Origin of the sequence: Citrobacter sp. XT1-2-2, assembly GCF_023516235.1 — a bacterium.
Taxonomy (GTDB): Bacteria; Pseudomonadota; Gammaproteobacteria; order Enterobacterales; family Enterobacteriaceae; genus Citrobacter; species Citrobacter werkmanii.
Genome location: NZ_CP097324.1, coordinates 3,618,181 through 3,848,866, shown reverse-complemented (window position 1 = coordinate 3,848,866; position 230,686 = coordinate 3,618,181). Strand labels below are relative to the sequence as shown.

The window sequence follows — 230,686 nt, the reverse complement described above, 5'->3', positions numbered from 1 at the left end:
AACAGATTTCCGTAACAACCAAAAATAACACCGATAAATCACATCAGGCGTCTGCCATGACGAGTGAAAGCACGGAAATGGCATTGCGTGGCGAGCGCTTAATGAGCGACATGGTTGAGAAAATTCACCTGATCAGCCGCAACGCGCAAAGCGTGAATGAAATATCTCATGTCATTGATAGTATTGCTTTCCAGACTAATATTCTCGCCTTAAACGCCGCGGTAGAAGCGGCACGCGCTGGCGAATCCGGGCGTGGATTTGCCGTTGTGGCGAGTGAAGTCAGAACCCTTGCCCAACGTAGCGCCTCCTCAGCGAAAGAAATTAGCGAACTGGTGGCCAAGGCGGCAATCAGCGTCAAGGAAGGGGTGGAGATAGCTGAAAGCAGTGGGGCCATGATGGCGGACATTGCTAAGGCAATACGCAATATCAATATACTCATGGAAGATATATCCGGCGCATCGGGGGAACAGAGTAGCGGCATCGAGCAGATCCGCGTTGCTGTCACGCAAATGGAGCAAGTCACTCAGCAAAATGCGTCTCTGGTTGAGGAAATCGCCGCCACGACAGGCAGTGTGGAAGAGCAGTCGGCAATGCTATCCCAGGCCGTGGCTGTGTTTCAGGTTGATGAAAAGCTGCAGCAGGATACCCAGGACAAGCAGTAGAACATGCGCATCTCATCAGCTGTAAATTCAGTCTGATGAGATGGCTGGTTGTCGGGAGACAGTGCTTTAATCATATTGATAATAATTCTCATTATTATTGTTGTGTCGCGCAGGGAATGGTAATGTTGCTCCTGACCAAAAACTGTTAATCCCATTTTCTGTGCAGAAGACAGCATGAACAACACCACCACTCTGAATGCGTCCAGACGCGTAGCGCGTACTTTTTCCGTCAGCGAGTTTATGGATTTTGGTGAGCGTTATGGGATCGACTATTGCTTTCCCCTGCTGGCGCAAAAGCCGGATTTGCCGTCCGCTAGCCCTGTGCTGCAAGGTGAAATTGAGGAGATGACGCTCCCCTGCGGGATGTGCGTGACGCACTCTGATGTACAGGTGTTGCAACCCTATGAAACCACCTCCCGCCACAGCAGTCCCTTGTATATGCTGGTGGTACTGGAAGGCTGCGTGATCCTCTCGTTTAACGGCCAGGAACACGTGGTGCGTTCCGGCATGGCGTTTAGCTCACGCCTGAGCGAGCACCAGACGATGCGCGCCCGCCATCATGCCGACTGCAAACTGCGAACTTTATCGCTCGGTCTCTATCCCGACGGCGCGTGGCGCACGGGGCTACTCGAATCGTTGATGCGTGAGTGGGAAAGATGCCAGACGCCGACGCTTATCTGGCAGGTGCCGGGATTTTTACTCAGCGGCCTGGAGTATGCGCAGCAGAGCGCGCTGAGCAATGTTTCTCGCCAGTTGATGCTGGAAGGGCTGATACTGCAACTGTTCGGCCATGGCCTCAGTGTATGCCAGGTCGAGAGCGGCAAACGCCTCGCCGCCAGCGGGGAACAGCAGCGGCTGGAAGTCGTTCGTCGCCTGTTGGAACAGAATCCTGAGAATGATCACACGCTCAATGAACTGGCGCAACGCGCGGCAATGAGTCCCAGTAGTCTGCGTAGCAAGTTTCGCGCAGCCTATGGCTGTTCGGTCTTTGATTACCTGCGCGATTGCCGCCTGGAACGCGCGCGCGGTTATTTACTGGAAGGATACAGCGTACAGCAGGCAGCCTGGATGTCGGGATACCAGCACGCCACCAACTTCTCTACTGCCTTTCGTCGTCGTTACGGTTTTTCGCCAGGCGATATGCTCAAGCTTTGCTAATCCATTTTTGCGTTTTGCGCACGTTGCTGGCAGACAATTTGGCACTGCGCATAGGTAATCTGGCATCCGGCATAGCTATCTCCGTCAGCAAAAAGGTAATAATTCTCACTTACAATTAGAAATGCCTTTGGAGATACTCATGTTCGCGAAGACTCGGTTGGCGCTGTTGGTAGGATGGGTGACCGGCAGCGTGGCTTTTCCTCTGCTGGCGCAGGAAACAACAAAAAACGATACGGTCGTTGTCACCTCGCAAATGCAGAGCGGGGCCACGAAGCTTGCCACGCCGGATATTGAAACCCCGCAATCGGTATCCATCATTACCCGCGAACAGTTTGAAGAGCAGGGCGCAACCAGCGTGCGTCAGGCCGTTAGCTATACGCCGGGGGTATACAGCAATCAGATTGGCGCCTCCGACCGCTTTGACTACATTGTGCTGCGCGGCTTCTCCGATGGCAGCCTGGACAACGTCTATCTCGATGGTCTAAAGATGATGGGCGACACCAACTCACACAGCTCGCTGGTGGTCGATCCGTGGTTCCTTGAAGATATCGAAGTGGTGCGCGGCCCGGCTTCCGTGCTGTATGGCCGTTCCTCTCCGGGCGGTATTGTGGCGCTGACGTCGCGTAAACCGTCGTTTGACTCGGGTGGGGAAGTGAAGCTGTTTGCGGGCAACAATAACCAGCGCGGCGCGGCGTTTGACGTCACCGGAGCGCTGGATGATAACGATCGTGTGGCGGCGCGCCTGAGCGGGATGACGCGTTACGCGGACTCGCAGTTTGGCCCATTAAAAGAAGAGCGTTACGCGCTGATGCCCAGCCTGACCTGGCGCATCACCGACCAGACGCGTCTGGATCTGATGGCCTATCTGCATCGCGACCCGGAAGGCGGTAGCCACTCCGGTCTGCCTTATGACGGCACCGTGGTTCCGCATTACGGGCAAAAGATCTCTAACACCTTTTACGAAGGTGAGGATGATTACGACAAATACGATCGCCGTGAAAACATGGTGGGCTACAATATTGAGCACATGTTTGATAGCGGCTGGTCGGTGCGGCAAAAGCTGCGCTATCTGCATACCGACGTTGAACTGAACCAGGTGTATGCGGCGGGCTGGTTGAACGAAACCGAGCTTAATCGCGGCTATTCCGGCTCTGATGAAAAAATGTCGGCGATTACGCTGGATAATCAGCTCGACGGCAGCTTTGATACCTGGCAGGTCAACCATCGCCTGCTGGTGGGCATTGATTATCAGGATCGCAGCAACAATACCACCGGCTACTACGGCGCATTCCCGCCGATCGACGCTTTTAACCCGGTGTATGGCGCGAAGCCGGATTATATCGACATGTATGCGCGTGAGAAGCACAAGCTGCGCCAGACGGGCTACTATTTGCAGGATCAGATGTCATGGGATCGCTGGCGTATTACGCTCGGTGGTCGCTACGATCAGGTCAGCGTTTCTAACATTGATAAGATCAACGATACCCGCAGCGATCTGGATAAAAACAACTTTAGTACCCGCGCCGCATTGCTCTATTTGTTCGATAACGGCTTTGCGCCTTACGTGAGTTATTCCACCGCCTTTACGCCAACCAGCTTTGCCGATGAGAACGGCAATCTGCTGGAGCCGATGAAAGGCAAGCAGTGGGAAGCGGGGCTGAAATATGAGCCGGAAGGGCTTAACAGTCAGTTCAGCGCGTCGGTGTTCCGCATTAATCAAACCAATATCGCCACCAAAGAAGAGCCGACCGATCCGTATCGCTCGATTGGGGAAATTGAATCTGAAGGGGTGGAGCTGGAAGCGATTAGTCAACTGACGGACAGCTTCCGCCTGCAGGCGGCATATACCTACACCGACATCCGCTACAAGAAAAGCAGTCCGGAGGAGCAGGGCAAGCGTGCCGTGTATGCACCACGGAACCAGGCCAGCACCTGGCTGAGCTACGATGTGAAAAGCGGCCCGCTGGATGGTCTGACGCTCGGCTCGGGCGTGCGTTATGTCAACGGGATCACCAGCGATCGTCTGAATACGCATACCCTGCCATCTTATACGTTGGTGGATATGGCGATTGGCTACGATTTAACGAATATCGGTATTAAAGGACTGAGCGCCCAGTTGAACGTCAACAACCTGACCGATAAACGCTACGTTGCGGCCTGTAACTCGCTCTCATACTGCTACTTCGGCGCTGAGCGCAGCATTGTCGGCAGCGTATCCTGGAAATTCTGATGCTTTAGCCGGATGGCGGCGCTGGCACCTTATCCGGCCTACTGTAGTGTGTAAATTGTAGGCCTGATAAGCGCAGCGCATCAGGCCTAGTGGGTTGCGGCTATTGCGTAAAACCGTTTTGCATACAAATCTGCGCGCTGGTTCTCAGAGTAAAGGCGATTTTGTCTGGGTACTGGCTGTAATAGTTATGCTCTTCTTCCAGCCCTTTCGCCTGCGCCAGACGTACCGTTTCCAGTGAGCAGGTACGGTAGATCAGATCTTTATTCATATTGATCTGCTTCTCGCGCTGTTTGTCCGCAGACAGCGCCAGCCAGCTCTCTGACAGCGAGTAATCGTAGACTACCCGATTCCCTTTCGCCTGCACGTTCTCGATGGTAATGAATTCGTCGATTTTCAGTCTCGGCTGCCCACGCATTTTTTTCTTATCTTCTGCGGCGGCATATTGGGCCAGGGTATTAATATCCATACTGGCTATCTTCTGTTTATAAGTCTCGACATAGGCGGCGGGTTGCTGATAATGCTGAGCGTAAGCATTTCTTAATTCCCCGTCGCTCATCGTACAACCCGCCAGAAACAGAGGTAATAGCAGTGCCAGTTTTATTTTAGTCATAATGCTGTCCCGTTTATTATTGGATGTAGTCGCCCATAACATAATAGAAAATGAATGATCACAGGAGATAGTTAAGGTTGTATAAACCGGTGCGCGAAGGCACAAGTTCAATAGTCTTAAAATGGCGGAACAGGCGGGAAACCCTGCCAGAATTGGCAGGGTTATTAAAAATTAATGGCCGATCATTTTAGCCTTCGGGATCAGCTGGAAATACATGTGATCGGGCACCGGCGTATCCCAGACATTGGCATAAACCGCATAGCCAATGGTGGCAAAAAGGATACCCAGCACCAGGATAGTCATGACAACGCCTGACAATGCCGTTTGCCGCCATAACGATTTGCCGTTTCCTTGTTCCCCCGCAGGGGGGTGCAGTGAAAAGCTCAGCGTAGAGGCCACCGGGCAGGATTCAACGCAGGTCATACAGCCGGTACATTCCACGGTACGCACCTGAATCAGTCGATCGACCGGGATAGTAGACGGGCAGTTTTTCGCACATTTCCCGCAGTCAATGCAACTGTCTGGATTACGCCGGATTTTAAACGGCGAGAGCAGTGAAAACAGGCCAAGCAGTGCGCCATAAGGGCACAGATAACGGCACCAGGCATTGCGAATAAACACGCTCAGGACGCTGATAATTATCAGGAAAATAAGCGTGGCGGAGCCGATATGACGAAAGAAATCGAGCATCTTCACGTCAATGATCATGCCATAGGCCGACATCAGAAAGTACTGGATTCCCTGGGCGGGCATCGACAGAGCGATATACAGAAAGAATCCCAACAGCAGATACTTCAGACTGAGCAGTGGAATATCCAGCCAGCGCGGCAGCGTGAAATTGCGACCCAATACTTTTTTTCCCAGAGTACCAAGCAGTTCGGAAAGCGTACCAACCGGGCATAGCCACGAACAGAAGGCTTTTTTTAACAACAAGCTAATCAGGATAAACGCAACTAACAGCAGCATGGAGGCGGCATGGATGGGCGGGAGAAAACCGGTCTCCAGCGTGTAGCGAATATTCATCAAACCCGCGATCGGCAGCCACCCCTCAATACCGCCGGGTCTTGGAATATAGACGCTGGTACCGGCAGTTTCAAAATAGCGGACCCAATAATAAAACGTCACGCCAATATAGATATTGCTGGCCAGCAGGAGAAACTGGGTGGCTTTTCGCCAGGTACTGGCGTTACGCCAGTCATTCCACGGCAATTTGCCTCCGGTCGTGCCTGGGCGGCGCTGCCAGCGCGTGCTCTTTTTCCCGTTCATGGTTTTACACTATCCCTCATATTTCCCCTCCCACATTCAGAAGGCGTCATCATCGGGATATGCTAGCGCTATTCAGATTTGGTGTATTTGATTTGCATCTTATTAAGCGGCTGTTATTTTTATAGCGCCAATAGGCCTGAATAAAAATAACAGCCCGATACTTATCGCAGGTCAGATAAATACCCTTAACGGGGTATTTATTTCTCCGTGGGAAAATAGGTTATTCCTGAAATATCTCTACGCGGTCGCGGCCATTACTTTTCGCCAGGTACAGTGCCCGATCGGCTTTATCAACCAACTGCTTGTAGTCAGGATGGTAGTCATATTCGGCGATGCCAATACTGACGGTGACAGAAAATACTTCTGTCGCTGAGGCCGCCATGCGCATCTCGGCAATTTTCATACGCAGCGTTTCGAGGATAATACTGGCCTGAGACTGATCTGACTCGACAAGCAGTATCATAAATTCTTCACCACCGTAGCGGAACACGTAATCGCTGCTGCGAATATGATCATAAATAACCGCCGCGACGTTTTTGAGCGTCATATCACCGGTGTTATGCCCATAGTTGTCGTTAATTTGCTTAAAGTAGTCGATATCCAGCATCGCCAGGGTAAAGGGCTTCCGGGTATGTAACGCCAGCGAGATCTCACGGCGCATAATGGTCGGGATAAAGCGTCGGTTAAGCAATTGAGTCAATGAGTCTTTACCATTTTCCTGCTTGACCAGCGCGTCGAACATTGAGGCGAGCAGGAAATGGATTTTTGCCGAGAGCTGGCGTACATCCTGCAACAAGCTCATCCGTTCAGGCTCTGTCGCCTGATGCTGATGCGACAGCGTGGTTGTCAGGCGGTTGTCGATTTCCGCAATCAGCGACTCCATTTCTTTCAGCAGATTGCTGTTGCCCAGAATGTATTTTCCCTTATGCGCGAACCACATACCAAAATCAGAATTCGCCAAAAGGACCAGCTCACCGAAAGGCATTCCGGTGGCGATGTTATAGATAAACTGATTTTCCCAGTCGGTAAATGAACGTATTTGTCGCTCGCGTTCGACGTTAACGTCATCGTAAATGGTCTGCAGGCGATACTGTTCCTGGGTATGCAGTGAGTTTTGATAGCTGGGGGAATAGGAGACGGTCATGGCCTCCAGGGCGGTATCCATTGCCAGACTGCTGAAACAGATGGCATCGCTCAGCAGGGCGGGCGGGTAGTCCGCTTTCTTTTTCAGGACCCGATACAATTCATCTTTCAGCTTGCGCGCGCCGCGATTAACCAGATCGATAGGCAGCCCGATGCGGGCATGCACTACGCCAATTTTGCGCTGTTTTGCCAGCAGTTGTGAGAGATCTTCGTTCGCGCTACCAAGTACGCTGCGTAGCCAGTCAAACATACTGCCGCTAAGGCGGGTGCTGACCTGTTCTGTATTGAGGAACAATGCGCTCTCCGCATGGGAGAGCATATAGTCATAAAAAACGCTCACTAAATGGCGGATCTCTTCGTCGCTTAATGATGTCAGGATCGTGTGAACTTCAGGGGATGTTTGACGTAACAACGCCTGCCATTCTGTAAGGAGTAATGTGTCGTTTACCGGAGCAACCTGTTCCATCTCACTGCCACTCAAAATGCGATTTAAAATTCAGGCGGTATTACGGACAATTACGTCACGATGGTCAAGTTAAACTCGCTTAACGATGGCTGATACCTTCATAAATAAGCCTGAGCGCGAAAACGCCGATAATGGCGCCTATCACCCGGCTGGCAACCCGCTGGATTCGACCATACGCACGGCGTACGGCGGGCAAAGAAAACGCCTGGCTGAGAAAAATACGCCAGATAACGGAAGACAACACAATACCTGCCCAGGCCATGAGCCTCGCCCACGTAGGCGTTTCTGCGCTGAGGGTGACGGAGAAGATACTAATAAAAAACAGAACGGTTTGCGGATTAGATAAATCCGTTAATAACCCGCGGCGGAAAAATACATACCAGGGGGCGGAAATCGGCTGCTGTAATGTTGGCATTTGCGGTGTAGCCTGATGACGAACACTATTCCAGGCAAACCATAGCAAGTAGGCGCCGCCGACAATTTTAATCAGTGAAAATATCTCTTCGCATTGGGTAATCAGCGTCGCCATGCCAAAGAGCCCGAGGCCGGAGTAGAACGCATCGCCTAAGGCCACGCCCAGACCGGTCATCACCCCTGCGCGTCGTCCTGACGCCAGGCTGGTTTGCACCACCACGAACAGGTTCGCGCCGGGATTAAAAAAGGTTAAAACAAACAGGCTGATGGTAAGTACGACGGCGTGTAAAGGTTCCATAAACAACGATTCCATTAGTAAGAGCGGGCCTGGGGCATGCTTAGACTGCTAACACTATAATTTTAGCGCGCTCGTCATTCTGCGTATTTACTCACACTGTATTGTGAAATGCGCCTAAATTTGCCAATAGCGTCTACGCCTGGTTTCTGTAACCCAACTGCGCCGGATAATGCCGCGGCGTGGGATCTTCTGTTATACGCGATACGCAAAATATCTTTATATTTCCGCCAGCTCTGGATCTTTTTTGCGGCCTGAACTACTTATTAATCATCCTTGACTCGCATGGCGAATGTTCAGGGGGCGATGATGGCATATATAACAAAACCTGGAGCTTTTATATGAAAACTGGAATTAAAGTACTTATTGGTGCGTTAGCTTTTGTTGTGTCCAACGCGTATGCCGCGGAATTTATGACGAAGGTTGAGTTTGAAAAGGTTGAGTCGCAATATACCAAAATCGGTGATATTTCAACAAGTAATGAAGTATCAGCCGCTGATGCGAAAGAAGACCTTCTGAAGAAAGCCGAAGAGAAAGGCGCAGATGTGGTGGTATTAACCTCCGGCCAAACGGACAATAAAATCCACGGTACAGCCAATATTTACAAGAAAAAATAATGCGCGGTACTGAAAGATAACATACCCGCCAGTCATTGCACTGGCGGGTTTTCTTTTAGCCTGCGCCAGAACGTAGTTCTGCTGATACCGAGGTATCGTGCAGCCGCGGTTTTATCGCCATTGAATTGCGCCAGCACCTGCTGCGGCGTCAGTGATGAAGTGACCTGCGGTGGGGCAGCAACAGTGGCCAGTTCAGGTAACAACTGCTGTAGAAATTGTACGTTCAGCTCCGGCTGCGGTTCGACGCTTAAAAACAGCGCCAGACGCTCCATCATATTGCGTAACTCGCGGATATTTCCGGGCCAGCCATAATTGAGCAGCGTAGGCTGGCTCAGGGCTAATCCCTTACGCACGGGTTCAGAAAACGGTACATCCAGTTCTGCCAGCGACTGTTTTAAAAAGCCTTCCGCCAGCGGCAGAATATCGGGCAGCCGCTCGCGTAGCGGCGGCAGTTTAAGGCGCAGAATGCTCAGGCGGTAAAACAGATCGGTACGAAATTCTCCCTGTTTCATCTCTTGTTCCAGGTTGCAGTGCGTGGCGCTGATCACCCGCACATCGACCGGAATCGGCTGATGTCCACCGACCCGGGTGACCTCTTTTTCTTCCAGTACGCGCAATAACCGGGTTTGTAACGGTAGCGGCATTTCGCCTATCTCATCAAGAAACAGCGTCCCGCCGTGGGCAATTTCAAACAGGCCCGCGCGTCCTCCCCGGCGGGAGCCGGTAAACGCGCCATCCTCATAGCCGAACAGCTCCGCTTCCAGCAATGATTCGGTGATGGCGCCGCAGTTGACGGCAACAAACGGCGGCGAAGGTTTTCCGCGCCGATTCTCCTGACGCGTAAAATACTCACGATGAATAGCCTGCGCCGCCAGCTCTTTACCTGTGCCGGTTTCACCCTGAATCAGCACCGGCGCACGCGAACGGGCGTAGAGCATAATGGTGTGCCGCACCTGTTCCATTTGCGCAGAGTGACCGCGCATATCTCCCAGCGCATAGCGGGTGCGCAGCATATCGCCAGAGGCGTATTGCCCGTTTCTGCGCAGCGTCAGACGGGTCATATCCAGCGCGTCGACAAAAGCCTGACGCACGGTGGCCGCCGAATAGATAAAAATGCCGGTCATGCCCGCTTCTTCCGCCAGGTCGGTAATCAACCCCGCGCCGACCACCGCCTGGGTACCGTTGGCCTTCAGCTCGTTGATTTGTCCACGGGCATCTTCTTCGGTGATATAGCTGCGCTGTTCGAGCTGCAAATTGAAGGTCTTTTGAAAGGCGATTAGCGCGGGGATGGTTTCCTGATAGGTAATGACGCCAATCGACGAGGTCAGTTTTCCCGCTTTCGCCAGCGCCTGGAGTACGTCAAACCCGCTGGGTTTAATCAGGATTACTGGGATCGATAAACGGCTTTTCAGATACGCGCCGTTGGAGCCTGCCGCAATGATGGCATCGCAACGCTCAGTGGCCAGCTTCTTACGGATATAGGCCACCGCTTTTTCGAAACCCAGCTGAATAGGGGTGATGGTCGCCAGGTGGTCGAACTCCAGACTGATGTCGCGAAACAGTTCGAACAGGCGCGTGACCGAAACCGTCCAGATAACTGGTTTGTCGTCGTTCACCCGCGGCGGAAGATGCGTATCAGCCATAAGTAACCCAAAAAGTAAGGAACCGAGTATAAGGGTTTAGTTGTGTTTCATAAATGTTGCAATGAAACGTTCAAGTCAGTTTCATGAAACGATAGCTGACACGCTTTTGTACATAAAAAATGCAGGTGCTAAATGTAATTCATTGTTTTAAAGATGAAAAATGGAATTTGCACAAAAGTTACGGTCTTTGGCATATCCCTTGCTTTAGGTAAATCAACGAATGGTAACAAGTTGATAACAAGAGGACGGATATGTCTCTACACTCTCCAGGGCTGGCGTTTCGCGCCGCGCTCAGCAAAGAAAACCCATTACAAATCGTCGGCACCATCAACGCCAATCACGCTCTGCTGGCTCAGCGTGCCGGATATCAGGCGATTTATCTCTCTGGCGGCGGCGTTGCGGCGGGGTCGTTGGGTCTGCCGGATCTCGGTATTTCTACCCTTGATGATGTACTGACCGATATTCGTCGCATTACTGACGTTTGCCCGCTGCCGCTGCTGGTGGATGCAGATATCGGTTTTGGATCGTCAGCGTTCAACGTGGCGCGAACCGTGAAGTCGATTGCCAAAGCCGGTGCCGCCGCGCTGCATATTGAAGATCAGATCGGCGCCAAGCGTTGCGGGCATCGTCCGAACAAGGCGATCGTCTCTACAGAAGAGATGGTCGACAGGATCCGCGCCGCCGTGGATGCCCGCACCGATCCCAACTTTGTGATTATGGCGCGCACCGATGCATTGGCGGTGGAAGGGTTAGAGGCGGCTATCGATCGTGCCCAGGCGTATGTCGAAGCGGGGGCCGACATGCTGTTCCCGGAAGCCATTACCGAGTTGGCGATGTACCGCCAGTTTGCCGATGCGGTGCAGGTTCCGATCCTCGCTAACATTACCGAATTTGGTGCCACGCCGCTGTTTACTACCGATGAACTGCGTAGCGCGAATGTCGCCATGGCCCTGTATCCGCTGTCTGCCTTCCGCGCCATGAACCGTGCGGCTGAACGGGTCTACAACGTGCTGCGCCAGGAAGGCACGCAAAAGAGCGTGATCGACATTATGCAGACGCGCAACGAACTGTACGAAAGCATCAACTACTACCAGTTCGAAGAGAAACTCGACGCGCTGTACACAAAAAAGTAACCGTCGTAGGCCGGATAAGGCGAAGCCGCCATCCGGCAATAAATTTGTACCCTACATATTATAAAAATGACGAGGACAACATGAGCGACACAACAATCCTGCAAAACAACACGCATGTCATTAAACCAAAAAAATCGGTTGCGCTGTCAGGCGTCGCCGCCGGAAATACCGCGTTATGCACCGTGGGTAAAAGCGGTAATGACCTGCATTATCGCGGCTACGATATTCTCGACCTGGCGCAGCAGTGCGAATTTGAAGAAGTCGCGCACCTGCTGATCCACGGGAAATTACCTACCCGCGACGAGCTCACCGCCTATAAAAGCAAACTCAAAGCGCTGCGCGGCTTACCCGCAAACGTGCGCACCGTGCTGGAAGCGCTGCCTGCCGCATCCCACCCGATGGATGTGATGCGCACCGGCGTCTCCGCGCTGGGTTGTACATTGCCGGAAAAAGAGGGACATACCGTTTCCGGCGCGCGCGATATTGCCGACAAGCTGCTGGCGTCCCTCAGTTCGATCCTTTTGTACTGGTATCACTACAGCCATAACGGCGAGCGCATTCAGCCGGAAACGGACGATGATTCCATTGGCGGGCACTTCCTGCATCTGCTGCATGGCGAAAAACCGTCGCAAAGCTGGGAAAAGGCGATGCACATTTCACTGGTGCTGTATGCCGAGCACGAATTCAACGCGTCCACCTTCACCAGTCGTGTGATTGCGGGAACCGGCTCCGATATGTATTCCGCGATTATCGGCGCGATTGGCGCGCTGCGTGGGCCGAAACACGGCGGGGCGAATGAAGTTTCGCTGGAGATCCAGCAGCGTTATGAAACGCCGGATGAAGCCGAAGCGGATATCCGCAAACGCGTGGAAAATAAAGAAGTGGTGATTGGGTTTGGTCACCCGGTTTACACCATTGCCGACCCGCGCCATCAGGTGATCAAGCGCGTGGCGAAACAGCTTTCTCAGGAGGGCGGTTCGCTGAAAATGTACAACATCGCCGACCGTCTGGAAGAGGTGATGTGGGAAACCAAAAAGATGTTCCCTAACCTCGACTGGTTCTCGGCGGTCTCCTACAACATGATGGGCGTCCCGACCGAAATGTTCACTCCGCTGTTTGTTATCGCCCGCGTGACCGGCTGGGCGGCGCACATCATCGAACAGCGCCAGGACAACAAAATTATCCGACCCTCCGCCAACTACACCGGCCCGGAAGATCGCGTATTTGTGCCGATCGAAAAGCGTTGCTAATTAAAACCTCTAAATATAAAAACAGGAGTTGTACCCTATGTCCGCACATATTTCGAACGTTCGCCCAGACTTTGACCGTGAAATCGTTGATATCGTTGATTACGTTATGAATTACGAGATCACCTCAAAGGTGGCGTACGACACCGCGCATTATTGCCTTCTCGACACCCTTGGCTGTGGCCTGGAAGCGCTGGAATATCCGGCCTGTAAAAAACTGTTAGGACCGGTGGTGCCGGGGACCGTAGTGCCGAACGGCGTTCGCGTACCGGGCACCCAGTTCCAGCTTGATCCGGTGCAGGCGGCGTTTAACATCGGCGCGATGATTCGCTGGCTGGACTTCAACGACACATGGCTGGCCGCGGAATGGGGCCATCCTTCCGATAACCTCGGCGGCATTCTGGCGACGGCTGACTGGCTGTCACGCAACGCGGTGGCGGCGGGGAAAGCGCCGTTGACCATGAAAAAAGTGCTGACCGGGATGATCAAAGCCCATGAAATTCAGGGCTGTATCGCACTGGAAAACTCCTTTAACCGCGTTGGATTGGATCACGTTCTGTTGGTAAAAGTCGCCTCCACGGCGGTGGTCGCGGAGATGCTTGGGCTGAGCCGGGATGAAATCCTCAACGCCGTTTCGTTGGCGTGGGTCGACGGCCAGTCGCTGCGTACCTATCGTCATGCGCCAAATACCGGCACGCGTAAATCCTGGGCGGCAGGCGATGCGACCTCCCGCGCAGTACGTCTGGCGTTGATGGCAAAAACGGGCGAGATGGGATATCCGTCTGCGCTGACGGCGAAAACCTGGGGCTTTTATGACGTCTCCTTCAAAGGGGAATCGTTCCGCTTCCAGCGTCCATACGGCTCTTACGTGATGGAAAACGTGCTGTTTAAAATCTCCTTCCCGGCTGAGTTCCACTCGCAGACCGCGGTAGAAGCGGCAATGACGCTGTATGAGCAACTGCAGGCCGCGGGTAAAACGGCGGCGGATATCGAAAAAGTGACCATTCGCACCCACGAAGCCTGTATCCGCATCATCGATAAAAAAGGCCCACTGGATAACCCGGCGGATCGCGATCACTGCATCCAGTATATGGTCGCCATCCCGCTGCTGTTTGGGCGTTTAACCGCGGCAGATTACGAAGACGGCGTGGCGCAGGACAAACGCATTGATGCCCTGCGCGAGAAGATCACCTGCTTCGAAGATCCGGCCTTTACCGCCGATTATCACGACCCGGAAAAACGCGCCATTGCTAACGCCATCACTCTCGAGTTCACCGACGGTTCACGTTTTGAAGAAGTGGTGGTGGAGTACCCAATCGGTCATGCGCGCCGTCGTCACGACGGTATGCCGAAGCTGGTCGAGAAGTTCAAAATCAACCTGGCACGTCAGTTCCCGACCCGTCAGCAGCAGCGCATTCTGGATGTCTCCCTGGACAGAGCCCGCCTGGAGCATATGCCGGTCAATGAGTATATGGACCTTTATGTAATCTAAACCTGCGTGCGGCAAGGCGTAAGTTCAACAGGAGAGCATTATGTCTTATAGCGAGTTTTATCAACGTTCGATTACGCAACCGGAGTCGTTCTGGGCCGAGCAGGCCCAGCGTATTGACTGGCAGCAGCCGTATACGCAGGTGCTGGATCACAGCAACCCGCCGTTTGCCCGCTGGTTTTGCGGCGGCAAGACCAATTTGTGTCATAACGCCATCGACCGCTGGGTGGAGAAACAGCCTGAGGCGCTGGCGCTGATTGCGGTGTCATCGGAAACCGAAGAAGAGCGTACCTTTACCTTTCGTCAGTTGTACGACGAAGTGAACGTGGCGGCGGCAATGTTGTTGTCTCTGGGCGTACAGCGCGGCGACAGGGTATTGGTTTATATGCCGATGATCGCCGAGGCGCACATTACGCTGCTGGCCTGCGCGCGCATTGGGGCGATCCATTCGGTGGTGTTCGGTGGCTTTGCCTCGCACAGCGTGGCGGCACGCATCGACGACGCCCAACCGGTGATTATTGTTTCGGCGGATGCCGGCGCGCGCGGGGGCAAGATCCTGCCGTATAAAAAGCTGCTCGATGATGCAATCAGTCAGGCGCAGCACCAGCCGCGTCATGTGGTATTGGTCGATCGTGGTCTGGCGAAAATGGCGCGGGTAGAGGGGCGCGACCTCGACTTTGCCGCGCTGCGCCAACAGCATCTTGGCGCGCGGGTGCCGGTGACGTGGCTGGAATCGAATGAAACCTCCTGCATTCTCTATACCTCCGGGACAACCGGTAAACCGAAGGGCGTCCAGCGTGACGTTGGCGGCTATGCGGTCGCGCTGGCAACCACGATGGATACCATTTTTGGCGGTAAAGCGGGCGGCGTGTTCTTCTGCGCGTCGGACATCGGCTGGGTGGTTGGGCATTCGTATATCGTGTATGCCCCACTGCTGGCGGGGATGGCGACGGTGGTGTACGAAGGGCTGCCAACGTATCCGGACTGCGGCGTGTGGTGGAAGATTGTTGAGAAGTATCAGGTTAGCCGGATGTTCTCCGCGCCAACGGCGATCCGCGTACTGAAGAAATTCCCGACCGCGCAGATCCGCAATCACGATCTCTCCTCGCTGGAGGTGCTGTATCTGGCTGGGGAACCGCTGGACGAACCGACCGCCAGTTGGGTAACGGAAACGCTGGGTGTCCCGGTTATCGATAATTACTGGCAGACCGAATCTGGCTGGCCAATTATGGCGATCGCCCGTGGGCTGGACGACAGGCCGTCGCGGTTGGGCAGCCCTGGCGTGCCGATGTATGGCTATAACGTGCAGTTGCTCAATGAGGTCACCGGCGAACCCTGCGCAGCGAATGAGAAGGGTATGCTGGTGATTGAAGGGCCACTGCCGCCAGGGTGTATTCAGACCATCTGGGGCGATGACACACGGTTCGTAAATACCTACTGGTCGCTGTTTTCTCGTCAGGTATATGCCACTTTTGACTGGGGCATTCGCGATGCCGACGGCTATTACTTCATCCTTGGTCGGACGGATGACGTCATTAACGTCGCCGGACATCGACTGGGTACGCGTGAGATAGAGGAGAGTATTTCCAGCTATCCAAACGTCGCAGAAGTGGCGGTGGTCGGCGTGAAAGATGCACTGAAAGGGCAGGTGGCGGTTGCATTTGTCATTCCGAAGCAGAGCGATAGCCTGGAAGACCGTGACATCGCGCATTCAGAAGAGAAGGCGATAATGGCGCTGGTGGACAGCCAGATTGGTAATTTTGGCCGTCCGGCACACGTCTGGTTTGTGTCGCAGTTGCCGAAAACGCGCTCCGGTAAAATGCTGCGTCGCACCATCCAGGCAATCTGCGAAGGCCGCGATCCCGGCGATCTGACGACCATTGACGATCCGGCGTCGCTGCAGCAAATTCGCCAGGCGATCGAGGAGTAGCGTTATTAATTGGCCCGGTGGCGCGATGCTTACCGGGTCTGGTTTCTAATCGACTTTCTTATACGGTCCGTGATAGTAATCAAACGGCGCATAGACCGTATCCGCCACAAAAGACAGCGGCACATCGATAAATAGCAGCGCTAAATCGAAATAATTATAATCGTAAGCGCCTGGGTTTTTTAGTTTAGCCATGTCGTGGTGCGTACCCACATAATAGGTATTCGAATCCTCGCCTTCCGTGCGCGCATTAATGCTGCCACATCCTGAAAGTAATGCGCTGATCAAGAACGCCATTACCGCAACCGTCTTTCTGCTCATCCTGTGACCTGAGTTTACCGTCTCGTTTACCATAGCAGGTTAAAAGCGGCTTTTTGCCCGCAAAACTTAAACCACCGGGTCAGGACTCACAGAGTGAGAATTGCACGTTGTAGGCCGGATAAACCGCGTGAGTGGTGCATCCGGCAAAGAGGCTTTTACAGCGCGACGCTTTCGCGACGACGCAGCAGGGAAAATGGCCCCGGTCCACTTAGGGTAAATACGGAAATCAGCGTGAAGCTCAATGCAATTATCCCCAGCACCAGATAAGCCCCCTGGAAACCAATGTTCTCATACATTTTCCCGGCCAGAACTGACATGAAAATCATTGCCAGCTGTTTGAAGAAACAGAAACACACCAGGTAAATCGTGGCCGAGAAACGCACTTCAAACTGACTGGTGATGTATTTGAAGCAACCGACAATCAGGAACGGTATCTCGAACATATGCAGCGTTTTGAGGATAACGACTTCCAGCGCCGTGGTGGCGAATGATGAACCAATGATCCGTACCGACATGATCGTACCGGCCAGCAGCAGGGCGTTCTTTCCGCCGATGCGGTTCACGATCAGCGGAGCAAAGAACATGATCGAGGCGTTGAGTAATTCTCCCATGGTTGTGACATAGCCAAACACACGGGTGCCCTGTTCGCCAGTGGCAAAGAACGAAGTAAAGAAGTTGGCGAACTGCTGGTCAAACACATCATAAGTACAGGAAACGCCGACCACGTACAGGGAGAGGAACCAGAGTTTTGGTTGTTTGAATAATTCCAGCGCCAGCTTCAGGCTGAAGGCTGAGTTGTTGGCGCCTACCGCATCCGCGACTTTTGCAGAAGAGGGGGCATCTGCTTTTGAAAAGAACAGCAGCAATGCCAGAATGACCGCACAGCCAGAACCTAACCAGAAGACAAACTGGTTATTGATGGTGAACATAATTCCTGCAATCGAGGCGCACAGCGCCCAGCCCACACAGCCAAACATGCGTGCGCGACCAAATTCAAACTTGCTTCGGCGGCTGGCCTTTTCAATATAGGCTTCAATCGCCGGAGCGCCGGCATTGTAAATAAAGCCAAGATAAATCCCGCCGACAATCGACCCCAGTAAAATATTAACCTGTAATAGCGGCCCAAAAACGTAAATAAAGAACGGGGCAAACATTACCAGCATTCCAGTAATTACCCACAGCAGGTGTTTTCGCAGGCCAAGCTTATCGGAAAGTAGTCCGAAAACAGGCTGGAATAATAATGAAAACAGTGAAATACAGGCGAAAATGATCCCAGTGTCACCTTTACTGATATGGTTCACATCGTGTAACCAGATCGGAAAGAAGGGGAAATAAGCACCCATAATGAAAAAGTAAAAGAAAAAGAAAAAGCCGAACATCCAAAAGTTAGTGTTTTTTAAATAATACATGACAGACTTCCTCAGGAAAAATAAGGGCAGGTCATAACCTGCCCATTATTATTATGTTTAACCCCAGATAACCTGGTAGTGATAACGTCCGGCACTCAACAAAAACTCCGACGACACGGAAGGACTCCATGAATCATCGCCGCCGACGCCCATATGGAAGCCATCAATATTGAGCCAGGTACCCGCCTCCGGTTGCAGCAGATGACGGTGGCTGGTTTCCATTAGTTGCTGTTGGCTAAAGCGGCTGATGTTGAACAGGAAGTCGCCACGCCATTGATGCGTGCCGTATCGCAGTTCGCGCGTGCCGCAGCGCAGACCGTTTTCGCTCGGGAAAACATACGGGGTGTACATCTCATCGAGTGACAGATCCCAACGGTCAAAACAGGCGGCGCTCAGGCGATCCGGGTAGTTCTCATGCGGGCCGAGACCTAACCAGTTCACACGCTCGGCGACCTGCGACAACTGGCAGCTCAGGCCAATACGCGCCGGATGCGGCGTGCCGCTGGCAATATCGACATCCACCGTTACCTGCATCTCGCCATGACCGTTGATACGATACGATTTACGGCTGATAAACAGCGTTTCACCCTGATACTGCCACGCATGTTCGGTGGTAATCAGTACTGCGTTGCTGAGCGCGTCGGCAGCACAGTGCAGTAACGTTGCTGCAACCTGATAATGACCGGCGGCCTTCCAGCGTTCAACCCAGGCATTCGGGTCAATGCGGGTTGACTCGCTGACGCCGATGTCGTTGTCCAGCGGCGCGCGGGTGAACTGGTCGGTCAGTGGGGATAACAACTGGGCTGTATCATCAAGCCAGTATTGTGTCAGCAGGCCAGACCGACGGTCGAATTGCCAACGCTTGTTGTCGTTCTCCACAGTAAAGCTGTTTTCGCTAACGTTGAGCTGTGGCGCGGTGCGGGCAGTTGGCTGCCGCGCCAGGCTGAGTTTCTCTTCCAGCTTCCACTGCTGCCAGGCGCTGATGTGCCCGGCGTCTGACCAGGCGGTGGCGCGAGGCTGTTCCACGCGCACCGTCAGCCACAGTTGGCCTGCGGTTTCCGGCATCGGGCAATCTGGCAGGGTAATCACCTGGCGGCCCTGCGGGGCAATATCCAGAACGATTTGTCCGGCGGCCAGCGGGTTGCCGTCCTGGGCAATCGACCAGTGCAGAACTTCGTTATCGCTGTGGCGGAACAGATATTCGCTGGTCACTTCAATCTGGCGTTCAGCGCCCGGCAGTAACGTAAACTGGAAAAATTGCTGTTCATGTTTGGCCTCGTATAACGCCGGATGCGGGGTGCGATCGGCGAACACCAGTCCGTTCATGCAAAATTGACGATCGTTAGGCGTGTCGCCAAAGTCGCCACCGTAGGCTGACCATGCCTTGCCATTATCATCGTGTTTAATCAGCGATTGATCCACCCAGTCCCAGACAAACCCGCCCTGCAGGCGCGGATACTGACGAAATGCCTGCCAGTATTTGGCGAAGCCGCCGAAACTATTGCCCATCGCATGGGCATATTCACAGAGAATGAGTGGACGCTGCTCGCCGGGCATCGACAGCCACTTTTTAATCGACCATTTAGGTACCGCCGGGAAGGGCTGATCCTGATCGACGCGGGCGTACATCGGGCAAATAATGTCGGTCGCCGCGGTATTCGCGCCGCCGCCTTCGTACTGTACCGGGCGTGACGGGTCTTCTGATTTTATCCAGCGATACAGCGCGTCGTGATTGACGCCATGACCGGATTCATTGCCCAGCGACCAGATGATAATGCTCGGATGGTTGCGATCGCGCTGCACCATGCGCGTCACGCGCTGGCTCATGGCAGGCAACCATGTGGGATCGTCGCTCAGGCGATTCATTGGCACCATGCCGTGGGTTTCGATATTGGCTTCGTCGACCACGTACAGGCCGTAGCGATCGCACAGGGTGTACCACAACGGATGGTTCGGGTAATGGGAGCAGCGCACGGCATTAAAGTTGTTCTGCTTCATCAGCAGAATGTCCTGCACCATCGTCGCCTCGTCCATCACCTGACCGTTGACCGGATGGTGCTCATGACGGTTGGTGCCGCGAATCAACAGCGGCTTACCGTTTAACAGTAGTAGGCCGTTTTTGATATCAATCTGACGAAAGCCGACGTCACAGGCTTCTGCTTCAATCAGCACTCCATCCGCGTTATGTAATTGCACAACGGCACGGTACAGATTGGGCGTTTCAGCACTCCACAGCGCTGGCTTTTCGACGTTCAGCCGCAGGGTAACCCGGTCATGATAAGCGCCGCGTTCATCAATAATCTCGCCGCCGAGTGGGGAGGTCGTTTCATCAGTCAGCGTTTCAGCTTCCCACAATTGCAGGGTAACGCGTAAATCTTCGCTCGCGTTGCCCGCCACTCTGACTTCTGCTTCCAGCACGGCGCGGCTGAAGTCATCGTTAAAACGGGTGTTAATGCGCAGGTCGCTGATTTGCGTGGTGGGCTTATGCAGCAAAGATATGTCGCGAAAGATACCGCTCATGCGCCACATATCCTGGTCTTCCAGATAGCTGCCGTCGCTCCATCGCAGCACCATCACGGCCAGGCGGTTTTCGCCGCGCAGCAGATAATCGCTCAGATCGAATTCAGACGGCAGACGACTGTCCTGACCGTAGCCGACCCAGCGACCGTTGCACCACAGATGAAATGCGGAATTGACGCCGTCAAAAATAATGCGCGTCTGACCTTCATCTAACCATGCGTCTTCGACATTAAATGTGAGCGAGTAACATCCCGTTGGGTTCTGTGCCGGAACGTACGGGGGATTAACCGGAATCGGGTAGGTGACGTTGGTATAAATTGGCGCGTCGTAACCGTCCATCTGCCAGTTAGAGGGGACGTTGATAGTGTCAGCCTGTGGCAGATCGTTTGTCAGCCAGCTTTCCGGCACAGCCTCCGGCGCGGGAAACCACGCGAATTGCCACTGGCCATTCAGCGAGCGTAACTGAGTTGAGCGCTGATTAGTTCGCGCATCATCTGCTGAGCGCCAGCTACAGAAAGGTGGGTGCGCCTCCAGGCGGTTGAGCTGCGTGACGCCGGGATTTTCCCAGTCGCGGCGGGCCAGAACAGCGGAGAGTGAATCTGTGTTCAGGTTCATAACGGTATCCTGTTTGAATTTGTTATTCGCTCACAATTTCAATCAAAATACGGATAAGCGCTCCCGGCTGTAAAGGATGGGGCGTTTAATGAGTGAACTGACTCACATAATTGTTATGCGTTCACATTTTAGGTGTGAGCTGAGAAACTTGCCGCGCAAGCTGGATGAGTGAATCCGCCAGCGCCCGGGGAGAGGTGGTTTGCGTATCGGGATGCAGAACCGTTTTGCGCTTCACCAGGGTTACGGGCAGCAGTTGGTTGCCCACGGTTGATTCGCCATGTGGATGTTGCAGCAGCCTGTCGACGCTGGTTTCACCCAATAATGGAAAATCCTGCCTGATGGTGGTCAGCGGTGGAATGTAGCAGGCGCTATCTTCTGTGTCATCGTAGCCGATCACCGAGATATCCATCGCCACCCGCAGGCCGAACTCGCTGATTGCCCGCATCGCGCCCAGCGCCATTTGATCGTTAGCAACCAGCATAGCGGTGGGGAGATTACCGCTATTGAGCAGATGAAGTGTTTGCTGAAAACCAGACATCGCGCTCCAGTCGCCTTCCAGCTCCGCGACGGGTTGCAACTGGTAGTACGCCAGATATTTATGCCACCCCGCATGCCGAAGCCTTGCCGAAACCGAAGTATGCGGCCCGCTCAGCAGGGCGATACGCTGATGTCCGTGCTGTACCAGATGTTCAACGCCAAGGCGTGCGCCGTCATCATGGGAGAAAATCACGCTGTTAATGGGCGTCTGGTCAGAGACATCGAGAAACAAAACCGGCACCGTACCGCAGGCGGCAGCCACGGCAATGGCGTCTTCTTCATCCAGCGGATAGTTAATGATAAGCCCGGTTACGCGTTGGGAAAGCAGGTTGTGGACCGCGGCTTTGCATGCTTCAACGCCGCTGCGCTCGACCATGGCGATCACCACGCTGGCACCGGACTGGTCGGCGCGGGATTTTATGGCGGCAACGATTTGTGAAGGGGCGTGCAGGGCAAGGTTCGCCGTCACGACGCCAATCAGCGACGTCTGTTTACCAGCCAGTTGCTGTGCGACGCGGTTAGGGATGTAATTGAGTTCCGCCATCGCGGCCTCAACTTTCTGTCGGGTTTTTGCAGAAACGTGGCTGGCCTGATTTACGACGCGCGAGACGGTCTGGTAAGAGACTCCTGCATGGTCTGCCACATCGTATAGCGTTACCGGTTTCACGTTTATCACCCCTGTCATGATGTTTTCTACGCGCTATGATGCCACAGCGGAACGGTTTTGGGGGATTTGCGCATGGGTTCTGCGAGGCGCATTCCAGGGTTGCGTCTCTGGTGCCGGAGGATTTATCGTCGTGATTATTAACAGAATAAAAAAGCGAGGACATCGTGAGCGACGTTGCGGCAAACAACATTCTGTCCATCTACCGACGTCATGCGGATGCCTTTGCCAGTCAGCGCTCTCGTACACTGTTCGAGAAAAGCTGGCTGGATAAGTTCATCACCGTGATGGGCGGGCAGGGCAGCATTGTGGATATTGGCTGCGGGAATGGTCAGCCGATTGCCGGGTATTTTATCCAGCAAGGTTTTCAACTCACAGGGATTGATGGTTCCGCAGCGATGCTGGCCCGCGCCCGGCAATCCTTTCCCGCGCAGCGCTGGCTGGAGCAAGATATGCGCGAGTTGGTACTTAACGAGACGTTCGACGGCCTGATTGCGTGGGACAGCTTTTTCCATTTAACCCAGCAAGACCAACGAAAGATGTTCCCGATCTTTGACCGGCTTAGCCATCCCGGCAGCGCGCTGATGTTTACCAGCGGTACCGGGAACGGCATTGCGATGGGGCAATTTGAAGGCGAGCCGTTATTTCACGCCAGCCTCGCGCCGGACGAATACCGCGCATTGTTGTCAGCGCATGGCTTTGCGGTGGTCGAGATGGTGATGGAAGATCCGGAATGCGCAGGGCACACGGTGTGGCTGGCGAAAAAAAGCTAAATGCCACGAAAGGTTTTGCGCCATTCGGCGGGGCTGACGCCGAAATGAGATTTAAAATGCTGACGCCAGGTGACAGGCGACTGAAAACCGACCTGTTCGGCGATGCGTTCAACGGGCAACTGACTGGACTCCAGTAACGCCTGGCTGCGGCGAAGACGCTCGACAATCAACCACTCTGCCACGCTCGATCCGGTGGCTTTCATAAAGTGACGGGTTAACGTGCGACGGCTCATCATCAGCCGCTGCGCCAGCGCATCGATACTATGCTGCTCGTGGATATGCAGGCGTAAATAATCAAGCAGGGCATTGATGCGCTGATCCTGGGTATTTTTCGCCACCGGCTGTTCGATAAATTGTGCCTGACCACCTTCGCGATGCGGCGGCACAATCATCCGCCGCGCAATCTGATTCGCTGCCGTGCTGCCAAAACGTTGGCGGATCACGTACAAACAGCAATCCAGCGCGGCGGCAGTGCCTGCTGAGGTAATAATACCGTCGTCATCCACATACAGAGCGTTGATATCCAGACGCGCCGCCGGGAAGCGGGCCTGAAAATCCTGCTCGAACTCCCAGTGCGTGGCCGCCCGTTTGCCATCCAACAGACCGGCATAGCCGAGGACAAATGCGCCCAGACACAGCCCGACAATTTGCGCGCCGTTTTGTCGGGCGCGGTTGAGCGCATCAAGCAACCCCTGCGGCGGGCGATGTGCGGTAGTGCCCCAGTAAGGGATTACCACGATGTCGGCTGCCTCCACCGCTTCATAGCCATGAGCTGCGTTAATCGAGAAACCGTCCTGCGAGGAAACAATACCGGGCTGTTCGGCGCACAATTGCACGTCGAAGCGCTTTTTCGCTGCCACTTTGTCACTGAAAATGATGCACGGCACCGAGAAGTGAAACGGGCTGAAATCTTCCACGGCGACAATAGCGACGGTAAGCGGCTGCATACGATTCCTCTGTGGATATTAAAACGTCAGGGTTTCACCATCTTCCGGCACGTTGACGCATTGCGCAATCTGGTTGTCGCTGGCGTATGACTTCAGCGCGGCGCGGGTCAACAAACAGTGGTTTATCGCCTCCATATGCGTGGCCACAATTTGTGCGTTGGGAAGGGTGAAGTGGGTTTTTAGTACATCTTCTGCGCCCATAATAATTGGGCCAAAACCGATAACGTGGGCAAAACCGGCGTTCAAAATCACCACGTCCGGTTGGAAAGTCAGCATGTTGGCTTCCACTTCGTCACGCCAGATAGTGTCTCCAACCAGATACAGCGTTTTTTCCGCCGGATGCTGAAAGATTACCCCGCAGGCATCGCCTAAACGTTCCGCCATTTGTGGGATGGCGTAAGCGCGATCTGAGCCATGCTGGCCGCCGGTTTTACGCAGGATGATGTCGCCCAGCGTGGTGTTGTGCGTCAGTACGATCAGGTGTGTGAAACCCTGATCTCGCAGTACCTGCGCATCTTGCTCATTTTGCACGTAAATCGGTTTGTCTTTCGGCACGACGCGTGCTGCAACCTCATCCCAGTGATCTTCATGCAGGTGGGTCACGATCAGCGCGTCAACGTTGAGCAGGGTGTCGATATCGACGTGCAGATCGACGGTTGGGTTGCGGATCTCCGCACGTGCCGTTCCGGCAAAGCCCGGATAAGCACTTTTTGCCGCCAGCATTGGATCGATTAGAAAAGTCTTGCCGCCAAAGGTGATGTACTGCGTGGCGTTGCGGATTTGCGTGATGTTCATGGTGTTTGCTCCACGTGTTGGGTCAGTGGTGTCATCGTAGAGTGTTGTGCATAAGTTGAATGTGGGCAAATGGGCGACTAGCGATGGGATTGGGCCAAAAGAGTAAGAATAATTTAATTTAAAAATACAAGAAATCCTAAAATGCAATAGTAATGAAGTGAAACAGCACTTAATGTCTTTACTTTTGTTTACATTTTGTGCTTTTTTTAAATGGTCGGCTGTGCTTTGCAGTCAAGTTCGCTTTCGTACTTTTTTGGAGGGTGGGGTGAAGTTCAGGGATGAAAGAAAGTTGGCATTACTGATTGGGATGTTAATTTTGCCCTTCACAACTGTTTCTGCCGCACCACTCTCTCCTGCGGATCGTAATACCATTCAGCAGCAACAGCAGCAGTTACTTAATGAAAACCAGCGCCAGCGTGAAGAGCTGGAGCGTAGCGTTACGTTGCCTGTAACCGTAACGCCGAAAACACCAGCCCGGGCTGAAGGGCCGTGTTTTATGATTTCGCGCATTGATATTGACGGCGCAACGAAGTTGTCCGCCGCTGCCTCGGCAAAGCTTATCGCGCCGTGGGTGAATCAATGCCTGGATATTCCCCGTCTGACGGAACTGACAAATGCGATTTCCGACTGGTATATCAGCCGAGGCTATATCACCAGTCGCGCCTTTTTAACCGAACAGGATCTCTCCTCCGGGGTGCTGCATATCGCGGTGCTTGAGGGGAAATTGCAGCAAATACGTCTGGAAGGCGTCCCATCGCGCACTCTGCTGATGACCTTTCCCGGAATGGAAGGAAAAATTCTCAATCTGCGTGACATTGAACAGGGGATGGAGCAGTTGAATCGGGTTCGCCAGACGCCGGTGGAAATTGAAATTTTGCCGGGCAGTCAGCAGGGGTTCTCAATAGTTAACCTCACCGCCACGCCAGAATTTCCACTCAATGGTTCAGTAAGTTTTGATAACAGCGGGCAAAAGAGCACCGGAACCGGGCAACTCAGTGGCGCATTATTTTTCAATAATATGCTCGGTCTGGCAGATAAATGGTTTATCAGCGGTGGACGCAGCAGCGATTTTTCCAGTAGCAAAGATGCGCAGAACTTCGCTACTGGCGTGAGTATTCCTTATGGCTACGGACTGCTTGATTACAGCTACAGCTGGAGTAACTACCTCAGCACTATTGATAACAATGGTTATGCCTGGCGTTCCACTGGTGATAGCGAAACCCATCGGTTGAACGGATCCTGGGTTTTGTTTCGCAATGGTGATGTCAAGACCGCTGCATCGCTGGGTCTCACGCATCGAATTAACCGTAACAGATTGAATGATGTCCTGCTGGAAACCAGTAGCCGCAAGCTTTCCAGTGTTTCGCTGGGTATCAACCATACGCAAAAAATTGCTTCTGGCGTTGCGACGTTTAATCCTTCATTCACCCAGGGCGTGCCATGGTTTGGCGCAGAGGATGACAACAATAAACAGGGGGATGTGCCAAGGGCGGAATTTCGCAAATGGAGCGTCAATGGCAGTTTTCAGCGCCCGTTGGCAGAAAGAGTGTGGTGGCTTAGCAGCGTCTATTTTCAATGGTCTGTGGACCGACTCTACGGCAGTGAGCGCCTGACGCTGGGCGGAGAAACCTCAGTTCGCGGTTTTAAAGAACAATACATTTCTGGAGATAACGGCGGCTACTGGCGCAACGAAGTGAATTATTCGCTGTTTACGTTGCCGGTATTCGGACAGATTGGCGCGATGGCGGCATTCGACGGCGGCTGGCTGAAACAGGATAGCGTTGACAGGTATGCCTCCGGCACGTTGTGGGGGGCTGCGCTGGGATTAACCAGCTCAGGGCGCTGGTTCTCCTCTCAGTTTACCGTAGGAACGCCAGTTAACTATCCGGACTGGCTAGCCCCGGATCATCTCAATGTGTATTACCGCGTTGCGGTGGCATTTTAAGGAACAAGGGTGATGAAAAAGGATCAGGTTCGTTTTTCCCAGCGTTTGCTAAGCGGCATGTTGAGTTTTCTGCTGGCTACCCAACCACTGCTCCCGGCGATGGCTGCCGTCATCACGCCTGAAGGCAATACGCAGATGGATAAAGCCGCCAATGGTGTTCCGGTGGTGAATATTGCCACACCGAACCAGTCCGGGATTTCACACAATAAATATAACGACTACAACGTGGGAAAAGAGGGGCTGATCCTTAACAACGCGACCGGGCAATTTACCCAAACCCAGCTCGGCGGCATTATCCAGAATAACCCAAACCTACAGCCAGGAAAGGAAGCTTCAGGGATCATCAACGAAGTTACCGGCGCTAACCGTTCACAGCTGCAGGGCTATACCGAAGTCGCGGGGAAAGCCGCCAACGTCATGGTCGCTAACCCCTATGGCATTACCTGTAATGGTTGTGGATTTATCAACACGCCTAACGCCACCCTGACCACCGGTAAACCTGTGTTGGACGCCAATGGCAACCTGCAGTCGCTGGAGGTAAGCAAGGGCAGTATTACCATCGAAGGTAAGGGGCTGGATGGTAGCCAGAGCGATGCAGTGTCGATTATTGCCCGCGCCACGGAAATCAATGCTGCGCTACACGCCAAAGATTTGACGGTTATCGCTGGGGCGAATCGCGTTGCGGCGAATGGCCAGACGAGCCCGCTGAATGGCGAAGGAGAAGCACCGAAAATCGCGGTAGATACCGGCGCGTTAGGCGGCATGTATGCTAATCGAATTCATTTGGTCTCCAGCGAGAAAGGGCTGGGGGTCAACCTCGGGAATCTGAATGCCCGTCAGGGTGATATCACCCTCAATGCTAACGGGAAATTAACGATCGGCAACAGTCTGGCAAATGGTGGTCTTTCCGCCAGGGGCGAAGGCGTCACGTTGACCGGCAGCCATAAGACCGGGAGCGGGATGGCCATCAACAGCACCGGAGCGTTAGCGCTACAGGATGCAAATCTCTCCAGCGGCGCAAACGTGCAGTTGGGTAGCGATGGCAAGGTGACGATCGATGGTGGTGGGATTGCCGCAGCTGGCGAGTTGCAGGTGGCTGCTAAACAGGATGTAGCCGTTGCTGCAACCACTCTGGTTAGCCAGAAAAACACCTCACTGCGCAGTGACGGCTCGCTGACAGTTACCGACGGCAGCCTGACCAGTAAAGAAAAACTGGATGTCGAGGGTACTAATGGACTGACGCTGACCCGTTCCACGCTGGGTAGTGATGCTGATGTTAGCCTTAACAGTAACGGCTATCTGTCGGCGAAAGGGGGATTGTTCTCAGCAGGTAATGGATTAACGCTGAAGGCGCAGCGCATAGCACTGGATAACGCCAGTCGGGCCGATGCGAAAGGCGCATTAAGCCTGACCGGTAGCGAAATGAACAACCAGGGGCAGGTCAATGCGGGAGATGCTTTATCTCTCTCTGGTGACCACCTCGTTAATGATGGTCAACTGGCGGCAAACGGCAGTCTTGATGCTTCTGTCAGCAGCCTTAGCAACACCGGTCTGATGCAGGGTAACAGCGTATCGGTCCGCAGCGGGTCGCTGGATAATATGGGCACGCTGGCGAGCGGCAGCCAGCTTTCAGTACAGACGGCAGCGCTGAACCAGCAGGGGATCCTGAGCACGAAAAACGATGCGGATATCCGGGCTGATGCCACGCTGCGTAATAGTGGAAAGTTGCTCTCTGATGGCACTCTAACGGTGCAGGCCGCGTCAGTTGAACAATATGGCGTCCTCTCTGGCAACCAGGGGGTAATGCTCAATGCTGAAAATCTCACCGCCGCGAAAGATTCGTTGATCGCCGGGCAACAAAACATACAGTTAAACGTTACGCAAAACCTTAACCTGAACGGTCAGGTTAATGCCGCTGGCGCGCTTAACGTCGGCGCAAAGCAGCTGACTACCGGCAAAGACGGTCATTTACAGAGCGGTCTGGACCTTGCGATTACCGGCAACAGCGTGACGCTGGACGGCGTACAGGCGGCAAAAGGTTCGCTGGATGTGACGGCTGACCGGCTCAGTCATGGCGGAAAATCCACCGGGGCACGCGTTGGTTTCAGCGCGCAGCAGTCAGTTGATAACCATGGCGAACTGTTGGCAGACACCCTGACGCTCAGCGCGGCGACGCTGACTCATAACGGCAGCGCCAGCGCTGAACGCATCTCGATTATTGCACCTGAGCTGCTGACCAGCGGCGGCTCTCTGATAGCCGACACGCTAACTCTCCACAGTCAGCATATTGTGAATAGCGGTCTGATGCAGGGCAACGCGGCAATGGACCTGCAGATTGATAAGTTAGATAACCTGAGCGGCGGCTCGCTCTATGCCAGGCATTCTCTGGCGCTGGATATACCGTATCTGACCAACCATGGGCTGATTACCAGCGACGGTTCATTGCATCTCAATGGTCGCCAGTTGGTTAACGGCGGAGAAATTAACGGCGTTAGTCTGCAAAGTGAATATGCGACGGTAAAAAACGAAGCCGCGGGGCGCCTGCTGGCGGACACGTCATTATCTGTTAACGGACAGCAGACAGATAACCTCGGGCTCATGGCTGCTGATACGCTCGCGCTGAACAGCCAGGACGTGAAAAACGACGGGAATGTGTTGTCGGTGGGGGAATTGAGCCTGAAGAATCAGACCCTGCACAACACCGGCTTGCTGCAGGGTGGCACGCTGAATCTGGAAGCAAATACGTGGCAAAACAGCGGTAATGCGCTGGGTGAAACGGGGGTAACGGCGACAGTACACGACGCGTTCACTAACCAGGGCAAGGTACTCAGTCAACAGGGTATGACAGTGCATGCCGCCAGTGCGAATAACAGCGGAATGCTGGCGGCGAAGGTGCTGGCATTACACGGCGATCTCAGCAACAGTGGGATCCTGCAGGGGGATCAGGCGCTCGCCTGGGATGGCAGTCGCTTCACTAACCTTGCGGGTGGGCAGGTGACCAGCGGTGAAGATCTACAGCTTAGCGGAAAACGTTTCGAAAATGATGGCCAACTGGAGGGCCGTACGGCGGCGATCAGACTGGATAACCTGCACAATAGCGGCAGCGTTCAGGCACTGGATAGCCTGAAAATTCAGGCTAACGGGCGACTGGATAACCAGGGATCGCTGCGCAGTCTCAACCTGTTCGAGCTGGCTGCGGCGCAGTTGTTTAACGACAACACGATTGCAGCAAAATCCCTGAGTATTTCCGTGCCGGAGCTTATGAATAACGGCATTGTGCAGGGTAATTCGGCGCTACAGCTCACCACCCGCAATCTGTTCAATGGTCAGCAGGGGCAACTGGTCAGCGGCGCGGGGCTGGATTTAAACCTCGACTCACTGGAAAACCACGGTCTGCTGCTGGCGAATACCGGCTTCACGCTGCGCGGCAGCACATTAATTAACGCAGGTGATATTCAGGCCGACTCCCTGAACCTGACGCTGGCAAACTCGGTTGAAAATCAGGGGAGCCTGGTGGCGAAACAGGGGGCGTCAATGAATACTGCATCCCTGGATAACCGCGGTACGCTGGCGGCGACAAGTGTCGCTCTGGATGGAAAATCAATCCGTAACAGCGGACGGGTGCAGGGCAACGACAGTACCTCGGTTTCTGCGAATACCTTCACCACGGATACCACAGGTAAATGGCTGGCCGGTAATGCGCTGTTGGTACATACCGGTGCGATGGAAAACGCCGGCGTACTGCAGGGAAATACCCTGACATTTACTGCCGACTCGCTGAATAACAGCGGCGTGCTTAACGGTTTACATGGCCTGGAAGGCAAGCTATCCGGGCGACTTACCAACCCCGGACACATTCAAAGTGGCGGCGCACTGGCGCTTACGGCTGATGATATCAACAGTGCCGGACGTATTGCCGGTGACAGGCTGACTCTTGCTGCCTCGACGTTAAACAATTCAGGCCTGTGGCAGGGGACGAACGGGCTTGCGCTGTCTGGCGATGTACTCACGACGGGGATAACCTCCCGTACGCTGAGCGGCGGCGCGTTGACCTTTGATGCTGGCAATATAACGACGCAAGGAACGCTGCAGGGGCAGCAGCTCACGCTGACCGCTGATAACTGGCTGCACAAAGGATCGCTGATAAGCCTGGGTAATCTGACGGCTACTGTAAACAACGGCCTTACCACATCAGGCGATGTGATGAGCCATGGTGGAATGTCACTAACCGCGCAGCAGCTTGATAACAGTGGAAGGCTGCTCAGCGAGAGCGACGTAACGCTCGACGGCGCACAGTTCGATAACAGTGGCGCGGTACAGGGAAATACACTGACCTTGCAGCAAAACCGGATCCACAATCAGGGCACGCTGACCGGCCTGCAAAGCCTGACGCTGGAGGCTCGTCAGCGTCTGATGGCGCGAATGGCGATGGCTTCACCGCAACAGGAATTGATTAACGCAGCAGGTGGTTCACTGCTGACGCAGGGAGCGCTGAAGCTCACTTCTGGCGATGTGACGAATAATGGCACGTGGCAGGGACAGTCCGTTCTGCTCAGTGCGCAAACGCTGACAAACAACGGGGCAATACAAAGCGCCGACGCCCTGCAGTTTACGCTCGCAAATAACCTGACTTCTGCGGCCGGCAGCAAAATTACCGCCCTTGGTAACGCGACGCTACAGGCGCTTTCTCTGACTAACTCGGGGCAATGGACGGCGAAAAATCTTACGCTGAAGGGGGCAACCCTTGATAACAGCGCGGCGATTAGCGGCGTAAATGCGCTCACGCTTGCCATGAACGGCGCGGTCAGGCAGCAGAAAGCGGGCAGTATGCTGAGCGGCGGCGCGTTGGATCTGACTGCGGCGTCAGTCACCAACGATGGAAAAATTCAGGGTGCGACGTTGGGCATGACGACCGGCGCATTGACCAACAGCGGACGACTACAAGGGGATAATGGCGCAACGCTGTCGCTGAGCGGTGGTTTGATAAACCAGTCTTCCGGGGAGATTGTCAGCCGCCAGGGGCTTTCGCTTTCTACGCCAGTGCTGTCCAACTACGGTTTAATGCAGGGCGGTGGAGAGACCCATCTTAACGCCACAACACGCGCGCTCAATGACGGCAAACTGCTTTCCGGCGCGGGAATGACGCTGACGACGGCAGAATATTCCGGCGCAGGCTGGTTACAGGCGACAAACCTCATTCTGAATGCGGCAACGGCCACTAATGACGGTAACTGGCTGGCCGACAGCGCCACGCTTGCAGGGACCCGGTTTACCAACCAGGGAACCGCGCAGGCCGGTCAACTGGCGGTGAAATACGCGCAACTGACGAATAACGGTACGCTGTTAGGCAACTCGCAACTGAGTGTGAATGCCAGCGAAGTTAATCAGAATGCGGCAGGGAAACTGTTCAGCGGCGGCGACCTGTTCGTTGAAAGTCGTGGGCTGGGTGCGTTGGGACAGGTGGTTGCGCTGGGTAATCTGACGCTGAAGCTGGTGAATGGTTTTACTGCGCAAAGCGCTTTTGCCGCGGGTAAAACACTGACCATTACCAGCGATGGCGCTATCGACAACCGTAGCGTGCTTCAGGGGCAATCGCTCAACCTGACGGCGGGCGGACAGCTCAGCAATAACGGGCAAATTACAACTGGCAGCGGCGTCAGTTATCTTAGCGGCGACAGCGTAGCGCTCAATGCCGCCGGAACGTTACAGGGCGGTGGCGATATTACGCTGACCAGTCGCGGTAATATTTCAGTCGCTGGTTTCACCGGAACGCGTGGCTCTCTGACGCTCAATGCACCGGGCGCCATCGTCAATACGGCGCTGTTGTACGCGGCAAATAATCTGGCGCTTTATGCTAACACCATCACCAACCAGCGCGGCGATATCCTCGCGGGCAACAATCTGTGGATGCAGCGAGATGCTGCGGGCAATGCCAACAGCGAAGTGGTCAACACTTCCGGCAATATCGAAACCCAGAACGGTGATATCACGATAAAAACAGGACATCTGCTGAACCAGCGGGATGGGTTGAAAACAAACCAGACACAAATAGCTGGAGCAAACAATATTCCAGGGATAGGTAATGCGACTGTTGCGATAGATATCAGTCAGATGGCAAAAGGTACCTATGGCGTTAATGGTTACTCCTATGAGGTACAAACCAGCTCCTGTAGTGCGAATGCCTCCTGTAATATTCGTCATTATTACCAGTATTACTACGCACCGTTTAAAGACACGGCGACGCAGAAATTCATTTCCAGCCAGCTAAAAACAGAGGTTTCCAGCTCTGGCGGCGCAGCTCGTATTTCATCAGGGCGAAATCTGTCAATTGGCGCAAACACGCTGGATAACGCAGCCAGTACTATTCTGGCAAACAATCATATCGACCTTTCAGGAAGCACATTCAATAACCAGAGCTGGCAGTCCGGGACGCTTACTGATTATCTGGTTTATACCTATACCCCAGAGAAATACTCACGTCAGAAATTTGCCGTAAATAATATAGATGTGTTACCTCCGCGTTATAACGAGGGGAGAAACAGTAAAGGTGAAACTATTGTGCTTCCTAAAGAACGCACAATAACATTTACCCTGGAAGGGCATGACCGGGTTCAGGAAGGGGGAGAAACGTACCGTTCGGTGATTCAGGCGGGCGGTAATGTAAACGCCAGGTTTACTACTTCTATTGGCAACGAAAACGCAACCTCTGGTGGGGGACGGGTTAGCAATACCATCGTTACCCCAACCCTCAACACCCTCAGCAACCAAACCATCAGTAATGGGGTGCAAAAGCAGGCACTGGCAGGCAATGACACGGTGAGCGTCAGTTCCCCTCAGTGGAACGATCGACTGCATGACGCATTGCAGCAGATTAACGGCGCAGGCGCGCTGGAAAGCGGCGGCGTATCAGATTCTACGCTCAACCCTGTTTCTACCACGCAGAAAGGTAACGCCAGCCTCGGCCAACTCAATGGCCTGATTAACCCAGGCGAGAAGGGCGTGAATACTGCCGGGCAAAATCAGGGCAAAACGGTGGATACCAGCGCGTATCCGTTGCCTTCCGGAAAGAACGGGTATTTCGTCGTCTCTGACGATCCGAAAAGCCCGTACCTGATCAACGTTAACCCGAAACTGAACGGTCTTGGTCAGCTCGATCCCAGCCTGTTTGGTGATTTGAATGCGATGCTGGGTATCAAACCTGGCGAAGCGCCGCGTGAAACCAATATTGCGTATACCGATCAAAACCAGTTCCTTGGGTCGGCCTATATGCTCGATCGTCTCAAACTGAACCCAGAATATGACTACCGTTTCCTCGGTGATGCGGCGTTCGATACCCGCTATGTCAGCAACGCCATGCTGAATAAGACGGGAAGTCGATACATCAACGGTATTGGTTCTGACCTTGACCAGATGCGTTATCTGATGGATAGCGCTGCCAGTACCCAGCAGTCGCTGGGACTGACATTTGGGGTGGCGCTGACGGCCGATCAAATCGCGTCCCTTGAGCACAGCATGCTGTGGTGGGAAGCCGCGACCGTCAACGGTGAAACGGTAATGATACCGAAGCTGTATCTCTCGCCGAAAGATATCACCGTGAATAACGGTAGCGTCATTGCCGGGAATAATGTTCAGCTGACCAGCGGGAATATCACCAACTCCGGCAGTACGCTGTTGGCGAGAAACGATCTCACGCTCGACAGCCAAAACAGTATTAATAACCTTAACAATAGTCTGATGCAGGCCGGGGGCAATCTCGACCTGAGCGCGATGGGTGATATCAATAACGTCAGCTCCGCCATCAGCGGAAAAACGGTGGCGCTGGAAAGTCTGGGCGGCAACATCAATAACCTGACGCTGGCGGAACAGATTGATGTGAGTGCCAGGGATAAATACCGCAATGTGAGCTTTAAAGATACGTTGCTGGGGTCTGTGGCATCCATTACCGCGCAGGATGAATTGTCGCTCTCGGCAGGTAAAGATATCACCGTTACTGGCGCGAATCTCTCTGCAGGCGGTTCATTGCTGATGGATGCGTGGGGAGATATTGCGGTAAATGCCAACCAGATTAACGATGCCCGGAGCCACTCCGGACGCTGGATAACAGAGACGGGGCGTTCGTCAGTGGACTGGCAGGGTAGCACCATCAGTTCGGGCGGTAAGCTCGGTATCAATGCCGGAAATAACCTCAACGTCACTGCCAGCGATGTTAACGCGGGGGGGAATGCTCAGCTTACAGCGGGTAACGATCTCAATCTGAATGCGGCCACCACTCAGCAAAGTAGCCGTAACGGCGGCAGTGAATCGCACAGCACCGGGCTTTCCCGTACCACCGTGTCAGCGGGTGACAATCTGCTGTTGAAAGCGGGTCAGGATATTAATTCCCATGCAGCCGGGCTGGCTGCGGAGAATGATGTCGGTCTGCTGGCCGGGCGAGATGTCAACCTGCTGGCTGAAGCAACGACAGACGGCGACAGTTATCGTGCGAAGAAGAAAACCGTGGTCAATGACGCCGTACGCCAGCAGGGAACGGAAATTGCCAGCGGCGGCGACGCCGTCATTATTGCCGGGCGTGATGTAAACGCACAGGCAGCGGATGTTACGGCGCAGGGCGATATCGGCGTAACGGCAGGCCGGGATGTGAATCTCACGACCGCCACAGAGAGCGATTATCACTACCAGGAAACCACGAAAACCAAAAAAGGATTCCTCAGTAAAAAGACTACCCATACGATTGAAGAAGACAGCGCTACGCGGGAAAAAGGCGCGCTGCTGAGTGGGAACAATGTGACGGTCGCCGCCGGGAATAACATTCTGGTACAGGGCTCAGCCGTTGCCGGTGACGGCAATGTGGCGCTGGGAGCTGGCAACAATGTGGATATCGTTGCTGCCACCAATACCGATACCTCATGGCGCTTTAAAGAGACTAAAAAGAGCGGTCTGATGGGGTCGGGCGGGATCGGTTTCACTATCGGTAGCAGTAAAACGACGCACGATCTGCGCGAACAAGGCACCACCCAAAGCGAGAGCTTCAGTACTGTCGGCTCAACAGGGGGCAATGTCAGTATCACCGCGGGCCAGCAGGCACATCTCGGCGGCGCGGATATCATCGCCCAGAAAGATATTGCTGTTCGCGGCGACAGCGTAATTATTGAACCGGGTCATGACAAACGCACCCGTGATGAGAAGTTTGAGCAGAAAACCAGCGGACTGACGGTGGCGCTGTCGGGGGCTGCTGGTGCTGCGATAAACAGTGCAGTACAAACCGCTCAGGATGTGAAAGATGAGAGTGATGACCGGCTTGCAGCGCTGAAGGCTACGAAGGCGGCGCTTTCCGGCGTGCAGGCGGCGCAGGGGGTTGCAGTTGCTCAGGCCGGTGGCGATCCGAATAACGGTATAGGCGTCAGCATTTCCCTGACTTCCCAGAAATCAAAATCTGAGCAGCATGCCTGGAGTGATACTGTTGCAGGCAGCACCCTGAATGCAGGTAACGACCTGGCTATTGTGGCGACAGGTAAAGGTCAGAGCGGAAACAGCGGCGATATTCTGATTGGCGCAAGCCAGTTGAAGGCGGGTGGGGATACCACGCTTGCGGCAGCGAACGATATCGTACTGAGCGGAGTGGCAAACACCCAGCAGACGGCCGGGAAAAACAGTAGCAGCGGCGGTGGTGTGGGCGTCAGTATTGGCGGGGGGGCTAATGGCTATGGTATTGGCGTCTTCGCTAATGTGAATGCGGCGAAAGGGCATGAGAAGGGTAACGGTACATCATGGGCTGAGACCACGCTTGATAGCGGTGGCACGGTATCGATGGCCAGTGGTCGTGATGCCATTCTGAATGGCGCGCAGGTCAGCGGCGATAAAGTGGTGGCGAATATTGGTCGCGACCTGTGGATGAGTAGCCAGCAGGACAGCAACGACTATAAATCGAAACAGAACAGCGTAGCAGCAGGCGGCAGTTTTACCTTCGGCAGCATGACCGGTTCGGGCTATATCAGTGCCAGCCAGGACAAGATGAAAAGCACTTATGACTCGGTGCAGGAGCAGACCGGGCTTTTTGCTGGCGATGGCGGATTTGATGTGGTGGTGGGACGTCACACACAACTGGACGGTACGGTAATCGCCTCGACGGCGCCAGGGGATAAAAACAGCCTTGATACCGGAACGCTGGGGTTCAGGGACATTCACAACGAAGCAGACTTTAAGGTCAGTCATTCAGGAGCCAGCCTGAGCGGCGGCGGGGCTTTTGGCGGCGATCAGTTTAAAGGTAACATGCCGGGTGGAATGATTTCAGCCGCTGGCAACAGTGGCCACGCGGAAGGCACGACGCAGGCGGCGGTGGCAGACGGCACCATAACTATCCGTGATAAAGCCGGTCAGAAGCAGGACGTGGCGAATCTGAGCCGTGATACGGAACACGCCAACGGCAGCATCAGCCCGATTTTCGACAAGGAGAAAGAGCAGAACCGGCTAAAAGCGGTGGGACTCATCAGCGACATTGGCGGTCAGGCAGCCGATATCGCCAGGACCCAGGGAGAGATTATTGCGCTCAAAGAGGCGCGGAGGGACAATCCAAATCTGCCAGCGGATAAGCTGAAAGATACACCGAAGTACAAGGAAGAACTGGCGAAGTATGGCACGGGCAGCGATATTCAGCGGGGAATTCAGGCGGCAACGGCGGCGCTTCAGGGGCTGGCTGGCGGTGATGTGGGGGCCGCGCTGGCGGGGGCATCGGCACCAGAGCTGGCGAATCTGCTTAAATCGACAGAGGGCAATACTGCGGTAAATGTCATTGCCCACGCGATACTGGGCGGCGCAGCGGCTGCGATGCAGGGTAACAGCGCGGCAGCGGGTGCAGCGGGTGCGGCAACGGGCGAACTTGCGGCCCGGGCGATTGCAGGTATGCTGTATCCTGATGTGAAGGACCTGTCGCAACTGCGTGAGGATCAGAAGCAGACCATCAGCGCGCTGGCAACGATATCAGCAGGGATGGCCGGTGGTCTGGCAGGAGACAGTACGTCATCAGCCGCAGCAGGTGCGCAGGCCGGGAAAAATGCAGTTGAGAATAACTCGCTCAGTGGCTGGGAGAATCTGCCAAAAGGGTTGACGGATGTTATCAACTCTCAGGGATCGCTGGGAGGGTCAATGATTCGGGCTGGAGCTTCTCCTGATGAAATTACGGCGGCCTTAGTGAAAAATGCCCAAGGACAGACGCCGGAAGGACAAGATCCTGTTAAAGGCTTACTGTCTGCATGGGGGAACTTCTTCGGGGTTCCGTTAGATATTGTTCTCTCAAATGAGCAAATGACGCCTCAAAAAGCTGCTGAGATAATATCCAGTGGAGTTCCAACCAGCGAAGCAAAATTAATGCAATATGTGGCGGCTAAAGCATTTTTTACCGTCGCGAAAAGCACCGATCTTGGTTTATCTGCTTCCAATCAAAAGTATGTTGACATTTTGTCTCCAGAAGCTAAACAACATATTTTGTTTGGCGATAGTCCAACTAGTGGTGGTCATCTCTATCCCGGAAACCCTGGGAAAACGGTTTATCCAAAAGACTGGTCAGCTGACAAAGTTGTACATGAGATAGGTGATATAGCAACGTCGCCTGATACCAAATGGTTTGCTCAGACAGGAACCGGTGGTATGTATACCGCTAAGGGCGATCCTGCCAAATGGGTCGCATATGAAGTCAGAGATGGTGTCCGTATTCGTGTTGTTTATCAACCGGCTACAGGGAAAATTGTTACAGCCTTTCCCGATAATAAACCTGTACCTCCGGCATCGAAACCAATAAAAAAATAGGAAGGGATTTATTAAATGTTTGGTTTAAAAATCAGTCAATTAGGAAAGTTGCTTGAAGATCGATTAGATCCGGATTTAATTGATGGCGCTTTAGATTATATTCAATATGACGAGGAGCCTCTTGCTTTTGAGATTCTTTGCGACCATATAAGCGAGTATGACATCACCATAACTGAAAATGAGTATGAGTTAATAACTCAACTTATCGAAGAGATGAAGTTAGATATAAGTGAACCACCGTTTAAATATTTAAAAAAATTAGTTGGTTAAGCAAATCCCGGCCATCAAAAGCCGGGATTTTTAGACCTTCTGCTGCGGCTCAATAGCCAGCTCCCCCTTCTCGGCAGTGACCACTACTGTCAGTCCGGTATAGAAGATTAGCGTCTTCAGCCAGCGGCCCTTGAGGGTAAACTGCGGCAGCGGAGTCGATAACTAACCCTGTAATAATGCGCCTACGGCTCTAAGGCGGCGGTTGTGGTGGCGTGCTGTTGTGTGCTGGACTTGCCGTTCAGCCATGCTCGTTCAACTCTGTTGCAGAGGGGCGGTAGCGCCTGTGACCCCGAAAACGCTTAACAGCGCAAAAAAATCCTGGGGAGAAAGTACAATAGACAAAAATTGTTATCAACAAATTGAAATAACAGGAAAAAACCGAGTCTATCGCAGCAACCTGCATCGGAAAGAGTTGTTGTTGAGAATAACTACCTGAGCGTGTCTGAAAAGACAGAGCTTGAGATAGCAAAACAGACGCTTAAAAACAGTAAAGATGCGGCAGAGCGCGAAAAGGCACAGCAGAAATATGATGCATTGCTTGAAAAAGATATCAGCAGTGATAAGGCGGTAATCGCTGCATGCAGTAATGGACAGGCAGCCAGCGCGGCTTGTGCCGGTGAAAGACTGAAGGTTATTGCTGCTAAAGGAGGTTATGAAACCGGAAACTACAATAACCAAGCCAGCGACATGTATCCGGATGCTTACGGGCAGACAGTAAACCTGCTGAATATCACCAGTGTTGATGCACAAAATCAACAACAGGTGAAGGATGCGATGGTGAACTATGCCATAGTGCAGTTTGGGGTCGATAGGGCGACTGCAGAGGCATACGTTGAAACTTATGATGGAATGAAGGTTGTAGCGGCTTCGATGGCACCAGTAATAGGTGCTGCGGCGGCCAGTAAGATAGAAGTTCTGGCTGGTAAACAACGCTTGTCTAATAGTTTCGAGGTTAGCTCACTCCCAGATGCAAATGGGAAAAATCACATCACGGCTGTAAAAGGTGATGCTAAAATACCTGTCGATAAGATTGAACTATATATGCGTGGTAAAGCTTCCGGTGACCTTGAGTCTTTGCAAATAGAATATAATTCTTTAAAAGATGCAAAAATTAGCAGCCAAAAAGAATTTGCAAAAGATCCAAATAACGCTAAAGGATGGAAGTGTTAGAAAAAAATCCATAATATTGAGCGTTCTCAAGATATGGCTCTTGTATTAGAGCAAGCAGGTATAGTGAATACTGCCAGTAATAACAGCATGATAATGGATAAGTTATTGGACTCAGCTCAGGGGGCTACGTCTGCAAATAGAAAAACATCTGTTGTTGTATCAGGACCTAACGGTAACGTAAGGGTTTATGCTACATGGGCAATATTACCTGATGGCACGAAAAGACTTTCAACTGTTAATACGGGAGCATTCAAATGATAAATGTGAATAGTACCACAAAGGATATTGAAGGTTTAGAAAGTTACCTGGCTAATGGCTATGTAGAGGCTAACTCTTTTAACGACCCAGAGGATGATGCGTTAGAGTGTCTCAGTAATTTATTAGTTAAAGATTCGGGGTGCTGTCTGTCATTTTGTAAAAAAATAATTAATTCAAATAACATTGATGGTGTTTTTATTAAAGGTTCGGCGCTGAATTTCTTATTATTGTCAGAACAGTGGTCTTACGCATTTGAGTATTTGACAGGCAATGCGGATAATATAACTCTTGCAGAGCTTGAAAAGGCGCTTTTCTATTTTTACTGTGCAAAAAATGAGGCAGATCCTTATCCTGTACCAGAGGGTTTATTCAAAAAACTAATGAAAAGATATGAAGAACTGAAAAATGACCCTGATGCAAAATTTTATCATCTTCATGAAACGTACAATGATTTTTCAAAAGCTTACCCTCTGAATAATTAGAAGCTATCGCCCGTGTAATATTGTCTATGACTGCATGGAAGGATGATGGTCATAGTGTGTTGGGAGCTATTCTTTAACAGATTTGGGGGAAATGGTGTAACTGGCTGAAAGGGCGCGTCAGGGCAAAAAGTTAGTGGGCTGGAAGTATAGCAGAGAAAACTGGTTTTAAGCCACTGAAAATAAAGTGGAAAATGTTATTGTTACGGGGTGCGCACCGGAAAGAGTTGTTGTTGAGAATAACTCACTCAGCGGTGATAAGGCCCGAGAAGCGGCGAAACGGGCTGCTGAATCCCTGAAAAATCAGGTCAGGGAAAAGCTGGGTGAAGGCGGAACTGTCCTGCGCTGATTACGTTCGCAGGTGAATACTTGCCGTACCTGTCAGCCTACTGTGCCGAGGGAAAGCGGTTTTTTGCGTAGTAACTCGTGGTTTTACGGGGCATCTGGTGAAACACCTGAATATGCCTGGGCAACGGCGGGTTCTGGCATAAAATTTGTGTCAGCGATAATCAGCTTCTTGTAAGTTGTCATGTATTAAGCGGAATAAAGGTGTTTGTGCCCCTTTGCTACTACACTATTTAACCTATGGCTATCACACCGTACTTAATAAAACTGTCGTCATTTAAAAATGGCATATTTATTAAATGCGAAGCGGCTCCAGAAAATAGTGTTGATATATGTAATGTGTAACAGCCAATAAAACAGATCGCGAACTATGAAATAAGAATGCTATCATTCACATCAGACGTGGCAGACAACTGCTGGCACACGCATTCACCCCGGAGCACCTCATGAATAACGACATTCCGCTAAAATATTATGATATCGCCGACGAGTACGCGACCGAAGCCGCAAAGCCGGTAAACGATGCCGAACGCGATGCGCTGGCGCACTACTTCCAGCAACTGATCACCCGTTTAATGAACAACGAAGAGATCAGCGAAGAAGCGCAGCAGGAGATGGCAACCGTGGCCGGTGTCGACGCGCAGCGTATCGACGATATCGCGGAGTTCCTCAATCGCTGGGGTAACGAGTAGCCAAAGACGTGGTCTGTGTTTTACACTGCGCGCAAATTCAGTAGATATACTCTGCGAGTATAAGATTTAATCAGGTGGAAACAGCAATGAACGGAACAATCACAACGTGGTTTAAAGATAAAGGCTTTGGATTTATCAAAGATGAAAATGGCGATAACCGCTATTTTCATGTGATTAAGGTTGCTAATCCTGAGCTGATCAAGAAAGACGCGGCGGTAACCTTTGAACCGACCACCAACAACAAAGGTCTGTCTGCCTATGCGGTGAAAGTCATACCAGACAGCAAATACATCTATATCGCGGGCGAGCGTCTGAAGCTCACGGCGATCAAGTCGTACCTGGTATACAGTGAAGAAGTTCCTGTCGAAACCCGTATTGATAAAGAAAACGCGGTGCTGTCTGTCGGCGTGCTGATGAACAGCATCCGGCCGAAATCAGAGGTGAAGCCAGGCGAAATGCGTAAGCTGAAAAAACTGGCTATCACCACTTTCCAGGGTACGACGCTGATCTTCTCCGAAGATGAAATTGACATCGATGCGACAGTAAAATTGCTTAAGGTCTGAAGCTCGTCAGACTGATAAGTGCCGCAACTCTGTTATTCATTGCCCCATGCGGATAGTGTTGCTCTGAGCGCTGAGGATGCAAGAAACCGCTCGCCCAGAGCAGAACACTTTATGTAATTGCTGAAGCCGCCGCTGGTTTCGCGTCCTTATTATTACTGTGGTCCAATTAGTTAGGATAAAAACAAAAGAACCAGCAGGGAGTCTGGTAATAACCTATTCATAATGTTAATTATTAATTAAATAAAAGTAGCAGCTCATGAAGTTTTGATATTTTCATTTCTCATAGACGAGAATTTACACATCATGATATAATATGGTGGAGAAAACTCGCGGTTTATTAATCTGCGCGTAATGTAAATAAATTTTCGGGGAGTGTATTCCAGTGGGACGTAAATGGGCCAATATTGTTGGTAAAAAAACGGCTAAAGACGGTGCAACGTCTAAAGTATATTCAAAATTCGGTGTGGAAATCTATGCTGCCGCTAAACAAGGTGATCCAGACCCAGAATTAAACACAGCTTTAAAATTCGTTATTGAACGTGCGAAACAAGCCCAGGTTCCCAAGCACGTTATTGATAAAGCTATTGATAAAGCCAAAGGTGGCAGCGACGAAACGTTCATGCAAGGGCGTTATGAAGGTTTTGGCCCAAGCGGTTCCATGATTATCGCTGAAACCCTGACATCAAACGTTAACCGCACGATTGCTAATATTCGCTCAATCTTCAATAAAAAAGGCGGGAATATCGGGGCGGCAGGTTCTGTCAGCTATATGTTTGACAATACTGGTGTAATCGTATTTAAAGGCACTGACCCCGACCATGTTTTTGAAATTTTGCTTGAAGCTGAAGTTGATGTTCGTGATGTCACCGAAGACGAAGGAAATATCATTATTTATACTGAGTCTACCGACCTTCACAAAGGCATTGCAGCGTTAAAAGCAGCGGGAATTACAGAGTTTTCAACAACAGAATTAGAAATGATTGCTCAATCAGAAATTGAACTGTCGCCAGAAGATTTAGAAATCTTTGCAGGGCTTGTTGATGCTCTTGAAGATGACGACGATGTTCAAAAAGTATATCATAACGTTGCAAATCTCTAATTCTAAATTAAAGAAATCTGTCATTGTGGCAGATTTTTTTAACGATTAGATTTGTTATAAAAAGTATATCTGGCCTGACAGTACGGCAGAAAATAAAATTAAATATCTGCTGGCTCAATTCTGGCTCTGTCTCGCCAGCCACTGACCGACGATAGGCCATAATTTATCCGCACTCCGCGTTCGAAAAAAGCCCATGTGTCCAACTGAAGAAAGACCATAATCTGCGTGCCGAATTTCGCGATGTTCGATTTTTGCGTTTTGCACTGGCTCCATCAGGGATGCAATGGCTTCAGGGTTAGCCCACGGGTCGTCATCAAAACCCATCACCAGTAAAGGCAAGGTTATCTCACTTGCCCGTTGGCGTGCATCCCAGTCTGGATCGTCGTAGAAATAACCCGGCATTGCGCTCCAGCGTCCCCACTGAAGCATCACTGGAGCTGGCAAATCTTCGCCCAGCCCAAGGCGCCTGGCAGGCATATACCCGAAGATTCGGCAAAGAACCGGGGCCAGAACACGCAGCAGGCACCAGACCCGCACTTTCTCTGCCGTTTGTTTTATTGTGCTCGTTACCCCGGCATGGGAGGCCACAATGACGGCCGCGTGCAGGGCGGAAGTGGCCGTGGAAAGCAGAACCGCATGCCCGCCGACACTGTGTCCTACCGCCAGCAGGTTAAGTCCGGGAAAACGCGTTTTAGCCCAGGCAGTAATGCAGCCCACGTCCTGCTCGATCCAGTCTGACATTGAGATGCTGTAGCTACGGAGCTTCCCGGATTTCGAGCGGCCCGTTCCCCGATAATCGTAAGTGACGACACTGAATCCCTGGTTAAAAAGGTACTCTGCGAACCCCTTATAAAACGCCTGTACAACCGCCGTGGCTGGATGAAGAATAACGATCGCTTTGGCATCGCTTCTTTCCCAAATCGTGGCGGACAGAAATCCGCCTTCATTTACGGGTATTATTATTGAATTCATTCATTGAGCCTTATCTGTGTGGTCATACCAGTTGGTTCTGAATTCAATGTAGCTTTAACTAGCGAATCTGGCGATTTTTTTGTTCTGTATCCCGGTCTCGTTAAAGGAGACCGGGAATGCGGAAGGTTATTTAAGCTTTGGATAATCTGCCAACAAATGTGATCTACTTCACCTCCCGGCAACCAAAATCTCTTGTGACTCCACGCCGTCCTCTATCTGTTTCGCCACTTTTTGTAAGGCCGGAAGATGCTTTTCCGCTGCCTGCTCGATGGTCATGGCGCTGGCCATATACACCAGGTTCAGGCAACCAATAACCCGCTGTTCGCTGCGGATGGGAACGGCGATGGAGGCGATTTTTTCTTCCTGATCCCACCCGCGATAGTTCTGTCCAAAGCCGTCTTTACGTGCGCGGGCCAGAATAGCGTCGAGCTTTAGCGGTTCGCGGGCTAACTGGAACTCTTCTCCTGGTCTTGAGGCCAGCATTTCAATCAGTTGCTGACGTTCATTCTCCGGGCAAAATGCCAGCCAGGTCAGGCCGGATGCGGTTTTTAATAGCGGTAAACGACGTCCGACCATTGCCCGGTGAAACGACAGGCGGCTGAAGCGGTGGGTGGTTTCACGCACTACCATCGCGTCAACGTCCAGCGTGGACACGTCGGTCGGCCAGATGACTTCGCGCAGCAAATCCCCCAACAGCGGGGCGGCGAGCGCAGAAATCCACTGCTCGTCACGAAATCCCTCGCTGAGCTGACGGACTTTAATGGTTAAGCGAAAGCTGTCATCGGACAGGCTGCGCCGGACGTAACCCTCATCCTGCAACGTTTCCAGCAGACGTCTGACCGTGGTGCGGTGCAGGCCGCTCAGCTCTGCCAGCAGGCCAACGCTGGCCCCGCCGTCAAGCCGATTTAACATATTTAATAACATTAACCCGCGCGTTAACCCGCGCACGGTTTTGTATTCGGTACCGTCGTCACTTTTCATATTCATTGACAAATATATAGGTAAAACAATGTTGTGCACTTAGTGCACATCCAGGCATGTTTTGATTGTAGCGCAAAAACTCACTTCTATACTGACCGCACAATAAAAAAATATTCACATATTTTTAACAAAACAATTGCGCCTCACCAGGGCCTGCAATTGCGTTTTGTCCGAGTAGTGAGGTTCTGAAATGACAACTATAAATCCTGATATCCAACCCGCAGTGCAGCACACCGCGCAGGTAGCCATTGCTGGAGCCGGCCCGGTAGGGCTGATGATGGCGAACTATCTTGGCCAGATGGGCATTGAGGTGCTGGTGGTAGAGAAGCTCGACACGCTGATCGACTATCCCCGCGCCATCGGTATTGACGATGAAGCGCTGCGCACCATGCAGTCCGTTGGTCTGGTCGAGAACGTTTTGCCACATACCACGCCGTGGCACGCGATGCGCTTTCTTACCCCGAAAGGCCGCTGCTTTGCCGATATCCAGCCGATGACCGACGAATTTGGCTGGTCGCGCCGCAATGCGTTCATTCAGCCGCAGGTGGATGCGGTGATGCTGGAAGGGCTGTCGCGTTTCCCCAACGTGCGTTGCCTGTTTTCTCGCGAACTGGAAGCCTTCAGCCAGCAAAATGGTGAAGTGACGCTGAACCTGAAAGCGCCGGACGGCCAGCGGGAAACGGTGAAGGCCCAGTGGCTGGTGGCCTGCGACGGTGGCGCCAGCAACGTCAGGCGCTCGCTGAATGTGCCATTTGAAGGTAAAACCGCGCCGAATCAGTGGATTGTAGTGGATATCGCCAACGATCCGCTGAGTACGCCGCATGTGTACCTGTGCTGCGATCCGGTGCGCCCGTATGTTTCTGCCGCGCTGCCGCATGCGGTGCGCCGCTTTGAATTTATGGTGATGCCGGGGGAAACCGAAGCCCAGCTTAGCGAGCCGCAGAATATGCGCCAACTCTTGAGCAAAGTGCTGCCGAACCCGGATAACGTCGAGCTGATCCGCCAGCGCGTGTACACCCATAACGCCCGGCTGGCCGAACGCTTTCGTATTGACCATGTGCTGCTGGCGGGTGACGCAGCGCACATTATGCCGGTCTGGCAGGGGCAGGGATACAACAGCGGTATGCGTGATGCCTTCAATCTGGCGTGGAAACTGGCGCTGGTGATCAATGGCAAAGCCGGTGATGCGCTGCTGGATACCTACCAGCAGGAGCGCCGCGATCATGCCAAAGCGATGATCGATTTGTCGGTTACCGCAGGCAACGTGCTGGCGCCGCCAAAACGCTGGCACGGCGCGGTGCGCGACGGAGTTTCCTGGCTGTTGAACTACATTCCGCCGGTCAAACGTTACTTCCTTGAAATGCGATTTAAGCCGATGCCGCAGTACCACATCGGGGCGTTGGTGCGTGAAGGTGACGCGAAAACCTCGCCAGTCGGCAAGATGTTTATCCAGCCGAAGGTCACGCTGGAAACCGGCGAAGTGACGTTGCTCGATAACGTCATTGGCCCGAATTTCGCGGTGATTGGCTGGGGCTGTAATCCGCTATGGGGCATGAGTGAAGCGCAGATCCAGCAGTGGCAGGCGCTGGGGACGCGGTTTATCCAGGTGGTGCCGGATACGCAGATACATACCGATCAGGATAACCATGACGGCGTTACCCGCATTGGCGATACGCAAAACCGTCTGCGCGCGTGGTTTGCCCAACACAATGCCGCGCTGGTGGTGATGCGCCCGGACCGCTTTGTCGCCGCCATCGCTATTCCGCAAACCCTGGGCAACACCCTGAATAAACTGGCGTCGGTGATGACGCTCACCCGCGTAAATACCGATCTTCCTGTTGAAAAGGTAGCCTGATATGCACGCTTATCTTCACTGTCTTTCCCACTCGCCGCTGGTGGGCTATGTCGACCCGGCGCAGGTCGTGCTCGATGAAGTTAACGGCGTGATCGCCAGCGCCCGCGCACGTATTGCGGCGTTCGATCCTGAGCTGGTGGTGCTGTTTGCCCCCGATCACTACAACGGTTTTTTCTACGATGTGATGCCGCCGTTTTGTTTAGGCGTAGGAGCCACCGCAATCGGCGATTTCGGCAGCGCCGCCGGGGAACTGCCGGTGCCCACCGATCTCGCTGAGGCCTGCGCCCATGCGGTGATGAAAAGCGGTATCGATCTTGCCGTGTCCTACAACATGCAGGTCGATCACGGCTTTGCGCAGCCGCTGGAGTTTTTGCTCGGCGGTCTGGATAAGGCCCCGGTGTTACCGGTGTTTATTAACGGCGTCGCCACGCCGCTGCCGGGCTTTCAGCGTACCCGCATGCTCGGTGAAGCCATTGGTCGTTTCGCCAGTTCGCTGAATAAACGCGTGCTGTTTTTAGGTTCCGGCGGCCTGTCGCATCAGCCACCGGTGCCGGAGCTGGCAAAGGCCGATGCCCATATGCGCGACCGCCTGCTCGGCAGCGGCAAACAGTTACCCGAAAACGAGCGTGAATTGCGCCAGCAGCGAGTGATCAGTGCCGCCGAGAAATTTGTGCAAGACCAGCACACGCTGCACCCGCTTAACCCCGTCTGGGATAACCGCTTTATGACCCTGCTTGAGCAGGGGCGTTTGCAGGAGCTGGACGCGGTCAGCAATGAAGAGCTATCCGCGATGGCGGGCAAATCAACGCACGAAGTGAAAACCTGGGTTGCCGCCTTCGCCGCCATTTCTGCCTTTGGCAACTGGCGCAGCGAAGGTCGTTATTATCGCCCGATCCCGGAGTGGATCGCCGGATTCGGCTCCCTGAGCGCCACCACACAGAACTGAAACAGAACTGAATATGCAGGAGAAGAGCATGACTTACCAACCGCAAACCGAAGCCGCCACCAGCCGTTTTCTGGAGGTGCAGGAAGCAGGCGAAACCTTACGCGTGCATTTCAATGACTGTGGGCAGGGCGAAGAGACCGTGGTGCTACTGCACGGCTCAGGTCCTGGCGCGACGGGCTGGGCGAACTTCAGCCGCAACATCGATCCGCTGGTTGAGGCCGGATACCGGGTAATCCTGCTGGATTGTCCAGGCTGGGGGAAAAGCGATGGGATCGTTAACCGCGGGTCACGATCCGATCTCAACGCTCGCATTCTGAAAAGCGTGGTCGATCAACTGGATATTCAGAAAATCCACTTGCTGGGCAACTCAATGGGTGGCCACAGTGCAGTGGCGTTTACTTTGAGCTGGCCGGAGCGCGTGGGCAAGCTGGTGCTGATGGGCGGTGGAACGGGCGGCATGAGCCTGTTTACCCCGATGCCGACCGAAGGCATCAAGCGTCTGAATCAGCTATATCGTGAGCCGACCATCGAAAATCTGAAGCTGATGATGGAGATTTTTGTCTTCGACACCAGTGACCTGACTGAAGCGCTGTTTGAGGCGCGCCTGAATAACATGCTGTCGCGCCGCGATCACCTGGACAACTTTGTCCAGAGTCTGGAAGCCAACCCGAAACAGTTCCCTGACTTCAGCCCGCGTCTGGGTGAAATCAAGGCCCAGACCCTGATTGTCTGGGGCCGCAACGACCGGTTCGTGCCGATGGACGCCGGTCTGCGCCTGCTCTCCGGGATTGCCGGTTCTGAACTGCACATCTACCGCGACTGCGGGCACTGGGCGCAGTGGGAACATGCGGATGCCTTTAACCAACTGGTGCTGAACTTCCTCGCACGCCCTTAAGGAACGGACATGACGAATCTTAATCTTGAGCAGTTAGCCGCCGATTTACGCCTGGCAGAGGAAAAAGGAGAAGCTATCGCCCCGCTGCGTGAACTGATTGGCGTGGACAATGCCGAAGCGGCCTATGCCATTCAGCGCATCAACGTGCAGGACAACGTGGCGCGCGGGCGGCGCGTGGTCGGGCGCAAAGTGGGGCTGACGCACCCGAAAGTGCAACAACAGCTGGGCGTCGATCAGCCGGATTTCGGCACGCTGTTTGCCGACATGTGCTACGGCGATAACGACACCATTCCGTTTTCACGTGTACTGCAACCGCGTATTGAAGCGGAAATTGCGCTGGTGCTGAACCGCGATCTACCCAATGCCGACACCACTTTTGATGAGCTATATAACGCCATAGAGTGGGTGCTGCCCGCGCTCGAAGTGGTCGGCAGTCGTATCCGCGACTGGTCAATAAAGTTTGTTGATACCGTGGCGGATAATGCCTCCTGCGGCGTGTATGTGGTCGGCGGGCCGGCGCAGCGTCCGGCCGGGTTAGATCTGAAAAATTGCGCAATGAAAATGACGCGCAATAACGAAGAGGTCTCCAGTGGGCGCGGCAGCGAATGTCTGGGGCATCCGATCAACGCCGCCGTCTGGCTGGCGCGCAAAATGGCCAGCCTCGGCGAGCCGCTGCGTGCGGGGGACATCATTCTCACCGGGGCGTTAGGCCCGATGGTATCAGTGAATGCGGGCGATCGTTTTGAAGCCCATATCGACGGTATTGGTTCAGTTGCCGCCACTTTTTCAGCGGCGGTTACAAAAGGAAGTCAGTCATGAGTAAGCGTAAAGTCGCCATTATCGGCTCCGGCAACATCGGCACCGATTTGATGATTAAAATTCTGCGCCACGGCGTGCATCTGGAGATGGCGGTGATGGTCGGTATTGACCCGCAATCCGATGGTCTGGCACGCGCCAGACGTATGGGCGTTGCCACCACCCATGAAGGGGTGACCGGGCTTATCGCCATGCCGGAATTTGCCGATATCGACATCGTGTTTGATGCCACCAGCGCGGGCGCACATGTGAAGAACGACGCCGCGCTGCGCGCCATTAAACCGGGGATCCGCCTGATCGACCTGACGCCCGCGGCGATCGGTCCATACTGCGTGCCGGTGGTGAATCTGGAGGCTAACGTTGATCAGCAGAACGTCAATATGGTGACTTGCGGAGGGCAGGCGACCATCCCAATGGTGGCGGCTGTCTCTCGCGTGGCAAAAGTCCATTACGCCGAAATTATTGCCTCTATCGCCAGTAAATCTGCGGGACCGGGCACTCGCGCCAATATTGATGAGTTCACCGAAACCACCTCAAAGGCGATTGAAGTGGTCGGCGGCGCCGAAAAAGGTAAAGCCATCATTGTGCTTAACCCGGCCGAACCGCCGCTGATGATGCGTGACACGGTGTATGTACTGAGTGAAGCGACCTCCGAGATTGAAGTTGAAGCGTCTATCAACGAGATGGCGGCGGCGGTACAGGCCTATGTGCCGGGTTATCGCCTGAAACAGCGCGTACAGTTTGAAGTTATCCCGCAGGATAAACCGGTGAATCTGCCGGGTATCGGCCAGTTTTCCGGGCTCAAAACCGCGGTATATCTGGAAGTGGAAGGCGCGGCGCACTATTTACCTGCCTATGCGGGCAACCTCGACATAATGACCTCCAGCGCGCTGGCGACCGCTGAGAAGATGGCGCAGTCACTCACCCGTCAGTCAGGAGAAGCAGCATGAACGGTAAAAAACTCTATATCTCTGACGTGACCCTGCGTGACGGTATGCACGCCATTCGTCACCAGTATTCGCTGGAAAACGTGCGCCAGATTGCGAAAGCGCTGGACGATGCGCGGGTCGATTCTATTGAAGTGGCGCATGGCGACGGTTTACAAGGTTCCAGTTTTAACTACGGCTTTGGCGCGCACAGCGATCTCGAGTGGATTGAAGCGGCTGCAGACGTGGTGCAGCACGCTAAGATCGCCACGCTATTACTGCCGGGGATCGGTACTATTCACGATCTGAAAAATGCGTATCAGGCCGGGGCGCGGGTGGTTCGCGTGGCGACCCACTGCACCGAAGCGGACGTGTCGGCCCAGCATATTCAGTATGCGCGCGAGCTGGGTATGGATACCGTCGGCTTTCTGATGATGAGCCACATGACCACGCCGGAAAATCTGGCGCAGCAGGCGAAGCTGATGGAAACCTACGGCGCGACTTGTATCTACGTGGTCGATTCCGGCGGGGCGATGAACATGAGTGATATTCGCGCCCGCTTCCGCGCCCTGAAAGCGGTACTGAAGCCGGAGACGGAAACCGGAATGCATGCGCATCACAACCTCAGTCTCGGTGTGGCGAACTCGATTGCTGCGGTGGAAGAGGGCTGCGATCGTATCGACGCCAGCCTGGCGGGGATGGGCGCAGGCGCGGGCAATGCGCCGCTGGAAGTGTTTATCGCTGCTGCGGACAAGCTCGGCTGGCAGCATGGCACCGATCTGTATGCGCTGATGGATGCTGCCGACGATCTGGTGCGTCCGCTGCAGGACCGCCCGGTGCGGGTGGATCGCGAAACGCTGGCGCTGGGCTATGCCGGGGTGTACTCCAGCTTCCTGCGTCATTGTGAAGTGGCGGCGGCGCGTTATGGCCTGAGCGCGGTTGATATTCTGGTTGAACTGGGCAAGCGCCGAATGGTGGGTGGCCAGGAAGATATGATCGTCGACGTGGCGCTGGATCTGCGCCACAGCAAATAAAAATGATTACGCGGCTGGCAACGTATCAGCCGCGATTCACCTGCATCGTGACCTCAGAGGTACATCTTATGACTACCCGTACCCCCGCATCCTGGCGCCTGACGTTGACCGTCGGGCTGTGTTTTTTAGTCGCCCTGATGGAAGGGCTGGATCTCCAGGCCGCCGGGATCGCTGCCGTCGGTATCGCTCAGGCGTTTGCGCTGGATAAAATGCAGATGGGCTGGATCTTCAGCGCCGGTATTCTCGGGCTGCTGCCCGGCGCGTTGGTGGGCGGTATGCTGGCCGATCGCTATGGCCGCAAGCGCATTCTCATTGCCTCCGTGGCGTTGTTCGGCCTGTTCTCGCTGGCGACGGCGATTTCCTGGGATTTCTCATCGCTGGTATTTGCCCGTCTGATGACCGGCGTCGGGCTGGGCGCGGCATTGCCGAATCTGATCGCGCTGACCTCCGAAGCGGCGGGGCCACGTTTTCGCGGCACGGCGGTGAGCCTGATGTACTGCGGCGTGCCGATTGGCGCGGCGTTAGCGGCGGCGCTTGGGTTTAGCGGTCTCGCCTCCGCCTGGCAAACGGTGTTCTGGGTTGGCGGGGTGATCCCGCTGCTGCTGGTTCCGCTGTTGATGCGCTGGTTGCCGGAATCGCAGGTTTATACCCAACAAACGCAGGTAGCTGCCGCGCCGTTGCGCGCCCTGTTTGCGCCAGCAGCAGCGAGCGCTACGCTGCTGCTGTGGCTGTGCTATTTCTTCACCCTGCTGGTGGTGTATATGCTGATCAACTGGCTTCCAATGCTGCTGGTGGAGCAGGGATTTCAACCCTCGCAGGCGGCAGGCGTGATGTTTGCTCTGCAAATCGGCGCAGCCAGCGGGACGTTAATTCTCGGGGCGTTGATGGACAAACTGCGTCCGGTGGTGATGTCGCTGCTGATCTACACCGGGATGTTGGCTTCGCTGCTGGCGCTGGGGACGGTGTCGACATTCAGCGGCATGCTGATGGCGGGATTTGTGGCGGGGATGTTTGCCACTGGTGGGCAAAGCGTGTTGTATGCGCTGGCGCCGTTATTTTACAACACGCAGATCCGCGCCACAGGTGTGGGCACCGCCGTCGCTGTCGGACGTTTGGGCGCGATGAGCGGCCCGCTGCTGGCCGGGAAAATGTTAGCGCTGGGCACAGGAACGGTGGGCGTGATGGCGGCGTCTGCGCCGGGGATTTTGCTGGCGGGCCTGGCGGTATTTATTCTGATGAGCCGTAAATCGCAGATGTCGATCCCGGCTAACGGTGCTTAAGCGACCGTCTGGTGCAGAGTTGACGCATCGCCATAATTGCGGGTGAGCGCGGAGCCTTGCGGGTATGGCTGTGATAGTGTGAGGGCTTATTTCCATCAAAACAGGAGCCAGAACATGTCGCAGAATAATCCGTTAAGCGCCATCCTCGACAAACAGGATTTCCTGTTACTGGATGGTGCGATGGCGACGGAGCTGGAAGCGCGCGGTTGTGATTTAGCAGACAGCCTCTGGTCAGCCAAAGTGCTGGTCGAAAATCCGCAGCTTATCCGCGAAGTGCATCTTGATTATTTCCGGGCGGGGGCGCAATGCGCGATCACCGCCAGCTATCAGGCCACGCCGGCAGGTTTTGCCGCGCGCGGCCTGAATGAAGCGCAGTCGAAAGCGCTGATTGGCAAAAGCGTGGAGCTGGCGCGTAAAGCGCGTGAAGCCTGGCTGGCTGAGAACCCGCAGGCGGGTACGCTGCTGGTGGCAGGCTCCGTTGGGCCTTATGGCGCGTATCTGGCGGATGGATCAGAGTATCGTGGCGATTACCAACGTAGCGCTGAGGAATTTCAGGCGTTTCACCGTCCGCGCGTGGAAGCGTTGCTGGATGCCGGGGCCGATCTGCTGGCCTGTGAAACCCTGCCGAATTTTACCGAGATTGGCGCGCTGGCTGAGCTGTTGACCGCGTATCCGCGTGCCAGGGCGTGGTTCTCGTTTACTCTGCGCGACAGCGAGCACCTGAGCGACGGTACGCCGCTGCGTGACGTGGTGGCGTTGCTGGCGGGTTATCCGCAGGTGGTGGCGTTAGGCATCAACTGTATTGCGCTGGAAAAGACCACCGCCGCATTGCAACATCTGCACGGCTTAACGGCGCTGCCGCTGGTGGTGTATCCAAACTCAGGCGAGCATTATGATGCGGCAAGCAAAACCTGGCATCATCACAGTGAGCATTGTGCGCAGTTGGCGGATTATTTGCCGCAGTGGCAGGCCGCTGGCGCACGGTTGATCGGCGGGTGCTGTCGCACCACGCCGAAGGATATTGCCGCGCTAAAAGCGTGAAGCTGAGAATTTATCAGGCCTACATCGTTCACTGTAGGCCTGATAAGCGCAGCGCATCAGGCATTGCCGGATGGCGGCATAAGCGCCTTATCCGACCTACAAAGCAACAAAACCTTATGCTGCATCTGCCAGCACAAACATGCCGTACGGGTGGATTTCGAGGTAATACTGCTCGCCGACGTCCGGCTGCAGGCGCGTGGCGTTGACCTGTAACAAGATCTCCTGTCCATGCCACTCCACCGTGACTTCATATTGAGGGCCCATATAGGCGACATGGCGGATCGCGCAGCGCTGGCTCTCCTCGCCGCGATCGCTGAGTGTGATCGCTTCCGGGCGCACGCCGACCATCCCTTCTCCGTGATCGTTAAAGTGCGGCGGTCGCGGCAAACGATAGCCGTAGATATCAACGTATCCTGCGCTAAAGGTGGCCGGAAACAGGTTGGCATCGCCCATGAAACTCGCCATAAAACGTGAGGCAGGCTGACGATAGAGCTCCTGTGGCGAACCGATCTGCATGATGTGTCCTTTATTCATCACCAGTACGGTATCGGAAACCGCAAAGGCTTCGCTCTGATCGTGGGTAACGTACAGCGAGGTGATATCAAACTGCTTTTGAAGCTCGCGGATCTTGTCGCGCATGCTGCGACGCAGGTTGGCGTCCAGGTTGCTCAGCGGCTCATCAAACAGCAGCACCTTCGGTTTGAGGATCAACGCGCGGGCCAGTGCCACGCGCTGCTGCTGACCGCCGGAGATCTGATCGACATAGCGCTCTTCGAACCCCTCCAGATCGACCATCGCCAGCGCGTCTTTCACCCGCGTCTTCACTTCGCTGCGCGACACGCCAAGCATCTTCAGGCCATAGCCGACGTTCTCTCCCAGCGACATGTGCGGAAACAGAGCATACGACTGAAACACCATGCAGATATCGCGTTGCTGAATGGAACGATGGGTGACATCTTCGCCATCAATAAAAATCTGGCCTTCACTCGGTTTTTCCAGCCCGGCGACAAGGCGCAAAATGGTGGTTTTGCCACAGCCGGAGGGGCCGAGCAGCGTCACCATTTGCCCCTGCGGAATGGTGAGGTTGATGTTGTCGATAACCGTGTTGCTGCCAAATCGTTTAGTGACGTTGCGCAGTTCAACGAAATTTTTCTGAGTCATAGTGCGCTCCATTACGCCTGGTTTTTAGCTTTTGAACGGGAGGTACGTGATTCGCCGATCAGCCAGTCAAAGATGAAAATAATCGCCAGCATCACCACGATCAGAATCGAACCGTAGGCAATCGCCACCCCGTACTCGCCGTCTTCCACGCGGTTGAGGATGTAGGCCGTCGCCACGCGGGTATCCGGCGTCACAAGGAACACAATGGCGCTGACGGTGGTAATGGCGCGCACAAAGCTGTAGATCAGCGCCGAGAGGATCGCCGGGCGCAGCAGCGGCAGCAGGATATGCGTAATGGTCCGCAGGGAACCGGCACGCAGGCTAAGCGAGGCTTCATCCAGCGATTTATCGATTTGGCCTAAGCCCGCGATGCCCGCCCGAATTCCGACCGGCACGTTACGCATCACCATTGAGATAATCACGATGGCGGCGGTGCCGGTGAGGTACACCGGGGCGCTGTTAAAGGCCAGAATGTACGACACGCCCGCTACGGTGCCAGGAACGGCAAAGCACAGCATGGTGGTGAACTCGATGGTTTTTTTACCTTTAAACTGCTGGCGCACCACAATCCACGCGATCAGCAGACCAAAGATTGCGGTGATCGGCGCGGCAATCCCGGCGTAGAGCAGAGTGTCGAGCAGTGAAGGCCACGCGCCGTCGCTCATCCCCTGACCGAACAGTTTGGTAAAGTTCGCCAGCGTCAGGGTGTAGTCCACGCCCCAGTTAACGGTGAAACTGCCGTAGAAAATGCTGCCGTAGAGCAGGGCGTTAAAGGCAATCCACACCGCCAGCAGCGCAACCACGCTCCACACCAGCGTCACTGGCAGCGGCTGGACGTCGCCCCGGTAGGATTTACCGGAGACCGTCACGTAGGAGCGCTTGCCGATCCACATGTACTGCACACAGAATACCAGCAGCGAGAACAGCAGCAGGAACGCGCCCAGCGTACTGGCGGCCTGATAATCGAGCTGCGAGCCGGTGATGTAGAAGTAAATTTGCGTTGCCAGCACGTCGAAGTTACCGCCGAGCACCAGCGGGTTACTGAAGTCGGCCAGCGACTGTACCACCACAATTAAAAAGGCGTTCGCCAGCGCCGGTTTCAGTAGCGGGACAAACACGCCGTTAAAGGTCTGCCAGCGGCTGGCACGCAGGGTGTATGACGCTTCTTCCAGCGACGGATGAATGGTCTTGATGGCCCCGTCGAGGATCATAAACGCCATCGGCGTAAAGGCCAGCACCTGCGCCAGCCAGATGCCGGTAAAACCGTACAGCCAGTTGGTGTTGGTTAAGCCGAACCAGTCGACCATAAATTCGGTGATGTAACCAGAGCGACCCATCATCAGCGTAACGCCTAAACCGACGACAAACGGCGGGGTAACGATCGGCAGAATCGAGAAGATACGTCCGATGATGGCGCTACGTCTGGCGATACGGGTCGTGTAGATAGCCAGCACCAGGCCAAAGAAGGTACAGCCGACGCCGACGGCAATCGACAGCATAATCGAGTTGAGGATCACCTGAATGATATGCGCCTGCGACAGCACATTCATAAACGCCAGTGGCGCAAATTCCCCGGCGTCGTTGGTGAACATCGGAATGAAAATAGCGATGCTCGGCCAGACGATAAAAATACCGATCAGCGCGACAATCGCGGTCAGCGAGCCGATGACAAACCGGTCGCCGCCCAGCCATTCCAGACGGGTAAGCGCCAGGGTCATAATTGCGCCCAGCGCCACAAACAGCACGATGGTGGCATAGCCTAAGCCGCGACCTTCAAGCGTGGCGCTGGCGACGATAAAGGCCATGCAGAAGAATGCCCAGCCTGCGTCAAGATAATGGCGGCCGCGCTGTTCGCGTCTGGCTTCATGGAACGGGCGCACCAGCAGCAGGCTCGGTAGCAGATACCATAACCAACTGATATTGAATTGTGACCAGCCGTAGGCGGCGAGTATTTCTTCGCTCGTCGACTCCAGCAGACCGTAGTCCAGGCTCCAGCTTGGCAGCAGGGCAAACGCCAGCCAGCCGAGCAAAACCCAAAGAAATATCGCATCCCGTTTTTTCACGGGATGGAGTGCAAGTGTGTGTGACATAGCGGTTCCGGTATTTCAGGCCGGGCGGGCGCTTACGCCGCACCCGGCAAATGAACGCAACGTGGGCTTATTTACCCATCTTCACTTCGCTAACCCACTTATTGATCAGGGCTTTACGTACGTCGGTCGAGCCGTACTTATCCATGTCGTAGTTGATAAGCTTCAGGTCGTCGAGCTTCAGCGAGTTCGGCGAGGTCTCGGCGGTGGTGTTGGTCAGGATCTGATAGGATTTACCTTTCTTCCATGCCAACTCCTGGGCGTCTTTCGACAGCACCCAATCAACGAACAGTTTGGCGTTGTCGAGGTTACGCGCGCCTTTCAGGATGCTGACGCCGCCAATTTCATAGCCGGTGCCTTCGCACGGGGAGATCAGCTCCAGCGGGGCGCCCTGTTCTTTTTCCAGCGAGTAGTCGTGCAGGAAGCCAATGCCGATCGCCGTTTCGCCACGGGCGGCATTACGCGCCGGAGCAATGCCGGATTTGGTGTACTGGGAGACGTTGGCGTTGAGCTGTTTCAGGTAATCAAAAGCCTGATCCTCACCCCAAAGCTGAGCGAAGGTCGCCAGCGCGGTGTAGGCGGTGCCTGAACTCTGTGGGTCAGCAATCTGGATTTCCCCTTTGTATTCTGGTTTGGTCAGATCCTTCCAGCATTTCGGTACCGGCAGGTTTTTCTCTTTCAGGCGTTGAGTATTAACGCCAAAGCCCAGAATACCGACATACACCGCCGAGGAGAGGTTACCCTTTACTTTCGCCGGATCGCGGAACTTCTCCATGATCTGCGCGAGGTTAGGCGATTTGTACGGCTGCAGCAGGCCCATTTCACCGGCCTGGGATTGTGGATCCAGCGTACCGCCGTACCACACATCCGCCTGCGGGTTTTTCTTCTCGGCATCGACCTTCGCCAGCGTGCTGCCGGAGCCGTTACGAATAAATGAGGTTTTCACATCATATTTGTCGCCGAAGGCTTTGGTTTCGGTTTCGCACATCTCGTTGGTGGCGCTGCAATACACCACCAGACGTCCTTGAGCTTGTGCCGCACTGCTGAAGGCCGCCAGCGTCAGAGCGGAGGCAATCAGGGTAGAGGTAAGCGTCAGTTTCATTGTTTTATCCTTTGACTGAGAGAAGGGGGAATGCCTGCAATGAGCAATGGCATCAGCAATAAACCCATAAAAACAGCGGCAACCGAGAGCAAACTGAACATTCCCGACCAGCCGTAGTGTTCTATGACCAGCGACAGCGGCCAACCCGCCAGCGCGGCCCCCAGATAGGCGAACAGCCCGAGAAAACCGGTGATTGAACCTGCCGCCGCTTTGTGTCCGCATTCGACAGCAGCCAGACCAATCAACATCTGCGGGCCAAACACAAAAAAGCCCACGGTAAAGAAACACACTGCCAGCAGCGCATAGTGGTGCACCGGGGCCAGCCACAGGGCGGCGACGGAGACCATCAGCCCCAGCGTGAACAGCAATATCATCGGCGCGCGCTGACCGCTGAACAGCAGATCCGATCCCCATCCGGCAAATAGCGCGCCGAGCAAGCCGCCGACTTCAAACAACATCACCGTGGCATTGGCGCTGAGTAGATTCACGCCGTGGCTTTCCGTCAGCCAGATGTTGCCCCAGTCGTTGAGTGCAATGCGGATCAAATAGACCAGTACATACGACACGCCAAGCAGCCAGATCATCGGATTTTTCAGCATGGTGGTGCGTAACATTTGCCACAGCCCCATCGGCGGGCTCTGCTGCTCCTGACGTAGCTCCAGCGGATCGTGCCGCCACTCTCCAACTGTCGGTAATCCCTCTTCCTGGGGCGTGCCTTTCAGTTGCAGGGTGAGCCAGATACCTAACGCCATGCTGATTATCCCTGGTGCCAGCATCGCTGCCTGCCAGCCCCACCAGAGGGCGGCAAAGGCGCTAATCAGCGGGATGATGGCCCCGCCGATGTTGATCGACATATTCCAGCAACCCCACCAGAAGCCGCGTTCGTTGCGCGAGTACCAGTGGGTCAGCAGGCGGGCGCAGGGCGGCCAGCCCCAGCCCTGGAAAAATCCGTTCAACGTCCAGACCGCCAGCAGCAGCGTCAGCGATTCACCAAAGGCGAACACCACGTTCAAAACACCAGTGGCGAACAGGCCGATTCCCATGAATGCGCGCTGCCCATGGCTGTCGTGCCACAATCCGGCGGCGAATTTCGACAGGCCGTAGGTCAGATAAAACAGCGATCCCAGCAGACCGATATCGCCTTTATCCAGCCCCAGATCCGTTTGCAGCGCCGGGAGTACATAGTTGACGCTTTTGCGCGTCAGATAAAACGCGGCGTAGCCAATCACCATGCACATCAGCAATTGTGGACGTAGCGTCCGGTATTGTTGGTCTGTTTCGCGTGCGTGCATGGCGGTCTCCGTTTGTGCTGACTATAGGAAAGTGAAAGCAAAAGGGGATGAGAGAAAGTCCGCAGTGACTAAGACTTTTTCCTGGTTAGCGGCTGGTTTGTTGCAAATTTGTGGGCAGGTTAACAATTACCCGCGTGCCGTGGTTCGATTCCAGCGTGAGTTCGCCACCGAGGGCGCTTACCCGCTCACGTATGCCCTGGATACCGAAACCGGGGATTTTTTCCGGGAGGATACCCACGCCGTTGTCATCGACTTCCAGTGACAGACGGTGTTCCCGCTGGCGTAGCGTAATCGATACCTCGCTGGCATCGGCATGCTTACAGATGTTATTGAGCAGTTCCTGCATCAGGCGATACAGCGTGAAGCGCACCGTTTCATTTTCTGGCGTATTTTCCAGATGGTAATTAAATCGGCAGCGGATGCCCCGCTCGGCAAAGGCAAATTCATTCACCAGATGATACAGCGCATCTTTGAAAGACAGTTCATCAAGCGCGGGCGGGCGCAACTGGCGCAGAAGTTGGCGGGTGGAGTGGTGAATGCGCCGGGCAAGATCGTTGATCTGATTCGCTGCCTCAAGCGTTTGCTCGCGACCCGGCGCGCGTTTGACCAGTTGCGTCTGAATCTGGATGGCGGTGATGTTCTGGCCTATTTCGTCATGCAGTTCACGCGCTAAACTTTTTCGCGTGTCTTCCTCGGTACGAATCAGCTGTTCGGTCAGCGCACGGCGTGCCGCCAGTTCGGCTTCCAGACGCTGGCGATAATGGTGCAAGTTTTGCGCCAGATGCTGCTGGCGGCTGATGGCGATGCCAAGACCAATACCCAGCAACGCCTGCGTCGCGAGAAAAATCTCCAGTTCAAGAAGATTACTGAACCCCACGCCTATCTGCCGGGCGATGGTGATCATCATGCTGCCGAGCAATCCAGACAACACGCCGCCCTGCCAGCCGAATTTCCATGCCATCACCACGTTTGGTAAAAACACCACGATCAGCAGCAGGCGCTCGATATCCGGCGACAGTACCATCTGCGTGCCAATGCCAATAATAAAAAACAGGCTGCACCAGATGATAAGCGAGGTGCGCATCGGGGGATTGGTGGTATCCAACCCGAGCAAATGATAACGGTGCTGCTGGCGCAGAAATTCATAGATCAGATAGACAAACGGCGTCAGCAGCACGCCGCCGGTAAACGACGCCAGGCCAATTAACGTTGCCGGGCTTTCGATAAACGGTGACAGCAGTCCGGTATTAAGCAATGAGGTAATTGTTACCGCGGCCAGCAGCAGCGTTAAGCGCTGCCAGTACAGGGGGAAGCGGTGCCAGTATGACTGACCGATGCTTGCCGGAAGAAGGCTAATTAATGGGGCTACCAGCAAAATATAGCCATTCAATAATTGCTCGCTGTGCAGCCAGAACAGCATCAGTACCGGCGGCAGCACCAGCGCGGGCCAGTAGCGGCGAGAAAGCAGAATCAACAGTGCAAGATAGACCCCGTGTGGCAGGAATAATGCCGCCTGCTGACCGTTGTGGGTCAGGTAAAACCCCAGCGTCCACAGCATCAACCAGCCCGATCCCCAGGCCAGCAGAATAAACAGGGAGATTACCCAATGACGAAGGTTACGCGACATTAATGCCCCGTCAGTAGCTGGTGGTCGAGGGCAAAATGCACCAGCTCAATAGTGCTGTGGCATTGCAGTTTGCCCAGCACGTTCGCGCGGTGAACGTGAACCGTTTTGTGGCTGAGGTCGAGCTTAAAGGCAATTTCTTTCACGCTGTCGCCTTTGACCAATAGATCAAACACTTCGCGCTCGCGCGGGGTCAGTACCTCCAGAACCTGCGCGGGCTGCTCGCCGCCGCGTAACGCCCGCAGCGCATCGGCGCACAGATAATGCCCGCCCATACCCACCGATCGTACCGCTTGCACCAGTTCTTCGGGTCCGCAGCGTTTGGTCAGATAGCCGCTGGCGCCAGCGTCCAGTGCACTTTGTACAAACGTCGGCGAGTCATAAATGCTGAGAATAATGGCGCGAAAACCGGGCTTCTGCGCCCGCAGTCGTTTTAACAGGCTCAGGCCATTTTCATCCGGCATGGCGATGTCCATCACCGCGACGTTGACGTCATCATGCAGTAATGCAGGCCAGGCCTCCGCCGCGCTACTGAATTGACCGGTGACGTTGAGATCGTCTTCGAGACTGAGTAATTGCGCAAAGCCGGAACGCACCACCACATGGTCATCCACCAGCACAACATGAATCATGATATTGCTCTCTTGCCTGACAATAGCGTCTATGATGCCTGCCAGCGCAGCGCTGGCAATCATCCAGGCGCAGTTATGTAACGAATGTAACAAAATCGCAATAATTTACAGGCTGTGCAGCGAGAGTAGGCCTGATAAGCGTAGCGCATCAGGCATTCATTGCCGGATGGCGGCGCAAGCACCTTATCCGGCCTACGATTACATGCATTTTTGAGCTAACTATTGCCGGTTTTTTTCTAAAAACGCTTTGTTCTTAGCCAGAATTTTTAATTCCTTTATCAAAGTGGGCCGCAACGAAATACTGCCTCCTATAACAAGACAGGGGAGCAGACAATCATGGCTAATTCATCGCGTAACGCACTTCTTGCCGCACTGGCATTCATCGCATTTCAGGCGCAGGCGGTGAACGTCACCGTCGCGTATCAAACTTCCGCCGAACCCGCCAAAGTGGCGCAGGCGGATAACACTTTTGCTAAAGAGAGCGGAGCCACCGTTGACTGGCGCAAGTTTGACAGCGGCGCGAGTATTGTCCGCGCGTTGGCATCCGGCGACGTACAGATCGGTAACCTCGGCTCCAGCCCGCTGGCGGTAGCGGCCAGTCAGCAGGTGCCGATTGAGGTTTTCCTGCTGGCATCAAAGCTCGGCAATTCTGAAGCGCTGGTGGTGAAGAAAAACATCAGTAAACCGGAAGATTTGATTGGTAAGCGCATTGCCGTGCCGTTTATTTCCACCACCCATTACAGCCTGCTGGCAGCGCTGAAACATTGGGGGATTAAACCCGGCCAGGTAGAGATTGTGAACCTTCAGCCACCGGCGATTATTGCCGCCTGGCAGCGCGGAGATATTGACGGCGCGTACGTCTGGGCGCCTGCAGTCAATGCGCTGGAAAAAGACGGCAAGGTACTGACTGACTCGGAAAAAGTCGGTGAATGGGGGGCGCCAACGCTGGACGTGTGGGTGGTACGCAAAGATTTTGCCGAGAAATACCCTGAGGTAGTGAAAGCATTTGCGAAAAGCGCCATCGATGCGCAGCAGCCCTATATCGCCAACCCGGATGCCTGGCTCAAACAACCGGAGAATATCAGCAAGTTGGCACGCTTAAGCGGTGTGCCAGAGGCGGATGTGCCGGGGCTGGTGAAAGGTAACACTTATCTGACTCCGCAGCAGCAAACCGCCGAGCTTACCGGACCGGTAAACAAAGCGATTATCGACACCGCGCAGTTCCTTAAAGAGCAGGGCAAAGTGCCCGCCGTAGCGACGGATTATAGCCAGTACGTGACCGATCGTTTCGTGCAATAAAGGGGACGCTAATGCTGCAAATCTCTCATCTTAATGCCAGTTACGGCGGCAAACCGGTGCTTGAGGATATCAACCTGACGCTCGATAGCGGTGAACTGCTGGTGGTGCTGGGACCTTCCGGTTGTGGGAAAACCACATTGTTAAATCTGATTGCCGGATTTGTACCGTATCAACACGGCAGCATTATGCTGGCGGGCAGTAAGGTCGAAGGACCTGGCGCAGAACGTGGAGTGGTGTTTCAGAATGAAGGTCTGTTGCCCTGGCGCAACGTGCAGGACAACGTCACCTTCGGTCTGCAACTGACGGGCATGGAGAAGCCGCAGCGTCAGCGAATTGCTCAGGAAATGTTGCAAAAAGTGGGGCTGGAGGGCGCGGAAAAACGCTTTATCTGGCAGCTTTCCGGTGGGCAGCGTCAGCGCGTCGGCATAGCCCGGGCGCTGGCGGCCAACCCGCAGTTGTTGCTACTCGATGAGCCGTTTGGCGCGCTCGACGCCTTTACCCGCGAGCAGATGCAAACCCTGCTGCTGAAACTTTGGCATGAAACGGGGAAACAGGTGCTGTTGATTACCCATGATATCGAAGAAGCGGTGTTTATGGCCACGGAACTGGTATTGCTGTCGCCAGGCCCTGGCCGGGTGCTGGAACGATTGCCGCTTAATTTCGCCCGGCGTTTTGTGGCCGGAGAGGCGAGTCGCAGCATTAAGTCCGATCCGCAGTTTATCGCCATGCGCGAGTATGTGTTAAGTCGTGTCTTTGAACAACGGGAGGCCTTCTCATGAGCGTGGTGATTAATGACAAACCCCGCCGCCCACGGGCGCTGAACTGGCGTTGGCCGTTCTCGCGCCAGATGACTTTAAGCCTCGGTACGCTGGCCGTCATTTTGGCGCTGTGGTGGACGGTGGCGGCGCTGCAGTTAATCAGCCCGTTGTTTCTGCCGCCGCCGGGCCAGGTTTTGCAAAAGCTCATCAGTATTGCCGGGCCGCAGGGGTTTATGGATGCCACGCTGTGGCAGCATCTGGCGGCCAGTTTGACGCGTATTGTTATCGCGCTGCTGGCGGCGGTGCTGTTGGGGATTCCGGTCGGTATCGCCATGGGGCTGAGTCCGACGATTCGCGGCATTCTCGATCCAATCATTGAATTGTATCGTCCGGTTCCGCCATTGGCCTATTTGCCGCTGATGGTTATCTGGTTTGGTATTGGTGAAACCTCCAAGATCCTGCTGATTTACCTGGCGATTTTCGCCCCTGTGGCGATGTCGGCGCTGGCGGGCGTAAAAAGTGCGCAGCAGGTGAGAATCCGGGCCGCGCAGTCGCTGGGGGCCAGCCGTGCGCAGGTGCTGTGGTTTGTGATTTTACCAGGTGCCTTGCCGGAGATTTTGACCGGACTGCGCATTGGACTGGGCGTGGGGTGGTCGACCCTGGTGGCGGCGGAGCTGATTGCCGCGACGCGAGGTTTAGGATTCATGGTGCAATCAGCCGGTGAGTTTCTGGCAACGGATGTTGTGCTGGCGGGGATCGCGGTAATTGCCGTTATCGCGTTTATTTTAGAGCTGGGTCTGCGCGCGCTTCAGCGCCGTCTGACGCCCTGGCATGGAGAAGTACAATGAGTGAACGTCTGAGCATTACCCCGCTGGGACCATATATTGGCGCACAAATTACCGGCGCGGATTTAACGCGCCCATTAAGCGATAACCAGTTTGAACAGCTTTATCATGCTGTATTGCGCCATCAGGTGGTGTTCCTGCGCGAGCAGGTGATTACGCCACAGCAGCAGCGCGCGCTGGCGCTACGTTTTGGCGACCTGCATATTCACCCGGTCTACCCACATGCCGAAGGGGTGGACGAAATAATCGTGCTGGATACCCACAACGATAATCCGCCCGATAACGACAACTGGCACACTGATGTGACGTTTATCGACACGCCGCCCGCCGGAGCGATTCTGGCGGCGAAAGAGCTGCCATCGACAGGCGGAGACACCCTGTGGACCAGCGGGATTGCTGCTTATGATGCTCTTTCACAGCCGTTTCGCCAGTTGCTGAGCGGCCTGCGGGCAGAGCATGATTTTCGTAAATCATTTCAGGAATATAAATATCGCCAGACGCCAGAGGAGCATCAGCGCTGGCTGGAGGCGGTCGCCAAACATCCACCGTTATTGCATCCGGTGGTGCGTACCCATCCTGTGAGTGGCAAGCAAGCGCTGTTTGTGAATGAAGGGTTTACTACGCGAATTGTCGATGTGACGGAAAAAGAGAGCGAGGCGCTGCTGGGCTTTTTGTTCGCGCATATCACCAAACCGGAGTTCCAGGTGCGCTGGCGCTGGCAGCCTAACGATGTGGCGATTTGGGATAATCGCGTGACGCAGCACTATGCCAACGCGGATTATCTGCCGCAGCGGCGTATTATGCACCGGGCGACAATTCTTGGAGACAAGCCGTTTTATCGGGCCGGGTGAATAACCGCTGGCGCTTCGCTGACCGGACCTGGCGATAACAGGCCGGATGAGGCGAAGCCGCCATCCGGCACAAGGTCAATTAACGCAGGATTTTTTTCTCAGCCAGATCCAGCGCAAAGTAGCTGAAGATCAGATCCGCGCCCGCGCGTTTGATCGAACCTAAGCTTTCCAGCACCACTTTCTCTTCATCGATAGCACCCGCCATCGCCGCGAACTTGATCATCGCGTATTCACCGCTGACCTGATAAGCGCCAATTGGCAATTCGGTGCGTTCGCGGATATCGCGCAGAATATCGAGGTACGCGCCGGCCGGTTTCACCATCAGGCAGTCTGCACCCTGGGCTTCATCCAGCAGTGATTCGCGAATCGCCTCGCGGCGGTTCATCGGGTTCATCTGATAGGTTTTACGATCGCCCTTCAGCGCTGTACCTGCTGCTTCACGGAACGGGCCATAGAAAGAAGAGGCAAACTTAGTGGAGTAGGACATTATCGCGGTATCGGTGAAGCCCGCAGCATCCAGCGCCTGGCGAATCGCCTGCACCTGACCATCCATTGCGGCGGAAGGGGCGATGAAATCTGCACCCGCAGCGGCAGCAACGACTGCCTGTTTGCCGAGGTTGGCAAGGGTTAAATCATTATCGACGCCGTGATCGCACAACACGCCGCAGTGACCATGCGAGGTGTACTCACAGAAGCAGGTGTCGGACATGACGATCATTTCCGGTACGGTCTGCTTACAGATACGCGACATGCGCGCCACCAGACCATCTTCTTTCCAGGCATCACTGCCGGTGTCGTCGGTGTGGTGGGAAATGCCGAAGGTCATGACCGAACGGATACCTGCATTGGCAATGCGTTCAATTTCGCGCGCCAGGTGTTTCTCTGGAATGCGCATCACGCCCGGCATGGCGTCGATGGCTTTGTAATCGTCGAGTTCTTCTTCAACAAAGATCGGCAACACCAGGTCATTTAAGCTGAGTGTTGTCTCTTCAAACATAGCGCGTAGCGCAGGAGATTTGCGCAGGCGGCGAGGGCGATGGATTAGGTCTGTCATGGTATGCCTGATGTTTGTGGAATCGAAGGTCGCAGTATACCTGAACCTGAGGGCGGGTGGTTTACGAAAGTTGGTGTTATGCGAGTGAGGTTCCACTCTTAATAACCTCTTTTACATATATACTATTTATATTTTTGCGATGTTAATTATTTTAGATATCGATTGGTTTTAATCCTGGTTCAGCTTTGTTTAATGTTTAATTAAGTTGCGAGGGGGGGTATTATTTATTGCTTGTGTTTTTTATTTCTTTTTAAATGATAGGGTAAGTGTATGTGTTGGAGGTTTTTATTATTTTAATGCTCTGAATTTAAAAGTGTTTTAATTCTTCTTATGGAATTTTCTTAATTGTCTTATTTATGGTCTGCTTTCGGACTAAAGGCAAAGAATAATTGAACCTTTCATCCATGACGCCGCATAATCCTTCCTGCGAAACATAAAATGTTTTCTTTGCATTGATAATTGATGGATCAACAATATTACGTCCCTGAGGAGGGATGACAAATGCACACCTGGAAAAAGAAACTCGTAGTCTCACAATTAGCATTAGCCTGCACTTTGGCAATCACTTCTCAGGCAAATGCTACCACTTACGATACCTTTGGTTTTCACGACGATGCGACCACATATAACACGTCAGATGCTGACTACATGACCTACAGTGGTTATGTTTATAACAACGCAGCAACCGATAGCAGCTATTTCGACACCTCATTCTCTGGCGATACGGTGAATGGCGTTGTTTCGACGTATTATCTGAACCGCGATTATGCAGACGATACGGCAAATACCGTGAATGTAACCAATTCCACGATTCACGGTATGATTACCTCTAAGCAGGTATCTGGCTTTAATGATGCGATTGCGCATGACTGGGTTGACGGTGATATCTTCACATTAAATATCAATAACTCGACGATTGATGATGACTATGAAGCATTTTATTACACCGATACCTATCTGGATGGCACAACATCGAAGTCAGTCTACGAAACATATTCTGTAGCTGGACTGGGAACGGCGGTAACGCTGGATGTCGAAAGCGCTATCAATATTAGTAATAATTCACATGTTGCAGGTATTAGCCTGGAGCAGGGTGATACCACCAATGCGGCGTATACCACTGGCGCAACTCAGTGGGATAACACCATTACGGTAAATGACTCAACCGTCACGTCGGGTTCTTATACTGCTGATGAATCAACGGGGCACTTTGGTAACTCTGCAGAGCCGAGTGATTACAGTAATTCCTCAACCCAGGATGATGTTGCACTATCGTTCACAGATAACAGCGCTTCTGCTAATCGTATGGTAAACACCGTCACGCTGAACAATTCTCAGTTGTTAGGCGATGTTATGTTTACGAGTACCTGGAACAGCAATTTTGATTCCGCTGGCCATCTGGTTGATGGTTCTACTTCAGATTATACCCACGGCGGCTGGGATGATGACGATCAAAACGTCGATCACCTGACTCTGACGCTGAATAATAGCAGTTGGACGGGGGCAGCCAATATTGACTATGACACCGTGACCCCTTCACAGTTCTATGATATTGCAGCTAACAGCTTAGAGCCAAATGCGACAAGTTCTGACAACTGGAACCGTGTTAACAGTGCAAACTCCTTCCAGAGCGGTATATTTGATATCGCACTGAATAATGGATCTGTATGGAATACCACGAAAACGTCTCTGATTGATACCCTGGCTATCAACAGCGGTTCTCAGGTTAATGTTGCCGACGGTTCCAGCGTAACGTCTGATTCCATTACCCTGAACGGTGCTTCTACGATGAATATCGGCGAAGACGGCGCGGTTGATACCGATCACCTGACGATTGACACTAACAGTACCGTGACGCTGTCTGATGACGTTAGCTCTGCATGGTCAGGGGCTGCTTTGTATGCCAACACCATTACCGCAACCAACGGCGGTATGCTGAATGTCGAAACCAGCAATAATGGCGCTTCCAGTCTGTTTACCGCCGGTACGCTGGAACTGACCAGCGGAAATGTGGCTGATAACAACGGCAACGTGTACGCCGGTGTATTCAATATTAACAGCAACAACTACGTACTGAATTCAGATCTCGTCAACGATCGTACCTGGGACACCACTCAGGCTAATTATGGTTACGGTATCATCGCGATGAATTCTGATGGTCACCTGACCGTCAACGGGAATGGTGATATCAATAGCGGCGACGAAGCTGATGCCAGCAGCACCAGCGATAACGTTGTTGCTGCAACCGGTAACTACAAAGTTCGCATTGATAACGCAACGGGTGCAGGTACTGTTGCTGATTATAAAGGCAAAGAGCTGATTTACGTTGATGACGTAAACACCAACGCCACCTTCTCTGCAGCCAATAAAGCTGACCTGGGCGCTTACACCTATCAGGCACAGCAGCAGGGGAACACCGTTGTTCTGCAGCAGATGGAGTTGACGGACTACGCTAACATGGCGCTGAGCATCCCCTCTGCCAACACCAATATCTGGAACCTGGAACAAGATACCGTGGGTACTCGTCTGACCAACGCACGTCATGGTCTGGTCGATAACGGTGGCGCATGGGTCAGCTACTTCGGTGGTAGCTTCGACGCGGATAACGGCACCATTAACTACGATCAGGATGTTAACGGCATCATGGTCGGTGTTGATTCCAAAATTGATGGTAACAACGCGAAGTGGATTGTCGGTGCCGCGGCAGGCTTTGCCAAAGGAGATATGAGCGACCGTACCGGTCAAGTGGATCAGGACAGCCAGACTGCCTATATCTACTCTTCTGCTCGTTTTGCCAACAATCTCTTTGTTGACGGTAACTTAAGCTACTCTCACTTCAACAACGATTTGTCTGCCAGCATGAGCAACGGTCAGTACGTTGATGGTAGTACTTCTTCTGATGCCTGGGGCTTTGGCTTGAAACTGGGTTATGACCTGACGCTGGGTGACGCTGGCTACGTAACGCCTTATGGTAGTGTATCCGGCCTGTTCCAGTCTGGTGATGACTATAAGCTGAGCAACGACATGAAAGTTGACGGTCAGTCTTATGACAGCATGCGCTATGAACTGGGGGTTGATACAGGTTATACCTTCGCGTACAGCGATGACCAGGCGCTGACCCCGTTCTTCAAACTGGCCTATGTTTACGATGACTCGAACAACGATTCTGACATAAACGGCGACTCTATCGACAATGGCGTAGAAGGTTCTGCGGTACGTGTCGGACTGGGTACGCAGTTCAGCTTTACCAAAAACTTCAGCGCGTACACCGATGCTAATTATCTCGGTGGTGGCGATGTCGATCAAGACTGGTCTGCCAATGTTGGTGTTAAATATACCTGGTAAGAAATCTATCATAGAGAAAAAATAATTTAATCTGGAAAATGCCCGTCACGGATTTGACGGGCATTTATTGCAAGGAACGAGCAATGTTATCTACGAATAAACCTCTTCCTGAATTTAGTAAGCTTGATAAATGTTTATCGAAATATGGCAAGCACTTTGAATGTGATAACGATAAAGAAACTATATATTCCAGTGAGGTAAATAACGATGATACCGTTATTATTTTAAGCGGTGTAGTTTCCCTGAGACGCGGGGAGAATGTACTCGTCGGCATTGCGCAGGCACCATTTATTATGGGGCTTTCAGATGGTGTGATGAAAACCGATGTACAATACAGATTAATGACCGAAAGTTATTGTACGGGATATCATCTTCCTGCCTTACAAACGATTAATATAATTGAACAATGCCAGCTTTGGCGCGAAGCATTCTGCTGGTTGGCCTGGCAGAACCGCATGCTTGAAATGCGTGATCTGCAGCTGATTGGTAATAACTCCTACGATCAGATCCGCGCGACGTTGATATCCATGACGAAATGGGACGAAGGTCTGCGTTCGCGTATTGGCGTTATGAACTATATTCACCAACGCACACGAATTTCACGCTCAGTTGTCGCTGAGGTCCTCGCGGCATTGCGTAAGGGTGGTTACATTGAAATGAATAAAGGCAAACTGGTGAGCGTTAAACGTTTGCCTTTTGAGTATTGAATCAGGATGCGGGAATAACCTGCGGTTTGTTTCCGCTCAACTCTGTGACCAGATCGTTAATACCGTCACTCATATTGGTAAAGCGCGTCAGCGGAGAACGGGTCACCACGACAAATGCCCCAACGTTTTTCTGCGGAATCATTGCCATATAGGTAATAAAACCACCGCCACCACCGGTTTTTTGAATAATTCCCGGGCGGCCATTCTTCGGTGCCATATACACCCAGCCCAAACCAAGCGCATCGGCTTTGCCCGGAACGTCCATCCCTATCACTTTGGTTAACTGCGTACGCTGATAAATCAGCGTCTGCATACGGTCGGCTTGCTGGCTGCGATGATAAAAATCAGAAGAGAGATACTGTTGCATCCAGCGCATCATATCGCCGGGCGTTGAATAGACACCGCCGCTACCCATTGCCGCCAGGGTATTGTTACAAGGGCTGGCGCCTTTTTCCGCGACCATCAGACGTCTGCATTGATCCGGGGATGGGGTAAAGGTGGTGTCTTTCATTCCCAGCGGTCGGGTGATTTTTTCTTCAAACACCTGCGGATAAGGCTTACCGGCAGCAGTTCCCAACGCGTCGGCCAACAGGTCGAATGCCAGATTTGAATAAGAAGCCTGCGATCCTGGCGCGGCTTTAAGCGTGGCGGTTGAGAGATAGCTCCAGCGTTGTTCGCGGGTTGGCCAGACAAACACCGGGCGATGTGCTGCGCCGCCAGGCTGTTCGCGCGGCAGCGCGCTGGTATGCGTCGCCAGATTCACCAACGTGATTGGCGTTCCCTGATAAGTCGGCACGCGTGCGCCAGGTGGTGCATATTTACTCAAGGGATCGTTGAGTTTAACCGTGCCCTGATCGAGTAATTTCACCAGCACTTCGCTGGTCATTAATTTAGTGATAGAGGCAATGCGAATCACGGAATCCAGTTGTGGATGAACATTATTGCCGGGGCGCGTTTCGCCGAAGCTACGAAATACGCGTTGATTACCATCAATCACCACGAGCGCCATCCCCGTAGCACCACTGCCGTAAAATATATGGTCGGCATAACGATCGACGATATCTGAGGCGAAGACCGGATCGGTTATAGGCTGTGCCGCCTGGACAGATGTCAATGACGCCGCACACAGCGCGGCAGAAAAAAGCAGACTACGTTTCAACGGTGGTGTCCATGAGTTAGAAAAAGTGAAAAAGGATGTCGTGCGTATGCGTATTTATACTACTCAATGGCGTATTGCAAAGCGCTTATCAGCCAATAATAGTGTGAAAAACGTAACGATGAGTAAACGTGAGTGTTTCCCGGATTGTGGATGTTCGCTTTTGTGATCTCACGCTGTGATAATCTGCACATGCTGGAACGTTGTCGAGTGTGAAAACCACAGAAACAATTCTTCATCGCCGTGGGGCGAACTATGTGCCACGGTTTTGGTCACAATTGTCGGTTTCAGCTTGTGTTTTTTGGCGTAAGCCGTCTCGCCGCCGCATTTCCCGGTGGCAAACGCACAGCAGTCGTCATAACGATAAGAAGTTAGCAGGAGAGCACTATGTTTAAGTCTTTTTTCCCAAAGCCGGGACCGTTCTTTATTTCGGCATTTATTTGGGCACTGGTCGCTGTTGTATTCTGGCAAGCAGGTGGGGGAGCCTGGGTGGCGCGCATTACCGGCGCGTCGGGGGATGTACCGATTAGCGCAGCGCGTTTCTGGTCGCTGGATTACCTGATTTTTTATGCTTATTACATTCTTTGCGTTGGGGTGTTCGCGCTGTTCTGGTTTCTCTACAGCCCGCACCGCTGGCAGTATTGGTCCATTCTCGGTACCTCGCTGATAATTTTTGTGACCTGGTTTCTGGTTGAGGTCGGCGTCGCCGTCAACGCCTGGTATGCGCCATTCTACGATCTCATTCAAACCGCGCTCAGCGCACCGCATAAGGTGAAAATTGAGCAGTTCTATAATGAAGTGGGGATCTTTCTCGGCATTGCGCTGATTGCCGTGGTCATTGGCGTGATGAACAATTTCTTCGTCAGTCACTATGTGTTCCGCTGGCGTACCGCGATGAACGAACACTATATGGCGCACTGGCAGCATCTGCGTCATATCGAAGGCGCAGCACAGCGTGTGCAGGAAGACACCATGCGTTTTGCCTCCACGCTGGAAAATATGGGCGTCAGCTTTATCAACGCCATTATGACGCTGATTGCCTTCTTGCCGGTACTGGTTACGCTGTCGGCGCATGTTCCTGATCTGCCGATTATTGGACATGTTCCTTATGGGCTGGTGATTGCCGCGATTGTCTGGTCGCTGATGGGAACCGGCTTGCTGGCGGTAGTCGGGATCAAACTTCCGGGTCTGGAGTTTAAAAACCAGCGTGTGGAAGCGGCTTACCGTAAAGAACTGGTATACGGTGAAGATGATGCCAGTCGTGCAACGCCGCCGACGGTGCGTGAACTGTTCCATGCGGTGCGGCAAAACTATTTCCGTCTCTATTTTCACTACATGTATTTTAATATCGCCCGTATTCTGTACCTGCAGGTTGATAACGTTTTCGGTTTGTTCCTGCTGTTTCCGTCAATTGTTGCCGGTACGATTACGCTCGGTTTGATGACGCAAATTACCAACGTGTTTGGCCAGGTGCGCGGCTCGTTCCAGTATCTGATTAACTCCTGGACAACCTTAGTTGAACTGATGTCTATCTATAAGCGTCTGCGCAGCTTTGAACGTGAACTTGATGGCCAGGATATTCAGGAAGTTACCCATACGCTTAGCTAACAAAAGGAGATGTTATGTCGACGGTTTCCCGTCTTTACCCCTGGTCCGGACTGGCAGCATTGGTGCTGGTGGGATGTAGTAGCCAACCCGCGCAGCCGTTAAAAAAAGGGGAGAAAGCCGTCGATGTGGCGAGCGTGGTGCGCCAGAAAATGCCCGCCAGCGTGAAAGACCGGGATGCGTGGGCGCAGGATCTGGCGAAGACGTTTGAAAGCCAGAAGCTGGCGCCAACGGTTGAAAACATCTGTTCGGTGCTGGCGGTCGCGCAACAGGAGTCAAACTACCAGGCCGATCCGGCGGTTCCTGGCTTAAGTAAAATCGCCTGGAAAGAGATCGACCGTCGCGCCGAGCGCATGCATATTCCGCTGTTTGTGGTGCACACTGCGCTGAAGATTAACTCCCCAACGGGGAAAAGCTACAGTGAGCGTCTGGATACGGTGAAGACGGAAAAACAGCTTAGTGCCATCTTTGATGATTTCATCAATATGGTACCGATGGGGCAGACGCTGTTTGGTTCACTGAATCCGGTGCATACCGGCGGACCGATGCAGGTCAGCATTGCGTTTGCCGAGCAGCACGCCAGCGGCTATCCATGGAAAATGGCAGGGACGGTCCGTCAGGAAGTGTTCAGCCGACGCGGCGGACTGTGGTTTGGCACTTATCATCTGCTCAATTATCCGGCGAATTACAGTGCGCCCATCTTCCGTTTTGCAGATTTTAATGCCGGCTGGTACGCCAGCCGCAATGCGGCTTTCCAGAATGCAGTCAGTAAAGCCAGCGGAGTGAAGCTGGCGCTGGACGGGGATTTGATTCTCTACGGCAGCAGCGAGCCGGGGAAAACGGAGCTGGCGGTACGCAAGCTGGCCGGGAAGCTGGGGATGAGCGAGAGTGAGATCCACCGGCAACTGCAAAAGGGCGATAGCCTGGCCTTTGAAGAGACTGCGCTGTACGAGAAGGTCTATAAGCTGGCGGAAGCGAAGAGCGGTAAATCGCTACCTCGTGAAATGCTGCCTGGCATTCAGTTGGAAAGCCCGAAGATCACGCGTAATCTGACGACCGCGTGGTTTGCTAAACGCGTGGACGATCGTCGGGCGAAGTGTATGGCTCAGTCATCGTTATGATGACGGCGGCGCCAGCGGATAATTGTCGCGACGGCGCCAAGAATCAGGCTACCGACCAGGAAAGGGATCAGCCCAAACAGGGTACCGACGCCTAAACCAATTTCAACGCGCGGGCGTCCTGTCTCTTGCATTTGCAACTGCATCAACTGCTCATAGATACCGGGTGCGTGGGCCAGCAAATTTAAAATCTGCGCGCCTGCCCAAAAGCAAAACAGCACAAATACGGCATACGCAATGTTGCCGGGCAGGGAGGAGGTATCCCGATGCTTGCCCTTAAACAGGGATTTTGAGAGCGTAAAATCAGCCATAAAGACCTCCGGAAATAACCTGCTTTTTTGGCGTAATGCCTGTAACTGAGTGTGAGTCTGACAGGTGATCAGGAATGTCAATATCAGAATGTTGGTAATTTCAGGTGGAGATTATTCCTGGATTTCGGTTTTTTGTGGTGTGTCACAATTATTTAACCTTAAGTTAAATTGAGTTACATTTCAGAAATTACGCCTATGCCACAGACGCCCATGGGGAAATGTGCGAGGATGCTTTCCCATGTTGTATATCCACCGGAGCCGTTATGAACCTGCCTGTAAAAATCCGCCGAGACTGGCACTACTATGCCTTCGCTATTGGGCTTATCTTTATTCTGAATGGCGTGGTCGGGTTATTAGGCTTTGAAGCGCAGGGATGGCAAACCTATGCGGTGGGGCTGGTTACCTGGATAATCAGCTTTTGGCTGGCCGGTTTAATTATCCGTCGCCGCGTGGAAAATGAAGATGATGAAGCGAAGGATGCCCAATAGTTATCAGGCATCCTGGCGGGTTTACATACTGGTTTTCAGCGCGCTATCCGCAGCGTGGCGCTCCAGCGCCAGTTCGATCAGACGCGTGATCAAATCGGTATAGCCTAAGCCGCTCGTCTGCCATAGTTTTGGATACATACTGATGTTGGTGAAGCCCGGCAGGGTGTTGATCTCATTGATCACAACGTCGTTGTCTGCGGTTAAGAATACATCTACACGCGCCATGCCGGCACATCCCAGTGTCTGGTACGCCTGAATGGCGATCTGGCGGATCTTGTCGTTAATCTCTGGCGCGATCGCTGCCGGAACAACTACTTTGGCGCCATTATCGTCAATGTATTTGGTGTCGTAAGCGTAAAAATCACTGTTCAGCACGATCTCACCACAGGTGCTGGCCTGCGGATGATCGTTGCCCAGTACCGCGCATTCGATCTCACGGCCTTTGATCCCTTGCTCTACCACGACTTTATGATCGAACTCAAATGCCAGCGCGACAGCCTGGTTGTATTGTGCTTCACTGGTCACTTTGCTAACGCCAACGGACGATCCCTGGTTGGCGGGTTTCACGAACAAAGGCAGACCCAGGCGGGATTGCACCTCAGCAAAGCTAATATTGTTGCGGTTCGCGCGAGTGAGTGTAATAAATGGCGCGATATTTAATCCGGCATCGCGCAGCAGACGTTTGGTTACGTCTTTATCCATACAGGCTGCGGAACCCAGGACATCAGAACCGACGAACGGCAGATTCGCCACGCGCAGCATACCCTGCAAAGAGCCATCTTCACCCAGCGTACCGTGGACGATCGGGAAAATAACATCGACCGTCGGCAGCGGCTGACCGTTTTGCGCATCGATCAACTGGTGCTCTTGTTTACCCGGAACCTGAGCCAGGCTGGTCGCGGAAGGACGCAGCGCAATGTGCGCCGGATCGTCTGAATTGAGCAGATAGTTACTGGCATCGCTAACGTGCCATTGCCCTTGTTTATCAATACCTAACAGCACAACGTCAAAGCGAGTCTTGTCGATGGCATCGACAATATTTTTTGCCGATTGCAATGACACTTCATGTTCCGCTGATTTACCACCAAATACGATTCCTACCCGCAACTTTGCCATCTTAAAAACCCATTCCATGAATGCAAAGCACATACATTACCACGACAAAACGCAGGTTTCCTCGGCTTCTGGCAGATTGTTTGTCTGGGCAACAGGGGATTAGATACGCGCAAACGCGTTGATCTCGCATCAAGCATAATTCCCTGCTTGTATTGTGGATTTGATGTGAGGCGTATCACAAATATGATGAGCGGGAAGATAAAATTCTAAACTGTGATATATCGCACCTGTGGATCCTTATTTGGCTAAGTAATTTGTTAAGCTGCTCGCAGTTTTCAGCTACTTATCGTTATGAGTCCTTATGGAATCCTGGAGAGTAAACCTTATTTCCGTCTGGTTCGGATGCTTTTTTACCGGACTGGCGATTAGCCAAATCCTGCCTTTTTTACCGCTCTATATCTCCCAATTGGGTGTCACCTCGCACGAAGCGCTCTCTATGTGGTCTGGGTTAACGTTCAGCGTCACCTTCCTTATTTCAGCCATTGTTTCACCAATGTGGGGCAGTTTAGCTGACCGTAAAGGGCGCAAGCTGATGCTGCTGCGAGCCTCGCTGGGGATGGCGATTGCGATTTTACTGCAGGCATTTGCCACTAACGTCTGGCAGCTTTTTCTGCTGCGCGGGGTGATGGGGTTAACCTCAGGCTATATTCCGAACGCAATGGCGCTGGTGGCATCACAGGTTCCGCGTGAACGCAGCGGATGGGCATTGAGCACGCTTTCTACAGCGCAAATCAGCGGCGTTATTGGCGGTCCGTTAATGGGCGGTTTTATTGCCGACCATATTGGCTTACGGGCGGTGTTCTGTATTACTGCGGCTTTGTTGGTGGTCAGTTTCCTTGTCACGCTGTTTTTGATCAAAGAGGGTGTGCGCCCGACGACCAAAAAAAGCGAACGCCTGAGCGGGAAGGCCGTCTTTGCCTCGCTGCCTTATCCGGCGCTGGTGATCAGCCTGTTTTTTACGACGATGGTGATTCAGCTGTGTAACGGCTCTATCGGGCCAATTCTGGCGCTGTTTATCAAATCAATGGTGCCAGACAGTTCGAATATTGCCTTTCTCAGCGGGCTGATCGCCTCAGTACCTGGCATCTCGGCCCTGATTTCCGCGCCCCGGCTTGGCAAATTAGGCGACCGTATTGGTACTGAGCGGATTTTAATGGCGACGTTGATGTTCGCTGTCGTGCTGTTTTTTGCCATGTCGTGGGTCACCACGCCATTACAGTTGGGGGTATTACGTTTTCTGCTCGGCTTTGCCGACGGCGCGATGTTGCCAGCGGTACAGACGCTGCTGGTGAAATACTCCAGCGACCAGATAACCGGGCGTATTTTTGGTTATAACCAGTCATTTATGTACCTGGGCAATGTCGCCGGGCCATTGATGGGAGCAACAGTATCAGCCATGGCGGGATTCCGCTGGGTGTTTATTGCTACGGCGAGTATTGTACTGATTAACATCTGGCAGTTGGCCATCGCGTTGCGACGTCGGCGTCACGCGCGCTGACTTCCTGATAAACAACGCTGCCAGTCGGCGTTGTTTATCGATAATTCTGCATTATATCTCTATGTGATTATTCATAATCTTACCTTTTGATATTGAATGATTCTGCTGTACGTCTCGTCTCTCCCTTATTTTGTGATGTGATTGTTTTCGCAAATAGTTTAATTTCTTCTAAAAATAAAACTTTTATCACCTAGGCAGTTATGAGCCTTAATGTTAACGTGGCTTATATTTTGTTAAGGGAATACGCAAATGAAAAATCTCGTCACTGAGTTGTTGCTTAAGCTCGCCCAAAAAGAAGAAGAGTCACAAAACCTGGCCGCGCAGGTTGAAATGTTAGAGCAGGTAATCACCGAAATGCTGCGCAATATGGCGTGGAGCGATCGGCAAATATTGCTGCGTCAAATTGAAGGGGCTCTGGCAGGTGTCAACCCCGTGCCAGCGTTTATGACGACCCTGCATAACGCTGGCGAAAGCGTGTCAAAACGTTTTGATTAATCTGTGGGACGTCCCCACAAATTATCATAAAAGTGTCACATCAAATACTTATAGTCGCTTTGTTTTAATTTTACCGTATTTATACATGGAGAAAATAAAGTGAAACAAAGCGCACTCGCTATTGCCCTGTTACCTTTGCTGTTTACCCCGATTATTAATGCAGAAACATCTACCGTAGCGGTTATGGATAATCGTGCCGCTCAGGGTGATATCACCACGCCAGGCGGCGCCCGCCGATTGTCAGCCGATCAAACGGCGGCTTTACGCGAATCTCTGAACGATAAACCTGCCAAAAATATCATTTTACTTATTGGCGATGGGATGGGCGATTCTGAAATAACGGCAGCGCGAAATTATGCCGAAGGCGCGGGCGGTTTTTTTAAAGGTATTGATGCTTTACCGTTGACCGGACAATACACGCACTATGCGTTAGATAAGAAAACGGGCAAGCCAGATTATGTGACGGACTCAGCGGCCTCAGCGACGGCGTGGACCACCGGGGTTAAAACTTACAATGGCGCGCTGGGCGTTGATATACATGAAAAAGATCACGCAACAATTTTGGAAATGGCAAAAGCGGCAGGTCTGGCGACGGGCAACGTTTCTACCGCTGAATTGCAGGATGCAACCCCAGCGGCACTGGTTGCTCATGTGACTTCACGTAAGTGCTATGGCCCTGACGTGACCCGTGAAAAATGCCCAACCAATGCGCTGGAAAAAGGCGGCAAAGGGTCAATTACAGAACAATTGCTGAATGCCCGGGCTGACGTCACGTTGGGCGGTGGGGCAAAAACGTTTGCCGAAACCGCTGCGGCAGGGGAGTGGCAGGGCAAAACGTTGCGTGAACAAGCCCTGGCGCGCGGTTATCAGATGGTAAGTGATGCCGCGACGCTGGCTGCGATTACCGAAGCTAACCAGGATAAGCCGTTGCTGGGCTTGTTCTCCGACGGCAACATGCCGGTACGCTGGGAAGGTCCGAAAGCGTCCTATCATGGGAATCTGGATAAACCAGCGGTGACCTGTACGCCAAATCCAAAGCGTGATGACACCGTACCGACGCTGGCGCAGATGACGGATAAAGCGATTGAACTGTTAAGCAAAAATGAGAAAGGTTTCTTCCTGCAAGTGGAAGGGGCATCCATCGATAAACAGGATCACGCCGCCAACCCGTGCGGACAGATTGGTGAAACGGTTGATCTGGACGAAGCGGTACAGCGCGCGCTTGCCTTTGCGAAGCAAGACGGCAACACCCTGGTGGTGGTAACCGCTGACCACGCGCATGCCAGCCAGATTGTCGCGCCTGATACTAAAGCGCCTGGTCTGACTCAGGCACTGAACACCAAAGATGGCGCGGTGATGGTCATCAGCTACGGCAATTCTGAAGAGGAATCTCAGGAGCACACCGGTAGCCAGTTGCGCATCGCCGCTTATGGCCCGCATGCGGCGAATGTGGTCGGTCTGACCGATCAAACTGATCTGTTTTACACCATGAAAGCGGCGTTAGGACTGAAATAATCCGACACCCGGTGACAATAGTTTTGCCACCGGGTGGTATTTTTATCGTTAGCAGCCAAACTTAGCTGTGTGTCGTCGTTCAGAAAAGGATGGTGCTATGAAAATTACATTATTAATGACGCTGCTCTTTGGATTGATTTTTTTAACTACCGTCGGTGCTGCCGAGAAGACGTTAACCCCGCAACAACAGCGTATGACCACCTGCAATCAGCAGGCAACGGCGCAGGCCTTAAAAGGGGATGCGCGAAAGACGTATATGAGTGATTGCCTGAAAAACAGCAAATCTGCGCCTGAGGAAAAGAGTTTAACCCCACAGCAGCAGAAGATGCGTGAATGCAACGTCAAGGCGACGGAGCAGTCACTGAAAGGCGACGATCGGAACAAGTTTATGAGCGCTTGCCTGAAAAAAGCTGCGTAGCACTTACGGGTGAGCAGGTAAAAACGCTCACCCGAAATTTCATACTCCCGCCAGCAGACCCCTACCTATAATTTGGGAAATTTGTTTCAGAATGTTCCCAAATACGATGAATGATGAAAACTTTTTCCAAAAGAAGGTCGTCGCGGATGAAGCGTTTATATCACTTCATCAAAACGACCACCAACGTTCCGGTCTGCGATTTGCCCGACGGATCAGGCTGCCGCGAGCGGTGGGATTGGGGGGGATGTTTTTCCCTATCGCGTCGGTATTAGTTTCCCAGCCTATTACTGGCGGCTGGTGGCTGTTACTGGTGGGATGGGCATTTGTCTGGCCACATCTGGCCTGGCAGTTGGCAAGTAAAGCAGACGATCCTCTGCATAGTGAATTTACCAATTTAAAAGCCGATGCCATCCTCGCCGGTATGTGGCTGGGTATTATGGGGGCAAACCTGTTGCCGTCCACGGCGCTGCTCATGATTACTTGCATCAACCTGATGGGCGCAGGGGGAATGCGAGTATTCCTCGCGGGCGTCGTGTTGATGGCGGTGTCATGCCTGGTGACGTTACAGTTAACCGATATTCCCGTCGCTGTTAGCAGCAGTCAACTGAGCGTGCTGTTATCACTGCCGGTACTGGTGATGTACCCGCTGCTGTTTGCCTGGGTCAGCTATCAGACGATCATCAAGCTGGCGGAACATAAACGCCGCTTACAGGTGATGAGTACGCGAGATGGGATGACCGGCGTTTATAACCGACGTCATTGGGAGTTATTGCTACGTAATGAATTTGATAATTGCCGCCGCTATCAGCGTGATGCCACGTTGCTTATTATTGATATCGACCATTTCAAGAGCATCAATGATACCTGGGGTCATGACGTCGGGGATCAGGCTATTGTCGCGCTGACCCGCCAGTTGCAGATGACTTTACGCGGTAGCGATGTGATTGGCCGTTTTGGTGGTGATGAATTTGCGGTGATTATGTGCGGTACGCCCGCAACCAGCGCAATTGCGGCCATGTCGCGCGTGCATGAACGACTTAGTCAGTTGCGTTTATCCTGCGCTCCGCAGGTCGCCTTACGTATTAGCGTTGGCGTAGCGCCGCTGACTTCTGAAACTGAGCATTATCGGGAATGGTTAAAATCGGCGGATATGGCGCTTTATAAAGCAAAGAATTCCGGACGTAACCGCACCGAAGCGGCGGCCTGACGTCCGGTAATATTAACTCAGGATCGGCTGAGTTTTTCTGACTGTTCCATGCACTTAACCATCGCTTCAATCACTGATGAACGAAAACCGCGTTCTTCCAGGACGCGTACCGCTTCGATAGTGGTGCCGCCTGGCGAGCACACCATATCCTTCAGTTCCCCAGGATGTTTACCCGTTTCCAACACCATTTTTGCCGAGCCCATTACCGCTTGCGCTGCGAATTTATAAGCCTGCGCACGGGGCATACCGCCTTGCACGGCGGCGTCCGCCATCGCTTCGATAAACATAAAGACATAGGCCGGTGCAGAACCGCTGACGCCGACAACCGGGTGAATCATCGATTCTGCAATCACTTCGGCTTCGCCAAAGCAGCGGAAGATATTCAGTACGTCGGCCGTATCTTCCGGCGTTACTAAGGCGTTCGGCGTGACGGAGGTCATTCCGGCATTAACCAGTGACGGGGTATTAGGCATTGCGCGAATGATTTTGCGATCATGACCCAGCGCACGGGCGAGCTGATCGAGGGTAACACCAGCGGCAATCGAGACAACCAGAGAGTCTTTGTTCAGGCTGGAGGTGATTTCACTCAGTACCTTAATCATGATGCCTGGTTTTACGGCCCCAAAAACAATGTCGGCGATTTGCGCGACTTCTTGCGCAGACTGCGCTGCATTAATGCCATACTGGTCGTGCAACGCAGCGACTTTATCGGGGGAAGGGGTATAGACCCAGATTTGTCCCGGGAGAACCTGGCCGCTGGCGATCATGCCGCCAAGAATTGCTTTGCCCATATTACCGCAGCCGATAAAACCAATTTTTTTGTCCATCTTGTCACTCCCTATGGATGATATTCATTTTTTTATACCCGTCATACTTCAAGTTGCATGTGCGTTGGCTGCGTTCGCTCACCCGAATCACTTACCAGAGTAAGCTCATCGGGACTCACTCTCTTGCCGCCTGCCTGCAACCCGAATTATTTAGGGTAAATCTGGGAAAGCTAAGCTTAGCGCGGAATGAATATGTGCAGAAGGAGAAACAGCACTTTGCCTGCAAGTAAAAGCACGAGACAATGCGCGATTACACACGATTGGGGAGAGATTATGACAATATGGGTGGATGCCGACGCGTGTCCGAACGTGATTAAAGAAATTTTATACCGCGCCTCTGAGCGCATGCAGATGCCGCTTATTCTGGTGGCGAACCAGAATTTGCGCGTCCCGTCTTCGCGTTTTATCCGTACATTACGCGTTCCCGCCGGGTTTGACGTTGCTGATAACGAGATTGTACGACAATGTAGCGCCGGTGATTTAGTGATCACGGCGGATATTCCGCTGGCTGCTGAAGCCATTGAAAAAGGGGCGGCAGCGCTTAATCCACGCGGCGAACGTTATACCGAAGCGACGATCCGCGAACGTCTGATGATGCGTGATTTTATGGATACGCTACGCGCCAGCGGCATCCAGACCGGGGGACCGGATAGCCTTTCTCCCCGTGACCGACAGCATTTTGCGGCTGAGCTGGATAAGTGGTGGCTGGAAGTTCAGCGTAGAAAATAGTATCTGTAATTTATTTTTTACACTTTCATCCGTGTGAATTCTTGTTATAGTAGGGTTTAATTGACACCATCACTGCTTGTGTAATTTTTTCTTTACGATTTGGTGGTGTACTAGTTTGGTGATATGATTATATCTTTAATTGCATCAGATCCCGCTCGTCGGCGGTTCTCTGGGGAAATTCTGTGATGACGCAACCTCTTTTTCTTGTGGGCCCCCGGGGGTGTGGTAAAACGACAATCGGTATGGCGCTGGCGAAGGCTGTCGATTACCAGTTCGTTGATACCGATCGCTGGTTGCAGTCGCACGTGCAGATGACCGTAGCGGAAATCGTCGAAAGAGAAGGATGGGAAGGGTTTCGTGCCCAGGAAACGACCGCTCTGCAGGCCGTCACGGCTCCGACAACGGTTGTTGCGACCGGTGGCGGCATCATTCTGACCGAATTTAATCGTCATTATATGCGTAGCCACGGTGTGGTTATCTATTTAAGCGCGCCGGTATCGGTACTGGTTGATCGTCTGGAGGCTACGCCTGAAGAGGGGTTGCGCCCAACCTTAACCGGCAAGCCGCTGACTGAAGAAGTAGAGGAAGTGCTTGCCCAGCGTGATGTTCTGTACCGTGCAGCGGCGCATTATATTGTTGATGCGACCAATCCGCCTTCGCAGGTGGTGGACGACATTCTTGGGATACTGTCGCAGGCAGCGCCACGCTTACAGGGTGGTGTCTATACTTAAAGCTCATTCAGACAAAAGGAAGAGCTATGCCGACAAAACCACCTTATCCGCGTCAAGCAACCATTGTTACCGTTGAAAAGGGGACGCCAGGCCAGACGGTAACCTGGTATCAACTTCGCGCCGATCACCCAGAACCGAATTCGCTGATCAGTGAGCATCCTTCCGCTCAGGAAGCCATGGATGCTAAAAAACGCTACGAAGATCCCGATAAAGACTGATATTAAGCACCGTCCTGGCACGAGTCTGAAAAGTGCCAGGACGGGCGTACATCACATTTTTTTAAATATCGCCGTATACAGTAAAAATTGAAAATTAAACAATAACAATACAGTACTGGAATGATTTGGAATCTTTACAAAATAGACCGCCGATCTGCTGCTACGCTTTTGAGCGTTTGTAGCACAGGTCAGCGCCCGGCAATTATTCGGGAATTCACAGCAAAGTAAGAAGACGGTGGAGCAAAAAATGGGTACGTCGTTGGCTATCCTCACGATTGGCGTGGTGCCGATGCGTGAGGTGTTACCGCTCCTGACGGAATATATTGATGAGCAGCACATCACTCACCACAGTCTGCTGGGGCAGATGCGGCGAGAGGATGTGATGGCCGAGTACGGCGTCTCTCCCGGTGACGAGCCGCTTTTAACGCTGCTCAGCGACCATCAGCTTGCCCATGTTTCGCGCCAGAAAGTGGAACGATCACTCCAAGGTATCGTAGAAGTACTCGATAATCAGGGCTTTGACGTGATCCTGCTGATGAGTACGGCCTCAATTGCCCGCCTGACCGCCCGCAAGAGTATGTTACTGGAACCTTTACGTATAATTCCTCCACTGGTCGCCTCGATTGTGGAAGGGCATCAGGTCGGGGTTCTTGTCCCCGTCACGGAATTGCTTAAAGCCCAGACGCAAAAATGGCAGGTGTTGCAAACGCCGCCAGTGTATGCCGTGGCGAATCCGATTCACGGTTCCGAACAACAACTGATTGATGCCGGTAAAGAATTGCTTGAGCAAGGCGCGGATGTGATCATGCTGGATTGTCTGGGTTTTAATCAACGTCATCGCGATTTACTGCAAAAATCGCTGGATGTCCCGGTTCTGCTGTCCAATGTGCTGATCGCCCGGCTGGCTTCGGAATTGCTTGCGTAATTTTGCGTGACAGGTGGAACGCCAGCCCCCTATATTGGTTATTAACTTAATCACAAGATAGGGCCAGTTGTATGCTTCAAAGTAATGAATACTTTTCCGGCAAAGTAAAATCCATCGGTTTTACCAGCAGCAGTACTGGCCGTGCCAGTGTTGGCGTGATGGCTGAAGGCGAATACACCTTTGGTACTGCGGCGCCTGAAGAGATGACGGTCGTCAGCGGCGCACTGAACGTGCTGCTGCCGGGGGAAACTGAGTGGAAAGTCTATGCCGCAGGGGACGTGTTTAACGTACCAGGCAGCAGCGAGTTTCATCTGCAGGTGGCAGAGCCAACATCCTATCTTTGCCGCTACCTGTAAGCGTAAAAATGACGAATGGCGACATTGAGCCGCCATTCGGTAAACACGGCTTAACGTTGCGCTTCGCCGCCTAATCCTTCTACCAGACTTTTAATCAGCGCCGCCAGTTCGCCCGTCATCAGGATGAAATCGGCATCAAAACGCTGAGCGTAGTCCTCGCGGTCAATATCTTCGTTCTGATCGCGCAATTCGTCGCTAAACTTCAGACGCTTAATCGAGCCGTCGTCACACATAACGAACTGAATGCGCTGCTGCCAGTCGAGCGCCAACTTGGTGACCAGTTTGCCCGCTTCGATATGTACGGCGATTTCGTCGCAGACCAGATCCTGTTTTTTCGCGCGGATCACGCCGCCGTCTTCAAGGATCGCTTTCAGTTCTGCTTCATCCAGCAACTGGAAGCCCTGCGCCGTTGTGCCGGAGCGAACCCATTCGGTTAGCGTCAGCTCAATAGGGTTTTCCATCGTCAGCGGAACGACCGGCAGCGAGCCGAGGCTCTTACGCAGCAGCGCCAGCGTATCTTCCGCTTTCTTCGCGCTCGCACAATCAACCATGATCAGATCGTTAACGGTGTCGATCCACATCATCGTCTGGCTGAAGCGGCTAAAGGCGCGCGGCAGCAATGAGTGCAGAACTTCATCTTTCAGCGAGTCTTTTTCGGTCTTCTTAAGCTTGCGACCTTGCTCAGCTTCCAGTTTGAATATTTTGGCTTCCAGCGCCTGTTTGATAACCGGCGACGGCAGAATTTTTTCTTCTTTGCGGGCGCAGATAATAATTTGGCCATTGGCGGTATGCGTTAATGCATCGCTGTGCGATCCCATCGGCGGAACCCAGCCCATTTTTGCCATATCCTGGCTACCGCAAGGGGTGAACGTCATTGATGCCAGCTGTTTTTCCATCTCTTCGGCACGCAAAGAAACATCGCGGCTAAGACGGTAAACCATTAAATTTTTGAACCACAGCATGATAATTTCCACGGCCTTGTCGTTAAATCCAGCGGGCATGATAGCGAATTGTCGCTATGCTTGCATTGTTAATCGGGAAGAGGAGCAAACAGTGCGTATAGGTATCGATTTGGGCGGTACAAAAACGGAAGTTATTGCGCTTGGCGATGCAGGCGAGCAGCTTTTTCGCCATCGCCTGCCCACACCGCGTGAGGATTATCAGCAAACGATAGAAACCATTGCCGCGCTGGTGGAGATGGCGGAGCAGGCTACCGGGCAAACGGGAACCGTGGGGATGGGGATCCCTGGTTCAATTTCGCCTTACACTGGGGTAGTCAAGAATGCCAACTCAACCTGGCTTAACGGGCAACCCTTTGATAAAGACTTAAGTATGCGTTTGAACCGTGAAGTGCGCCTGGCGAATGATGCCAATTGCCTGGCGGTTTCTGAAGCGGTGGATGGCGCGGCGGCAGGGGCGCAAACCGTATTTGCGGTAATTATTGGCACCGGATGCGGCGCGGGCGTGGCGTTGAATGGTCGGGCGCACACGGGTGGCAACGGTACCGCGGGCGAGTGGGGGCATAATCCGCTGCCGTGGATGGACGAAGATGAGCTGCGTTATCGCCAGGAAGTACCCTGCTATTGCGGCAAGCAAGGCTGCATTGAAACCTTTATTTCCGGGACCGGTTTTGCCACCGACTACCAGCGTCTGAGCGGTAAGTCGCTCAAGGGCAGCGACATTATCGATCTGGTTAACGTGCGGGATGCTGTGGCGGAGCAGGCATTGAGCCGCTATGAGTTGCGTCTGGCAAAATCGCTGGCGCATGTGGTGAATATTCTCGATCCGGACGTCATTGTACTGGGTGGGGGAATGAGTAATGTCGACAGGCTATATCAAAACGTTCCCACGTTGATGAAGCAATTTGTCTTTGGCGGCGAGTGTGAAACGCCCCTACGCAAGGCGCTGCATGGTGACTCCAGCGGCGTACGCGGTGCGGCCTGGCTGTGGCCGCAGGCGTAATCTGTTTTACGTCGCGGCTGCAACTTGTTGCACGCCGCGCTTCAGGTAGCCGTAAATCAGCAGCGATGACATGGCGGAGAACGACAGCAACGCAGCCGGCAGCGTCACATAGTTGTAGGCAAAGCCCAGCGTCAGCATCATACCGCCGCACCAGGCGCCAATTGCGCTACCGAGGTTAAAGGCAATTTGTCCGCCTGCCGCGCCCAGTAGTTCACCTCCTTTGGCATTTTGCAGCAGCAAAATTTGCAGCGGCGCCGATAGGGCGAACAGGCCCGCGCAGCAAATAAAGGCGAAGGTCAGCGATGCGGCTTTGATACCGCCAAAAACAAAAAGCAGCAGCAGAACCAGCACAATGATGAAGTCGGTTATTACCGCAATGCGCAGCGGCGTATAGCGGCCAGAAAGCTGACCGCTCAACAGATTCCCTAATACCATCCCCAATCCCACCAGCATCATGATGAAGGTCATCAGCGCCTCGGAAAAGCCGGAGATGTACATCATGTACGGCTTGACGTAGCTGAACCAGGCGAAAACCCCGGCGTTGCCAAACATGGTGGCGGAAAAGATCAACCACGGGGCGGGGCTTTTCAAAAAGTGAAATTGCTCGCGCAGATTCCCTTTCGCTTCATCGCTGATGTTGGGCACCCAAAAAGCTATCGAGACAATAACGGCGATATTAAAGACGGCAATCAGCAGGAACGTATAGCGCCAGCTAAATTCCTGGCTCAGCCAGGTACCGACGGGAATGCCAATCAGATTGGCAACGGTCATCCCTGAAACCATGCCCGCGACGGCGGCGGTGACTTTTCCTGGCCGCGCCAGCTTCGACAGAATAATAGCTCCAACGCCAAAAAATGCGCCGTGCGGGAAGCCGGAAACCAGCCTGCCCACCGCCAGCATAAAATACGAGGAGGAAAGGGTGAAGATGGCGTTGCCAATCACGCACAGCGTGACCAGAAACAGCAGAATATGCTTAAGCGAAAAGCGGCTGGAAAAGAGCGCAATAATCGGCGCGCCCAACACTACGCCAAAGGCGTAAAACGAAATCATATGGCCAGCGGCCGGGATAGAAATGCCCACGTCCCGCGCCAGCTCGGTGAGTACCCCCATGATGCCGAATTCGGCCATGCCCAGCCCAAATGTCCCCAGCGCTAAAGAGAAAACGACTTTTTTCATACCACCTGCCAACAAGAAAGACGCCGGATGTGCGTCATAGCGGCGAACGTTCGCCGCCAACAGAGATAGCTTGCGGATAAGCGAAGTGGAATGCCATTTCATATCCGTCTTTGAGTATGCAATATTGTGCTACATATTGTGCCGGATGGCTCCGGCCTGGAGATTTATGCTGATCCCACCGCAAACAGCTTGTCGAGTTTGCTGTAGCCCAGCCCGTTGATTTTTTTAACCTTGATCTGCACCGGAATGCGTTCTTTCATCGCTTCAACGTGGCTGATCACTCCAATGGTTTTGCCGGTGGCGTTCAGCGCATCGAGCGCGTCCAGCGCGGTATCCAGCGTTTCGCTGTCCAGCGTGCCGAAACCTTCATCGAGGAACAGGGAGTCAATTCGCGTTTTGTGGCTGACCAAATCGGATAACGCCAGCGCCAGCGCCAGACTCACGAGGAAGCTCTCGCCGCCGGAAAGCGTACGGGTGTCGCGCACGGCATCGGCCTGCCAGGTATCAACCACTTCCAGCTCCAGCGCTTCGCTGGCCTTACGCTGTAACAGATAGCGACCATGCAGACGAGTGAGTTGGTTGTTGGCAAGCCACACCAGGTTATCGAGTGTCAGTCCCTGGGCAAACTTGCGGAATTTATCTCCCTCTTTCGAGCCGATTAGCGCATTCAGATAGCCCCAGTCTTCAACCTGCTGCGTGACGTTTTCAATCTCCTGCATCAGCGCCTGCTGCTGCTGGCGATGTTCAGTATCCTGTTTCAGCTGCTGGCGAATTTCGCCTTGACGCGTGGTATTTTCCCGTAGCTGCTGGGTGAGCTGCGCCAGCGCGTCGCGAAGCTGTTGTGCCGAGAGCGTGAGATCCGCCCCGGTTGGCAACTGCTGGTGATGGCTCGCCAGCGCCTGCTGAGCCTGATTAAGCAGCGTTTGTGCCTGCTGCTGCTGCTTTTCCAGCGATTGCGTTAACTGCTCCAGACGGCTAAAGGTTTCTTCATCCAGCAGGGCGGTAACAAAGGCGTCACGATCGGCAAAGATGCTGGCCTGCAGTGCGGCATCAAACTGTGCCTGAATTTCTGCGGCGCGCTGTAGGTCCTGCGCCTCCTGCTGTTGCAAGGTTTGCCACTGGCCTTGTAAAGACAGGCAATCGTCATGCACCTGTCGCCAGTTTTCCAGCGACAGATTCTCAGTACTTGCAGACAGCGTATCGCTCTCAGGCAGCGTTTCCAGCAACGGCGTGAGCTGAGCTATTCGCGCCTGTAACTCGGTGAGTTCGTTCTGGCGCTGCTGCCACATTTGCGCTTCTCTCGCCCGCTCACTCAGCCACGAATTAGCGTCATCTTCAGCAGGAAGGGACAGTCCATGGCGGGCCAGCTCGGCGGTTAACGTCGCCTGGCGCTGGTCAATTTGCTGCTGGAGCTGGGTAATCTGCCCGGTATGCGCCGTGATTTGCGCCTGCAGGGTATGACGCAGGCTCAACTGGTGAAGTTGTTGTTCGTATTCTTCCTGGGCGGCAAGCCACGGGGCGATATCATCCTGCGGTTGCAGCGTCACGTTAAGGCTGGTAGTGACTGTCTGCCACTCTTGAGTAAGCGCTTGCTCCTCTTGAGAAAGCGTCTGTGCTTCACGTTCATCCCGTTGGAGTTGCTGGGTTATGGCCTCAAGCTGACCGCGTAACGTTGAGCCCTCATCAGCCAGGGTTTTAACCTCTTTTTCCAGTGCTTCACGTCGTGCCTGATTAACACTCAGTTCGAGCGTTTGATAGCGCTCAATCGCCGGATGTGTGGTGGAGCCGCACAGCGGACAAGGCATGCCGGATTGCAATAATGCCCGCTGGCTTTCCAAATCTTTGATGCGGGCTTCCTGCTCGCAAATGATCCTCACATCGGCAAGCTGCTGATTTTTATCTTTATAGCGCTGACGTTTTTCGGCAAGCACCGCGTTGCGCTGCGTTAGCTCTTGCTGACGTTGCACCAGCGTCGCGCGTAACTGCGCCAGCTGCTTTTGCTTAGGGGCGATTTGCCCATGCAGATTGCTCAGACGCTGGCGTAACGGACGGAGCTGCACATGTTGCGCCAGCGCCGCCGTGACCTCCTGCGGTGAAAGAGTCAGCGTGGGAAGCGCCAGCGCATCCAGTTTACGCGTGTCGTTTTCCCGTAACTGCTGCCACTGGTGTAGCTGGGCGCTGGCGTCGGAGTGTTGCGCCAGCAGGGCCTTCCACCCAGCCAGTTCGCTGCCCCACAAGCGGAAGCGATCGTGTTCGTTCAGCCAGTCGATTAACGTCTGCTGTCCAGCGAGCAAGGCGGTCGACTGCGTGTGCGCCTGCTGACGGATGCGCTCGCGCAGCGCTAAGCTGCTTTGTAAGCGAGTATTCACTTCCTGAATATTCTGCCGCGTACGCGCTATCGTAGCCGTTTGTTCCTCGATTCGCTCCCAGTGCGGGCGTAACGCTCTGGCCGGTTGTGCCAGACTCAGCGCCGCCAGCTGTGGCTGCGCGTCTTCTTGCGCCTGTTTAGCGGCCTGTAACGCCTGTTGGTGACGGTTGATTTCTGCCTGTAGCTCATTTTGCCGAATGAGCCAGTTGAGATGCTGTTGCTGAGTCTGCTGGCTTGCAAGGTATTGTTTTTCCTCGTCAGTAAGTACCTGCAAACTCTCTGTCAAGGACTGCACCTGCTCCGCAGCGAGCAGAGCCACGCCGTTGGCCTGCGCCTGCAGTTTTTCCAGCTCTGTACGCGCTGCTTTATGCTTTTCAAACACCATGGCGGAAATTTGGCCGTAGATCTCAGTCCCCGTCAGCTCTTCCAGCAGTTCGGCACGCTCTTTCGGTTTGGCATTGAGAAATGCGGCAAATTGCCCCTGAGACAGCAGCATCGAACGGGTGAAACGACCATAATCCAGGCCGGTAAGTTCGGCGGTCATTTCCAACTTGTCTTTGACTTTATCGGCGAGGATTTTACCGTCGGCGCAGCGGGCAAGTTCTACGCGCGGAGCCTGTAGGTTGCCTTCAGGCTGATTGCGCGCGCGGTTCTGGCTCCAGAATGCACGATAGGCTTCGCCCCGGACTTCGAACTCGACCTCGGCCAGACACTCGGCGGTGTCGCGGGTCATCAGATCGTTTTGCGACTGAGACACGGTATTGAGCCGCGGCGTTTCGTGATACAGCGCGAGACAAATGGCGTCCAGCAGTGTGGTTTTTCCCGCGCCCGTTGGACCCGTGATGGCGAACAGCCCATTGCTGGCAAAGGGCTCAGCCGTGAAATCGACTTTCCATTCTCCTTTCAGAGAATTGAGGTTTTTCAAACGCAGGCTGAGAATTTTCATGCTTCGGTCTCCCCGGCAAGCGTGTGTAAGGTGGTGCTAAACAGTTGATTCAGGCGCTCGCGTTGCGATTCTTCGAGTTCTTCCAGCGCCAGGCGACGGGCAAAAACGTCCGTCACGCTCAGCTCGCTTAGCGTTTCACGTCGTTCATTCGCCATAATACGTTCGCGCTGTTCCCGGCTACGGCGCACCAATAACACCTCTACCGGTAAATCTTCGGTTAATGCCTGAATCTTACGCTGCATGTCGTGCAGATAGTCATCGGTGGTGATTTCGATATCTAACCAGACTGGCGGTTCCTGCTGCACACCGCGCCACTGCTCTAGTTGGGCGGTAATCGCGGCTAAATCACCTTTCAGCACCGCCAACGGCTGGGTGACCGGTACGGTGAGGTGTTCAACAGCGCTCAGCTTGCCGTTTTCGAAGCTCACCAGATGGACGCACTTGCTTTTGCCGCACTCGTCAAAACTGAGCGCAATTGGCGAACCGCAGTAGCGAATATGCTCTGTTCCGCCGATAACCTGCGCCCGGTGAATATGTCCCAGCGCGATGTAATCGGCGGGTGGAAAGTTTTGCGCCGGAAAGGCGTCCAGCGTACCAATATAAATGTCACGTACAGCGTCACTTTTACTGGCGCCAACGGTGGTCAGATGCCCGGTCGCAATGATGGGTAGATTCTGGTCGCCGCGCAGCGTACAGGCGTCATGATATTGCTGTTGGTAATAGTCGGTGATAGCCGATAGCAAATGCTGCTGTTTCTCTTGTCCCGTTAGCCCGGCCTGGCTGGTAATGATGTCACGCGGGCGTAAAAAAGGAACCGGGCACAGGATCGCGCCCGGCGTGCCGTCGCGTTGAGACAGCACCTGCGGCGCATGGCCAGCGCTGGCGATCACTGTGGTGTTGAGAAACGCCAGAATATCGCGGGATTCGTTGAGCGTGGCGACGGAGTCGTGGTTACCTGCCAACACCACCAGATGACAGCCGGTTTGCTGCAGATTAACGACAAAACGGTTATACAGCTCACGGGCATAGCTTGGCGGTGAGCCGGTATCGAAAATATCGCCCGCCACAATAATGGCATCCACCTGCTGGGATTGTGCCGTTTCCAGCAGCCAGTCGAGAAAGGCCTGATGTTCAGCGGCGCGGCTCTTGCTGTAGAAATTTTGGCCCAGATGCCAGTCAGACGTGTGAAGGATGCGCATAAGAGTTCCATGACGATAAAACAGTGGCGGGGATTATAACCCTGCAAGGACGGTAATATCTTGTTTAAGGGCTGTCATAATTCGCGGGGCTGCGTTAAACCTGGACTATCTTTTCATAAATCTGTCATAAAACTGACGCATAATGGCACCGTATTGATGGCAAACGATTTAATTATAAACAGGGCAAATCATGGCGAGACGTATTCTGGTCGTAGAAGATGAAGCTCCAATTCGTGAAATGGTCTGCTTCGTGCTCGAGCAAAACGGTTTTCAACCCGTAGAAGCCGAAGACTATGACAGTGCTGTGAACCAACTCAATGAACCCTGGCCGGATCTCGTCTTGCTTGACTGGATGCTACCCGGCGGCTCGGGCCTACAGTTTATTAAACATCTCAAGCGCGAAGCGATGACGCGGGATATTCCCGTGATGATGCTGACGGCGAGGGGAGAAGAGGAAGATCGCGTACGGGGTCTGGAAACGGGCGCGGATGATTATATTACCAAGCCGTTTTCTCCCAAGGAGCTGGTGGCGCGTATTAAAGCTGTTCTGCGTCGTATTTCCCCCATGGCGGTGGAAGAGGTTATTGAGATGCAGGGGCTGAGCCTTGACCCAACCTCGCATCGCGTGATGACCGGCGAGGATCCATTGGATATGGGGCCGACAGAATTCAAACTGTTGCACTTCTTTATGACCCACCCTGAACGCGTCTATAGCCGTGAGCAATTACTCAATCATGTCTGGGGTACCAATGTGTACGTGGAAGACAGGACAGTGGATGTGCATATCCGCCGCTTGCGTAAAGCGCTGGAGCACAGTGGACACGATCGTATGGTGCAGACAGTTCGTGGGACGGGATATCGTTTTTCGACCCGCTTCTGACTGACATGAATAGGGGCCTGACGGATTAGGCTGTTAATGGAGTAAGACGTTTGCTAGAACGATTGTCATGGAAAAGGCTGGTACTGGAGCTGATCCTCTGCTGCATACCGGCGTTTATCCTTAGCGCTTTTTTTGGTTACCTGCCCTGGTTTTTGCTGGCGTCGGTAACCGGCCTGCTTGTCTGGCATTTCTGGAATTTATTACGCTTGTCCTGGTGGTTATGGGTCGACAGAAGCATGACCCCGCCGCCGGGGCGCGGAAGTTGGGAGCCGTTGCTGTATGGGCTGCATCAAATGCAACTGCGCAACAAAAAGCGCCGTCGGGAACTGGGTAATCTGATTAAACGTTTTCGCAGTGGGGCGGAATCGCTACCCGACGCGGTGGTGTTGACGACTGAAGAGGGCGGCATTTTCTGGTGTAACGGCCTGGCCCAGCAGGTTCTGGGACTGCGCTGGCCGGACGATAGCGGGCAAAATATACTTAACCTGCTGCGCTACCCGGAATTCACGCAATATCTGAAAACGCGTGATTTTAGTCGGCCAATCAATCTGGTGCTCAATACCGGACGGCATCTGGAGATTCGCGTGATGCCCTATACCGATAAGCAATTGCTGATGGTTGCGCGCGATGTTACCCAGATGCACCAACTGGAAGGTTCGCGGCGTAACTTTTTCGCCAACGCCAGCCATGAGTTGCGTACGCCGCTGACGGTGCTACAAGGTTATCTGGAAATGATGCAGGAGCATCCGCTGGAAGGAACGACGCGTGAAAAAGCGCTGCATACCATGCGTGAGCAAACGTACCGCATGGAAGGGCTGGTGAAGCAGTTGCTGACGTTGTCGAAAATAGAGGCCGCGCCAGCGCTACTGCTTAATGAGAAGGTGGACGTGCCGATGATGCTGCGCGTGGTTGAACACGAGGCGCACACGCTGAGTCAGAATAATCATACGTTTACTTTTGATATTGATAGCCACCTGAGCGTGCGGGGAAATGAGGAGCAACTGCGTAGCGCGATTTCGAATCTTGTGTATAACGCGGTGAACCATACCCCCGCGGGTACGCACATCACCGTGCGCTGGCAGCATGTTGCCTCCGGGGCGGAATTTAGCGTCGAGGACAATGGGCCTGGTATTGCTGCGGAGCATATTCCTCGCTTGACCGAACGCTTCTATCGCGTGGACAAAGCGCGATCCCGACAAACGGGCGGGAGTGGACTGGGTCTGGCCATCGTGAAACATGCTCTGCAACATCACGATAGCCGCCTGAATATCGAAAGTACGCCAGGCAAAGGGACGCGATTTAGTTTCGTCATCCCGGAACGTTTAATGGCCAAAAGTAACGATTAACCCGTATTCGTAAGATAATCTTTCCAAAAGCCAGCGCGAGCTGGTTTTTTTATGTGGTCAATAGTTACATCCTGAATTTTGCGACGTTTGATTGTTTTTTGTTCGAACTATTACCCATACCTTTTTCCATGAAATGGTTTTTTGTGCTAACTGCATTTTTCATATCGCTATATTGTTCTGGTTTTTGGATCCCACCTTGCTTTAAAACGTTATAAGCGTTTAAATTGCGCTCCAGATGCTGTCATACCGACTGCATTTACGCGGTAAATCGAAAAACTATTCTTCGCCGCGCCAGGTCGGGAGTGTTTCCCGCTGGAATTGAGCAAAAATGCCGCTGTATTGTCCCCCAGGGAAAGGCAAAAATTTATTATTTTCAACACCACATCCACAGGCAGTAAGACTTTATGACCCATCAGTTAAAATCGCGCGATATTATCGCTTTGGGATTTATGACATTTGCACTGTTCGTTGGTGCAGGTAACATCATCTTCCCCCCAATGGTTGGTTTGCAGGCAGGCGAACACGTCTGGACTGCGGCTTTTGGCTTTTTGATTACCGCCGTTGGTCTTCCGGTACTTACCGTTGTCGCGCTGGCGAAAGTCGGTGGCGGTGTGGACAGCCTGAGTACGCCTATCGGTAAGGTTGCTGGATTGCTGCTGGCCACCGTCTGCTATCTGGCGGTTGGTCCATTGTTCGCGACGCCGCGTACCGCAACGGTCTCTTTCGAAGTCGGGATTGCGCCGCTGACCGGTGACTCTGCGCTGCCGCTGTTCATCTACAGCGTGGTCTATTTTGCGATTGTTATTTTGGTGTCGCTGTATCCAGGCAAACTGCTGGATACCGTCGGCAACTTCCTTGCTCCGCTGAAAATCCTTGCGCTGGTAGTACTGTCTGTCGCCGCGATTGTCTGGCCGGCAGGCCCGATCAGCAATGCGATGGAAGCCTATCAAACCGCAGCATTTTCGAATGGTTTCGTAAATGGCTATCTGACCATGGATACGCTGGGCGCGATGGTATTTGGTATTGTTATTGTTAACGCCGCCCGCTCGCGTGGCGTTACCGAGTCGCGTCTGCTGACCCGTTACACCGTTTGGGCTGGTTTGATGGCGGGTGTGGGCTTAACGCTGCTGTACCTTGCGTTGTTCCGTCTGGGCTCCGATAGCGCAATTCTGGTCGATCAGTCAGCTAACGGCGCGGCGATTCTGCATGCGTATGTTCAGCACACCTTTGGCGGCGCAGGAAGCTTCCTGCTGGCGGCGCTGATTTTCATCGCCTGTCTGGTGACTGCGGTTGGCCTGACCTGCGCGTGCGCAGAGTTCTTTGCCCAGTACGTTCCACTGTCTTATCGTACGCTGGTATTTATCCTCGGCGGCTTCTCAATGGTGGTCTCTAACCTGGGGCTGAGCCATCTGATTCAGATCTCTATTCCGGTGCTGACGGCTATCTATCCGCCATGTATCGCACTGGTTGTATTAAGTTTTACCCGCTCATGGTGGCATAATTCTTCCCGCGTCATTGCACCTGCGATGTTTATCAGCCTGATTTTTGGTATCCTTGATGGCATTAAAGCTTCTGCAATTGGCGACGTGTTACCGGCCTGGACCCAGCGTTTACCGCTGGCGGAACAAGGGCTGGCGTGGTTGATGCCAACAGTCGTGATGGTGATCCTGGCAATTATCTGGGATCGCGCCGCGGGTCGACAAGTGACCTCCAGCGCGCACTAATCACTGACAATAAGTTTTAACCACGGGGCTATTAATATGGCCCCGTGGTTTTTTTATTGTGTTAACAGGTTAGGAATCGATGGAAAGTAATAACAAGCTAAAGCGTGGGCTGAGCACCCGGCACATTCGCTTTATGGCATTAGGTTCGGCAATTGGCACCGGGCTGTTTTACGGCTCTGCCGACGCGATCAAAATGGCGGGGCCGAGCGTGTTGCTGGCCTATATTATCGGTGGCGCTGCGGCATATATCATCATGCGCGCGCTGGGCGAAATGTCTGTGCATAATCCTGCAGCCAGTTCTTTCTCGCGCTATGCGCAGGAAAACCTCGGGCCGTTGGCGGGTTACATTACCGGCTGGACCTACTGTTTTGAAATCCTGATTGTCGCCATTGCCGACGTTACTGCCTTCGGCATTTACATGGGGGTCTGGTTCCCGGCGGTACCGCACTGGATATGGGTACTCAGCGTGGTGCTGATTATTTGCGCCATCAACCTGATGAGCGTGAAGGTGTTTGGCGAGCTGGAGTTCTGGTTCTCGTTCTTTAAAGTCGCCACTATTATCATCATGATTGTCGCCGGGTTCGGCATCATCATTTGGGGCATTGGCAACGGCGGTCAACCTACCGGTATCCATAACCTGTGGAGTAACGGCGGCTTCTTTAGCAACGGCTGGCTCGGCATGGTGATGTCGCTACAAATGGTGATGTTCGCTTACGGCGGGATAGAGATTATCGGTATTACTGCAGGTGAAGCGAAAGACCCGGAAAAATCTATTCCGCGTGCTATCAATTCCGTACCGATGCGTATCCTGGTATTTTACGTGGGGACGCTGTTCGTCATTATGTCTATTTACCCGTGGAACCAGGTTGGCACCGACGGGAGTCCGTTCGTCCTGACGTTCCAGCATATGGGCATTACCTTTGCCGCCGGGATCCTCAACTTTGTGGTTCTCACTGCATCGCTGTCGGCTATCAACTCTGACGTCTTCGGCGTGGGGCGTATGCTGCACGGTATGGCGGAGCAGGGCAGTGCGCCAAAAATGTTCGCCAAGACGTCGCGTCGCGGTGTGCCATGGGTCACGGTGATGGTGATGACTATCGCGCTGCTGTTTGCGGTTTATCTTAACTACATCATGCCGGAAAACGTCTTCCTGGTGATCGCCTCACTGGCGACCTTCGCCACGGTGTGGGTGTGGATTATGATCCTGCTGTCGCAGATTGCCTTCCGCCGCCGTCTGCCGCCGGAAGAGGTCAAGGCGCTGAAATTTAAAGTACCAGGTGGGGTAACAACCACCGTTGTTGGCCTGATTTTCCTCGTCTTTATCATCGCGCTTATCGGCTACCATCCGGATACCCGCATTTCACTGTACGTTGGTTTCGCGTGGATTGCCCTGCTGCTGGTGGGCTGGGTATTTAAACGCCGCCGCGAGCGTCAACTGGCTGAAGTGCAGTAATTTTTTGCCGGGTAACGCGTCGCGTCGCCCGGCAATTTTCTCCTCCCCCGAACTCCTCCCCTAATAAACGTTAAGATGATGAGTGATCCTGCTCTTTGCTATGGCAAGGTGGCTTCATTTTCATCAAAGGGGATACGTGATGTTGAACGCCTGGCACCTTCCGGTTGCCCCATTTGTTAAGCAAAACAAAGATCAACTGACAATTACGCTGTGGCTGGCCGGGGAAAATCCACCTCAGCGGGTGACGCTACGCGCAGAAAACGATAACGAAGAGATTTCGCTCTCCATGCACAAGCTGCGCAGCCAGCCGCAGCCGGGCGTAACCGCGTGGCGAGCGGCGATCGATCTTGCCAGCGGCCAACCTCGTCGGCGCTATAGCTTTAAATTATTGTGGCCCGATCGTCAGCTGTGGTTTACACCGCAGGGATTCAGCCGTTTTCCGCCTGCGCGTCTGGAGCAGTTTGCTGTTGATGTGCCGGATAACGGTCCGCAGTGGGTAGCTGACCAGATTTTCTATCAGATTTTCCCGGATCGCTTTGCCCGCAGCCAGTCGCGTGAGCCGGCTCCAAACGTCTATTACCACCACGCAGCCGGGCATGACATCGTGCGTCGCGAGTGGGATGAACCGCTGACCGCTCAGGCCGGAGGATCGACATTTTATGGCGGCGATTTAGACGGCATCAGCGAAAAGCTGCCGTATCTGAAAACGCTAGGGGTTACGGCGCTGTATCTGAACCCGGTATTTACCGCGCCGAGCGTGCATAAATACGATACCGAAGATTACCGTCATGTTGATCCACAGTTTGGCGGCGACAACGCGCTGCTGCGCTTGCGTCACAACACGCAACAGCAGGGCATGCGTCTGATTCTGGACGGTGTCTTTAACCACAGCGGCGATTCACACCCCTGGTTTGATCGGCATAACTGTGGGACGGATGGGGCGTGTTACAACCCGCACTCCCCCTGGCGTGACTGGTATCATTTCTCTGCCGACGGTGTGGCGCTTGACTGGCTTGGCTATGCCAGCCTACCCAAGCTGGATTTTTGTTCGCAAAGCCTGGTCAATGAGATTTATCGTGGGGAAGACAGTATCGTTCGTCACTGGCTGAAAGCGCCGTGGAGTATGGACGGCTGGCGTCTTGATGTCGTGCATATGCTGGGAGAGGGCGGCGGGGCGCGCAACAACCTGCACCATGTGGCGGGGATTACGCAGGCGGCAAAAGAAACCCAGCCTGAAGCGTATGTTGTGGGTGAACATTTTGGTGATGCGCGCCAGTGGTTGCAGGCGGATGCAGAAGATGCCGCCATGAACTATCGCGGTTTTACTTTCCCCATCTGGGGATTTCTGGCCAATACGGATATCTCGTACGACCCGCAATCTATTGATGCCCAAACCTGTATGGCGTGGATGGATAACTACCGCGCGGGTCTGTCGCATCAGCAGCAACTGCGGATGTTCAATCAGCTCGACAGCCACGATACCGCCCGTTTTAAATCCTTGCTTGGCAAAGACGTGGCGCGTTTACCGTTGGCGGTGGTATGGCTGTTTACCTGGCCTGGCGTGCCTTGTATTTATTACGGTGACGAGGTGGGTCTGGACGGTAATAACGACCCGTTCTGTCGTAAGCCGTTCCCGTGGCAACCTGAAAAACAGGACACTCATTTGCTTGAGCTGTATCAGCGGCTGGCAAAATTACGCCATCAAAGCCAGGCGTTACGCCATGGCGGTTGTCAGGTGATTTACGCCGAAGATAACGTGGTCGTGTTTATGCGGGTGCTCAACCGCCAGCGCGTGCTGGTGGCGATTAACCGTGGTCAGGCCTGTGAAGTAGTCCTGCCAGCCTCGCCACTACTGCGTGTCGCTCAATGGCAGCACAAAGAGGGTAACGGCCTGCTCGCTGACGATATCCTGACGCTGCCGGCGATCTCCGCCTCGGTGTGGATGGGTCATTGATACAAGCGCGCAATCTCCGGGCTCGCCAGCAGCGTTTCTCGCCACCAGCGCTGCGCAAGCCCGTCGCGGCTGTTACGCCATGCCATATAGGCCACATCTTTTTGGCGAAATGAGATGACCGTTTTTTCCACCAGTTCGCCTGTGGCAAGCCACGGGCTGGCAATGTGGCGGGGAAGAAATCCGCAGCCCATGCCGGCTCGCAGTAACATCACCTTACTGTGGAAGTCATCGACGCGAATCTGCGCCTGTTCGTCCATCAGATTGGTTTGCAGCGGATGGCAAAAGCGGGCGCTGTCGCTGATAACAATGGCCCGATGCAGGCACAGCTGTTCGTTTGTCAGGCCATCCGGCGCGGCGGCCAGCGGATGTTCGGGTGCCACGACAAATACATTATCCAGCGTGCCGAGCATTTTGTAGGACCAGGCGGCTGACGTTGGCGGTTCATTAATCGCCCCCAGAATGATGTCTGCGCCATTATGGGTCAGTTCCTCCCAGGAGCCTGCCAGCGTATGGTGGGTAAAACTCAGCCGGGTTTGCTTATTCAGCGCGTGAAATTCATCAATAATGGGCAGCAGCGTGGCGAAAGGGAAAGAGTCATCCAGCGCGATTGCCAGCTCTTTTTCCCAACCTGAACTCAGTTGTACCGCCTGCTTTTCGAGATCTTTGGCCGCACTCAGCAGCAAACGTCCCTTTTCCAGCATCATCAGCCCGGTGTCGGTAAATTTCGCCCGGTGCCCGGAGCGGTCAAGCAGCTCAATATTCAAATCGCTTTCCAGCTTCTGAATCATATAGCTGAGTGCCGCAGGGGTTTTAAACAGCGATTCGGCTGCTGCGGCAAATGAACCCTGTTTGTCGAGTGCGTCGAGGATTAGCAAAACATCCAGATTGATGCGCATAAGCAGAAAATATCCTGAAAAATAAACTCCTCTGTTGTACCGAATGAAGAAAAACAATGCCAGTGAATAAATTAGATGAGTCATGCGCATTTTTTTGATGTTGTTTAGGATATATCGCAACACAGAATTAATAGTTTCACAGGATGGTTAGTTTTCTTTAATAACTCGTTAGAAATTTCCCGCTATACTCAACAAGCTTTCTGATTCAGGATCCTGCTGCTGACGGCAGATACAGACCGTTGCCTTTTAACTTATTGATTAAGAAGGTGTGTTATGTCTATTCGGGAACTGATTGACCCTCAAAACTCTACGCTGATTTTTATTGATCATCAGCCGCAAATGTCATTTGGTGTGGCAAATATTGATCGCCAGACTTTGAAAAATAATACTGTGGCATTAGCGAAAGCCGGCAAGATATTTAATGTTCCAGTGATTTATACCTCTGTGGAAACAAAAAGTTTTAGCGGCTATATCTGGCCGGAATTGTTAGCGGTTCACCCCGATGTGAAGCCTATTGAACGCACGTCTATGAACTCTTGGGAAGATGCGGCGTTTGTGAAAGCCGTGGAAGCGACCGGGCGCAAAAAATTGATTATCTCCGCGCTGTGGACCGAAGTCTGCCTGACCTTCCCGGCGCTGATGGCGCTGGAAGCGGGTTATGAAGTGTATGTGGTGACCGACACGTCCGGCGGCACGTCTGTGGATGCCCACGAGCGTTCTATTGACCGGATGGTGCAGGCGGGCGCAGTCCCCGTAACCTGGCAACAGGTTCTTCTTGAGTACCAGCGTGACTGGTCCCGCAAAGAAACCTACGACGCCGTAATGGATTTGGTGCGCGAACATAGCGGCGCCTACGGTATGGGCGTGGATTACGCCTATACCATGGTGCATGGCGCGCCGGAACGTAAAGCCTAAATACACTTCATCCTTCATGCTGCATCTTTGTTGGCTTCGCTTGCGTACCCCGGTCACTTACTGATGTAAGCTCCCGGGGGTCCACAACCTTGCCGCCTCGATGCACCATGAATGATTTTGTGTATTGCTTTCCTGGCCTAAGCGGTCTGATTCCTCTCAACAAGGAACCCTTCATGGCGCAGAACAAACATGTGACGTTGGTGATTACCCATACCCTGCAGCCTGAGCAGGCGCGGCGGTATGAGCAGTGGCTGGGGAAAATCATGCCGGTGGCGGCCGAGTTTCCCGGTCATCTCGGGGCGAATGTGATTCGCCCTGCGGAGGGCGAGAATCTGTGGAACATTATTATCCGCTTCGACACGCTGGAGCATTTGTACAACTGGACCCAGTCCGATACGCGCCGTGTGCTGGTGGAAGAGATAGCTCCGCTGCTGGCAGAAGGTGACAAAACCGAAATTCGTACCGAAGCGGCGTTCTGGTTTACGCCGCCCGCGCCCCATGTACGCCAGCCCAGGCGCTGGAAACAGTTCCTGATAACTCTGCTGGTGATTTTTCCCAGCACTAACCTGGTGCCGTGGTTGACCGGCATTGTGCTGCCTGCAATGAAGGGCTCGTTACTCCTGCATCTTATCAATGATGCGTGTGTGGTTGCGCTGGTGGTCTGGTTCTGGATGCCCATCGTAACCCGTCTGTTTGCCGGATGGCTGAAAAAAGCCTGACCGGTTTCTCAGGAGATTGTTATGTCGCAAACTGCCACACTGATTCTGACTCACGGAAAAATTCATACTCTCGACAGACAAAGCCCACAGGTCGAGGCGGTCGCGATCGCCAACGGGAAGATCCTGGCGACCGGTAACCACGACCGGATCATGAGCTTTGCCGCCGAAGGAACGCAGATTGTCGATCTGCAAGGACATACGGTGATCCCCGGCTTAAATGATTCACACCTGCACCTGATTCGCGGTGGTCTGAATTACAACCTGGAACTGCGTTGGGAAGGCGTACCGTCGCTGGCGGATGCACTACGCATGCTCAAAGAGCAGGCTGACAGAACGCCGTCGCCGCAATGGGTGCGCGTGGTAGGCGGCTGGAGCGAATTCCAGTTTGCCGAACGGCGCATGCCGACTCTGGAAGAACTGAATGAAGCCGCGCCAGATACCCCGGTATTTGTTCTGCATCTGTACGACAGAGCGTTGCTGAATCGCGCGGCGCTGAAAGCCGTGGGCTACACCAAAGCGACGCCGGATCCGGCTGGCGGTGAGATTGTGCGTGATAGCAACGGCAACCCGACCGGAATGCTGATCGCCAAACCCAACGCCATGATCCTTTATTCGACGCTGGCGAAAGGGCCAAAGCTGCCGCTGGAAATGCAGGTCAATTCGACCCGCCAGTTTATGCGCGAGCTGAACCGCCTGGGACTGACCAGCGCCATCGATGCGGGCGGCGGCTTTCAGAGCTACCCGGAAGATTACGAGATCATTGAGCAGTTGCACGCCAACAAGCAGATGACGGTGCGTATCGCCTACAACTTGTTTACTCAGCGTCCTAAGCAGGAGCTGGAGGACTTTGAACGCTGGACCGATATGCTCAAGCCCGGACAGGGCACCGATTTCTACCGTGCTAATGGCGCAGGGGAAATGTTGGTCTTCTCGGCAGCTGATTTTGAAGATTTCCTGCAACCACGTCCGGATCTACCGGAAGGTATGGAAGAAGAACTGGAACGCGTGGTTCGCCACCTGGTGGAGCATCGCTGGCCGTTCCGTCTGCATGCCACCTATGATGAATCCATCAGCCGCATGCTGGATGTGTTCGAGAAGGTGAATCGCGATATCCCGTTCAATGGCCTGCACTGGTTCTTCGATCACGCCGAAACGATTACCGAACGCAATATCGAGCGCGTCAAAGCGTTGGGCGGCGGGATAGCAGTTCAGCACCGAATGGCGTTCCAGGGGGAGTATTTTGTCGATCGCTATGGCAAAGACGCGGTCAAGCATACGCCGCCGGTGGCGAAAATGCTGGCGGCTGATGTTCCGGTAGGGCTGGGGACTGACGCCACCCGCGTGGCCAGCTATAACCCGTGGACCGCGCTGTACTGGCTGGTTTCGGGCCGTACCGTTGGTGGTATGGCGATGTATGATGATAACAATCGCCTGCCGCGCGATGTGGCGCTGGAACTGTGGACGGCCGGTAGCGCCTGGTTCTCCAGCGAACAGGGTAAGAAAGGGCGTATCGAGAAAGATCAACTGGCCGACCTGGTGGTGCTGTCTAAAGATTATTTCAGCGTGCCGGAAGAAGAGATCAAAGGCATCGAGTCGGTGATGACTATTGTCGATGGTAAAGTTGTGTACGCAGCCGGGCATTTCACTCCGCTGGCACCGCCAGCCATTCCGGTTGTGCCGGACTGGTCGCCGGTGGTGAAGGTGCCGGGGCACTATCGCTCAGCGCCGCCTGCTGCGGCGAAAATTGGCGCAATGGTACAGATGCACCAGTGCTGCGGTAGCTGCGGCGTACACGGTCATCAGCATGACATCGCGCGCAAGTCGGGGATTCCGGTGTCAGATGACAGGGCTTTCTGGGGCGCGCTGGGTTGTTCCTGCTTCGCGTTTTAATCTCTCATCACAGCCCCTGGCCAAACGCAGGGGCTGATTGGATTTTCTGAAAAGCGGGTCATAGTGTTAACAGATATGGCACAACTGCAACAATTTGTGTCATTCTGGTCTGTCTTTACACAGTGAAGGTGGAAACATGGATGAGCTGCTAACCCTTGGCTGCATTGTTTTATTCTTCGCGTTGGTCGTGGTTCCTGGTCTCGCGATCGTGGCATACAGACGCAGTGCGGCGGTACGTTCTGAGCTGGCGGCTTTGCGCCGTCGGGTAGAGGAACTTGAGCTGCGCGGTGTGGCGTCAGAGTCTGTGGCACAGGCTGCCGCCGATGCGCCAACGCCTGCGATGAGCAGCGTGGCGCCGGAACCTGATGCTGAGCCGACGCCTGAACCCGTTAACCCGTGGTCTTCACAGCAAAAGCCGGATAAAGCGGCGGTCTCCACGCCCAACGCCCAGCGGCCTTCTGCTTTTGGCGGGGTGATATCATCGCTGGTGCGCTGGTTTATGCAGGGCAACCCGTTGGCAAAGCTCGGTATATTGCTCCTGTTCCTGGGACTTTCTTTCCTGCTGCGTTACACCGTCGAACATTCTCTGTTTCCGCTTGAGCTGCGCCTGGTGGCGGCCGCGCTGTTTGCTATTGTCCTGTTGGCGCTGGGCTGGCGGTTGCGGCATAAGCAACCGGTCTATGCGCTGATCTTACAGGGCGGGGCCACGGGAGCACTCTATCTCACCGTCTTTGGCGCGTTCCGGCTGTGGCAAATGCTGCCAATGACGCTAGCATTTGCGCTGCTGGTGGCGATTTGCGCGGCGAGCGTGGGTCTGGCTATTTTGCAAAAGGCACTCAGCCTGGCGATGCTGGCAAGCCTTGGCGGCTATCTCGCGCCGCTGCTGCTTTCCTCCGGCGGCGGCAGTCATGTCGCGCTTTTCTCTTTCTATCTTCTGCTCTCGGTCGGCATTCTCGCCATTAGCATCTGGCAGCACTGGCGGGAGCTGAATTTGCTCGGCCTGCTGTTTACCTTTGGCGTTGGCGGTTTGTGGGGGCTGGAGGACTATCGACCTGAGTATTACCTGAGCTGCCAACTGTTCCTGATCGCCAACACCATTATTTTTGGCGTGCTGAGCGTGGCGCTGTCGCTTCGTGCGCAGGAAAAAGGCAAGCAGATTATTGATGGCGTGCTGCTGTTTGCCCCTCCGCTGGTAGGTTTTGGCATGCAGTACGCCATTACGCGGCATATGACATATGGTCCGGCGCTGAGCGCGCTGGGCTACGGTGGTTTCTATCTGGTGTTGGCGACGCTGGCGTTGCGGCGTTCGTCTTTGCCGGGGAGACCGCTGGTATTGGCTGCCCTGGCGCTTGGCGGCGCATTTACTACCCTGGCTATCCCGTTGGCGCTTTCAGCCCGTTGGACGGCGATGGCCTGGTCGCTGGAGGGACTTGGGATCCTCTGGCTGGGTATCCAACAGCAGCAGCGACGCATGAGTTATAGCGGTACGGCGCTGCTCGTGCTGGCCGTGGGCAGCGCGCTATGGGCGCTGGCGAACGGCACAACGGCGCTCTCAGTGATGCTGATATTTGCCGTGCTTAGCCTCAGTTGGCTGGCTGCCGCATGGCTATGGCGCAGCATTCGGATGCAGGGCAGTTGGGGGCTACTCGCTGGCGGTTTGCTTTTCTGGATTACTGCCCTCGTTGCGGTATCGCAGCTCGTCCTGAAACAGGAGCGGTGGGTGCTGTCTGGCGTGTTGGCATTAATGGCGGTATCGGTCTGGGGCTGGCGTACGATTGCTGATCGCCTGGCATGGCGGGAGCTGGATGCCAGTAAATGGCTGTTATGGCCGACGATGCTGGTGATGCTGATGTATCAGATCTCCTGGCAGCAGATTTTTGCTGCGGGCTGGCCGAATCTGGCCTGGTGCGCGGCGCTAATTGTTGCAGTTGCGCTGCTCTGGCGTGACGCACAGATATTACCGCCAACGCTTTCCCGGCTGGCGCATTTGTCATTCTTCTGGATGATTGTACTGGCGCTGGCGGTTGAGCTGTTCTGGTTCGCCCAGGCGCTACCGTGGGGGAGGGCCGCGTGGGGAAGCGGCCTGATGATGGCGGCTGGCGGGTTGCTGATTTTCCTGGTTTATCAAGCTGTTCAGCGCAAGCTCTGGCCATTTCGTATCTGGCCAGCCTTATATTCTGTGCAGGCGATGGTTCCCGTTGCGCTGGTGCTGGTCGGTCTGCTCGTGTTGACGAATTTACAGGATGGCGTGGTTTATCGTCAGACGTATCTGCCGTTGCTCAACCCGCTGGAAGAGGGCGCAGCTTTTGCCCTGCTAGGGTTGATCATGTTTTATCGCGCGTCTGAACGCTATTTCCCGGTGCAGCTTTCGGTGTGCCGCCCATGGCCGGTTGTGGCGCTGATGGCGCTCGGCTTTTGGTGGCTTAATGGTTTGTTGCTGCGCGCGTTGTCCTGGTATGGTGAAGTTGCGTGGAATGTACACGCCCTGTGGGATTCGCGGTTGATTCAAACCTGTTTTGCTCTGTTCTGGATGCTAACGGCATTGGTGGTGATGCTGCAGGCAACCCGGCGTCGCTCGCGGCAGGAATGGCTGTGTGGAGCCGTTTTGCTGGGGATAGTCATTATTAAACTGATGCTGGTGGACAGCGCGGGAGGCGGCGGTCTGGCGCGCGCGGTCGCGTTTATTGGCGTCGCCATTCTGGTGCTGATTATCGGGTATTTTTCACCCTTACCGCCCAAAGCTGGAGAAGAAAAATGAAATGGATTAAAGCGGTTCTCTGGAGTGCTCTGTTAGGAGCAACCGGTGCGGCGTGGGGCAGTAATACGGTTACGGATGCGCCAGTAGACTACGCGAAGGGCGTGAAGCTCTTAACGCCGGGTTCAGAGCAATGGTATTGCCTGCCTCTGCCTTTAGCGGTGTACCATGAGGCAGTCTGGCCGGATTTACGTGATATCCGGGTGTTCAACCGTCAGGGCGAGGTAGTGCCTTTCACTCTGCTGGCTGAAAAAACGCAGGCAACGTCCCCGAGAACGATTCCTCTGCGCCTTTTTCCGTTTGATTCTACGGTGCAACAGGTGACGCCAAAGCAAGATGATGAAAGACCCGCGGTCCTGCTTCGTGCTAAAAATGGCATCGAAATTCGCTTCGAAAGTGAAAACCTGCAATCCATCGGGCAGAGTTATTTAATCGCCTTGCCAGACGATGTCAAAGAGACGCCATCGCTGTCCCAGTTGCGTTTAAACTGGGATGCGCCTGCGAAAAACTGGCAGGGAACGGCATCGCTTTATTACAGCCGAGATTTACGTGACTGGAGGTTGATTACAGGAAATGCGCCGCTGATGGATCTGACGCATAGCGACGACCGATTGAAAATGGACACCTTAGGCGTCGGTGATTTGCGCATGTCCGCTGGTGGTGTCCCCTGGCTGTTGCTGATTCTTGATTCGCAAAGCCCTGCTTTAAATCTGACCGGCGTGAGTGCGATAACCCGTGAGGAGCCTCCGCTTACCCGGCCTGTTTCGATGGATGCTGAAGCGGAGAGAATTGCCGAAAACCAGGCGATTTGGCGCTGGTCCAGGCCGCAACCGTTGACTTCATTAAAGATTTCACTGGATTACGAAGGCGTATTGCCGGTTGAACTTGAATGGCGCAAGGGAGAAAAAGACGCCTGGCAGCCTTTAACCCGAACGGTTCTCTACAATCTGGAAAATCAGCATTCGGATGATATTCCACTCTCCGGTGAGTTAGTCGAGGCGGTCCGGATGACGACGCTTCAGGCGCGTTTACCCGCCACCTTACCCGTACTGAGAGGGGAGCGCGACAGCTATAAAGTGATTTTTAACGCGCAAGGCCAAAGCCCGTTTATCCTGGCATGGGGTAACAAAGCGGCGGAACCCGCGAGCATCAGTCTGGCGATGCTGATCCCGGAGGCGTTACGTAAGCACAACGATCCTGACAAAATGCCGCAGGCATTGGAGGATGAACGGGTTACTCTGGGCGGTGAGGGTCGGCTGACGGCAACGTCAGTCGCTGAGCAACAAAGCCAGTGGAAAACGCTGTTGGTGTGGGGGGCGTTAATCCTTGGCGTCGCCGTACTGGCGCTGATGGCGTGGCGAATCTGGCGTGAAGTGAAAAAGGGTAATCCGACATAAACCCATAAAAAAGGCCCGCATTGCGGGCCTTTTGTCGATTCATGCCAATTACAGGCTGGAAACGTTCTCGGTCAGGTATTTTGCCACGCCGTCCGGAGACGCGTTCATACCTTCTTTACCTTTTTCCCACTGCGCCGGGCAAACGTCGCCGTGCTCTTCGTGGAACTGCAGCGCGTCAACCATGCGCAGCATTTCGTCGATGTTACGACCCAGCGGCAGATCGTTAACCACCTGGTGACGAACAACGCCGTTAGCGTCGATCAGGAAAGAACCACGCAGAGCAACGCCCGCTTCCGGGTGCTCGATGCCGTAGGCTTTCTGGATTTCGCGTTTGATGTCAGCAACCATTGCGTATTTCACCGCACCGATGCCGCCTTTGTCGACAGGGGTGTTACGCCATGCGTTGTGGACAAATTCAGAGTCGAAAGAAACGCCAACAACTTCAACGCCGCGCTTCTGGAATTCTTCGTAACGTTTGTCGAATGCGATCAGTTCAGACGGGCAAACGAAAGTGAAGTCCATCGGCCAGAAGAACAGAACGGTGGTTTTACCGTTGGTATGCTGTTTGAAGTTGAAGTTTTCAACGATCTCACCGCTACCCAGTACCGCAGCTGCTGTGAAATCCGGAGCCTGACGAGTTACCAGTACCATATAATTCTCCTGCAATGTTAAGGGGTTTTTGGAACGCAACGCGGGCCAGTATAGAGAGTGTTCGTGAATAAGACAAAGAGGCGCTGGCAATCAATGAGACAGGTTTTGTCTATCAATCTTTTACCGGATGGTGGCTAAGGCTTATCCGGCGCGTTATGCGGGCTGCAATCAAAGGGTTTTACGCTGCGCCTGTTCCATCATCTGCGGATAAAACTGCCAGAAACGTTCTTCTAACGCATCATAATGCGTATCCAGGTCATACCATGAGGCGCGCAGGGCATCGAGACGCGGACGGCGGCTGGCCATGCCGTTCAGGACGTTCTGGATAAAATCCATGTCACGATAGCGCTCAAGCCATTTTTCTGACCATATATAGTTGTTTAAGTTAATAAAGCGCGGCGGCGATTCCGGCAAAATTGTGGTCACCTGGGTACGGGCATAGCGCACAAAGTCTACCAGCGGGAAGTCTGGGGAGATTTCCGCCCAGTGGCGCGACAGAAAGTGATCCCACATCACGTCCAGCGTAATTGGCGCGACGCGGCGCGTTTCGCTACGAAACCACTCTTTGGCTTCACGCACCTGCGGCAGGTTATCGGTCATCACGTCGATACGACGGTGCATGAAGATGCCTTCCACCACCTCAGGCGAAAAATGCGTTTCCGGATTACCCCGGACAAAATCGGCCAGCAGATTGCCGGAAAGCGAGCTGTCGGCAAGATGAGCGAGATGCAAATGTGCAAGAAAATTCATAGTTAAACGTTTATCCAGAGGGGTAAAGGTTGCAGGGAGAACGCCCCGGCACTAGACTACCCGCCTCTTATTTTAGTCTGAGTCAGTGTCATGCGCGTTACCGATTTCACCTTTGAACTACCCGAATCCCTGATTGCCCACTATCCGCAAGCTGAGCGCAGTAGCTGCCGCTTGCTGTCTTTGGACGGGCCGACGGGCGCGCTGACGCACGGTACTTTCACCGATTTGCTCGATAAGCTCAACCCTGGCGATTTGCTGGTCTTTAACAATACCCGCGTTATTCCTGCGCGTCTGTTTGGCCGTAAAGCCAGTGGCGGCAAGATTGAAGTGCTGGTCGAACGCATGCTGGATGACAAGCGTATTCTGGCGCATATTCGCGCCTCGAAAGCGCCGAAGCCGGGTGCCGAGCTGCTATTGGGCGACGATGAAAGTATTAAAGCGACGATGGTCGCCCGTCACGACGCGTTGTTTGAAGTGGCGTTTGACGACGAACGCAGCGTGCTCGATATCCTCAACGCCATCGGCCATATGCCGTTGCCGCCGTATATTGACCGCCCGGACGAAGACGCCGACCGCGAGCTGTACCAGACCGTGTATAGCGAAAAACCGGGTGCCGTCGCTGCGCCGACCGCAGGGCTGCACTTTGACGAGCCGCTGCTGGCGAAACTGCGCGATAAAGGCATTGATATGGCGTTCGTCACATTGCACGTCGGCGCGGGTACCTTCCAGCCGGTGCGCGTAGACACTATCGAAGACCACATTATGCACTCCGAATATGCGGAAGTGCCGCAGGATGTGGTTGACGCGGTGCTGGCGGCGAAGGCGCGTGGCAACCGCGTGATAGCCGTGGGAACAACGTCCGTTCGCTCACTGGAAAGCGCGGCGCAGGCTGCAAAAAACGATCTCATTGCGCCGTTCTTCGGCGATACGCAGATATTTATTTATCCAGGCTATAAATACCAGGTGATTGATGCCCTGGTCACCAACTTCCACCTGCCGGAATCGACGCTGATCATGCTGGTTTCTGCGTTTGCTGGTTATAAAAACACCATGCACGCCTACCACGAAGCGGTAAAAGCGGAATATCGCTTTTTTAGTTACGGAGATGCGATGTTTATCACGTACAATCCGCAGGCTATTTCTGAGCGTGTCGGGGAATAAATTTCCGGCATGAGTATTTAACGTCGGACTGTTTTTCTGACGCAGGAGTTAAGATGAAATTTGAACTGGACACCACAGACGGTCGCGCGCGTCGCGGCCGCCTGGTTTTTGATCGTGGCGTAGTGGAAACGCCTGCATTTATGCCGGTCGGTACTTACGGCACCGTAAAAGGCATGACGCCGGAAGAAGTTGAAGCCACCGGCGCGCAGATCATTCTCGGCAACACTTTCCACCTGTGGCTACGCCCGGGTCAGGAAATCATGAAACTGCACGGCGATCTGCACGATTTCATGCAGTGGAAAGGGCCAATCCTTACCGATTCCGGCGGCTTCCAGGTTTTCAGTCTGGGCGATATCCGCAAGATCACCGAGCAGGGCGTGCATTTCCGCAACCCGATCAACGGCGATCCGATTTTCCTCGATCCTGAGAAGTCAATGGAGATTCAATACGATCTCGGTTCCGATATCGTGATGATCTTCGACGAATGTACACCGTACCCGGCCGACTGGGACTATGCTAAACGCTCAATGGAGATGTCTCTGCGTTGGGCGAAGCGCAGTCGCGACCGTTTTGACAGTCTCGGCAACAAAAATGCGCTTTTTGGCATCATTCAGGGCAGCGTTTACGAAGATTTACGTGATATCTCTGTCAAAGGTCTGGTAGATATCGGCTTTGATGGCTACGCTGTCGGCGGTTTGGCTGTCGGTGAGCCGAAGGAAGATATGCACCGCATTCTGGAGCATGTTTGCCCACAGATTCCGGCAGATAAACCGCGTTACCTGATGGGCGTCGGCAAACCAGAAGATCTGGTTGAAGGCGTACGTCGCGGTATCGATATGTTTGACTGCGTGATGCCAACGCGAAATGCCCGTAATGGTCATTTGTTTGTGACTGACGGCGTGGTAAAAATTCGTAACGCGAAACATAAAAGCGACACCAGTCCGCTCGATGCTGAGTGTGATTGCTACACCTGTCGCAATTATTCGCGCGCTTACTTGCATCATCTCGACCGTTGCAACGAAATATTGGGCGCGCGTCTCAACACGATTCATAACCTTCGCTACTACCAGCGTTTGATGGCGGGTTTACGCAAGGCTATTGAAGAGGGTAAATTAGAGAGCTTCGTGACCGATTTTTACCAACGTCAGGGTCGACCAGTTCCACCTGTGAACGTTGATTAATTTTAATAATGAGGGAATTTGAATGAGCTTTTTTATTTCTGATGCGGTAGCGGCAACAGGTGCTCCGGCGCAGGGCAGCCCGATGTCTCTGATTCTGATGCTGGTGGTGTTTGGTCTGATTTTCTACTTTATGATCCTGCGTCCGCAACAAAAGCGTACCAAAGAACACAAAAATCTGATGAACTCCATTGCGAAAGGCGATGAAGTGCTGACTAACGGTGGTCTGGTGGGTCGCGTGACCAAAGTAGCAGAATCTGGCTACATCGCTATTGCGCTGAACGATACCACTGAAGTGGTTATTAAACGTGATTTCGTAGCTGCCGTTCTGCCGAAAGGCACCATGAAGGCGCTGTAATTTATTGTTTTCCCAAAGGGAACTGCCGTGTTAAACCGTTATCCTTTGTGGAAGTACATTATGCTGGTCGTCGTGATTGTCGTCGGCCTGCTTTACGCACTTCCCAACCTGTATGGTGAGGATCCGGCTGTTCAAATCACTGGCGTGCGCGGTGCCGCCGCCAGTGAGCAAACGCTGATCCAGGTCCAGAAAACGTTACAAGAAGATAAAATCACACCTAAGTCTGTGGCTCTGGAAGAGGGTGCTATTCTTGCGCGCTTCGACTCCACTGATACCCAACTGCGCGCACGTGAAGTGCTGATGGGCGTGCTGGGCGATCAATACGTCGTGGCGCTTAACCTTGCTCCGGCAACCCCGCGCTGGCTGGCAGCCATTCACGCAGAACCGATGAAACTCGGTCTTGACCTGCGTGGCGGCGTTCACTTCCTGATGGAAGTGGATATGGACACCGCGCTGAGTAAGTTGCAGGAACAAAATATCGATAGCCTGCGCAGCGATCTGCGTGAAAAAGGCATTCCTTATACTACCGTTCGTAAAGAAGATAACTACGGCCTGAGCATCACCTTCCGTGACAGCAGCGCCCGTGATGAAGCTATCTCTTATCTGAGCAAGCGTCACCAGGATCTGGTTATTTCCAGCCAGGGCAGCAATGCTCTGCGTGCGGTGATGACCGATGCGCGACTGAGTGAAGCCCGTGAATACGCGGTACAGCAGAACATCAATATTCTGCGTAATCGTGTGAACCAGTTGGGTGTTGCTGAGCCGGTGGTACAACGTCAGGGCGCTGACCGTATTGTCGTCGAACTGCCGGGTATTCAGGATACCGCGCGCGCGAAAGAAATTCTGGGCGCAACCGCGACGCTGGAATTCCGCCTGGTAAACACCAACGTTGACCAGTCTGCTGCGGCATCCGGGCGCGTGCCGGGTGATTCGGAAGTGAAACAGTCTCGTGAAGGTCAGCCGGTTGTGCTGTACAAACGCGTGATCCTGACTGGTGACCATATCACCGATTCCACTTCCAGCCAGGACGAATACAATCAGCCGCAGGTTAACATCTCGCTGGATAGCGCGGGTGGTAACATCATGTCCAACTTCACCAAGGACAACATCGGTAAGCCGATGGCGACCCTGTTTGTGGAGTACAAAGACAGCGGTAAGAAAGATGCCAACGGTCGCGCCGTGCTGGTGAAACAGGAAGAGGTGATTAACATCGCCAACATCCAGTCTCGCCTGGGTAACAGCTTCCGTATCACCGGTATCAACAACCCGAACGAAGCGCGTCAGCTTTCTCTGCTGTTACGTGCCGGTGCGTTGATCGCGCCGATTCAGATTGTTGAAGAACGTACCATCGGCCCAACCCTGGGTATGCAGAACATCAAACAGGGTCTGGAAGCCTGTCTGGCCGGTCTGGTGGTGTCTATCCTGTTCATGATCTTCTTCTATAAGAAGTTCGGCCTGATTGCGACCAGCGCGCTGATCGCTAACCTGGTGCTGATTGTCGGCATTATGTCGCTGTTGCCGGGAGCTACGCTGAGTATGCCGGGGATTGCGGGGATCGTCTTAACCCTTGCCGTCGCGGTCGATGCTAACGTACTGATCAACGAACGTATCAAAGAAGAGTTGAGTAACGGTCGTTCGGTGCAGCAGGCCATCAATGAAGGTTATGCGGGCGCATTTAGCTCCATCTTCGATGCGAACATTACGACGCTGATTAAGGTCATTATCCTGTACGCAGTCGGCACCGGGGCAATTAAAGGGTTCGCGATTACTACCGGTATTGGGGTAGCGACGTCGATGTTTACCGCAATTGTCGGTACACGTGCCATCGTAAACCTGTTGTATGGCGGCAAGCGCGTCAAAAAGCTGTCAATCTGAGGAGTGCGAAGTGGCACAGGAATATACTGTTGAACAATTGAACCACGGCCGTAAAGTCTGGGACTTTATGCGCTGGGACTACTGGGCTTTCGGCATTTCAGGTTTTCTGCTGATCGCGGCCATCGTGATTATGGGCGTGCGCGGCTTTAACTGGGGTCTCGATTTCACCGGTGGTACGGTCATTGAAATCACGCTGGAAAAACCAGCTGAAATGGACGTGATGCGCGATGCGCTGGAGAAAGCGGGCTTTGTTGATCCGCTTCTGCAAAACTTCGGCAGCAGCCACGACATTATGGTGCGTATGCCGCCAACTGAAGGCGCAGACGGCGGTCAGGTGCTGGGTAGCAAAGTGTTGAGTGTGATTAATGAATCCACCAACCAAAACGCCGCGGTGAAACGAATTGAATTCGTGGGGCCGAGCGTGGGTGCAGACCTGGCGCAAACCGGTGCGATGGCGCTGATGGCGGCGCTGATCTCAATCCTGGTGTACGTCGGTTTCCGCTTTGAGTGGCGACTGGCTGCAGGGGTAGTTATCGCGCTGGCGCACGACGTAATCATCACACTTGGGATCCTGTCGTTGTTCCATATCGAGATTGACCTGACTATCGTCGCATCGCTGATGTCGGTAATCGGTTACTCGCTGAACGACAGTATCGTCGTCTCTGACCGTATTCGTGAAAACTTCCGCAAAATTCGTCGCGGTACGCCTTACGAAATCTTTAACGTGTCATTGACGCAGACGCTGCACCGTACGTTGATTACGTCCGGTACGACGTTGATGGTTATTCTGATGCTTTTCCTGTTCGGTGGTCCGGTACTGGAAGGCTTCTCGCTGACCATGCTTATCGGTGTTTCCATCGGTACCGCGTCTTCTATCTACGTGGCATCGGCGCTGGCGCTGAAGCTGGGTATGAAGCGTGAGCATATGCTGCAGCAGAAGGTCGAGAAAGAAGGGGCGGATCAACCGTCGATTCTGCCTTAAGCGACGCAGAGCGTGTGAAGCGTAAGAACTGGAATCCCGATCGCAAGGTCGGGATTTTTTTTGCTTGTGCTTTAGCGGCTGAGCATTATCTTTTTCTGTCGCCACACTACTGACAGTATGCTGTCAGTAGCCCTGTCTTATAGTCCTTCTGAGATTACCCACACAGGCAGGAGGAAGTATGAACAACGTAATTAACTGGTTTGAAATTCCCGTGGCACAAATGGAGCGCGCCATCGCTTTTTATGAGCCAGTGATGCAGGTTTCTTTGCGTCGGGAGAATATGGACTGCGCCGAGCTGGCCGTATTCCCGCATCAGGATCCCGCTCCTGGCGGGGCGTTGGCTAAATTTGACGGTATTTCGCCTTCAGCGCAGGGCGCTATTATTTATCTGCATACGGACAATTTGTCTGCCACGCTTGAACGCGTCGCCACCGCTGGCGGTCAATGCGTGTTTGGCCCGCTCGAACTGGGGCAGGACATTGGTACGATTGCGCTATTTACTGACAGTGAAGGCAATCGTGTTGGTTTACATCAACCCGCGTAATATTTTCAGGCCAGAGGATTAAAATGAGTAGACGCGCCGACCGTTTGTTTCAGATTGTACAAATCCTGCGTGGCAGGCGAGTGACAACGGCGGCGCTGCTGGCAGAACGTCTTGACGTTTCTGAACGGACGATTTATCGCGATATCCGCGATCTCTCTTTATCCGGCGTGCCCATTGAAGGCGAAGTGGGCAGCGGATACCGCTTAATGGCCGGGTTTGATCTGCCACCGTTGATGTTAACGCATCACGAATCAGAAGCATTGATGGTCGCGATTCGGTTGCTGAAAACATGGGGCGGGGATTCTCTTTCACAGGCACTGGAGTCCGCGCAGGAAAAAGTGTTGGCGATATTGCCACCAGAGAGTCGCCGCAGGGCCGAGCAAACGCGGATTTTTGCGCCAGATTTTGGTAATCAGCCGCATTCACGCAGTGCCTTCGATCTCATACATCGCGCGGTTTCGGCGCAGCAGACGCTGGCGCTGCATTATCGAGATGAGTCCGGGAATCTCTCCTGGCGTGACGTTCAGCCGCTGGGATTATTTTTCTGGGGCGAGCACTGGCTTCTGGTTGCCTGGTGCGAGAAGCGTGACGATTATCGCTGCTTTCGCGTAGATCGCTGTCTGAAGATCACACCGCTCGACAGGCATTTTCGTGAATCGGCAGATCGCTCGCTAAGTGACTTTTTACGTAAAGTACGTTGTGAAGACCAGCCGTAAAAAAGCCAGCGGTTAAGCTGGCTTGTCTGCATAAATTGTCTGGATTAGAAGTTGTAACCTACGACCAGATAACCACCCCAACCGGTTGATTTCGCGCTGAAGTCGCCTTCGCCCCAGTTCAGGGTATCCCCACCTTTCCACTGGCCGCCGTTATGGAAATAACGCGCGACTACGGAGTAGTGCCAGTGATCGTAGTTCAGCGCCAGCACGTGGCTGGAAGCGATAGAGTTGCTGGTACGGTTAGGATCATCACCCAAATCTGAACCCCAGTCGAAGTTGGTGAAGCCAATATAGGTCAGCTGACCACCCCAAACCTGGGTGATCGGCACAAAGTATTTCACTTTGAAACGGTAACCATCCCACTCGTTTTCGTTGGATGCGCCATAGTTCTGCCACTGGTATTTAGCATACACGTTCAGGGACAGACCCATCGGCAGACCGGTGTCGATATCGGTACCCAGACCCATATACCAGGTGCTCTGGCGGCTGGCTTTGTTATCACCCATATCGTAGATGTAGTTGTTGGCGAAGTACCATTCTTTGAATGGTCCAAAGCTCAGGTCAGCACCGGTCAGCTTGTCGATGGAGAAACGCGGTTCGATTTCCATAAACAACGGAGAACCGTCAGACCAGATACCTTTGTCGTTACCGTTACCCCAGTCGAAGGTTTTCGGGATATCGATGTAGCCATAGAAATCAAACCAGTCTTTTTTGGCAAACGCTTCGTATTCCAGATACACGTCGTTGTTCAGTTTCGGAGAGAAACGGGTGTGGTAGCTGCCCACCACGTTGACGCTTTGGTGCCACCAGTCGGACAGATATTGCGGTTTGTCATTTTCTGCTGCGTTGGCAGTAAAAGACGAGGAGAGCGCCAGCACTGCACCGGCTGCAAGTAATGTTTTTTTCATATGTATGCCACTGTTTGAAATCCCTTTCGGGAGTGAAAAATGCGCAAATTGCGTTTCTAAATATTTCGTAATTCTTCGGAGCCTATTATAAAAATCATTGTTCACAAAAATATGTCTTGTTTCACAGTTCTATCATTTACGTAATCGATTGCGTTCACGTTTGCGTACTTTAGGCGGCGAATTGTACTGGCTCTGATGAATGTTGCCAAGTTTTGCCAGAAATATCGGTTATGTCAGGGGAGTAACAAAAGGGGACGAATTGATGTTGCGGAACGCACAAAACGTTCCGCAAAAAAGTTTATTGGCTAACAGGCTGTACGTCGTGAATGCGAACAAATCCCAACTGGTCGGGGGAGAGACCATTTATCTGCAACGGAATGTCTACGTCGCTGGGGGCAAGAATACTTGCCGGGGCATTGACCAGTTGATTTTGAACATTCACTTCCTGGTAATTCTCTGTAGTGCCCTGAATTTGCCCGTACTCTACGGTGGCGCTGAAGGCGGGCAAGGGCGTATTGGACTCGCCCTGAATGCGTAGCGTTAACCGTGTGCCATCGGCGTTTGGCGCAATATTCACCAGCGACATACGTAGCGTGCCGATCTGGCTTTCCAGCCGGGCAGGCGTTTTGGAGCCCGGCAACAGATAGGCGCCACTGGTCGATTTGGCATTCAACATATTTTGTTGCGTAATTTTTACCGTTTCCTGATTAAGCTGCGTCATCTCTTTATTTAGCGTGCTTACGCTTTGATGCATCTGGCGTACTTCGCTTTGCTGCGCGCAGGCGCTAAGACTAAAGAGGCTTCCCACCAGGAGAATTCTTAGGTAACGTCTTGTCATTGTGATTACTTCCTTCATTGTCGCGATAGCATAATGGTAGTGTGCACAGAGCACGAAGGCATCGATCCTTTGTCTCAAAAGCGCTGCGCCTTTGTTGTCACGCCAGTTCAGGGTAAAATAGATTTCTGTGAACCACTGAGGTACAGGACGCCGTATGCATTGCCCATTCTGTTTCGCCGTAGACACTAAGGTAATTGACTCTCGTCTTGTAGGCGAGGGCTCCTCAGTACGCCGCCGTCGGCAGTGTCTGGTCTGTAACGAACGTTTCACCACTTTTGAAGTGGCTGAACTCGTCATGCCGCGCGTTGTGAAGAGCAACGATGTGCGTGAACCCTTTAATGAAGATAAGCTGCGCAGCGGCATGCTCAGAGCGCTGGAGAAACGCCCGGTCAGCTCAGATGACGTCGAAATGGCGTTAAACCATATCAAATCACAACTGCGTGCGACTGGCGAGCGTGAGGTGCCGAGTAAGATGATCGGCAACCTGGTGATGGAGCAGTTGAAAAAGCTCGATAAAGTCGCTTACATCCGCTTTGCTTCGGTTTACCGCAGTTTCGAAGATATCAAAGAATTTGGCGAAGAGATTGCTCGCCTACAGGACTAAGCCATGCAGGATGAATTGTACATGGCGCGCGCGCTGAAGCTTGCTGCGCGCGGACGTTTCACTACTCACCCAAATCCCAACGTCGGCTGCGTGATTGTTAAGGACGGGGAGATTGTCGGTGAAGGATATCATCACCGCGCGGGCGAGCCGCATGCCGAAGTCCATGCCCTGCGCATGGCCGGAGAAAAAGCGCAAGGGGCAACCGCCTATGTGACGCTTGAGCCCTGTAGTCATCATGGCCGTACGCCGCCGTGCTGCGATGCATTGATTGCGGCGGGCGTAGCACGCGTCGTTGCCGCGATGCAGGATCCCAATCCACAGGTAGCAGGTCGTGGCCTCTACCGTTTGCAGCAGGCGGGCATTGACGTCAGCCACGGGCTGATGATGAGCGAGGTTGAGCTGCTTAATAAGGGCTTTCTCAAGCGCATGCGTACAGGATTCCCGTATCTGCAGCTTAAGCTTGGCGCATCGCTCGATGGCCGTACGGCGATGGCCAGCGGGGAAAGCCAGTGGATCACCTCGCCGCAGGCGCGCCGCGATGTGCAACGGCTGCGCGCGCAAAGCCATGCCATTTTAACCAGCAGCGCGACGGTACTGGCCGACGATCCTCAGCTTACCGTGCGCTGGTCGGAGCTTGGGGAGTCAACTCAGGCGAGTTACCCGCAGGAAAATCTGCGCCAGCCGATCCGCATTGTCCTTGATAGCCAGAATCAGGTCACGCCGGAGCACCGAATTGTGCACCAGCCGGGAGAAACCTGGATTGTCCGAACGAAAGACGATACCCGCAGTTGGCCGGAGTCGGTTCGCAGTATCAAGGTGCCGGAACATAACGGGCATGTGGATTTGGTCGTGCTGATGATGCAACTGGGTAAACAGCAAATTAACAGTATTTGGGTGGAAGCTGGCCCAACGCTTGCGGGCGCGTTATTACAGGCCGGTTTGGTGGATGAGCTAATCGTGTATGTTGCGCCTAAACTGTTAGGCAGCGATGCGCGAGGATTATGTGTGCTGCCTGGGCTTGAGAAACTGGCCGACGCCCCCCATTTCAAATTCAACGAGATACGCCAGGTGGGCCCGGACGTTTGCCTGCATTTAACCACTGCGTGAGGCTTTCTGAATTAGAGGAAGCAGCGCCCAGAATATTATGATAAAATCCGCCCCCCTTACGGGGCCATAAATCGAACCCGAAGGAAGAATATGAACATTATTGAAGCTAACGTTGCTACTCCGGACGCTCGCGTCGCCATCACCATTGCGCGTTTCAACAACTTTATCAATGACAGCCTGCTGGAAGGTGCGATCGACGCCCTGAAACGTATTGGCCAGGTTAAAGATGAAAACATTACCGTCGTTTGGGTTCCAGGCGCGTATGAGCTGCCGCTGGCGGCTGACGCGCTGGCGAAAACCGGTAAATACGATGCGGTGATTGCGTTAGGTACGGTGATCCGTGGCGGTACCGCGCACTTCGAATATGTGGCTGGCGGTGCAAGCAATGGCCTGGCGCATGTCGCGCAGGACAGTGGCATTCCGGTAGCCTTCGGTGTACTGACCACCGAAAGTATTGAACAAGCCATCGAACGTGCTGGCACGAAAGCCGGCAACAAAGGCGCAGAAGCTGCACTGACTGCGCTTGAAATGATTAATGTATTGAAAGCCATCAAGGCCTGATTTTTGTAAGGGGAAATCCGTGAAACCTGCTGCTCGTCGCCGCGCCCGTGAGTGTGCCGTCCAGGCGCTCTACTCCTGGCAGTTGTCCCAGAACGACATCGCTGATGTTGAATACCAGTTCCTGGCGGAACAGGACGTTAAAGATGTCGACGTTCTGTATTTCCGTGAGCTGCTGTCCGGGGTGGCGACTAACAGCGCGTACCTGGATGGATTAATGAAGCCTTACCTGTCTCGTCTGCTGGAAGAGCTGGGTCAGGTAGAAAAAGCCGTACTGCGTATTGCGCTGTTTGAACTGTCTAAACGTAGTGATGTGCCGTACAAAGTGGCTATCAACGAAGCGATTGAACTGGCGAAAACCTTCGGCGCCGAAGACAGCCATAAATTCGTTAACGGCGTACTGGATAAAGCAGCACCTGTGATTCGCCCCAACAAAAAGTAATCCCGAGGCCGGCGGAGAGTGGAACGTGGTTCCGCTATCCCCGGCTTTTTCTTTTTTTCTGCTGAGGCATAACGTATGGCATGCGGCGAATTTTCCCTGATTGCCCGTTATTTTGATCGCGTAAGAACGTCTCGTCTTGATGTCGAAACCGGTATTGGCGACGATTGCGCACTCCTGAACATCCCTGAAAAACAGACATTGGCGATCAGTACCGATACGCTGGTGGCAGGCAACCACTTCCTCCCCGACATTGATCCTACCGATCTGGCCTGGAAAGCCCTGGCGGTGAATTTAAGCGATCTGGCGGCGATGGGGGCCGATCCTGCGTGGTTGACGCTGGCACTGACGTTACCCGACGTTGATGAAGCCTGGCTTGAAGCTTTCAGCGATGGCCTGTTTGAACTCCTTAATTACTACGATATGCAACTGATTGGCGGTGATACCACGCGTGGGCCGCTGTCGATGACGTTGGGTATTCATGGCTACGTTCCCGTTGGGCGAGCCTTAAAACGTTCCGGGGCAAAACCGGGCGACTGGATTTATGTGACTGGCACGCCGGGCGACAGTGCGGCGGGACTGGCGATTTTGCAGGACCGACTGCAGGTGACAGAACCAAAAGATGCGGAGTATCTGCTGCAACGCCACCTGCGCCCAACTCCGCGTATTTTACAGGGACAAGCCCTGCGCGATCTGGCCAGTGCGGCTATCGATCTCTCCGACGGCCTGATTTCCGATCTGGGGCATATCGTCAATGCCAGCGGCTGCGGCGCGCGGGTTAACGTTGACGCGCTGCCATATTCCACGGCATTCGCCCAACACGTTGAGCCTGAACAGGCGCTGCGCTGGGCGCTCTCGGGGGGGAAGATTATGAGTTATGCTTTACCGTACCGGAAATCAACCGTGGCGCGCTGGACGTCGCGCTGGCACATCTCGGGACCTCGTTTACCTGCATCGGTCAGATGAGTGCGGATGTAGAAGGCGTTCACTTTACGCGCGATGGAAAACCCGTCACGTTCGACTGGAAAGGATATGACCATTTTGCCGCGCCTTAAAAAAGATGTCGCCAAAAGCCGCCTGAATATGCGTAATCCGTGGCATCTGTTAGCCACCGGTTTTGGTAGCGGGCTGAGTCCAATTATTCCTGGCACCATGGGATCGCTGGCGGCGATCCCTTTTTGGTATTTAATGACATTTCTGCCATGGCAGCTGTATTCGCTAGTGGTCATGCTGTCTATCTGTATCGGCGTTTATCTGTGTCATCAAACGGCGAAAGACATGGGCGTGCACGATCACGGCAGCATTGTCTGGGACGAATTTGTCGGTATGTGGATAACCCTGATGGCGCTACCGACCCTCGACTGGCAATGGGTTGCCGCCGGATTTGTGATTTTCCGTATTCTGGATATGTGGAAGCCGTGGCCGATTCGTTGGTTCGATCGCAATGTGCATGGCGGGACGGGGATCATGATCGACGATATTGTCGCCGGGATACTCTCTGCAGGTATTTTGTATTTTATCGGCCATCACTGGCCGATCGGTATCATTTAACGGGGTTGCCGGATAGCGGCGTAAACGCCTTATCCGGCTTACAATCTATAATCGCGCTTATTTAAATCCCACCACCGGGTGCTGTTTATACGGCGTCTCCAGCTCGGCAATTTGCTCCGGCTTCAGCGTTAAATCCACCGCATTGAGCAATTCATCCAGTTGTTCTTCACGCGATGTACCGATAATGGGCGCAGCCACGCCTGGTTTGCTCAGCAGCCATGCCAGCGCGACCTGCGCCCGCGTAACGCCCAGCTCCTCACTGATGCCAGCCAGCCGGGCGGCAATTTGCGCGTCGTTTTCATCGCTCTCGTTATATAAATTTTTACCGACTTCATCGGAAACCAGACGTGCGGTCGTTTCTCCCCACGGGCGTGTCAGGCGACCACGCGCCAGCGGACTCCACGGGATCACCGCGACACCTTCCTGATAGCAGAGCGGCAACATTTCGCGTTCTTCTTCGCGGTAGATCAAGTTGTAGTGATCCTGCATGCTGACGAACTGCGCCCAGCCGTGTTGCTTCTGCAAGGCCAGCGCCTGAGCAAACTGCGAAGCATGCATGGATGAGGCGCCGATATAGCGAGCTTTACCGGCTTTGACTACATCGTTAAGGGCTTCCAGCGTTTCCTCGATTGGCGTGTTGTAATCCCAGCGGTGAATTTGCAGGATGTCTACATAGTCCATGCCCAGGCGTCTGAGGCTGTCGTCGATTGAGCGCAGGATTTGTGCGCGGGATAATCCTTCTGCTAAATCATCCACCTGGTGAAAAACTTTGGTCGCGACCACGACATCTTCGCGGCGGGCGAAATCACGCAGCGCGCGGCCGACAATCTCTTCGCTGCTGCCAGCGGAGTAGCTGTTGGCGGTATCGAAAAAGTTAATGCCGCCCTCAAGGGCGTGTTTGATTATCGGGCGGCTGCTCTCTTCAGGCAGCGTCCAGGCGTGATTACCGCGATTGGGCTCGCCAAACGTCATGCAGCCCAGGCAAAGGCGGGAGGCCCGGAGGTCGGTTTTTCCTAAGGTGTTGTATTGCATTCATTCGCTCCTGCTTAGCGTGTTATTCATTAAGCATAGCAGGAGCGGGGAGGGGATTATGCCAGCCAGGCCTTGATTTTGGCCTCAATGCCTGCGGCATTAAGACCCAGATCGGCGCGAGCCTCATCCTGAGTGCCCTGTGGGATGAAGAAGTCAGGCAGGCCGATGTTCAGCACCGGAACGGGCTTGCGATGGGCCATCAACACTTCGTTTACGCCACTGCCTGCGCCGCCCATAATGGCGTTCTCTTCAATGGTAACCAGCACATCGTGTTGGGCCGCCATTTCGAGGATCAACGTTTCATCCAGCGGTTTCACAAAGCGCATGTCAACCAGCGTGGCGTTCAACGACTCTGCGACCTGAGCAGCTTCCGGCATCAGGGTGCCAAAGTTAAGAATCGCCACTTTTTCCCCGTGACGCTTCACGATGCCTTTACCTATTGGCAGGTGTTCCAGCGGCGTCAGCTCAACGCCCACCGCATTACCGCGTGGATAGCGCACGACCGATGGCCCGTTGTTGTAGTGATAGCCGGTAAACAGCATCTGGCGGCATTCATTCTCATCGCTCGGGGTCATAATGACCATTTCCGGGATGCAGCGCAGGAAGGAGAGATCGAACGCCCCCTGGTGGGTTTGCCCATCTGCGCCAACGATACCTGCCCGGTCAACGGCGAACAGGACCGGCAGTTTCTGGATGGCCACATCATGCAGCACCTGATCGTAGGCGCGTTGCAGGAAGGTAGAGTAAATAGCCACGACCGGCTTGTAGCCGCCAATCGCCAGACCTGCTGCAAAGGTCACTGCATGCTGCTCGGCAATCGCCACATCGAAGTAGCGGTCCGGGAACTTACGTGAGAATTCCACCATACCGGAGCCTTCGCGCATCGCCGGGGTAATCGCCATCAGCTTATTGTCTTTCGCTGCGGTCTCACATAACCAGTCCCCGAAGATTTTTGAATAGCTTGGCAGGCCGCCGCTGCTTTTCGGCAGACAGCCGCTGGATGGATCGAATTTGGGTACGGCGTGGAACGTGATCGGGTCTTTTTCCGCTGGCTCATAGCCACGACCTTTTTTGGTCATGATGTGCAGGAACTGCGGGCCTTTCAGATCGCGCATGTTCTTCAGCGTGGTGATAAGTCCCAGCACGTCGTGCCCATCCACCGGGCCGATATAGTTAAAGCCCAGCTCTTCAAACAGCGTGCCCGGCACGACCATGCCTTTAATGTGTTCTTCGGTACGTTTGAGCAGTTCTTTAATCGGCGGTACGCCGGAGAACACTTTCTTCCCGCCTTCGCGCAGCGAGGAGTAGAGTTTGCCTGAGAGTAATTGCGCCAGGTGATTGTTCAGCGCGCCGACGTTCTCTGAAATCGACATTTCGTTGTCGTTGAGGATAACCAGCATATCGGGCTTAATATCACCTGCATGGTTCATCGCTTCAAACGCCATCCCGGCGGTGATAGCGCCGTCGCCAATCACACAAACGGTACGGCGATCTTTGCCTTCTTTCTCGGCGGCAACCGCAATACCAATGCCAGCGCTAATGGACGTTGAGGAGTGCCCAACGCTCAGTACGTCATACTCGCTCTCACCGCGCCACGGGAACGGATGCAAACCGCCTTTCTGACGAATGGTGCCGATTTTATCGCGGCGGCCGGTCAGAATTTTGTGCGGATAAGCCTGATGTCCCACATCCCAGATTAACTGGTCAAACGGGGTGTTATAGACGTAGTGCAGCGCGACGGTAAGTTCCACCGTGCCCAGACCAGAGGCGAAGTGCCCGCTGGAACGGCTTACGCTGTCGAGCAAATAGCGGCGCAGTTCGTCGCAAAGCTTTGGCAGGCTCTCTTTTGGTAGCAGGCGTAACTCCTGGGTGGAGTCGACCAGCGCCAGGGTCGGGTATTTGGCTATATCAAAACTCATCGCAAGCTCATGGGATATGTTGGTTTATTTATCACGCTGGATTATATAGTCCGCTAGCGCTTCCAGTGCCGAGGTATCGAGAGACTGCGCGGCCAGCAAACTTAACGACTGGCGGGCATCTTCGATTAAATCCCGGGCTTTATTCCGGGCTTGCTCAAGACCCAGAAGTGCAGGATAGGTACTTTTGCCAAGCTGCTGGTCAGCACCCTGACGTTTACCCAATGTTGCAGTATCGCCTACCACATCCAGTATGTCATCCTGAACCTGGAAGGCCAGACCGATGCTTTCTGCGTATTTGTCGAGTATTGCCAGGCATTCCCGCCCTTTATCGCCTGCGCTTAATGCACCCAGACGCACGGCGGCACGAATCAATGCCCCGGTTTTATGGCGGTGAATACGCTCCAGCGCATCCAGCGCTACCTGATGACCTTCCGCTTCCAGATCCAGCGCCTGGCCGCCGCACATACCGGCGATACCGCTGGCCTGCGCCAGTTCAGAGATCATCGCGATGCGGTCACGGTCAGATACTTCCGGCATCGGGGCGTCGCTGATAATGGAAAACGCCAGCGTTTGCAGCGCATCTCCGGCCAGGATCGCGTTTGCCTCGCCAAATTTTACATGGCAGGTTGGCAGACCGCGGCGCAGGTCGTCGTCGTCCATCGCGGGTAAATCATCATGCATCAGCGAATAGGCATGGATGCACTCGACGGCGGCAGCGGGAGCATCAAGCGTACTCAGGCTGACGCCAAACATCTGACCGGTCGCATACACCAGGAATGGGCGCAGACGTTTACCGCCTAATAATGCGCCATATTGCATGGTTTCGACCACGGGAGTGTTCTGAAAGGGCAGTGGCGTGATAAAACGGCTCAGTGCCTGATTGGCCTGCTCAACGCAAGCCTGTAGCTGCTGCGTAAAATCCATTTACTCATTATCCGGTGTAAAAGGCGTAAGGGCGGCGTCTTCGGTGTCTGACAGCAGGATTTGTACGCGCTGTTCAGCCTGTTGCAATTTGACTTGTCCCTGACGCGCCAGTTGTACGCCACGTTCGAATTCGTTCAGCGCTTCTTCCAGCGGCAGGTCGCCGCTTTCCAGGCGGGTAACAATCTGTTCCAGCTCGCTCAGCGCTGTTTCAAAACTGGCTGGCGCTTCATTTTTCTTCGGCATAATGAATGTCTGACTCTCTGTATTGGCAGCACAAGACTATGGTAACGGACTCGCACTGATAAGCAAATAACGCGCAATGGTAAGGCGATGTGCACAGGATGACCATGATAGTGGTATACTTGCGCGCCTGGATGCAGCCGCAGGGTATGGGCTGCTGTATTTTTTTCCATTACAAGTCATTCAGACTTGCCAAAGAACCATTGCCGCCATGAAGTTTATCATTAAATTGTTCCCAGAAATCACCATCAAAAGCCAATCTGTGCGTTTGCGCTTTATAAAAATTCTGACAGGGAACATTCGTAACGTTTTAAAGCACTACGATGAAGACCTTGCCGTTGTCCGTCACTGGGATCACGTTGAGGTTCGCGCTAAAGATGAAAGCCAGCGTCTGGATATTCGCGACGCGCTGACCCGTATTCCGGGTATCCACCATATTCTCGAAGTAGAAGACGTGCCGTTTACCGACATGCACGATATTTTCGAGAAAGCGCTGGTGCAGTATCGCGATCAACTGGAAGGAAAAACCTTCTGTGTACGCGTTAAGCGTCGCGGTAAGCATGAGTTTAGCTCCATTGAGGTGGAACGTTATGTTGGCGGCGGGTTGAACCAGCATATTGAATCCGCGCGCGTGAAGCTGACGAAACCGGACGTGACGGTGAATCTTGAAATCGAAAATGACCGTCTGCTGCTGGTTAAAGGCCGCTATGAAGGTATTGGCGGTTTCCCGATTGGTACGCAGGAAGACGTCCTGTCGCTGATCTCCGGTGGTTTCGACTCCGGCGTATCGAGCTACATGCTGATGCGTCGCGGCTGCCGCGTACACTATTGCTTCTTTAACCTCGGCGGCGCTGCGCATGAAATCGGCGTTCGTCAGGTGGCGCATTATCTGTGGAACCGCTACGGTAGCTCGCATCGCGTACGTTTTGTCGCGATCAACTTTGAGCCGGTGGTGGGCGAGATCCTGGAGAAAGTCGACGACGGTCAGATGGGCGTGGTCCTCAAACGTATGATGGTACGCGCGGCGTCGAAAGTCGCTGAGCGCTACGGCGTACAGGCACTGGTAACCGGTGAAGCGCTGGGCCAGGTGTCCAGCCAGACACTGACCAACCTGCGCCTGATTGATAACGTTTCGGATACCCTGATCCTGCGCCCGCTTATCTCCCATGATAAAGAGCACATCATCAACCTGGCGCGTGAAATTGGTACCGAGGACTTTGCGCGTACCATGCCGGAATACTGCGGCGTAATTTCAAAAAGCCCAACGGTGAAGGCGATTAAAGCGAAGATTGAGGCCGAAGAAGAAAACTTCGATTTCTCTATCCTCGATAAAGTGGTCGAAGAAGCGAACAATATCGATATTCGCGATATCGCCCAGCAGACTCGGCAGACCGTGGTGGAAGTGGAAACCGTGAGTGGTTTCGGCTCAAACGACGTGATTCTGGATATCCGTTCTGTGGATGAACAGGATGACAAACCGCTGAAGGTGGAAGGTGTGGACGTGGTTTCATTGCCGTTCTACAAGCTGAGCACTAAATTCGGCGATTTAGACCAGAGTAAAACCTGGCTGCTGTGGTGTGAACGCGGCGTGATGAGCCGCCTGCAGGCGCTGTATCTGCGCGAGCAGGGCTTTGAAAACGTGAAGGTGTATCGCCCGTAGTTCCTTTGCCGGATGGCGCTGCCGCTTATCCGGTCTACAGACTGTACCGTTTTGTAGGCCGGATAAGGTGTTTACGCCGCCATCCGGCAATCATTCTTATTCGTAGTAGTTATAAATTCCCGCAGCAATTACCAGTTGTGACGCCACTTCATGAGCCTTTTCGCGGCTTACCAGTAGATCAATGATTTTTAAACCAAAATCAATGGATGTTCCCGGACCCTGGCTGGTTAACAGGTTAACGCGCGGATCCCAGACGACACGCTTGTCTTGCCATTGTTCTGCGGGAATTTTGTCCTTCAACGCCGGGAAACCTGTCATATTTCCGATGGGGAAGATATCGTGCGGGACAAGTACGGTGGCGGCAGCGGCGCAAATTGCTGCGACAATACGCCCGGAGCGATGAAACTGCTTCACGGTTTCGACAAGCAAAGGGCTATCGCGAAAACACTCCGCGCCTTTAATACCACCAGGCAATACGATGATGTCGAAATCGCCGTCAGCCACTTCGACCAACGGTGCGTCAGCCAGCAGCTTCACTCCGCGTGAGCACACAATCGTCAGGTCGCCATCGCTGGCGACGCTTGCTGTAGTGACCTTAATTCCGCCGCGAACCAGCAGATCGATAGTCGTGACCGCTTCGGTCTCTTCACTACCAGGGGCGAGACAAACCAGTGCTTGAGCGCTCATACTCACTTTCCTTTCTCTTTACCATTTCAAACAGGTGGGCATTTTCCGGGACGGCGATGCCGTGCGCGCGGGCGCGTTTTAACAGGTAACCGGTAATATAGTCGATCTCTGTATGGCGCATGGCACGAATATCCTGCAGCATTGATGAGATGTTTTCCGCCGTACTATCAATGACTTGCTCGACATAATAGCGTAAATCATCCGCTGATGTGTGGTGGCCTTCGCGTTCAATAACCGCTGCTACTTCCTCACAGATTAGTGCTATTTTTTCCGGATGCTGACGCAGTTCGCCGTTTGGGCAGTCCCAGAGCGCCGTCAGGGGATTAATGACGCAGTTCACCGCCAGTTTGCGCCACAGTTCGGCACGAATATTATTGTGCCAGGCGACATCCGGTAGTACTTCTTGCAGTGTTTCAGCCAGATAGCTGAAATCACCGTCCTGCTCACGCGCCGGACCGATGCGCGTTGTGCCCTGAGCGACATGAATGATGACATTTCCGTCGCGACGTGCTGCGTGGGTGGTGGTGCCCATCAACAGAGGCTGTTTAATGTTTTGCAGCTCTTCAATCGTCCCCATACCGTTGTGAATCAGCAAAATTGGGGTAGTTTCAGGCAGAATTGCGGCCAGACCTTTTACCGCATCGGAAACCTGCCAGGCTTTAAGTGTAACCAGCAACAGGTCGCTTTTTGCCAAAAAGTCGGGGTCGTTTGCCGTCAGGGATTCATTAAAAACCGATCCATCCGTGTCGATCAGGTTCACGCTGCAGTAGGGCTGTGGCACGCGTAGCCACCCTTGCACCTCATGTCCATGTTTGCACAGCGTGGTAAGCCACAGCTGTCCTAACGCTCCACATCCCAGTACGGTAATTTTCATTCTTCCTCCTCACCTGCAACAGCACCAGGTGTTAATCCATATCGGCCGTACCCCTTTATTGTTCACAGGTTTCAGTTCCGCGTACAATTAAAGGATACAGCCTAGTATAGCGCTGTCTGTTGAGTAACTTTGCAGGTATTATGCTTCGCATCAAAAATGAAGGGAGAGGAAAAGATGCCATCTTTCGATATTGTCTCTGAAGTTGATCTTCAGGAAGCCCGTAACGCGGTAGAAAACGCCAGCCGCGAAGTAGAGTCACGCTTTGATTTTCGTGGTGTTGAAGCGACTTTTGAGCTGAATGAGTCAAATAAGACGATTAAGGTGCTGAGCGAGTCAGATTTCCAGGTCAATCAACTGCTGGATATTTTACGTGCCAAGCTGCTGAAACGCGGGATTGAAGGCACGTCGCTGGACGTACCGGAAACCTTCGTGCACAGCGGTAAAACCTGGTTTGTGGAAGCGAAGCTGAAGCAGGGTATTGAAAGCGCGGTGCAAAAGAAAATCGTTAAGCTGATTAAAGACAGCAAGCTGAAAGTGCAGGCGCAGATTCAGGGCGAAGAAATCCGTGTAACCGGCAAGGCGCGTGACGACCTACAATCTGTTATGGCGTTGGTTCGCGGCGGCGACCTCGGCCAGCCGTTCCAGTTTAAGAACTTCCGCGATTAAGTCGTAATGCCCGCTTATCCGGCCTACAGGTAGCACACGCTATTTGTCGGCCGGATAAGACGTCGCCATCCTGCAATCTTCACGCCTGGCTGATGACCTGCTCAACCTCAAATCGATTGGTCACTTTGCTGTCGATTTTTACGTAGGCCGAATGTTCTTGCGCCACAATTAACACTTCGCTTATCCCTTCTTTAGCCAGCAGACGCTGCTTCAGGGTGTCATCCGCGGCAATCTCCGGTGGGATTTCCACGCGCAGGCTGCTAACGTACGGCGGTTCTTTCATTGTGCTGGCCACCAACAACCACACTGCCGCCAGAAGCGCGCCGGCCAGGAATACCGCCTGCCCATCAAACATGTCGACAACCCAACCGCCCAGCGAACCGCCAATCGCCACGCCAAGAAACTGGCTGGTGGAGTAAACGCCCATCGCCGTACCTTTATAGCCAGCCGGAGACTCTTTACTGATAAGCGAGGGGAGGAGGGCTTCCATCAGGTTGAAGGCGAGGAAGAATATCTGCACGCCCGCAATCAGCCCCCAGAAACGAATGTTTGCGCTCCACAATACAATTTCGGCAACAAGAATCAGTAACACGCAGGCGAGGAACACGCGTTTCATCCGGCGTTTCACTTCGGCGTAAATGATGAACGGCACCACGGAAACGAAGGACAGCAGCATCGTCACCAGATAAATTTTCCAGTGTTCGGCGGTGGGGAAACCCGCTTTCGCCAACTGACCTGGCAAGGCGACGAAAGTGGACATCAGTAAAATGTGCAGACACATGATGCCGAAGTTGAGCTTCAGCAGTTTTGGCTCCGCCAGTACTTTGCTGAAGCTACCTTTTACCATGCCTGATTCGCGGTTCAGTACGTGGGTCGTGCTATTGGGAACGACCCAAATGGTCAGCACGATACCTGTGGTAGCAAGGCCCGCGATCATCCAGAACAGCGCGTGTAGCCCTAGCGCGTGGGTAACGATCGGCCCCAATACCATCGCAATGGCGAAGGTGATACCAAAGCTGACGCCGATAAACGCCATTGCTTTGGTTCGGTTTTGCTCGCGGGTTAAGTCGGACAACAGCGCCATTACGGCGGCGGCAATCGCGCCAGAGCCTTGCAGAGCTCGACCGAGAATAATTCCCCAGATTGAATCTGAGAGGGCGGCAATCACGCTGCCGAAAACGAATACCGCCAGTCCGCCGACAATAAGCGGCTTACGACCGATGCGGTCTGACAGCAGACCAAAGGGGATCTGGAAGATGGCTTGCGCCAGGCCATAAATACCGATAGCAAGTCCGATCAAGGCTTCGCTGGCACCCTGTAGCGCCATACCGTACGTGGTCAGAACCGGCAGGACCATAAACATGCCAAGCATGCGCAACGAAAATACGGTCCCTAAACCCCAGGTGGCGCGCAACTCACCGGGCGTCATTTTGTAATCGTTCATTCCCACCTCTGTATTAATTTCGCGCCTAGTGTAAAGCGGGGAAGGGGTGGGGTAAACCTCTACGATATGTGGAATTGTGTAGCGGTATAACTGAAATAATTACTTGTGCAACTAATTTACTTGCGATAATTACAGGTGTAGTGTTTTTGTGGTTGGTTCCAATGGAAAGAGGGAAAAGGAAATGGTATTTCGTGATAAATATGACCAATTGATTCAGGATGATGACTATATGCAATGGACATCATTCTAATGAGTATTCAAGACGATGTGTTAAAGCTTTTCAGGGAAGAAATACCCGGGTATTTGGATGAAAACTGGAAAGAGGTACCTTTAGAACTCGACTCAGAACTATTTGATGTCCCCGGTGATGACCTCCACAGTGCTCTGACTCGATATGAGAAAGAGTTTAAAGTCGATTTATCATGTGTGAACTGGAAACCGTATTATCCGTGGCACAATTTGCCACTCTTCACGAGATGGTTCAAAGCTAAGCGGGAAGAAGTCGAAGCAACACGCATACCGTTAACCGTAAGGATGTTTGCTGAGTCGGCTGAAGCGGGGAAATGGTTGTTTGAAATATGGACGGATAATAAACAGGAAGATGCCTGATGGGGTTACGTTTATCCGGCCTACAAGCCATGTGCTTTTTTGTAGGCCGGATAAGGCGTCAGCCGCCATCCGGCATAGAAGATGTGACGATTAACTTACCAGACGTAAGTCAGCAGGTTCTGCGAGTTTGGCACCATAAAGTCGACGGACATCATCACGCTGAGCGCGGTAATGGCGATGATGGAGAAGCCGAACAGCTTGCGCGCCCAGACTCTGTCATCTTCCACTTTATAACCGCGCAGCGCCATGCCCAACCACCAGACGCTCACCGCCGCAGCAACAATCAGGTATTTATAACCTGCATAGCCGCCCAGGGTTAGCATCAGCGTGGCGATAGCAAATGCCACGATATACAGCGTGATATGGTTCTTCGCGACCGAAATGCCTTTTACCACTGGCAGTACAGGGATGTTGGCAGCCTGATAATCCTTGAAGCGGAAAATCGCAATCGCGTAAGAGTGCGGCATTTGCCACAGGCTGAAGATAGCCAGCAGAATCAGCGCACCGCTATCGAACTCACCGGTTACAGCGCAGTAGCCAATCACCGGCGGCGCAGCGCCGGAGAGTGAGCCAATCAGCGTACCGTAAACGGAATGGCGCTTCATATACAGGCTATAGACGCCCACGTATACCACGAAGCCCATCACCCCCAGCCAGCAGGCCAGAGGGTTGGCACCAAACCACAGCAGCATAAAGCCAGCAATACCCAGCAAGGTGGCGTATACCAGCGAGACGGCAGGAGAAATCAGACCTTTAACCAGCACGCGGTTTTTGGTCCTCTCCATCTTCCTGTCGATATCCCTGTCGATATAGTTGTTAAATACACAACCCGACGCCACAACCAGTGACACCCCAACCAGCGTGTAGATAAACAGGGGATAGTCGATGCTGCCTTTCGAGGCCAGCAGGAACCCCCCAATCACCGAGATCAGGTTGCCAAAGATGATGCCTGGTTTCGTAACTTGCAGGTATTGCTTAAACATCATAATCGCCGCTCTTAGTGCATCATCATGTTGTAGTTAAGGTTCCACATAATCCAGATGGAGCCCACAACCAGAATGGCGATGATTAGCACAGTAAAGACAAAGGCCGTCATGTTCCAACCTTCATCAGATTTGCTATTCATGTGCAGGAAGCACACCAGGTGCACCAGAATCTGTACCACGGCCATTGCCAGAATAGTTCCCAGAATGACGGCCGGAGAGGCAGAACCTGTCATCACCATCCAGAACGGAATGACCGTCAGGATGATCGACAGGATAAAACCTGTCATGTAGGTTTTTACGCTGCCATGGGATGCGCCGCCGCTCTCGTTAGAATGACTCATTACATCGCCCCCATCAGATAAACAACAGTGAACACACAGATCCACACCACATCCAGGAAGTGCCAGAACAGGCTCAGGCACATGATGCGGGTACGGTTAGTACTGGTCAGGCCGCGACGGGCAACTTGCACCATCAGCACCGCCATCCAGATAAGACCGGAGGTGACGTGCAGACCGTGCGTGCCGACCAGCGCGAAGAACGCAGACAGGAAGCCGCTGCGATCCGGGCCCATACCGTTAACAATCAGGTGATGGAATTCATAGAGTTCCATCCCGATGAATCCGGCACCGAACAAGAAAGTCAACGCCAGCCAGGAGATGACCTGGCTCTTGTTGTTCTTATACATGGCGATCGCCGCCATGCCGTAAGTAATGGAGCTAAATAACAGCAGGAATGTTTCAACCAGAACGAACGGCAGTTCAAAAATGTCCTTACCTGTCGGGCCACCTGCGGTGCCGTTCACCAGAACGGCATAGGTTGCAAACAGAATTGAGAACAGAATGCAGTCGCTCATCAGGTAGACCCAGAATCCGAAGATCTTGGTCTGGCCTGCATCGTGGTGCCCGTGTTCGTGCGCGTGGGCAGTCGCGTGCGTTAAAGTATCAGTTGCCATTTTTCAGCCCTGCCTTAGTAATCTCATCGAAATGCTGGTTTTCCAGTTTTTCGACTTCCGGGACCGGCACGTAGTAATCCACGTCTTCATCAAAGCTTTTCACAATCCAGCTAATGATCATGCCTGCGAAGCTTGCAATCGCCAGCCACCAGATATGCCAGATCATGGCGAAACCAAACAGTGTTGCGAAGGCGGTAATGACGATACCGGCACCGCTGTTCTTCGGCATATGAATCTCTTCATAGTGCGTAGGCTGCTTGTACGCTTCACCTTTTTCTTTCATTTCCCAGAAGGCATCACGCTCGTGAACGTGCGGCACAACGGCAAAGTTATAGAATGGAGGCGGGGAAGAGGTTGCCCACTCCAGCGTACGACCACCCCATGGGTCACCGGTCAGGTCACGGTTCTGCTCGCGGTCGCGAATAGACACATACATCTGAATGAACTGGCACAGGATACCCAGTGCAATCAGCGCGGCGCCACAGGCGGCAACAACCAGCATCGGATGGAACTGCGGGTCAATCTGCTGGCTGAGGCGACGGGTCATACCCATAAAGCCCAGCACGTACAGCGGCATAAATGCCACGAAGAAGCCGATGATCCAGAACCAGAATGCGCGTTTACCCCAGGTTTCGTTCAGCGTGAAGCCAAACGCTTTTGGCCACCAGTAGGTCATACCCGCGAAGCAACCAAATACCACGCCGCCGATGATAACGTTATGGAAGTGCGCAATCAGGAACAGGCTATTGTGCAGTACGAAGTCCGCACCCGGCACCGCCAGCAGTACGCCGGTCATGCCGCCGACTGAGAAGGTGACGATAAAGCCAATCGTCCACAGCATTGCTGAGTGGAATACGATACGGCCCTGATACATGGTGAACAGCCAGTTGAAGATCTTCACCCCGGTCGGGATGGCGATAATCATGGTGGTAATACCGAAGAAGGCGTTTACGTTTGCGCCGGCACCCATGGTGAAGAAGTGGTGCAGCCAAACAATGAACGACAGAACGGTGATACACACGGTTGCCCACACCAGCGAGGTGTAACCAAACAGACGCTTACGCGAGAAGGTTGCTGCGACTTCGGAGAATACCCCGAATACTGGCAGGATCAGAATGTACACTTCCGGATGGCCCCAGGCCCAAATCAGGTTGATGTACATCATCATGTTGCCGCCCATATCGTTGGTAAAGAAATGGGTGCCCAGATAGCGATCCAGGGTCAGCAACGCGACGGTAACCGTCAGAATTGGGAACGAAGCGATAATCAGGATGTTCGCGCACAGAGATGCCCAGCTAAATACCGGCATCTTGAACATGGTCATTCCTGGCGCACGCATCTTAATGATGGTCACAAAGAAGTTGATACCGGTCAGGGTTGTACCAATACCGGACAACTGGACTGCCCATATCCAATAATCGACCCCGACGCTTGGACTGTACTCTATTCCCGAAAGAGGCGGATACGCCAGCCAACCGGTCTGCGCGAATTCACCGACGCCCAGAGACAGGTTAACCAGGATTACGCCAACAACGGTGAACCAGAAGCTCAGGTTGTTCAGGAACGGGAATGCAACGTCACGTGCGCCAATCTGTAGTGGAACCACCAGGTTCATCAGACCGATAACAAATGGCATTGCCACGAAGAAGATCATAATCACGCCGTGAGCCGTGAAGATCTGGTCGTAGTGGTGAGGTGGCAGGAAACCCGCTTCACCTGCAGAAGCCAGCGCTTGCTGACTACGCATCATGACGGCATCGGCAAAGCCACGAATCAACATCACGATTGCGACGATGACATACATGATGCCAAGGCGTTTGTGGTCAACCGAAGTTAGCCACTCTTTCCACAGGTAGGTCCACTTACCGAAGTAAGTGATAAGGCCGAGTAAGGCCGCACCACCGATGATAATGGCAGCGATCGTAACCATGACGATTGGTTCATGGAACGGAACTGCATCAAGTGTCAATTTTCCGAACATCGTATTCTTCTCAACCCCTTGAGTTGGCGGATTCCGCGTGGCTCATGTCCATGCCTTCCATACCTTCGTGTGCGCTGTGCTCACCTTCTGGTTGGGTCATGTCCATGCTCTTACCGTGAGCCATAAATTTGTTAATAACATCTTTAAACAAATCAGGTTTCACGTTGGAGAAGTATTCCACCTGGTTGTATTCGCTTGGCACAGCCACTTTTTCGAACGCAGCCATGTCGCTCATGGTGTTCGGAGACTGCTTAGCTTTAGCAACCCATTGGTCGAATTCGGCGCGGTCCTTTGTTGCAATAGCCTTGAATTTCATACCGGAGAAGCCTGGTCCGCTATAGCTTGCGGAGATACCATCATAAGTACCGACTTCATTGGCGATCAGATGCAGTCGAGTCTGCATACCGGCCATGGCATAAATCTGGCTACCCAGACGCGGGATAAAGAAGGAGTTCATCACGGAGTTGGACGTCACTTTGAATTCGACCGGAGTATTCGCCGGGAAGGCGATTTCATTCACGGTAGCGATACCCTGTTCCGGATAGATGAAGAACCATTTCCAGTCCATGGAAACCACTTCGATGGTAATGGGCTTCTCGTCATGCGCCAGCGGTTTGCTTGGCTCAAGAGCGTGAGTGGTTTTCCAGGTCAGCACGGCAAGGAAAATGATGATTAAGATCGGCACCGTCCAGACCACAGCTTCCACTTTATTGGAGTGCGACCAGTTCGGGCTGTACTTCGCATCTTTATTGCTTGCACGATACTTCCAGGCAAAACCAACAGCCATCAAGATGGCAGGAATAACGACGATCAACATCAGGCCAAATGCCGTCAGTATCAATGACCGTTGTTCCAGTCCAATCTGTCCTTTAGGGTCAAGCAGCGCAGAATTACAGCCACTGAGCAACGCAGTGCCTGCAATTAATGACAACCATCCCAAACTTTTATTGTATTTCCTGAGTCTCATTTAACGACCTCAATTCCACGGGACCGGGTGGCGTTTAAAGTGTGAGGTCATTTTACGGGAAGGTTACATTACTGTAAACATCATTGGATCTGTGTTACCGGGTTCTGCCGAGCGTGTCACATATGTTGCAATATATGTCGGGTTGGCTTTAAGAACCTGTTGCAACATCACGTTATAACGAAAGCAGGCAGGTGAGGGACGTGCGGAGGGCAATTGGTATAACCAATACCAAAATAAAACAATTAATTAACAATTGATTATCAATAAAAAGACAATTACAGAACAAAAAATAAATTTTTCATGGCTGAATCGAGTAAGGAAAATAGCATGTATAAAAGGCGTCAATAATTTCCAAATTCTATGGCGCACAAAATAACAAATAATATTTTTTATCAGTTGTTGTTTATTTAGCCGTTATAATTACGCAGGGTGATTACAACGGCTCAATTAATGTGAAAAATTACGCCAGACGGGTTTTGCGCAATGCCAGATAATCCAGCAATCCGCCGAATACCACTCCGCAGACCGCGACCACCACCGAGATTTCAAGCAGTTCCGGCAGGAAGGAGAAGTTGGTGTAGTCCAGTGCGTTAAGGGTCAGCAACAATAGCCAAACTGCCAGCAAACAGCAGCCCGCGACCAGCGTCATTAATGCCAGACCGTACGCGCTACGAAATTCCGTACGCGGAATAAAGCTCTCATTTTGCCAGCTATGTTCCAGCGTCTGGCGACAAACCAGCAGCAGGAGGAGTCCAGGCAGCGCGGCAAACACGGAGAACAGATAAAACGTGGGCCACCCGTGCGCTTCGACAAACCAACCCGCTACCGGACCTACGTACACGCGGCCAACCGCTGAAAGCGCGGAGAGCAGGGCGAACTGGGTCGCTGAGAAGGACTTATTGCACAGCGTCATTAATAAGGCGACAAACGCCGCAGTGCCCATCCCGCCACACAGGTTCTCAAAGAAGACGGCGGCGGCCATACTGAACATGTGTTTGTCAGTGATGGACAGCAGCCAGTAACCTGCGTTTGATGCCCCTTGCAGAATACCGAAAATCAACAATGCGCGGAACAGCGAGAGGCGCTGCATCAGGATCCCGCCGTACAGTGCGCCAACAATGGTGGCCAGTAGCCCCAATGTCTTATTCACCACGCCGACTTCACCCGCATCAAATCCGACACCGCGGATTAAAAAGGTGGTGGTCAGACTCATGGCGAAGGCATCACCGAGTTTATACAGCACGATGAGGAGCAGAATCAGCCAGGCATTGTTGCGGCCAAAAAAGTCTCGCAGCGGAGCCGCAACCGCCTGTTCCAGCGATTTAGGCACCGGAATAGCATCTGTTGGTTCTGGCGCTAACAGGGTGGCGATGATGCAAGGGATCAGCAGCGCCGACATCAGCCAATACATGCCCTGCCAGCCGAGCCAGCGGTCGGCCATCCACAGGGCCAGTCCGCCGGAAACCAGCATCCCTAAACGGTAACCCAGTACGCTGATTGCCGCACCTGCGCCACGCTCTTCGGTGGGCAATACGTCGGTTTTCCAGGCGTCAAAGACGATATCCTGCGATGCCGAACAAAACGCGATCACCACCGCCAGCGCGGCCATCCAGCGTAGCTGCGTACCCGGCTCCAGAAAGCCCATCGCGGCGATAGAAATCAATAGCAGTAGCTGGGTCGCCAGTAGCCAACCGCGACGTCGGCCCAAAAACGGCGGCGTATAGCGGTCCATCAATGGAGACCAGAGGAACTTAAATACGTAGGCCTGGCCGACCAGAGAAAAGAAACCGATGGTTTTAAGATCGATATTTTCGACCGTCATCCACGCCTGGAGCGTACCGGATGTCAGTGCGAGCGGTAATCCGGAGGCGAACCCCAGAATGAGCAGGATAGCTGAACGTGGTTGCTGAAAAATACGTAAGTAATGACTGGACATGGGCTTCTATAGGCCCGACGAACGCCGGGCCATAAGGGCAGAAATTAACGAGCGTTCTGCTTGATGAAATCGTGAACGCTGGTGTCCTGAGACATATCAGCGATGGTGTCGGTCAGGACGCTGTTAACGGCATCAGCAATATTTTTGTTGGAGGCCTGCAGCGCGCCTTCAACAGAGTAGCTTGCGCGGTAGTTTTTGGTCATCTTGTTACCGTTCGCCGCGGTCGCAATAATAGCGATGTCTGCTTTAGTGGCGATGTTGTAACGCACGCTACCCTGAGACACGTCAGCATACAGCTGGCTAACAATGATTTGCAGGTTTACTGCGCCGTTCGGACCAATCATATAACCACGCGCGGTCATCTGTTTTTCCAGCACTTCTTGCAGCAGGAAACGCAGATCGCGGGAAGCGGTCAGGGTAACCAGCTGGTTGTCGCGGGTGACTTTTGCCAGCGCCTGATCCTGACGCTGGTCGGCGCCGTTGATACTCACGGTCACGCCCATCAGGCTCGGATCCTGCTGCGGCAGGGTAATTTTAGGGGAGACTTCAATGGTGGTAGGCGGCGTTGCGCATCCTGCCAACATAAACATCGCAACTAACGGGAAGAGGATTTTTTTAAACATGCCAGGGCTCTCAGCGAATCTAAATTGTGTGGTTAGAGAAAATTCCCGCCATCATAACATCGCCAACGATGAGGGGAAGTGGGTAACGCATGTAAATTCATTGTGTTGTCCTTTTTATGACTTTGTGGAGACCAGAAACGGACTTTTTGCAATAAACCAAAGAATGAAATGAGTGAACTTCATTCGTTTGGCTGAGAAAATCAGACAAGCGCTAATTTTTTGTTGCTAAGGTGTAATGAAAACGGTAAAAGCGGCTAGTATTTAAAGGGATGGGTGACATCTCAGCGTTGTCGGAGGAAAAATTTCATGATGATTCGTGAGCAAATAGAAGAAAAATTAAGGGCAGCGTTCCAACCCGTATTCCTCGAAGTTGTGGATGAAAGCTATCGTCACAATGTCCCGGCAGGTTCTGAAAGCCACTTTAAGGTTGTGCTGGTTAGCGATCGTTTTACAGGTGAACGTTTTCTTAATCGTCATCGGATGATTTACGGCACGTTAACGGCGGAACTCTCCACAACCGTACATGCGTTAGCCCTGCATACCTATACCATTAAGGAGTGGGAAGCATTGCAGGACACGATCTTTGCGTCGCCCCCTTGTCGTGGAGCCGGGAGCATCGCGTAGAAAAACGGATTTGCAACAACCGATGTTTTTCCAGTATGTTGCTACAGAATATGTGAAAACGGCCTGCGGGCCGTTTTGTTTTGTCTGAATTCTGGGGGAGTCGTACAGTATTCAGACAAAAATTAGCCGGGAATTGTGAAAAAAGCCGCAGCAACGCGCGATAACCGTTCTCGACTCATAAAAGTGATGCCGCTATAATGCGCGTCTTATTTTTCGGAATGTCTTCGGGATGATTCTGACGACAGGGAATGTGATTGCTTATGAGAACATCCCAGTTCCGCGAAGCCAACAACCTGTGCTTGCGGAGAAGAGTTGACCGAGCACTGTGATTTTTTGAGGTAACAAGATGCAAGTTTCAGTTGAAACCACTCAAGGCCTTGGCCGCCGTGTAACGATTACTATCGCTGCTGACAGCATCGAGACCGCTGTGAAAAGCGAGCTGGTCAACGTAGCGAAGAAAGTGCGTATTGACGGTTTCCGCAAAGGAAAAGTACCGATGAATGTTGTTGCTCAGCGTTATGGCGCTTCCGTGCGTCAGGACGTGCTGGGCGACCTGATGAGCCGCAACTTCGTTGACGCGATCATCAAAGAAAAAATCAATCCGGCTGGCGCACCGAACTACGTTCCGGGTGAATACAAGCTGGGTGAAGATTTTACTTACGCGGTAGAGTTCGAAGTGTACCCGGAAGTTGAGCTGACTGGCCTGGAAGCAATCGAAGTTGAAAAACCGGTTGTTGAAGTCACCGACGCTGACGTTGATGTAATGCTGGACACTCTGCGTAAGCAGCAGGCTACCTGGAAAGATAAAGACGGCGCTGCTGATGCAGAAGACCGTGTAACCATCGACTTCACCGGTTCTGTAGACGGCGAAGAGTTCGAAGGCGGCAAAGCGTCTGACTTCGTACTGGCGATGGGCCAGGGTCGTATGATCCCAGGCTTTGAAGAAGGCGTTAAAGGCCACAAAGCTGGCGAAGAGTTCACTATCGACGTGACCTTCCCGGAAGAGTACCACGCTGAAAACCTGAAAGGTAAAGCCGCTAAGTTCGTTATCAACCTGAAGAAAGTTGAAGAACGCGAACTGCCGGAACTGACTGAAGAATTCATCAAACGTTTCGGCGTTGAAGACGGTTCCGTAGCCGGTCTGCGTGCTGAAGTACGTAAAAACATGGAACGCGAGCTGAAAGGCGCTGTGCGTAACCGCGTTAAGTCTCAGGCGATCGAAGGTCTGGTAAAAGCTAACGACATCGACGTACCGGCTGCTCTGATCGACAGCGAAATCGACGTTCTGCGTCGTCAGGCTGCGCAGCGTTTTGGCGGTAACGAGAAACAAGCTCTGGAACTGCCGCGTGAACTGTTCGAAGAACAGGCTAAGCGTCGCGTAGTTGTAGGCCTGCTGCTGGGCGAAGTTATTCGCACCAACGAGCTGAAAGCTGACGAAGATCGCGTTAAAGGCCTGATCGAAGAGATGGCTTCTGCTTACGAAGATCCGAAAGAAGTTGTTGAGTTCTACAGCAAAAACAAAGAGCTGATGGACAACATGCGTAACGTCGCTCTGGAAGAACAAGCTGTTGAAGCCGTTCTGGCGAAAGCGAAAGTGACTGAAAAAGCCACTTCCTTCAACGAACTGATGAACCAGCAGGCGTAATTCGTCGCTTTTGTAGCACGAATTTCGTACGCAAGCCCGTCACCTTTTGGTGGCGGGTTTTTTTTTGTCACGCATTTTGCATGGGAAGAGTGCGAAAACAGCGTTTCAGTGTTAGCGTTACAACAAAAGATTGTTATGCTTGAATTATGGCGATGTCGTACCCATTACTGAGGGACTAGCTGATAATCCGTCCATAAGGTTACAATCAGCACAGCAGGTTTTTTCAAATTTTATCCAGGAGACGGAAATGTCATACAGCGGCGAACGAGATAACTTTGCACCCCATATGGCGCTGGTGCCGATGGTCATTGAACAGACCTCACGTGGTGAGCGCTCTTTTGATATCTATTCTCGTCTACTTAAGGAACGCGTCATTTTTATGACTGGCCAGGTCGAAGACCATATGGCTAACCTGATTGTGGCGCAGATGCTGTTCCTGGAAGCAGAAAACCCGGAAAAAGATATCTACCTGTACATCAACTCCCCTGGTGGGGTAATTACTGCCGGGATGTCTATCTATGACACCATGCAGTTTATTAAGCCGGACGTCAGCACCATTTGTATGGGCCAGGCGGCCTCAATGGGCGCGTTCCTGCTGACTGCCGGGGCGAAAGGTAAACGTTTTTGCCTGCCTAACTCTCGCGTCATGATCCACCAGCCTCTGGGCGGTTACCAGGGCCAGGCAACGGATATTGAAATTCATGCCCGCGAAATCCTGAAGGTAAAAGGGCGCATGAACGAACTTATGGCGCATCATACGGGTCAATCTCTTGAGCAGATTGAACGTGATACCGAGCGCGATCGCTTCCTCTCCGCTTCTGAAGCGGTAGAGTACGGTCTGGTCGACTCGATTTTGACCCATCGTAATTAATGCCCAGTGCGCAGGTGTGCCGCTATAATTACCTGGAGCGGCACAACGCTGACTAGCGTCTTGCGCCTGAGAATGGCATTTGCGTCGTCGTGTGCGGCACAAAGAACAAAGAAGAGGTTTTGACCCATGACAGATAAACGCAAAGATGGCTCGGGCAAATTGTTGTACTGCTCTTTTTGCGGCAAAAGCCAGCATGAAGTGCGGAAGCTGATTGCCGGTCCATCCGTGTATATCTGCGACGAATGTGTCGATTTGTGTAACGACATCATTCGCGAAGAGATTAAGGAAGTAGCACCGCACCGTGAACGCAGTGCGCTGCCGACGCCACATGAAATTCGCAATCACCTGGACGATTACGTTATCGGTCAGGAACAGGCGAAGAAAGTGTTGGCGGTCGCGGTATACAACCATTACAAACGTCTGCGCAACGGCGACACCAGCAATGGCGTCGAGTTGGGCAAAAGTAACATCCTGCTGATTGGCCCGACGGGGTCCGGTAAAACGCTGCTGGCTGAAACGCTGGCGCGCCTGCTGGACGTTCCGTTTACTATGGCTGACGCCACCACGCTGACCGAAGCCGGTTATGTGGGTGAAGATGTTGAAAATATTATTCAGAAACTGCTGCAGAAGTGCGACTACGACGTACAGAAAGCGCAGCGGGGGATCGTCTATATCGATGAAATCGACAAGATTTCTCGTAAATCTGACAACCCGTCCATTACCCGTGACGTTTCTGGCGAAGGCGTACAGCAAGCGCTGTTGAAACTGATCGAAGGTACGGTTGCCGCTGTTCCGCCGCAGGGGGGACGTAAACATCCGCAGCAGGAGTTCCTGCAGGTTGATACCTCCAAGATCCTGTTTATCTGCGGTGGCGCGTTCGCTGGTCTGGACAAAGTGATCGCTAACCGTGTTGAAACCGGCTCCGGCATTGGTTTTGGCGCAACGGTAAAAGCGCAGTCTGATAAAGCCAGCGAAGGTGAACTGTTGTCGCAGGTGGAACCGGAAGATCTGATCAAATTTGGTCTGATCCCTGAGTTCATCGGTCGTCTGCCAGTGGTGGCAACGCTGAGCGAACTGAGTGAAGAAGCGCTGATCCAGATCCTGAAAGAGCCGAAAAACGCCCTGACCAAGCAGTACCAGGCGCTGTTCAACCTTGAAGGTGTCGATCTGGAGTTCCGTGAGGAAGCGCTGGATGCGATCGCCAAGAAAGCGATGGCGCGTAAAACCGGTGCCCGTGGTTTGCGTTCTATCGTCGAAGCCGCGCTGCTTGACACCATGTACGATCTGCCTTCGATGGAAGACGTCGAAAAAGTGGTGATCGATGAGTCGGTGATTGGCGGTCAGAGCAAGCCATTGCTGATTTACGGTAAGCCGGAAGCACAGCAGGCATCTGGCGAATAATTCATCAATTCATACAGACATTTAATTAAAAAGGGGGGATTTTATCTCCCCTTTTATTTTTCCGTAAACATGGCGTTGAATGTGTGGGAAACATCCCCATATACTGACATACATGTTAAAGGTGGTGTGAAGCACAGTCGTACCACCTGATTACCTGGCGGACACTAAACTAAGAGAGAGCTCTATGAATCCTGAGCGTTCTGAACGCATTGAAATCCCCGTATTGCCGTTGCGCGATGTGGTGGTTTATCCGCACATGGTCATACCCTTATTTGTAGGGCGGGAAAAATCTATCCGTTGTCTGGAAGCGGCTATGGACCATGATAAAAAAATCATGCTGGTCGCACAGAAAGAAGCGTCAACGGATGAGCCGGGTGTAAACGATCTTTTCACCGTCGGGACCGTGGCCTCTATTTTGCAGATGCTGAAATTGCCTGACGGCACCGTAAAAGTGCTGGTCGAGGGGTTACAGCGCGCGCGTATTTCTGCGCTGTCTGACAACGGCGAGCATTTCTCTGCAAAAGCGGAGTACCTTGACTCGCCTGCCATTGATGAGCGCGAACAGGAAGTGCTGGTGCGTACCGCTATCAGCCAGTTCGAAGGCTATATCAAGCTGAACAAGAAAATTCCACCAGAAGTGCTGACGTCGCTGAACAGCATTGACGATCCCGCGCGTCTGGCGGACACCATCGCTGCGCACATGCCGCTGAAGCTGGCAGATAAGCAGTCCGTGCTGGAGATGTCCGACGTTAACGAACGTCTGGAATATCTGATGGCGATGATGGAATCTGAAATTGATCTGCTGCAGGTTGAGAAACGCATTCGCAACCGCGTGAAGAAGCAGATGGAAAAATCCCAGCGCGAGTACTATCTGAACGAGCAGATGAAAGCTATTCAGAAAGAACTCGGCGAGATGGATGATGCGCCGGACGAAAACGAAGCGCTGAAACGCAAAATCGACGCGGCGAAAATGCCGAAAGAGGCAAAAGAGAAAGCCGAAGCAGAGCTGCAGAAGCTGAAAATGATGTCTCCGATGTCGGCGGAAGCGACCGTGGTCCGTGGCTACATCGACTGGATGGTACAGGTACCGTGGAATGCGCGTAGCAAGGTCAAAAAAGACCTGCGTCAGGCGCAGGAAATCCTCGATACCGACCATTACGGTCTGGAACGCGTCAAAGACCGTATCCTTGAGTATCTCGCGGTTCAAAGCCGTGTGAACAAAATCAAGGGGCCGATCCTGTGTCTGGTTGGGCCGCCGGGGGTAGGTAAAACTTCTCTGGGCCAGTCCATCGCGAAAGCGACCGGGCGTAAATACATCCGTATGGCACTGGGCGGCGTACGTGATGAGGCTGAAATTCGCGGTCACCGCCGGACCTATATCGGTTCGATGCCGGGTAAACTGATCCAGAAAATGGCCAAAGTGGGCGTTAAAAACCCGCTGTTCCTGCTCGATGAGATCGATAAAATGTCTTCCGACATGCGTGGCGATCCGGCTTCCGCGCTGCTTGAGGTGCTGGATCCAGAGCAGAACGTGGCGTTCAGCGATCACTACCTGGAAGTGGACTACGATCTCAGCGACGTGATGTTCGTTGCGACTTCGAACTCCATGAATATTCCGGCGCCGTTGCTGGATCGTATGGAAGTGATCCGTCTGTCCGGCTACACCGAAGACGAGAAGCTGAATATTGCTAAACGTCACCTGTTGCCGAAACAGATTGAGCGTAACGCGCTGAAAAAAGGCGAGCTTACGGTCGACGATAGCGCCATTGTGGGCATTATTCGTTACTACACCCGTGAAGCGGGCGTGCGTAGTCTGGAGCGTGAAATCTCTAAACTGTGCCGCAAAGCCGTGAAGCAGTTGCTGCTCGACAAATCGCTGAAACATATTGTGATCAATGGCGACAACCTGCACGACTACCTGGGCGTACAGCGCTTTGACTATGGTCGCGCGGACAACGAAAACCGCGTCGGTCAGGTGACCGGTCTGGCGTGGACGGAAGTGGGCGGCGATCTGCTGACCATCGAAACCGCCTGCGTTCCGGGTAAAGGCAAGCTGACCTACACCGGTTCTTTGGGTGAGGTAATGCAGGAGTCTATTCAGGCTGCACTGACCGTGGTGCGCGCGCGCGCGGAAAAACTGGGTATTAATCCGGACTTTTACGAAAAACGCGACATCCACGTTCACGTACCGGAAGGGGCGACGCCGAAAGATGGTCCAAGTGCCGGTATTGCCATGTGTACCGCGCTGGTTTCTTGTCTGACCGGTAACCCGGTACGCGCCGATGTGGCGATGACCGGCGAGATCACTCTGCGTGGTCAGGTGCTGCCAATCGGTGGTTTGAAAGAAAAACTGCTGGCGGCGCACCGTGGCGGCATTAAGACGGTCTTAATTCCAGATGAAAACAAACGTGACCTGGAAGAGATTCCGGACAACGTGATTGCCGATCTGGACATCCATCCGGTGAAACGCATCGAGGAAGTTTTGACGCTTGCGCTGCAAAATGAACCCTCTGGAATGCAGGTTGTGACCGCAAAATAGTGACCTCGCGCAAAGAGCACTAATAAAAACAGGGCTGGCAGGCCATTTCGGACTTGCCAGCCTTTTTTTGTATAGCTAATTTAGATGACGGATTAGGCTTGCCATCATTAACGGGTGTTGTAAGGGCATGGCAGGCCTGATATAACTGCTGCGCGGTCGCACTTTGAAGGATTCAGGTGCGATATAAATTATAAAAGAGGAAGAGAAGAGTGAATAAATCTCAACTGATCGACAAAATTGCTGCAGGGGCTGATATCTCTAAAGCTGCGGCTGGACGTGCGTTAGATGCAATTATTGCTTCTGTTACCGAATCCCTGAAGGAAGGCGATGACGTAGCGCTGGTAGGTTTTGGTACTTTTGCCGTTAAAGAGCGTGCTGCCCGTACTGGTCGCAACCCGCAAACAGGTAAAGAGATCACCATCGCCGCGGCTAAAGTACCGGGCTTCCGTGCAGGTAAAGCACTGAAAGACGCGGTAAACTAAGTGATTTCCCCTTTGGGGATGTGACGAAGTACAAGGGCGCATCAACTGATGTGCCTTTTTTATTTCTGATTCCGGTACTTTCTACGTGTTGTGGGCTGACAATTGCCCCCGTTTCTTGTCACAATAGGCCTTTGTGCGCAGCGTTCAGGAAACGCTATGCTGCGTGAAGCATATATACTCAAAATCCTTGCCGCCGTTGTTGTAACAACGTGCAGGCGGCTTGAAGGATAACGCGTATAGTCATCTACAGCGGAGTGTGGTTACACCATGATGGACAGCTTACGCACGGCTGCTAACAGTCTCGTGCTCAAGATTATTTTCGGTATCATTATCGTGTCGTTCATTTTGACCGGCGTGAGTGGTTACCTGATTGGCGGGGGCAACAATTACGCCGCCAAAGTGAATGGCCAGGAGATCAGCCGCGGGCAATTCGAGAATGCGTTCAATAGCGAACGTAACCGCATGCAGCAACAGTTGGGCGATCAATACTCTGAGCTGGCGGCGAATGAAGGCTATATGAAAACGCTGCGTCAGCAGGTGCTGAATCGTCTTGTAGACGAAGCGCTGCTGGATCAATACTCCCGCGAGCTGAAGCTCAATATCAGCGACGATCAGGTTAAACAGGCTATTTTCGCCACGCCTGCTTTCCAGGTGGACGGCAAATTTGATAACAACCGCTACAATGCGATTGTTAATCAAATGGGAATGACCGCCGATCAGTACGCTGAGGCATTACGTAATCAGCTTACTACCCAGCAGTTGATCAACGGCGTTGCCGGTACGGACTTCATGCTGAAAGGCGAGACCGATGAGCTGGCGGCGCTGGTCGCACAGCAGCGTATCGTGCGTGAGGCGACGATTGACGTTAACGCGCTTGCCGCGAAGCAATCCGTTACCGAGCAGGAAGTTGCCAGCTACTACGAGCAGAATAAAAACAACTTCATGACGCCGGAACAGTTCCGCGTGAGCTACATCAAGCTGGACGCTGCTGCACTGCAGGAGACGGCCAGCGATGCTGATATTCAGTCTTACTATGACCAGCATCAGGACCAGTTCACTCAGCCGCAGCGTAACCGCTACAGCATTATTCAGACGAAAACGGAAGATGAAGCTAAAGCGGTACTGGATGAGTTGAGCAAAGGCGCAGATTTCGCTGCGCTGGCGAAAGAAAAATCAGCCGACATCATCTCTGCCCGTAAAGGTGGCGATATGGGATGGCTGGAAGATTCCACCACTCCGGATGAGCTGAAAAATGCCGGCCTGAAAGACAAAGGCCAACTGTCCGGTGTGATTAAATCTTCCGTTGGTTTCCTCGTTGCGCGTCTTGATGACGTACAGCCTGCGCAGGTTAAACCGCTGAGCGAAGCCCGTGACGACATTGCGGCGAAAGTGAAGCAGGAAAAAGCGCTGGATGCGTACTATGCGCTGCAGCAGAAAGTGAGCGATGCAGCCAGCAACGATAACGAATCCCTGGCGGGTGCGGAGCAAGCTGCCGGTATGAAAGCGGTTGAAACGGGCTGGTTTAGCCGTGACAGTCTGCCGGAAGAGCTGAATTTCAAACCCGTCGCTGACGTCATTTTCAATGGGGGTCTGGTTGGCGAGAACGGTACGCCTGGCAGTAACTCTGACATCATTACCGTGGATGGCGATCGCGCGTTTGTGCTGCGTATTGCAGAGCACAAAGCCGAAGCCGTTAAGCCACTGGCTGAAGTGAAAGAGCAGGTTACTGCGCTTGTTAAGCACAATAAAGCAGAGCAACAGGCTAAGCTGGATGCTGATAAACTGCTGGCGGACCTGAAAGCCGGTAAAGGCGATGAAGCGATGAAAGCCGCGGGTCTGAGCTTTGGTGAGGCGAAAACGCTGAGCCGCACTGGTCAGGATCCTCTGAGCCAGGCAGCCTTTGGTCTGAGCCTGCCAGCGAAAGACAAACCGAGCTACGGCGTGGCGAACGATATGCAGGGTAACGTTGTTCTGCTGGCGCTGGACGAAGTGAAAGCGGGTTCGATGCCTGAAGCGCAGAAGAAAGCGATGGTTCAGGGGATCACCCAGAACAACGCGCAGATTGTGTTTGAAGCGCTGATGAGCAACCTGCGTAAAGCCGCAAAAATTAAAATCGGTGACGCGCTGGAGCAACAGCAATAACCGAGGCTGCTCGCAAAAAATTGCAAAAAGTTGTATTAACCAAAGGCCGCTTTCGCGGCCTTTTCCATTTCTGTTATTTGCCGTTTGTCTGCTGTTCCGCACCTCGCTATCGTGATTCCACTGTTAACAAACACGGAGAAAACAGTATGAAACATGGAATCAAAGCCCTGCTTATCACCCTTTCATTGACCTGCGGCGCTATGGCCCAAAGCGCATTGGCTGCAGAGCCCGTTGCCAAAAACCAGGCGACTCAAACCAAAGCGGATGCTTCCACAGTGGCGCAAAGCAAGGCTACGCAACCCGCTAAAGCAAGCGATGATGAAGGCAGCAGGGTAAGCATCAACAGCGCTTCTGCGGAGGATTTAGCGCGAGTGATGAATGGGGTCGGACTGAAAAAGGCTCAGGCCATTGTCAGCTATCGAGAAGAGTACGGGCCATTTAAAACGGTCGATGATTTAAAGCAGGTGCCGGGGATGGGAAGTTCTTTGGTAGAGCGTAACCTGGCAGTTTTAACACTTTAATAACTTGCAGAGCGCTGAAATTTTGCCAGACTATAGAGGTCATACCAGTTATGGCCTCTTCACCCTGAATATGTACATATAAAAAAACGTAAGGTTTCTGCGCTATGCAAACACAAATCAAAGTCCGTGGTTATCATCTTGATGTCTATCAGCACGTCAACAATGCCCGTTATCTTGAGTTTCTGGAAGAAGCACGCTGGGATGGGCTGGAAAACAGCGACAGCTTTCAGTGGATGACCGCTCACAACATCGCTTTTGTGGTTGTGAATATTAATATCAACTATCGCCGTCCGGCGGTGCTGAGCGACCTGCTGACTGTTACCAGTCAGGTACAGCAGTTAAATGGCAAAAGCGGTGTGTTGAACCAGACTATCACCCTGGAGCCGGAAGGACAGGTGGTAGCAGATGCGTTGATTACCTTCGTCTGTATTGATTTGAAAACGCAAAAAGCGCTACCGCTGGAAGGAGAGTTGCGCGAGAAACTGGAACTGATGGTGAAGTAGTGGCTGCGAGTGCTTGTAGGCCGGATAAGCAAAGCGCCATCCGGCATCGCTCAACTCATTACTTTAACCCGGTTTTCTGCTTCATCGCCGTCATCACTGCCGGTTTATCCGCCAGATAATGGTTAAGACCGTTGGCGCGCAGATTACAGGCCGCGCAGTGACCACAACCGTCACCTTTGATACCGTTATAGCAGGTCAGCGTTTCTTCGCGTACCAGGTCCAGCTTGCCCCAGTAATCGGCCAGCGCCCAGGTTTCGGCTTTATCGATCCACATCAGCGGAGTTTCAAAGCGGATATCTTTTGCCATCCCCAGGCTCACGGCATGGTTCAGAGCCTTGACGAACTCATCGCGACAGTCAGGATATCCAGAGAAGTCGGTTTCACAAACGCCGGTAATGACCGCCTCTGCCTGTACCTGATATGCGTAAATCGCCGCCAGCGTTAAAAACAAAATATTGCGTCCGGGCACAAAGGTATTGGGAATGCCGTTCGCATCCGGTTCGTAATCAGGCACCGGAATGTTATCACGGGTCAGGCTACTGACAGCCAGTTCGCTAAGCAGCGTGACATCAAGCACTTTGTGCGCACGCGCGCCGAGTTTTAAGGCCAGATCACGTGCGACATCAATCTCAGCGCGATGGCGCTGACCATAATCAAAGGTCACGCAGTGCACTTCATCATACTGATGTAGCGCTTGCGCCAGACAGGTCGTGGAGTCCTGACCTCCACTGAATACAACAACGGCACGTTTCATGGCTTTTCCTGACAAATAACGAAACCCATATGGTAGCGCCTGGACGTGGTGTCGACCAGCTTCTTCATGTTGAAGGGGGCGGTAACCAGGCTTCGGTGAACTCAAACCAGCCGCGAGGATTCAGGCGAACACCGTTCACGCCCGGTGGCGCGCTAATACGATAGTGATAATTGAACAGCGGAGTCAGCGTGGCATCATGCATCAGCGTGGCGAACACTTGCTGTAACGCCGCATAACGATCGTCTTCATTGGCCTGGACTTGCAGGGCATCCAGCGTGGTTTGCAAGTGCGTGTATTCAGGCGCATTGAGTACATGTGACCACAGTTGATCGCAACGTAACCACTGTTCGAGGGTATATTCAGGCGCTTCGCCAATCAGTCTGTCTCCCATCATCAGGTCGGCCTGCGCTAAAGGATGATTACCGTCCCAGTTTTTAGCATTATGAAATATAAGCGTTAATTCACAGCCGAGTAGCGCCAGCGCCTGGCGAAGCTGTTCAGCCATGGCATGTAGTTCAACCGGCAGGTGATACGCCAGCGTCAGTTTTTCCGGTAGCGCTACCTCGTTCAACTCATCCCATTGCGGGATCGTCCATCCAGGCAGCAGCGCATTGCTTGGGGTTATCAGGTTTTCATCTACCTCCAGCGTTTGTAGCAGGGAAGAGCGATGGATAATATTGACCAGCCTGCGGGCTTGCAAGGTATTCAGGCGCGCGCTTTTTCTGAGCGTGAGATAGCAAAAACCGAGGCTTATCCCGCTGCTCACCTGGCTTAGCATGGGCAACTCTTCGGGTTTACCTATCGCTATTTGCACCGGATGGCGACAGCTGGTGCCCAAGTCCTGGGAGAAGAGTTGCGGAGTTATCCAGTATTCGATCGCTTTCAGGAGTGGATGACTCAGGTGGTAGTGATCGTGACTCTCGATACGCACCAGCTCAGGGGTAAACAACGTCAACCGGAACGGACCGGTACCCACAAATGGGTGCTCAGGATGTGCCAGGTGACTGCTGTAGCTTGCCAGGCGGTGCGCCAGCCAGAAGTCGGGACGATGCAGAATAAAGGTCAGACACTGGGGATGGGTCACCTCAATACGTTTGACGCTGATAAACAGCTTATTCAGCGCGGGTAGTTCTAACAGCTTCAGCAACTGCTGATGTAGCTGCGTACTGCTGACGGCATCGCCGTTATGCCAGTACAGCGTGGAGCGAATATAGAAATCCCAACGCAGGCCGTCGGCGGAGATATTCCAGTGGTGAGCTAAATCACCGCAGGGGCGTTGTGTATGCGTGTCAAACCGGGTCAGGCCAGAGAATACCTGCCCGGCGAGATGTTGCTCTGCGCGGCCAGGGAGAAATCCGGGGTGCAAAGGGTCGAGCTGGCGGTAATAGGGGATACGCAGGGTTGGCGTGTCGTTTTGCCACTGACCGCCCATAAACGGTTGTAGCAGGGTTCTTAATTCACCCGGCGCCAGTTGGGCCAGCTCCAGCACGCTAAGCTGTTCCCCCTTTTGCAGCGCCTGCTCCATCATGGTATTGCGTAGTGAGTCCGGCGTAACTAAAAAACGTAGCTGCCCGCGTTTACCCCGCCCCGATTGGGCGTGCCACTCCAGCCAGCCTGCATCCTGCGCTTGTTTTAACAAGGTTCGCACGTGGCGTTCGCTGCAAAAACAGCGTTCAGCCAGTTCGCCAATGGTCACCGACTGCGGCTCCCCGTTCGAGGGTTGCCACAGGCGTTGGTATTGATTTAGTCGGTTCAATAGTCGCATATAAACCCGGAACAATTCATTTTATCTATTCACTATTACTTCCGTATATCTCAGGTGATACTGAATCACAAGTTAACCGCCTCACAGTGTGGAGAAAGAAATGGCTCGTCTGGCTGCATTTGATATGGATGGCACTCTTTTGATGCCGAATCACCATTTAGGTGATGAAACGCTTTCAACGCTGGCGCGCCTGCGTGAACGTGATATCACTCTGACATTTGCCACCGGTCGCCATGTGCTGGAGATGCGCCACATTCTGGGTTCTATTTCGCTGGATGCCTTTTTAATCACGGGTAACGGTACGCGCATTCACTCGCTGGAGGGTGATGTGCTGCACCGCCAGGATCTGGATCCGAATGTTGCGGATAGTGTATTGCACCAGAAGTGGGACACCACGGCCAGCATGCATGTCTTTAATGACAACGGTTGGTTCACCGGACAAGAAATTCCAGCGCTGCTTCAGGCGCATGTGTATAGCGGATTTCGTTACCAGATCGTGGATGTGAAACGTATTCCCGCCCACCAGGTAACGAAGATCTGTTTCTGTGGCGATCATGACACGCTGATCCGTCTGCGCATTCAACTCAATGAGGCGCTGGGTGAACAGGCGAATCTCTGTTTCTCCGCGGTTGATTGCCTCGAGGTGCTGCCGCTGGGATGTAATAAAGGTTCTGCGCTGGCGGTATTAAGCAACCACTTAGGTTATTCAATGGCCGAGTGTATGGCGTTTGGCGATGCCATGAACGATCGCGAAATGTTAAGTAGCGTAGGGCGCGGCCTGATTATGGGTAACGCGATGCCGCAACTGATTGCTGAACTGCCTCATTTATCGGTGATTGGGCATTGCCGTAATCAGGCAGTATCACACTTTTTGACGCATTGGCTGGACAATCCGCATCTACCTTATTCCCCCGAATGAGAGATCCCTTCCAGCAAGCCAGACTTCGCGTCTGGCTTTTTTTTGTCTGATTAGTGGGTATTCAGGAGTTGAGCCAGCTCCGCTTTCCACGGCGTTAAATCACCGATGTGCGTGTCGACCCACTGCGGGTTGTAATAGGTTTCCAGATAACGTTCGCCGCTGTCACACAACAATGTCACCAGCGATCCCGTTTCTCCTGCATCGTGCATACGGGCGGCAAGTTGTAATGCTCCCCACATGTTGGTGCCGGTTGAGGCGCCAACTTTACGGCCTAGCTGCGTCTCCAGCCAGTGCGCGGTGGCCACGCTGGCGGCATCCGGCACGCGCAGCATTTCATCGACCACATCAGGAATAAAAGACGGTTCTACGCGTGGGCGACCGATACCTTCGATTTTGCTACCTACCGGGCTGCGTAAGGTTGCATCGCGATCTTGCCAGAAGGGCAGAAAGACCGAGTTTTCTGGATCCACCACCATCAAACGAGTGTCGTAGCCCTGACAACGAATATAACGGCCAATGGTCGCCGAGGTACCGCCGGTTCCGGCACTCATCACGATATGCCGGGGAACGGGGTTGGGCTCGCATTGCATCTGCCGAAAGATACTGTCGGCAATATTATTGTTACCGCGCCAGTCGGTGGCGCGCTCAGCGTAAGTGAACTGATCCATGTAATGGCCGTTCAGCTCACGCGCCAATTGTTCAGAAGCCGCATAAATTTCGCAGGCGCTTTCCACGAAATGACAGCGCCCGCCGTAAAACTCAATCTGTTCAATTTTACGTTTCGCAGTACACGAAGGCATAACGGCGATAAACGGTAATCCTAACAGACGGGCGAAATACGCTTCGGAAACCGCCGTTGAGCCGGATGATGACTCGATGATGGTAGTGCCTTCTTTGATCCAGCCATTGCACAGTCCATACAGAAACAGTGAGCGTGCCAGACGATGTTTCAGGCTCCCGGTCGGATGCGTGCTCTCATCTTTTAAATAGAGCTGAATGCCCGGAAACGCCGGGAGCGACAGACGAATGAGATGCGTATCCGCAGAACGTTGATAATCCGCGTTGATTTCATTGATGGCGTTTTTAACCCAGGAGCTATTCATCATTAAAAGATATCCATTTGTCATTTTGTGCCCAGAATAGCGAAAAGCACGGAAAAAATTGTTGCCATTTAGCCTTTAAAATAGAATGTAAGGAGAAAATTCTTCTCTGTGGAGTGGATATGTTAGACAAAATTGACCGTAAGCTGCTCGGCTTACTGCAACAAGACTGCACCCTTTCTTTGCAGGCGTTAGCAGATGCCGTTAATCTGACTACCACCCCTTGCTGGAAACGCCTTAAACGGCTTGAAGATGATGGTATCCTGCTGGGTCGAGTCGCCCTGCTGGATCCCGAAAAACTGGGGCTGGGCTTAACCGCGTTTGTGTTGATCAAGACTCAGCACCACAGCAGCGAATGGTATTGCCGCTTTGTCACCGAAGTCACCGGAATGCCGGAAGTTCTGGGATTCTGGCGTATGGCAGGGGAGTATGACTACCTGATGCGGGTCCAGGTCGCCGATATGAAAAGCTATGACGAATTTTATAAGCGCCTGGTGAACAGCGTGCCGGGCCTGTCTGATGTCACCTCCAGCTTTGCGATGGAACAGATTAAATACACAACTGCTCTACCGATTGAATAATTCTCCCGGCGCTCATTGCCGGAAATCTTGTCAGGACATAACGCGTGCGATTATTTGCTCAATTAAGCTGGTACTTCCGCCGGGAGTGGCGTCGCTACCTTGGAGCAGTGGCTCTGCTTATTATCATCGCCATCCTTCAGCTTATCCCGCCGAAAGTGGTCGGGATCATTGTGGATGGCGTAACAGCGCAACGCTTCACCACCGAGCGGCTGCTGATGTGGGTTGGCACAATCGCCCTGATTGCGGTGGTCGTGTACTTGCTGCGCTATGTCTGGCGCGTACTGCTGTTTGGTGCATCCTACCAACTGGCGGTTGAGCTGCGGGAAGATTATTACCGTCAATTGAGTCGCCAGCACCCCGAGTTCTATCTGCGCCACCGTACGGGTGATCTGATGGCGCGCGCCACTAACGATGTCGATCGGGTGGTGTTTGCCGCTGGCGAAGGCGTGCTGACGCTGGTGGATTCGCTGGTGATGGGGTGTGCGGTACTGATCGTGATGTCTACGCAGATAAGCTGGCAACTGACGCTTATTGCGCTACTGCCGATGCCGGTGATGGCGTTAATGATCAAACGTTACGGTGATCGACTCCATCACCGTTTTAAGCTGGCGCAGGCGGCGTTCTCCAGTCTTAACGATCGTACTCAGGAGAGCCTGACCAGCATTCGCATGATCAAGGCTTTTGGCCTGGAGGATCGGCAGTCGGCGTTATTTGCCGCAGATGCTGAAGACACCGGTAAGAAAAACCTGCGGGTGGCGCGTATTGACGCCCGTTTTGACCCAACGATTTATATCGCCATTGGGATGGCTAACCTGCTGGCGATTGCCGGAGGAAGCTGGATGGTGGTGCACGGTTCGCTGACGCTCGGCCAGCTCACCAGCTTTATGATGTATCTCGGTCTGATGATTTGGCCGATGCTGGCGCTGGCATGGATGTTTAACATTGTCGAACGCGGCAGCGCCGCCTACAGCCGTATTCGCGCCATGCTGGCTGAAGCGCCGGTGGTGGATGACGGTACTGAACCGGTGCCTGAAGGACGCGGCGAGCTGGCGGTGGCGATTCGCGAATTTCGCTACCCATTGACGGCTCAGCCAGCGCTGGAAAACGTGAATTTCCAGCTCAGACCCGGACAGATGCTGGGCATCTGCGGCCCGACCGGCGCGGGGAAAAGTACGGTGCTGTCGCTGATCCAGCGTCATTTTGATATCAGCCAAGGGGATATACGTTTTCATGATATCCCGTTATCGCGCTTACAACTTGATAGCTGGCGCAGCCGACTGGCGGTGGTTAGCCAGACGCCGTTCCTGTTTTCAGATACCGTCGCCAATAACATCGCGTTAGGACGCCCGCAGGCCACGCAGGAAGAGATCGAACATGTGGCGCGTCTCGCCAGCGTTCATGAGGATATTTTACGTCTTCCGCAAGGCTATGATACCGAAGTGGGCGAGCGCGGCGTGATGCTGTCCGGCGGGCAAAAACAGCGAATCTCTATTGCCCGCGCGTTGCTGTTGAATGCTGAAATTCTGATCCTGGATGATGCGCTGTCGGCAGTAGACGGCCGTACCGAGCATCAGATCCTGCATAACCTGCGCCAGTGGGGCGAAGGCAGAACTGTGATTATCAGCGCTCACCGTTTATCGGCCCTGACGGAAGCCAGCGAGATTATTGTGATGCAGCATGGGCATATTGCTCAGCGTGGTGAGCATGACGTGTTGGTGCAGCAGTCAGGCTGGTATCGCGATATGTTTCGCTATCAGCAACTGGAAGCGGCGCTGTCCGATGCGCCAGAGATAAACGGGGAGGCGGCTAATGCGTAGTTTTGGGCAATTATGGCCGACCCTGAAAAGGCTGCTGAAGTACGGTTCGCCATGGCGAAAACCGCTGGCGATAGCGGTAGTCATGCTGTGGGTGGCAGCTGCGGCTGAAGTCAGCGGCCCGCTGCTGATAAGCTATTTTATCGATAACATGGTGGCGAAAAACAACCTGCCACTGGCGATGGTCGCCGGGCTGGTTGCGGCGTATGTGGGATTGCAGCTGCTGGCGGCGGGCCTGCATTACGCGCAGTCACTGTTATTTAATCAGGCGGCAGTTGGCGTGGTGCAACAGTTGCGCACCGATGTCATGGACGCAGCGCTTCGTCAGCCGCTCAGCGCCTTTGATACTCAGCCCGTCGGGCAGCTTATCTCCCGAGTGACGAATGACACTGAAGTGATTCGTGACCTGTATGTGACGGTAGTGGCAACGGTTCTGCGCAGTGCGGCCTTGATCGGCGCGATGCTGGTGGCGATGTTTAGCCTGGAGTGGCGTATGGCGCTGGTCGCGATGGTCATTTTCCCGGCGGTGCTGGTGGTGATGGTGATTTATCAACGCTACAGCACACCGATTGTGCGCCGGGTTCGCGCTTATCTGGCGGATATTAACGATGGCTTTAACGAAGTCATCAACGGCATGAGTGTTATCCAGCAGTTCCGTCAGCAGGCGCGATTTGGCGAGAGAATGGGCGAGGCCAGCCGTTCGCACTATATGGCGCGGATGCAGACCCTGCGACTGGATGGCTTTTTGCTGCGTCCGCTGCTTAGCCTTTTCTCGGCGCTGATCCTCTGCGGTTTATTGATGCTGTTCAGCTTTACCTCTGGCAGTTCGATCGAGGTGGGGGTGTTGTATGCGTTTATTAGCTATCTCGGGCGGTTGAACGAGCCGCTTATTGAGCTGACGACCCAGCAGTCAATGCTGCAGCAGGCGGTTGTCGCCGGTGAACGTGTGTTCGAATTGATGGATGGGCCACGTCAACGCTATGGTGACGATGACCAGCCGCTAAAGAGTGGGGATATCGAGGTAGATAACGTTTCATTTGCTTATCGTGACGACAATCTGGTGCTGCAAAACATCAGTCTTTCCGTGCCTTCGCGTAGCTTTGTGGCCCTGGTCGGGCACACCGGCAGCGGCAAAAGTACGTTGGCAAGTCTGCTGATGGGATACTACCCGCTGACGCAGGGGGAAATCCGTCTTGATGGGAGACCGCTGTCTTCGCTGAGCCACGGGGTATTGCGTCAGGGCATCGCGATGGTGCAGCAGGATCCGGTGGTGATGGCGGATACCTTCCTGGCAAACGTCACGCTGGGCCGCGATATCTCAGAAGCGCGGGTATGGCAGGCGCTGGAAACCGTGCAACTGGCGGAACTGGCGCGCGGCCTGAGCGAGGGAATTCATACCCGGCTGGGCGAGCAGGGCAATAATCTCTCCGTTGGGCAGAAACAGTTGCTGGCGCTGGCGCGGGTGCTGGTTGAAACGCCGCAGGTACTGATCCTCGATGAAGCCACGGCCAGTATTGACTCCGGCACGGAACAGGCGATTCAGCAAGCGCTGGCGGCGGTACGTGAACACACCACGCTGGTGGTGATTGCGCATCGCTTATCGACGATTGTCGATGCGGACACCATTTTGGTACTGCACCGTGGACAGGCGGTTGAACGTGGTACGCACCAGCAATTACTGGCGGCGCGAGGCCGTTACTGGCAGATGTATCAACTGCAGCTGGCGGGCGAAGAGCTGGCGGCCAGTACGCAAGAGGATTCCATTATTGCCTGATAGCTGAGACCAACCCGGTTTCGTAGGCCGGACGGCAATCAACAATCTGGTGCAAAAATGTAACGCACTATGCACCGTTATAGTGCGTTTTTTCTTTTTCTCTCCCCACTCCCCTCGGCTGGCCCGAATCATCCTGCTTTTTCATTCCTGGCACATCCCTTGCAGTATTCATCTGGTGTATCTGCAGCCATTACTGAATTCTGACTGGAGGGGATCTATGAAGCTGGTTACCGTGGTAATCAAACCGTTCAAACTGGAAGACGTCCGCGAAGCCTTGTCATCTATTGGTATTCAGGGGCTGACCGTCACCGAAGTGAAGGGGTTTGGCCGACAGAAAGGTCATGCCGAGCTGTACCGTGGGGCTGAATATAGCGTCAATTTTTTGCCCAAGGTGAAGATTGATGTGGCGATTGCCGATGACCAACTGGATGAAGTGATCGATGTCATCAGCAAGGCGGCCTACACCGGAAAAATTGGCGACGGCAAAATCTTTGTCGCCGAGCTGCAACGCGTGATTCGTATTCGTACCGGCGAAACTGACGAAGCCGCACTGTAACGTCTGGCACACAGTGATAGGAAACCAAAAAATGAAGATAGCAACGATGAAAACAGGTATTGCTTCACTGGCGCTGTTGCCGGGACTGGCGATGGCGGCACCGGCGGTCGCGGATAAAGCGGATAACGCTTTTATGATGATCTGTACCGCGCTGGTGCTGTTTATGACCATTCCTGGCATTGCGCTGTTTTACGGCGGTTTGATTCGCGGTAAGAACGTGTTGTCGATGCTGACTCAGGTGACGGTGACATTTGCCCTGGTGTGTATTTTATGGGTGGTTTATGGCTATTCACTGGCCTTTGGCGAAGGGAATAATTTCTTCGGCAACTTCAACTGGGTATTACTGAAGAACATTGCGCTGACGGCGGTCACGGGGAGCTTCTACCAGTATATTCACGTTGCTTTTCAGGGCTCTTTCGCCTGTATCACCGTTGGGCTTATCGTTGGGGCGCTGGCTGAGCGTATTCGCTTCTCGGCGGTACTGATTTTTGTGGTCGTGTGGTTAACGCTGTCATACATCCCAATAGCCCACATGGTCTGGGGCGGTGGTTTGCTGGCTTCTCACGGCGCACTGGATTTTGCCGGCGGGACTGTTGTACATATCAACGCGGCGATAGCCGGTCTGGTGGGGGCTTATCTGATTGGCAAACGTGTCGGTTTTGGTAAAGAAGCCTTTAAGCCGCATAACCTACCGATGGTCTTCACTGGCACCGCCATTCTCTACATTGGCTGGTTTGGCTTTAATGCCGGTTCTGCGGGCACGGCGAATGAAATCGCTGCGCTGGCCTTCGTCAATACCGTGGTCGCCACCGCTGCCGCCATCCTCGGGTGGATCTTCGGGGAATGGGCGTTGCGCGGGAAGCCCTCTCTGCTGGGGGCCTGTTCTGGGGCCGTTGCGGGTCTGGTTGGCGTAACGCCTGCATGTGGCTATATCGGTGTCGGCGGCGCGTTGATTATTGGCGTGGCAGCTGGTCTGGCGGGCCTGTGGGGAGTGACGATGCTGAAGCGTTTTCTGCGCGTGGACGATCCGTGTGACGTGTTTGGTGTTCACGGCGTGTGCGGCATTGTCGGCTGTATCCTGACCGGGGTTTTTGCCGCCAGCTCGCTGGGGGGCGTGGGGTTTGCCGAGGGCGTGACCATGGGGCATCAGTTACTGGTGCAACTGGAAAGCGTAGCAATCACCATCGTCTGGTCCGGCGTGGTGGCCTTCATTGGTTATAAGCTGGCAGATATGACGGTTGGTCTGCGCGTACCAGAAGAGCAAGAACGCGAAGGTCTGGATGTGAACAGTCACGGCGAGAACGCTTACAACGCCTGATTTCTCAATATGCCGGATGGCGCTAACGTTTATCCGGCCTACAACGATGTAGCCTGTAGGCCGGATAAGACATCAATTACGATTACGCATGACCCCTTCCTGTACGGTAGAAGCGACCAGCACGCCATCCTGCGTATAAAATTCCCCGCGCACAAAGCCCCGGGCACCGGAGGCGGAAGTACTTTCGACGTTATACAGCAGCCATTCATTGATATTGAACGGACGATGGAACCACATTGAGTGGTCAATGGTGGCGATCTGAATCCCTTTTTCCAGGAAACCAATCCCGTACGGTTGCAGCGCGACGGGCAGGAAGTTCAGGTCAGAGGCATAACCCAGCAGATACTGATGGACGCGCAGATCGTCTTGCAGTTCACCGTTGGCGCGGATCCATACCTGACGGGTCGGAGGTGCGACATGCCCTTTTAAGGGGTTATGAAACTCCACCGGGCGCACTTCCAACGGACGATCGTTGATGAACTTTTCTTTCAATAACGGTGGCAGAAGATGCGCCACTGAGCGGGCAATTTCTGTTTCTGATTTCAGCTCATCGGGACCCGGTGCATCCGGCATGGTTTTCTGATGTTCAAACCCGTCTTCTGGTGCCTGAAAGGAGGCGGTCATGTAAAAAATGGGTTTACCATTCTGGATTGCGGCAACGCGGCGCGCGCTGAAGCTGTTACCATCACGCAGAACTTCTACATCATAAATGATGGGTTTTTGGCTATCGCCGGGGCGTAAAAAGTAGCTGTGAAAGGAGTGCACCAGACGTTCTTCCGGAACGGTTTCTTTCGCGGCATACAGCGCCTGACCGACAACCTGTCCGCCAAAAACCTGACGTAACCCTAAGTCTTCACTTTGGCCGCGAAAGAGCCCTTCTTCAATTTTTTCCAGATTTAACAGTGTCAGCAAATTTTTGAGTGCCAGACTCATAGGAGCTCTCCAGGTGATATCGATGTCGCGCGAGTTAGGCAGAGTATAACGCAATTTTAAAAGTGGTCCGATGGGTGCAATTGTCTGAATTACTGGCCTATTACAGGCAAAAACAGCTGTCTTGTGCCACACTTAATCACGTTATGTTTTTGTTAACCACTCTTCTGGCGAGGAAAGTTCTCGCTGGTGCATAGATGATAAGGAGAATTTAATGAAACTCGTGCACATGGTAAGTGGTTTAGCGGTTGCAGTCGCTCTGGCGGCCTGCGCCGATAAAAGTGCAGATATTCAGACACCTGCGCCAAGCCCTAATACGTCAATTTCTGACACACAGTCTAAAATTCAACAGCCGAATGTATCTGGTACAGTATGGATCCGCCAGAAAGTGGCCTTGCCACCGGATGCTGTGCTGACCGTTACGCTGTCGGATGCGTCGCTGGCCGATGCGCCATCAAAAGTGTTGTCGCAAAAAGCGGTGCGTACGGAAGGCAAGCAAGCGCCATTTAGCTTTGTATTACCGTTTAACCCGGCAGATATTCAGCCCAACGCGCGTATTCTGCTGAGTGCGGCAATTACGGTGAATGGCAAACTGGTCTTTATAACCGATACCGTTCAGACGGTTATCAATCAGGGCGGGACGAAAGCCGACCTGACGTTGGTTCCCGTGCAGCAGACCGCAGTCCCGCTTAATGCTGGCGGCGGCGCAACCACCACGGTGCCTTCGACTTCACCAACCCAGGTGACTCCGTCTTCAGCCGTTCCTGCTCCCACGCAGTACTAAACCAGTCGTAACCCTCTCCATGAGGAGAGGGTTAGTACACCCAGCGATAGCGCTGTAAATCGATTTGCCCGCTGCCGGAAACGACAATCCCTTCTGCCAGCAACGCCTGACGTTGTCGTTGCAGATCGGGGCCCGTCAATGAAATAGCGCCGTGGCGATTGACGACCCGGTGCCAGGGCAGGGAACTACCTTCGGGGAGACGCTTAAGTACGCCGCCCACCTGGCGCGCAGCGCGCGGCGATCCGGCAAGTCTGGCGACATCGCCATAGGTGGTGACGAATCCTTCGGGGATTGACGCGACGATTTGCCAGACGCGTTGGGGGAAAGTGTCTTGTATATCCATCATTTATTCCTGCGCTAATCTTTCAGCATAATCCTGAATGGCGAGTGAGTGAAGCCGCATTGCGCAAGAAAACAGCATCCGATGCTGGATGGGTTGCTTTTACAGGGTACACCAGTGATAATGCGCCTGCGCGTTGGTTAACAACGCTCTCAATGGGGGCTCTGTTGGTTCTCCCGCAACACTACTCTGTTTACCAGGTCAGGTCCGGAAGGAAGCAGCCAAGGCAGATGACGTGTGTGCCGGGATGTAGCTGGCAGGGCCCCCACCCAATTCTGCCGTCCGGCAATTTCCTTCTGCTTATCTTCTTTTTCTTTGTCACTGTATTGTCATTTTATTGTCATCAAATGCTGTCAATGTGTTTCGGGGATGTTGTTTGACGCTTTTACCGTCGCCGATCACAAGGACTTTTTACAATGTCGACTGCTGTACTGAATGTCAAAATTGATGAAGCGCTGAAAGAAAAACTTCGTCATTACGCCGAAGTGCATAATGAAAATCTAAGTGTCGCGACGGAAAAGCTGCTGCTGATCGCCTTTTCCGCCGTTGAAGAGGCGGGAGTCTCCGCTGAGGATATCGACAGCCAGCATACGGAAGAATCCGTCGTTGATGCACTGACTCCTAAAGAAATCAAAGCATTGCGCAGATTACTGAAGAAGAAAAAATGAAACAACAATCGTTCTCAACCGCCTGTAATTACAGCGAAGCCTGTGAATTGCTGCGATCTGGCTATGTGAAACATGTTCGCCTGAGCTGGAATGTCGGCAGCGATGAGTTCTTCCGTATTGCTTCCGACTGGTGTGATGCCGGGGCAAAAATTAAGAAGGACGGTGAGAATTTTGTGATTTCCCTGAAAGGTTTTCCGGTTCCTCCGCAGTTGTAATTGTGCCGGGACGTTGTTGTCCGTCACAACATACAAAAGCGGGTCCTTTGGCCCGTCGCTTAAATTATTTTGCGCATTTTCCCGCTGCTGGCCTGCAAACGCAGGTTATCCCAAATGGGTTGCAACACCCTGAAGGCGGCGCGTGCTGTATCATCCGGCAATGTGAAGGGCATGCGCAAAAAACGATCGAATGCGCCATCGAGGCCGAAGCGCGTACCGGTTCCTAACTGAATCCCTGCGCTTTCGGCGCGTGCAGCAAAGAGCGTCGCCAGCGTATCGGGCAGTTCGACCCAGAAAGAGAGTCCTCCTTGTGGTTGGGTAAACTGCCATTCCGGGAAATGCGTATGCATCAGGCTGGAGCACAGGTCGCGCTGCGATGCCAGCAAGCATCTTCTGTCAGGCAGAAAGCGCCCGGCGTTATCCAACAACCAACGGGTGGCGAGTTGTTCAAGTACCGGAGAGCCCAAATCGAAAGTGTCGCGGGTTTGTACCAGGGCGGCAATTGTTCGTGACGAAGCCCGAATCCAACCCAAACGTAATCCTCCCCAAAAGCTTTTCCCTGCCGAACCCAGTAAAATGATTGGGGCATCGCGATTGAACGCGGCAAGCGGCGGTGGTGGCGGGGCGTCGTACCACAGGTTCACCATCGTCTCATCGACGACCAACGTCGTACGTGTTCTTTCGGCAATATCCGCCACGACCTGGCGGGTTGCGGCGTCCATACAACGCCCGGTCGGGTTGTGGAAGTCCGGCATCAGGTAGGCCATTCTGGGCGCCGTTTGCGCAATAGTGGCGACCAGACCCGCCGTATCCCAACCCTGCCCGGGTAGCGACACGCCAACGGGTCGACAGGATGCGCCCTGAATAGCGGCAATCGCCAGTGGATACGTGGGGTGATCAACAACGACGCGATCGCCAGGACCTGTCAGCAAACGCAGGATGAGCGCCAGACCGCTGACCGCACCATTCACCACCATTATTTCATCGGGCTGCGTTGGGAGTCCGCGCTCGCAATAATGCCGGGCGATGGATTCACGCAAAGCTGGCAGCCCCTGCGGCAGATACCCGGAACTCAGCAGATGCTGCGGCATCGCGAACAACGCTTGCTGATAAGCCTGATGAATTTCGGGACCGGCACTGAGCGCTGCCGTGGACAAATCAAGCGCTGTGCCAGTGCTGGTTCTCGTTGGCACATGGCGAATATGTTCTGGCAGAATAACCCGCGAACCGCTCCCATGACGGCTCTCCAGATAGCCTTCTTCACGCAGTTGCGCCATCGCGCTGGCGACGGTGGTTCGGCTCACTTCCAGAACGGCAGCGAGTTCACGCTCGCCGGGCAAACGGCTATCCAGCGCCAGCCGACCATCGAGAATCAATAGACGTAGCGCTTCTGCCAACTGTCGCCAGAGGGGCGTTCGCGAGGGGCTTTCCTGCCAGTGGCCGAGCAGGCGCTGCAAAGACTGACTTCCATAACGGCGAGATGACATAGCAGTCCACTTTTTGAAAACTGGACGTTAATCATAGTGCCAATTGCGGGGAAGATGAAAGCTATCTGAGAGTGAGAGGGGAAAAAGCATGCTGCGTCGTTTACTTCAGCTGTATATCGGTCTGGCGCTGTACGGTGTGTCGACGGCCATGTTTGTTCGCGCCGATTTAGGGGCCGATCCGTGGAACGTGTTTCATCTGGGGGTGGCCAATTTACTGTCGATGAATATCGGCGTGGTGATTATTGTCGTAGGCGTGTTGGTGCTGCTGGCGTGGATACCGCTACGCCAGCGTCCCGGATTTGGCACCCTGAGCAATGTTATTATGATTGGGCTGGCGGCAGATGCCGCGCTGGTGGTGATCCCGGGATTCGAATCCCTGCCGGCGCGCAGCGTCCTGCTGGTGACCGCGGTGATCCTGAATGCATTAGCCACCAGTTTATACATTGGCGCTGGTTTTGGCGCGGGTCCACGGGACGGCCTGATGACCGGTATTCACGCACGTACCGGATGGCCAGTACGACGCATTCGCACCGCAATTGAAGTGTCAGTGTTGCTTATTGGTTGGCTGCTGGGGGGAACCGTGGGGGTTGGCACGGTATTGTATGCGCTGGCTATTGGGCCGTTAATTCAGATTTGCCTGCCGTGGTTTCGCCAACAGCCACAGTCGCGTATCCGAGTCAGGAGTGAACCTGGGGCACGATCGCCTGCTGGCGACTAAACTTAACCTCGACTGACGCGGCCAGAATCGGCTTGCCGCGCAGTACACTTCGGAGGTTTTTCTCATGAAGTATGTTGATGGTTTTGTCGTTGCCGTACCCGCTGACAACAAGGAGGCGTACATTGCGATGGCGGCGAAAGCAGCTCCGCTTTTCAAGGAGTTCGGCGCATTACGCGTGGTGGAGTGCTGGGCAGATGATGTCCCTGACGGCAAATTAACTGATTTTCGCATGGCAGTGAAAGCGCAGGATCATGAAGAGGTGGTATTCAGTTGGATTGAATACCCTTCCAAAGAGGTCCGCGATGCGGCGAATCAGAAGATGATGTCCGATCCCCGTATGAAGGAATTCGGTGAGTCTATGCCATTTGATGGCAAACGAATGATCTACGGCGGATTTGCGCCCATTATGGACGAGTGATGTGACTGGCTGTGCGGCGTGCCGCCAGCCATCTCAACATCAACAGCCATGTCACAGCCGTTTTTCAGCCCACAGAATAAATTCCGCTTTTGGCAGTGCTTTACTGTAAAGCCAGCCCTGACCGTACTGCACGCCATGTTGGCGTAGCCAGGCTGCCTGATTTTCAGTTTCGATACCTTCTGCCACCATTTCCAGCTTCAGCGTCTTGGCAATCTCAATGATATGCGGCGTCACGTTGTTGTACTCCAGGGCATCAACAAAGGATTTATCGATCTTCAGGATGTCCACATCCAGATCCTGTAAATAGCTCAGGCTGGAATAGCCGGTTCCAAAATCATCGATGTATATTGAATGTCCCGCCTGACGATATTTAGCAATAAACGGCGCGCTGTTTTTCGGATCGGCAAACTCGCGTTCGGTCAGTTCCAGCGCGATTTGCGCTGGCTTAAGCTGCCAGTGCTTTACCTTCTGGCCTAACAGAGCGGGAAGCGTTTCAGAAGCCAGATCGGCTGACTCAAGATTAATGGAGATATGCTGATCCGGGTGTTGACGCAGCCATTTTCCTAAATCGTCAAATACGCTTTCAATTATCAAACGCGTGAGGGGTTTTGTCAGTCCGGTCTCCTGCGCCATCGCGACAAAAATTTCAGGCGACAGATAGCTCCCATCGGCCTGCTGCCAACGGGCCAGTGCTTCTGCCCCGACCACTTTTCCCGTTGTGAGCGAGATAATGGGCTGGTAATGGACCTTGATATCCCGATGCTGGATAGCATCCTGCAACTGGTGATGGGGGGACTGTAAGCGACGCAAAATGCGCAGAATAAAGGCGGCGGTAAGCAGGCCGATGATAATCCCTGCCGGGAGCCAGATCAGGGCTTGTCGGTGCCAGGTTTTTTGTAATGGTAGGGTAGATGCCCAGGTGACGATCGTGATGCCCAGTTCAGGAAAGGGGCGGGCATTAAAAATATTGCTATCTTTCTGAAAATGAGTGATCGAATGCTCTTGTTTTACATGCTGCAAAACGTCCGATGGCAGCGCGGCGCTACTGGCAACCACCACGTTGCGCGCGGTGCCAATGATAGTGACTTCGATTGGCCATGAGCCAAACGGGATGACGTCAATAAAGGAACCCGGATCGACCATCACGACATAATGCTCGCTACCTAAAGCCGCCATAAAACGCTTGATGCCCAAATCATTTTGCGTAGTAAGCCATGCGCGATATCCATCCGGCGTGACTTTCATTGCTGGTGGAAATGCGGCAGCCTGGCTGTTTTTTTCCAGAGATGAACATTGCGGAACATTGTCTTTGAGATACAGCACTTCCTGAATATAGCGATAGCTATATGACAAGCGACGCATTTCCAGCAGATGCTCATCACTACAAGGCACTCCCTGAAAGGACTCTATGTGGCGTAATGCTTTCCTGGCCTGCTCGCCGACGCGTTCTGTGCGCAATGCGACTCGTGTTGAGAACATATCGAGTTCATCAATAAACTTTGTTTCGACCTGACGATGTGCCAGCCACAAGCTTAAACCTACGGGGGCGAGGATAGAAAGAAACAGCACCCCTGTCACCAGGCTTATCAGATGTCGTGTTGTCACAATGATATCCTTATTAACACAGCGTAAGGAAAGTATATCCGAAAGCCGAAAAAGCTATTCGATTGGCATCATATATTTAGGGCCACTTATCACCCCGTTTGTTTGCCCGTCGCGTAAATCAGGTTGTGATTTAAATAAGAGTGGTGTACTTTAATGATTATGTTATAACGTAACAATTTGAGGTTGCCATGAAACCGGATATCCATCCTTTTTATCGTACCGTGGTGTTTCACGATACCAGTGCCAATGAATACTTTAAGGTCGGTTCGACCATCAAAACCGAACGTGAGATTGAGTTCGAAGGGAAAACGTACCCGTATGTGACCCTTGATATCTCTTCTAAGTCACATCCGTATTACACCGGAAAACAAAAGACCTTTGACAACGAAGGTAGCGCAGCCCGCTTCCAGAAACGTTTTGGTCATTTTATTGGCGCTAAGCGAGGTTAAAATGCAGGTACTCAATTCGCTTCGCAGCGCAAAACAGCGGCACCCTGACTGCCAGATAGTGAAACGCAAAGGGCGTTTGTATGTTATCTGTAAAACAAATCCGCGATTTAAAGCGGTACAGGGCCGTAAAAAAAGACGTTAATTTCTTTGCCGGCATTCAGGGACTAAAGTGCGTTTCCTTTACAGGGACGCACTTTTTTATGTCAGAGGCGAAATTACTGGCTGGCCTGCGGGCGGGTGAGCGTAAACACATCGTAGAACGAGAGTTCGCCTTTACGTGAAATCATCTTTTGCAGTTGTGTTTTATGCTCGCTATCAACGGAAGGGGAGTGCAAAATAGAGTCGATGAGTGAGGAGGGAACAAAACGCGTGTTGTACCATTCACCGTTATAACAAACTCTGAAATCCAGGACGTCGATGTCTTCATAGCGATAACGCGGCGCCACGTCGAAAAAGAAAAAGCCGTTAAGTATGACAAACAGTACTACCAGCAGCCATACCGAATCGACCAGCGTTTCTGACTGTAGCATTACCGCCAGCGTGGCAAACCATGCCACATACATACCGATAAACAGCCCCGGATGTTTGCGAATAAAACTGATGCTAAAGCGCGGTTTGTTGTCGCGCTTCTCGCGAATATTTAAGTCATCGATTGTTTCGGTAAGCAGGCGCTGTATTTCTGTCATCTCTTGCCTTCGTGATATCTGCAAAATTCAGGAGCGATCGCCCTATTTTAAAAGGGGATACCTGCTGAAGGTAGTAACAGATTAACCGCAATTTAGCATAACAGTTACATTTTAGATCACAGCGTTTTGATGATCCTCGCGGGATTACCGCCGACTACGCTGTTTGCCGGAACGCTTTTCGTCACCACCGCGCCAGAGGCTACAACGACATTATCACCGAGCGTGACGCCGGGATTGATCACTGCGCGGCCACCTATCCAGACATTGTTGCCGATAGTCACGGGCTTTCCGAACTCCAGGCCACTGTTGCGTTCGGTCGCATCCAGAGGGTGTGTCGCGGTATAGATATGGACGCCGGGTGCCAGCATGCAGTTGTCGCCAATATGGATTGGACAGACATCAAGCATGACGCAGTCGAAGTTGGCGTAAAATTCTTTACCGAGATAGATGTTATAACCGTAATCACAACGGAAAGAGGGTTCAATATATGCACCTTCGCTTTGACCCAGCAGATCATGCAGGATGGCCTGACGCTCACTTTTTGCCTCTGGCGAGGTGAGATTGTAGCGGTGAGTCAACTGACGAGCGCGTAGTCGGTCGTTGCGCAACGTTTCATCTGCCGGGCGATAGCGTTCGCCGGCGATCATTTTTTGCTTTTCTTTACTCATTACGAATTCCCTGTGTCCTGATGATCATTTCAGCACAGTAAAACGCAATGCAAGCAAAGGGAACGTTCCCGTTGGTTCGCTGTGATCGTAATCACGTGATTTGAATTAAATAACCATTGTAAATACGAAAATGGTCAGTCAGACAAACAAATGTCCCGCTATACCTGACTTAACCTCGAGAGCAATTAGCGAATGAATTTCCAAACGGAAGTTGGAATCTTGTCGTAGAGCTTATTCATGGTCAATTCAGCAAGACGGTGATCCGCTGCTGAGTAAAATACAGCCAGTTCGTTGTCGGACAATTCATATTTATTTTTTTCAATAACGCGCTCAAGCGTGTCAATTGTCTGGCAGCGTCGCAGGCGCATCAAATAATCTGTTTTAGTTAATGGTTTATCAGACATAACTCTTACCTATGATTGTAATAATTTTTAACAAGACAAACTAACAGGATTAGCCCTGGTGGCATTGACAAAACAGCGAAACAGTCGATTACCTGATTTCCGCCATTTCTGCAGATCCTGCGTATTAATACCATAACTGCTGAACAACATAAAAGTGTCATCCAGGTATTCATCTATCTGCGCAATCAGCTTATTGTCCTCATTGTACTTAATTTTATAATTAAGTGCGAAGGTTGCAATATGCTCTATCAGTTCATTGAGCTGCAAGCTGGTTGCAGAGGTAGGGTCGTTAACCCAGCCATGGTTACTTTGTTCAAGGTTTGCAAGACAGTCATGATACAGAGTTTCGCAGAGAAATTTAAGCTGCGCGATATCATGTCTTTTGGGTGAGTATTCATCCATAACGCATCCCCTTCTTCGTGGCTTAAACTAACCGAACACCTTCGGGATGGATACAACAAACTACCTGGAACTTGCCCGCGACTCCTGATGATTTAACTATAATCTAGTCTAAAAAAGATTTCATCGTCATATCACGAAAAATTACAATTATGCAAAATTATGACGTGGCATCATTTTTACATTTTAACAGATAAGTACAGTTATTTGAAATCGGACAATTTCTTTATTCTTCGGGCAATCATCGGGTTATCTTCATTAGCTATCGCAACGACAGGCAACAACCGCCAGGATGGCGCGATAACCAGGAATAATCTTAATATTTATTAAGGTAAATAAGAACTCTCAACACTTTTTAAGAATAGCCTTTAAGGCTACAGGGATTATATCGCTTATTTAAGCCGGAGAAAATAAACCGAATTTCAATAAGTGGATTTTATGATTTTTCCAGAAAAAAGGCCGCTTGCGCGGCCTTATCTTTAGAGAGGTATCAATGATGATCGACTGAGTGGCTATGCTCAATATCTTCATTTTTGCGGCTAAAGCGGCGGCGTACCACCACAAAGAACACCGGAACAAAGAAGATAGCCAACACGGTTGCCGTCACCATCCCGCCCATTACGCCAGTACCAACGGCGTTCTGCGCGCCGGAACCTGCGCCGGAGCTGATTACCAGCGGCATTACGCCCAGAATAAAGGCCAGTGACGTCATGAGGATTGGACGTAAACGCATGCGGACCGCGTCCAGCGTCGCCTCTATCAGACCTTTGCCTTCTTTATCCATCAGATCTTTGGCGAATTCGACGATAAGTATCGCGTTCTTCGCCGACAACCCAATGGTTGTGAGCAGGCCTACCTGGAAGTATACGTCGTTGGTCAGACCGCGGAATGTCGCTGCCAGCAATGCGCCGATAACCCCCAACGGTACTACCAGCATAACGGAGAACGGAATTGACCAGCTCTCGTACAATGCCGCCAGACACAGGAAGACGACGATCAGTGAAATGGCATACAGGGCAGGGGCCTGGTTACCGGACAGTCGTTCCTGGTAGGACATACCCGTCCAGTCATAACCGATACCGGATGGCAGTTTGCTGGCCAGTTGCTCCATCATCGCCATCGCTTCACCGGTACTTTTACCCGGTGCGGCCTGGCCTAAGATCTCCATGGAAGGCAGACCGTTATAGCGTTCCAGACGCGGTGAACCGTATTCCCAGCGTGAGGTAGAGAAGGCGGAGAATGGGACCATCTGTCCATCGCTGCCGCGCACGTACCAGTTGCCAATATCTTCCGGCAACATACGGTACTTCGCTTCAGACATGACGTAAACTTTCTTCACACGACCACGGTCGATGAAGTCATTCACGTAGCTTCCGCCCCATGCGGCACCCAGCGTTGTATTAATATCACTAATGGAAACACCCAGCGCCTGCGCTTTTTCCTGATCGATATCGATCTTGAACTGCGGCGTATCTTCCAGACCGTTAGGACGTACGCCGACTAACAGATCAGGATGTTTCGCAACTTCACCAAACAGTTGGTTACGCGCCTGGGTCAGTTTTTCATGGCCCAAACCAGCCTGGTCAATCAACTGGAAGTCAAAACCAGTGGCGGTACCTAACTCCACAATCGCTGGCAGGTTGAAGGCAAAGACCATTGCATCTTTAATCTGCGAGAATGCGCCCATCGCACGCTCGGTAATCGCCTCAACTTTATTCTCTTTACCTGGACGTTCGCTCCAGTCTTTCAGTGAGACGAACGCGATACCGGTGTTCTGACCACGACCCGCAAAACCGAAGCCGTTAACGGCAAACACCGATTCAACGTTCGCTTTTTCTTTCGTCAGATAGTAATCCGTCATTTCATCCAGCACCTTCTGGGTACGCTCTTGCGTTGCACCCGCTGGCAGCTGAGCCATTGACAGGAATACCCCCTGGTCTTCATCTGGCAGGAACGAACTTGGCAGACGAACGAACAGATAGGCCATGCCCACGACGATGATCAGATACAGCGCCAGATAACGACCGGTGCTGCGCAGAATACCGCCCACGCTGTCGGTGTAATGGTGCGTGCTCTTATCGAACATGCGGTTAAACCAGCCGAAGAAGCCTTTTTTACCTTCTCCGTGATCGCCTTTAGCAATCGGTTTGAGCATGGTCGCACACAGGGCAGGGGTCAGAATCAATGCCACCAGTACTGACAACGCCATCGCGGAAACAATGGTGATGGAGAACTGACGGTAAATTGCACCGGTAGAACCCCCGAAGAATGCCATCGGGATAAATACCGCTGACAGCACCATTGCGATACCCACCAGCGCGCCCTGAATCTGGCCCATTGATTTACGTGTCGCTTCCTTCGGCGGTAGTCCTTCTTCCGCCATAACACGTTCAACGTTCTCGACCACCACGATGGCGTCATCCACCAACAGGCCGATGGCGAGCACCATCCCGAACATCGTCAGGGTGTTTATCGAGAAGCCGAAAATCGCAAGGACGGCAAACGTACCCAACAGCACCACTGGCACAGCGATAGTCGGAATCAACGTCGCGCGGAAGTTCTGCAGGAACAGATACATAACCAGGAACACGAGGATGATTGCTTCCGCCAGCGTTTTCACCACTTCGTGAATAGAGATTTTCACGAACGGCGTGGTGTCATACGGGTAAACGATCTTCAGACCTGACGGGAAGAACGGTTCCATCTTCTTCAGTTCATCGCGGATAGCGTTTGCGGTGTCCAGGGCGTTAGCGCCTGTCGCCAGCTTGATACCCAGACCGGATGCTGGTTTACCGTTGAACTTCGCAATGATGTCGTAGTTCTCGCCGCCCAGCTCCACTTTCGCCACGTCACGTAAACGAACCTGGGAACCATCCTGATTCACTTTCAGCAGAATTTTGCTGAACTCATCGGCGGAGGTCAGACGGGTCTGCGCGATGATCGACGCGTTAAGCTGCTGGCCTTTCACCGGCGGCGTACCACCTAACTGACCGGCTGCAACCTGGGCGTTTTGCGCTTTGATTGCGTTGATGACATCAACCGGCGTCAGCTGGAAATTGTTCAGTTTGTTCGGATCCATCCAGATACGCATTGCATACTGTGAACCGAACAGTTGAACATCGCCCACGCCTGAAGTACGGCTAATGGCGTCCTTCATGTTGGCGCCAACGTAGTCGGAAATATCCTCCTGCGTCATGGTGCCATTGGTGTTGATAACACCGACGACCATCAGGAAGCTGCTGGATGACTTCTCAACGCTAACCCCTTGCTGCTGTACTTCCTGCGGCAGTAACGGCATAGCCAGCTGCAGTTTGTTCTGCACCTGTACCTGCGCGATGTCCGCATCAGTACCAGACTGGAAGGTTAGGGTGATCTGCACGGTACCCGTGGAGTCACTGTTTGAGGACATGTACATCAGGTTATCGATACCGTTCATATTCTGTTCGATAACCTGCGTAACAGTATCCTGTACTGTTTTGGCATCAGCGCCAGGGTAGGTCGCGGAGATCGTCACTGCTGGCGGTGCAATAGTCGGATATTGCGCTACCGGCAATTTGAGGATCGCGAGCCCCCCTGCCAACATGATGATAATGGCGATCACCCACGCAAATATTGGGCGATCGATAAAGAAATTAGGCATGTCTTAACGGCTCCTGTTTAAGTTAAGACTTGGACTGTTCAGGCTGGCTACCGCTTGCGGCTTGCTGGTTGTTATCCGCGGTAATCTCCTGGGCTTTTACCTGCGCGCCAGGACGTACTTTTTGCAACCCAGTGACAATCACGCGGTCGCCCGGCTTAAGTCCATCAGTGACTAACCATTTATCGCCAATCGCTTGTGCGGCGACAATTTGACGCATTTCAACTTTGTTATCTGCACCGATAACCAAGGCACTGGCATCGCCACGCGGTGTGCGGGTAACGCCTTGCTGCGGAACCAGTAATGCAGTTGGGTTAGTCCCTTCTTCCAGGCGAGCACGGACGAACATTCCCGGTAGTAAGGTGTGATCCGGGTTAGGGAAGATGGCGCGTAACGTAATCGAACCGGTGGTTTGATCTACCGTAACATCGGAAAATTCCAGCGTACCGGCCTGCGGGAACTTGATGCCGTCATTGGTCACCAGCTCGACTTTCGCTTTACCGTTCTCTTGCTTCAGCGTGCCGTTGGCCAACTCTTGTTTCAGGCGCAGGAAGTCGTTACTTGACTGCGTCACGTCTACATAGATAGGGTCCAATTGCTGAACGGTAGCCAGTGCGGTCGCCTGACCGTTTTGCACCAGAGCGCCTTCCGTAACGGATGACTTACCAATGCGGCCGCTGATCGGCGACGTCACTTTGGTATAGGCCAGATTGATGCGTGCAGTTTCTACTGCGGCTTTCGCGGCGACAACGGCGGCGTTCGCCTGCTGTGCGTCTGCCAGCGCGCTATCGTAATCCTGTTGACTGATGTACTTAGTACCCAACAGTTTCTGATAACGTTTGACCGTCAGTTGAGCGATATTTGCTGCGGCTTGTGCTTTGGCCAGATCGCCTTTTGCGCTCTCATAAGCGGCCTGGTAAGTCGCAGGATCAATCTGATAGAGAGATACACCCGCTTCGATGTCACCACCTTCCGTGAAATTACGCTTCAGGATAATACCGCTAACCTGAGGACGAACTTCAGCAATGCGATACGCACTGGTGCGACCCGGGAGTTCGGTTGTTATCTGTAGAGGTTCAGTTTTGAGCGTAACAACTCCAACCTCTGGCATCTGCTGGCCCCCTTGTTGGGCCTGTTTGTCGTCACATCCTGTTAGCGCTAAGCTGCCTGAGAGCATCAGAACGACTGCCAGAGGCGTTAACCCTCTGTTTTTGTTCATATGTAAACCTCGAGTGTCCGATTTCAAATTGATCAATGGCTTAAAGCCCATAAACCCATTGCTGCGTTTATATTATCGTCGTGCTATGGTACATACATTCACAAATGTATGTAAATCTAACGCCTGTAAATTCACTGACCTATGGCACGAAAAACCAAACAACAAGCACAGGAAACACGACAGCACATTCTCGATGTTGCTCTGCGTTTGTTTTCGCAACAAGGGGTATCATCCACCTCGCTTGCGGAGATCGCACAAGCCGCTGGTGTCACGCGCGGCGCAATCTATTGGCATTTCAAAAACAAATCGGATTTATTCAGTGAAATTTGGGAGCTAGCAAAACCTAACATTGATGAGTTAGAGACTGAGTATCAAGCAAAATTCCCCGACGATCCACTATCAGTATTAAGAGAAATTTTAATTTACGTTCTTGAAGCTACCGTGACAGAAGAACGCCGACGTTTGTTGCTGGAAATTATATTCCACAAATGCGAATTTGTCGGGGAAATGGCCTCTGTTCAGTTGGCTCAACGCAGTCTGTGTATTGAAAATTACGACCGTATCGAACAAACATTGCGGCAGTGCATGAATGCCAACATGCTGCCGGAAAATCTGAACACGCGTCGCGTGGCGGTGCTGTTGCGTAGCTATGTTACGGGAATTATAGAGAACTGGTTATTTGCCCCTGAATCTTTTGATCTGAAAAAAGACGCGCGTGAATACGTCGCAGTACTGCTGGAGATGTGTCTTCTCTGCCCAAGCCTGCGGGTTAACGTGGCGAAATCCTGCTAACTTTTGCGGTCTGAACCAGGAATTATCCTGGTCGTTTTGCCTGCTGCTATTCTGCCGCTCACAGCCGTGATATTCTTGCCGCTTGACTATTTCCGGTCACTTTTCCGGTTCAGAAACGTTCATTCTCATGACTATGTTGCAGTTCTATAAACGTTCACAGCATCTTATTGCTATTACCTTTCTTTTCTTCATTCTATTGCTTTCTTGCCAGTCGTCAGCATTTGCACGGGCGCAACAGAGTGGGGATCTGCCGACGAAAGCGGATATTCAGAGCCAACTGGACGCGCTGAATAAACAAAAAGATCTCTCCGCGCAGGATAAGCTGGTTCAGCAGGATCTGACCGATACCATCGCCACGCTGGATAAAATCGATCGCGTGAAAGATGAGACCGTACAGCTTCGGCAGAAAGTTGCCGAGGCGCCGGAGAAAATGCGTCAGGCGACAGATGCGCTAAATTCGCTCAGTGATGTTGATAATGACGATGAAACGCGAAAAACGCTGAGTACGCTCTCCTTACGTCAACTGGAGTCGCGCGTGGCGCAGGTATTGGATGACCTGCAAAGCGCGCAAAATGATTTGGCCGCTTATAACAGCCAACTGGTATCGCTGCAGACTCAGCCAGAGCGCGTGCAAAATGCGATGTACACCGCGTCGCAGCAAATGCAGCAAATCCGCAATCGGCTCGATGGTAATAATGTGGGGGAGGCGGCGTTGCGCCCCAGCCAGCAGGTGCTACTGCAGGCGCAGCAGGCGCTACTGAACGCGCAGATCGACCAACAGCGTAAAAGCCTTGAAGGCAATACGATTTTGCAGGACACCTTGCAAAAACAACGCGATTACGTGACGGCAAACAGCAATCGTCTTGAGCATCAGCTCCAGCTCCTGCAAGAGGCTGTAAACAGCAAACGGCTGACGTTAACCGAAAAGACGGCGCAGGAAGCGGTATCGCCTGACGAAGCTGAGCGTATTCAGTCTAATCCGTTAGTGAAGCAGGAACTGGACGTCAACCATCAGCTTAGCCAGCGTCTGATCGCCGCGACCGAAAACGGCAATAACCTGATGCAGCAAAATATTAAGGTTAAAAACTGGCTCGATCGCGCGCTGCAATCCGAACGCAATATTAAAGAACAGATCGCCGTCCTGAAAGGCAGTCTGTTGTTGTCACGTATTCTGTACCAGCAGCAACAAACGCTGCCGTCGGCAGATGAGCTTGCTGATATGACCAACCGGATCGCCGATTTGCGTCTGGAACAATTTGAGGTCAACCAGCAGCGTGACGCCCTGTTCCAGAATGATGCGTTTGTCGCCAAACTGGAAGAAGGGCACAGCAACGAAGTCAACGGTGAAGTCCATGATGCCCTGCTGCAGGTCGTGGATATGCGCCGGGAGTTGTTGGATCAACTGAATAAGCAACTGGGCAACCAGTTAATGATGGCGATTAACCTGCAAATCAACCAGCAGCAGTTGATGAGCGTGTCGAAAAACCTGAAAGGGATCCTCACCCAGCAAATTTTTTGGGTTAACAGTAACCGTCCAATGGACTGGGACTGGATCAAAGCCTTCCCGCAAACGCTTAAAGACCAGTTTAAGTCGATGAAAATCACCGTGAACTGGGAAAAAGCCTGGCCAGCGGTATTTATTGCCTTCCTGGCAGGATTGCCGCTGCTGCTCATTGCCGGGTTAATCCGCTGGCGTTTGAAATGGCTGAAAGAATATCAGGCGAAATTAGCCGCCGCGGTAGGCAACCTGCGTAATGACAGTCAGCTCAATACGCCAAAAGCGATACTGATCGATCTCATCAGAGCGCTGCCAGCGTGTCTGATTATCCTCGCCGTGGGGCTGATTCTGCTTACCATGCAGCTGAATATCAGCGACCTGCTGTGGGCGTTCAGTAAGAAGATGACTGTCTTCTGGCTGGTATTTGGTCTGTGCTGGAAGGTGCTGGAAAAAGATGGTGTGGCGATACGCCATTTTGGCATGCCTGCAAAGCAAACCAGCCACTGGCGTCGCCAGATTGTGCGTATTAGCCTGGCGTTGTTACCGCTTAACTTCTGGTCAGTTGTTGCTGAACTGTCGCCGCTCAATCTGATGGATGATGTGCTTGGTCAGTCCGTTATTTTCCTCAACCTGTTGCTGATCGCCTTCCTGGTATGGCCAATGTGCCGTGAAAGCTGGCGTGACAAAGAGTCGCATGGTCTGCGTCTGGTCACCATTACCGTGTTGTCTATTATCCCGATTGCATTGATGGTGCTGACGGCGACAGGGTATTTCTACACCACGCTGCGCTTGTCGGGCCGCTGGATTGAAACGGTTTATCTGGTTATTGTCTGGAACCTGTTGTATCAGACGGTGCTCCGCGGGTTGAGCGTGGCGGCGCGGCGTATCGCCTGGCGTCGTGCGTTAGCGCGTCGTCAGAACCTGGTGAAAGAAGGGGCAGAAGGCGCAGAACCGCAAGAAGAACCGACCATTGCGCTGGAGCAGGTTAACCAGCAAACCTTACGTATCACCATGCTGGTGATGGTTGCCTTGTTTGGTGTTCTGTTCTGGGCAATTTGGTCCGATCTGATCACCGTGTTCAGTTACCTCGACAGCATTACGCTCTGGCATTATAACGCTACAGAAGCGGGGGCCGCAGTGGTGAAAAGCGTCACCATGGGCAGCCTGCTGTTTGCGATTATTGCGTCAATGGTCGCATGGGCGCTGATCCGCAACTTACCCGGACTATTGGAAGTGCTGGTGCTCTCGCGATTGAAGATGCGCCAGGGAGCGTCGTATGCGATCACCACCATTCTTAACTATGCGATCATCGCCATCGGTGCGATGACGGTCTTCGGTTCGCTCGGCGTCTCATGGGATAAACTACAGTGGCTGGCCGCAGCCTTGTCGGTTGGTCTTGGTTTTGGTTTGCAGGAGATTTTCGGTAACTTTGTTTCCGGTCTGATTATTCTGTTTGAGCGCCCGGTACGCATCGGCGATACCGTGACTATCGGAACATTCTCGGGAACGGTCAGCAAGATCCGTATTCGTGCCACCACTATTACCGACTTTGATCGCAAAGAGGTGATCATCCCGAACAAAGCCTTTGTGACGGAGCGTTTGATCAACTGGTCGCTTTCCGATACCACTACGCGTCTGGTGATCCGCATTGGCGTGGCCTACGGTTCGGATCTGGAGAAAGTGAAGAAAGTGCTGTTGCAGGCGGCGATGGAACATCCGAAAGTGATGCACGATCCGGAACCAGCGGTGTTCTTTACCGCCTTCGGCGCCAGCACGTTGGATCATGAGCTGCGTTTATACGTGCGTGAACTGCGCGATCGTAGCCATACGGTTGACGAACTTAACCGTGCGGTCGATCGTTTGTGTCGTGAAAATGACATTGATATCGCCTTTAACCAGCTCGAAGTGCACCTGCATAATGCGAAAGGGGACACCGTGACCGAAGTTAAGCGTGACATCATCAAAGGTGATGATCCGACGCCTTCGGTAGGTTAAGTTGCAATCAGGGCGGCCAGTTTGCCGCCCTGATTGTATTTAGTGAGTCAGCGCTGTCAGTTCTTCCTGCGTCAGGCCCGTAAGGTGTGTAATCAGATCCGGTTCCAGGCCGCGGGCGAGCATTTTTTGTGCGATATCACGGGCTTCTGCCTGCCGACCTTTTTCCAGCCCTTGCTGCATGCCTTCCGCTCTACCTTTTTCTTCTAACCATTCAGCAATTGTCATCAGCTGTTCCTTGTACTGTGGCGCACTCTGCGCCAGTTGGCGGACAAGTACGCCGGGTTCCATGGTATTTCCTGCTTTCAGCATGTAATTAATCAAAACGTCGAGCTGATATTCTGTCAGGCGATCCTGCGTTAAGAGCGTAATGAGTTGATCCAATAACTCGCTCAGATCGCGTTGCCGAATATGTTTTTGCAGGAGTTCCAGCATCGCTACCCGTTGATGCTGCATGATCTGATTATCTGGCATAATGGTCAGGTCTACCAGCGCAAATTCATTGCCATAAAGCGCTTTCGCAAGCTGTGGCTCGCTAAACAACTGATGCCAGTTGAGAGTATAGGGCCACGGGCTTTCCGTACCATGATAAAACAGTACAGGTACCACCAGAGGTAAGGTTTTATGCCCGGCGTTAAGGTGATGCTGCATAGCAGCAACAGCGTAGCGCATCAGGCGAAAGGCCATTAATTTATCGGGTTTACTCTGATGCTCAATCAGCGCATAAACGTAGCCGGGTCCATGTGTTGTTTGCAGGGAGTAGAGGATATCTGAATAGCAGGTGCGTAAATCGTCCTCAATAAAGCTGCCTGATTCCAGCGTTAATGTTTCCATATCGCATATATTGAGAAACGCTCGAGGCAGATGGATCTGCAAAAAATCTCGGGCGACCTCTTTTTGCGTCAGCATTTGCCGAAAGACCGCATCGTGCGGCGTGGTGGGGAGCCGTTCCATGATCTGTCCGTTATCGTCGTGATGTTGCGACGACTCTGACACCGAAGCCAATGGCAGACCAGAGGGCAATCAATCAGTTTGCGAGGCGCTTTCCGCACTTTTAAGCTTATTTTCATAATCGCGCATAACGATCTCCAGCGCGCGTAGCACTGTGCGTGCTGGAAGCTGATTTTCTTCAAGTAAAACAATCAAATCGACGGCCAGTTTGACCTCGTCCGGGGCGTTCTCTAATGACATAAATTCTCCGGGTATTAACGGGTTAAACGCGCCAGCACGGCTTCTATTCTTGCCAGCGCATGGCGACAGCGCGTCAGTCGCGCTTCGAATGCTTCTACTTCACGATGCAATTTCTGTTGTTCTTCAAAACCCGTAGCCTGGGACAGGCGCTCCTTGCGTTCACGCGTCATTTCAACCAGCCGGCGTTCAAATTCCTGGTGTTGAACCCGCTTGCGCTGCCAACGCGCCAGGCCGGGAGAGGCGCAGTCCCACTCTCTGAGCGACCAACTGGTTGTTTCGCGTGAAATCGCCTCTAACTGTGAAGCAAGGTGTTCCGCAAGCCAGCTAATTTGGGGGAGTTGTTGCTGATCCACCGCGCGGCGTAGGGCCGTGAGATTATCTTCTGCTTCATCCAGACACGCCTGCAGCAACGTGCTGCGAGTATGAAACAGATGCCTGTCAAAGCGGGCGCTAAGCGTTGTATGATGCGCCAATGGGGCACAACGCTGGCGCAGGCGGTTAAGCTGGTTTTCGAGCGTCTGTAGCAGTATGACGGTTTTCACGACAACACTCCGATGAAAATGAGAACTGTTATGCTAAAGTAGCGATTCTCTGTGTTAAGTACTCATATTATGCAACGCATTATTCTAATCATCATTGGCTGGCTAGCGGTAGTATTAGGAACGCTGGGCGTGGTATTGCCGCTATTGCCCACGACGCCATTTATCCTGTTGGCTGCCTGGTGTTTTGCCCGCTCATCGCCGCGTTTTCACGATTGGCTGCTGTATCGTTCGTGGTTCGGCGGGTATCTGCGCCATTGGCAAAAACACCGCGCGATGCCGCCGGGCGCAAAGCCGCGCGCTATTTTGCTGATATTGATTACGTTTGGTATTTCACTGTGGCTGGTCAATATGATGTGGGTACGCGGCCTGCTGCTGGTTATTCTCGCCTGTTTACTGATTTTTATGTGGCGGATCCCGGTGATTGATGAAAAACAACAAAAGCAATAAAGCGCAATAATCGCTGTTGCAATTGTCGCTCACAGCCAGTAAATTCGACCGTTTTCGAGCACAGGCGCAGGTGGTCAAAGGTTAAGCAAATGTAACCCTGGCCCTTAATATAGACACAAAATCATTCAAGACACGTCGAGGATGAAGTGTATAGTGCGCCGTGAAGTAATACCGAATTAATCAGGCACAAACTTATGACCGCGACTGCACAGCAGCTTGAGTTTCTCAAAAATAGCATCAAAAGCATCCACGACTACCCGAAACCGGGCATTCTTTTTCGCGATGTCACCAGCTTACTGGAAGACCCGAAAGCCTACGCCCTCAGCATTGAATTGCTGGTTGAACGCTACAAAAATGCGGGTATCACTAAAGTGGTTGGCACCGAAGCGCGTGGCTTCCTGTTTGGCGCGCCGGTAGCATTGGGTCTGGGCGTCGGCTTTGTTCCGGTACGTAAACCCCGCAAGCTTCCGCGTGAAGTGATTGCCGAGAGCTATGAGCTGGAATACGGCACCGATCAGCTGGAAATCCACGTTGATGCCATCAAACCGGGCGATAAGGTACTGGTTGTGGACGACCTGCTGGCAACCGGCGGCACGATTGAAGCCACCGTGAAACTGATCCGCCGTCTGGGTGGCGAAGTGACCGATGCTGCTTTTATCATTAACCTGTTTGACCTGGGCGGCGAACAGCGCCTGGAAAAACAGGGGCTGACCTGTTATAGCCTGGTTCCGTTCCCGGGCCACTAAGTCGGCTATCTCATCTCGGCTGAAGAGATACCGAGACACACAACCTCGCCGTCGCTGCGAGGTTGTGTTAGCATTATCCTCCTGTGAATCCACCCTCCAGCCTTTCAGAGCCTGCCAATGAGTTATCAGGTCTTAGCCCGAAAATGGCGCCCACAAACCTTTGCTGACGTCGTCGGCCAGGAACATGTGCTGACGGCACTGGCGAACGGCTTGTCGTTAGGGCGTATTCATCATGCATATCTGTTTTCCGGCACCCGTGGCGTCGGGAAAACCTCTATCGCCCGTTTGCTGGCGAAGGGACTAAACTGTGAAACCGGTATTACCGCCACGCCGTGCGGCGTGTGCGATAACTGCCGTGAAATCGAGCAGGGGCGTTTTGTCGATCTGATTGAAATCGACGCCGCCTCACGCACCAAAGTCGAAGACACCCGCGACCTGCTGGATAACGTCCAGTACGCGCCTGCGCGCGGTCGCTTTAAGGTCTATTTGATCGACGAAGTGCACATGTTATCGCGCCACAGCTTTAACGCCTTGCTGAAAACGCTCGAAGAGCCGCCTGCACACGTTAAATTCCTGCTGGCGACCACCGATCCGCAGAAGTTACCGGTGACTATCCTGTCGCGCTGTCTGCAATTCCATCTTAAAGCGCTGGATGTTGAACAGATTCGCCATCAGCTTGAGCATATCCTCAAACAAGAGCATATCGCCCATGAGCCACGCGCGTTGCAACTGCTGGCTCGCGCCGCGGACGGCAGCCTGCGCGATGCGCTGAGTCTTACCGATCAAGCGATCGCCAGCGGCGATGGTCAGGTGTCGACCGACGCGGTGAGCACCATGCTCGGCACATTGGACGATGACCAGGCGCTCTCGCTTGTTGAAGCGGTTGTCGCGGCTGACGGCGAACGCGTTATGACGTTGGTGAACGACGCCGCCGCGCGGGGTATTGAATGGGAAGCGCTGCTGGTTGAGATGTCGGCTTTGCTGCATCGCATTGCTATGGTACAGCTTTCGCCCGCCGCGCTCGGCAGCGATATGGCCGCCATTGAACAGCGTATGCGCGAACTGGCGCGAATCGTTCCGCCAACTGACATACAGCTTTACTACCAAACCCTGTTAATCGGGCGCAAAGAACTGCCGTATGCGCCGGACAGGCGAATGGGCGTCGAAATGACGCTACTGCGTGCGCTGGCTTTTCATCCGCGCATGCCTCTGCCGGAGCCTGAAGTCCCGCGCCAGTCGTTTGCCCCCGTCGCGCCGACTGCGGTGATGACCCCGACGCAAGTACCTCAGCAGCCTGCGCCAGCGCAACAGCAACAGAATGTGCCGCTCTCCGAGGCCACCAGCCAGGTGCTGGCGGCGCGTAGCCAACTGCAACGCGCTCAGGGAGCAACCAAACCAAAAAAGAGTGAACCGGCAGCCGCTTCCCGCGCGCGGCCGGTGAATAATGCTGCGCTGGAAAGACTGGCCTCGGTGTCGGAGCGTGTTCAGGCGCGTCCGGCCGTCTCTGCGCTGGAAAAAGCGCCGGCGAAGAAGGAAGCGTATCGCTGGAAAACGACCAATCCCGTAGCCGAAGTCAAAGAAGCCATTGCCACGCCGAAAGCGTTGAAAAAAGCGCTTGAGCATGAAAAAACGCCGGAACTGGCGGCAAAACTGGCGGCAGAAGCCATTGAGCGCGACCCCTGGGCTGCTCAGGTGAGCCAGCTTTCGCTGCCTAAACTGGTGGAGCAGGTGGCGCTTAATGCCTGGAAAGAAGAGAATGGCAACGTGGTTTGCCTGCACCTGCGTTCCTCGCAACGGCATCTTAATTCCAGCGGCGCGCAGCAAAAACTGGCCGAAGCATTGAGTACCTTAACGGGGTCAACGGTTGAATTGACCATCGTTGAAGATGATAATCCTGCGGTGCGCACGCCGCTGGAGTGGCGTCAGGCCATTTATGAAGAGAAACTCGCGCAGGCGCGTGAGTCGATTATTGCGGATAATAACATTCAGACGCTGCGTCGTTTTTTCGATGCAGACCTGGACGAAGAGAGTATTCGCCCCATTTGATCGTCAGCCTGATGGTTGGACGGTCGTCATCCCTTAACGTGATTGAGAGAGAAGCCTATGTTTGGTAAAGGCGGTCTGGGTAACCTGATGAAACAGGCCCAGCAGATGCAGGAAAAAATGCAGCAGATGCAGGAAGAAGTCGCCAAGCTGGAAGTCACCGGCGAATCTGGCGCGGGTCTGGTAAAAGTGACCATCAACGGCGCGCACAACTGCCGTCGTGTGGAGATCGATCCAAGCCTGCTGGAAGACGACAAAGAGATGCTGGAAGACCTGGTCGCTGCGGCATTCAACGACGCGGCGCGTCGCATTGAAGAGACGCAGAAAGAGAAGATGGCTTCTGTTTCTTCCGGAATGCAGCTGCCGCCTGGCTTTAAGATGCCGTTCTGATGCAAACCAGCCCGCTGTTAACTCAGCTTATGGAAGCACTGCGCTGTCTGCCGGGCGTTGGCCCGAAGTCTGCGCAGCGCATGGCGTTCACGCTACTTCAGCGCGATCGCAGCGGCGGGATGCGTCTGGCGCAGGCGTTAACGAAGGCGATGTCGGAAATCGGCCACTGTGCCGATTGCCGCACCTTCACAGAGCAGGATGTCTGTAATATCTGTTCGAACCCGCGTCGCCAGGAAAACGGTCAGATCTGTGTGGTGGAGAGTCCGGCGGACATCTATGCCATTGAGCAAACCGGCCAATTTTCTGGACGTTACTTCGTGCTGATGGGGCACCTGTCACCGCTGGACGGTATTGGCCCTGATGATATCGGGCTGGATCGCCTTGAACAGCGACTGGCGTCTGAGCAAATCAACGAACTGATCCTCGCGACCAATCCCACGGTCGAAGGAGAGGCGACCGCTAACTATATTGCTGAGCTTTGCATGCAGTATGGCGTTGAAGCCAGCCGTATCGCCCATGGCGTACCGGTTGGCGGCGAGCTGGAAATGGTCGACGGCACCACGCTGTCGCACTCTCTGGCCGGGCGTCACAAGATTAAATTCTGAACAAACGGAGGCCGCGACGGCGGCTTCCGCTTGAAATCCTTCGCGCTTGTCCCCATTTCACCCTCAACGTGTTTTTACCATTGAAAATGGCATTGTTGAGGTAGATCTACATGAAAGGACAAGAAACTCGTGGTTTTCAGTCAGAAGTAAAACAGCTTCTGCACCTGATGATCCATTCTCTGTATTCCAATAAAGAAATCTTCCTGCGTGAGCTCATCTCTAACGCCTCGGATGCGGCAGACAAGCTGCGTTTCCGCGCACTGTCTAACCCGGACCTGTACGAGGGGGACGGTGAACTGCGTGTGCGTGTTTCCTTCGATAAAGATAAGCGTACGTTGACCATTGCTGATAACGGCGTGGGGATGAACCGTGATGACGTCATCGATCATCTGGGGACCATTGCGAAATCCGGCACCAAATCTTTCCTCGAATCCATGGGCTCCGATCAGGCGAAAGACAGCCAGTTGATCGGTCAGTTCGGGGTTGGCTTCTACTCGGCGTTTATCGTGGCCGATAAAGTGACCGTACGTACCCGCGCGGCGGGCGACAAACCTGAGAACGGCGTGTTCTGGGAATCTGCGGGCGAAGGTGAATACACCGTTGCCGACATCACCAAAGACGATCGCGGCACCGAAATCACTTTGCATCTGCGCGAAGGCGAAGACGAGTTCCTTGATGACTGGCGCGTACGTTCCATCATCAGCAAATATTCCGACCATATCGCGCTGCCGGTAGAGATCGAAAAATCCGAAGAGAAAGACGGCGAGACCGTGGTTTCCTGGGAAAAGATCAACAAGGCGCAGGCGCTGTGGACGCGTAACAAGTCGGAAATCAAAGACGACGAGTACAACGAATTCTACAAGCATATTGCCCACGACTTCACTGACCCGCTGACCTGGAGCCACAACCGTGTGGAAGGTAAGCAGGAGTACACCAGCCTGCTGTACATTCCGTCGCAGGCGCCGTGGGATATGTGGAACCGCGATCACAAGCATGGTCTGAAACTGTACGTTCAGCGTGTGTTCATCATGGACGACGCCGAGCAGTTTATGCCGAACTACCTGCGCTTTGTGCGCGGCCTGATAGATTCCAACGATCTACCGCTGAACGTTTCCCGTGAGATCCTGCAGGACAGCACCGTCACCCGTAACCTGCGCAGCGCGCTGACCAAACGCGTGTTGCAGATGCTGGAAAAACTGGCGAAAGATGATGCCGAAAAATACCAGACCTTCTGGAAACAGTTCGGCCTGGTGCTGAAAGAAGGTCCGGCGGAAGACCACGCTAATCAGGAAACTATCGCTAAGCTGATGCGCTTCGCGTCTACGCACACAGACTCCTCCGCACAGACCGTGTCGCTGGAAGACTATATCTCCCGCATGAAAGAAGGGCAGGAGAAAATCTACTACATCACTGCAGACAGCTATGCGGCGGCGAAGAGCAGCCCGCACCTGGAACTGCTGCGTAAGAAAGGCATTGAAGTGCTGCTGCTTTCTGACCGCATCGATGAGTGGATGATGAACTACCTGACCGAGTTCGACGGCAAGCCGTTCCAGTCCGTTGCGAAAGCCGACGAGTCCATCGATAAGCTGGCGGATGAAGTGGACGAGAGCGCGAAAGAAGCGGAAAAAGCGCTGACGCCGTTCGTTGAACGCGTGAAAACGCTGCTGGGCGATCGCGTCAAAGAAGTGCGTCTGACTCACCGTCTGACCGACACGCCGGCCATCGTCACCACCGATGCGGATGAAATGAGCACCCAGATGGCGAAACTGTTCGCTGCTGCGGGTCAGGCCGTACCGGACGTGAAATATATCTTTGAACTTAACCCGGACCACGTGCTGGTAAAACGCACGGCGGATACCCAGGACGAAACGCAGTTTAAAGAGTGGATTGAACTGCTGCTGGATCAGGCTCTGTTCGCCGAACGCGGCACGCTGGAAGATCCGAACCAGTTCATCCGCCGTATGAACCAGTTGCTGGTATCCTGATAGCCATCATCTAATGCCGGATGGCGCTAACGCGTATCCGGCCTACCATATCTTTTACTCGTAGGCCGGATAAGGTGTGTACACCGCCATCCGGTAATTTCACTCCTTATTTTCAATTTTCCCTCCATTAACCGTTTCAGCGTCGGGCGTCTTCCTTGAGCCAATTGCGTGATGGTGGTATCGTTTAGCGCTTTTTAAAAAATATCGACAACCTTTAAGGGGATTTTCGTAATGCGTATCATTCTGCTTGGCGCTCCGGGCGCGGGTAAAGGAACTCAGGCTCAGTTCATCATGGAGAAGTATGGTATTCCGCAAATCTCCACCGGTGATATGCTGCGTGCCGCCGTGAAATCTGGCTCCGAGCTGGGCAAACAAGCGAAAGACATCATGGACGCCGGTAAGCTGGTGACTGATGAGCTGGTGATTGCGCTGGTAAAAGAGCGTATTGCTCAGGAAGACTGCCGTAATGGTTTCCTGCTCGATGGCTTCCCGCGTACTATTCCGCAGGCTGACGCCATGAAAGAAGCAGGTATCAACGTGGACTACGTTCTGGAGTTCGACGTACCTGACGAGCTGATCGTTGACCGTATCGTGGGGCGTCGCGTACATGCTGCTTCTGGCCGCGTTTACCACATCAAATTCAACCCGCCTAAGGTTGAAGGTAAAGACGACGTAACCGGCGAAGAGCTGACCACCCGTAAAGACGATCAGGAAGAGACCGTACGTAAGCGCCTGGTGGAATACCATCAGATGACCGCGCCGCTGATCGGCTACTACTCTAAAGAAGCGCAGGCGGGTAACACCAAATACGCGAAAGTTGATGGCACTCAGGCTGTTGCTGACGTGCGCGCAGCGCTGGAAAAAATCCTCGGTTAAGTTTTAGCGCAGTCAATGCCGGATGGCGGTGTAAACACCTTATCCGGCCTATGATTTTTTTGTAGGCCAGATAAGCGCAGCGCCATCAGGCAAATTCACGTCTTACCTCTCGCAGCAATTAGTTCTTCTTCATCACTTTTCCGCTACAATTATCAACAATTTGAATCGATAAGAGGCGGTAATGCGTCAGACGAAAACCGGTATCCTGCTGGCAAACCTCGGCACCCCCGATGCCCCCACTCCTGAAGCTGTTAAACGCTACCTGCGCCAGTTTTTAAGCGATCAACGTGTAGTTGATACTTCCCGCCTGCTGTGGTGGCCGTTGCTGCGTGGGGTGATCCTGCCGCTGCGTGCGCCACGCGTGGCAAAGCTATACCAGTCAATCTGGATGGAAGAGGGTTCGCCGCTGATGGTCTACAGCAAGGCACAACAGCAGGCGCTGGCACAACGCCTGCCCAATACGCCTGTTGCGTTGGGCATGAGCTACGGCTCGCCTTCGCTTGAAAGCGCAGTCGACGAACTGCTGGCAAGTGGCGTTGAACACATTGTCGTGTTACCCCTGTATCCGCAATATTCCTGTTCGACGGTGGCGGCGGTGTGGGATGAACTCGCGCGCATCCTGGCGCGTAAACGCGGTATTCCCGGTATCTCCTTTATTCGTGATTACGCCGATGACAGCGCTTATATTGACGCGCTGGCAAAAAGTGCCCGTGACTCCTTCGCCAAACACGGCGAACCCGATTTACTGCTGCTCTCCTACCATGGGATTCCACAACGTTACGCCGACGAAGGCGATGACTACCCGCAGCGCTGTCGCGATACGACCCGTGAGCTGGTCTCTGCGCTTGGCCTGCCGCCGGAAAAAGTGATGATGACCTTCCAGTCGCGTTTTGGTCGCGAACCGTGGCTAACGCCGTATACCGACGAAACGTTAAAAATGCTGGCGGAGAAAGGGACCCGACATATCCAGGTTATGTGTCCGGGCTTTGCGGCAGATTGCCTTGAAACGCTGGAAGAGATCGCGGTGCAAAACCGGGAGATTTTCCTCGAGGCTGGCGGCCAGCAATATGAGTATATTCCGGCGCTGAACGCCACACCGGAACATATCGAAATGATGGTTAAACTGACCGCAGCCTATCGTTAAAGTTGTGCTTTGAAGTAACGCGCGCCCTCCCGCAAGGCATCGTCGGCGGTTTTCATCATCCGCGAGTAGTGCAGGAAGGCGTGCAGCGTGCCGGGGTACATTTTGTACTGGCAGGGCTGCTGATGTGCCTGTAGCGTCTGAAATAATAAGCGGCTGTCGTCAATCAACGGATCGAACTCCGCGCCGGCGATAAAACACGGTGGCACGTCGCGCGTCAGGTCGTTATTGAATAAGCAATAATACGGTGACTCGCGATCGTCGGCGCTACGCAGGTACGCGTTTTCGTACATCTGCAGATCCTCCCGCGATAAACCATCCCACGCTCCGCCCATCAGCCGTCGGCTGGGCGAATCCTGCAGGCCGTAAAGTCCATACCACAGCAATATGCCAGCGACTTTGCCGCAGGCAATCTGTTTGTCCCGCAGCCACAACGCGCTGGCAAGCGCCAGCATCGCGCCAGCGGAATCACCGGCAAAACCAATATGATCCACATTCAGAGAATAGTCGCCCGCGTGTTGGTGATAATACTGACAGACGGCGACAATCTCCTCGATGGCTTGTGGGAAACGAGCCTCCGGCGAGAGAGAATAGTCGATGCCAATTAACGTGCACTGCGTGTAAAGCGCCAGTAAGCGCATAATGCGATCGTGAGTATCCAGATTACCAAGAATGAAACCGCCGCCGTGCAGATAATACAGCGTGGCCTGGCTATGGGGTTGCGGAGAATAAATTCGCGTGGCAACGGGGCCGCGCGCGGTAGAAATGACGCATTCTCGGGTATTCATCTGCGGGGCATCGGCATTCCACAATTGCCGTTCGTGGATATAGTGTTGGCGCTGGGCCACGATGTCATCGGCGGCGGGCCAGGGCGGCAGATCGTCGCGATGAAAATTCACCACGGTTTTCATTTCGTCTGAAATTCCGTCGAGTACGGGGATCTTATTTTCCGGCTTCATAAACGCTCCTTGTGAAGGTGATTTATTGTAGAAATTCCCCCCGTATAAACTGCGATCCCATCGTCCGATATTGAAACTCAGCGCCGCATCGCATGCGTACAGGGGAATGTGCTACCATGCACCGCTCAGCTAATCACCCGTAAAATCGACCATGAAATTTCCCGGTAAACGTAAATCCAAACACTATTTTCCTGTCAGCGCGCGCGATCCGTTGCTGCAACAGATTCAGCCTGAAAATGAAACCAGCGCAGCCTGGGTGGTGGGTATCGACCAGACGCTGGTAGATATTGAAGCCAAAGTTAATGATGACTTTGTAAAGCGTTATGGATTAAGCGCCGGGCACTCTCTGGTGATTACAGACGATGTCGCCGAAGCGCTCTACCAGGAACTGGTACGTGACAATTTGATCACTCATCAGTTTGCCGGTGGAACTATCGGTAACACGATGCACAACTACTCCGTGCTGGCAGATGACCGCTCGGTGCTGTTGGGCGTGATGTGCAGCAATATCGAGATTGGTAGCTACGCGTACCGTTATTTATGTAATACCTCCAGCCGTACCGATCTGAACTATCTGCAGGGCGTTAATGGACCGATTGGTCGCTGCTTTACGCTGATTGGCGAATCCGGTGAGCGCACGTTCGCTATCAGCCCCGGACATATGAATAAGCTGCGGGCGGATAGCATCCCTGAGGCGGTTATTGCCGGGGCCTCCGCGCTGGTGCTGACCTCCTATCTGGTGCGTTGCGAACCGGGCGAGCCGATGCCGGAAGCGACCATGAAGGCGATTGAATATGCCAAAAAACACAATGTGCCGGTGGTCCTGACGCTGGGTACCAAATTTGTTATTGCCGATAACCCACAGTGGTGGCAGGCATTCCTGAAAGAGCATGTCTCCATTCTGGCGATGAATGAAGAAGAGGCCGAAGCACTGACCGGCGAGAACGATCCGCTGCTGGCGTCCGACAAAGCGCTGGATTGGGTGGATCTGGTGCTGTGCACTGCGGGTCCGGCAGGTCTGTATATGGCGGGCTTTACGGAAGAAGAAGCCAAACGTAAAACCCAGCATCCGCTGCTGCCAGGGGCTATTGCCGAATTCAACCAGTATGAATTCAGCCGCGCCATGCGCCATAAAGATTGTACTAATCCGCTGCGCGTGTATTCGCACATCGCACCGTATATGGGCGGGCCTGAAAAGATCATGAACACCAACGGCGCTGGCGACGGCGCGCTGGCGGCATTGCTGCATGATATTACCGCCAACAGCTACCACCGTAGCAACGTGCCTAACTCCAGCAAGCACAAGTTCACCTGGCTGACCTATTCGTCATTAGCCCAGGTGTGTAAATATGCTAATCGCGTAAGTTATCAGGTGCTGAATCAACATTCACCACGCCTGACGCGCGGTTTGCCAGAGCGTGAAGACAGTCTCGAAGAGTCGTACTGGGACCGCTGAGTTCTTGCCCGATAGCGCTGCGCTTATCGGGCTTACTCTGGTGTGGGAATACGTAGGCCGGATGGTGTAGCGCCATCCGGCACGTAATATTAACTGGCAGTAGCAACGTCGCCGGCAGGTGGCGTTTCAATCAGCTCCAGCATAGTGCGGGCGATTTCACGCTCGCCCATGACGACCTGATTGGCCCCGCGGTCGGTAATATATTCCACTTCATCGTCATAATGCGCGCGGGCGATAATCTCAATCGACGGGCACTTTTCGCGAGCGGAAGCGACGATTTCACCGGCTTCATAGCCGTTTGGAATTGTCAGCAGCAGCCAGCGCGCGCAATCCAGATGCGCCAGATTCATTATCTCTTCGTTGGCGGCATTTCCCAGCACCGCGCGGATCCCGCGCTCACGCAGTTCATCCACCCGCGTACGTGAGGTTTCGATAACCACCAGCGGAATCCCGGCAGCCATCAATTTTTCGCCCAGCAGACTCCCGACGCGGCCAAAGCCTACCAGCAGGGCGTGATTGCAGATATCCACCGGAATTTGTTTCTCTTCTTCGATGGCTTCTTCCAGCGTCTGCTCTTCCAGCGTTTCGGTTTTCGCGAGATATTTTTCTAACACCGCGAACAGTACCGGATTGAGCATAATCGACAGAATAGCTCCCGCCAGCACCAGGTTTTGCCCTGCCTGCGGTAACAGGTTTAGCGCCATTCCCAGACCCGCCAGGATGAAGGCAAATTCACCAATCTGCGCCAGGCTGGTGGCAATGGTGAGCGCTGTACGTTGGGAGTGGCCAAACAGGCGCACGAGGAAATAAGCGGCAACGGATTTACCAAAGACGATAATCGCCAGCGTACCCAGTACCGCCAGCGGTTGCTGGATCAAGATTAACGGATCAAACAGCATACCAACGGATACAAAGAACAATACGGCGAACGCATCGCGCAACGGCAGGGTGTCATGTGCCGCACGGTGGCTCAGTTCGGATTCGTTCAGCACCATGCCAGCGAAGAACGCGCCCAGAGCAAAGGAGACATCGAACAATTCCACTGCGCCAAACGCGATACCTAATGCCAGGGCAAGGACTGACAGAGTAAACAGCTCTCGTGAACCGGTGGCGGCGCTACGCGCCATGATCCACGGTACCAGGCGACGGCCAACCAGCATCATAATGGCGATAAACGCCACCACTTTACCAATGGTAATGCCCATATCGACGGCCAGCGATGCAAAGCCGACATCTTCTTTTTCCAGCATTCCGGCGACGGCGGGCAGAAGAACCAGCGTCAGCACCATCATCAGATCTTCAACAATCAGCCAGCCTATAGCAATTTGCCCGCGCTGGCTGTCAATAAGCTGCCGTTCCTCAAGCGCACGCAGTAGCACTACGGTACTGGCGGTTGAAAGACACAGTCCAAAGACGATACCCACCATTAGCGACCAGCCCATCACCGCTGAAAGCGCCATACCCAGTAGCGTCGCCACAGCTATCTGGGCAATCGCGCCGGGAATGGCGATGGACTTTACCGCCATCAAATCCTTCAAGGAAAAGTGTAGCCCCACGCCGAACATCAGCAGAATTACGCCAAGCTCCGCCAGTTCAGGCGCGAGTTTGGTATCAGCAACAAAACCAGGTGTAAATGGACCGGCCAGAACGCCCGCTAACAGATATCCCACCAGAGGAGAAATACGTAGTTTATTGGCAATCATGCCTAATATAAAAGCGAGCACAAGGCCGCCGACAATGGTGGTGATAAGCGGGGTGGCGTGATGCATTCCGTCTCCTTTGGTTGCTGTGTTGATCCTGAAAACCTAAATTCCGAGTAATAGTTTATGACAATTTTAATGTTTATGTTTATGAATAATTATTGAATTTTGATGAAAACGGGATTTTAGACGTAAAAAAGCACGGATCGGAAAACTACAGGGGTATGCGGGGAGTAAAGGCTGATGGTCTCTGTAAGTGAAGACGGCCAAAGTTTACTTTTGGCCGTCAGAAAATCAGGCTTTATGTCGGTTATCAGGTAAGAATATGGTCAGTATCCCCAGAAGTGGCAGGAAAGCACATATTTTATAGACCAAATCAATACTGGTATGGTCAGCAATCAGCCCTAAAACCGCTGCTCCCAAGCCGCCCATGCCAAAGGCAAACCCGAAAAATAGCCCAGAAACCATGCCGATACGACCCGGAAGCAGCTCCTGCGCGTAGACCAGAATGGCAGAAAAGGCAGATGCGAGGATAAAACCAATGATCACGGTTAAAATCCCGGTCCATTCCAGCGTTGCATAGGGTAAAACGAGGGTAAATGGCGCTACGCCGAGGATAGAGCCCCAAATAACATATTTTCTGCCAATCTTATCACCTAACGGTCCACCAATTACGGTCCCGGCTGCAACGGCAAACAGGAAGGCAAACAGATGAAACTGGGCGTTTTGTACCGATAATCCGAATTTTTGCATCAGATAAAAGGTGTAATAGCTGCTGATGCTCGCCATATAGAAGTATTTGGAGAAAATCAGCACCAGCAGAATGCTAACCGCCAGTACCACTTTATTACGCGGTAATGGATTAACAACAGTGACTTTCGGTTTTCCTTTGCTCATCCGATGCTGCGCGGCATACCAACGGCTGATTTGCGCCAGAACCACAATCGCTAATAACGCGGCCAACACAAACCAGGCTACATTACCTTTACCATATGGCGCGATGATGACAGCCGCCAGCAAGGGCCCGAGAGAGCTACCGAAGTTGCCGCCAACCTGGAAAATTGACTGGGCGAGGCCATGACGACCGCCGGAAGCCATTCGCGCCACGCGGGATGACTCCGGGTGAAACACCGATGATCCCGTACCGACCAGCGCCGCGGCGAGTAATACCATATGGAAACTGCCTGCCATGGCCAGCAATACGAGCCCGCTTAGCGTGAAGCACATACCAATAGGCAGCGACCACGGCATTGGATATTTGTCCGTCCAGTAGCCGACAACCGGCTGAAGCAGCGAGGAGGCGAGCTGGAAGGTTAGCGTAATCATCCCGATCTGCATAAACGTCAGCGAGAACTCTGACTGCAAGAGCGGGTAAATCGCCAGGATCAGCGACTGGATCATATCGTTTAGCAGATGAGAGAGACTGATCGCCCCTAAAATGCCAAATGAGGTGCGTGCTTTAGCAACCGACGCTGACGCGCCAGCCACTGGCGGGGTTGGTTCACTTATTGCCATAGAAAGTCACTTCTGTTTGGGTTGCGATTATGAGGGTAATCTATTTTGTTATTATTACCTGCCTAACATACCTGCGGAAGGTGTTTGAAGGAAGTCTCATTTCTGAAAACATTTTCGACTATTATTTCATATCATTGTAATTTCAGTCGTTGATTTTGGCTCAGGGAGAGAAATATGAAGTTTTTAAAGCGGGGCGTGGCGCTGGCGTTATTCGCCGCATTTGCGCTGGCAGGTCAGCCTGCGCAGGCGTACGAAAAAGATAAAACCTACAAAATTACCATTCTGCATACCAACGATCATCACGGCCACTTCTGGCGCAGTGAATATGGGGAATACGGGCTGGCGGCGCAAAAAACGCTGGTGGACGGTATTCGTAAAGAGGTGGCGGAAGAAGGGGGAAGCCTGCTGCTGCTTTCCGGCGGCGATATTAACACCGGCGTACCGGAATCCGATCTTCAGGATGCGGAACCTGATTTTCGCGGCATGAACCTGATTGGCTATGACGCGATGGCGGTTGGCAATCACGAATTTGATAACCCGCTAACCGTGCTGCGCCAGCAGGAAAAATGGTCCAAATTCCCGTTTCTCTCGGCCAATATCTATCAGAAAAGCACCGGCGAGCGGTTGTTTAAGCCGTGGGCCATCTTTAAGCGTCAGGATTTAAAAATTGCCGTACTCGGTTTAACCACTGACGATACGGCGAAAATTGGTAACCCGGAGTTTTTCACCGATATCGAATTCCGTAAACCTGCCGATGAAGCCAAACTGGTCATCCAGGAACTCAATATGGGTGAAAAGCCAGACATTATTATTGCGACCACCCATATGGGGCATTATGACAACGGCAATCACGGCTCGAACGCCCCTGGGGACGTAGAGATGGCGCGTAGCCTGCCGGCGGGTTCGCTGGCAATGATTGTGGGTGGTCACTCACAGGATCCGGTGTGTATGGCCTCGGAAAACAAGAAGCAGGTTGATTACGTACCGGGCACGCCGTGTGCGCCAGATAAGCAAAATGGCATCTGGATTGTGCAAGCGCATGAGTGGGGGAAATACGTGGGCCGGGCGGATTTTGAGTTTCGTAACGGCGAAATGAAAATGGTGAACTACCAGCTCATCCCCGTCAACCTGAAGAAAAAAGTGACCTGGGATAACGGTAAAAGTGAGCGCGTACTCTACACCCCGGAAATTGCTGAGAATCAGCAAATGCTCTCGCTGCTGACGCCATTCCAGAATAAAGGTAAAGCGCAACTGGACGTGAAGATTGGTAGCGTCAATGCGCGCCTCGAAGGTGACCGTAGCAAAGTTCGTTTCGTACAGACCAATATGGGGCACCTGCTGTTGGCTGCGCAGATGGCGCGGACCAGCGCTGACTTTGGCGTGATGAGCGGTGGCGGTATTCGTGATTCCATTGAAGGCGGCGATATTACCTATAAGAGCGTGCTGAAGGTGCAGCCGTTCGGCAATATTGTGGTGTATGCCGACATGAGCGGGAAAGAGGTGATTGACTACCTGACCGCCGTGGCGCAAATGAAGCCGGACTCCGGGGCTTATCCGCAGTTTGCCAACGTCAGTTTCGTGGCGAAAGACGGTAAACTTAACGATCTGAAAATCAAAGGCGAACCGGTTGACCCGGCTAAAACTTATCGCATGGCAACGCTGAGCTTCAACGCCACCGGCGGCGATGGCTATCCGCGAATTGATAACAAGCCAGGCTATGTGAATACCGGGTTTATCGATGCGGAAGTGCTGAAAGAGTACGTGCAGAAAAACTCACCGCTGGATGCCAGTGCGTATGAGCCGAAGGGCGAGGTGAGCTGGCAGTAACAGGGCTATTTTGTTCGCCATTTTGAACGCGGGCAGTGCTCGGACAAAACTCACAGAGTTTTGAACGCCCATCAGGGCGGCCCGGAGGGGGAGCGTAGCGAATAATCCTCACGTACTACATGTACGCTCCGGTTCCTGCGCGCTGGTCGCGTCCAAACTGCCTTCACCAATAACGCCCTGTAGAGTATTCGTATGTCGGCCTGATTTGCGTAGCGTCATCGGGCACCATGCTAAAACCGCTTAATCCCGGCGGGCGATGTCGGCGAACTTCGCATCCAGAATTTTCGCCAGATCGCCGGCAGCGAGTTCGATATCCAGCCCGCGTTTGCCACCGGAGACATAAATGGTGTCAAACGTTTGGGCTGGGGCGTCGATGAGTGTCGGCAATCTTTTTTTCTGTCCCAGCGGGCTGATACCGCCTACCAGATACCCCGTTGTTCGCTGCGCAACCATTGGATCGGCCATATCGACCTTTTTGGCCCCTAACGCTTTGGCGACTTTTTTAAGATCCAATTGACCCGCCACCGGCGTGACGGCAACGGCCAGATGCTTCATATCGCCATTTACGGCAACCAGCAGCGTTTTGTAAACCTGGTCTGCATTCAGACCTAACTTGCGTACTACTTCGTCACCAAAGTTTGTTTCGGACGGATCGTGATCGTAGGTGTGGATCTGGAAAGAAATTTTGTTTTTTTCGAGTAATTTAACGGCGGGTGTCATAGCAATTTTTCCTGGCCCAGACAAAATACGAGACAAGCATACGCCTGATGGCGGTCTAAAAAATAGTACCATCTTGCGCAATAGTATTGGCAGGATGATGACTTTGAGCGACAATCGACCTACACCGATGCTTTAAGCACCGGGATCATAATAATGATGAAATTCCTCTTTGACGGGCCAATAGAAATATTGGCCATTTTTTTTACCGTAACATCTCCGGCAAATTACCTTCTCCGTACAGATGCAGTGCGCCTACGGCCACCACATAATGGCCGGCTGGCATCGCCCTGAGTCGATCGCGCCAGGCGACATTGCGCTGATGCATCAATACGTCATATAACGACTGGCTGAAAGTATTAGGAAGCGTCAATTCGCTATCGCGCGGCGGCGTTTTAAGCCACCAGCCCATCATTTGTTGCAACAACCTGGCGTTGGTATGCCAGTGCGTCAGGGTATCATCCAGAAGAGCCTGGCCATTATCGGGTAACTGGCATAGCAGCTCGATTTGACTGGATGAACCTTCCAGCTCGATCACCGGTTTGTGAGCCTGTTTTGCCGCTTTCAGCAGTTGGTAATCAATCCCGTATTCCGCCCGCAACCCCAGCTGTTGTGCCTGCGTCGCCTGTAATACCATGGCTATTTGCCACAGAGGTTGCGTCGATAATAGGGAAGGGGAAATGCCCAATTCATTGGTGACTTTACGCAGATTATCTAATTGCTCTTCACTGATGCGTTCTTCCAGGGCGGCAAAGGTCGGAAGATCAGCAAATGGCGCGTCATCGCCGGAAACATCGGCTTCGACAATCAGCGCATCAGCACGATTGAGCTTTTTGAGTAATTTGGCAGGCAGAGGCGCCATATCACGGCTACCCATGTGAATACTGCCAATCAGATGAAAATGGCGGTTACCGGGTAAAGAGATGTCAATGGCGGGCCAGGTATAGTGGTTGCCGTGCAGTGCAGACCATAATTTTTTTACCCGGTATAACAAATCCATACGACCTCCCTAAGTGGACTTCCATGCTAGCGCGTGGTCCGGGAAGGTGCAACGCGTGAATTGCCGGATAGCGCGGTTGATAGCGCCATCCGGCAAAGGCTTACTCTTTCGGTTTGAAGCGTAGCAGACGGTTAGCGTTGCTTACCACGGTAATGGAGGAGAGTGCCATCGCTGCGCCGGCAACCACCGGGTTGAGCAGCGTTCCGGTGAACGGCCACAAGATCCCGGCAGCAACGGGGATACCGATGCTATTATAGATAAACGCGCCGAGCAGGTTCTGCTTCATGTTGCGCAGCGTTGCCCGTGAGATAGACAGCGCATCCGCAACGCCCATCAGGCTATGACGCATCAGCGTAATCGCGGCGGTTTCAATCGCCACATCGCTGCCGCCACCCATGGCAATCCCTACATCGGCCTGCGCCAGCGCAGGCGCATCGTTGATACCGTCACCGACCATGGCAACCTGACGTCCCTGACTTTGCAGACGCTTAATCGCCTCGGCTTTGCCGTCCGGCAGAACGCCCGCAATCACTTCATCAATACCTGCCTCTTTGGCAATGGCGTTGGCGGTCGTTGGGTTATCACCGGTGAGCATCACCAGACGATACCCGGCGCGGTGCAGGCGCTGGAGCGCCGCCACGCTGTCGCTACGCAGTGGATCGCGCACCGCTAACAGCGCCGCCGCTTTACCGTCAATCGCCAGCAGTACCGGCGTTGTCCCTTGGGAGGCTTGAGCGGTAATCTCAGCTTCCATTTCAGTGGTATCTACCTGCTGTTCATTGAGCAGCGCCTGGTTTCCCAGCAGCAGCATGTGACCTTCCGTTTCGCCACTGACGCCCAAACCGCGCAGCGTACGGAACCCGTTGACCTGCGGCAACGTGACATCACCGGCTTTGTCCAGAATCGCTCTGGCCAGCGGGTGACTGGAACCCTGTTCAAGGGCCGCAGCCAGGCGAATCGCCAGCGCTTCATCGGTATTGCCAAACGTTTTGATGGCGACAACCTGTGGCTTACCTTCAGTCAGCGTCCCGGTTTTATCAAACACAATGGTATCGAGCGTACTGGCGCGCTGCAGCGCATCGGCATCGCGTACCAGGACCCCAAACTCAGCGGCGCGCCCAACACCGGAAATAATCGACATTGGCGTCGCCAGGCCCAGTGCACAAGGGCAGGCAATAATCAGAACGGTGGTGGCAATCACCAGCGTATAGACAATTTGTGGCGCCGGTCCGAAGAAATACCAGATAGCTGCGCTAACCAGCGCAATAACGACCACCACAGGAACGAATACCGAGGAGATGCGGTCAGCCAGTTTGCCAATCTCCGGTTTACTGCTTTGCGCCTGGCGCACCATGCGAATAATGCGCGACAGCGTGGTATGGCTGCCTACGGCGCTGGCGCGGAATAGCACGCTGCCGTCCTGTACGACCGTACCGGCGTGGACGCTATCGCCTTCGCCTTTTTGTTGCGGGATCGGCTCCCCGGTCAGCATGGCTTCATCCAGCCAGGCTTCGCCCTGAGTGATTTCGCCATCGACCGGAACGCGGTCGCCGGTGGTCAGGCGCAGCAACATTCCCGCCTGAACGTCAGCCAGCGGCACACTCTTTTCACCTTCATCGGTGACGACGCGTGCGGTTGGCGGTGTCAGATCGAGCAGTTTTTCCAGCGCTTTGGAGGAGCGTTGGCGAGCCCGCGCTTCCAGCATATGTCCGAGGTTAATCAGACCGATAATCATCGCACTGGCTTCATAATAAAGGTGTCGCGCTTCCATCGGAAACCACTGCGGCCAGAGGTTGACGCTCATGGAATAGAGCCATGCCACCCCCGTACCCAGCGCCACCAGCGTATCCATGGTCGCGGTGCCATTCATCAGGCTTTTCCACGCATTGCGGTAAAAGTGACCGCCAGCGAAAACCATCACGGCAAGCGTTGCCAGACCAATCGCCAGCCACAGGCTGCGGTTGTCGTCACTCACCATCATGTTATCGCCAATCATTCCCCACACCATGACCGGAATACCCAGCAGCAGCGCGACGGCTGCCTGCCAGCGAAAACGTTTCATGGTCGCAACGGCGGTTTCCTGCTGGCGCTCGCGGCGCTTCGCGTCATCTTCTATAGCTTCAGCGCCGTAGCCCGCTTTTTCCACCGCCTGCACTAAATCTGCGGCGGACGCACTGCCCATTACCAGCGCAGTACGTTCCGCCAGGTTTACCCGTGCCTGGGTGACGCCGGGTACGCTTTGCAGAGCATTTTGTACGCGGGTCACACAACTGGCGCAGCTCATGCCGTTTAACAGCAACTGTTGGCTGTCATCATCAGCCGTAGCTGCCGGAAGCTCGGAAGGGACCGCTGCCAGTGCTTCCGACGGGATTGATGACTCCGTCAGCGGTTTAGCCTTTGGGTGGCTTAACTCCGCGCCGTAACCGGCTTGTTTGATGGTTTCAATCAGCGCTTGTGCACTGGCGCTCCCGGTGATGTGCGCTTCAGTCACAGTGACATCCGCTTGCTCAACGTCCGGGCGTTGCTCCAGACTCTCTTTAACGCGTTTTACGCAGTGACCGCAGGACAGGCCGTCCAGGGTTAGATCGATTGTTTGAGACATAACTAATTTCCTCTATGAATGGTCGGTTACTTATTGACCTTGGCAATCGTTTTGACTAACTGTTATAAAGGTTAAACCTTCCATCAAGGGGAAGGTCAAGGGAGAAGAGATGAATATATCCGATGTTGCTAAAAAAACCGGTTTAACCAGCAAAGCGATACGCTTTTATGAAGAAAAAGGGTTAGTGACGCCGCCGCTGCGTAGCGAAAATGGCTATCGTACATACAACCAACAGCATCTGAATGAACTGACGCTGCTGCGTCAGGCGCGGCAGGTTGGTTTTAACCTGGAAGAGTGCGGTGAGCTGGTAAACCTGTTTAACGATCCGGCGCGTCACAGCGCGGACGTAAAAAAACGCACATTAGAAAAAGTCGCGGACATCGAGCGGCATATCAGCGAGCTACAGGCCATGCGCCTGCATTTACTGGCGCTGGCGGAGAGTTGCCCTGGCGATGACAGCGCCGAATGCCCGATCATGGATAATCTTTCTGGCTGCTGTCATCACAAAGCGAAGGTTTAACGGCGAGGGGGATTAAGCATAAACACCACCGTGCCGCGGTACCACGGGGATTTCTCCAGCTGCGCTTCAGCCTGCAGATCCCGGCTACCGTTTTGCACCAGTCCCAGCTTAAATGGAATGCGCAGGCGGCTGAGCGCAGGCAGATACGCCTGGTAATTCGGCACCGTGCGCCGTCCCTGATAGCTCTGCACTACCAGTTCATCAACCGCCAGCGCGTTTAATGTGGCGACGTCGCCCGTTTTGGCCCAATCCAGTAGTCCGGTCACGCCAAGCGCAAACTCGGCCGGTAGCTGTTGGCGTAGCTGCTGTAGAAAACGGGCGTAATCGGTTAGCTGGTGGGTCGCCGCGTCAAAATCAACCTGCAGGCCGATGACGTGGTTGCCAGCGTTCTGCCAGCGTTGCATCAGCCGTATGATACGGGCAGGAATCACCTCCGGCACGTCGAGCGTGGTAAAGCGGACCGTCAGCCAGATTGAGGGAAAAGTCAGTCGACTGACCGGCAGTCCCAGGCGCTGGAAAACCACGTTACCCGACCGAACCAGCACCTCGCCCTGATGCAGATAGACCGTTTGCGCGTTTTTCAGCTCGTCACTGGCTTTCACTCCGGACCACAGCCAGAAGGCCGGATGGTCACGCGCGGCGACGATATCCGCCGCCTGTGCCTGGCCCACCAGTAGCGCGGTTACCAGTAATATTTGAGTTTTTGCGCCCACGGGCTTCCCGGATACTGCGTTTTCAGTTGGGTGAACCAGCCCTTACGCTGCTGTTTATCCACGTCTTCACCGCCACATTCGTTAGAGCCAGATGGCGCATAGCACATGATGGCGCGATACAGTGCGAAGCTCTTATCTTCGACTTCCGCGGTGGGTGAGGTGATTATCTGCTGATAGTAGCTTTGCCTGTCGAACTGGCCGAACGGTTGCTTACGAGAAATTGCGGCTTCAAGCACATCGTTGCCGGTGCTGTTTTTCCAGAGGTCGACATGCGTTTGCGTGGTACGGAAAAATTCACCTAAACAGTTCAGTGCGTGGGCATCATCCGCTTTTTTGCTCAGGACCGTTACCGTTTCATTGAGGCTGCGACAGGTGTAACCGGCCTGAGCCGCATCGCCGTTCCAGTCAAAAGTGCTCAGGTTGACGTCGTTAAACGCCTCGTCAATGACCGGCGGCGTGATGTCGCTGACAAGCTTTTTATCGTTTAACCAGTCGCCAAAACGATTCTCGGTAAGATCCCGTACCAGCAGCGTATGCAGGGCGATGGTACGCTCTTCGTTATTGGGCCCATGGACGGCCTGCTGGCGCAGTTGTTCCAGTGTGGCCTGTGTTTTCAGCACCTGCGAGCGAAAGCGCAGGTTGGTCACGGCGCTTTCCGGGGCGAAGATTGCCGCTACGTCACCGCTATAAACCAGCGTGGCGGCGAGCTTAGCCTGTACATACTGCCGCTGTTCGTTGTCCTGGCTGACTTTCAGCAACTGCTGCCAGAAATCACGCGCCGCAGCCCAATTCTTCTGGCCCATCAGCGCTTCGCCGTACAGCACCTGCTCGCTGAAGGCCAGCGTATCGCGCGGTGCCAGTTTTTGCGCTGGCGCGACCGCCTGGATAATCGCCGCATAGTTGCCCGTCGCCAGCCACAGATTCAGTTGCAGATCGCGCCACAGCGGCAGTTTTTGGCTCTGCTCAAACACCGGCTTGCTGGCGTCGAGTTGCGCCTGGGTCAGCGTGGGTTTGTTATCGCTATTCAGACGCAGCGCGCGTAACAGTTCGATGTAGCTGACTCGCGGCGCATCGGGGAAGGCTTCCAGCACGGATTGCTCGTAGAACGCCATGCCGTAGACATTATCGTATTCGATGACAATTTTACGCAGCTGCTGCGCGTCAGCCGCTTGCTGGATCGTCTGCTCATACAACCCGGCCAGTTGCGGCCACGCCTGTAAATACCAGTTAATACGACGCAACATACCGCGGGTGGAGTCGGCGTATTGCCCCTGCGGAAAGCGTTGCAAATAGGCTTGCGCCAGAATCTGAGCCTGAGAGGCGTCCTCGCGGTTAATTTTAGCGATGTCAAAATCGCCATATTCGCCCACGCTGTTCTGACTGCTCTTGTTCAGCGCCGTACGCATCAGCATGTATTGCGCGGTCTCCGCCAGCCACGGGCGATCGCTCTTAGCGAGCTGAGCGAAATCCCGTTCGGCACTGGCATAATCACCCGCATAGAAGCTGGCGGCTGCCACGAGATAACTTTTGTAGTGTTGAGCTGGCGAATCCGCCGGGAGAGTGGCGAGAGATGACTCAATCTGTTCACGGGTCGCGTCAGAGTACAGCCCCATACGCGCTTGCGCTAAGGCCTGGCGTTGCTCTGCTGTTAACGCGGCATCGGCCAGCAGTGCGGCAAAATACTGGCTGACGCTCTCGGTATTATTCGAAACATGACGGTTCTCATGCTCAGCGTCGTTGAGATTGGCTTCATCCGCATTAATGTTCAGCTCGGCCATCTGTCGGGAGAGGGGGCTATCTTCAGCGGATACCGGGGCAGAGGCTGGTTGTGGGGCTGTTTCATCCCATTGCGGATGATACGCAAAATAGAAATCGCGGGAGCGGGTGATATCTTCAGGCATCGACTGCACGGGCAGATCAAAAGCTTTTTCCTGGCTCAGCAGCCGCAGCAGGTTGTCGCGGCTGTCGTTTTCCGGGTTAAAGGTCGGCGTTCCTTTCAGCAGGCAGCTGTCGTCGCTCCATTTGCAGTCTTCCATATCGAAGGAGGCGAATGCCTGAGGCGTGCCAGCCAGCAAAGAACAAAGGGCAACGGCGAGAGACGTCTTCCTGATCATAGTCTGAATTCCTGTCTATTTTAGTGTGGTACCGCTTTGATAATCAGGGTAATTCCCTCAACGGCAATGACTTCAACCTGCGTTCCCGCGCTCAAATCGTCGCGGGCGCTGACGGGCCACGAACTGTCGCCGACGCGCATATGTCCGCGACCATTGACCAGGGCGCTTTCCAGAATAAATCGACGGCCAACCAACTGCTGACCGCGCTGGTTAAGATGGCTGTCGGCTGGTTTCTGCTCTTTCACGCGTTTTGCCAGCCACTTCCACCACAGCCAGGCCGCCAGCAGCGTGAGTACAGCAAACATCGCTCCCTGCCACGCCCAGTCGAGCGGGACGAGCCAAACTACCAGTCCGGTTAGCACCGCTGCCACGCCGCTCCATAGCAAATAACCGTTGCCGCCCAGCATCTCGGCGGCGAGCAACAGACCGCCGAGGCTGAGCCAGAAGATGTGCGGATGTACCAGAATCATCGCTATCATGATTTTTTCCGCTCGCTGGCGCTGTCCTTAACCAGTTCCGCGATCCCGGCAATGGAGCCCATCAGGCTGCTGGCATCCAGCGGCATCATCACCACTTTGCTGTTATTCGACGAACCGATATGCTGCAACGCTTCGGTGTATTTCTGCGCCACGAAGTAGTTCACGGCCTGGATATCCCCGGCGGCAATGGCTTCAGAAACCATCTGCGTTGCGCGGGCTTCTGCTTCCGCGGAACGTTCACGCGCTTCAGCCTGTAAAAACGCGGACTGACGTTCACCTTCCGCTATCAGGATTTTTGACTGCTTCTCACCCTCCGCCTTGACGATTTCCGCTTGGCGGATACCTTCGGCTTCCAGAATGTAGGCGCGCTTGGTACGTTCGGCTTTCATCTGCGCGTTCATGGCGTCAATCAGTTCCGCCGGTGGACGCACGTCACGAATCTCAATACGGGTGATTTTGATGCCCCAGGGATTGGTGGCCTCATCAACAATATGCAGCAGGCGCGTGTTGATGTTGTCACGCTGGGAGAGCATTTCATCAAGCTCCATCGAGCCGAGAACGGTACGAATGTTGGTCATGGTCAGGTTGATGATTGCCAGTTCGAGGTTACTGACTTCATATGCCGCTTTCGGCGCGTCGATCACCTGAATAAAGCACACAGCATCAATCGAGACGTTGGCGTTATCTTTGGAGATGACTTCCTGAGAGGGGATATCAAGCACCTGCTCCATCATGTTGATCTTACGACCAATACGATCCATGAACGGCACAACAAGGCTTAACCCAGGTTGCAGAGTTTTGGTGTAACGTCCGAAACGCTCCACCGTCCACTGGTATCCCTGTGGGACGATTTTGACGCCTGCGCCGACGATGACCAGCGCGACAAAAATAAGAATAGGAATAAAAATGAGCATTGATGAAACCTCCTGTTGTGCTGTCCTTTACTGCTTCATTAGTCAAATTATACCCGATTAATCAAGGTGGCTCCCCTATAATAAATTACAGGAATATACCCTTCATACTTCAAGCTGCATGTGCGTTAGCTACGTTATTCGGCCCATCCTTGGGCCTCGCCCCTGCGGGGCCGCTGTAAGCAGCGTTCAAATCTGCTCCCGGCAGATTTGTCGTTCACTCCAGTCACATAGTTAGCTATGCTCCTGGAGATTAATGAGGGACATCCATGTCCCTCACCGAAGGCCAGCCTTTGGCTGTTCAAATTCGTTCCTGACGAATTTGTCACTCACTTGCCGCCTTCATGCAACTCGAATTATTTTGGGTATAGACTGTCTGCACGAAAGAGGAAAAAAGGATCGATAATGGAAGAAAGCAGCATTTTGCTTCAGTTGAAAAATGTCGCATGGCAGGCAGGGGCGACGCAGGTTCTCAATAACATCTGTTTTAATCTCGATGCCGGAGAGTTTAAGCTGATTACCGGCCAGTCCGGCTGCGGTAAAAGTACGTTACTGAAGATAGTGGCGTCGTTAATTAGCCCGAGTTCCGGTGAAATCCTTTTTGAGGGCAAGGAGATATCAACGCTAAAGCCTGAAGCTTATCGCCAGCAGGTCTCTTATTGCGCGCAAACGCCCGCTTTGTTTGGTGACACCGTCTACGACAACCTCATTTTTCCCTGGCAAATTCGCGATAAACGCCCGGAACCGGATGTATTTCTGGAAGACCTGGCCCGTTTTGAGTTGCCCGAGAGTATCCTCAAAAAAGGGATCAATGAACTGTCCGGCGGGGAAAAACAGCGCGTCTCGTTAATTCGTAATTTGCAGTTTCTGCCTAAAATCCTGCTGCTTGATGAAATCACCAGCGCGCTGGATGAGTCCAACAAACGTAACGTGAATGAATTAATTCACCACTATGTTCGCGACAAGAAAATTGCCGTGCTGTGGGTGACGCACGATAAAGATGAGATTAATCACGCGGATAATGTCATAACTCTTCAACCGCACGCCGGAGAAATGCAGGAAGTCAGCAATGAACGAGCATAATATTACCAATGAATCACTGGCGTTAGCGATGATGCTGGTGGTGGTCGCCATACTGATCAGTAACAAAGAAAAGCTGGCGCTGGAAAAAGATATTCTCTGGAGCGTTTGCCGGGCGGTGGTTCAGCTTATTATCGTCGGCTATGTGCTGAAATATATTTTCGGCGTCAATCACAGCATTCTGACCTTATTAATGGTGCTGTTTATCTGTTTTAACGCCGCCTATAACGCGCAAAAACGCAGTAAATATATTGATAACGCTTTTCTCTCGTCGTTTATTGCCATTACGGTTGGGGCGGGGTTGACGCTGTCGGTACTGGTGTTGTCCGGCTCTATCGAGTTCACGCCGATGCAGGTGATCCCAATTTCCGGGATGATTGCAGGCAATGCGATGGTGGCGGTGGGGCTGTGTTACAACAATCTGGGGCAGCGGTTTAACAGTGAACAGCAGCAAATCCAGGAAAAGCTCAGCCTCGGCGCGACGCCGAAGGTTGCTTCCGCGCCGCTGATTCGCGACAGCATTCGCGCCTCGCTGATCCCGACGATCGATTCCGCCAAAACCGTGGGGTTGGTGAGTTTACCGGGGATGATGTCTGGGTTGATTTTTGCCGGTATTGATCCGGTAAAAGCGATTAAGTATCAGATTATGGTGACGTTTATGCTGCTTTCGACCGCCAGCCTGTCAACCATTATTGCCTGCTACCTGACCTATCGGAAGTTCTATAATTCACGCCACCAATTAGTCGTAACGCATTTGAAAAAGACGTGATGTGATGCCGGAGGGAGCGGTATTTGTCGAATTTCCAGGCCCGATAAGCGCAAGCGCCATCGGGCAAAATCAAACGGATTAGTACAGCAGCGCGTACAGCTGGCGGCGGTATTTCGAAGCCAGCGCATCGCCGGTTCCCAGCGCGGCAAGGATCTCCTGGAAGGTCTTACGCGCCTGACCGTCGGCAGCGGTAAGATCTTTCTTCAGGTGGCTGAACAGCAATTCCAGCGATTCTTCGTTACGTCCGACCTGATGCAGTTGAATGGCTAATTGCGTGGCCAGCGCGGCATCCTGCGGGTTGCTGGCAACTTGTAGCTGCAACTGTTGGATTTCCGGCGTATCCGCCGCCTGCTTCAGCAGTTCAATCTGTGCCATCAGTCCCTGATAACGGGTATCCTGATCTTGTAACGGAATCGTTTTCAGCACCGCTTCGGCATCGTCAGAACGATTGAGGGCGATTTGCGTTTCCGCCAGCAGCAGGCCGATTTCGCTGCTCTGGTTGGAGATTTGCCAGGCTTCTTTCAGCAGCGGCAGCGCATCCGCGTGATTACCGGCTTCGATAAACTCGATAGCCTGGCGTGCTTTCAGCTCTTCTTCGCTCGGCAGCACTTTCTCCAGCAGCGCGCGAATAACCTCTTCTGGCTGCGGACCCTGGAAGCCATCTACCGGCTGACCGTTCTGGAACAGATAAACCGTTGGGATCGCGCGCAGTCCAAACTGGGAGGCGATCATCTGTTCCGCGTCGCAGTCGAGCTTAGCGAGAATAAACTGACCATTATACTGGGCGGCAAGGCTCTCCAGCACCGGCGTTAATTGCAGACAATGCTGGCTGCGCTCAGACCAAAAATAGAACAGGACCGGTGTGGTCATCGACTGTTCAAGGGTCTGCTGCAGGTTAGATTCATTAATATTAACAATATTCTGTGTGGACATGGAGTTACTCTCTTTTGTCGATTTCTTGTTACATGGGGGCTGACGCGCGAGCTTCAACTCAACCCTGTAAAATTTTGTCCATTATGCGGCCTGGCAGCAGGCGTTTAAGCAGCATAACGGCCCAGGTCACCAGCGTAACCGGGTAACGTAGCTTCGGTTTGTCGCTTTCGAACGCGTGACGCACTTTGGCGACAACCGCTTGTGGTCCCAGCGTAAACCGCGCGGCAATGCCGGGATTTTCCACGGGGGCATCGCTTTGCGTCTGGTTGACGTTTTCGGTAAAGCGGGTGCGGATGGGGCCCGGTTCAATCAGGCTGACCTTAATCCCACTGTGACGCAGCTCCATACGCAGCGCGTCGGACCAGGCTTCCAGCGCATATTTACTGGCGGCATAGGCGCCACGTCCCGGTGTGGAGATCAATCCCATTACCGAGGAGGTCATCACGATGCGTCCTTCGCCGTGAGGTAGCATGGCGGGCAACAGGCGCATGGTAAGCTGATGTGCGCCAAAGAAGTTGGCGGAAAACTGCTGCTCCATCTGCTCGCGGCTAATCGTGGGCAGTGGGCCGTAGACGCCGTATCCGGCGTTGTTAAAGATCCCATATAAACGATTATCGGTCAGGGCGATCACCTCATCGGCGGCGCGATCCACGCTTTCGGGTGAATCCAGATCCAGCAATACGCCGGTGAATCCCATGCTGTTCATACGCGCGACATCGTCAGGTTTGCGGCAGCCGGCCAGAATTTGAAAACCCTGGCGCTTTAGCTCAAGTGCGCTTTCCAGGCCGATTCCGCTGGAACATCCTGTTATTAAGACCGATTTTTGCATAACTTTACCTGTCAGGATCTCCGTTGAATTACGAGTCGTGATTAACTAGAGGAGTGAGATGTTGCGCCATCCAGTCGGCAATAAACGGCTGGGCGTCACGATTAGGGTGAATACCATCATCCTGCATCCACTGGGGTTTCAGATAAACCTCTTCCATAAAAAAGGGCAGCAGAGGGATATCAAACTCTTTGGCGAGCTTTGGATAAATCGCGCTAAAGGTTTCATTATAACGGCGACCGTAGTTTGCCGGCAGACGAATTTGCATTAATAGCGGTTCGGCATTTGCCGCTTTCACGTCCTGCAAAATCATGCGCAGGGTTTGTTCGGTTTGCGCAGGCGCAAAGCCGCGCAGGCCATCGTTGCCGCCAAGTTCGACCAGTACCCAACGCGGCTGGTGCTGCTTGAGTAATGCAGGCAGACGGGCCAGGCCCTGCTGCGAGGTGTCGCCGCTAATGCTGGCATTCACCACCGGCGTTTTGGTTTGCCATTTATCATTAAGTAGCGCAGGCCATGCGGCGCTGGCGGACATACGGTATCCGGCGCTCAGGCTGTCACCCAGAATTAATAACGTGTCCGCAGCGGCGGCGCGGAAAGTTAACAGGACCAGGAACAGGAAAGGCCAATGCCAGCGGAAAACATTGTTGAAGTTCATCATCTTAAGAAATCCGTCGGTCAGGGTGATCATGAGCTATCCATCCTTACCGGAGTTGAACTGGTTGTCAAACGCGCCGAGACCATTGCGCTGATTGGCGAGTCGGGATCGGGGAAATCCACGCTGCTGGCGATCCTCGCCGGGCTGGACGATGGCACCAGCGGTGAAGTCAGCCTGGTGGGGCAGGCGCTACATACCATGGATGAAGAAGCCCGGGCGCAGCTGCGGGCAAGACATGTGGGATTCGTTTTCCAGTCATTCATGTTAATCCCGACCCTGAACGCGCTGGAAAACGTCGAACTGCCCGCGCTGTTGCGTGGCGAAAATAGTGGTAAAAGCCGCGACGGGGCCAAAACGTTGCTGGAGCAACTTGGGCTGGGAAAACGTCTGGATCATCTTCCGGCCCAGCTTTCCGGCGGGGAGCAGCAGCGCGTGGCGCTGGCACGGGCCTTTAACGGGCGTCCGGATGTGCTGTTTGCCGATGAGCCGACGGGCAACCTCGATCGCCAGACCGGAGACAAAATTGCCGACCTGTTGTTTTCTCTGAACCGGGAACACGGCACCACCCTGATTCTGGTGACGCATGACCCGCAGCTGGCGGCGCGTTGCGACAGGCGCTTACGTCTGGTGAATGGACAGTTGCAGGAGGAGGCATGATTGCCCGTTGGTTCTGGCGCGAATGGCGCTCGCCTTCATTACTGATTGTCTGGCTGGCGCTGAGCCTGGCGGTAGCCTGCGTACTGGCGCTGGGCAACATCAGCGACCGTATGGAAAAAGGGCTGAGCCAGCAAAGCCGCGAGTTTATGGCGGGAGATCGCGCGCTGCAAAGTTCACGTACCGTGCCGAAAGCGTGGATTGACGAGGCGCGGCAGCGGGGGTTGAAAGTCGGCGAGCAGCTGACTTTCGCGACCATGACTTTTGCCCGTGACACGCCGCAGCTGGCGAACGTCAAAGCGGTGGATGAAGTGTATCCGATGTACGGCACGTTGCAGACCAATCCGCCGGGTCTGAAACCGCAGCCAGGCTCGGTGTTGCTGGCCCCACGCCTGATGGCGCTGCTCAATCTAAAAATCGGTGATTCTATTGACGTCGGAGACGCCACGCTGCGCATCGCCGGCGAGGTGGTGCAGGAGCCAGATTCCGGTTTTAATCCGTTCCAGATAGCGCCGCGCCTGATGATGAGCATGGCGGATGTCGAAAAAACGGCGGCGGTCCAGCCGGGAAGCCGCGTGACATGGCGCTATAAATTTGGCGGAACGCCGCAGCAACTGGACGCGTACGAAAAATGGCTGTTGCCGCAGCTAAAGCCTGAACAGCGCTGGTACGGGCTGGAGCAGGATGAAGGCGCGCTGGGGAAATCACTTGAACGTTCACAACAGTTTCTGCTGCTGTCGGCGCTGTTAACGCTGCTGCTGGCGGTCGCTGCGGTTGCTGTGGCGATGAGCCATTATTGCCGCAGCCGTTACGATCTGGTGGCTATACTGAAAACCCTCGGCGCGGGCAGAGCGCAACTGCGTAGGCTGATTGTTGGTCAATGGCTGATGGTGCTGGCGTTGTCTGGCGTGACCGGTGGGCTTTTCGGGCTGTTATTTGAGCACGCGCTGGTGGTGTTACTCAGGCCGGTCCTGCCCGGCGATCTGCCGCCCGCCAGCCCCTGGCCGTGGCTGTGGGCCTTAGGCACCATGACGGTAATTTCGCTGTTGGTAGGGTTGCGTCCTTATCGGCTACTGCTGGCGACGCAGCCGCTACGTGTGTTACGCCGTGACGTGGTGGCAAACGTCTGGCCGCTGAAGTTTTATTTGCCGGTGGTATTGGTTGTTGTGGTCGTCCTGCTCGCTGGACTGATGGGGGGAAGCCTGCTGTTATGGGCTGTGCTGGCCGGTGCGGTAGTACTGGCGCTGGTGTGCGGCGTGCTCGGTTGGATGCTGCTTAACGTGCTGCGTGGTCTGACGCTCACCTCGCTGCCGTTGCGTTTAGCGGTCAGTCGACTGTTGCGCCAGCCGTGGTCAACGCTCAGTCAACTGTCGGCATTTTCACTTTCCTTTATGCTGCTGGCGCTGCTGCTGGTGCTGCGCGGCGATCTGCTCGATCGCTGGCAGCAGCAAATGCCGCCGGAAAGTCCAAATTATTTCTTGATCAACATTGCCAGTGAACAGGTTGTACCGCTGAAGTCATTCCTGTCGGAACATCAGGTGATCCCGGAATCGTTCTATCCCATTGTACGTGCGCGTCTGACAGCCATTAATGATAAGCCGACCGAAGGAAATCAGGATGAGGCGCTTAACCGCGAACTTAATCTGACCTGGCAGGATACCCGCCCGGATCATAACCCGATAACTGCCGGAAGCTGGCCGCCAAAAGCGGGGGAAGTGTCGATGGAAGAAGGGCTGGCGAAGCGGCTAAACGTGAAGCTCGGCGATCGGGTGACCTTTATGGGCGATACCCAGGATTTCAGCGCCACGGTCAGCAGCCTGCGTAAAGTGGACTGGGAAAGCCTGCGGCCTAACTTCTTCTTTATTTTCCCTTCCGGGGCGCTGGACGATCAGCCCCAGAGCTGGTTAACCAGCTTTCGTTGGGAGAACGGCAACGGCATGTTGACGCAGCTTAACCGCGAATTCCCGACCATCAGCCTGCTGGATATTGGCGCCATCCTCAAACAGGTGGGCCAGGTGCTGGAGCAGGTAAGTAGAGCGCTGGAAGTGATGGTGGTGCTGGTTACCGCCTGCGGCATGTTGTTGCTGTTGGCGCAGGTTCAGGTGGGGATGCGTCAACGTCATCAGGAACTGGTGGTCTGGCGCACGCTGGGAGCAGGCAAGAAATTGCTGCGTACCACGCTGTGGTGCGAGTTCGCTATGCTCGGGATGGTCGCCGGGCTGGTGGCGGCCATCGGTGCGGAAACCGCGCTGGCTGTATTGCAAACCCGCGTATTTGACTTCCCGTGGGAGCCAGACTGGCGGCTGTGGGTTGTGCTGCCGCTTTGTGGGGCATTGCTCCTCTCTTTATGCGGCGGATGGCTCGGTTCACGACTGCTTAAAGGTAAAGCGCTGTTCCGTCAGTTCAGTAATTAATTCCTGCCAGTGATGATTACGCACCGGTTTTTTAAATCGGTGCGTTTTTTTATCTATGTAGCACAAATTGATAACCCCTTGATATTTAACAGCACAGAACAATAAAAACCCAACAACACGAGTGTATTAATAAACGTTAATATTTGTATGCTTAATAATTGGCAGGCTATCTATCAAGGTACAAATAATGACTATAAAAAAAACGGCGCTGGCGGTATCGATCGGCGCAGCAGTGGCATTAACGACTTTCGCTTCCCAGGCGGAAATCACGGTCCTGAAACAAGATCCGCAGGCGGGCGATCCGCTGAGCCGTCTTAACTTCACCGTCGGCGGGAGTATTCGTCCGCAGTTCCAGAATATGGCCGGTGACGATGGTAAGAATGGCTACAAACGTAATGGCTTCGACGGCGGGACGCGTTTCCGCTTCGCCGCAGACTACTATCTGTTTGATGATATCAGTTGGGTGAGCTACTACGAGCTGGGCGTTAACTTCCCGGCCATGTTCAACTGGGATAATCACTACGCTGACGGCGCCAACGATACCACGCGTCGTATGCTGTACACCGGTCTGAAGAGCGCGACCTGGGGTACGCTGACCTTCGGCCAACAGAACAGTATTTACTATGATGTGGTCGGGGCGAAAACGGATATCTGGGATTACGATATGATCGGTCAGGCGCCAGGTAACGGTATCAATGGCGACTATGACGGTTCCTATCGTACACGTAAATCGTTGAAGTATAAGAAAACGGTGGGGGATGTTGATCTCTACGCATCTTATCTGTTCAGCGATGATTACAACCCGAACAACGGCCTGCGCTACAAGCGTAAAGGCGGCGGCTCGTTGGGTGTGGATTACCACATCACCGATGACCTGACCTGGGGTACGGCGTGGAACTACACCCGTGCGGAAATGCGTGGCGACACCAGCAAAACCTACGATCAAAACATCGTCGGTACCGCACTGAGCTGGAAACCGGACAACTGGACCTTCTCAATGGGCGGCGGCTGGTATCAAAACTTCATGACCACCAAAAAAGTTTCGGTTAACGACTACTTTGCCGGTGATGCCTGGGGTCTGGAATACTTCGCGGGTTATACCTTCCCGATTGGTCAGTATGCGCTGAAATCTGTTCAGCCGTACTTTATGGGCGATCGTATCGAATATGTGAATGGTCGTAACTATCTGCGTACCGACAACGGTGTGGGTATCAGCTTCCAGTTGGATTACGGTTTCCGTGTGGATTACGAACACGTCTTTACCTCCAGCACCGACAACCTGGGCGATATGAACCTGGTGCGTCTGCGTTACGACTTCTAAGTCAATTTTCCTTCCAAAGCCGGGTAGCCAGGGCGTTATCCGGTTTTTTACTCTCCGTTGCCGAAAAACGCATAAGCACCTCCCTTGCACATTCAACGACATACTTCGCAACATCATGAAATAATTTCAAGGACAGCGGGTTGTGATCTGTGTCATGTTAGAAATCTGCCTGTTATCAGGCCAACGAGAACAACGCCGCATGAACGGCGTGAGACATGACACCACAACGTTAAAATGGAGAAAATATGGGATTGCGTCAGAGTTTACGCGTCGCGACCGGGGCGCTGTTACTGGCCTGCGGCTTACAATTTGCTCATGCGAACAGTGACCCGCATACCATCGTGTTTGGCGTCGCGCCTGGACCGTACGGCGATATGGTGAAACAGGCTATTGCCCCTACTCTGAAAGAGAAAGGCTATAAGGTGGTGGTGCGCGAATTCAGCGACTACGTGCAACCGAATATGGCGCTCTCCAACGGTAGCATTGATGCCAACCTGTTTCAGCACTCGCTCTATTTTGACAAATTCACCGCCGATAAAGGGCTGAAGCTGAGCAAGCTGATTGTGGTCCCAACGGCCGGGATGGGGTTTTACTCGCACAAAATCAAAAGCCTGGATGAGTTGAAAAAAGGGGATGTGATCACGCTGTCCAACGATCCGACCAACCTGGCCCGCGGTCTGCGTTTCCTGCAATCCATTGGCCTTATCACCATCAAAGACAATATCGATCCCACGAAAGCCTCCGAGCGTGATATCGCCAGCAACCCGAAAGGGCTGGTGTTTAAACCCTTGGAAGCGGCGCAACTGCCGCGTACTTTGGACGGTGTGACCGGCGCGCTGGTCAACGGTAACTTTGCCGTGGCGGCAAAACTGGATCTTTCCAGCGCCATCAAGCAAGAGCATCTGGATGAAAACCTGAAAAATATCATTGCGGTACGCAGTGAAGATGCGGATAAACCGTTCGCGAAAGATATTGTTGAAGCGGTGAAGTCTCCGGCGTATCGCGCGGTGATCGACGATCCGCAAAACATCTACAGCGCTTTCCAGAAACCGGAATGGATGTCGGCAGCCCAATAATCGCTGCATGCAAGGGTTAACAGGGGCAGCGGCGACTGCCCTTTTCGCATTTCTGAGGTGGATATGATTGAGATAGAAAAGGTTTGCGTGGATTTTACCGCAGGCCGTGGACCCTCAACCCGGGCGGTTGATGACGTCAGCTTGCATATTGGCGCGGGCGAGATATTTGGTATTGTTGGGACCAGCGGTGCGGGGAAAAGTACGCTACTGCGCACCTTGAACGCCTTAACGCGTCCGAGCAAGGGAAGTGTGAAGGTGAACGGCGTAGAAATTTCTGCGCTGGAAGGCACTCAGTTACGTAAAGCGCGTCAGCGCATTGGCATGATTTTTCAGCACTTTAATCTGATGCATACCCGCACCGTGGCGCAAAACGTCGCCTTTAGTCTGAAAGCTGCCGGATGGGAACGCAGCAAGATTGCTCCACGCGTCACGGAGATTCTGGCGCTGGTCGGACTGTCTGATAAGGCGAACCGTTTTCCGGTTCAGCTCAGCGGTGGTCAGAAGCAGCGCGTGGGTATTGCCCGTGCGATTGCCAATCATCCGGATGTGTTGCTGTGTGATGAACCCACTTCCGCGTTAGATCTCGAAACCTCGGCCACGATTCTGGCGCTGCTTAAGCAGATCAACCAACAGTTGGGGATCACGATCGTGCTGATCACTCACGAGATGAACGTGATCAAATCGATTTGCGATCGCGTGGCGGTGATGTCAGGCGGCAAGGTGGTGGAGTCCGGGGAGGTGTTTGACGTTTTTGCTCACCCACAGCACGCCTTCACCCAGCAACTGGTGTCGCATACCCTCAATCTGACGCTACCTGAGCGTCTGCGCCAGCATCTGCCCGGCCAGTTGCTGAAAATTCTTTTTATCGGCGATTCGGCGGAACAGCCTGTGCTGTCAGAAGTTGCGGTTAAATTTGGCGTGGCGGTGAACATTCTGCACGGCAAAATTGAATATATCGGCGAACGCGCGCTGGGGATTCTGGTGGTACAACTCACCGCGCCGCACAACCCTTCTGCGGTGGATGTCGCCGTGGAACATATTCGTCAACGTACTGCTCAAGTGGAGGTGATTCGTGGATGATTTATTGCCTGATTTGACGCTGGCGTTTAATGAAACCTTCCAGATGCTGAGCATCTCAACGATGCTGGCGATTATTGGCGGTTTGCCGCTCGGTTTTCTAATTTTCGTCACCGATCGGCATTTATTCTGGCAGAACCGTTTTGTGTATCTGCTCAGCTCCGTGCTGGTAAATATTATCCGCTCGGTACCGTTTGTGATCCTGCTGGTGCTGCTGCTACCGCTCACCCAGTTTTTGCTCGGCAATACCATCGGACCGATTGCCGCCTCCGTGCCGCTTTCCGTGGCGGCGATTGCTTTTTATGCCCGGCTGGTGGATAGCGCGCTACGTGAAGTGGATAAAGGCATTATTGAGGCGGCGGAAGCGTTTGGCGCCACCCCGATGCGCATCATCTGCACCGTGTTGTTGCCGGAGGCCAGCGCGGGACTGTTGCGTGGACTGACGATCACGTTGGTGAGCCTGATCGGTTACTCCGCGATGGCCGGGATTGTCGGCGGCGGTGGGGTAGGTGACCTGGCGATTCGCTTTGGTTATTACCGCTATGAAACCCAGGTCATGATCGTCACCGTTGTCGCGTTGATTATTCTGGTGCAGGTCGTGCAGGTGCTGGGCGACTGGCTGGCGAAACGCGCGGATAAGCGCGACAGGCATTAATTACTGTGCGTTAAGCCATCCGGCAACGTCCTGCCATGTGCCGCGAAAGACGATTTTCGCGGCTTTCTTTTCCAGTTGATAGCGATACATCGGGTCGTAATACTCGTTGAGCAACGGCACCAGCCAGCCCATGTGGGCGTCGGTACTGCCCGTCGACTGCTGTTCGCGCAGAGCCACGTCAAGCAGGGCGGTCAGCTCGGCAAAACGCTGTAACCCCAGACGACGGCGAATAGCGAACAGGCCGTGGTGCAGATACTCACTGTATTCCTGCCAGCCCCGGTTCTCACCATAAGCGTGGGTAAAATCGTGGTGCATGCGTACGAAATACTCCTCGCGCAGGCGCTCCAGACGCAGCTCAAAAGGATCGTCCACCACCGCAATGGACGCCTCGGTCATGCGCTCGCGCAGGCATTCGGGCAGATGGTTAGCGCCGATCATGCGGCCTTCATCTTCCAGCACCCACTGGCGTAAATCCTGTCGGCTGTCCGTTTTGAGCATTTCGACCGCCAGCAGGTTTTCAAAACTCGCCTGGCTTAGCTGCGGCTCTACGGTACGTCCAAACGAGGAACCGCGATGGTGCGCCAGTCCTTCGAGATCCACACCGTTCGGCTGCTGTTGAACCAGTTGCGTTTTACCGTTCCCGGTACAGCCGCCAATTAAGACGATCGGTTTTTGCACCAATTCTTCCGTTATCCGTATGACCGCCTGGCGCAGAGCCTTATAACCGCCCTGTATCAGCGGATAGTCAATGCCGGACTCGTGCAGCCACTGCTGCACAATATGCGAACGCTGACCGCCGCGCGCGCAGCATAAATATCCTTTTGGGTGTTGACGACAGGCATCCTGCCAGGCGTACATGCGCTGTTGGCGGGTTTCACCCGAGACCAGTTGATGGCCCAATTCCAGGGCAGCCTCAGGCCCCTGACGTTTATAACAGGTACCGACGGCGGCGCGTTCGTCATCGTTCATTAAGGGGAGATTGACTGCGCCCGGCATCGCGCCTTGTTGAAATTCGACGGGGGCGCGTACATCGATAATAGGCGTACCGGCGAGCAGAATCGCGCGATAGTCCTGTGCTGTTTGTGTGTCTTGCATAGTAAAAAACGAAACCTCAAATCATCTTGCGTATCATTTTACGCGCCAAAGAGCAGGATGACTTGATTTTCAATTGCGTGCATTGTTGAAAATTGCTAAAAATCCGGCGATTTCTGGTTTTCGCTGCGTAAATAACGTCACAATATCTTCCACAGCCTTACCTGCGCCAAACTTATGCCAGGCGAGACTTAAGGGGGAAGGGGGACGCATGGTAGGAATAATGCTACTGACCAGTTGCCCGTTATCAAGCAATGGCTGGCACAGCGGTTGCGGAACAAAGCCGATACCCACCCCGGCAAGATGCGCCGCAATTTTGGTTTCCATGTCCGGGACAATAATCTCTTTTTGGCCGGGAAGCCGCCACGCGACCCGTTTGGTCAGGGTGCGCGCACTGTCTTCAATGTTGATCGCCGGAAAACGGCGCAACTGCGCTTCCGTTAATGGACCACTGACGTCTGCCAATGGATGATTCGCCGACATAACAAACCGCCACTGAACAGACCCCAAAGGATCGAGGGTAAAGGTGTTGGCCATTGGTTCAGTACCCGTGACGCCGATAGCCAGAGAGAATCCTTCATACAGCAGTGAATCCCAGACGCCCATATAGATTTGCCGGGAAAAGTGAAACTGAGTAAAGGGATAGCGGGCGTTAAGCCAGGATAACAGGCGAGCGACGGCTTGCGGGCTATACAGCAGGTTGTTGACCACGATATTCACCTGACGCTCTACGCCGTCGTTCACTTGCTGTAATTCGCTGGGCATGCTGTCCAGCCAGGCGAGCCAGTCCTTTGCCTGAGAAAGAAGATGCGAGCCCGCGGCGGTTAACGTAACGCTGCGGGTGGTGCGAAAGAACAGAGCAACCCCGGTATTTTCTTCCAGAAGCTTAATGCGATAGCTGATGGTGGCCGTGGTTTTACACAAGCGAGCCGCCGCCCTGGAGAAACTCCCTGTTTCGGCTACGCCAATAAAAGTACGCAGTGTTTCTGGATCAAACATCGTCAGCTACTCCCTGAATGCTCTTCCGCAAGCCTGATTTCTTGTTCTCTGATTTATAAGTATTTTTACATAATGGCCTTGTTTAAATTGTGGTCTAAATCGAATTTTGGAAAAATATTCCAACTTTTGTGTTGATGTTAAATCCCGAAGGTTTTAGATTGCATGATATTGAAGCCGCTAACTGTTCTGGCTGCGGTTCAGAGGAATTCAGTTACAAGGAAAAGATGATGAAACTTGAGGTATTACCGTTAAATCAGCACACATTCAGCGCCTATGGCGATGTCATCGAAACCCATAAACGTGATTTTTTTCATATCAATGATGGGTTGGTTGAACGTTATCACGATCTGGCTAATGTGGAGATCCTTGAGCAGGACCGAACGCTCATCAGCATTAACCGCGCGCAACCGGCAGCGATGCCTATTATTGTGCATGAACTGGAGCGCCACCCGCTGGGTACCCAGGCATTTATGCCCATGAAGGGCGAAGCGTTTGTGGTGATTGTCGCGCTTGGTGAGGACAAACCCGATCTTTCCACCTTAAAAGCCTTTATCACCAATGGTCAACAGGGGGTGAATTATCACCGAAACGTCTGGCATCACCCGCTGTTTGCCTGGCAAACCGTGACCGATTTCCTGACGGTCGATCGTGGTGGTAGCGATAATTGCGATGTTGAACGTATCCCGGCACATGAACTCTGTTTTGCGTGACGCTATTGGCCTTCTTGCTTAATATGAGCATATTGTTCATTGTTTATGCTCATATTTTGGGCCGGAGTAAATGTAGTGGAGACGGAAGTAAGACGGCGCGGCAGGCCTGGACAGACGGAGCCGGTTGCGCAGAAAGGCGCTCAGGCGCTCGAAAGAGGTATTGCGATTTTGCAGTATCTCGAAAGAAGTGGGGGGAGTTCGTCAGTCAGCGATATTTCCGGCAGTCTGGATTTACCGCTCTCCACGACTTTTCGCCTGCTAAAGGTTTTACAGGGGGCTGATTTTGTCTATCAGGACAGTCAGTTAGGATGGTGGCATATCGGTTTAGGCGTCTTCAATGTGGGCTCCGCGTATATTCATAATCGCGACGTCCTGTCGGTAGCCGGACCATTTATGCACCGATTAATGCTGCTGTCAGGCGAAACGGTGAATGTCGCGATTCGTAATGGCACTGAAGCGGTGCTGATTGGCCAGAAGGAGTGCAAATCGATGGTCAGGATGTGTGCACCTTTGGGCAGCCGTATGCCGTTGCATGCTTCCGGTGCGGGGAAAGCACTGCTTTATCCGCTGATGGAAGAAGAGTTAATGGACATTGTCGTGAAAACGGGTTTGCAGCAGTTTACGCCGAACACGTTGGTGGATTTTCCTACTCTGCTGCGTAATCTGGAACAGGCGCGCGAGAATGGCTATATCGTTGATCACGAAGAACATGTTGTTGGATTGAATTGCATCGCTTCGGCTATCTATGACGATGCAGGCAGTGTAGTGGCTGCCATCTCTATTTCGGGGCCCGCATCCAGACTGACGGAAGATCGTTTTATTAGTCAGGGGGAGCTGGTACGGGATACAGCACGAGATATCAGTACGGCGCTTGGGTTAAAAGCACCCGTAGCTTAAGTCGCAACCCGCTCAGAGGAGCGGGACTTTTTTGGATTTTTTTAAAGTTGGAAAAATTTTCCAATAAATAGAGGTAGAAAGAAAATGGCAAAAATGAGAGCCGTTGACGCGGCAATGTATGTGCTGGAAAAAGAAGGTATCACCACCGCATTTGGCGTGCCTGGAGCGGCAATCAACCCGTTCTATTCCGCAATGCGTAATCACGGCGGCATCCGTCACATTCTGGCTCGCCACGTTGAAGGCGCCTCCCATATGGCGGAAGGTTATACGCGTGCCGCTGCAGGCAACATTGGCGTCTGCCTTGGCACTTCAGGCCCGGCTGGAACTGACATGATCACTGCACTGTATTCCGCCTCTGCCGACTCTATTCCTATTTTATGTATCACCGGCCAGGCGCCTCGTGCCCGCCTGCATAAGGAAGATTTTCAGGCTGTCGATATTGAATCTATCGCCAAACCGGTCAGCAAAATGGCGGTAACAGTACGTGAAGCGGCACTGCTGCCACGGGTTTTACAGCAGGCATTCCACGTCATGCGCTCAGGTCGCCCTGGCCCGGTGCTGATCGATTTGCCTTTTGATGTCCAGGTTGAAGAAATCGAATTCGATCCCGACATGTATGAGCCGTTGCCGGTCTACAAACCTGCCGCCAGCCGCAAGCAAATTGAGAGAGCGCTGGAAATGCTAATCCAGGCGGAACGTCCGGTTATCGTAGCGGGGGGCGGGGTGATTAATGCTGATGCTTCCGCACTGCTGCAACGTTTTGCGGAGCTGACCCATGTACCGGTTATCCCCACGTTGATGGGCTGGGGATGTATCCCTGACGATCATGAGTTAATGGCTGGCATGGTCGGGCTACAAACCGCGCACCGCTACGGAAATGCCACGCTGCTTGCTTCTGATATGGTGTTCGGTATTGGTAACCGTTTTGCTAACCGTCACACCGGCTCGGTCTCGAAGTACACCGAAGGGCGCAAAATCATTCATATCGACATTGAACCGACGCAAATTGGCCGTGTTCTGTGCCCGGATTTGGGCATTGTTTCCGATGCCAAAGCCGCGCTGACCTTGCTGATTGACGTCGCTCAGGAAATGCAGAAAGCCGGACGTTTACCTTGCCGGAATAGCTGGGTTGATGAATGCCAACAGCGTAAGCGGACGTTACTGCGTAAAACCCACTTCGACAATGTCCCGGTGAAACCACAGCGTGTCTATGAAGAGATGAATAAAGCCTTTGGTCGCGACGTTTGCTACGTCACCACCATCGGATTATCACAAATTGCCGCTGCGCAAATGCTGCATGTGTTCAAAGAGCGTCACTGGATCAACTGCGGCCAGGCAGGCCCTCTCGGCTGGACGCTGCCTGCGGCATTAGGGGTTTGTGTTGCCGACCCAACACGCAATGTCGTCGGGATTTCGGGGGATTTTGACTTCCAGTTCCTGATTGAAGAACTGGCGGTAGGCGCGCAATTCAATATTCCTTACATCCATGTGCTGGTCAACAACGCCTATCTGGGCCTGATTCGTCAATCGCAGCGTGCTTTTGATATGGATTACTGCGTCCAACTGGCGTTTGAAAATATCAACTCCAGCGAAGTAAACGGCTATGGCGTCGATCACGTCAAAGTGGCAGAGGGATTAGGTTGTAAGGCTATTCGCGTCTTCAAACCTGAAGATCTCGCTCCGGCGTTTGAGCAAGCCAAAGTCCTGATGGCGCAGTATCGCGTTCCGGTTGTTGTCGAAGTGATCCTTGAACGAGTGACCAATATCTCGATGGGTAGCGAGCTGGATAACGTGACCGAGTTTGAAGAGGTTGCAGACGGTGCAGTTGATGCGCCAACCGAAACCTGTTTTATGAAATATGAATAGAGGAGGTGACAGATGTTACGGTTCTCAGCCAATCTTTCCATGCTGTTTCTGGAATACAGTTTCCTTGAGCGTTTCGACAAAGCGGCGCAAGCGGGGTTTCGTGGCGTAGAGTTTATGTTTCCCTACGATTACGACATTGACGTCTTAAAGGAAAAACTGCAGACCAACAAGCTGGAGCATACGTTGCATAATCTCCCCGCCGGAGATTGGGCTGCGGGTGAACGTGGTATCGCCTGTATTCCGGGGCGCGAAGAAGAGTTTCGTGATGGTGTGGCCGCGGCTATTCGCTATGCGAAGGGGCTGGGCAATACAAAAATCAATTGCCTGGTAGGTAAAACACCGGCGGGTTTTTCGGCTGAACAGATCCAGCAAACGCTGGTGGAAAATCTGCGCTATGCGGCCAACATGTTAGCGAAAGAAGATATTTTATTGCTGATTGAGCCGATCAACCATTTTGATATTCCTGGTTTCTTTCTCACCGGTACGCATCAGGCGTTAGCGTTAATTGATAGCGTCGGATGCAATAATATCAAAATTCAGTATGACATTTATCATATGCAGCGCATGGAAGGGGAATTAACCCAGACCATGACCACGTGGGCAAATAAAATAGGTCATTTGCAAATTGCAGATAACCCTCGTCGCGGAGAGCCAGGGACCGGGGAAATCAATTATGACTTTATTTTTAAGTTTATTGATAAATCAGGTTATGACGGGTGGGTAGGCTGCGAATATAAGCCGCTGACGACCACCGAAGCAGGATTATCGTGGATTAATCAGTATCGATAATTTGTAAGTAATTTCAGGCAACACTATTTTTTCCACTCTGTTGGAAGGGAATCGTTTTGCCTGAATTCAGGAATACCGACAGATATAAAAGAGGTTGCAAATGAAACTGGGATTTATTGGCCTGGGTATTATGGGATCGCCAATGGCGATTAATTTGGCTCGCGCCGGACATCAATTACATGTCACGACCATTGGACCGGTGGCTGAAGAGTTGCTGTCACTGGGGGCGGTTAATGTTGAAACTGCGCGTCAGGTGACTGATTTCGCAGATATTATATTCATCATGGTGCCGGATACGCCGCAGGTTGAAGAAGTGCTTTTTGGTGAACACGGATGCGCTAAAACTGTATTGCAGGGAAAAACCATTGTCGATATGAGTTCTATTTCTCCTATCGAAACCAAGCGTTTTGCTCAGCAGGTTAATGAACTTGGCGGGGATTATCTGGATGCGCCCGTGTCCGGCGGGGAAATTGGCGCTCGTGAAGGGACGCTGTCCATTATGGTTGGCGGTGAACCTGAAGTATTTGAACGGGTGAAACCGCTCTTTGATATTCTGGGAAAAAATATCACTCTGGTGGGCGGGAATGGTGATGGCCAAACCTGTAAAGTGGCTAACCAAATTATCGTGGCCTTAAATATTGAAGCCGTTTCTGAAGCGCTGGTATTTGCCTCTAAAGCGGGCGCAGATCCGGTTCGCGTGCGTCAGGCATTAATGGGCGGGTTTGCCTCATCTCGTATTCTGGAAGTACATGGTGAGCGCATGATTAAGCGCACTTTTGATCCCGGATTCAAAATTGCACTGCATCAAAAAGATCTCAACCTTGCATTACAAAGTGCCAAGGCGCTCTCATTGAATTTGCCTAATACGGCAACTTGTCAGGAGTTATTTAATACCTGCGCCGCGAATGGTGGAAGCCAGTTGGATCACTCGGCAATGGTTCAGGCCCTGGAATTAATGGCTAATCATAAATTGTCATGATCGTTGGTATCGCTGCAATCCTGCAGCGATACATTTTAATCAGACACACTTTGGAAAGGTGCATGTCATGAGTGAAAAAAATACATCCGGTATTGAATACTGGAAGAAGATCGTCGTCGTAATGAGTCTGGGTTGGGTCGCAATATGGATTTATCGCACCGTATTAACCCCTATTTATCCTGAGATTCAGGCTTCCCTGGGCAATGTCAGCAATGCTGAAATTGGCGCCATCGCCAGTTTCTATTTTTTCGCCTATTGCAGTATGCAAATTCCCTGCGGAATTTTGGTCGATAAGCTTGGCCAGAAAATTATGCTGATGTGTGGGTTTACGCTCTTTATTATTGGTACGCTCAGTATTGCAAAAGCCACGGGACTGGTGATGATCTATGCCGGTTCGCTGATGGCAGGAGCGGGCTGCGCCTCTTTCTTTAGTTCTGCGTATTCTCTCTCTTCGGCAAATGTCCCGCAGGCTCGCCGGGCACTGGCAAACGCCATTATTAATAGCGGCTCTGCGATTGGGATGGGGATCGGTTTAATCGGCTCCAGCGTGTTGGTTAAAAGCATGAGCATGGCCTGGCAAAACGTGTTGTTCCTGGTTGCGGCTGTGTTGGTGGTGATGTTGTGCGTATTTACTTTGGTTATCCGCGGTAACGCAAAAAGCGAAACGGCGGTGTCAGAGCAAAAAACGCAGACGACAACGATGACAGAAGAGAAAAGTCCGCCGCTGTTTTCGGGTTTGTTATGCAGCGTCTACTTCCTCTATTTCTGTACCTGTTATGGCTATTACCTGATTGTGACCTGGCTTCCGTCCTATCTACAGACTGAAAGGGGATTTGATGGTGGCGCGATTGGGGTTGCCTCGGCTTTGGTCGCCGTGGTGGGGGTTCCCGGTGCGTTGTTCTTCAGCCATCTGTCCGATAAATTCCGTAACAGCAAAGTCAAAGTCATTCTTGGGCTGGAAATTATGGCCGCCGCAATGCTGGTGTTTACGGTGTTATCGCCGAATACCACGATGTTGATGGTCAGCCTGACCCTGTACGGTTTACTGGGAAAAATGGCGGTGGATCCCATCCTGATCTCCTTCGTGTCTGAGCAGGCGTCGGCGAAAACGTTGGGCAGAGCATTTAGCCTGTTTAACTTCTTTGGTATGAGTTCAGCCGTTATTGCGCCAACGTTAACCGGATTTATTTCCGATTTGACTGGCTCAAAAGAGATAAGCTTTGTCATCTCGGCTTGTCTGGTTGTTACCGGAACGCTTATTTTTGCCGGCGTGACGTTATATAAAAAGAAAGCAACACCAGTTACTGCTTCAGCATAAAAATATAATTAAAACTATTTGCATTACTTAATATATTGTTTTTGTTCCACATAGCTAAACCCATTACAACGTTATCCGATACGTGACAAGAGGGATTTATGGAACAGCAAAGAGATCTATACCAACAACGTGGTTATAGTGACGACTTATTACCGAAAACGGCAGCACAACGAAACTGGAAAACATTTAACTATTTTACTTTATGGATGGGGTCAGTACATAACGTACCTAATTATGTTATGGTTGGCGGGTTCTTCATTCTCGGGCTGTCCACATTCAGTATTATGCTGGCTATTATTATTAGTGCATTGTTTATTGCATTAGTCATGGTTATGAACGGCGCCGCCGGAAGTAAATACGGTGTACCTTTTGCAATGATTCTGCGTGGCTCGTATGGTGTACGTGGCGCGCTTTTCCCGGGATTATTAAGAGGCGGGATTGCGGCAATTATGTGGTTCGGGCTGCAATGTTATGCCGGATCGCTGGCTTTTCTTATTCTGATTGGCAAGATATGGCCTGGGTTTTTAACGCTGGGCGGTGATTTTACACTACTGGGGTTGTCTCTGCCGGGGTTAATCACATTTCTTATCTTTTGGCTGATTAACGTTGGTATCGGTTTTGGCGGTGGTAAAGTATTAAATAAATTTACTGCGATCCTGAACCCTTGCATTTATATCGTTTTTGGCGGAATGGCTATCTGGGCGATATCCCTGGTAGGGATTGGCCCCATTCTGGACTACATTCCGGGCGGTGTGCAAAAAGCGGGAAACAGCGGATTCCTGTTCCTGGTAGTGATTAACGCCGTGGTTGCGGTATGGGCCGCTCCGGCGGTGAGCGCATCGGACTTTACGCAAAATGCCCACTCATTTCGTGAACAGGCGTTAGGCCAGACTCTGGGTCTCATTGTCGCGTACGTGTTATTTGCGATTGCCAGCGTGTGTATTATTGCCGGTGCCAGTATTCATTATGGAATGGATACCTGGAATGTGCTGGATATCGTACAGCGTTGGGACAGTCTGTTTGCCTCATTCTTCGCAGTTTTGGTTATTCTGATGACCACAATCTCAACAAACGCTACGGGTAATATTATCCCGGCTGGTTATCAGATTGCCGCAATTGCGCCAACAAAACTAACATATAAAAAAGGTGTGTTGATTGCCAGTATTATTAGCTTACTGATTTGTCCATGGAAGCTTATGGAAAATCAGAGCAGTATTTATCTGTTTCTGGACATCATCGGCGGTATGCTCGGTCCTGTTATTGGTGTTATGTTAGCGCACTATTTTGTCGTTATGCGTGGCAAGATTAATCTTGATGAATTATATACCGCCAGTGGTAATTACCAATATTATGATAATGGATTTAACCTGACGGCATTCTCCGTAACGTTAGTGGCGGTAATTCTTTCACTGGGTGGAAAGTTTATTCCATTGCTTGAACCGTTATCGCGAGTGTCGTGGTTTGTTGGGGTTATTGTCGCATTTGTGGCATATGCCTTACTGAAAAAAAGAACGGTTGGACAACCTGCCGCAGTAGAAAAAGCAACAGGTCAGTTGTAATGAAATCAGTAAACGTAGGTGTAAGCGTGCGTTATTTATAAAAACTATCTGTATCCATACAAGGAGTTCGTTATGTCTTTTGATTTAATTATTAAGAACGGTACTGTTATTTTAGAAAATGAAGCTCGTATTGTTGATATTGCCGTCCAGGCAGGAAAAATCGCCGCCATTGGCGAGAATCTTGGGGAGGCAAAGCAGGTAATGGATGCGACAGGTCTGGTGGTTTCACCGGGCATGGTCGATGCGCATACCCATATCTCTGAGCCGGGGCGTACACATTGGGAAGGCTATGAGACCGGAACGCGTGCCGCGGCAAAAGGCGGTATCACCACAATGATCGAAATGCCTCTCAACCAGCTGCCCGCGACGGTGGATCGCGAAACCATCGAACTTAAATTTGATGCGGCAAAAGGCAAATTGACCATTGATGCCGCGCAGCTTGGCGGTCTGGTTTCTTACAACCTTGATCGTTTGCACGAGCTGGATGAGGTTGGTGTCGTCGGTTTCAAATGCTTCGTTGCCACCTGTGGCGATCGCGGAATCGACAATGACTTCCGTGACGTTAACGACTGGCAGTTCTACAAAGGCGCGCAGAAGTTAGCAGAAATGGACCAGACGGTGCTGGTGCATTGCGAAAATGCACTCATTTGCGACGAGCTTGGCGAGGAAGCTAAACGCGAAGGCCGTGTGACGGCACATGATTATGTGGCTTCACGTCCGGTTTTCACTGAGGTGGAAGCTATTCGCCGCGTGCTGTATCTGGCGAAAGTCGCCGGTTGCCGCCTGCACGTTTGCCATATCAGCAGCCCGGAAGGCGTGGAAGAAGTGACCCGTGCCCGCCAGGAAGGCCAGGATGTGACCTGCGAATCCTGCCCGCATTATTTTGTGCTGGATACCGATCAGTTTGAAGAGATTGGCACGCTGGCAAAATGTTCTCCGCCGATCCGCGATCGACAGAATCAACAAGGCATGTGGGAAAAACTGTTCAATGGTGAGATTGACTGCCTGGTTTCCGACCACTCGCCATGCCCACCAGAAATGAAGGCTGGCAATATCATGCAGGCGTGGGGCGGCATTGCCGGACTGCAGAGCTGCATGGACGTCATGTTTGATGAGGCCGTGCAAAAACGCGGTATGTCGCTGCCGCTATTCGCTAAATTGATGGCAACCAACGCCGCAGATATTTTTGGCCTGAAACAGAAAGGACGTATTGCCCCGGGTAAAGATGCTGACTTCGTCTTTATTCAACCGGACAGCAACTACGTTCTGAAAAACGAAGACCTGGAATACCGTCACA

At 53.2% G+C, this 230,686-nt stretch carries 197 protein-coding genes, 1 other RNA gene, 3 pseudogenes and 1 other annotated feature (2 of these 202 running past the window's edge); of the genes and pseudogenes, 123 read left to right on the top strand and 78 right to left on the bottom strand.

Annotation, left to right across the window (positions count from 1 at the left end; genetic code table 11):
• The 3 genes from M4I31_RS18335 to foxA form a co-directional block, all read left to right on the top strand.
• On the top strand, nt 1–662 hold the final stretch of the coding sequence (locus tag M4I31_RS18335; RefSeq protein WP_161668043.1) for a methyl-accepting chemotaxis protein. It extends 922 nt beyond the left edge of the window; the window shows 662 of its 1,584 coding nt (coding positions 923–1,584); its start codon lies beyond the left edge, outside the window; the stop codon is at nt 660–662.
• A 174-nt stretch (nt 663–836) separates the two neighbouring features.
• Nucleotides 837–1,820 carry an AraC family transcriptional regulator gene (locus tag M4I31_RS18330; RefSeq protein WP_085047682.1) on the top strand — a complete coding sequence of 328 codons (984 nt, stop codon included), beginning with the start codon at nt 837–839 and terminating at the stop codon, nt 1,818–1,820.
• 121 nt (nt 1,821–1,941) lie between these two features.
• Nucleotides 1,942–4,050 carry a ferrioxamine B receptor FoxA gene (gene foxA / locus M4I31_RS18325; RefSeq protein ID WP_139815547.1) on the top strand — a complete coding sequence of 703 codons (2,109 nt, stop codon included), beginning with the start codon at nt 1,942–1,944 and terminating at the stop codon, nt 4,048–4,050.
• 100 nt (nt 4,051–4,150) lie between these two features.
• Here the strand turns inward: foxA and M4I31_RS18320 are convergent, their stop codons facing one another.
• From M4I31_RS18320 to M4I31_RS18305, 4 genes are all read right to left on the bottom strand, one after another.
• The gene (locus M4I31_RS18320; protein ID WP_085047680.1) at nt 4,151–4,660 is read right to left on the bottom strand and encodes a hypothetical protein; all 510 of its coding nucleotides are present in this window, start codon (nt 4,658–4,660) and stop codon (nt 4,151–4,153) included.
• Nucleotides 4,661–4,831: 171 nt separating this feature from the next.
• Nucleotides 4,832–5,926: a 4Fe-4S binding protein gene (locus M4I31_RS18315; RefSeq protein ID WP_085047679.1), complete on the bottom strand. Its 1,095-nt coding sequence runs from the start codon at nt 5,924–5,926 to the stop codon at nt 4,832–4,834.
• A gap of 220 nt (nt 5,927–6,146) precedes the next feature.
• Nucleotides 6,147–7,535, bottom strand: coding sequence for a diguanylate cyclase (locus M4I31_RS18310; RefSeq protein ID WP_085047678.1), 1,389 nt, complete (start codon nt 7,533–7,535; stop codon nt 6,147–6,149).
• 79 nt (nt 7,536–7,614) lie between these two features.
• Nucleotides 7,615–8,247, bottom strand: coding sequence for a LysE family transporter (locus M4I31_RS18305; RefSeq protein ID WP_038637976.1), 633 nt, complete (start codon nt 8,245–8,247; stop codon nt 7,615–7,617).
• Between the two features lie 338 nt (nt 8,248–8,585).
• Between M4I31_RS18305 and yahO the strand changes: the two genes are divergently transcribed.
• On the top strand, nt 8,586–8,861 hold the full coding sequence (gene yahO / locus M4I31_RS18300; protein WP_006685820.1) for a DUF1471 family periplasmic protein YahO: 276 nt from the start codon (nt 8,586–8,588) through the stop codon (nt 8,859–8,861).
• 32 nt (nt 8,862–8,893) lie between these two features.
• On the opposite strand, the gene prpR is transcribed toward yahO, so the two are convergent.
• Nucleotides 8,894–10,504: a propionate catabolism operon regulatory protein PrpR gene (gene prpR / locus M4I31_RS18295; RefSeq protein ID WP_085047676.1), complete on the bottom strand. Its 1,611-nt coding sequence runs from the start codon at nt 10,502–10,504 to the stop codon at nt 8,894–8,896.
• A gap of 251 nt (nt 10,505–10,755) precedes the next feature.
• Between prpR and prpB the strand changes: the two genes are divergently transcribed.
• From prpB to prpE, 4 genes are all read left to right on the top strand, one after another.
• Entirely contained in the window at nt 10,756–11,637 is an 882-nt protein-coding gene (gene prpB / locus M4I31_RS18290; RefSeq protein ID WP_085047675.1) for a methylisocitrate lyase, read from the top strand.
• Between the two features lie 80 nt (nt 11,638–11,717).
• Nucleotides 11,718–12,887 carry a 2-methylcitrate synthase gene (gene prpC, locus M4I31_RS18285; protein ID WP_038637983.1) on the top strand — a complete coding sequence of 390 codons (1,170 nt, stop codon included), beginning with the start codon at nt 11,718–11,720 and terminating at the stop codon, nt 12,885–12,887.
• 37 nt (nt 12,888–12,924) lie between these two features.
• The gene (locus M4I31_RS18280) at nt 12,925–14,376 is read left to right on the top strand and encodes a bifunctional 2-methylcitrate dehydratase/aconitate hydratase (protein WP_085047674.1); all 1,452 of its coding nucleotides are present in this window, start codon (nt 12,925–12,927) and stop codon (nt 14,374–14,376) included.
• Between the two features lie 40 nt (nt 14,377–14,416).
• On the top strand, nt 14,417–16,303 hold the full coding sequence (gene prpE, locus M4I31_RS18275; RefSeq protein WP_042310270.1) for a propionate--CoA ligase: 1,887 nt from the start codon (nt 14,417–14,419) through the stop codon (nt 16,301–16,303).
• Nucleotides 16,304–16,348: 45 nt separating this feature from the next.
• Here prpE and M4I31_RS18270 read toward each other — a convergent pair whose 3' ends face one another.
• From M4I31_RS18270 to M4I31_RS18255, 4 genes are all read right to left on the bottom strand, one after another.
• Complete coding sequence (locus M4I31_RS18270; RefSeq protein WP_038637992.1) at nt 16,349–16,621, bottom strand: YceK/YidQ family lipoprotein; 273 nt, start codon at nt 16,619–16,621, stop codon at nt 16,349–16,351.
• A gap of 155 nt (nt 16,622–16,776) precedes the next feature.
• Nucleotides 16,777–18,030, bottom strand: coding sequence for an MFS transporter (locus M4I31_RS18265; RefSeq protein WP_069323906.1), 1,254 nt, complete (start codon nt 18,028–18,030; stop codon nt 16,777–16,779).
• Nucleotides 18,031–18,087: 57 nt separating this feature from the next.
• Complete coding sequence (locus tag M4I31_RS18260; RefSeq protein ID WP_085047673.1) at nt 18,088–21,165, bottom strand: beta-galactosidase; 3,078 nt, start codon at nt 21,163–21,165, stop codon at nt 18,088–18,090.
• A gap of 121 nt (nt 21,166–21,286) precedes the next feature.
• Nucleotides 21,287–22,378, bottom strand: a complete 1,092-nt coding sequence (locus tag M4I31_RS18255; protein WP_139815551.1) for a LacI family DNA-binding transcriptional regulator — start codon at nt 22,376–22,378, stop codon at nt 21,287–21,289.
• Nucleotides 22,379–22,533: 155 nt separating this feature from the next.
• On the opposite strand from M4I31_RS18255, the gene M4I31_RS18250 reads away from it, so the two are divergent.
• On the top strand, nt 22,534–23,139 hold the full coding sequence (locus tag M4I31_RS18250; RefSeq protein WP_038638003.1) for a class I SAM-dependent methyltransferase: 606 nt from the start codon (nt 22,534–22,536) through the stop codon (nt 23,137–23,139).
• Here the strand turns inward: M4I31_RS18250 and M4I31_RS18245 are convergent.
• Both M4I31_RS18245 and M4I31_RS18240 read right to left on the bottom strand, forming a co-directional pair.
• On the bottom strand, nt 23,136–24,086 hold the full coding sequence (locus M4I31_RS18245; protein WP_069323910.1) for a GlxA family transcriptional regulator: 951 nt from the start codon (nt 24,084–24,086) through the stop codon (nt 23,136–23,138). The two genes, M4I31_RS18250 and M4I31_RS18245, sit on opposite strands and share 4 nt — an antisense overlap.
• An 18-nt stretch (nt 24,087–24,104) precedes the next feature.
• Complete coding sequence (locus M4I31_RS18240) at nt 24,105–24,881, bottom strand: MBL fold metallo-hydrolase (RefSeq protein WP_085047671.1); 777 nt, start codon at nt 24,879–24,881, stop codon at nt 24,105–24,107.
• A gap of 307 nt (nt 24,882–25,188) precedes the next feature.
• Here M4I31_RS18240 and M4I31_RS18235 point away from each other — a divergent pair, with 307 nt between their 5' ends.
• The 8 genes and pseudogenes from M4I31_RS18235 (at nt 25,189) to M4I31_RS18200 (ending at nt 43,504) form a co-directional block, all read left to right on the top strand.
• Nucleotides 25,189–26,826 (top strand): ShlB/FhaC/HecB family hemolysin secretion/activation protein, encoded by a 1,638-nt coding sequence (locus M4I31_RS18235; RefSeq protein WP_201746125.1) that lies wholly within the window; start codon nt 25,189–25,191, stop codon nt 26,824–26,826.
• Nucleotides 26,827–26,838: 12 nt separating this feature from the next.
• A complete protein-coding gene (locus tag M4I31_RS18230; protein WP_085047670.1) occupies nt 26,839–38,628 on the top strand; it encodes a hemagglutinin repeat-containing protein in 11,790 nt (3,929 codons plus the stop codon).
• 15 nt (nt 38,629–38,643) lie between these two features.
• Nucleotides 38,644–38,898, top strand: coding sequence for a MafI family immunity protein (locus M4I31_RS18225; protein WP_085047669.1), 255 nt, complete (start codon nt 38,644–38,646; stop codon nt 38,896–38,898).
• Nucleotides 38,899–39,306: 408 nt separating this feature from the next.
• A pseudogene (locus M4I31_RS18220) lies at nt 39,307–40,326 on the top strand (DUF6862 domain-containing protein); the annotation flags it as partial.
• Nucleotides 40,323–40,808 (top strand): hypothetical protein, encoded by a 486-nt coding sequence (locus tag M4I31_RS18215; RefSeq protein WP_085047668.1) that lies wholly within the window; start codon nt 40,323–40,325, stop codon nt 40,806–40,808. The pseudogene M4I31_RS18220 and the gene M4I31_RS18215, both read left to right, overlap by 4 nt.
• A gap of 788 nt (nt 40,809–41,596) precedes the next feature.
• The gene (locus M4I31_RS18210; protein ID WP_069323914.1) at nt 41,597–41,842 is read left to right on the top strand and encodes a YmjA family protein; all 246 of its coding nucleotides are present in this window, start codon (nt 41,597–41,599) and stop codon (nt 41,840–41,842) included.
• Between the two features lie 86 nt (nt 41,843–41,928).
• The gene (locus M4I31_RS18205; protein ID WP_038638021.1) at nt 41,929–42,405 is read left to right on the top strand and encodes a cold-shock protein; all 477 of its coding nucleotides are present in this window, start codon (nt 41,929–41,931) and stop codon (nt 42,403–42,405) included.
• A 382-nt stretch (nt 42,406–42,787) separates the two neighbouring features.
• A complete protein-coding gene (locus M4I31_RS18200) occupies nt 42,788–43,504 on the top strand; it encodes a YebC/PmpR family DNA-binding transcriptional regulator (protein WP_038638023.1) in 717 nt (238 codons plus the stop codon).
• A gap of 114 nt (nt 43,505–43,618) precedes the next feature.
• On the opposite strand, the gene M4I31_RS18195 is transcribed toward M4I31_RS18200, so the two are convergent.
• Both M4I31_RS18195 and M4I31_RS18190 read right to left on the bottom strand, forming a co-directional pair.
• Complete coding sequence (locus tag M4I31_RS18195; RefSeq protein WP_069323915.1) at nt 43,619–44,476, bottom strand: alpha/beta fold hydrolase; 858 nt, start codon at nt 44,474–44,476, stop codon at nt 43,619–43,621.
• 168 nt (nt 44,477–44,644) lie between these two features.
• Entirely contained in the window at nt 44,645–45,457 is an 813-nt protein-coding gene (locus M4I31_RS18190) for a DNA-binding transcriptional regulator (RefSeq protein WP_051594508.1), read from the bottom strand.
• Nucleotides 45,458–45,647: 190 nt separating this feature from the next.
• Between M4I31_RS18190 and M4I31_RS18185 the strand changes: the two genes are divergently transcribed.
• The 8 genes from M4I31_RS18185 (at nt 45,648) to mmuM (ending at nt 54,250) form a co-directional block, all read left to right on the top strand.
• A complete protein-coding gene (locus M4I31_RS18185; RefSeq protein WP_085047667.1) occupies nt 45,648–47,312 on the top strand; it encodes a bifunctional 3-(3-hydroxy-phenyl)propionate/3-hydroxycinnamic acid hydroxylase in 1,665 nt (554 codons plus the stop codon).
• 1 nt (nt 47,313) lies between these two features.
• Entirely contained in the window at nt 47,314–48,258 is a 945-nt protein-coding gene (gene mhpB, locus M4I31_RS18180; RefSeq protein WP_085047666.1) for a 2,3-dihydroxyphenylpropionate/2,3-dihydroxicinnamic acid 1,2-dioxygenase, read from the top strand.
• A 28-nt stretch (nt 48,259–48,286) separates the two neighbouring features.
• The gene (mhpC, locus tag M4I31_RS18175; RefSeq protein WP_069323918.1) at nt 48,287–49,153 is read left to right on the top strand and encodes a 2-hydroxy-6-oxonona-2,4-dienedioate hydrolase; all 867 of its coding nucleotides are present in this window, start codon (nt 48,287–48,289) and stop codon (nt 49,151–49,153) included.
• 9 nt (nt 49,154–49,162) lie between these two features.
• A complete protein-coding gene (gene mhpD / locus M4I31_RS18170; protein WP_069323919.1) occupies nt 49,163–49,972 on the top strand; it encodes a 2-keto-4-pentenoate hydratase in 810 nt (269 codons plus the stop codon).
• A complete protein-coding gene (gene mhpF / locus M4I31_RS18165; protein WP_085047665.1) occupies nt 49,969–50,919 on the top strand; it encodes an acetaldehyde dehydrogenase in 951 nt (316 codons plus the stop codon). The genes mhpD and mhpF overlap by 4 nt, the downstream gene beginning before the upstream one ends.
• The gene (mhpE, locus tag M4I31_RS18160; protein WP_069323921.1) at nt 50,916–51,929 is read left to right on the top strand and encodes a 4-hydroxy-2-oxovalerate aldolase; all 1,014 of its coding nucleotides are present in this window, start codon (nt 50,916–50,918) and stop codon (nt 51,927–51,929) included. Before mhpF ends, mhpE begins: the two co-directional genes overlap by 4 nt.
• 68 nt (nt 51,930–51,997) lie before the next feature.
• Nucleotides 51,998–53,209, top strand: coding sequence for a 3-(3-hydroxy-phenyl)propionate transporter MhpT (mhpT, locus tag M4I31_RS18155; RefSeq protein ID WP_038643046.1), 1,212 nt, complete (start codon nt 51,998–52,000; stop codon nt 53,207–53,209).
• A 114-nt stretch (nt 53,210–53,323) separates the two neighbouring features.
• The gene (gene mmuM / locus M4I31_RS18150) at nt 53,324–54,250 is read left to right on the top strand and encodes a homocysteine S-methyltransferase (RefSeq protein WP_038638046.1); all 927 of its coding nucleotides are present in this window, start codon (nt 53,324–53,326) and stop codon (nt 54,248–54,250) included.
• 114 nt (nt 54,251–54,364) lie between these two features.
• Here the strand turns inward: mmuM and fbpC are convergent, their stop codons facing one another.
• From fbpC to M4I31_RS18120, 6 genes are all read right to left on the bottom strand, one after another.
• Nucleotides 54,365–55,411 (bottom strand): ferric ABC transporter ATP-binding protein, encoded by a 1,047-nt coding sequence (fbpC, locus tag M4I31_RS18145; RefSeq protein ID WP_085047664.1) that lies wholly within the window; start codon nt 55,409–55,411, stop codon nt 54,365–54,367.
• 11 nt (nt 55,412–55,422) lie between these two features.
• Nucleotides 55,423–57,501: an iron ABC transporter permease gene (locus tag M4I31_RS18140; protein WP_085047663.1), complete on the bottom strand. Its 2,079-nt coding sequence runs from the start codon at nt 57,499–57,501 to the stop codon at nt 55,423–55,425.
• Nucleotides 57,502–57,568: 67 nt separating this feature from the next.
• On the bottom strand, nt 57,569–58,600 hold the full coding sequence (locus M4I31_RS18135) for an ABC transporter substrate-binding protein (RefSeq protein WP_069323924.1): 1,032 nt from the start codon (nt 58,598–58,600) through the stop codon (nt 57,569–57,571).
• Nucleotides 58,597–59,892, bottom strand: a complete 1,296-nt coding sequence (uhpC, locus tag M4I31_RS18130; RefSeq protein WP_085047662.1) for an MFS transporter family glucose-6-phosphate receptor UhpC — start codon at nt 59,890–59,892, stop codon at nt 58,597–58,599. Before uhpC ends, M4I31_RS18135 begins: the two co-directional genes overlap by 4 nt.
• Before the next feature lie 85 nt (nt 59,893–59,977).
• Nucleotides 59,978–61,519 (bottom strand): MASE1 domain-containing protein, encoded by a 1,542-nt coding sequence (locus tag M4I31_RS18125; RefSeq protein ID WP_085047661.1) that lies wholly within the window; start codon nt 61,517–61,519, stop codon nt 59,978–59,980.
• A complete protein-coding gene (locus tag M4I31_RS18120) occupies nt 61,519–62,148 on the bottom strand; it encodes a response regulator transcription factor (protein ID WP_038638064.1) in 630 nt (209 codons plus the stop codon). Before M4I31_RS18120 ends, M4I31_RS18125 begins: the two co-directional genes overlap by 1 nt.
• Nucleotides 62,149–62,484: 336 nt before the next feature.
• Between M4I31_RS18120 and tauA the strand changes: the two genes are divergently transcribed.
• From tauA to tauD, 4 genes are read left to right on the top strand one after another with little or no spacing between them, the layout of a single operon-like run.
• A complete protein-coding gene (tauA, locus tag M4I31_RS18115) occupies nt 62,485–63,447 on the top strand; it encodes a taurine ABC transporter substrate-binding protein (RefSeq protein WP_069323926.1) in 963 nt (320 codons plus the stop codon).
• Nucleotides 63,448–63,458: 11 nt separating this feature from the next.
• On the top strand, nt 63,459–64,226 hold the full coding sequence (tauB, locus tag M4I31_RS18110; protein WP_069323927.1) for a taurine ABC transporter ATP-binding subunit: 768 nt from the start codon (nt 63,459–63,461) through the stop codon (nt 64,224–64,226).
• Entirely contained in the window at nt 64,223–65,053 is an 831-nt protein-coding gene (tauC, locus tag M4I31_RS18105) for a taurine ABC transporter permease TauC (RefSeq protein WP_079225266.1), read from the top strand. The genes tauB and tauC overlap by 4 nt, the downstream gene beginning before the upstream one ends.
• Entirely contained in the window at nt 65,050–65,901 is an 852-nt protein-coding gene (gene tauD / locus M4I31_RS18100; RefSeq protein WP_038638080.1) for a taurine dioxygenase, read from the top strand. The genes tauC and tauD overlap by 4 nt, the downstream gene beginning before the upstream one ends.
• 79 nt (nt 65,902–65,980) lie before the next feature.
• Here the strand turns inward: tauD and hemB are convergent, their stop codons facing one another.
• Nucleotides 65,981–66,955, bottom strand: coding sequence for a porphobilinogen synthase (gene hemB / locus M4I31_RS18095; protein WP_085047660.1), 975 nt, complete (start codon nt 66,953–66,955; stop codon nt 65,981–65,983).
• A 501-nt stretch (nt 66,956–67,456) separates the two neighbouring features.
• Between hemB and M4I31_RS18090 the strand changes: the two genes are divergently transcribed.
• Nucleotides 67,457–70,300, top strand: coding sequence for an autotransporter outer membrane beta-barrel domain-containing protein (locus tag M4I31_RS18090; RefSeq protein ID WP_085047659.1), 2,844 nt, complete (start codon nt 67,457–67,459; stop codon nt 70,298–70,300).
• A gap of 83 nt (nt 70,301–70,383) precedes the next feature.
• The gene (iprA, locus tag M4I31_RS18085; RefSeq protein ID WP_085047658.1) at nt 70,384–71,007 is read left to right on the top strand and encodes a hydrogen peroxide resistance inhibitor IprA; all 624 of its coding nucleotides are present in this window, start codon (nt 70,384–70,386) and stop codon (nt 71,005–71,007) included.
• 1 nt (nt 71,008) lies between these two features.
• On the opposite strand, the gene ampH is transcribed toward iprA, so the two are convergent.
• The gene (ampH, locus tag M4I31_RS18080) at nt 71,009–72,166 is read right to left on the bottom strand and encodes a D-alanyl-D-alanine-carboxypeptidase/endopeptidase AmpH (RefSeq protein ID WP_038638090.1); all 1,158 of its coding nucleotides are present in this window, start codon (nt 72,164–72,166) and stop codon (nt 71,009–71,011) included.
• Between the two features lie 384 nt (nt 72,167–72,550).
• On the opposite strand from ampH, the gene sbmA reads away from it, so the two are divergent.
• Together sbmA and M4I31_RS18070 are read left to right on the top strand one after the other, a co-directional pair.
• Nucleotides 72,551–73,771, top strand: a complete 1,221-nt coding sequence (sbmA, locus tag M4I31_RS18075) for a peptide antibiotic transporter SbmA (RefSeq protein ID WP_038638093.1) — start codon at nt 72,551–72,553, stop codon at nt 73,769–73,771.
• 14 nt (nt 73,772–73,785) lie between these two features.
• Entirely contained in the window at nt 73,786–74,889 is a 1,104-nt protein-coding gene (locus M4I31_RS18070; RefSeq protein WP_069323930.1) for a DUF1615 domain-containing protein, read from the top strand.
• Here M4I31_RS18070 and M4I31_RS18065 read toward each other — a convergent pair.
• Nucleotides 74,874–75,197, bottom strand: a complete 324-nt coding sequence (locus M4I31_RS18065; RefSeq protein WP_038638099.1) for a YaiY family protein — start codon at nt 75,195–75,197, stop codon at nt 74,874–74,876. The genes M4I31_RS18070 and M4I31_RS18065 overlap by 16 nt on opposite strands.
• A gap of 263 nt (nt 75,198–75,460) precedes the next feature.
• Between M4I31_RS18065 and M4I31_RS18060 the strand changes: the two genes are divergently transcribed.
• Nucleotides 75,461–75,685, top strand: coding sequence for a DUF2754 domain-containing protein (locus M4I31_RS18060; RefSeq protein ID WP_038638102.1), 225 nt, complete (start codon nt 75,461–75,463; stop codon nt 75,683–75,685).
• Between the two features lie 21 nt (nt 75,686–75,706).
• Here M4I31_RS18060 and ddlA read toward each other — a convergent pair whose 3' ends face one another.
• Nucleotides 75,707–76,801, bottom strand: coding sequence for a D-alanine--D-alanine ligase (ddlA, locus tag M4I31_RS18055; RefSeq protein WP_085047769.1), 1,095 nt, complete (start codon nt 76,799–76,801; stop codon nt 75,707–75,709).
• 301 nt (nt 76,802–77,102) lie between these two features.
• Between ddlA and M4I31_RS18050 the strand changes: the two genes are divergently transcribed.
• The 5 genes from M4I31_RS18050 to adrA all read left to right on the top strand — a co-directional run bounded on the left by M4I31_RS18050 (nt 77,103) and on the right by adrA (nt 81,934).
• Nucleotides 77,103–78,299 carry a multidrug efflux MFS transporter gene (locus M4I31_RS18050; RefSeq protein ID WP_069323932.1) on the top strand — a complete coding sequence of 399 codons (1,197 nt, stop codon included), beginning with the start codon at nt 77,103–77,105 and terminating at the stop codon, nt 78,297–78,299.
• Between the two features lie 249 nt (nt 78,300–78,548).
• Nucleotides 78,549–78,794, top strand: a complete 246-nt coding sequence (locus M4I31_RS18045; protein ID WP_038638107.1) for a sigma-S stabilization anti-adapter protein IraP — start codon at nt 78,549–78,551, stop codon at nt 78,792–78,794.
• Nucleotides 78,795–78,893: 99 nt separating this feature from the next.
• Entirely contained in the window at nt 78,894–80,309 is a 1,416-nt protein-coding gene (phoA, locus tag M4I31_RS18040) for an alkaline phosphatase (protein ID WP_038638110.1), read from the top strand.
• Nucleotides 80,310–80,406: 97 nt separating this feature from the next.
• The gene (gene psiF / locus M4I31_RS18035) at nt 80,407–80,727 is read left to right on the top strand and encodes a phosphate starvation-inducible protein PsiF (protein WP_085047657.1); all 321 of its coding nucleotides are present in this window, start codon (nt 80,407–80,409) and stop codon (nt 80,725–80,727) included.
• A 91-nt stretch (nt 80,728–80,818) separates the two neighbouring features.
• A complete protein-coding gene (gene adrA, locus M4I31_RS18030; protein WP_139815546.1) occupies nt 80,819–81,934 on the top strand; it encodes a diguanylate cyclase AdrA in 1,116 nt (371 codons plus the stop codon).
• 17 nt (nt 81,935–81,951) lie between these two features.
• On the opposite strand, the gene proC is transcribed toward adrA, so the two are convergent.
• A complete protein-coding gene (gene proC / locus M4I31_RS18025) occupies nt 81,952–82,761 on the bottom strand; it encodes a pyrroline-5-carboxylate reductase (protein ID WP_038638118.1) in 810 nt (269 codons plus the stop codon).
• A gap of 273 nt (nt 82,762–83,034) precedes the next feature.
• Here proC and M4I31_RS18020 point away from each other — a divergent pair, with 273 nt between their 5' ends.
• From M4I31_RS18020 to ppnP, 5 genes are all read left to right on the top strand, one after another.
• Nucleotides 83,035–83,490: a YaiI/YqxD family protein gene (locus M4I31_RS18020; protein WP_038638120.1), complete on the top strand. Its 456-nt coding sequence runs from the start codon at nt 83,035–83,037 to the stop codon at nt 83,488–83,490.
• Nucleotides 83,491–83,675: 185 nt separating this feature from the next.
• Nucleotides 83,676–84,221 (top strand): shikimate kinase AroL, encoded by a 546-nt coding sequence (aroL, locus tag M4I31_RS18015; RefSeq protein ID WP_085047654.1) that lies wholly within the window; start codon nt 83,676–83,678, stop codon nt 84,219–84,221.
• 26 nt (nt 84,222–84,247) lie between these two features.
• Nucleotides 84,248–84,439, top strand: coding sequence for a protein YaiA (gene yaiA / locus M4I31_RS18010; RefSeq protein WP_038638127.1), 192 nt, complete (start codon nt 84,248–84,250; stop codon nt 84,437–84,439).
• Nucleotides 84,440–84,686: 247 nt separating this feature from the next.
• A complete protein-coding gene (locus M4I31_RS18005) occupies nt 84,687–85,364 on the top strand; it encodes an AroM family protein (protein ID WP_038638130.1) in 678 nt (225 codons plus the stop codon).
• Between the two features lie 71 nt (nt 85,365–85,435).
• Nucleotides 85,436–85,720 carry a pyrimidine/purine nucleoside phosphorylase gene (gene ppnP / locus M4I31_RS18000; RefSeq protein WP_038638136.1) on the top strand — a complete coding sequence of 95 codons (285 nt, stop codon included), beginning with the start codon at nt 85,436–85,438 and terminating at the stop codon, nt 85,718–85,720.
• Nucleotides 85,721–85,770: 50 nt separating this feature from the next.
• Here the strand turns inward: ppnP and rdgC are convergent, their stop codons facing one another.
• Complete coding sequence (gene rdgC / locus M4I31_RS17995) at nt 85,771–86,682, bottom strand: recombination-associated protein RdgC (protein WP_003021479.1); 912 nt, start codon at nt 86,680–86,682, stop codon at nt 85,771–85,773.
• A gap of 91 nt (nt 86,683–86,773) precedes the next feature.
• On the opposite strand from rdgC, the gene mak reads away from it, so the two are divergent.
• A complete protein-coding gene (gene mak, locus M4I31_RS17990) occupies nt 86,774–87,682 on the top strand; it encodes a fructokinase (RefSeq protein WP_085047653.1) in 909 nt (302 codons plus the stop codon).
• 6 nt (nt 87,683–87,688) lie between these two features.
• Here the strand turns inward: mak and araJ are convergent, their stop codons facing one another.
• From araJ to sbcD, 3 genes are all read right to left on the bottom strand, one after another.
• A complete protein-coding gene (gene araJ, locus M4I31_RS17985; protein ID WP_085047768.1) occupies nt 87,689–88,858 on the bottom strand; it encodes an MFS transporter AraJ in 1,170 nt (389 codons plus the stop codon).
• Between the two features lie 164 nt (nt 88,859–89,022).
• A complete protein-coding gene (gene sbcC / locus M4I31_RS17980; RefSeq protein ID WP_085047652.1) occupies nt 89,023–92,172 on the bottom strand; it encodes an exonuclease subunit SbcC in 3,150 nt (1,049 codons plus the stop codon).
• Nucleotides 92,169–93,371: an exonuclease subunit SbcD gene (gene sbcD / locus M4I31_RS17975; protein ID WP_069323940.1), complete on the bottom strand. Its 1,203-nt coding sequence runs from the start codon at nt 93,369–93,371 to the stop codon at nt 92,169–92,171. The genes sbcC and sbcD overlap by 4 nt, the downstream gene beginning before the upstream one ends.
• Before the next feature lie 190 nt (nt 93,372–93,561).
• Between sbcD and phoB the strand changes: the two genes are divergently transcribed.
• The 5 genes from phoB (at nt 93,562) to malZ (ending at nt 100,728) form a co-directional block, all read left to right on the top strand.
• Complete coding sequence (gene phoB, locus M4I31_RS17970) at nt 93,562–94,251, top strand: phosphate response regulator transcription factor PhoB (RefSeq protein ID WP_003021496.1); 690 nt, start codon at nt 93,562–93,564, stop codon at nt 94,249–94,251.
• 50 nt (nt 94,252–94,301) lie between these two features.
• The gene (phoR, locus tag M4I31_RS17965; protein ID WP_069323942.1) at nt 94,302–95,597 is read left to right on the top strand and encodes a phosphate regulon sensor histidine kinase PhoR; all 1,296 of its coding nucleotides are present in this window, start codon (nt 94,302–94,304) and stop codon (nt 95,595–95,597) included.
• Nucleotides 95,598–96,001: 404 nt separating this feature from the next.
• Nucleotides 96,002–97,321: a branched-chain amino acid transporter carrier protein BrnQ gene (brnQ, locus tag M4I31_RS17960; RefSeq protein ID WP_038638153.1), complete on the top strand. Its 1,320-nt coding sequence runs from the start codon at nt 96,002–96,004 to the stop codon at nt 97,319–97,321.
• Between the two features lie 79 nt (nt 97,322–97,400).
• Nucleotides 97,401–98,774, top strand: coding sequence for a proline-specific permease ProY (gene proY / locus M4I31_RS17955; protein WP_042310145.1), 1,374 nt, complete (start codon nt 97,401–97,403; stop codon nt 98,772–98,774).
• A gap of 139 nt (nt 98,775–98,913) precedes the next feature.
• Nucleotides 98,914–100,728, top strand: coding sequence for a maltodextrin glucosidase (malZ, locus tag M4I31_RS17950; RefSeq protein ID WP_085047651.1), 1,815 nt, complete (start codon nt 98,914–98,916; stop codon nt 100,726–100,728).
• On the opposite strand, the gene M4I31_RS17945 is transcribed toward malZ, so the two are convergent.
• The gene (locus tag M4I31_RS17945; protein WP_085047650.1) at nt 100,722–101,624 is read right to left on the bottom strand and encodes a LysR family transcriptional regulator; all 903 of its coding nucleotides are present in this window, start codon (nt 101,622–101,624) and stop codon (nt 100,722–100,724) included. The two genes, malZ and M4I31_RS17945, sit on opposite strands and share 7 nt — an antisense overlap.
• Nucleotides 101,625–101,897: 273 nt before the next feature.
• On the opposite strand from M4I31_RS17945, the gene M4I31_RS17940 reads away from it, so the two are divergent.
• From M4I31_RS17940 to M4I31_RS17920, 5 genes are all read left to right on the top strand, one after another.
• Entirely contained in the window at nt 101,898–102,539 is a 642-nt protein-coding gene (locus M4I31_RS17940) for a hydrolase (protein WP_003021513.1), read from the top strand.
• Nucleotides 102,540–102,712: 173 nt separating this feature from the next.
• Nucleotides 102,713–103,258 carry an antibiotic biosynthesis monooxygenase gene (locus M4I31_RS17935; RefSeq protein ID WP_038638169.1) on the top strand — a complete coding sequence of 182 codons (546 nt, stop codon included), beginning with the start codon at nt 102,713–102,715 and terminating at the stop codon, nt 103,256–103,258.
• Nucleotides 103,259–103,279: 21 nt separating this feature from the next.
• A complete protein-coding gene (locus tag M4I31_RS17930) occupies nt 103,280–105,148 on the top strand; it encodes an amidohydrolase (RefSeq protein ID WP_085047649.1) in 1,869 nt (622 codons plus the stop codon).
• A 136-nt stretch (nt 105,149–105,284) separates the two neighbouring features.
• A complete protein-coding gene (locus M4I31_RS17925) occupies nt 105,285–107,906 on the top strand; it encodes a DUF2339 domain-containing protein (RefSeq protein ID WP_085047648.1) in 2,622 nt (873 codons plus the stop codon).
• Nucleotides 107,903–109,300, top strand: a complete 1,398-nt coding sequence (locus M4I31_RS17920) for a DUF3999 domain-containing protein (RefSeq protein ID WP_085047647.1) — start codon at nt 107,903–107,905, stop codon at nt 109,298–109,300. The genes M4I31_RS17925 and M4I31_RS17920 overlap by 4 nt, the downstream gene beginning before the upstream one ends.
• A gap of 48 nt (nt 109,301–109,348) precedes the next feature.
• On the opposite strand, the gene M4I31_RS17915 is transcribed toward M4I31_RS17920, so the two are convergent.
• Together M4I31_RS17915 and acpH are read right to left on the bottom strand one after the other, a co-directional pair.
• Nucleotides 109,349–109,951 (bottom strand): peroxiredoxin, encoded by a 603-nt coding sequence (locus tag M4I31_RS17915; RefSeq protein ID WP_003021524.1) that lies wholly within the window; start codon nt 109,949–109,951, stop codon nt 109,349–109,351.
• A 168-nt stretch (nt 109,952–110,119) separates the two neighbouring features.
• Nucleotides 110,120–110,701: an ACP phosphodiesterase gene (acpH, locus tag M4I31_RS17910; protein WP_038638179.1), complete on the bottom strand. Its 582-nt coding sequence runs from the start codon at nt 110,699–110,701 to the stop codon at nt 110,120–110,122.
• Between the two features lie 90 nt (nt 110,702–110,791).
• Between acpH and queA the strand changes: the two genes are divergently transcribed.
• From queA to M4I31_RS17875, 7 genes are all read left to right on the top strand, one after another.
• On the top strand, nt 110,792–111,862 hold the full coding sequence (queA, locus tag M4I31_RS17905) for a tRNA preQ1(34) S-adenosylmethionine ribosyltransferase-isomerase QueA (RefSeq protein ID WP_085047646.1): 1,071 nt from the start codon (nt 110,792–110,794) through the stop codon (nt 111,860–111,862).
• A 53-nt stretch (nt 111,863–111,915) separates the two neighbouring features.
• Complete coding sequence (gene tgt, locus M4I31_RS17900; RefSeq protein WP_003021535.1) at nt 111,916–113,043, top strand: tRNA guanosine(34) transglycosylase Tgt; 1,128 nt, start codon at nt 111,916–111,918, stop codon at nt 113,041–113,043.
• 22 nt (nt 113,044–113,065) lie between these two features.
• A complete protein-coding gene (gene yajC, locus M4I31_RS17895) occupies nt 113,066–113,398 on the top strand; it encodes a preprotein translocase subunit YajC (protein WP_003021544.1) in 333 nt (110 codons plus the stop codon).
• Nucleotides 113,399–113,425: 27 nt separating this feature from the next.
• Nucleotides 113,426–115,273, top strand: a complete 1,848-nt coding sequence (gene secD, locus M4I31_RS17890; protein WP_071888113.1) for a protein translocase subunit SecD — start codon at nt 113,426–113,428, stop codon at nt 115,271–115,273.
• Between the two features lie 10 nt (nt 115,274–115,283).
• Nucleotides 115,284–116,255, top strand: a complete 972-nt coding sequence (secF, locus tag M4I31_RS17885) for a protein translocase subunit SecF (RefSeq protein WP_038638190.1) — start codon at nt 115,284–115,286, stop codon at nt 116,253–116,255.
• Between the two features lie 178 nt (nt 116,256–116,433).
• Nucleotides 116,434–116,799, top strand: a complete 366-nt coding sequence (locus tag M4I31_RS17880; protein ID WP_085047645.1) for a VOC family protein — start codon at nt 116,434–116,436, stop codon at nt 116,797–116,799.
• Nucleotides 116,800–116,822: 23 nt separating this feature from the next.
• Nucleotides 116,823–117,515 carry a YafY family protein gene (locus M4I31_RS17875; RefSeq protein WP_069323952.1) on the top strand — a complete coding sequence of 231 codons (693 nt, stop codon included), beginning with the start codon at nt 116,823–116,825 and terminating at the stop codon, nt 117,513–117,515.
• Nucleotides 117,516–117,559: 44 nt separating this feature from the next.
• On the opposite strand, the gene M4I31_RS17870 is transcribed toward M4I31_RS17875, so the two are convergent.
• The gene (locus M4I31_RS17870; protein WP_003021561.1) at nt 117,560–118,423 is read right to left on the bottom strand and encodes a nucleoside-specific channel-forming protein Tsx; all 864 of its coding nucleotides are present in this window, start codon (nt 118,421–118,423) and stop codon (nt 117,560–117,562) included.
• A gap of 298 nt (nt 118,424–118,721) precedes the next feature.
• Nucleotides 118,722–119,261: a DUF3251 domain-containing protein gene (locus M4I31_RS17865; protein ID WP_069323953.1), complete on the bottom strand. Its 540-nt coding sequence runs from the start codon at nt 119,259–119,261 to the stop codon at nt 118,722–118,724.
• A gap of 154 nt (nt 119,262–119,415) precedes the next feature.
• Here M4I31_RS17865 and nrdR point away from each other — a divergent pair, with 154 nt between their 5' ends.
• The 6 genes and pseudogenes from nrdR to pgpA all read left to right on the top strand — a co-directional run bounded on the left by nrdR (nt 119,416) and on the right by pgpA (nt 123,520).
• Nucleotides 119,416–119,865: a transcriptional regulator NrdR gene (gene nrdR / locus M4I31_RS17860; protein ID WP_016152032.1), complete on the top strand. Its 450-nt coding sequence runs from the start codon at nt 119,416–119,418 to the stop codon at nt 119,863–119,865.
• Between the two features lie 3 nt (nt 119,866–119,868).
• The gene (gene ribD / locus M4I31_RS17855) at nt 119,869–120,972 is read left to right on the top strand and encodes a bifunctional diaminohydroxyphosphoribosylaminopyrimidine deaminase/5-amino-6-(5-phosphoribosylamino)uracil reductase RibD (RefSeq protein ID WP_038638204.1); all 1,104 of its coding nucleotides are present in this window, start codon (nt 119,869–119,871) and stop codon (nt 120,970–120,972) included.
• A gap of 90 nt (nt 120,973–121,062) precedes the next feature.
• Nucleotides 121,063–121,533: a 6,7-dimethyl-8-ribityllumazine synthase gene (gene ribE / locus M4I31_RS17850; RefSeq protein WP_003021575.1), complete on the top strand. Its 471-nt coding sequence runs from the start codon at nt 121,063–121,065 to the stop codon at nt 121,531–121,533.
• 19 nt (nt 121,534–121,552) lie between these two features.
• Nucleotides 121,553–121,972: a transcription antitermination factor NusB gene (nusB, locus tag M4I31_RS17845; RefSeq protein WP_000801129.1), complete on the top strand. Its 420-nt coding sequence runs from the start codon at nt 121,553–121,555 to the stop codon at nt 121,970–121,972.
• Nucleotides 121,973–122,047: 75 nt separating this feature from the next.
• Nucleotides 122,048–123,024 (top strand): annotated as a pseudogene (thiL, locus tag M4I31_RS17840) (thiamine-phosphate kinase).
• Entirely contained in the window at nt 123,002–123,520 is a 519-nt protein-coding gene (gene pgpA / locus M4I31_RS17835; RefSeq protein ID WP_038638206.1) for a phosphatidylglycerophosphatase A, read from the top strand. Before thiL ends, pgpA begins: the two are co-directional and overlap by 23 nt.
• A 57-nt stretch (nt 123,521–123,577) precedes the next feature.
• Here pgpA and yajO read toward each other — a convergent pair whose 3' ends face one another.
• From yajO to xseB, 4 genes are read right to left on the bottom strand one after another with little or no spacing between them, the layout of a single operon-like run.
• On the bottom strand, nt 123,578–124,552 hold the full coding sequence (gene yajO, locus M4I31_RS17830; RefSeq protein ID WP_085047644.1) for a 1-deoxyxylulose-5-phosphate synthase YajO: 975 nt from the start codon (nt 124,550–124,552) through the stop codon (nt 123,578–123,580).
• 56 nt (nt 124,553–124,608) lie between these two features.
• On the bottom strand, nt 124,609–126,471 hold the full coding sequence (dxs, locus tag M4I31_RS17825) for a 1-deoxy-D-xylulose-5-phosphate synthase (RefSeq protein ID WP_085047643.1): 1,863 nt from the start codon (nt 126,469–126,471) through the stop codon (nt 124,609–124,611).
• Between the two features lie 24 nt (nt 126,472–126,495).
• Nucleotides 126,496–127,395 carry a (2E,6E)-farnesyl diphosphate synthase gene (gene ispA, locus M4I31_RS17820; RefSeq protein ID WP_038638213.1) on the bottom strand — a complete coding sequence of 300 codons (900 nt, stop codon included), beginning with the start codon at nt 127,393–127,395 and terminating at the stop codon, nt 126,496–126,498.
• Nucleotides 127,396–127,638, bottom strand: a complete 243-nt coding sequence (xseB, locus tag M4I31_RS17815) for an exodeoxyribonuclease VII small subunit (RefSeq protein WP_038638224.1) — start codon at nt 127,636–127,638, stop codon at nt 127,396–127,398.
• 208 nt (nt 127,639–127,846) lie between these two features.
• Between xseB and thiI the strand changes: the two genes are divergently transcribed.
• On the top strand, nt 127,847–129,295 hold the full coding sequence (gene thiI / locus M4I31_RS17810) for a tRNA uracil 4-sulfurtransferase ThiI (protein ID WP_085047642.1): 1,449 nt from the start codon (nt 127,847–127,849) through the stop codon (nt 129,293–129,295).
• A gap of 96 nt (nt 129,296–129,391) precedes the next feature.
• On the opposite strand, the gene yajL is transcribed toward thiI, so the two are convergent.
• Together yajL and panE are read right to left on the bottom strand one after the other, a co-directional pair.
• The gene (yajL, locus tag M4I31_RS17805) at nt 129,392–129,982 is read right to left on the bottom strand and encodes a protein deglycase YajL (protein WP_069323955.1); all 591 of its coding nucleotides are present in this window, start codon (nt 129,980–129,982) and stop codon (nt 129,392–129,394) included.
• Nucleotides 129,945–130,856, bottom strand: coding sequence for a 2-dehydropantoate 2-reductase (gene panE, locus M4I31_RS17800; protein WP_038638233.1), 912 nt, complete (start codon nt 130,854–130,856; stop codon nt 129,945–129,947). The genes yajL and panE overlap by 38 nt, the downstream gene beginning before the upstream one ends.
• Nucleotides 130,857–131,030: 174 nt before the next feature.
• Between panE and M4I31_RS17795 the strand changes: the two genes are divergently transcribed.
• Entirely contained in the window at nt 131,031–131,522 is a 492-nt protein-coding gene (locus M4I31_RS17795; protein ID WP_038638234.1) for a YajQ family cyclic di-GMP-binding protein, read from the top strand.
• A 79-nt stretch (nt 131,523–131,601) separates the two neighbouring features.
• On the opposite strand, the gene M4I31_RS17790 is transcribed toward M4I31_RS17795, so the two are convergent.
• Complete coding sequence (locus tag M4I31_RS17790; protein WP_085047640.1) at nt 131,602–132,966, bottom strand: MFS transporter; 1,365 nt, start codon at nt 132,964–132,966, stop codon at nt 131,602–131,604.
• Nucleotides 132,967–133,200: 234 nt separating this feature from the next.
• Between M4I31_RS17790 and M4I31_RS17785 the strand changes: the two genes are divergently transcribed.
• On the top strand, nt 133,201–133,575 hold the full coding sequence (locus M4I31_RS17785) for a DUF1493 family protein (RefSeq protein WP_085047639.1): 375 nt from the start codon (nt 133,201–133,203) through the stop codon (nt 133,573–133,575).
• 95 nt (nt 133,576–133,670) lie between these two features.
• Here M4I31_RS17785 and cyoE read toward each other — a convergent pair whose 3' ends face one another.
• The 7 genes from cyoE to M4I31_RS17750 form a co-directional block, all read right to left on the bottom strand.
• Entirely contained in the window at nt 133,671–134,561 is an 891-nt protein-coding gene (gene cyoE, locus M4I31_RS17780) for a heme o synthase (protein ID WP_003831005.1), read from the bottom strand.
• Nucleotides 134,562–134,572: 11 nt separating this feature from the next.
• The gene (locus M4I31_RS17775) at nt 134,573–134,902 is read right to left on the bottom strand and encodes a cytochrome o ubiquinol oxidase subunit IV (RefSeq protein WP_003831006.1); all 330 of its coding nucleotides are present in this window, start codon (nt 134,900–134,902) and stop codon (nt 134,573–134,575) included.
• On the bottom strand, nt 134,902–135,516 hold the full coding sequence (locus tag M4I31_RS17770) for a cytochrome o ubiquinol oxidase subunit III (RefSeq protein ID WP_003831007.1): 615 nt from the start codon (nt 135,514–135,516) through the stop codon (nt 134,902–134,904). The genes M4I31_RS17775 and M4I31_RS17770 overlap by 1 nt, the downstream gene beginning before the upstream one ends.
• The gene (gene cyoB / locus M4I31_RS17765) at nt 135,506–137,497 is read right to left on the bottom strand and encodes a cytochrome o ubiquinol oxidase subunit I (RefSeq protein WP_038638255.1); all 1,992 of its coding nucleotides are present in this window, start codon (nt 137,495–137,497) and stop codon (nt 135,506–135,508) included. The genes M4I31_RS17770 and cyoB overlap by 11 nt, the downstream gene beginning before the upstream one ends.
• Before the next feature lie 10 nt (nt 137,498–137,507).
• Nucleotides 137,508–138,464: a cytochrome o ubiquinol oxidase subunit II gene (cyoA, locus tag M4I31_RS17760; protein ID WP_085047638.1), complete on the bottom strand. Its 957-nt coding sequence runs from the start codon at nt 138,462–138,464 to the stop codon at nt 137,508–137,510.
• 460 nt (nt 138,465–138,924) lie between these two features.
• Nucleotides 138,925–140,400 (bottom strand): muropeptide MFS transporter AmpG, encoded by a 1,476-nt coding sequence (gene ampG / locus M4I31_RS17755; protein ID WP_085047637.1) that lies wholly within the window; start codon nt 140,398–140,400, stop codon nt 138,925–138,927.
• 44 nt (nt 140,401–140,444) lie between these two features.
• Entirely contained in the window at nt 140,445–141,023 is a 579-nt protein-coding gene (locus tag M4I31_RS17750; RefSeq protein WP_003021617.1) for a lipoprotein, read from the bottom strand.
• A gap of 306 nt (nt 141,024–141,329) precedes the next feature.
• On the opposite strand from M4I31_RS17750, the gene bolA reads away from it, so the two are divergent.
• The 9 genes from bolA to fadM all read left to right on the top strand — a co-directional run bounded on the left by bolA (nt 141,330) and on the right by fadM (nt 151,751).
• Nucleotides 141,330–141,647, top strand: a complete 318-nt coding sequence (bolA, locus tag M4I31_RS17745) for a transcriptional regulator BolA (protein ID WP_038638264.1) — start codon at nt 141,330–141,332, stop codon at nt 141,645–141,647.
• A gap of 346 nt (nt 141,648–141,993) precedes the next feature.
• On the top strand, nt 141,994–143,292 hold the full coding sequence (gene tig / locus M4I31_RS17740; RefSeq protein ID WP_003021622.1) for a trigger factor: 1,299 nt from the start codon (nt 141,994–141,996) through the stop codon (nt 143,290–143,292).
• Between the two features lie 247 nt (nt 143,293–143,539).
• Nucleotides 143,540–144,163, top strand: coding sequence for an ATP-dependent Clp endopeptidase proteolytic subunit ClpP (gene clpP, locus M4I31_RS17735; RefSeq protein ID WP_032939995.1), 624 nt, complete (start codon nt 143,540–143,542; stop codon nt 144,161–144,163).
• A gap of 126 nt (nt 144,164–144,289) precedes the next feature.
• Complete coding sequence (clpX, locus tag M4I31_RS17730) at nt 144,290–145,564, top strand: ATP-dependent protease ATP-binding subunit ClpX (protein WP_003831013.1); 1,275 nt, start codon at nt 144,290–144,292, stop codon at nt 145,562–145,564.
• A 184-nt stretch (nt 145,565–145,748) separates the two neighbouring features.
• On the top strand, nt 145,749–148,103 hold the full coding sequence (lon, locus tag M4I31_RS17725; RefSeq protein WP_038638272.1) for an endopeptidase La: 2,355 nt from the start codon (nt 145,749–145,751) through the stop codon (nt 148,101–148,103).
• Between the two features lie 209 nt (nt 148,104–148,312).
• Nucleotides 148,313–148,585: a nucleoid-associated protein HU-beta gene (gene hupB / locus M4I31_RS17720; RefSeq protein ID WP_003021629.1), complete on the top strand. Its 273-nt coding sequence runs from the start codon at nt 148,313–148,315 to the stop codon at nt 148,583–148,585.
• 267 nt (nt 148,586–148,852) lie between these two features.
• On the top strand, nt 148,853–150,727 hold the full coding sequence (gene ppiD / locus M4I31_RS17715; protein WP_085047635.1) for a peptidylprolyl isomerase: 1,875 nt from the start codon (nt 148,853–148,855) through the stop codon (nt 150,725–150,727).
• A gap of 146 nt (nt 150,728–150,873) precedes the next feature.
• A complete protein-coding gene (locus M4I31_RS17710; RefSeq protein ID WP_085047634.1) occupies nt 150,874–151,248 on the top strand; it encodes a helix-hairpin-helix domain-containing protein in 375 nt (124 codons plus the stop codon).
• A 104-nt stretch (nt 151,249–151,352) separates the two neighbouring features.
• Entirely contained in the window at nt 151,353–151,751 is a 399-nt protein-coding gene (fadM, locus tag M4I31_RS17705; protein WP_038638282.1) for a long-chain acyl-CoA thioesterase FadM, read from the top strand.
• A gap of 58 nt (nt 151,752–151,809) precedes the next feature.
• Here fadM and queC read toward each other — a convergent pair whose 3' ends face one another.
• Nucleotides 151,810–152,505, bottom strand: coding sequence for a 7-cyano-7-deazaguanine synthase QueC (gene queC, locus M4I31_RS17700; RefSeq protein ID WP_038638285.1), 696 nt, complete (start codon nt 152,503–152,505; stop codon nt 151,810–151,812).
• A gap of 64 nt (nt 152,506–152,569) precedes the next feature.
• On the bottom strand, nt 152,570–154,270 hold the full coding sequence (locus M4I31_RS17695) for an SgrR family transcriptional regulator (protein ID WP_085047633.1): 1,701 nt from the start codon (nt 154,268–154,270) through the stop codon (nt 152,570–152,572).
• A gap of 100 nt (nt 154,271–154,370) precedes the next feature.
• On the opposite strand from M4I31_RS17695, the gene cof reads away from it, so the two are divergent.
• The gene (cof, locus tag M4I31_RS17690; protein WP_069323962.1) at nt 154,371–155,189 is read left to right on the top strand and encodes an HMP-PP phosphatase; all 819 of its coding nucleotides are present in this window, start codon (nt 154,371–154,373) and stop codon (nt 155,187–155,189) included.
• Nucleotides 155,190–155,239: 50 nt separating this feature from the next.
• Here the strand turns inward: cof and M4I31_RS17685 are convergent, their stop codons facing one another.
• The gene (locus tag M4I31_RS17685; RefSeq protein ID WP_139815545.1) at nt 155,240–156,295 is read right to left on the bottom strand and encodes a PLP-dependent cysteine synthase family protein; all 1,056 of its coding nucleotides are present in this window, start codon (nt 156,293–156,295) and stop codon (nt 155,240–155,242) included.
• A 116-nt stretch (nt 156,296–156,411) separates the two neighbouring features.
• Between M4I31_RS17685 and decR the strand changes: the two genes are divergently transcribed.
• The 5 genes from decR to amtB all read left to right on the top strand — a co-directional run bounded on the left by decR (nt 156,412) and on the right by amtB (nt 162,332).
• Nucleotides 156,412–156,870 carry a DNA-binding transcriptional regulator DecR gene (gene decR / locus M4I31_RS17680; RefSeq protein WP_003831023.1) on the top strand — a complete coding sequence of 153 codons (459 nt, stop codon included), beginning with the start codon at nt 156,412–156,414 and terminating at the stop codon, nt 156,868–156,870.
• 44 nt (nt 156,871–156,914) lie between these two features.
• Entirely contained in the window at nt 156,915–158,687 is a 1,773-nt protein-coding gene (locus tag M4I31_RS17675) for a SmdA family multidrug ABC transporter permease/ATP-binding protein (protein WP_085047632.1), read from the top strand.
• Complete coding sequence (locus M4I31_RS17670; RefSeq protein WP_085047631.1) at nt 158,680–160,458, top strand: SmdB family multidrug efflux ABC transporter permease/ATP-binding protein; 1,779 nt, start codon at nt 158,680–158,682, stop codon at nt 160,456–160,458. The genes M4I31_RS17675 and M4I31_RS17670 overlap by 8 nt, the downstream gene beginning before the upstream one ends.
• A 217-nt stretch (nt 160,459–160,675) precedes the next feature.
• Nucleotides 160,676–161,014 (top strand): P-II family nitrogen regulator, encoded by a 339-nt coding sequence (glnK, locus tag M4I31_RS17665; RefSeq protein WP_006685697.1) that lies wholly within the window; start codon nt 160,676–160,678, stop codon nt 161,012–161,014.
• A 31-nt stretch (nt 161,015–161,045) separates the two neighbouring features.
• Nucleotides 161,046–162,332: an ammonium transporter AmtB gene (amtB, locus tag M4I31_RS17660; protein ID WP_085047630.1), complete on the top strand. Its 1,287-nt coding sequence runs from the start codon at nt 161,046–161,048 to the stop codon at nt 162,330–162,332.
• A gap of 72 nt (nt 162,333–162,404) precedes the next feature.
• Here the strand turns inward: amtB and tesB are convergent, their stop codons facing one another.
• Complete coding sequence (gene tesB, locus M4I31_RS17655) at nt 162,405–163,265, bottom strand: acyl-CoA thioesterase II (RefSeq protein ID WP_038638304.1); 861 nt, start codon at nt 163,263–163,265, stop codon at nt 162,405–162,407.
• Between the two features lie 211 nt (nt 163,266–163,476).
• Here tesB and M4I31_RS17650 point away from each other — a divergent pair, with 211 nt between their 5' ends.
• The gene (locus M4I31_RS17650; protein ID WP_038638307.1) at nt 163,477–164,046 is read left to right on the top strand and encodes a YbaY family lipoprotein; all 570 of its coding nucleotides are present in this window, start codon (nt 163,477–163,479) and stop codon (nt 164,044–164,046) included.
• A gap of 31 nt (nt 164,047–164,077) precedes the next feature.
• Here the strand turns inward: M4I31_RS17650 and M4I31_RS17645 are convergent.
• Nucleotides 164,078–164,467 (bottom strand): annotated as a pseudogene (locus tag M4I31_RS17645) (MGMT family protein).
• A gap of 84 nt (nt 164,468–164,551) precedes the next feature.
• Between M4I31_RS17645 and ffs the strand changes: the two are divergent.
• From ffs to M4I31_RS17630, 3 genes are all read left to right on the top strand, one after another.
• Nucleotides 164,552–164,648, top strand: an RNA gene (gene ffs / locus M4I31_RS17640) — signal recognition particle sRNA small type.
• A 154-nt stretch (nt 164,649–164,802) separates the two neighbouring features.
• The gene (locus tag M4I31_RS17635; protein ID WP_038638313.1) at nt 164,803–165,054 is read left to right on the top strand and encodes a hypothetical protein; all 252 of its coding nucleotides are present in this window, start codon (nt 164,803–164,805) and stop codon (nt 165,052–165,054) included.
• Nucleotides 165,051–165,269 carry a hypothetical protein gene (locus tag M4I31_RS17630; RefSeq protein ID WP_038638314.1) on the top strand — a complete coding sequence of 73 codons (219 nt, stop codon included), beginning with the start codon at nt 165,051–165,053 and terminating at the stop codon, nt 165,267–165,269. The genes M4I31_RS17635 and M4I31_RS17630 overlap by 4 nt, the downstream gene beginning before the upstream one ends.
• 59 nt (nt 165,270–165,328) lie before the next feature.
• Here the strand turns inward: M4I31_RS17630 and M4I31_RS17625 are convergent, their stop codons facing one another.
• Entirely contained in the window at nt 165,329–166,756 is a 1,428-nt protein-coding gene (locus M4I31_RS17625; RefSeq protein WP_085047629.1) for a PLP-dependent aminotransferase family protein, read from the bottom strand.
• Between the two features lie 88 nt (nt 166,757–166,844).
• Between M4I31_RS17625 and M4I31_RS17620 the strand changes: the two genes are divergently transcribed.
• Both M4I31_RS17620 and M4I31_RS17615 read left to right on the top strand, forming a co-directional pair.
• A complete protein-coding gene (locus M4I31_RS17620) occupies nt 166,845–167,474 on the top strand; it encodes a YitT family protein (protein WP_069323965.1) in 630 nt (209 codons plus the stop codon).
• A gap of 64 nt (nt 167,475–167,538) precedes the next feature.
• Complete coding sequence (locus tag M4I31_RS17615) at nt 167,539–167,892, top strand: DUF1428 domain-containing protein (RefSeq protein WP_085047628.1); 354 nt, start codon at nt 167,539–167,541, stop codon at nt 167,890–167,892.
• A 51-nt stretch (nt 167,893–167,943) separates the two neighbouring features.
• On the opposite strand, the gene M4I31_RS17610 is transcribed toward M4I31_RS17615, so the two are convergent.
• Nucleotides 167,944–169,497, bottom strand: a complete 1,554-nt coding sequence (locus tag M4I31_RS17610; protein ID WP_085047627.1) for an EAL domain-containing protein — start codon at nt 169,495–169,497, stop codon at nt 167,944–167,946.
• A 188-nt stretch (nt 169,498–169,685) separates the two neighbouring features.
• Between M4I31_RS17610 and M4I31_RS17605 the strand changes: the two genes are divergently transcribed.
• On the top strand, nt 169,686–169,946 hold the full coding sequence (locus M4I31_RS17605; protein ID WP_038638331.1) for a type B 50S ribosomal protein L31: 261 nt from the start codon (nt 169,686–169,688) through the stop codon (nt 169,944–169,946).
• 1 nt (nt 169,947) lies between these two features.
• Nucleotides 169,948–170,088, top strand: a complete 141-nt coding sequence (ykgO, locus tag M4I31_RS17600) for a type B 50S ribosomal protein L36 (RefSeq protein ID WP_005125190.1) — start codon at nt 169,948–169,950, stop codon at nt 170,086–170,088.
• Between the two features lie 73 nt (nt 170,089–170,161).
• Here the strand turns inward: ykgO and M4I31_RS17595 are convergent, their stop codons facing one another.
• From M4I31_RS17595 to acrA, 6 genes are all read right to left on the bottom strand, one after another.
• On the bottom strand, nt 170,162–170,632 hold the full coding sequence (locus M4I31_RS17595) for a YlaC family protein (RefSeq protein ID WP_069323967.1): 471 nt from the start codon (nt 170,630–170,632) through the stop codon (nt 170,162–170,164).
• Between the two features lie 116 nt (nt 170,633–170,748).
• The gene (maa, locus tag M4I31_RS17590) at nt 170,749–171,300 is read right to left on the bottom strand and encodes a maltose O-acetyltransferase (protein WP_085047626.1); all 552 of its coding nucleotides are present in this window, start codon (nt 171,298–171,300) and stop codon (nt 170,749–170,751) included.
• A 185-nt stretch (nt 171,301–171,485) separates the two neighbouring features.
• Nucleotides 171,486–171,704 carry an HHA domain-containing protein gene (locus tag M4I31_RS17585; RefSeq protein WP_002892050.1) on the bottom strand — a complete coding sequence of 73 codons (219 nt, stop codon included), beginning with the start codon at nt 171,702–171,704 and terminating at the stop codon, nt 171,486–171,488.
• A 27-nt stretch (nt 171,705–171,731) separates the two neighbouring features.
• Nucleotides 171,732–172,106: an Hha toxicity modulator TomB gene (gene tomB / locus M4I31_RS17580; RefSeq protein WP_003021733.1), complete on the bottom strand. Its 375-nt coding sequence runs from the start codon at nt 172,104–172,106 to the stop codon at nt 171,732–171,734.
• A gap of 487 nt (nt 172,107–172,593) precedes the next feature.
• Nucleotides 172,594–175,743 (bottom strand): efflux RND transporter permease AcrB, encoded by a 3,150-nt coding sequence (gene acrB, locus M4I31_RS17575; RefSeq protein ID WP_038638345.1) that lies wholly within the window; start codon nt 175,741–175,743, stop codon nt 172,594–172,596.
• A 22-nt stretch (nt 175,744–175,765) separates the two neighbouring features.
• Nucleotides 175,766–176,959, bottom strand: coding sequence for a multidrug efflux RND transporter periplasmic adaptor subunit AcrA (gene acrA, locus M4I31_RS17570; protein WP_038638348.1), 1,194 nt, complete (start codon nt 176,957–176,959; stop codon nt 175,766–175,768).
• Nucleotides 176,960–177,100: 141 nt separating this feature from the next.
• Between acrA and acrR the strand changes: the two genes are divergently transcribed.
• Together acrR and mscK are read left to right on the top strand one after the other, a co-directional pair.
• Entirely contained in the window at nt 177,101–177,751 is a 651-nt protein-coding gene (acrR, locus tag M4I31_RS17565) for a multidrug efflux transporter transcriptional repressor AcrR (protein WP_087857061.1), read from the top strand.
• 127 nt (nt 177,752–177,878) lie between these two features.
• Nucleotides 177,879–181,244 carry a mechanosensitive channel MscK gene (mscK, locus tag M4I31_RS17560; protein WP_085047625.1) on the top strand — a complete coding sequence of 1,122 codons (3,366 nt, stop codon included), beginning with the start codon at nt 177,879–177,881 and terminating at the stop codon, nt 181,242–181,244.
• Between the two features lie 39 nt (nt 181,245–181,283).
• On the opposite strand, the gene M4I31_RS17555 is transcribed toward mscK, so the two are convergent.
• The 3 genes from M4I31_RS17555 to priC form a co-directional block, all read right to left on the bottom strand.
• Complete coding sequence (locus tag M4I31_RS17555; protein ID WP_085047624.1) at nt 181,284–182,195, bottom strand: Rpn family recombination-promoting nuclease/putative transposase; 912 nt, start codon at nt 182,193–182,195, stop codon at nt 181,284–181,286.
• Nucleotides 182,196–182,264: 69 nt separating this feature from the next.
• Entirely contained in the window at nt 182,265–182,432 is a 168-nt protein-coding gene (gene rsmS / locus M4I31_RS17550) for a pleiotropic regulatory protein RsmS (protein WP_085047623.1), read from the bottom strand.
• Between the two features lie 14 nt (nt 182,433–182,446).
• Nucleotides 182,447–182,974: a primosomal replication protein N'' gene (gene priC / locus M4I31_RS17545; RefSeq protein WP_085047622.1), complete on the bottom strand. Its 528-nt coding sequence runs from the start codon at nt 182,972–182,974 to the stop codon at nt 182,447–182,449.
• Between the two features lie 69 nt (nt 182,975–183,043).
• Between priC and M4I31_RS17540 the strand changes: the two genes are divergently transcribed.
• The 8 genes from M4I31_RS17540 to hemH all read left to right on the top strand — a co-directional run bounded on the left by M4I31_RS17540 (nt 183,044) and on the right by hemH (nt 191,210).
• The gene (locus tag M4I31_RS17540) at nt 183,044–183,421 is read left to right on the top strand and encodes a DUF454 family protein (RefSeq protein ID WP_038638360.1); all 378 of its coding nucleotides are present in this window, start codon (nt 183,044–183,046) and stop codon (nt 183,419–183,421) included.
• Nucleotides 183,422–183,615: 194 nt separating this feature from the next.
• Complete coding sequence (apt, locus tag M4I31_RS17535) at nt 183,616–184,167, top strand: adenine phosphoribosyltransferase (RefSeq protein ID WP_006685676.1); 552 nt, start codon at nt 183,616–183,618, stop codon at nt 184,165–184,167.
• Nucleotides 184,168–184,284: 117 nt separating this feature from the next.
• A complete protein-coding gene (dnaX, locus tag M4I31_RS17530) occupies nt 184,285–186,213 on the top strand; it encodes a DNA polymerase III subunit gamma/tau (RefSeq protein ID WP_085047621.1) in 1,929 nt (642 codons plus the stop codon).
• Nucleotides 185,546–185,610, top strand: a sequence feature (DnaX frameshifting element). Its footprint overlaps the gene before it by 65 nt.
• Nucleotides 186,214–186,270: 57 nt before the next feature.
• Nucleotides 186,271–186,600: a YbaB/EbfC family nucleoid-associated protein gene (locus M4I31_RS17525; RefSeq protein WP_003021764.1), complete on the top strand. Its 330-nt coding sequence runs from the start codon at nt 186,271–186,273 to the stop codon at nt 186,598–186,600.
• Entirely contained in the window at nt 186,600–187,205 is a 606-nt protein-coding gene (gene recR, locus M4I31_RS17520) for a recombination mediator RecR (RefSeq protein WP_003021767.1), read from the top strand. The genes M4I31_RS17525 and recR overlap by 1 nt, the downstream gene beginning before the upstream one ends.
• A gap of 110 nt (nt 187,206–187,315) precedes the next feature.
• A complete protein-coding gene (gene htpG, locus M4I31_RS17515) occupies nt 187,316–189,190 on the top strand; it encodes a molecular chaperone HtpG (protein ID WP_085047620.1) in 1,875 nt (624 codons plus the stop codon).
• 231 nt (nt 189,191–189,421) lie between these two features.
• A complete protein-coding gene (gene adk / locus M4I31_RS17510; RefSeq protein ID WP_003021773.1) occupies nt 189,422–190,066 on the top strand; it encodes an adenylate kinase in 645 nt (214 codons plus the stop codon).
• Between the two features lie 181 nt (nt 190,067–190,247).
• The gene (gene hemH, locus M4I31_RS17505; RefSeq protein ID WP_085047619.1) at nt 190,248–191,210 is read left to right on the top strand and encodes a ferrochelatase; all 963 of its coding nucleotides are present in this window, start codon (nt 190,248–190,250) and stop codon (nt 191,208–191,210) included.
• Here hemH and aes read toward each other — a convergent pair.
• A complete protein-coding gene (gene aes, locus M4I31_RS17500; RefSeq protein WP_085047618.1) occupies nt 191,207–192,166 on the bottom strand; it encodes an acetyl esterase in 960 nt (319 codons plus the stop codon). The genes hemH and aes overlap by 4 nt on opposite strands.
• Nucleotides 192,167–192,317: 151 nt before the next feature.
• On the opposite strand from aes, the gene gsk reads away from it, so the two are divergent.
• Nucleotides 192,318–193,622: an inosine/guanosine kinase gene (gene gsk, locus M4I31_RS17495; protein WP_038638375.1), complete on the top strand. Its 1,305-nt coding sequence runs from the start codon at nt 192,318–192,320 to the stop codon at nt 193,620–193,622.
• A gap of 89 nt (nt 193,623–193,711) precedes the next feature.
• On the opposite strand, the gene ybaL is transcribed toward gsk, so the two are convergent.
• Both ybaL and M4I31_RS17485 read right to left on the bottom strand, forming a co-directional pair.
• A complete protein-coding gene (gene ybaL / locus M4I31_RS17490) occupies nt 193,712–195,391 on the bottom strand; it encodes a YbaL family putative K(+) efflux transporter (RefSeq protein WP_042310032.1) in 1,680 nt (559 codons plus the stop codon).
• A 225-nt stretch (nt 195,392–195,616) separates the two neighbouring features.
• Nucleotides 195,617–196,837, bottom strand: a complete 1,221-nt coding sequence (locus tag M4I31_RS17485) for an MFS transporter (RefSeq protein ID WP_038638381.1) — start codon at nt 196,835–196,837, stop codon at nt 195,617–195,619.
• A 174-nt stretch (nt 196,838–197,011) separates the two neighbouring features.
• Here M4I31_RS17485 and ushA point away from each other — a divergent pair, with 174 nt between their 5' ends.
• Complete coding sequence (gene ushA, locus M4I31_RS17480; RefSeq protein ID WP_038638383.1) at nt 197,012–198,664, top strand: bifunctional UDP-sugar hydrolase/5'-nucleotidase UshA; 1,653 nt, start codon at nt 197,012–197,014, stop codon at nt 198,662–198,664.
• A gap of 240 nt (nt 198,665–198,904) precedes the next feature.
• Here ushA and ybaK read toward each other — a convergent pair whose 3' ends face one another.
• From ybaK to copA, 3 genes are all read right to left on the bottom strand, one after another.
• A complete protein-coding gene (ybaK, locus tag M4I31_RS17475; RefSeq protein ID WP_003831056.1) occupies nt 198,905–199,384 on the bottom strand; it encodes a Cys-tRNA(Pro)/Cys-tRNA(Cys) deacylase YbaK in 480 nt (159 codons plus the stop codon).
• 202 nt (nt 199,385–199,586) lie between these two features.
• On the bottom strand, nt 199,587–200,381 hold the full coding sequence (locus M4I31_RS17470) for a TraB/GumN family protein (protein WP_085047617.1): 795 nt from the start codon (nt 200,379–200,381) through the stop codon (nt 199,587–199,589).
• Between the two features lie 100 nt (nt 200,382–200,481).
• Nucleotides 200,482–202,983 carry a copper-exporting P-type ATPase CopA gene (copA, locus tag M4I31_RS17465; protein ID WP_069323977.1) on the bottom strand — a complete coding sequence of 834 codons (2,502 nt, stop codon included), beginning with the start codon at nt 202,981–202,983 and terminating at the stop codon, nt 200,482–200,484.
• 109 nt (nt 202,984–203,092) lie between these two features.
• On the opposite strand from copA, the gene cueR reads away from it, so the two are divergent.
• The gene (gene cueR / locus M4I31_RS17460; RefSeq protein WP_069323978.1) at nt 203,093–203,503 is read left to right on the top strand and encodes a Cu(I)-responsive transcriptional regulator; all 411 of its coding nucleotides are present in this window, start codon (nt 203,093–203,095) and stop codon (nt 203,501–203,503) included.
• On the opposite strand, the gene M4I31_RS17455 is transcribed toward cueR, so the two are convergent.
• Genes M4I31_RS17455 through M4I31_RS17440 form a run of 4 tightly spaced genes read right to left on the bottom strand, consistent with a single transcriptional unit; the run spans nt 203,500 to nt 207,723 of the window.
• Entirely contained in the window at nt 203,500–204,216 is a 717-nt protein-coding gene (locus tag M4I31_RS17455) for a DUF3142 domain-containing protein (RefSeq protein ID WP_069323979.1), read from the bottom strand. The genes cueR and M4I31_RS17455 overlap by 4 nt on opposite strands.
• Nucleotides 204,186–206,330, bottom strand: coding sequence for a hypothetical protein (locus M4I31_RS17450; protein WP_085047616.1), 2,145 nt, complete (start codon nt 206,328–206,330; stop codon nt 204,186–204,188). The genes M4I31_RS17455 and M4I31_RS17450 overlap by 31 nt, the downstream gene beginning before the upstream one ends.
• Before the next feature lie 20 nt (nt 206,331–206,350).
• On the bottom strand, nt 206,351–206,809 hold the full coding sequence (locus tag M4I31_RS17445; RefSeq protein WP_085047615.1) for an NfeD family protein: 459 nt from the start codon (nt 206,807–206,809) through the stop codon (nt 206,351–206,353).
• A complete protein-coding gene (locus tag M4I31_RS17440) occupies nt 206,806–207,723 on the bottom strand; it encodes an SPFH domain-containing protein (protein WP_003831073.1) in 918 nt (305 codons plus the stop codon). Before M4I31_RS17440 ends, M4I31_RS17445 begins: the two co-directional genes overlap by 4 nt.
• A 402-nt stretch (nt 207,724–208,125) precedes the next feature.
• On the opposite strand from M4I31_RS17440, the gene fetA reads away from it, so the two are divergent.
• Both fetA and fetB read left to right on the top strand, forming a co-directional pair.
• Nucleotides 208,126–208,803, top strand: a complete 678-nt coding sequence (gene fetA, locus M4I31_RS17435; RefSeq protein ID WP_085047614.1) for an iron ABC transporter ATP-binding protein FetA — start codon at nt 208,126–208,128, stop codon at nt 208,801–208,803.
• Nucleotides 208,790–209,569: an iron export ABC transporter permease subunit FetB gene (fetB, locus tag M4I31_RS17430; RefSeq protein ID WP_038638405.1), complete on the top strand. Its 780-nt coding sequence runs from the start codon at nt 208,790–208,792 to the stop codon at nt 209,567–209,569. The genes fetA and fetB overlap by 14 nt, the downstream gene beginning before the upstream one ends.
• Before the next feature lie 78 nt (nt 209,570–209,647).
• Here the strand turns inward: fetB and M4I31_RS17425 are convergent, their stop codons facing one another.
• Genes M4I31_RS17425 through tesA form a run of 3 tightly spaced genes read right to left on the bottom strand, consistent with a single transcriptional unit; the run spans nt 209,648 to nt 211,986 of the window.
• Nucleotides 209,648–210,502, bottom strand: a complete 855-nt coding sequence (locus M4I31_RS17425; protein ID WP_085047613.1) for a co-chaperone YbbN — start codon at nt 210,500–210,502, stop codon at nt 209,648–209,650.
• Between the two features lie 58 nt (nt 210,503–210,560).
• Nucleotides 210,561–211,331, bottom strand: a complete 771-nt coding sequence (locus M4I31_RS17420) for an SDR family oxidoreductase (protein WP_069323983.1) — start codon at nt 211,329–211,331, stop codon at nt 210,561–210,563.
• Between the two features lie 28 nt (nt 211,332–211,359).
• Complete coding sequence (gene tesA, locus M4I31_RS17415) at nt 211,360–211,986, bottom strand: multifunctional acyl-CoA thioesterase I/protease I/lysophospholipase L1 (RefSeq protein WP_121529995.1); 627 nt, start codon at nt 211,984–211,986, stop codon at nt 211,360–211,362.
• Between tesA and ybbA the strand changes: the two genes are divergently transcribed.
• The 6 genes from ybbA to M4I31_RS17385 all read left to right on the top strand — a co-directional run bounded on the left by ybbA (nt 211,954) and on the right by M4I31_RS17385 (nt 219,180).
• Nucleotides 211,954–212,640: a putative ABC transporter ATP-binding protein YbbA gene (gene ybbA, locus M4I31_RS17410; RefSeq protein ID WP_008783992.1), complete on the top strand. Its 687-nt coding sequence runs from the start codon at nt 211,954–211,956 to the stop codon at nt 212,638–212,640. The two genes, tesA and ybbA, sit on opposite strands and share 33 nt — an antisense overlap.
• Nucleotides 212,637–215,051: a putative ABC transporter permease subunit YbbP gene (gene ybbP / locus M4I31_RS17405; RefSeq protein WP_085047612.1), complete on the top strand. Its 2,415-nt coding sequence runs from the start codon at nt 212,637–212,639 to the stop codon at nt 215,049–215,051. The genes ybbA and ybbP overlap by 4 nt, the downstream gene beginning before the upstream one ends.
• A gap of 187 nt (nt 215,052–215,238) precedes the next feature.
• Nucleotides 215,239–216,372, top strand: coding sequence for a porin (locus M4I31_RS17400; RefSeq protein WP_085047611.1), 1,134 nt, complete (start codon nt 215,239–215,241; stop codon nt 216,370–216,372).
• 245 nt (nt 216,373–216,617) lie between these two features.
• Nucleotides 216,618–217,448, top strand: a complete 831-nt coding sequence (locus tag M4I31_RS17395) for a MetQ/NlpA family ABC transporter substrate-binding protein (protein ID WP_038638419.1) — start codon at nt 216,618–216,620, stop codon at nt 217,446–217,448.
• A 63-nt stretch (nt 217,449–217,511) separates the two neighbouring features.
• Nucleotides 217,512–218,528, top strand: a complete 1,017-nt coding sequence (gene sfbB, locus M4I31_RS17390) for a virulence-associated ABC transporter ATP-binding protein SfbB (RefSeq protein WP_085047610.1) — start codon at nt 217,512–217,514, stop codon at nt 218,526–218,528.
• Nucleotides 218,521–219,180 (top strand): methionine ABC transporter permease, encoded by a 660-nt coding sequence (locus M4I31_RS17385; RefSeq protein WP_085047609.1) that lies wholly within the window; start codon nt 218,521–218,523, stop codon nt 219,178–219,180. Before sfbB ends, M4I31_RS17385 begins: the two co-directional genes overlap by 8 nt.
• Here the strand turns inward: M4I31_RS17385 and mnmH are convergent, their stop codons facing one another.
• Together mnmH and allS are read right to left on the bottom strand one after the other, a co-directional pair.
• Complete coding sequence (mnmH, locus tag M4I31_RS17380) at nt 219,181–220,275, bottom strand: tRNA 2-selenouridine(34) synthase MnmH (RefSeq protein WP_085047608.1); 1,095 nt, start codon at nt 220,273–220,275, stop codon at nt 219,181–219,183.
• 69 nt (nt 220,276–220,344) lie between these two features.
• A complete protein-coding gene (gene allS / locus M4I31_RS17375) occupies nt 220,345–221,271 on the bottom strand; it encodes an HTH-type transcriptional activator AllS (protein WP_085047607.1) in 927 nt (308 codons plus the stop codon).
• 227 nt (nt 221,272–221,498) lie between these two features.
• Here allS and allA point away from each other — a divergent pair, with 227 nt between their 5' ends.
• The 8 genes from allA to allB all read left to right on the top strand — a co-directional run.
• On the top strand, nt 221,499–221,981 hold the full coding sequence (gene allA, locus M4I31_RS17370) for an ureidoglycolate lyase (RefSeq protein ID WP_038638430.1): 483 nt from the start codon (nt 221,499–221,501) through the stop codon (nt 221,979–221,981).
• 75 nt (nt 221,982–222,056) lie between these two features.
• Nucleotides 222,057–222,878 carry an HTH-type transcriptional repressor AllR gene (gene allR / locus M4I31_RS17365; protein WP_038638433.1) on the top strand — a complete coding sequence of 274 codons (822 nt, stop codon included), beginning with the start codon at nt 222,057–222,059 and terminating at the stop codon, nt 222,876–222,878.
• A gap of 84 nt (nt 222,879–222,962) precedes the next feature.
• Nucleotides 222,963–224,744, top strand: coding sequence for a glyoxylate carboligase (gene gcl / locus M4I31_RS17360; protein ID WP_038638436.1), 1,782 nt, complete (start codon nt 222,963–222,965; stop codon nt 224,742–224,744).
• A gap of 12 nt (nt 224,745–224,756) precedes the next feature.
• Nucleotides 224,757–225,533 carry a hydroxypyruvate isomerase gene (gene hyi, locus M4I31_RS17355; protein ID WP_085047606.1) on the top strand — a complete coding sequence of 259 codons (777 nt, stop codon included), beginning with the start codon at nt 224,757–224,759 and terminating at the stop codon, nt 225,531–225,533.
• A gap of 100 nt (nt 225,534–225,633) precedes the next feature.
• The gene (gene glxR, locus M4I31_RS17350) at nt 225,634–226,512 is read left to right on the top strand and encodes a 2-hydroxy-3-oxopropionate reductase (RefSeq protein ID WP_085047605.1); all 879 of its coding nucleotides are present in this window, start codon (nt 225,634–225,636) and stop codon (nt 226,510–226,512) included.
• 67 nt (nt 226,513–226,579) lie between these two features.
• On the top strand, nt 226,580–227,830 hold the full coding sequence (locus M4I31_RS17345; protein WP_085047604.1) for an MFS transporter: 1,251 nt from the start codon (nt 226,580–226,582) through the stop codon (nt 227,828–227,830).
• Between the two features lie 98 nt (nt 227,831–227,928).
• Nucleotides 227,929–229,389: a putative allantoin permease gene (locus M4I31_RS17340; RefSeq protein ID WP_085047603.1), complete on the top strand. Its 1,461-nt coding sequence runs from the start codon at nt 227,929–227,931 to the stop codon at nt 229,387–229,389.
• A 72-nt stretch (nt 229,390–229,461) separates the two neighbouring features.
• Nucleotides 229,462–230,686 carry the 5' portion of an allantoinase AllB gene (gene allB, locus M4I31_RS17335; RefSeq protein WP_085047602.1) on the top strand. It continues 137 nt past the right edge of the window, so the window shows 1,225 of its 1,362 coding nt (coding positions 1–1,225); it begins with the start codon at nt 229,462–229,464; the stop codon falls past the right edge of the window.

Excerpts from the sequence above, each read along its gene's own strand:
- M4I31_RS17340 (WP_085047603.1), top strand. The coding sequence starts at position 227,929 with ATGGAACAGCAAAGAGATCTATACCAACAACGTGGTTATAGTGACGAC.
- M4I31_RS18245 (WP_069323910.1), bottom strand. The coding sequence starts at position 24,086 with ATGCAGCCGCTTACCGTCGCTATTGTCGCCGTGGAAGATTTCAGCCCG.
- yaiA (WP_038638127.1), top strand. The coding sequence starts at position 84,248 with ATGCCGACAAAACCACCTTATCCGCGTCAAGCAACCATTGTTACCGTT.
- rsmS (WP_085047623.1), bottom strand. The coding sequence starts at position 182,432 with ATGTCATTAGAGAACGCCCCGGACGAGGTCAAACTGGCCGTCGATTTG.
- mmuM (WP_038638046.1), top strand. The coding sequence starts at position 53,324 with ATGTCGCAGAATAATCCGTTAAGCGCCATCCTCGACAAACAGGATTTC.
- M4I31_RS18050 (WP_069323932.1), top strand. The coding sequence starts at position 77,103 with ATGGAATCCTGGAGAGTAAACCTTATTTCCGTCTGGTTCGGATGCTTT.
- M4I31_RS18045 (WP_038638107.1), top strand. The coding sequence starts at position 78,549 with ATGAAAAATCTCGTCACTGAGTTGTTGCTTAAGCTCGCCCAAAAAGAA.
- M4I31_RS17635 (WP_038638313.1), top strand. The coding sequence starts at position 164,803 with ATGTCGACTGCTGTACTGAATGTCAAAATTGATGAAGCGCTGAAAGAA.
- adrA (WP_139815546.1), top strand. The coding sequence starts at position 80,819 with ATGTTCCCAAATACGATGAATGATGAAAACTTTTTCCAAAAGAAGGTC.
- allS (WP_085047607.1), bottom strand. The coding sequence starts at position 221,271 with ATGTTTGATCCAGAAACACTGCGTACTTTTATTGGCGTAGCCGAAACA.
- M4I31_RS17685 (WP_139815545.1), bottom strand. The coding sequence starts at position 156,295 with ATGATGAATAGCTCCTGGGTTAAAAACGCCATCAATGAAATCAACGCG.
- panE (WP_038638233.1), bottom strand. The coding sequence starts at position 130,856 with ATGAAAATTACCGTACTGGGATGTGGAGCGTTAGGACAGCTGTGGCTT.
- yajC (WP_003021544.1), top strand. The coding sequence starts at position 113,066 with ATGAGCTTTTTTATTTCTGATGCGGTAGCGGCAACAGGTGCTCCGGCG.
- tauC (WP_079225266.1), top strand. The coding sequence starts at position 64,223 with ATGAGCGTGGTGATTAATGACAAACCCCGCCGCCCACGGGCGCTGAAC.
- M4I31_RS18120 (WP_038638064.1), bottom strand. The coding sequence starts at position 62,148 with ATGATTCATGTTGTGCTGGTGGATGACCATGTGGTGGTGCGTTCCGGC.
- M4I31_RS17615 (WP_085047628.1), top strand. The coding sequence starts at position 167,539 with ATGAAGTATGTTGATGGTTTTGTCGTTGCCGTACCCGCTGACAACAAG.
- M4I31_RS17525 (WP_003021764.1), top strand. The coding sequence starts at position 186,271 with ATGTTTGGTAAAGGCGGTCTGGGTAACCTGATGAAACAGGCCCAGCAG.
- allA (WP_038638430.1), top strand. The coding sequence starts at position 221,499 with ATGAAACTTGAGGTATTACCGTTAAATCAGCACACATTCAGCGCCTAT.
- cyoE (WP_003831005.1), bottom strand. The coding sequence starts at position 134,561 with ATGATGTTTAAGCAATACCTGCAAGTTACGAAACCAGGCATCATCTTT.
- fadM (WP_038638282.1), top strand. The coding sequence starts at position 151,353 with ATGCAAACACAAATCAAAGTCCGTGGTTATCATCTTGATGTCTATCAG.
- ribE (WP_003021575.1), top strand. The coding sequence starts at position 121,063 with ATGAACATTATTGAAGCTAACGTTGCTACTCCGGACGCTCGCGTCGCC.
- M4I31_RS17770 (WP_003831007.1), bottom strand. The coding sequence starts at position 135,516 with ATGGCAACTGATACTTTAACGCACGCGACTGCCCACGCGCACGAACAC.
- tig (WP_003021622.1), top strand. The coding sequence starts at position 141,994 with ATGCAAGTTTCAGTTGAAACCACTCAAGGCCTTGGCCGCCGTGTAACG.
- M4I31_RS18070 (WP_069323930.1), top strand. The coding sequence starts at position 73,786 with ATGTCGACGGTTTCCCGTCTTTACCCCTGGTCCGGACTGGCAGCATTG.
- M4I31_RS18235 (WP_201746125.1), top strand. The coding sequence starts at position 25,189 with ATGTTAATTTTGCCCTTCACAACTGTTTCTGCCGCACCACTCTCTCCT.
- M4I31_RS18060 (WP_038638102.1), top strand. The coding sequence starts at position 75,461 with ATGAACCTGCCTGTAAAAATCCGCCGAGACTGGCACTACTATGCCTTC.
- M4I31_RS17625 (WP_085047629.1), bottom strand. The coding sequence starts at position 166,756 with ATGTCATCTCGCCGTTATGGAAGTCAGTCTTTGCAGCGCCTGCTCGGC.
- rdgC (WP_003021479.1), bottom strand. The coding sequence starts at position 86,682 with ATGCTGTGGTTCAAAAATTTAATGGTTTACCGTCTTAGCCGCGATGTT.
- M4I31_RS17940 (WP_003021513.1), top strand. The coding sequence starts at position 101,898 with ATGTCTATTCGGGAACTGATTGACCCTCAAAACTCTACGCTGATTTTT.
- ybbP (WP_085047612.1), top strand. The coding sequence starts at position 212,637 with ATGATTGCCCGTTGGTTCTGGCGCGAATGGCGCTCGCCTTCATTACTG.
- M4I31_RS17445 (WP_085047615.1), bottom strand. The coding sequence starts at position 206,809 with ATGATAGCGATGATTCTGGTACATCCGCACATCTTCTGGCTCAGCCTC.
- acrA (WP_038638348.1), bottom strand. The coding sequence starts at position 176,959 with ATGAACAAAAACAGAGGGTTAACGCCTCTGGCAGTCGTTCTGATGCTC.
- apt (WP_006685676.1), top strand. The coding sequence starts at position 183,616 with ATGACCGCGACTGCACAGCAGCTTGAGTTTCTCAAAAATAGCATCAAA.
- hemB (WP_085047660.1), bottom strand. The coding sequence starts at position 66,955 with ATGACAGACCTAATCCATCGCCCTCGCCGCCTGCGCAAATCTCCTGCG.
- ybbA (WP_008783992.1), top strand. The coding sequence starts at position 211,954 with ATGCCAGCGGAAAACATTGTTGAAGTTCATCATCTTAAGAAATCCGTC.
- yahO (WP_006685820.1), top strand. The coding sequence starts at position 8,586 with ATGAAAACTGGAATTAAAGTACTTATTGGTGCGTTAGCTTTTGTTGTG.
- tesA (WP_121529995.1), bottom strand. The coding sequence starts at position 211,986 with ATGATGAACTTCAACAATGTTTTCCGCTGGCATTGGCCTTTCCTGTTC.
- dxs (WP_085047643.1), bottom strand. The coding sequence starts at position 126,471 with ATGAGTTTTGATATAGCCAAATACCCGACCCTGGCGCTGGTCGACTCC.
- maa (WP_085047626.1), bottom strand. The coding sequence starts at position 171,300 with ATGAGTAAAGAAAAGCAAAAAATGATCGCCGGCGAACGCTATCGCCCG.
- glxR (WP_085047605.1), top strand. The coding sequence starts at position 225,634 with ATGAAACTGGGATTTATTGGCCTGGGTATTATGGGATCGCCAATGGCG.
- M4I31_RS18090 (WP_085047659.1), top strand. The coding sequence starts at position 67,457 with ATGCACACCTGGAAAAAGAAACTCGTAGTCTCACAATTAGCATTAGCC.
- copA (WP_069323977.1), bottom strand. The coding sequence starts at position 202,983 with ATGTCTCAAACAATCGATCTAACCCTGGACGGCCTGTCCTGCGGTCAC.
- proC (WP_038638118.1), bottom strand. The coding sequence starts at position 82,761 with ATGGACAAAAAAATTGGTTTTATCGGCTGCGGTAATATGGGCAAAGCA.
- ppiD (WP_085047635.1), top strand. The coding sequence starts at position 148,853 with ATGATGGACAGCTTACGCACGGCTGCTAACAGTCTCGTGCTCAAGATT.
- M4I31_RS18205 (WP_038638021.1), top strand. The coding sequence starts at position 41,929 with ATGAACGGAACAATCACAACGTGGTTTAAAGATAAAGGCTTTGGATTT.
- brnQ (WP_038638153.1), top strand. The coding sequence starts at position 96,002 with ATGACCCATCAGTTAAAATCGCGCGATATTATCGCTTTGGGATTTATG.
- M4I31_RS18140 (WP_085047663.1), bottom strand. The coding sequence starts at position 57,501 with ATGTCACACACACTTGCACTCCATCCCGTGAAAAAACGGGATGCGATA.
- mnmH (WP_085047608.1), bottom strand. The coding sequence starts at position 220,275 with ATGCAAGACACACAAACAGCACAGGACTATCGCGCGATTCTGCTCGCC.
- proY (WP_042310145.1), top strand. The coding sequence starts at position 97,401 with ATGGAAAGTAATAACAAGCTAAAGCGTGGGCTGAGCACCCGGCACATT.
- M4I31_RS17920 (WP_085047647.1), top strand. The coding sequence starts at position 107,903 with ATGAAATGGATTAAAGCGGTTCTCTGGAGTGCTCTGTTAGGAGCAACC.
- M4I31_RS18230 (WP_085047670.1), top strand. The coding sequence starts at position 26,839 with ATGAAAAAGGATCAGGTTCGTTTTTCCCAGCGTTTGCTAAGCGGCATG.
- uhpC (WP_085047662.1), bottom strand. The coding sequence starts at position 59,892 with ATGCACGCACGCGAAACAGACCAACAATACCGGACGCTACGTCCACAA.
- M4I31_RS17605 (WP_038638331.1), top strand. The coding sequence starts at position 169,686 with ATGAAACCGGATATCCATCCTTTTTATCGTACCGTGGTGTTTCACGAT.
- M4I31_RS17440 (WP_003831073.1), bottom strand. The coding sequence starts at position 207,723 with ATGCTCATTTTTATTCCTATTCTTATTTTTGTCGCGCTGGTCATCGTC.
- mhpD (WP_069323919.1), top strand. The coding sequence starts at position 49,163 with ATGACGAATCTTAATCTTGAGCAGTTAGCCGCCGATTTACGCCTGGCA.
- thiI (WP_085047642.1), top strand. The coding sequence starts at position 127,847 with ATGAAGTTTATCATTAAATTGTTCCCAGAAATCACCATCAAAAGCCAA.
- M4I31_RS18005 (WP_038638130.1), top strand. The coding sequence starts at position 84,687 with ATGGGTACGTCGTTGGCTATCCTCACGATTGGCGTGGTGCCGATGCGT.
- M4I31_RS17915 (WP_003021524.1), bottom strand. The coding sequence starts at position 109,951 with ATGGTACTGGTAACTCGTCAGGCTCCGGATTTCACAGCAGCTGCGGTA.
- tauA (WP_069323926.1), top strand. The coding sequence starts at position 62,485 with ATGGCTAATTCATCGCGTAACGCACTTCTTGCCGCACTGGCATTCATC.
- tauD (WP_038638080.1), top strand. The coding sequence starts at position 65,050 with ATGAGTGAACGTCTGAGCATTACCCCGCTGGGACCATATATTGGCGCA.
- queC (WP_038638285.1), bottom strand. The coding sequence starts at position 152,505 with ATGAAACGTGCCGTTGTTGTATTCAGTGGAGGTCAGGACTCCACGACC.
- hemH (WP_085047619.1), top strand. The coding sequence starts at position 190,248 with ATGCGTCAGACGAAAACCGGTATCCTGCTGGCAAACCTCGGCACCCCC.
- tauB (WP_069323927.1), top strand. The coding sequence starts at position 63,459 with ATGCTGCAAATCTCTCATCTTAATGCCAGTTACGGCGGCAAACCGGTG.
- M4I31_RS18305 (WP_038637976.1), bottom strand. The coding sequence starts at position 8,247 with ATGGAACCTTTACACGCCGTCGTACTTACCATCAGCCTGTTTGTTTTA.
- M4I31_RS17795 (WP_038638234.1), top strand. The coding sequence starts at position 131,031 with ATGCCATCTTTCGATATTGTCTCTGAAGTTGATCTTCAGGAAGCCCGT.
- fetA (WP_085047614.1), top strand. The coding sequence starts at position 208,126 with ATGGAAGAAAGCAGCATTTTGCTTCAGTTGAAAAATGTCGCATGGCAG.
- M4I31_RS18265 (WP_069323906.1), bottom strand. The coding sequence starts at position 18,030 with ATGTATTATTTAAAAAACACTAACTTTTGGATGTTCGGCTTTTTCTTT.
- mhpE (WP_069323921.1), top strand. The coding sequence starts at position 50,916 with ATGAACGGTAAAAAACTCTATATCTCTGACGTGACCCTGCGTGACGGT.
- cueR (WP_069323978.1), top strand. The coding sequence starts at position 203,093 with ATGAATATATCCGATGTTGCTAAAAAAACCGGTTTAACCAGCAAAGCG.
- clpP (WP_032939995.1), top strand. The coding sequence starts at position 143,540 with ATGTCATACAGCGGCGAACGAGATAACTTTGCACCCCATATGGCGCTG.
- M4I31_RS17650 (WP_038638307.1), top strand. The coding sequence starts at position 163,477 with ATGAAACTCGTGCACATGGTAAGTGGTTTAGCGGTTGCAGTCGCTCTG.
- adk (WP_003021773.1), top strand. The coding sequence starts at position 189,422 with ATGCGTATCATTCTGCTTGGCGCTCCGGGCGCGGGTAAAGGAACTCAG.
- M4I31_RS17880 (WP_085047645.1), top strand. The coding sequence starts at position 116,434 with ATGAACAACGTAATTAACTGGTTTGAAATTCCCGTGGCACAAATGGAG.
- M4I31_RS18310 (WP_085047678.1), bottom strand. The coding sequence starts at position 7,535 with ATGGAACAGGTTGCTCCGGTAAACGACACATTACTCCTTACAGAATGG.
- M4I31_RS18125 (WP_085047661.1), bottom strand. The coding sequence starts at position 61,519 with ATGTCGCGTAACCTTCGTCATTGGGTAATCTCCCTGTTTATTCTGCTG.
- recR (WP_003021767.1), top strand. The coding sequence starts at position 186,600 with ATGCAAACCAGCCCGCTGTTAACTCAGCTTATGGAAGCACTGCGCTGT.
- ybaK (WP_003831056.1), bottom strand. The coding sequence starts at position 199,384 with ATGACACCCGCCGTTAAATTACTCGAAAAAAACAAAATTTCTTTCCAG.
- fbpC (WP_085047664.1), bottom strand. The coding sequence starts at position 55,411 with ATGACTCAGAAAAATTTCGTTGAACTGCGCAACGTCACTAAACGATTT.
- prpC (WP_038637983.1), top strand. The coding sequence starts at position 11,718 with ATGAGCGACACAACAATCCTGCAAAACAACACGCATGTCATTAAACCA.
- M4I31_RS17540 (WP_038638360.1), top strand. The coding sequence starts at position 183,044 with ATGCAACGCATTATTCTAATCATCATTGGCTGGCTAGCGGTAGTATTA.
- M4I31_RS17485 (WP_038638381.1), bottom strand. The coding sequence starts at position 196,837 with ATGGCAATAAGTGAACCAACCCCGCCAGTGGCTGGCGCGTCAGCGTCG.
- M4I31_RS18320 (WP_085047680.1), bottom strand. The coding sequence starts at position 4,660 with ATGACTAAAATAAAACTGGCACTGCTATTACCTCTGTTTCTGGCGGGT.
- M4I31_RS17775 (WP_003831006.1), bottom strand. The coding sequence starts at position 134,902 with ATGAGTCATTCTAACGAGAGCGGCGGCGCATCCCATGGCAGCGTAAAA.
- aes (WP_085047618.1), bottom strand. The coding sequence starts at position 192,166 with ATGAAGCCGGAAAATAAGATCCCCGTACTCGACGGAATTTCAGACGAA.
- dnaX (WP_085047621.1), top strand. The coding sequence starts at position 184,285 with ATGAGTTATCAGGTCTTAGCCCGAAAATGGCGCCCACAAACCTTTGCT.
- M4I31_RS17865 (WP_069323953.1), bottom strand. The coding sequence starts at position 119,261 with ATGACAAGACGTTACCTAAGAATTCTCCTGGTGGGAAGCCTCTTTAGT.
- mscK (WP_085047625.1), top strand. The coding sequence starts at position 177,879 with ATGACTATGTTGCAGTTCTATAAACGTTCACAGCATCTTATTGCTATT.
- M4I31_RS17875 (WP_069323952.1), top strand. The coding sequence starts at position 116,823 with ATGAGTAGACGCGCCGACCGTTTGTTTCAGATTGTACAAATCCTGCGT.
- malZ (WP_085047651.1), top strand. The coding sequence starts at position 98,914 with ATGTTGAACGCCTGGCACCTTCCGGTTGCCCCATTTGTTAAGCAAAAC.
- cyoB (WP_038638255.1), bottom strand. The coding sequence starts at position 137,497 with ATGTTCGGAAAATTGACACTTGATGCAGTTCCGTTCCATGAACCAATC.
- acpH (WP_038638179.1), bottom strand. The coding sequence starts at position 110,701 with ATGAATTTTCTTGCACATTTGCATCTCGCTCATCTTGCCGACAGCTCG.
- hyi (WP_085047606.1), top strand. The coding sequence starts at position 224,757 with ATGTTACGGTTCTCAGCCAATCTTTCCATGCTGTTTCTGGAATACAGT.
- M4I31_RS17870 (WP_003021561.1), bottom strand. The coding sequence starts at position 118,423 with ATGAAAAAAACATTACTTGCAGCCGGTGCAGTGCTGGCGCTCTCCTCG.
- M4I31_RS18065 (WP_038638099.1), bottom strand. The coding sequence starts at position 75,197 with ATGGCTGATTTTACGCTCTCAAAATCCCTGTTTAAGGGCAAGCATCGG.
- ybaL (WP_042310032.1), bottom strand. The coding sequence starts at position 195,391 with ATGCATCACGCCACCCCGCTTATCACCACCATTGTCGGCGGCCTTGTG.
- sfbB (WP_085047610.1), top strand. The coding sequence starts at position 217,512 with ATGATTGAGATAGAAAAGGTTTGCGTGGATTTTACCGCAGGCCGTGGA.
- M4I31_RS18135 (WP_069323924.1), bottom strand. The coding sequence starts at position 58,600 with ATGAAACTGACGCTTACCTCTACCCTGATTGCCTCCGCTCTGACGCTG.
- M4I31_RS17930 (WP_085047649.1), top strand. The coding sequence starts at position 103,280 with ATGTCGCAAACTGCCACACTGATTCTGACTCACGGAAAAATTCATACT.
- M4I31_RS18280 (WP_085047674.1), top strand. The coding sequence starts at position 12,925 with ATGTCCGCACATATTTCGAACGTTCGCCCAGACTTTGACCGTGAAATC.
- M4I31_RS18195 (WP_069323915.1), bottom strand. The coding sequence starts at position 44,476 with ATGAATTCAATAATAATACCCGTAAATGAAGGCGGATTTCTGTCCGCC.
- ykgO (WP_005125190.1), top strand. The coding sequence starts at position 169,948 with ATGCAGGTACTCAATTCGCTTCGCAGCGCAAAACAGCGGCACCCTGAC.
- bolA (WP_038638264.1), top strand. The coding sequence starts at position 141,330 with ATGATGATTCGTGAGCAAATAGAAGAAAAATTAAGGGCAGCGTTCCAA.
- ddlA (WP_085047769.1), bottom strand. The coding sequence starts at position 76,801 with ATGGCAAAGTTGCGGGTAGGAATCGTATTTGGTGGTAAATCAGCGGAA.
- cyoA (WP_085047638.1), bottom strand. The coding sequence starts at position 138,464 with ATGAGACTCAGGAAATACAATAAAAGTTTGGGATGGTTGTCATTAATT.
- M4I31_RS18260 (WP_085047673.1), bottom strand. The coding sequence starts at position 21,165 with ATGAACCTGAACACAGATTCACTCTCCGCTGTTCTGGCCCGCCGCGAC.
- foxA (WP_139815547.1), top strand. The coding sequence starts at position 1,942 with ATGCCTTTGGAGATACTCATGTTCGCGAAGACTCGGTTGGCGCTGTTG.
- tgt (WP_003021535.1), top strand. The coding sequence starts at position 111,916 with ATGAAATTTGAACTGGACACCACAGACGGTCGCGCGCGTCGCGGCCGC.
- ppnP (WP_038638136.1), top strand. The coding sequence starts at position 85,436 with ATGCTTCAAAGTAATGAATACTTTTCCGGCAAAGTAAAATCCATCGGT.
- mhpB (WP_085047666.1), top strand. The coding sequence starts at position 47,314 with ATGCACGCTTATCTTCACTGTCTTTCCCACTCGCCGCTGGTGGGCTAT.
- mhpF (WP_085047665.1), top strand. The coding sequence starts at position 49,969 with ATGAGTAAGCGTAAAGTCGCCATTATCGGCTCCGGCAACATCGGCACC.
- lon (WP_038638272.1), top strand. The coding sequence starts at position 145,749 with ATGAATCCTGAGCGTTCTGAACGCATTGAAATCCCCGTATTGCCGTTG.
- M4I31_RS18315 (WP_085047679.1), bottom strand. The coding sequence starts at position 5,926 with ATGAACGGGAAAAAGAGCACGCGCTGGCAGCGCCGCCCAGGCACGACC.
- ushA (WP_038638383.1), top strand. The coding sequence starts at position 197,012 with ATGAAGTTTTTAAAGCGGGGCGTGGCGCTGGCGTTATTCGCCGCATTT.
- decR (WP_003831023.1), top strand. The coding sequence starts at position 156,412 with ATGTTAGACAAAATTGACCGTAAGCTGCTCGGCTTACTGCAACAAGAC.
- M4I31_RS17710 (WP_085047634.1), top strand. The coding sequence starts at position 150,874 with ATGAAACATGGAATCAAAGCCCTGCTTATCACCCTTTCATTGACCTGC.
- M4I31_RS17470 (WP_085047617.1), bottom strand. The coding sequence starts at position 200,381 with ATGGATTTGTTATACCGGGTAAAAAAATTATGGTCTGCACTGCACGGC.
- amtB (WP_085047630.1), top strand. The coding sequence starts at position 161,046 with ATGAAGATAGCAACGATGAAAACAGGTATTGCTTCACTGGCGCTGTTG.
- psiF (WP_085047657.1), top strand. The coding sequence starts at position 80,407 with ATGAAAATTACATTATTAATGACGCTGCTCTTTGGATTGATTTTTTTA.
- M4I31_RS18185 (WP_085047667.1), top strand. The coding sequence starts at position 45,648 with ATGACAACTATAAATCCTGATATCCAACCCGCAGTGCAGCACACCGCG.
- ribD (WP_038638204.1), top strand. The coding sequence starts at position 119,869 with ATGCAGGATGAATTGTACATGGCGCGCGCGCTGAAGCTTGCTGCGCGC.
- phoB (WP_003021496.1), top strand. The coding sequence starts at position 93,562 with ATGGCGAGACGTATTCTGGTCGTAGAAGATGAAGCTCCAATTCGTGAA.
- M4I31_RS17935 (WP_038638169.1), top strand. The coding sequence starts at position 102,713 with ATGGCGCAGAACAAACATGTGACGTTGGTGATTACCCATACCCTGCAG.
- M4I31_RS18190 (WP_051594508.1), bottom strand. The coding sequence starts at position 45,457 with ATGAAAAGTGACGACGGTACCGAATACAAAACCGTGCGCGGGTTAACG.
- M4I31_RS17620 (WP_069323965.1), top strand. The coding sequence starts at position 166,845 with ATGCTGCGTCGTTTACTTCAGCTGTATATCGGTCTGGCGCTGTACGGT.
- M4I31_RS18240 (WP_085047671.1), bottom strand. The coding sequence starts at position 24,881 with ATGAACATCACGCAAATCCGCAACGCCACGCAGTACATCACCTTTGGC.
- nrdR (WP_016152032.1), top strand. The coding sequence starts at position 119,416 with ATGCATTGCCCATTCTGTTTCGCCGTAGACACTAAGGTAATTGACTCT.
- M4I31_RS17750 (WP_003021617.1), bottom strand. The coding sequence starts at position 141,023 with ATGTTTAAAAAAATCCTCTTCCCGTTAGTTGCGATGTTTATGTTGGCA.
- acrB (WP_038638345.1), bottom strand. The coding sequence starts at position 175,743 with ATGCCTAATTTCTTTATCGATCGCCCAATATTTGCGTGGGTGATCGCC.
- xseB (WP_038638224.1), bottom strand. The coding sequence starts at position 127,638 with ATGCCGAAGAAAAATGAAGCGCCAGCCAGTTTTGAAACAGCGCTGAGC.
- aroL (WP_085047654.1), top strand. The coding sequence starts at position 83,676 with ATGACGCAACCTCTTTTTCTTGTGGGCCCCCGGGGGTGTGGTAAAACG.
- mhpT (WP_038643046.1), top strand. The coding sequence starts at position 51,998 with ATGACTACCCGTACCCCCGCATCCTGGCGCCTGACGTTGACCGTCGGG.
- ispA (WP_038638213.1), bottom strand. The coding sequence starts at position 127,395 with ATGGATTTTACGCAGCAGCTACAGGCTTGCGTTGAGCAGGCCAATCAG.
- M4I31_RS17450 (WP_085047616.1), bottom strand. The coding sequence starts at position 206,330 with ATGATCAGGAAGACGTCTCTCGCCGTTGCCCTTTGTTCTTTGCTGGCT.
- M4I31_RS17790 (WP_085047640.1), bottom strand. The coding sequence starts at position 132,966 with ATGAACGATTACAAAATGACGCCCGGTGAGTTGCGCGCCACCTGGGGT.
- araJ (WP_085047768.1), bottom strand. The coding sequence starts at position 88,858 with ATGAAAAAAGTCGTTTTCTCTTTAGCGCTGGGGACATTTGGGCTGGGC.
- htpG (WP_085047620.1), top strand. The coding sequence starts at position 187,316 with ATGAAAGGACAAGAAACTCGTGGTTTTCAGTCAGAAGTAAAACAGCTT.
- mhpC (WP_069323918.1), top strand. The coding sequence starts at position 48,287 with ATGACTTACCAACCGCAAACCGAAGCCGCCACCAGCCGTTTTCTGGAG.
- M4I31_RS17555 (WP_085047624.1), bottom strand. The coding sequence starts at position 182,195 with ATGGAACGGCTCCCCACCACGCCGCACGATGCGGTCTTTCGGCAAATG.
- M4I31_RS17670 (WP_085047631.1), top strand. The coding sequence starts at position 158,680 with ATGCGTAGTTTTGGGCAATTATGGCCGACCCTGAAAAGGCTGCTGAAG.
- gsk (WP_038638375.1), top strand. The coding sequence starts at position 192,318 with ATGAAATTTCCCGGTAAACGTAAATCCAAACACTATTTTCCTGTCAGC.
- M4I31_RS18270 (WP_038637992.1), bottom strand. The coding sequence starts at position 16,621 with ATGAGCAGAAAGACGGTTGCGGTAATGGCGTTCTTGATCAGCGCATTA.
- M4I31_RS18215 (WP_085047668.1), top strand. The coding sequence starts at position 40,323 with ATGATAAATGTGAATAGTACCACAAAGGATATTGAAGGTTTAGAAAGT.
- sbcD (WP_069323940.1), bottom strand. The coding sequence starts at position 93,371 with ATGCGCATCCTTCACACGTCTGACTGGCATCTGGGCCAAAATTTCTAC.
- acrR (WP_087857061.1), top strand. The coding sequence starts at position 177,101 with ATGGCACGAAAAACCAAACAACAAGCACAGGAAACACGACAGCACATT.
- queA (WP_085047646.1), top strand. The coding sequence starts at position 110,792 with ATGCGCGTTACCGATTTCACCTTTGAACTACCCGAATCCCTGATTGCC.
- tomB (WP_003021733.1), bottom strand. The coding sequence starts at position 172,106 with ATGGATGAATACTCACCCAAAAGACATGATATCGCGCAGCTTAAATTT.
- M4I31_RS17595 (WP_069323967.1), bottom strand. The coding sequence starts at position 170,632 with ATGACAGAAATACAGCGCCTGCTTACCGAAACAATCGATGACTTAAAT.
- M4I31_RS17425 (WP_085047613.1), bottom strand. The coding sequence starts at position 210,502 with ATGTCCACACAGAATATTGTTAATATTAATGAATCTAACCTGCAGCAG.
- yajL (WP_069323955.1), bottom strand. The coding sequence starts at position 129,982 with ATGAGCGCTCAAGCACTGGTTTGTCTCGCCCCTGGTAGTGAAGAGACC.
- M4I31_RS17945 (WP_085047650.1), bottom strand. The coding sequence starts at position 101,624 with ATGCGCATCAATCTGGATGTTTTGCTAATCCTCGACGCACTCGACAAA.
- M4I31_RS17420 (WP_069323983.1), bottom strand. The coding sequence starts at position 211,331 with ATGCAAAAATCGGTCTTAATAACAGGATGTTCCAGCGGAATCGGCCTG.
- glnK (WP_006685697.1), top strand. The coding sequence starts at position 160,676 with ATGAAGCTGGTTACCGTGGTAATCAAACCGTTCAAACTGGAAGACGTC.
- pgpA (WP_038638206.1), top strand. The coding sequence starts at position 123,002 with ATGACCATTTTGCCGCGCCTTAAAAAAGATGTCGCCAAAAGCCGCCTG.
- ampG (WP_085047637.1), bottom strand. The coding sequence starts at position 140,400 with ATGTCCAGTCATTACTTACGTATTTTTCAGCAACCACGTTCAGCTATC.
- M4I31_RS17400 (WP_085047611.1), top strand. The coding sequence starts at position 215,239 with ATGACTATAAAAAAAACGGCGCTGGCGGTATCGATCGGCGCAGCAGTG.
- M4I31_RS18020 (WP_038638120.1), top strand. The coding sequence starts at position 83,035 with ATGACAATATGGGTGGATGCCGACGCGTGTCCGAACGTGATTAAAGAA.
- gcl (WP_038638436.1), top strand. The coding sequence starts at position 222,963 with ATGGCAAAAATGAGAGCCGTTGACGCGGCAATGTATGTGCTGGAAAAA.
- M4I31_RS17695 (WP_085047633.1), bottom strand. The coding sequence starts at position 154,270 with ATGCGACTATTGAACCGACTAAATCAATACCAACGCCTGTGGCAACCC.
- M4I31_RS17925 (WP_085047648.1), top strand. The coding sequence starts at position 105,285 with ATGGATGAGCTGCTAACCCTTGGCTGCATTGTTTTATTCTTCGCGTTG.
- sbcC (WP_085047652.1), bottom strand. The coding sequence starts at position 92,172 with ATGAAAATTCTCAGCCTGCGTTTGAAAAACCTCAATTCTCTGAAAGGA.
- M4I31_RS17395 (WP_038638419.1), top strand. The coding sequence starts at position 216,618 with ATGGGATTGCGTCAGAGTTTACGCGTCGCGACCGGGGCGCTGTTACTG.
- prpE (WP_042310270.1), top strand. The coding sequence starts at position 14,417 with ATGTCTTATAGCGAGTTTTATCAACGTTCGATTACGCAACCGGAGTCG.
- iprA (WP_085047658.1), top strand. The coding sequence starts at position 70,384 with ATGTTATCTACGAATAAACCTCTTCCTGAATTTAGTAAGCTTGATAAA.
- fetB (WP_038638405.1), top strand. The coding sequence starts at position 208,790 with ATGAACGAGCATAATATTACCAATGAATCACTGGCGTTAGCGATGATG.
- clpX (WP_003831013.1), top strand. The coding sequence starts at position 144,290 with ATGACAGATAAACGCAAAGATGGCTCGGGCAAATTGTTGTACTGCTCT.
- M4I31_RS17785 (WP_085047639.1), top strand. The coding sequence starts at position 133,201 with ATGGACATCATTCTAATGAGTATTCAAGACGATGTGTTAAAGCTTTTC.
- M4I31_RS17630 (WP_038638314.1), top strand. The coding sequence starts at position 165,051 with ATGAAACAACAATCGTTCTCAACCGCCTGTAATTACAGCGAAGCCTGT.
- yajO (WP_085047644.1), bottom strand. The coding sequence starts at position 124,552 with ATGCAATACAACACCTTAGGAAAAACCGACCTCCGGGCCTCCCGCCTT.
- sbmA (WP_038638093.1), top strand. The coding sequence starts at position 72,551 with ATGTTTAAGTCTTTTTTCCCAAAGCCGGGACCGTTCTTTATTTCGGCA.
- M4I31_RS18330 (WP_085047682.1), top strand. The coding sequence starts at position 837 with ATGAACAACACCACCACTCTGAATGCGTCCAGACGCGTAGCGCGTACT.
- prpB (WP_085047675.1), top strand. The coding sequence starts at position 10,756 with ATGTCTCTACACTCTCCAGGGCTGGCGTTTCGCGCCGCGCTCAGCAAA.
- cof (WP_069323962.1), top strand. The coding sequence starts at position 154,371 with ATGGCTCGTCTGGCTGCATTTGATATGGATGGCACTCTTTTGATGCCG.
- M4I31_RS18225 (WP_085047669.1), top strand. The coding sequence starts at position 38,644 with ATGTTTGGTTTAAAAATCAGTCAATTAGGAAAGTTGCTTGAAGATCGA.
- tesB (WP_038638304.1), bottom strand. The coding sequence starts at position 163,265 with ATGAGTCTGGCACTCAAAAATTTGCTGACACTGTTAAATCTGGAAAAA.
- M4I31_RS17585 (WP_002892050.1), bottom strand. The coding sequence starts at position 171,704 with ATGTCTGATAAACCATTAACTAAAACAGATTATTTGATGCGCCTGCGA.
- M4I31_RS18210 (WP_069323914.1), top strand. The coding sequence starts at position 41,597 with ATGAATAACGACATTCCGCTAAAATATTATGATATCGCCGACGAGTAC.
- M4I31_RS17345 (WP_085047604.1), top strand. The coding sequence starts at position 226,580 with ATGAGTGAAAAAAATACATCCGGTATTGAATACTGGAAGAAGATCGTC.
- prpR (WP_085047676.1), bottom strand. The coding sequence starts at position 10,504 with ATGGCTGATACGCATCTTCCGCCGCGGGTGAACGACGACAAACCAGTT.